Source organism: Roseibium sp. (assembly GCF_965229775.1).
GTDB lineage: Bacteria > Pseudomonadota > Alphaproteobacteria > Rhizobiales > Stappiaceae > Roseibium.
On sequence record NZ_OZ245929.1, the window covers coordinates 229,720 to 460,405 of the forward strand.

Consider the following 230,686-nt stretch of genomic DNA (forward strand, 5'->3'; position numbering starts at 1 on the left):
AAGCTCTTGCGGTGATGGTCTCATTCTGCCGCCTCCAGCGATTTGCGGCGAAGCGCGTCACGGGTTGAACGGAGCCCGTCCTTGTCCGCGTAGCAGCCCTGCAGCCAACGTTTGCCGGCACCCGAATAGGCTTTGCGGGCGTGCAGGACGCGCGTGTTGTCCACCACGAAGGCCTCGCCCGGATCAAGACGGAAAACCACCTCCATCGCCGGGTCGTCGATGATCTCGCCGAATCGCCGATAGGCCGCGTACCAGAGATCCATCCGGTCGAATGGAACGTCCGTCACGGCTGCAAGCGAGCGGTTGTTGAAGCGCACGCCGATCAGCTCGCCATCAGGCGCCAGGTCGATGAGCGGACGGCGGGACGTCAGGCAGACACCATCTTCACCCGCATATTCAAACCGCGCGCAGTGGTCGGCGAGCACATCGAAATAGTCCGGATTTTCCTGTTGCAGCCGGCGGGCACAGGCGAACCCGTCCACCACCATGTTCTCGCCGCCCGCCGCGGAACTTTCCAGGCAGTAGAGCACCTGGATCGTGGGAACCGGGTCCCGGTAGGGATTGTCGGTATGGGCCTGCAGGCCGAGGCCCGTATAGGCCAGGTTGGTGGGGTTGACCTCGGTTCGAACCTCGAACAACTTGCCGTAATTGGTTTCGCGCACATAGCCGAAGAGGTCGACAACCTTGAACAGCGCCCCTTCCTCGACCGGGCCGCCTTCGATCTTGCCGAAGCCGTAGCGCGCAACCTGTTCGATCCAGTCCTGAAACGCCGCGCCGCGCCGGGTGAGCATCGGGTAGTTTCCGGCAGGGACATCTTCCTGCAAGCTGGAATTCCAGGGCGTGACCTCGTCCGGGAGCCACCCGCGTACCGGTGGACCGGATACGTCATACTTGTGGGCGTCTAGCCAGCCCAGACTGTAGCCGATTGTCTTTTGTTCCGGCGCGAACGTCACGTTCAGGGTATCGCCCTCCACCACCGCAGCGACGATCCTGGTGTCGGCGGATATGTCCCGCAAGGCAATCAGGCGCTGGCCGTTTCCCGGAGCCCGTGTCTCCGGGTCCTGCGCATTGTCCCGGAGCCAGATGGCATGAAAGCGGGTGGAACCATCTTCGGAGTGCAGGGTGAGGACAGCACCGTCCTGGCTGAGTGTCGTTTGCATGGCATTTCCTTCCAGACTGGCCGCACGAAGTGATTTCTTCCATCTGAGGCAAAAAGCTGCATAAACTCAAATCATAAAAACTAAAACTGAGCAGTGGTTTTACTTATGGATGAGTCCTTCTACAAACTCCCGCCCCTGGAGTGGGTCCGCGCTTTCGAGGCCGCCGCCCGCTTGGGCAGCTTCACCGCAGCCGCAGCCGAAACCGGCCTGACCCAGCCGGCGATCAGCCAGCGGATCGGGCAGTTGGAGAAACACCTCGGCACGCAACTGTTCCTGCGCCAGGCGCGCACGATTTCACTGACGGTCGATGGCGAAACATGGCTGCCGCATGTTCAGGCGGCCTTGCGCACCTTGAGCGAAAGCGCCGAATTGCTGTTCGCGAGCCGCCGGCTTCGCCTCACCATCTCGGCCAGCCAGTCCGTGATTTCAATGTGGCTGGCCCCGCGGCTGGCCAGGGCCTGCGCGGCAACCGGCGCCCAGATTTCCGTGCAGTCCTATATCCTGGGCGGCCAGACCGCGACGACGGACACAATCATTCAGATCAGATACGGCTCCGGGGACTGGCCGCATCACTTTCAGCGACCGCTTTACAAGGAAGCGCTTACTCCCGTGTGCGCGCCGGAGCTGGCAACTGAAGACTGGACCACGCTGCCGCGGATCGCCTGCACCGGACCGCGCCCTGATTGGGGTCAGTTTTCCGAACGGTTTGGCATCCCCTCCACGCCGATACCCCGGATCAGGGTCGACACCTTGCACGGGGCAATCGCCGCGGCCAAGGCCGGACAGGGCGTCGCGCTCGGCTCGCTTGCGCTTTGCGCAGAGGAGATCAATGCCGGCACGCTGATCCGTCTCGGCAACGATGTTTACGAGCACAGCGAAACCTATTGGTTGCTCGCCTCGCGGAACGCGATCGGCGGGCGGCAATGGGACGCGCTCTCCAGCGAACTGGTGTCACCGTGATCAAGGGAGAAACGGAGACAGCCAGAAAACACGGAGCCATTCACAAAGGCATCTAGAGCATTTTCCGACCAATTTGGATCATTTGACCGAGGCCCTTTTTCGCGCTGGCGAGACGGTTCGACCGCCGTGGTGTTGCCCACCACAAGGGTGAACCAACGACGCCAGAGCGGAAAAGGGCCCGGCCAATCTTGATGTTTGTCGCTTGAATGCGTTCCACAAAGGGTGAGGATATCCAGCCCATCGGCTGCGTTGTGCCACTTGCACGATGCACCGCATCGCGCTTCGTGACCCGCCTGGCCGAGTGAACCGGATATCCGCATCAAATGATTCAAATTGGTCGGAAAATGCTCTAGAACACGAGGTTCATGACCACCAGCGACACGACCAGAAACAGGACGGTCATGATCCCGCCGCTCTTGATGAAATCCGTCACCTTGTAACCGGCCGGCCCCATGATGAGTGCGTTGACCTGATGGGTCGGGATCAGGAAGGAATTCGACGTCGAAATGGCCACGGTGAGCGCGAAGATGGCCGGATCGCCGCCAGCGGCGATGGCAATGGAGACCGCGAGCGGCACCAGCAGAACCGTCGCCCCCACATTGGACATGATGAGCGTGAACACCGTAGCCAGTACGGCAAGCCCCGCCTGCAACAACCACACCGGCCAGCCGTGCAAGAGCAGAAGGATCTGCTGCGCGATCCACTCGGCGGTTCCGGATGTCTGTACCGCTTGCCCGAGGGGAATGAGACTGGCCAAAAGAAAGACCGTGCTCCAGCTCACGGCCTCATAGGCGTCATCGATGTCGAGAACCCCGGTAAGGATCATTCCCGCCGCACCGGTCAGCAGGCACAGGGACAGGCGCAAATCCGTGAGCAGGATCAGGGACAGGGACACTAGGAAGAAGAACAGGGCCCAGACGACCTTTTTCGGCCGGAGTTCCTCGTGCGGAAAATCGGTCGTGACAACCACGAAGTCGCGGTTTTGCGTCAGTCTCGTCAGCGCCTCCCAGGTCGTGTGAACCACGATCGTGTCTCCGGCGCGAAACGGAACCTCGGCGATCTGCGTCGGTTCATGATCTTCCGTCGACACCAAGCTCAGCGTTTCCTCGCCCCGGTGGATGGCCAGCATGCTCGCGCCATAGGTTTTCCGGAAAACGACGTCATGGGCGCATTTGCCGATGATCGAAGAGCCCGGCGTCACGACGATTTCGGCCACGCCGGATTTCGTCGGGGCGTAATCCTCGGCAAAGACATCCAGCTTGTCGTGGAGGATGAACTTTGCATCCTCGACCATGTGCCGGACTTCCTTGGCGCGGCCGAGCACCGCCAGTCTGCAGGGCGTCGTGATTTTGGTCGTGATGACCGGTGCAAACCACGTTTTCCCGTGGAAGGCGCTGCCGATGATGTAGACATGGTAACGCTCAATGACGTCATCGAAGGTTTGCCCCTCAACGGGATGTCCCGCAGGGATCGTGATCTCGAAGATGTCGGTTTTCAGACCGTAGATCTTCTTGAGGTACTCCTTCATCGGCTGTGCGCTGGTGGCATCGCCGGCTTCCTGCTCCCCCGGGAGGATCCAGCGGCCGAAGATCATGAAATACAAGATGCCCGAGGCGACGAGAGCGACGCCGACAGGTGTCACCGAAAACAGGCTGAAGGTGCCCATCTGCGCCGTGTCCGGAAGCGACCGGTTGGCCGTCACGATCAGGTCATTCAGCAGGATCAGCGGCGAGGAACCGACCATTGTCAGCGTTCCACCCAGGATCGCGCAGAAACCCATAGGCATGAGCAAACGGCTGAGAGGCAGTTCCGTCCGCACCGAGATACGGCTGACCACGGGCAGGAACAGGGCCGCGGCACCGACATTCTGCATGAACGAGGAGATGACACCGACCGTGCCCGAGACGATTGGAACGACCCGTGCCTCGGAACTGCCGCCGTGTTTCAGGATCAAGGCTGCGACCTTGCTCATCAGGCCGGTCTTGTCGAGCCCGGCGCCGATGATCATGACGGCTATGATCGAGACGACCGCATTGGACGCGAGCCCGTTGAACAGCGTGCTGACATCCGCGAGGGAATGAAGACCGGGCATCTGACTGAGAAGGCCGAGCAGCACCATGACCAGAATGGCCGCAAAATCGATACGAACGACCTCCGAGACGAACAGGACGACCGTGAAAACGAGCAGCCCCAGAACCACCATCATCGGATAGGTTAGAGTGATTGCCTCCACCTTGTGTGCCCCCCGGCATTTTGTTTTTGTCAGACCGAAGCGGATCGGCCCTTTTTTGCCTCAACCACCGGACCGGCGTGTTCGCGTGTCCGTGGCTGTCAGGCAGGCTAGCAAACTGAAAGACCGTAATCCATCCCGTAGCGGCCGCATGTGGTCCTGTGTGTCTGCGCGCGTTCCGCCGCTCGCCGGTCGCGGCGGGAAACGGAGGCAGCAACGTCTGCGTGATCCCGGTCAGGCTTCCTCGTTATTGTGATCCCGCAAGGATCTTCGGGACCTTGTTCGGCCGCAGACGATGGGCATCCGGCATGCCTTTTCCAAGAAGCGGGCGCAGATACAGGCGGAACTCGTCCGTCACATCATGTCCGGAAGCCGTGATGAATTCGTCGGGCATCGTCCGGGTCTTTCCGGCAACCAGCTCCAGCGGCACCAGTTCGTAGTCCACGGAGTAGTGACCGGTGCGCTTGATCGTCACCGATCCGTCGCGATCACCGAACATGCCGTATTGAACGGCTTTCTCACCGACTTCTCGGGCTTCGTTCTGGTCGACATCGGACACGCATCCGACAAAACTGCGCTGGATATAGCCGAGCGTATCGCCCCGGACCCGCGTGATCTTCAATTCCTGCTTGACCTTCTGTGTCAGCAGATCGGCCAGGGCGCCGGTTCCGGACAATTGCACATTGCCATGTGCGTCGCGTTCGATCTCGCTGGCCAGCTTTGCGATGATCGGCGTGCCGGAGCCGTCATGGATACCTTCGCTCACGGCAACGACACAGCGCCCGTGCCGGTCATAGACGTCCTTGACGTCCCTGATGAACTTGTCGATCTCGAATGTGCGCTCGGGCATGTAGATGAGATGCGGGCCGTCATCGGAGAATTTCTTGCCCAGCGCCGAGGCGGCCGTGAGAAAGCCGGCATGGCGACCCATCACGACACCGATATAGATACCGGGCAGCGCCGCATTGTCGAGATTGATACCCATGAACGCCTGCGCCACGTAGCGGGCGGCCGAAGGAAAACCGGGCGTGTGGTCATTCTCGACCAGGTCGTTGTCGATGGTCTTCGGAATGTGGATGCAGCGCATGTTGTAGTCGGCCTTGCGCGCTTCTTCATTCACGATCCGGACCGTGTCCGAGGAATCGTTGCCGCCGGTGTAAAAGAAATAGCCGATCTGGTGCGCACGCAAGACCTTGAAGAGTTCCTGGCAATATTTCAGATCCGGCTTGTCCCGCGTCGAGCCAAGCGCCGAAGACGGCGTATCGGCGACCATTTCCAGATTGTGAGTCGTCTCCTGGGTCAGATCGTAGAAGTCCTCGTCCAGGATCCCCCGCACACCGTGGACGGCACCGTAGATCAACTCGACGGAGCGGAACTTCCGTGATTCCAGGACAGCGCCAACCATCGACTGATTGATAACCGCGGTCGGACCGCCCCCCTGGGCCACAAGTACCTTGCCGTGAAACACAAAAGATCTCCTTTAAATTCCAGATCTAGAACCTCGCACCAATCATGGTCAGAGGACAAGCGCCCAGAGCAAATCAATTGCGTGTTGGATCATTTGTTGCCGGAAGAACAATCGCGGACCGGGAGGCAAGCTGCCCCGGGGCGGCGTCAGTGAGCGGGAACGCGGATTTCCAGGTCCGCGAACAGTCCGGCAAAATCCGCCGGCGGCGTTCTGTCGGTCACGAGATAGTCTCCGGGTTTGAGCGTCGGTTGACGCAGCGCCGGCTTGCGCATCTGCGGCTCGAATTTGGAATGATCGACCGCCATGATCGCGCGCCCCGCATTCGCCAGCATCGCGCTCGCGATATCGACTTCGCATTGCTCGTGGACGAGGAAGCCCTTCCGGGCATCGACCAGCGACGCCGACAACAGCACGTAGTCGACCTGCATCCGGTCGATGACCTCGAACGCCGACCGGTCGAAAGACGCACCATCATGATCCCGGAGCTGCGTTCCCGCCATGGAGACATTGTTACCCGGGATCATCGCAAGTGTGCTCGCCACATAGGCCGAATTGGTGACCACCGTCAGTTCGCGGCGGCTTCGCAGAGCTTGGGCGACAAAACCGGACGTCGATCCGGTATCGATGGCAATGCTGTCACCATCCTGGATGATTTTCACGACCTCTTCGGCGATTGCCACCTTGGCTTCCCGGTTCAGGTTCATGCGGGCGAGGTAAGGCAGATCGGCCGCCGACTTGGTCGAAACCAGCGCACCATGCACCTTCTGCAACGCGCCGCGATCCACCAGCGGCCGCGAAACCCGGCGGATGGTCTGATCCGAAACACCGAGAAGACGCGACAGTTCCTGCACGCTGACGGTGCCACGCATATCCACGGTCTGCAGGAGCGTTGTTTCGTATTTCGACATGAAGCCTGTTTACACCAAAGTTTCTGGTCGAATAAGTCTATTTTGCACCTGCATTTCAACAAAAATCAACATTTCGATTGTCACGATGTTGTTTTTTGTTAGCATTTGAGCCGACTGACATCACGCGGACCTGCAAAATGATCCAACATTCGGCCAAACACCTGATCATCGGCGGCGGCATTATCGGGTGCTCGATTGCCTATCATCTGACCCGGATGGGGGAAAGGGACGTGGTGCTGCTGGAGCGTGCTGCCCTGACCGAAGGCGCAACCTGGCATGCCGCCGGACTGGTCGGACAGCTGCGCTCGTCCCGCAACACCACCCGCATGCTGAAAAAATCCGTGGAGATGTACGACCGGCTGCAGAATGAAGAGGGCATGCAGTTCGACTGGAAGAAAACCGGGTCGCTCAGACTGGCCGCAACCCGGGAGCGTCTGCTGGAGGCAAAACGCCTGGCGACCATGGCGCGCAGCTTCGATCTCGACATGCAGATCATCACGCCTGAAGAAGCCAGGGACCTGTTTCCGCTGATCGATGCACATGGGCTCGAGGGCGCGGCGTTCATTCCCACCGACGGCCATGTCGACCCGGCCTCGCTCTGCCAGGCCGTCGCGGGTGCTGCCCGGCGCCAGGGCGCAGACATCCGTCAGGGTGTCGAGGTGCGGGACTTTTCCGTCTCGAACGGCCGGATCACGGCGGTCGAGACAAGTGAAGGGTCCTTCGAAGCGGACACGGTGATCCTTGCCGCCGGCATGTGGAGCCGCGAACTGGGTGCGAAGCTCGGCATTCGCGTCCCCGCCTGCGCGGTCGAACACCAGTATATCGTGACCGAACCCACCGGGACTGACGTCGGTCACTTCCCGACACTGCGCGACCCGGAAAGACTGGTCTACTACAAACCCGATGTGGCCGGACGGCTGGTCATAGGCGGCTATGAGGAAGATACGCTTCCCTTTGGGGATCATGGCATTCCCGGTGCTTTCGTGCGCCAGTTGCTGCCGGAAAACCTGGACCGCTTTCTGCCGCTTGCGGATCTCGCCAGCCAGGTGACACCCGTCGTCAACGACGTCGGCATCCGCCAGGTCATCAACGGGCCGATCCCCTACTCCGCCGATGGCGATTTCGTCATGGGCTGGCAGCCCGGCTTCGACAACCTGATGATGGCAACCGGCTTTCTCTATGGCATCGCGGCAGGTGGCGGCGCGGGGGAAATGGTTGCCGAATGGGTTGTCGACGGCCGTCCCTCTCTCGATCTCTGGCCGCTCGACGTGCGTCGCTTCGGACCTCATCACGGCACGCGGACTTTCATGTATCCGCGTGCGGTCGAGCACTACGCCCACCACTACAAGAAACGGTATCCCGGCCAGGAACATGAGAGTGCGCGGCAGCTGCGCCTGTCGCCGCTTTACCAACGGCTGAAGGACCAGGGTGCGGTCTACGGCTCGAAGAACGGTTGGGAACGGCCGCTCTGGTTTGCTCCTGAAGGCGTTGAACCGGTGGACCAGCTCGATTTCCTGGATCCGGGCTGGAAGATATATGCAGCCGAAGAACACAGGGCCGTGCGCGAGCGGGTTGCGCTGATCGACCAGTCCAGCTTTTCCAAGTTCGAGATTGCCGGATCAGATGCCCTTGCCGAGTTGCAACGGCTGACCGTTTCCAACATGGACAAGCCTGATGGCTCGGTCATCTACACGCAGATGTGCAATGACCGCGGCGGTGTCGAAGCGGATGTAACGATCATCCGTCTGGCTCGCGACCGGTTTTACCTCGTAACCGGATCAGGTTTCGGCGTTCACGACAGCGACTGGATCAGGCGCAATCTTCCCGAAAACGCTTCGGTCTATATCACCGAGGTCACCAGCGGATACGCGGTGATCAACATTGTCGGCCCAAGGTCGCGCGACGTGCTGGCGGCGGCATCCGAAAGCGATGTCTCAAACAAAGCAATCCCGTTCGCGACGATGCGGGAAATTGTCGTCGGCGCAGCCCCCGTGCGGGCAGCCCGCATCGGCTATGTCGGCGAGCTGGGCTATGAACTGCACGTTCCGACGGAATTCGCGGCCCATGTTTACGATACCCTCTGGGCAGCGGGCAGCGCGCATGGCATCGCTAATGTCGGCTACCGCGCCATCGAGAGCCTCAGAATGGAAAAGGGCTATGTCTACTGGTCCGCTGACGTCACCCCGGATTACACGCCGGTCGAGGCGGGTCTCGGCTCCCGGGTGCATCTCAAGTCGAAAGGCGACTTTCTCGGACGCGCGGTCCTTGAGGGTCAGAAGACCTCGGGCGTCGAACGCAGGCTTTGCACGTTCGTGACGCCGGAACATCTGCCGCTCACCGGCGGGGAGACCATTCTGCTTGGAGATAATGTCGTCTCTTCCGCGACCTCTGTCGGCTATGGCTGTACCGTCGGCCGGACAATCGTGCGTGGCTATCTGGACAAGGCTCACTGGGACTGTTCAGATTTCAGTCTCGAAGTCTTCGGCGAACGCTATCCGGTCACGCAGACGGAAAGCCCGCTCTACGATCGGGAAAACAGGGCGCTCAAGGGATGAACGGGGGAAACATGACGGAACACGCTGACAAGGTACTCGCAGCCCTGCGCACCGCACCGCAATTTGCTCATGTCACATCGGCGCTGCACATAACCCGGCTGGGCGGACTGACCAATCTCGTTCACCGCGTCGACCTCAAGGACCAGTCGGTTATCGTCCGCATCCCGGGCGAAAACACCGAGGAATACATCGATCGCGGTGTGGAAAAGCACAATGCGGAGGCCGCCGCCCGCGCCGGTGTTTCCGCCGAAGTACTCCATGCCGATGCAGCATCCGGCATCATGATCACGCGCACGATCGAGGCAATCGAGACCATGACGCCCGATCTCTTCACATCGCGTGCCGGCTCACCGGGCCGCGCTGGTGTCGCCCTCGCCCGGCTGCATGCCTCGGGTGAGACTTTTCAGTTCCGCTTCGAACTGTTCTCGATGATTGACGACTACCTCAAGGTTCTGTCCACCAAGGACGTTTCCCTGCCGGACGGGTATGAGGACGTCGTAGCCGCAGCGATGCCCGTCGGCGAAGTGCTGGCTGCGGCGGATCTCCCGCTTGCGCCCTGCCACTGCGATCCCCTGTGCGAGAATTTCCTGGATGACGGCCAAAGGATGTGGATCGTCGACTGGGAGTATTCCGGCATGAATGATCCGCTCTGGGACCTCGGAGACCTCTCGGTTGAAGCTGGAATGACGGCGGAACAGGACGCGCAGATGCTGCGGGCCTATTTCGGCCGCGAACCGACAGCCGCCGAGACGGGACGGGTGGTGATCTACAAGGCCATGTGCGATCTCCTCTGGACCCACTGGGGACTTATTCAACTGGCGGACGACAATCCGGCCGAAGACTTCTGGGCCTACGCCACGGGCCGGTTCGACCGGTGCCGGAACCTGATGCAGGACCCGTCCTTCGACGGACACGTGGCCGCCGTCAGGGCCGGTTGAGAAGGTCCAGCAGCTCCGCGTGCAATTCGGGTGTCGCCGCCGTGACCGTACGCCCGTCCGATGTCATCGACAGCGGGTTGCCCTGCCAGTCGGTCATGATCCCGCCGGCTGCCGTAACCACGGCCGAGACCGGCAGATAATCGTAAGGCTGCAGGTCATAGTCCACGACGGCGTCGGCAAGGCCGCGCGCCACAAGCGCATGCGGATAGCAATCGGCTCCCAGCCTGCGCAAATTCCCTGCCCGGACCAGACGCTGAAAAACGTCCGCTTCCGAGATGGCCAGCTTGTCGCCCTCGTTTACGAACAGGCGGGCGTCGTCCAGCGACCGGCAGGCGCGCGTCCTGATCGGCGTTCCGTTGCATGAAGCCGGCAAACCTTCGCCCCCGGCATAGGCTTCGCCCAGAGCCGGCATGCGGATCACACCAAGTTTCGGATGTGCGTCCTCAAGATAACCGAGCAGCATCCCGAACAGCGGCAATCCGGCAATGAAAGAGCGCGTGCCGTCGATCGGATCGATGATCCACATCGCAGCGCCTTCTCCGGTCCGGCCGAATTCCTCGCCGAAGATCGCTTCGCCCGGAAAGTGATCCTGGAGACTGTCCCGCAGAGACTGTTCGGTTGCCTTGTCGGCCAGGGTCACCGGGCTCTGGTCGGCCTTGATTTCGCTCTCGGGATCGTTCCTGAAAAAGGAAAGACTGACCGCGGCGGCATCTGCCGTGATCTCCAGTGCCTTCTCCAGTCTGGCTGAATAGTCCGGCATCCCTCGAGCCCCGCATTTCTGATGTTTCTGTCTGTCGAATGAACACGTAATGCTCAAAATGTATCCAAAATCCACAAAATTCGAAGCTAAATGTTGCTTTTTGTTGATTTATGTTGGCAGTCTATGAGGGTGTCGTGCCGAGTTGGCAGCTGCTGACGGGGTCATGCCCGGGCAGTAATGCATTGGCAATTTCAGACGGGGAGAAAAATATGAAGCGCGTTTCATTGGCACTGTCCGCTATGCTGGCTGTCGCGCCTGCGCTCGCAGCCGAATCCAGCGATCCGATCAAGCTCACACTTCATGACTGGTCGGGACAGCTGATCACGACCAAGCTCATGGGAGAAATCCTGAAGGAGGCCGGTTACAACGTCGAATACGTTCAGGCGGACTACATCGCCCAGTTCGCGGGCCTGAAAACGGGCGACCTGCATGTCGCCATGGAAATCTGGGAGACCACGGGACGCGAGGCCATGGATGAGGCTTTCGCAACAGGTGATGTCGTCAATCTCGGTGAAACCGGTCTGCAGGCGATCGAGGAATGGTGGTATCCCGCCTACATGAAGGAGCGTTGTCCGGGTCTTCCCAACTGGGAAGCGCTGAAGGATTGCGCCGAGGAATTCTCGACGCCCGAAACCGCCCCTTTCGGCCGCTATCTCGGCGGTCCGGTCACCTGGGGCGGCTTTGACGAGGAGCGCGTGGAAGCGCTCGGACTGGACTTCGAAGTGGTCCATGCAGGCACCGATGCAGCTTTGTTCGCCGAGCTGGAAGCGGCCTACCAGCGCCAGGATCCGATCGTGCTCTGGGTTTATGCGCCGCACTGGGCACCCGCGAAATATGAGGGTGAATTTGTCGAGTTCCCGCCGTTTTCTCCCGAATGCTACAGCGACCCTTCGGTCGGCGTGAACCCGGACGCAGCCTATGACTGCGGCAAGCCGCGCGGTCCGATCTGGAAAGTCAGCTGGGCGGGCGTTGCCGACAAGTGGCCGGGTGCGGCAAAGGCGATCGAGAACTTCAAGCTCTCCAATGCCGACTACGGCGCCATGGTCACCGAAGTGGATCTCAACGGAAAGTCCGTGGAAGACACGGTCGCCGCCTGGATGGCCGACAACAAGGACACCTGGTCGGGCTGGATTGCCAAGTAAGGTCGTTCCATACTTCCTGCACGCAGCAATCCGATCTTGATGCGTGCAGGATACCAGTCCGGATGACTGGCAAGACAGTTTCCCGATACCGGGAAGAGAACCTCCACCGAGGACTGGATGACGACGCCCGTAATTCTCGATTGCCGGAACGTATGGAAGCTTTACGGACCGCAGGCCGATACGTTTTTGACCTCCAACCCTGCCCCCTCTTCTGCCGATCTGGACGCCGCGAATCTCATCGGGGCGGTGCGCGCGGTAAACGTGCAAATCCGGATGGGAGAGATTTTCGTCATCATGGGGCTTTCCGGCTCCGGCAAGTCGACGCTGGTGCGATGCATGTCACGTCTCGTGGACTCCACGGCGGGCGAAATCCGCTTCGAGGGCAAGGACCTGCTCAGCGCAAGCGAAGAGGAACTGATCCAGATCCGGCGCAAGAAAATGGGAATGGTGTTCCAGCAATTCGCCCTGTTGCCGCATCTGACGGTCCTGGAAAACGCCGCATTCCCGCTCGACATCCAGGGCGTCGACAAGAAGACACGCGAAGCCCGGGCCCGGGAAGTCGTGGAACTTGTGGGCCTCAAGGGACGTGAAGGCTATTTCCCGCGTGAACTTTCCGGTGGCCAGCAGCAACGCGTCGGTATTGCCCGCAGCCTGGCGGCGGAACCGGAAATCTGGTTCCTGGACGAACCGTTCTCCGCACTCGATCCGCTGATCCGACGCGAGATGCAGGACGAGTTCCTGCGCCTTCAGAACATCCTGCACAAGACGATTGTCTTCATCACCCATGACTTCGACGAAGCCATCCGCCTCGCGGATCGGATCGCCGTGATGAAGGACGGCATCATCGAACAGGTGGCGACCCCCGAAGACCTCGTCCTGCAGCCGGCAACGGACTACGTTGCCGAATTCACCCGCCACGTCAGCCGCGCGAAGGTGATCCGTGCCGCATCGGTGATGGAGCCGATCAACGGCGACAGTTTTGCTGGCGAGGTCTCCCATGATGCGGTGATCGAAGCGATTGCCGATCCGGTGGAAGCCTCTGACCTTCCCCATAAGGTCATGGAGGGCGAAAAACCTGTCGGGCAGATATCCCGCAAGGCGGTCATCGACGTGCTGGTGGGCCGCAGATGATCGCACGGGCGGCAAGGTCGGGCTGGATGTTCTGGGGAGCCCTGTTCGCGGCAACCTGGCTGCTGTCCACCTATTCCTTCCAGCTTTATAAGGCGCTCGACGCCCGCTGGATCGTTCGCTATCCGAAGGGGTGGGAACTGCCGCTTGAAGACAGGATCAGCGCGTTTCTCGACTGGCTGGTCGAAAGCGCCGGCTTCTACTTCTTCACATTCCGCGACCTGACCCGCGCCATCTCCGCGCTGATCGAAGCCCCCTATCAGGTTCTGCGCAACCTGCTTGTCGAGGGGTTCACGAGCGGTGTCGGCGACGCGGCCGTACAGGTCGCGCCGGCGCTCAGCTGGATCGCGGTGATCGTGACGATCATGGCTATCGGGCACTATGCCCGCGACTGGTTCCTGTCCGTCCTCGTGGGCGCTTGTTTTCTCTATCTCGCCGTTTTCGGCCAATGGGAAAGCGCCATGGTCACGCTCGCCTCGGTGCTGATCTCCGTTCCGATCGGCGTCGTCGGCGGGCTACTGCTCGGTATCCTGGCCTATCGGGTCAGCTGGATCGAGCGGATGCTGCGTCCGGTTCTCGACCTGATGCAGACCGTTCCGGTTTTTGCCTATCTCGTTCCCATCCTGATCCTGTTCGGCTTCGGCCCCGTCGCCGCGCTTGTTGCAACGGTGATCTACGCCATGCCGCCCATGGTGCGCGTGACCATCGTTGCCTTGAACTCGGTTCCGAAAGAAGTGATCGAGGCGGGCCGTATGGCCGGTTGCCGCAACCGGCAGATGATGTGGAAGGTTCTCGTTCCCTCCGCGGTTCCAACCCTGATGGTCGGGGTCAACCAGGTGATCATGCTGACGCTGAACATGGTGATCATCGCGTCAATGATCGGCGCGGGCGGCCTCGGCTTCGACGTCCTGTCCAGTCTGCGCCGGCTGGATATCGGCGGAGGTATCGAGGCAGGTCTCGGCATCGTGGCCATGGCGATCGCGCTTGACCGGGCGAGCCAGGCCTTCGCAGAACGCAGCGCACGCCACCCCCTGGAAGGCAACGTTCTGCAGCGCCATCCCTGGTCGGGAACCGTCTTCCTGGTGATCGCCTCGACATTGATCCTCGGCCGCTTCGTCCCGGCGGTCCAGACCTACCCGGACGCCCTGACCATCACGACCGGCCCGTTCTGGTCGAATGCGATGGAGTGGATCAACGTCAACTTCTTCGACACGTTCGAGGCCATCAAGACCGTCATCCTGCAATGGCTGCTTCTCCCGGTGAAGAAGTTTTTCACAGGCATTCCCTGGGCTTGGGGGATCATTGCCACCGCCCTGATGGCCTGGCGCGTCGGCGGCTGGAAGATCGGACTGCTCGCCGGCCTCCTGATGAGTTTCATTGCCGCGTCGGGTCTGTGGCCGAAGGCGATGGTGACGATCTACCTGTGCGGTGTCTCGGTGCTGATCGCAACGCTCATCGGCATCCCGCTCGGCATCTGGGCTGCGGAAAGCCCGCGAGCCGGACGGGTCATTCTCGGTCTGATGGACACGCTGCAAACGCTGCCCAGCTTCGTCTACCTGATCCCGGTCGTCATGCTCTTCAGGGTCGGCGATTTCAGCGCCATGATTGCGGTGATCCTCTATGCGCTGGCCCCTGCCGTCCGGTATGCGGCGCACGGTCTCAAGGAAGTTCCGCCGCCCCTCATCGAGGCCGGGCTGATGTCAGGCTGCACCAGGCGGCAGTTGCTCTGGCGCATCAAGCTGCCATTGGCGACACCCCATCTTTTCCTGGGGTTGAACCAGACCATCATGCTGGCGTTGTCCATGCTGGTGATCACGGCCCTCGTGGGGACGAGGGATCTTGGCCAGGAAGTCTATATCGCGCTGACCAAGGCCAATGCCGGACAGGGCATCGTTGCCGGTCTCTCTGTCGCTTTCATCGCGATCATCGCGGACAGGGTCATCAACGCGCTGGCTTCGGGCCAGCGTCAAAGGTTGGGGATGTGACACATGAGCGAAACCGCAATTGCCCGCGCTGCCGCGCTTGCCTGCTTTGCCGATCCTGAGGACATTACCCCGCTCGGAGGCGGCATCACCAACGTCAATCTTCTCGTTCGCGACGGCAGCCGCCGCTTTGTCGTGCGCCTGGGTGACGACATTCCCGAACACGGTGTCCTGCGCTGGAACGAGCTCGCCCTGAGCCGGGCGGCCGAGATGGCCGGCATTTCCCCTGCGGTCTTTCATCAGGAACCCGGCGTTCTCGTGCTGGATTTCATAGAGGCAAGAACCTTCGAGGAAGCCGATGTCCGTGACCCGTCAAACCTGGCGAAAATCATCGAACTGGTCGCCAGGGCGCACCGGGAACTGGGCACACATCTTACCGGACCTGTCCTCGCCTTCTGGCCATTTCAGGTGAACCGCACCTACGCAACGCGGCTGAAAGCAGACGGATCGCCGCATTCGGACGCCCTGCCCGGTCTCATGGACACGCTGGCCGATCTGGAAAACGCCGTCGGACCCGTCGACCTCGCCGTCGGCCACAACGACCTGCTCGCCGCCAATCTGCTCGATGATGGTGACAGGCTCTGGCTGATCGACTGGGAATACGGCGGCTTCAATTCACCACTGTTCGATCTGGCCGGCCTTGCCTCGAACAATGGCCTCAGCGAGGCGCAGGAGATGTCGATGCTCGAACAATATTTCGAAGCGCCGGCAAAGACCCGCTGGCGCGCCTACAAGGCCATGAAATGCACATCCCTGATGCGCGAAACCCTCTGGTCGATGACATCGGAAATTCATTCCGATCTGGATTTCGACTACGCCGCCTACACCCGAGAAAACATGGACCGGCTGAACGCCGCCCTGTCCGAATTCCGTGAATTGTGAGAGCTCTCATGACACTGCCTTCCTCTTCGAAGATCATCATCATCGGCGGCGGTATCGTCGGTTGTTCAACGGCCTATCATCTGGCGCAGATGGATCAGGAAGTGCTGCTCCTGGAAAAGGCCGCCCTGACATCCGGCTCCACCTGGCACGCCGCGGGTCTCGTCGGCCAGCTGCGTTCCAATGCGAACATCACCCAGCTTCTGGGCTATTCGATCTCGCTCTATGACAGGCTGGAAGCAGAGACGGGACAGGCAACCGGCTGGAAGATGAACGGCGGCTTGCGGCTCGCCTGCAACAAGGAACGCTGGACGGAGGTCAAGCGCCAGGCGACGACGGCGCACAGTTTCGGCCTCGACATGCAGTTGCTAACACCCAAGGAAGCGCAGGAGCTGTGGCCCCTGATGGACATCAACGATGTCGTCGGTGCGGCCTATCTGCCGACGGACGGCCAGGCAAGTCCGTCCGACATCACCCAGGCTCTCGCCAAGGGCGCGCGCGCGGCAGGCGCCAAACTGGTCGAGAACACACCAGTGCTCGAGATCATGACCGAACGCGGCCGGATGACCGGCGTGCGGACGGCCCAGGGCGAGATCGCCTGCGAAAAGCTTGTGCTGTGTTGCGGGCAATGGACGCGCGAACTCGCCGCGACAATCGACGTCACCGTGCCGCTGGTTTCCGTCGAGCACCAGTACATGATCACGGAGGCCTTTGGCGTTCCGTCCAACCTGCCGACCTTGCGCGATCCGGACCGGCTGACCTACTACAAGGAAGAAGTCGGCGGACTGGTCATGGGCGGATATGAGCCGAACGGCATTCCCTGGGCAGTCGACGGCGTGCCCGACCCGTTCGACTATCAGCTGCTGGACAGCAATTTCGATCATTTCGAGCAGTTGATGGAGCTGTCGTTGCCGCGCGTGCCCGATCTGGAAAAGGTCGGCGTCAAGCAGCTGGTCAACGGACCGGAAAGCTTCACGCCGGACGGCAATTTCATTCTGGGTGAAGCGCCGGAAATGGAGAATGTCTTCGTCGGCGCGGGTTTCAATGCCTTCGGCATCGCGGCCGGTGGCGGCGCCGGCATGGCCCTGGCCGAATGGGTCGCCAAGGGCGAGCCGCCCTACGACCTCTGGCCGGTCGACATCCGCCGTTTCGGCCGGCCGCACACCGATACCGACTGGGTGCGCACCCGCACACTGGAAGCCTATGGCAAGCACTACACGATGGCCTGGCCGTCGGAAGAGCATGACAGCGGCCGCCCCTGCCGCCGCTCACCGCTCTATGACCGGCTGAAGGCGTCCGGAGCGGTCTTTGGCGAAAAGCTCGGCTGGGAACGGCCGAACTGGTTCGCCGACGCCGGTGAGGAGGCGCGTGACATCTACACGTTCGAGCGGCCGAACTGGCACGGACCGGTCGGCCGGGAACACACGGCCGCGCGCGAAGCCGCCGTCCTGTTCGACCAGACATCCTTCGCGAAGTTCATCCTCAAGGGACCGGACGCCGAGGCCGCGCTGAGCTGGATTGCCGCAAACCGCGTCGACAAGCCGGTCGGGTCGATCATCTATACCCAGATGCTGAACGATCGCGGTGGCATCGAGTGCGACCTGACCTGCGTGCGCACGGCCATCGAGGAATATTACATCGTCACCGGAACCGGCTTTGCCACCCATGACTTCGACTGGATCAGGCGGAACATTCCGGACGGTCTCAACGCCCAGCTCGTCGATGTCACCTCGTCAAACTCGGTGCTGTCGCTGTTCGGACCGAAGGCGCGTGACATTCTGTCTGCCTGCACCCGCGCCGATGTCGGCAATGAGGCCTTTCCCTTCGCGCAGGCGCACCGGATCGGCATCGCCGGCTGTCCGGTGCTCGCGCTGCGCATCACCTATGTCGGTGAGCTCGGCTGGGAACTGCACCTTCCGACCGAATATGCGCAGACGGTTTATGACGCCCTGCACAAGGCCGGGGAACAGCACGGCCTGCGCAATGCCGGGTACCGGGCAATCGAGACGCTGCGTCTGGAAAAGGGGTATCGCGCCTGGGGATCCGACATCGGACCGGACCATACGCCGGACGAAGCCGGGCTCGGCTGGGCCGTCAAGATGAAGACAAATGCCGATTTCAAGGGCCGCGCCGCCGTACAGGCACAGCGCGAGAGCGGTGTGAAGAAGATGCTCGCGACCTTCACCACCGACGGCAACGTCATCCTGTCCGGCCGCGAAACCATCTACCGCAACGGCGAACGGTGCGGGTGGCTGAGTTCAGGCGGCTACGGCCACACGCTCGGCAAGAGCATCGGGATCGGCTATGTCCGCCATCCGGACGGCGTCACGAAGGACCACGTCCTGTCCGCGGATTATGAGCTCGAAGTCGGCACGGAACGGGTCAGCGCCGAGGTCACGCTCGCACCGCTTTACGATCCGAAAATGGAGCGGGTCAAAAGCTGACATGAAGACGCGACCGGATCTCAAAGAGATCCGGTTTCGAGCCGCGCCCTCCGGCATCGCACCTATTCGACCTTGAACTGCCGGCTTGCGTCGAAGTCCTGCAACGTCTGATAAAACGTGTCCGCCGGACCGACGATTTTCGGATCCGCGTCGAGGTTGATTTCCGTGTCCGCCGCCGGATAGGACAGGGAACGGATGAAATACCGCATGCAATTCAGCCGGGCGCGCTTCTTGTCGTCGGAACGCACGACGGTCCACGGCGCATCCGCCGTATGGGTATAAAAGAACATGCTCTCCTTCGCCTCGGAATAGTCGTCCCACATGTCCAGCGACTGGACATCGACCGGGCTGAGCTTCCAGTGTTTCAGCGGATCGCTGTTGCGCGACTGAAACCGTCTCAACTGCTCCTCCCGGCTGACCGAGAACCAGAATTTGAACAGGCGAATGCCGCTTCTGACCAGCATGCGCTCAAATTCGGGAACCTGGCGCATGAATTCCATGTATTCGGCCGGTGAGCAGAAACCCATGACCTTTTCGACACCCGCCCGGTTGTACCAGGAGCGGTCGAAGAGAACGATCTCACCCTTGGTCGGCAGATGCCTGACATAGCGCTGGAAGTACCATTGCCCCTTCTCTTCCTCCGTCGGCTTTTCCAGGGCGACGACGCGCGCACCGCGCGGGTTCAAATGCTCCATGAACCGCTTGATCGTGCCTCCCTTGCCGGCCGCATCCCGGCCTTCGAAAATGGCGATGATGCGCTGGCCGCTGTCCTTGACCCAGTTTTGCACCTTCAGCAGCTCTATCTGGAGTTCCTGCTTGCGTGCTTCGTATTGCGACCGGTTCATGCGCCGCTTGTAGGGATAGTTCGCCGGCAGGCGTGCGCTGTTGCCTTTGGAAATCGAACGCTCGTGCAACAGCAGGGAATGGCTCTTGTGGACTGCCGATTTGTGACCGGACTTGGCCGTCGCCGGCTTTTTGGAAGCCTTTGCGGAGGTTTCTGAGAGGGACGTTTCAGCGCCGGAAGTCGCCGCCGTCCGGCCTGATGAGCCGGCCTGTTTCAGTGTCTGGTCCATGGTGTGCTTTCCGTCGGTAAAGTGAGCCTTCTGCCGATACGCACCCTAGATCCCGGAACCGGTCCGGTCTCTGGGGCGCGCCCGGGCACGACCCAAGCCCAAAACGGATCATCGCGCATTGACCTCAGACAAACGGCACAGCGATTTCTGCAGTTTTGCAACTATCGTCACCTGCGGCGGGTTGCTCTTGTGCACCGGATCGCACAGCCCAATTGCGAAGCTTCGTCTATAGCGCCAGCCGAATGACGGCGTCGGGAACGAGGGTTGGAAGCTCAGCGGGATCCGTGCACCGCGGGGCGGGCTAAGGCAGGGGCACCGACAGAACTTCGCTGAAAAGCAGCGTGCAGGCGACGATGACGCCGGTAACGCTCAGGAGAAGGATCGCCCAGTTCTTCGCCGAGTACCTGTCGTGCTGCGCGATGACTGTCAGAGCGACCCCGAGTGCGACGGCGGTTGCGGCAAATCCGAAAACGGGAAAAGCGGACACGGCTGCCAGCATGACCAGCGGCAGTGCGCTCATGCGGAACCAGGAGCCTTCGACGGATATTTCGGTCACATGTCTGGTCAGCGCAAGACGAACGAACGCCAGGCAGACGAGCACCGCCATCGCAATCGCGATGGTGCGCGGGAAAACGGCCGCCTCCGGATTGAGATGCGCCGATTGCTGCAGGGCCAGAAGCGCGATCCCGCCGGCAATCACAAGCGCAATACCGTCGCGCAGGATGGCAGGTTTGGGGGCGTGTTCGCGCGGCGTCACGGGATTGTCCGTGCTTCGGGACACGATCTGCTTCAACCGCGGCAGGAACGGGTAGAAGAACGTCAGCAGCGTCAGCGCGATGATCGCCATGGACAGGGGCCGCCCGAAGAACTGGCCCCAGAGGTTGCCGATTGCGTCACCGATCGTCCAGCTTTGAACGAAGCCCTGCTCGGCAATGCGTCCGAGGATCAGGCCGAGCACGATGGGCGAAACCGAAAAGCCGCGTTTGCCTGCCACCCAGCCGATCACGCCAAGGACGATCATGATCGTGATGTCCGACAGGCTGTTGCGGATCGCGAAGGTACCGATGACGGTCATGAAGGCCACGACCGGCACAAGCGCCGCCTTCGGCGCGCGCACGATGGCCCCGTAGGCAAAGCGCCCGATCATCAGCCCGACGGGCAGCATCAGGACGGTCGCCAGCAAAAGCCCGAAGATGAACGTGTAGACGATGCTGGCCCCGTCGGCGAAAAGGCTCGGGCCGGTGCGCACCCCCTGAACCAGCAAGGCCCCGAGAATAACCGCGTCGGGCGGCGTTCCGGGAATTCCGAGCACAAGCGTGGGAATGAAGCCGCCGCCAACCGTTGCGTTGTTCGCCGATTCCGTTGCAACGATCCCGCCGGGGTTGCCCTCGCCATAAGGCGGCTTGCCCTTGTTGGTGCGCCGGGCTTCGGAATAGGCGACGAGACCTGCGATCGAACCGCCTGCTCCCGGAAGTGCGCCGACCATGGTGCCCACCACGGAACTGCGCATGACGTTGATCTTGTTCTTGAGCAACAGGCCGAAGGCTTCCGGCAGCCGGAAACCGCGGGTCTGTTCCGGCGCTTTCAGATGCCGGTCGGGGGTGGCGACGAGATCTATGAGAACCGGAATGCAGTAGAGCCCGATCAGGGCGGACACCGTCTCGATGCCGCCCAGGAGCACATTGGACCCGAACGTGAAACGGACCTCCGCGCTGGTCTCGGAAATCCCGATCATCGCGAGCAGCAGTCCGAAGCAGGCGCCGATCACCCCTTTGAGAAAGTCCCCAGTGGACAGCGCGGCGATCAGCGAGAGACCGAAGACCGCAAGCCAGAAATACTCCACCGGGCCGAAGGCCAGGGCGGCCTCTGCCAGCGGCGGCGCCAGGAGCAGAAGCGCCAGTGCGCCGACGAGTCCGCCGATGACGGACGAGATACAGGCGACCGATACCGCCAGGTCGCCATCGCCGCGCTTCGCCATCGGATAGCCGTCGAAAGTGGTCGCGATTGCCGACGGCGTGCCGGGTGTATTCAGCAAAATGGCGGCATAGGCGCCGCCGTAGATTGCCCCGGTATAGATCGCCCCCATGAGGATGAGAGCGCTGTCCGGAGACATCGTGAACGTCAGCGGCACCAGCACGGCCACCGCCATGGTCGCTGTCAATCCCGGGATCGAACCGATGATCGTACCCGCTGCCACACCCAACAGGGCAAGCAGAAGGTTCAGCGGTGACAGGGCACCGACAACAAAATCGAGCATCAGGTCCTCCCGGGAGAGACGGCGAAGCGCGTCACGGATGTGAGGATAGAGGCGCGCAGCGCGCCTCTATCCGCTGTGTCACTCGATGATACCTGCCGAGCGTGCGGCGTTCAGGTATCCCTCGGCCTTTTCGGCGATGAAGGCGTTCATTTCATCGCCGTAGCTGACGTCAACGAGAGCAAATCCGCCATCCAGCATTTTCTGCTGGAACTCTGCATCCGCGTTGATGGCCTTGATCGCGTCGGAAACCTGCGTCCTCACCTCTTCGGATGCGGAATTCGGCACCGCGATGCCGCGATAGGCGCCGGAGACCATGTCATAGCCCAGCTCGCGGAAGGTCGGAACGTCGGGGAAAGCCGGGTGGCGCTCCTCCATGGCGACAGCAAGCAGCCGGACCTTGTCGCCCTGCGCTGCGCCAACCGTGGTGTAGCCCCACGCCGCCTTGACCTGCTTGCCGAGTAGCGCCGTTACAGAAGCACCGGTCCCCTTGAACGACACGTAGGTGCTCTCGATATCCGCCATGTCGTCAAACTGGACCTGAGCCAGATGGTTCGCGGTGCCCTTGCCGGATCCCGAGAAGATCACCTGCTTCGGGTTGGCCTTGGCATCATCGATGAGGTCCTGCAGCGTGTTATACGGGCTGTCCGCCGTCACCACGATGGCATCGGGCGTGTAGTGGAACATGTAGACGGCTGCCAGATCCTCGGTCTTGAAGCCGACATCCCCTTGCTAGGGCTTGATGATGATGTGGGGCAGGTTGATCCCCATGATCACCGAACCGTCACCTGCCATGTTGTTCAGCTGGGACCAGCCCACGGCTCCGCCACCGCCCGGCTGGTAGTTCACCACCATCTGTTCGCCGAAGAGCTTTTCGAAGAAGGGTTGCTGAAAGCGGGCGGTAATGTCGGACTCGCCGCCGGGTCCGAACGGAATGATGTAGTCGACGCTTCCTTTCGGAAAATCTTCTGCAGTCGCGGTGCCGGCAAATGCGGCCAGTGTCATAGCCAGAATGGCGGACTTCAATTTCATGCTTGTCTCCTCCCAGTTGAAATGCATGTTTTTTGTCGTCTTTTTCTGATCTTAGGCATTCTGAACCGCGTTCGTCACGCATTTTGCGCAATAATGCTCCTCAGTTCATGTGTCGTCGTCCGTTAAAACCTGCAGGACATTTTCAACGGTGACCTGGCTTACGCGTGCATTCGCAGGCTCTGTGACGCCTGCAATATGCGGCGTCAGTATGAGATTGGGGCACCCTTTGAAGACGGCGGCGCCGGCGGCATCGAGTGGTTCGGCTGTGAAAACATCCACCGCTGCACCCGCCAGCCGTCCCGTCCTGAGCGCCGCCGCAAGCGCGGCCTCGTCAACAACACCGCCGCGCGCCGTGTTGATGAGCACCGCACAGGGTTTCATCTTCGAAAGCGCATCCGCATCGATCAGGTTCCTCGTGGACTGTGTGAGCGGCACGTGCAGCGACAGGACGTCCGCAAGCGCAAACAGCTCTTCCAGGCCGCAGGACCGGACGTCCGACCAAGCCGGATCGGTTGGTGTGAGATAGGGCTCGAAGGCTGCGATCCGCATACCGAGTGCGCGGGCTGCTTTCGAGACCGCCTGGGCAATCGCTCCGAACCCCACGAGCCCGAGCACCTGGCCGTGGACTTCTCCGCCGCCTCCAAGCGGTCCGCGCGGCCAGTCCCCTGCCAGAACGTCGCCACTTGACGCAAACACGCCCCGGCGCAGAACGAGCATTGCCCCGATGACATATTCCACGACCGACTGCGTGTTGGCGCCTGTCGCAGGCCTGACCGCAACGCCCTTCTGCGCGCAGGCGTCGAGGTCGATATTCTCCAGTCCGACCCCGAGACGGCCAACAACGCGAAGCCGCGGCGCAGCGTTCAGGAGGTCGAGGTCGACACGCGTTCGATTGCGCACGATCAATGCATCCGCCTGCGCGAGTTCCAGCCTAAGGCGTTCCGGATCGTCGACGAGCGCCGGGTCATACCGGATCTCGATTGCCGGTCCGAATGCCTCCAGCGCCGTCTCATTCATGAACTCCGATACGACGACTTTTTTCGCCACTTGCGCCCCTCCCCTCGGCAACCCGTTCAAGTGTCATCGATACTAGGGTACGGACTCATAAATGAAGTCAATTTGGTTTGGATCGTTTTGACCAACTGCGAGAAGCGAAAGCGCAGGAAATGTAGTGCATTTTCAAACCTTTCGCGACGATGAAGATGGCCAAAACCACCAATTCCGAAGGACGGCGAAATGGCTCTACCTCCCAGCGTCGCCGCGCTTGACCGGGCAAAGGCCCGCTCTGCGCACGCTTCCTTGCGAGATTTTGCCAATCCTGCCGCCAAATCGGCTTCAGTTATGGGTCCGTACCCTAAGCCTGCAGATCCGCTCCGGCCAAGCCGGTCCGTTCACCCGATCGGGCACCCAAAGCAGGTGCCGGCGACCCCGGTCCTGCTACTGTTCGCCGTTGAACCGGCGCAGGATTTCGCGTGACACCACCCGTGCTGCCGCGGTTTGAACCTGACCCTTGCGGGTCAGGAAGGAATAGGTTTCCACGGACAGGGGCAGGTCGGTCTGCAAAATAGCCAGGGACCCCGGAGATCCGTCCGGCAAGAGCGCAAAACTGTCCGCGACCGACCGGGCAACGGGCCCGATGGCGTTCGATCGTTGAATGGTCGCGAGTGTAAACAGGAACGAGGACGTGGTCAGGATCTTCGAGGGAAGCTGAAGTTCCATGTCGCGCAGGGCGCTTTCCGCGGTCGTTCGAATGGGCGCACCGACCGGAGGGAACACCCAGTCAAAGCCCAGGAGAGCATGCGCCGGGATCGGCACCGGATGACGGGTCAGCGGATGGTCCAGCCGCGCAACCATGCATGCCGGTTCCCGCCGCAGGGGCTGTTCGTCGAAAAGGTCCGGATCCGCGTCGAGGGGCACACGGCTGAGGGAAAAATCAAGCCGCCCGTCCTCGAGCATCGGCGCCAGCACCGTACTTGGCCCGATTTCGACCGAAACGGAGATTTCCGCATAACTCAGGCGAATGTGCCGAATGGCCGGCAGAACGTATTCCACCGCCGGTCCCGTGACCGACCCGATATTCACGTGCCCTCTTTGTCCCGAGACATGATGCTCGATGTCGACGGCGGCATCTGTCAGCTCCTGAAGCACCCGGACACATCGTTCTGCCAGGGTCCGGCCGACTTCCGTCAGTTCGATACCGCGCCCGCTGCGCAAATAGATTTCGGCATCCGCGACATGCTCGATTTCCGCCATCAGGCGCGATGCTGCCGGCTGGGTGATGCCGAGGGCGGCGGCCGCGTCCGTCAAGCGGCTCTGCCGGCTGAGTTCCGCAAGAAGCCGCAGATGCGAAATCTTCATGCCGCGCCGCAACAAGTCCAGGGTCAAATCGCTTCCTCTTGAATACATACCGTTCTCGGTAAGTATTGATAGCAAACAATGATTTGACGGTCATGTGTCTTTTCGCAAGTTTGAAGGCGGCATCCCCGGATGCCTCATCAATTTTGCGGTCGGACCTTTACCGGCCAGGGAGGAACACATGAATTTCTTTTCCAAGGCACTGATTGCAGTCGCCGCCACGGCAACGCTCATGTCCGGCACGTCATTCGCTTCAGACAAGGGAGCGGTCGGCATCGCCATGCCGACCAAGTCCTCCGCCCGCTGGATCTCCGATGGAAACTCCATGGTCGAGCAATTCACAGCCGCCGGCTATTCGACCGATCTGCAGTATGCGGAAGACGACATTCCAAATCAGCTCGCGCAGATCGAGAACATGATCACGAAGGGCGTCGATGTTCTTGTGATCGCGGCAATCGACGGAACCACGCTTTCCAACGCCCTGGAAAATGCCGCCGCCTCCGGGATCAAGGTCATTGCCTATGACCGGCTGATCCGCGACAGCGCCAATGTCGACTACTATGCGACGTTCGACAATTTCAAGGTCGGCGTTCAGCAGGCAACCTCGCTGGTCAACGGCCTGAAAGAGCGCTTCGGCGACGGCCCCTATAATGTCGAACTGTTCGGCGGATCGCCGGACGACAACAACGCCTATTTCTTCTATGACGGCGCAATGTCGGTCCTCCAGCCGATGATCGATGCCGGCACGATCAATGTCGTCTCGGGACAGATGGGCATGGACACCGTTGGAACCCTTCGCTGGGACGGTGCGGTCGCGCAGGCCCGCATGGACAATCTCCTGTCCGCCCACTACACGGACAAACAGCTTCATGGCGCACTCAGCCCCTATGACGGCCTTTCCATCGGCATCCTGTCGTCGCTCAAGGGTGTCGGCTACGGATCCGGCGATCTCAAGATGCCGATCGTGTCCGGACAGGATGCTGAAATTCCGTCCGTGAAATCCATTCTTGCGGGCGAGCAGCATTCGACCGTCTTCAAGGACACCCGGGAACTGGCCCGCGTGACGGTCGGCATGGTCGAGGCCATCCTCAACGACGGTGAACCCGAGATCAACGACACCAAGACCTACGACAACGGTATCAAGGTGGTTCCGTCCTATTTGCTGGAGCCTGTCGCGGTCGATGCTTCCAACTGGGAAGATGTCCTCATCGGCAGCGGCTACTACACGGCTGATCAAGTCAAGTAAACCTGGTCCAGCGAAAGACCCGTCCACGACATTCCAGTTGCGGGCGGGTTTTTGGAATTACGGAGATCGGGGTAAATGGCACTCCTGTCCATGCAAGACATCAGCAAGACCTTTCCGGGCGTCAAGGCGCTTGATCAGGTCAATCTGGATGTTCAGCAAGGTGAAATTCACGCCGTCGTCGGCGAGAACGGCGCGGGCAAATCGACCCTCATGAAAATCCTCTCCGGCGTCTATCCGCATGGAACCTACGATGGTGAAATCGTGTTTGACGGCGCACCGGCACGGTTTGCCGGCATTTCGGACAGTGAGCGCCAGGGGATCATCATCATTCATCAGGAACTAGCGCTCGTGCCCCAGCTTTCCATCGCCGAGAACATCTTCCTCGGCAATGAACGCGCCAGGAGCGGGGTGATCGACTGGCGCGAAACCAACCGGCGCACGGAAGAACTTCTCGCGAAAGTCGGCCTTTCCGAAGCTCCCTCCGCGCTGGTGGACACGCTCGGTGTCGGAAAGCAGCAACTCGTGGAGATCGCCAAGGCGCTGTCCAAGGACGTCAAGCTGCTCATTCTGGACGAGCCGACGGCCGCGCTTCAGGAAAACGACAGCCGCAAGCTGCTGGACCTGATGCTGGAACTCAAGGCACAGGGCGTCACCAGCATCATCATTTCGCACAAGCTCAACGAGGTCCGCTACGTTGCGGACACGGTCACCGTCATTCGCGACGGCCTCACCGTTTCGCGCCTGGATGCCAGGGCCGGGTTGAGCGAAGATGAAATTGTGCGCGACATGGTCGGCAGGGACATGACGCACCGGTTCCCGGAGCATCGGCGCACCCCCGGAAAAGTCCTGCTGGAAATCAGCAACTGGAATGTCTGGCACCCCGAACATACCGGGCGCCAGGTGATCCGCAACGCCGCGCTCAACGTCCGTGCAGGCGAGGTTGTCGGCATAGCCGGCCTCATGGGGTCCGGCCGCACCGAGCTTGCCATGTCGATCTTCGGCCGGTCCTACGGCCGCAATATCTCCGGAACGGCGAAGCTCAACGACAACGAAATCGATATCAGCACCGTCGACAAGGCGATCGGTGCCGGAATTTCCTACGTCACCGAAGACCGCAAGTCGCTTGGCCTCGTGCTTGATGAAAGCATCCGCTTCAACACCACGCTGGCAAACCTGGACGGCGTTTCCTCTGGCTCCGTCCTGAAAAAGAACGAGGAAACCCGGATTGCCGAACGGTTCCGGCAGGCCCTGGCAATCCGCACACCTTCGGTTTTCCAGAAAACCGTGAACCTGTCCGGCGGCAACCAGCAGAAGGTCGTGCTGGCAAAGTGGCTGTTCACGGAGCCTGAAGTGCTGATCCTCGATGAACCGACCAGGGGCATCGACGTAGGTGCGAAATACGAGATCTACACCATCATCAACGATCTGGCGGACCAGGGCAAAGGTGTCGTCATGATCTCGTCCGAAATGCCGGAACTGCTCGGAATGTGCGACCGGATTTACGTCATGAACGAAGGTGCGCTGGTCGGTGAACTGAATGCCGCGGATGCAAGCCAGGAGCGCATCATGTCGCTCATCGTCAACGAATAGAGTTTCAACATGGACTTGGCACAAAGCGATACCAATCCCGCTGCGCAGACAAAAACCAAAAGCATCGGCCAGTACCTTTCCTCGCATCTGCGGCAGTACGGCCTGTTGTTCGCGCTCATTGCGGTGATGGCGTTCTTCCAGATCGTCACCGACGGCACGCTGCTGCGGGCCGTCAATGTCACCAACCTGCTGCTGCAGAATTCCTACATCATCATCATGGCGCTTGGCATGCTGATCGTGATCGTGTCCGGAAACATCGATCTTTCCGTCGGTTCGGTGATGGGCTTCATAGGGGCGCTGGCGGCCGTCATGATCGTCAACATGGACCAGTCGGTCCCGCTGACCATTGTCGTGTGCCTCGTCGTCGGCGGTCTCATCGGCGCAGCGCAGGGTTATTGGGTGGCCTACTGGAAAATTCCGTCCTTCATCGTCACCCTCGCCGGCATGCTGGTGTTCCGGGGCCTGTCGCTCTGGTTGCTGGAAGGCCAGTCGGTCGGTCCTTTCCCGAAAGAATTCCAGATCCTTGCCACGGGCTTCGTGCCGGACATCTTTCCGATGAGTTGGGGCGACTCCCTTGCAAACATGCTCGAAATGCGGCGCGTGAAACACGTCAACATGCTGGCGCTCTTCACCGGCGTTGCTGCAGCGGCGATGATTGTCTGGATCGGCCTGCGTCAGCGGGCGCAAAACCGGCTTTACGGCATTGAGGACGAGCCGAAGCTCTTCTTCATTGCCCGAAACGTCATCGTTGCGGCCGCACTCATCTTCGTCATGTACAAGCTGTCGCTGTTCCGCGGACTGCCGAACGTGCTGATCACCATGGGCGTGTTGACGATCATCTACGCCTTCATCACCGAATCGACCACCGTCGGCCGCCGCATCTATGCGCTCGGCGGCAATGAAAAGGCCGCCAAGCTGTCGGGCATCAAGACGGAACGGCTGACTTTTCTCGCCTTCACCAACATGGGCGTTCTGGCAGCCGCGGCGGGCCTGGTTTTCGCTGCCCGCCTGAACACGGCAACACCCAAGGCCGGGTTTGCTCTGGAACTGGATGTGATCGCAGCCGTCTTTATCGGCGGCGCGTCCATGTCCGGCGGCGTCGGCACCATCATCGGCGCGGTCGTCGGCGCTTTCCTGATGGGTGTCTTGAACAACGGGATGTCCATCATGGGCATCGGCATCGACTACCAGCAGATGATCAAGGGCCTTGTCCTGCTCGCAGCCGTAATCTTCGACGTCTACAACAAGAACAAGCAAGGATAGTCACATGTTGCTCTCTCAGATCCTGGACGCTCAGGGAAACTGCGCCGTCGTTGTGCGCAACGGCAGTGAAGCAGGTGTCCTGAAAGGGGTCTCCTCGACCTATGAACTCGTCATGGACGCAATCAGGAGAGGTCAGAGCCTGACTGAACGCATCCGTGCCCACGAACTGGGTCCTGCCGTGGACCTGGAGAAACTTGCCGAGGACGGCCGGCTGCTTCTGCCTCTCCACCATCCCGATCCGGCGCACATGCATCTGACAGGAACCGGTCTCACCCATCTGGGGTCGGCGGCTACACGCGATGCCATGCACGCAAAGACGGAAACCGAAGAAACCCAACTCACGGATTCCATGAAAATGTTCCGCATGGGATTGGAGAACGGCAAGCCCGCCAACGGTCATGCCGGTGTTCAGCCGGAGTGGTTTTACAAGGGCAACGGCACCAGCGCTGTCGCTCCGGGCGGCGACCTGGTCAGTCCCGGGTTTTGTGACGACGGCGGCGAAGAACCGGAGATCGCCGGGATTTATGTCATTGGGCCGGATGGAACACCGCACCGCGCCGGGTTCGCGCTCGCAAACGAGTATTCCGACCACGTAATGGAACGGCAGAACTATCTCTATCTGGCCCATTCCAAGCTCCGCCCGGCATCCTTCGGGCCGGAACTGCGTGTCGGCGACCTCCCCGAGCACGTGGAAGGCAGCAGCCGGATCATCCGCAACGGATCGGTCTTGTGGGAAAAGCCGTTCCTGTCCGGCGAAAGCAACATGTCCCACACCCTGGCCAATCTGGAGCATCATCACTTCAAGTATGATCTGTTCTGCCAGCCCGGCGACGTGCATGTTCACATGTTCGGAACGGCGACACTTTCCTTTGCCGACGGCGTTTCCTGCCAGGAGGGAGACGTGGTCGAGATTGCGGCGAGCGGCTTCGGCGTGCCCTTGCGGAACCGTCTTTCCTTCGAAGCGGAAAATGACGGCATGACCGCGGTCCGGGTGCTTTGACGCAATGACCTTCCAACCGGCAAATTGGCCCCGGAAGTTGAGATCGGCGGCGTGGTTCGGCGGCACCAGCCGGGACAATATCTATCATCGCAGCTGGATGAAGAACCAGGGCTTGCCGGATGATCTTTTCGATGGCCGCCCTGTCATCGGCATTTGCAACACGTGGTCACAGCTGACGCCCTGCAACGCCCATCTCCGGGATCTCGCAGAGCGCGTCAAACACGGCATCTACGAAGCGGGCGGGTTCCCCGTCGAGTTTCCGGTCTTCTCCACGGGTGAAAGCACGTTGCGGCCGACGGCCATGATGTTCCGCAACCTCGCGAGCATGGACGTGGAAGAAGCCATTCGCGGTGCGCCGCTGGATGGTGTTGTTCTGCTCGTCGGCTGTGACAAGACCACACCCTCCCTGCTCATGGGGGCGGCATCCGTCAATCTGCCGGCAATCGTTGTATCTGGCGGACCGATGCTGAATGGCTGGTTTCAGGGGGAACGCGTCGGCTCGGGCACACATCTGTGGAAGTTCTCCGAAGCCGTGAAAGCAGGCGAGATGACCCGGGAGGAGTTTCTGGAAGCCGAGGTGTCTATGAGCCGTTCGCCCGGCAGCTGCAACACGATGGGCACGGCTTCCACCATGGCCTCGATGGCGGAAGCTCTCGGCATGGCGCTTTCCGGCAATGCCGCCATTCCCGCCGTCGACAGCCGGCGCCGCGTGATGGCACATCTGAGCGGCCGCCGGATCGTCCAGATGGTCAAGGACGACCTGAAGCCATCGGACATCCTGACCAGACAGGCCTTTGAAAACGCAATCCGGACCAACGGCGCAATCGGCGGCTCGACGAACGCGGTGATCCACCTGCTTGCCGTTGCCGGGCGCATCGGCATTGATCTCACCCTCGATGACTGGGACCGGCTCGGACGTGACATCCCGACGATCGTCAACCTGATGCCTTCGGGGAAATACCTGATGGAAGAGTTTTTCTACGCCGGCGGTCTCCCGGTCGTGGTGAAGCGTCTCGGTGAGGCCGGACTGCTCCACAGGGATGCCATTACCGCCTCCGGCAAGACGATCTGGGATGAGGTCAGGAATGTGAAGAACTGGAACGAAGAGGTCATCCGGCCGGTTGAAAAGGCACTGACGGAGCAGGGCGGGATCGCCGTTTTGAAGGGCAACCTGTCCCCGAACGGCGCGGTTCTGAAACCCTCGGCAGCCTCACCGCATCTCCTGAAGCATCGCGGCCGTGCGGTCGTTTTTGAAGATATCGATGACTACAAGCGGAAGATCAATGATGAAGGTCTCGACATCGACGAGACCTGTATCATGGTTCTCAAGAATTGCGGTCCCAGGGGATACCCCGGATTGTCGGAAGTCGGCAATATGGGCCTGCCGCCGAAAATCCTGCGCAAGGGCATTACCGACATGATCCGCATTTCCGATGCCAGAATGTCTGGAACAGCTTACGGAACGGTCGTTCTGCACACGGCGCCGGAAGCAGCGGCCGGCGGACCGCTGGCGGTGGTGCGCTCCGGCGATTTCATCGAACTGGATGTGCCGAACCGACGGCTTCATCTGGACGTTTCCGACGAGGAACTGCAACGGCGGCTGGAAGCCTGGACACCGAGCCACGCGGTTCCCGATAGCGGCTATGCCCGCCTCTTTCACGATCACGTTCAGGGAGCGGATACGGGCGCGGACTTCGATTTTCTGATAGGCTGCCGCGGCTCCGCTGTGCCGAAGGATTCCCACTGATGACTGAAAAACTGGCTCTGGTCGGCATCGGCAAGATAGCCCGGGACCAGCACATCCCGGCCATTTCCGCCAACCCCGACTGGTCGCTCGAGGCCACCGTCAGCCGTCACGCCTCGGTCGCCGGCATCGAGTCGTTTGAAACGCTTCAATCGCTGTTGGAAGCGCGGCCGGACATTTCGACAATTTCGCTCGCCATCCCGCCACAGCCGCGGTTTGCCTATGCGGAGGCAGCCCTCAGGGCCGGTCGGCACGTCATGCTCGAAAAGCCCCCCGGTCAGAGCCTTGCGGAATGTTTCGCGCTTGAGTCCCTGGCGCGCGAGATGGGCGTCACGATCTTCGCGACATGGCACTCGCGTTTCGCCGATTGCGTTCCGGACCTGAAAGCCTGGCTTGCCTCGCGTGAGCTCAGACGCCTGCGCATTGTCTGGAAGGAGGACGTCCGGCATTGGCATCCCGGACAGGAATGGATCTGGGAGCCGGGCGGCATGGGCGTGTTTGATCCCGGGATCAACGCGCTGTCGATCATGACGGAAATCCTGCCCCATGCCGTTCACGTCCGGGAGGCAACGCTCGAATATCCGGAAAACCGGGCGACACCGATCGCCGCCGAACTCAACTTCACCGATCCGGCGGGAGCCGATGTGTCCGCCCAGTTCGATTGGCGTCAGGAAGGGCCTCAGACCTGGGACATTGAAGTTGAAACCACTGACGGCAACGCCCGATTGTCCCTTGGGGGCAGCCGGCTCGAAATCGACGGTGAGTTGGTCAGGCAAGGCTCCGACAATGAATATGCGAACCTTTACACAAAAATGTCGGATCTGATCCGGACACGCTCCAGCGACATGGACCTTTCCCCCTTCATCCATGTCTGCGATGCCTATTCGCTCGGCCGCAGGGTGACAACGTCACCTTTCCATTACTGATCTGATCGCAAATCGAACGCGACCGCACGTCTGTCGGGCGGACGGAGGGGCTGCGAAAAGCGGCTTTTGAGAACAGATACCGATTCCCTTGTGGCGGTTCCGGACACCTGCGGCTAACCTGCCCGCACACGCCCCGCGAATGGAAATCTGATGGCTCGTCCCCTCCCCTTCACCTGCGAAAAACGCCCCGCCTCCGGTTCCATCGGCATGGTCGTGACCAACCATCCGCTTGGAAGTGCCGCCGGAACCGAGATGCTCGCCGCGGGCGGCAATGCCATTGATGCCGCCGTTTCCGCCCTGCTGACGCTGACGGTGGTCGAGCCCATGATGGTCGGCATCGCCGGTGGCGGGCTGTCGCATGTCCGCCTTCAGGACGGAAGGCATCTGGTCATGGATGCGCTCGCCTGCGCCGCGAAGGATATGCATGCCGGGAGCTACGATCCGGTCTCGGACACACCGCCGAACCACATGGACGTGAAGGACCGGCGCAACACGGTCGGTCCTTCGGCGGTCGCTGTTCCCGGCAATCTCGCCGGGTGGTGCCGCCTGCATGAACTGTATGGCAAACTGCCCTTCCCGGACCTTGTGGAGCCTGCCATCCGCACCGCCAGCAAAGGCTTTCTGGCAACCCATTATCTCAGCGGCGCAGTCAATGAATTTCAGGAAGATCTGCGCAAGGATCCCGAATGCGCCAGGGTCTTGATGCCCGAAGGACGGCCGCCGCGTTTTGGTGAGCGGATCTTCATGCAGGACTATGCCGACAGCCTCCGGCTGATTGCCAGGGAAGGCGCCGCTGCGCTTCATGGCGGCGCGCTCGGTGCTGCACTGGCCGACCGCCTCGCAACCGGCGGACCGGATGCCGGATGGGTGACGCAGAATGATCTGAGGGACTACCGCCCGGTAGAACGCGGCGTCATCACCGGCACCTATCGCGGTTTTGAGATCGTCGGCCCGCCGCCGCCGGCCTCGTCGGGCGTTCACATCGTCCAGATGCTCAACATCCTGGAAGCCTACGACATGTCGGGGCTCGGCTTCGGCAGCGTCGAGGCGCTGGATCTTCTGGCGCGTACGATCGCGCTTGCCTTCGAGGACAGGCGGGCCGCTTCCGGAGATCCGGATTTCGTCGACGTTCCGGTCGAGCGCCTGACGTCGAAGGACTATGCCTCCGACTGCCGCACCCGCCTCGGCTTCAACCAGCAATCCGCACCGCAAGCCGAAAGCGCCGACACAACGCATGTCACGGTCGCGGACAGAGACGGCAACATCGTCACCGCCACGCACACGATCAACGGTCTTTTCGGCGCGCGGATCATGGTGCCGGAAACCGGCATCATTCCCAACAACTACATGATGAACTACGATCCGCATCCGGGCCGGGCGCTCTCGATCGCCCCCGGCAAACGCGTGCCGACCTCCATGGCGCCGATGATTGTCACGCGGGATGGAACGCCGCGTTTCGCGCTCGGTCTTCCGGGCGGTCTGCGAATTTTCCCCTCCGCGATGCAGGCGATCGTCAATCTGATCGATCACCGCATGAGCCTGCAGGAAGCCGTCGAGGCACCGCGGATTTGGACCCAGGGGCAGGAAGTGGAAATCGAAAAGCCCTACGCACCGATGGCCGAAGGGCTTGCTGAGGCGGGGCACGGCGTGAAAGTCGTCCCGCATATCGGCGGCGGCATGAATGCCATCGGCTTCGAAGAGAACGGCTTGACCGGCGCCGCCTGCTGGCGCGCTGACGGAACGGCAATGGGCATCGGCGGCGGCCTTGCCCGCCCCGGCGTCCGCTTCTGGCCGGACAAGGCCCCTGATGACGACGGCGCCAGCACGCCGGGCACGGATAGCAGCGAGGCCAGACCATGATCCGCCTGGTCATCCTCGATCCCGTTTCCGAAGACCGGTTGAAACGCTTTGCCGGCTATCTACCGAACGACTGGTTTTTGGCAAACGCGGTCTCCCGCGCGCCCGCGGATCAGGTCGCGGCTCTGGAAGGGGCCGGCTTTGCCATTACCGCGGACGTTCCCGTAACCGCAGACATGATGGCAGTGCCCGGACTGCGCGCCGTCCACAAATGGGGTGTCGGCTATGACAACATAGACTGCGATGCCGCGGAAGCACACGGCGTCCGCGTCCTGCGCACGACGGGATCCAATGCCGTGTCGGTGGCCGAGACAGCACTCGGTCTGATCCTTGCCCTCAACAGGAATCTCGTCCGCGGGCACTCCGCCGTTCTGGAAGGTCACTGGCCCAAGTCGGAGCTCGGCGCGACGTCGATGCGATTGTCCGGCAAGACGGTCGGGATCGTCGGGCTCGGGCATGTCGGCAAAGCGCTGGCCCGCTTGCTCGGCGGTTTCGGCTGCGACATCCTCTATTGCGGGCGCACACGTCAGGACGTGGAGACCGAGACCGCCCTTGGTGTCCGGTTCACATCCCTTGAGGACCTTCTCGCCCGTTCGGACGTCGTCAGCCTGAACTGTTCGCTCACCGACGCCACACGCGGAATGATCAACGCGCGCACGCTTGCGCTTATGAAAACCGGCGCGCTACTGGTGAACGTCGCACGCGGCGGTATCGTCGTGGAGGCGGACCTCGCCGACGCCCTCACATCCGGCCACCTGCGTGGTGCCGCCAGCGATGTCTACATGGAGGAGCCGGTCCCGGCGGACAATCCCCTGATCGGGCTGGAGACGGCGATCAACACGCCGCATATTGCGGCCGTCTCCGCCGACACGTTCGAACCGACCGTGAAGCGAATGATCGGCAACCTGCTTGCCCTCCACGAAGGCCGTGAACCGCCGGAAGGGGATGTCGTGGTATGAGCGCCTGAAGAGCCACCGCGCTGCGGTCGCGCGCCCGTAAATTGACCGGCGCTCAGCACGAATGGCGCGGGTCCGGATCACCGGAAAGAAGATGGAAGGTCGTGACCTCACCGCCCGCAACGGTCAGCCTGTAGGTCTTGCCTCCCGCACCCAGTGACCAGCGGCCCATCGATTCAGCAGTATAGCCATCGCAGCTTTCGGCGAGGAACACCACGTTCTGCCGCCTGAGCAGGCGGCCGGTTCGGCCCCCACCGTCCGTCTTTTCGAACCGGTAGGTCTCCAGCAAGGCCTGAAAGAAAAATCCGTGCCTGTTCGAACTTACGGAATAGAACGCACCGTCATTGCCGATTGCGAGGATTTCCGTCGACTTCGCATAGGCAGGGACATCTGTTTCTTGCCAGGTCCCGGCCAGTGACGCGGACGCTGTCAGGAGCAGCACCGAAAACGCGTGCACAAGAAAACCCGCGCAGTCGATTCGCCACACCGGCAGCGACAATCCCTTCCGCTTGCCGGGCCCGTGGTCTGCGCGCGCGCCCGCCCGCGCGCTTGACCGCTGCAGCATCGGCCAGATCCGGCTTGCAGGCGATCGCTGGCAAACGAGTTTGAACGGCACTGTCATGGCAGTTTACGGACTTTCTGATTTCGGAAAGAAAAATGCAGTCAGCATTGTGGGTTGAAGCAATGCTGACTGCAGTTGTCTCGGCGCAGAGTGTGTTAGGTAGCCGAGCGATATGTCCGTTTCCGATTAGGGGACGACGGTTCCATGCTTGTTGTTCAACACCAGCTCTTCATGCATACCGGGCATCGACTGCCCGCGCTCAAATCACTGATGCGTTCGCGTCAAGGCAATGGTGTCTGAGCAACATCCAATTGATACAAACTTTAGAGACTGAAGTGTTATGCAGAAACCGAACGTATTTCGGTTTCCCCTCTGCTTCCCTGATGGTGCGAAAACGAAGAATCCACGCAAAAGATGCGCGTTTAGCGCAGCAAAATACGAAAATCCGGACAACAGGAACTTCATCGGTTGCTGAAAACGCGGCTATTTTAGCGGCCGGCAACCGGAAATGCTGTTTCGGGTGCCACCGGCTGGGTGCACGAAACGCACCGGACGTCTTTTCCAAGGCAGTTGTCCGGATCACGCATCCTCAGTCTTCGCGACGGCAGCAGGAGCCTGGGACCGGTTGCCCGAATATGGTCATCGGACCGTGGTCCTGGCACCCGCAATCTGGTCCCCAAGACGATATCGGACGACCTCTGAAAGCGTGCGACTGCGGCACACGTCGGTATTCAGCCCGCCACCGATGGTTCATGCGAAAGGATCTGCGCTCAAGTTTCAAGGCGCACCCTTAGCCGGCTCAACCAGAAACGGTTTGCCCGGACAAGTCTGTTGATGTGGATTGAGATTTTAGCCGCTCCCATCCGCAGCGGCATAGAAAACACAGGTCTTGAACGCACTGTTACACCAGTTTGCGCAACAAGATCTGCAAAGGGGGACGGCCCGGCAACTTGGAGAAAGCCGGGCCGTTGACTGACTGAAATTTTTGGAGGTCTCAGCCAGAACTCGTGAGACGGTCCTTAGAAGGTCCGCTGCAAACGGACGCCGAAGAGGAGTTCTTCAAGCGAGTCGTCGTCATCCGGGTCAACGTCATTGATTTCGGTATTGGAGTAACCAACATCTGCACCGAGTACGAAGCCTGATGCAGGTGACCACTGGACAGACCCATCGATCGCCCAACGATCAATATCGTCAACACCACTTGTCAAATTGGCAACATCTGCATCGACGTGTGCATAAGACCCATCAACAGCCAGTCCGACAGTTGGCGTTGCCTGGATGTAGAGACCAGCGGAAAGGGAGTAACCGGTATTGGTATCATCACTGTTGACCGCATAGTCGGTCGCTCCGAAATCCGAATCCGTTATACCGTTCCCGATGTAGGATAGCGCTCCGTCAGCATAGAAGCCCTGAAAGTAGACGTTGGACCCAGAGTTTGCGAACGGCAGGTTGATATTCACACCTGCACCAATTGCCCAGCCGAGCGATTCGTCTGCTGAATTCGTTCCCTGGTTGGCAGCCGCATCGTCTGGATAAACTTGATGCAGAGCACCGGAGATCTGAGCAGAACCCCACCCTTGAGAAATCGCCAGCGCACCGACGAGATCGGGAGCGCGAGTGCCACCATAGTCGCCCACTTCGCGACCGGAGCGGTCTTCAAGCGCGATCGTGGCAGAGAACCCACTGCCGAAGGCCGCTGTATACGCAATCTGGTTCATCGTGGCGTCGGACCAGTCACGCGTGACAACCCCTACGAAAACCTGACCAGTGTAAATGTTGAAGTTTGAACCCGCGCGTCCAGCGACAACGTTGCCCCATTGAATGTAGGCGGCATCAAGCGTAACACTATTGGTTCCGTTGGTGTTTGTCGCATAGATGGACGTATAGGTCCGCAGTGTGCCGAATTCGGTCTCGGTCTGAGACTCGAGATAGACATACCCACGCGATAGCCAAGAGTAGCCATCATCATCGCGACCACTCCAGTCACCATCATCTTGGACGTTGTTCACAACGAACTGAGTACGAACACGCCCTCCGACGCGCAGGCAGGTTTCGGTGCCCGGGATGTAGTAGTAGCGGGAGCCGTAAGCGTCGCAAATGCGAACGTAGTCAACCGGCTCCGGAGCGACCGGAAGGTCGGCTGCCTGTGCGGTGGTGGCAGTGGCTGCCGCAGCCGCACCAAGCAAGAGTGTTTTGAGTTTCATTCCAGACATTTAAAGATTCTCCTCGAAAGGGGTCAGCTGCCCACTTCCTGGAACCGATGAAATGCTGGTCTTGCCTGGTTTTCCGAACTCCGGGATGCAACAAAATTATTCATTTTGTACAAACGCAGGAAATTAGCAGGACGCCGCGCTTGTCAACCCCGGTAAAATTGAGTAGTCATTTGGTCAGCCGCTTCTAACCGCTGAAATTCGCTGAGTATTTCTGACTGTAACAATATGAATAATAGTGTTGCAGAAAAGAAACACGACTGAGAATGGGTGTGTTAGTCTTATGAATACCTCCTTGTGCAATCAGCAGCCTGCGCAAATGCGGCTGTATGACCAGACCAACCGCAGGCTCTACGTCAACGCGGAAGAACGCCGGCGTTTCATCGCCGTCGCCAACGATCAGGGCCTGCCGCAAAAGGCTTTGTGCCTCACTCTCCTGCATACCGGGTGCCGGCTGTCGGAAGCCCTAGCGCTCACGTCGGAAGCGGTGGACACGATGAGCCACCTCGTTTCGATTCGAACCCTGAAGAAGCGCGACAGGCACCACGTGAGGGAGATCCCGATTCCCCCTGCGTTGACCGGAACCCTCTCCGCGCTGATGGACGCCCGCGCCGGCGAGACCTTCCTCTGGCCGGAAAACCCGGACCGTCCGGTCTGCCGGATCACCGGTTATCGCTGGGTGAAGAAGGTGATGACGGCGGCCGGTATCTCCGGCGCCCAGGCGTCCCCCAAGGGGCTCCGGCACGGATATGGCGTCTACGCCCTCCGCTGCGGCGTCCCCCTGACGATGCTGCGCAAATGGATGGGCCATGCCTCGATCGAAACCACCGCGATCTATACCAATGCCGTCGGCAAGGAAGAGATGGAATTCGCCGGACGCATGTGGTCGTGAGTGGCGTGCCGGCCACTCTCGGCGGACAGATGCGGGCATGAGTGGCGCGGATGGTTTCTGGTCCGCACCCGGTCATGACGGTCCCGGTTCCAGGCCCGGTGATGCAGGACACGCGAGCCGCATCTGAAAGTGTCGCCCTGAACGGCACCTGACGGCACGCTTGCGCCATTTCGCACTGGATCAGCCTGCCGGATGGGCGGCTTCGATGGTCACATGGGAAACGCCATATGCCCTCTCCAGCAAACCGCGGATGTCCTGCTTGACCCGCCGCGGGTCTTCTCCGGGCTTTATGTCGACTTCCATCGTCATCATGGGTCGCTCCTGCGTCACCGACCAGGCATGCAGATGCGTGACCGCCGCAACGCCAACGACTTCGGCAGCAATCGCTGTCGAGACGGCGTTCAAATCAAGACCTTCGGGTGTGCCTTCGAGCAGGATATGTCCGCTTTCCCTGACCACCTTCCAGGCAGAGCGGAGGATGAGCAGGACCACCAGAACGGACAGCAGGGGATCGATCGGCATCCAGCCGGTGAAAATGATTACGAGCGAGGCGGCAAGTGCGGCGATCGACCCGAGCAGATCGCCGGCGACGTGCAAGGCGGCCGCCCGGATGTTGAGATTCCCCGCCTCGCCACGCGTGAGAATCCAGAAAGCGGCCACGTTCACGACCAGCCCGCCGATTGCGACCCACAGCATCGGTCCGCCGAGGATCTCGACCGGTTCACGAAAACGGTTCACCGCTTCGTAGATGATCCAGGCGGCAATGACAAAGAGCGCCAAACCGTTCACGAACGCGGCAAGGACGGAGAACCTGTCAAATCCATAGGTCATCTTCCAGGTGGCCGGCCGACGGCCAAGGCGTACCGCGAACCACGCCAGAACAAGCGAGGCAAAATCCGTCAGCATGTGCCCGGCATCCGCAATCAGGGCCAGCGAACCGGACACCAGTCCGCCGACAATTTCGGCTAACATGTAACCGCCCGTCAGAAGTGCGGCCAAAGCCAGTTTTTTCTCGCTCACCGGACCATGCGAGTGCCCGTCAACGGCATGACCTTGTCTGTCCAAAAGCTACTCTCCCTGCACGCCGGCAATTGCACCGGCTGGAAGGCGACCGTGAGCGTTCGAGCCTGCTCCCGGGCACTCTGGGCCGGGCTCCGGGAAAGGGTGACATGTGCGCAGGACCGGCGGCGGTGCGCGATCGCTTTGAATAAACACAACCATAAAATGCTTTTCGCTGCAAAACTCTTTTTAGTTTTACCTGTGTCGAACTGTGTGCCCTGGGCCTCCTTCAGCGATTGCTTCGCCGGATATTGTTTTCAGGTCTTTGCAATCGCCGCGCAAAGGATCAGTCTTGATTACAGAACGAGCGTTCTGTAATATGTGGCAATGGCACGGCCCCGAACCTATGACAGCGAGACCCTCGCTCTCCGCACCCTCAACGCCTTCTGGCAGGGCGGCTACCACGCAACGTCGATGGACGATCTGGTGCGCGCCACGGGGGTCAGCCGCCACGGGATCTACAAGGAATTCGGCGGAAAGAAAGGCATGTTCCTGAAGTCGTTCGACCTTTACCGGACATCGATCGTCAGTCCGGCTTTCGAACGGGTCGAGAAAAGGACCGCGACGCTTGAAGATATTGCGGCCTATTTCGAACACCAGATCTCGCTCGCCGAAGCGAACGGCTTGCCCGGCCCCGGCTGTCTCGTCGCGAATGCGGCGACCGAGGTCGCCCCGCACGACCCGGACGTCCGGCAGAAGGTCGATGCACACAATACCCGTCTCCTTGAGGGATTTGCCGCCGCAATCAGGAACTCGGCAGACGGTCTCTCGGTCCGCCGGTCGCGGCAGCTGGCAGAAACCGTCCTGATTTTTGCCACTGGCCTCTGGTCGCTGTCGCGCGTGACCTCGGACGCGCAGCAATTGCGCCGGGTCACAACCACCTTTTTGTCCCTGATGAAAGGAGCGCTCAAGTGAATCTCCCAGGCAGGCTGCAGGCCGCGCAATCGGATAGCGGCACGATAGGGGTCGCCCTTTTGTTGAACTTCGTCTGGATCAATCTCTCCGAGGTGTTCAGGTACTTCGTCTTCGTAAGACCGATGATGCAGGAAGCCTTCCCTGCGCTGCCCGATGTCGCGCCGATGAGCGTTCCGGTGTTTCTGATCTGGGGGGTCTGGGACACAATCCTCGTGATTGCCGTAACCCTGGTCGCCGTACTCGCGATCGAACGGCTGGGCGGTTCACCGAAAAGCATCTTCAGGATTGCAACGGGCATCTGGGCCGGAATCTTCGTCATTCTCTGGCTTGGCCTTTTCAACATGAACCTGGCAACACCCGGCGTTCTGCTGGTCGCCTTGCCGCTTGCATGGCTTGAGATGTTTGTGGCCGTTCACCTGGTTGCCTACGCCATGCGAAGGTCGCAATGACCGGGGTGCACAAACCGTCAAATCCGGACGTCACACGAACCGCCCCGTTCGCAGCGTCATCCCTACTCGAACCTTGCCAAATCGATTGGCCGGAAAACAGCAATGGAAAACGGCCACTTTCGCCAGCGGCGCTCTTCCGGTCGGCACGGCAACAGCCGGGCCGTTGCCCACGATGCCCGGACACACTTCGTTTGCGATAGGGGATCAGGCTGGCGGGTCCCGGAAGGCTATGAGCCGGGAGATCTGCTCTGACCGTCGGCTCATCCGGAAAAGGCGAACCGGAAAAAGAACGTCAGGAGGTTCTCAGAAGAAACTGAAGACGGTGAAGATGAGATACAGGCTCAAGGCGACGGAGCCCCAATAGAGAAAGTTCTTCAGCAGCAGGAAGTGGAGGTCGCCATCGCCGTCATTGCGCTTTGGCGCGGATCCCAATTCCTCGCGCCACGCTTCAAGCACGGCGTCGTTCGACGTTTTTGCATTTGCAGACGGAAGTGTCACCATGCCGGAGAACGAACCGGTTGCCTCTGCAGAAACACCGCTGCGGACGAGACCGAAATCGCCTTTTCTTCCGAGCCACACGTTCACCACGGTCGACAACACATACGAAGAAGATCTGGAATTCGCGAGGCTTTTAAGTAGCCGGCTAATCATTCTCATCAATCCTTACATAACAACGCCTGCAAACCTGGATCAGGATCACACCCAAGGCACCTCAGCCCTGATTGACCGGGATGATTGACCCGGCACCCGAGCCCTTGAGTAAAAGCCCGCCGAAACATCCTCCGGATTGCCCGCCGATCAGCGGCCGAGCGCAGTCTTCAGATCCAATCGTCCAAACTTGACGATACGTATTATGTGCACACGCATGGAGAGCACTGTTATGCCTGAACCGAAAAAGACGGTTTACGAAATCTTTAGGAAGCCCGTTGAATTCATGAACAAAAATTAACGATTACGCATTTTGCGCAAGCATCGTCCCGCCTGACTGAAACAGAAGCAAAGTGCCGGGCAAACAAAGGCGAGGCTGTGTTGACCTGGTCCGGGAAAGGCGTCAGCCAAGCACAACAGCTCAAGACAAGCATTGACTGAAAACACGCGACACAGCGAGCACCCGCCAGTGCAAGCACCCGGTCAACGGACATCTGGTGCGTTTCCGGCCACTGCACCGGCTTTGCGCAGGCAAGCCGTCAACACGCGCCGGAGTCGCTTTCGCAAGTCACCTCGGCAACAAACCGCGGACGTCTCACCTGGTTGTCGCTGAGCGTGAAAGTGCCGATAAGCTCGTTGATGAGCATCGGCGTATATTCAGCGCTCACCATGGCGTAAATAACGGATTCGCCCTCCCCGATGTCCGGAAGATCCAGCTCATCCAGGTCTGCCTGATCCAGCACGGCGGCGTCGACATTGCTGCGGCTCCAAACGAGTTCGGGATCGTCATTCTCGTCGACATCGAAAACGTTCCGTATGCTCGCGACGACCACGGTGAAATCCGAATTGATAGAATATTTGCCCGCAAGCGCTTCACCGATGGCAACGAGTTCGTCAAAGTCGTCGTCGTCGATCGATCCCCGGTCGCGCGTCACAAGATCCACGACAACTCCGGTGACCTTCGACATGATCTTGTCGCCTCTGAACCCGTCATAAAACGAGACGACGTTGATCAGGACGAGGACCAGAAAGGGAAAGACGAGCGCGAATTCAACGGCTGCGAGACCGCCGCTGTCGCGCCAGAAGGAATTGGGCCGGAAGAGGGTGTGCATGGTCATGTCAGAACGGCTCGTTGAGGAAGGCGGTCGAGGAGATCAGCTCAAAGCGGTCGCTTGTCGTTTTCGCAAGGTTCAGGCCGAACCCGAGACCCGGGGTCAAAAGATCCACCGTCAGGCAGACGCGCATGAAGACAATACTGTTGCCCACCCCGGGATTGAAGGTAACGGCAGGTGTCAGTTCAACCGTGGAATCCCGGCATGCCGCGTCGCTGGTCGGCAGGGAAGACATCGAGGTTATTTCCGTGAGTTCCACCGTGATTTCGTTCGTGCAGTTCGGTATCACCGACGCCGTCACGCCGCAGACAGCCGCTTCGATGTCGGACTGGGTGAAAGATCCGGCTGCGACACCCGCCGACACTTCCCCGGTATAGACCTGTTTGGAGACCACATTGACGGCATGATCGACCATCGCCATGCGGGTGAGCAGAAGCCCGACTTCGAACAGCGAAAACAGCATTGCAAAGAAGACGGGCGCAAGCAGTGCGAACTCGACGGCGGTCGTGCCTGCCCGGTCACGCGTCAGCGCCCTGAACATCCCCCTTCCGATCCTGCATGTCCGGTACCTGCGCATCAGCCTGAAATCCGCAGACTGTTGATCGACGCTGCTATGCCGTTGAAGGCACTATCAAGGTCGAAGCCGTCGACGAGATAGTAGTTACTCGGTGTGCTTGCACAATATTGCAACAGCGTTTCCGCGTTGCGTCCGCTGATGATCCTGTACCCGATTGTATAGACAACGACACCGTTATCTTTCATCAGATCGCACATTCTCTTGAAATAGGCCGTCGCGTTGTGAGGCGTCGCCGGGTCATCGGTGACCCTCCCTTCCACCACGGCTGTCTGCATTACGGCCCCGTCCTTGCCATGGGGCTGTTCGCTGCTTGTCGGCGACGCCGGACGATACTGCGGAGTTATCTCTCCGTCGGTCATGATGATCGCGATCTTCATGGTGTCATCATCATCGAAATCTGCAGGGCGGTCGGTAAAATCTCCCCCGAGGTCGCCCTTCAGACTGGGTGACAGCGCCTTCGCCCCCCACATGGCACCGATATCCATTCCCGTTCCATCCGACAGGGTCATTGCGTCAATCCGGTCTCTCAGATCGGATGCCTTGTTCGAGTTGAAAATGGCTTCGGTATCGGACCGTGGACACCAATCGTTCTTTTGACCGTACTTTGTGAAATTGGGCACCTGGGGCCGCGAACCCGACGGGATGTCCAGAAGGTCAAAGTCATTGTCAGTGTATTCGACACAGGTGTTGCCGTGTGTGAACCTGTAGACGGTGTAGGGTATACCCGTCCCTTGCGCGTAATTCGCATCGGTCGGGTCAATGTTGGAGGAATCGGAAGCAGCCGGGACGGCCAGCTCGGCAAAGAGGTCCGCGCCGATATTCACGGTGCCGCCAAACGGGATCAGGTTGATTGAGGTGTGGTTCACCAGGTCGCCATCCAGCATATGATCGACGAAAGACTTGGATGCACTTCTGAGGTCGGCGATCTTGGTGCCGCTCATGGAGGAAGAAATGTCCAGAACCATGGAAATCTCGATGTCGGTCTGCGACTGCACGGCAACCGATTTTGCCCTCACGGTCTGTGTATTTATGCCGATCAGCGACAGGAATGGCGTCTTGAGGGTGACGCTTGCCGTGATTTCGAGTTCCCTGGAACTCTCCGTGTCGTCGAGCACGTTGGTCGTATAGGAAAGCGTGTCCCAGACCGCACCATCCGGAAGGTTGGCGTCCATGTAAGTGTCGACGACGTCTTCCAGGTCACCGCTTTGCGAGAGCGCGGCGGCGGCCAGGGTGGCGGAATCGAGCATGATCTGCAACCGCTCCTGCGTCGATGTCATTCTCAGGACATCGACGCTGCCGCAGGCCGCAACGATCAAAGGCAGGGCGCAAAGCGCCGTCAGAATCGCGACATTACCGGAATCATCACGACGAAACCGTGCCAGTCGCGGCACAAAATTCGCAAATGGAGCCATCTCAATCTCACCAGCATTGTATTGCCAAGTACAGATGAAGACCCCATTCAACGCCTGTAATATAATATCTACTTTTATTACATTAAAACTCGATTAATGGAATTAAAAATCAAAATCGAAAAACAAAACGAAATAAAATGATTAATAATATCCTAAAATCAAGCAAATTCCTTCTCAGAATTCGTACGCTTACTGAAATCCATCCGGAGGCTTGCGCTCCGCGACATGATCACCAAGTGAGGTCAACTCTCTGAAATTCTGTAGTTTTCGCGACTTTTTTCAGCAACTTGCAATGCTTCCGGCAGGGAAATGCGTTTCCTCAAGGGTCATTCGGAGGGCTGAATTCGGAAAAAAATTTAAGTTCTCGTTCAGGAATTCTATTTCAATTTTCTTATGCCTGAAGAAAACACAACCTGGAATTCATATCATTGATCGATCTGTAAAAAGTGTTCCGCAGGCCAGCAGAAGGCCTAACGGACTTATCGATCCTCTGAGCCAGCTGGCTGCATCGGATAACATGCAAATTGCCGATTCAGGTATGTCGTTTGCGCAACTTGATGGCGGAGGTGACGGGACTCCCCCACCACCTTGTTCCAGCAGAAAACGGATCTCGAAACTCGCACGCGTCGGTGCCGCCCCGGCGTTCCGGCACGCATGAATGAACCGGTTGTTGATTCGCCGGCATCCAGCGGCCTGGCCCGCTTTTTCCGCAAATGCCGCCCGGACAGGCCAATCCTGCAATTTATGCTGATACTATAAGCGAAAATTATATAGTCATTAGTTTGATTTATATATTTGTTTACCGACAAACGGTCTTCTTTGCTGACAACAGCCTTAAAGGAAGCACCGACATGACTGACGAAACACTGCAAGAACGTTTGGCCTTCAACAGGATCGACGAAGGAACGATTGCACTGCTCAGGGAGAACGCGGCGACAATCCTGTCCATTCTTCCCGGCGTGCTGGACGGTTTCTACGTCCATATCGGCGAAGTCTCCGAAACGAGAGCGTTCTTTCGTGATGAAGCACACATGCGGCATGCCAAACAGAAGCAGCTGGAACACTGGCAAATCATCGCGGAAGGCCGGTTCGACGGCGACTATGTTGCCTCCGTGACCCGCATCGGAGAAGTCCACAATCAGCTGGGCCTCGAACCGCGCTGGTACATCGGCGGCTACAATTTTCTGATCACGGGCGTTGTTGACGCAATTTCACGGACGATGCCGGTGGGATACACAACGGGAAAACGGCGGGCGTACCTGCGACGGCTGCAGACCGCGGTGATCCGGGCATCGATGCTCGACATGGACTATGCCATCGACGTCTACCTCAAGGCCGGAATCCGGGACCGGCACGAAACGCTGGAGCGCCTGGCAGCACAATTCGAGGAGTCCGTCGGTGGAATCGCCTCGAGCGTTGCAAGTGCCGCCGGTGGCTTGTCGGACGCGTCCCGGGAGCTCCAGGACGGAGCCCAGGAAACATCGGGAAACATTGCCGCTGTTTCCGCCGCAGCCGAAGAAACGGCATCGAACGTACAGACCGTGGCAGCTGCGACGGAAGAAATGGCCGCGTCCGTGACCGAGATCACCCGCCAGATAGCAAACTCGACGGATCTGTCGTCCAAGGCCGTGGAAGGCATGCGGGCCACCAATGGCAAGGTGGAACTGCTGACGTCATCATCGCAGGTAATTGGCGAAATCGTCAGTCTCATCAGCGACATTGCGGAAAGAACAAATCTTCTCGCGCTGAATGCGACCATCGAGGCAGCCCGTGCAGGTGGTGCCGGCAAGGGCTTTGCCGTCGTCGCTTCGGAAGTCAAGCAGTTGGCGGAACAGACAGCCAAGGCAACCGCCGAGATCGAGACACAGGTTGCCAGCATTCAGGGAGCCACCACCGATGCGGCTGCGTCGATCTCAGCCATCAGCAAGATTATCGAGGAAACGCATGTCATCTCCGCGGCCATCGCCTCGGCCGTGGAGGAACAGGACACGGCAACGCAGGAGATCGCGCGAAATGTTGAGGAAGCCGCCAAGGGGACACAGGACCTGTCCCGCAACGTTTCGGCCGTGAGCAAGGCCGCAGAGACCACCGGCATGTCTTCCAGCCAGATCTCCGGCTCCGCCGCACAATTGTCGGAACAGTCCGGCTGCCTGAAGGTGGAGGTCGACAATTTCCTGAAATCGGTTCGATCCGCCTGAGGTTCACGCCGCCGCACGCACGGACCGTTCTCTGCCGGATGCGCAACTGCCGACGGATCAACAGGACCCGACCGGGCAGTCTGCAGCTCTGTCGAAACGTCCCGGCCGCTTACTCCGATCGTCTCAAGGTCGTTCGCGTGGCCGACGCGGAGTTCCCTGTCTTGCTTTTTGTCCCTGCGCCAGGGCCACCAGGGACACCGCCCCGAAGGCAAAGGCCAGATAGGACAGCAGCGGTGCAGCCCCGAGCAGGATCAGCCACCAGAACGAGACACTGACGAGGCCGAATGCCTTGAGCACTGCAAGGACGAAGCATGCCGCCCAGTAAGCGTAAATTCCTTTTGCGTAGGTCACGATTGTCTTTCCTCAACGCTGTCAGGGGAAGCCGGTTTTCGGGGACCGGACATCTGGAAAGCAGGTCGCGGCGCAGACGCGGAATGCGGGTCATGAGCCCGCCTCGCGATGCGCTTGCCACCCGGCCTGCAGAAACGCGGACCGTCCGGGGTTGCCAACGTCACGGCCGACAAAGGAAAACGCTGTTGTGACAGCGGGCCCAAACGCCTCGCTGTTCGATCAGCGCCCCATGCAGTTGTAGAACGGAAAACAGTGGGAACCGGCCGGCTGCGGAACCGGCGAGCGGCATCCAGATCCGGCACGGGTTCGCCAGGAATGGTCTTCGTTGAGAGCCGGCGGTTTCGCGTTCTGTGCGGACGGCACCAAAGCAGCCAACATGAACAGATCATCAATGGACGTCTTTCGTTTCAGACGTCCCCCACACAGGGTCTGGATAGTCGATTGCGATTAAGATTGGATGAAATGGAACCTGAAAACTCGAACGGTTCATGCGGCGCTTGAACGGACCGTGGAAACAGAGGCGGCGGCAGCGAACCCGTTTTTGAGACACCGAATCCGCTACACGAATACTGTGTTTTGCATCGCCGGAAATACTCGCAGTTTTTACAGGGGATTCGCAACATAATATTGCGCAACCTGTATTAACAACCAAAGATTTATCCATGATTGCATACCCAGATATTCTCAGGGCTTTGTCCGGACCTGAGAACTCTGGCGATGATGACTATTGGATATTCAAATGTTGAACGGAAAACTTCCGAAGCAAAATATGCAGGCAACCGAAGTTATCGCACTCCGCAAGTGCATTGAATGCCTCCACTTCGCAAACGCGGATGCAAGGTTCGCGTCAGCACGCAATCCGACGCGCGGAAAGTCCTATGTCGCAGCGCGTGCGCTTCTCGATTACCTCGGAGGAAAGAAACGCGGTTACAGACTGATGCGCGCCGTCGACCAGCACAACGTGCCGCATTACTGGGTGGCCAGCTCGAATGATGCGATCCTCGACCCGACAAAGGCACAATACGAGGTCATGGGAGAGTTCCCACCCTATACGGCTGGAATATCAGTCAGTTACAGGCCCAAGAACAAGCACAGGACCCTGCTTGCGGCAATGAGACGGCTCAAGGTCGCCTAATCCCGTCAGTCGCACGGGCGGGACCGGTCCCCAGGATAAACGGCGGAAAATTCAACACACGATGTGTTGCACGCAGTGTATTTTCCGCCGTTCCTTGATTTGAAGGGCTCAGCTCCTTGACGCGCCCGTGCGGCCCGCAAACGAATTTCCGCGCAATCATTCCGGCAAAACGCGACCGCCGATTTCGTTGCCGCTCGTCCGCCTCGCCACAGCCCCGGATCTTGTGTTTCGGGTGCCACCTGCCTGCCGGACGCTTCGGTTAGCCAGCCCGTCTCACTGCAGATGAAGAATCACTTTCCCAAAATATCACCGGCCTCGATACAACCGGGCAGCAACCAATTGTTGCGCAAGTCGCATAACCGGCTGAATTTCTTCCAACTACTGTCGCACCAGAGCGGGCATTGGCAGCACAGTTTCCAGGGTGCCCAGCGCCCCCCTGAACGCAACTGAGCTGCCTTGCACACTTGTGAACCGATCGGGAGTTCAGCCGCAGACAGACATCGGCTTTCCGGGATGTTTGGTCAGGACGAGACAAAGGAAGGCGCCGATGCGCGACGTTGAAATTTTTTCGACCTGTATTTTCCAGCCGCACAAGCGCGAAGGAGACCGGGACGCCCACCTTCTGTTCTGGTTCATTATCCGTCAGAACGAAATGGACAAGCTGGCAGCCATACGTGTCTACGGTGTCTCCGCCCACGAAAAAGACCGGGCGCGGGAGAATGCATTTCAGCGTTTCAAGGAAGAGCACCCCGAATTTGCCATGGTTCCAATCGTTGCTCTCGACACGGAGAAACCCGCAACAAGGTGATGCGCCGGTTTCCCGCTGAAACCGAAGCCGGAAGGACGTCCCTGTCGGCTCAGCGCAGGGTTCAGGTTCCCGTTGCACTGCGGGCAGCGCGCATCCGCCAAGGCGGCGCCGTTACGCCGCTTTGATTTCTTCCAGAAACTCATCGACTTCCACTTTCAGCTGAGCCGCCTGGCCAGAGAGTTCGGCAGCCCTCATCGTGACCTGGTTCGCCGCGGCCCCCGTTTCCAGAGAGGCCATGCTGATCCCCGACACGGTCTCGGATACGGCATCCGTTCCCCTGGAAGCCTCGGTGATGTTTTGAGCGATTTCCCGCGTTGCCGTGTTCTGCTGATCCAGAGCTGCGGCAATCTCGAGCGTCGTTTCATTGATGGTCGAGATCGTGCCACCGATATCTGCTACCGAGGTGACCGAGGCGCGCGTCTGATCCTGTATCTCCCTGACCAGAACGGCAATACCGTCCGTCGCTTTCGCCGTTTCATTTGCCAGCGCCTTGACTTCGCTGGCAACCACTGCGAACCCCTTCCCGGCATCGCCGGCGCTCGCCGATTCGATTGTCGCGTTCAATGCGAGCAGGTTCGTCTGTCCTGCGATCTTGGAAATCATCGATATCACTTCGCCGATCTTCTCTGCCGTCTGCGCGAGACGATCGATTTGTGTCTCCGTTTTGGAGACTTCCTCGACAGCTTGCCTGGAAATCTCCGATGCCCGCGAAATCCGCGCGCTTATTTCAGCGATGGAGCTGGACAGTTCTTCAGTTGAGCCGGAGACGGCAGAAACATTTGTCGTTGCTTCTTCTGTTGCCGCTGCGACGGAGGTCGTTTGGTTGCCGGTTTCTTCCGCGATGCTCGACATGGACTGCGCTGTCGTTTCAAGTTCCGCTGACGCAAGCGACAAGGTGTCGACGATCGTACCGACTTTCGCAATGAACCGGCTCGAAGCCTCTGCAAGTTTTTTCTGTCGGGCCGCCTCGTTCTCGCGCTCCTGCGCCTGCGCCTCCTCGAGTTCGCGGGTTCGGATCATCCTCTCGCGGAAAGTCTGATAAGCGGCCGCAACGGCGCCGATTTCATCGCGGTGGCGAACCGCGACCTCCCTCGAAAAATCACCTTCGATCAGGGCGTTTATCCCGGCGACAACTTCGCTCAACGGACCGGTGATTGCCCGTCTGCTCAGCAGCAACGCCAGGACGAGCGACCCAACCAGGACGACGCCCGAAATCAGCAGAATGCTTCGAACCGCGAACCGTTCGGCTTCCAGTGCGCTCTGAGCCGCTTCAAGGGTGAAGACGCCGAGGTCCGCGACCATGGCTTCAAGTGCATGGTTCAGGTTGTCCTCGATCGACTCGATGTCCTTGTGAAGGCTCAAGGCCTCGTCCAACTGGCCGGCGTCGATCAATTCATAGGCACGTAGCGCGCGCTCGTTGAAGGTCTTGTGTTTCTCCGCAATGGCATTAAAGGAAACCTGGATCCTCCGGAATTCGCGTTTTGATTTGTCTGAAACCGCCGATACTTCGGCCGCATTGGCAAGCTTTTGCGCCTGGGAGATCTCCTCGTGCACGTCAACAGCGTAGGCAAGAAAAGACTTGCGCGCGTCATCGAACGCCTGCCGCGCTTCAAGATTGCGCTCGAGGCTGAACCCCGCCAGCAGCGAACGTTCCAGGCTGATGGATTGTTCCAACTGATGTGTCGTGATTTCAGTCACGGCATTCGTCAGAGGCACATCCCTGTTTGCGACGTCGTCAATCAACGAGCCAATGTTAACGAGCTGCCACAACGAGATCCCGGACACGAGGACCAGGCCCGCGAGGCACATTGCGACATGCCCGACGATCTTGGATCCTATGCTCAAGGACGATTTGTGTGCGAGGTGACCTGGCTGATTTGAAACAGAAGTCTGCTGCATGTGCCGCTCCGAAAAATTCTGGGAGAAGTCGCGGTATCACCGGGACTTGGAAGGGACGGGATGGAGGCATGAGACATTTCCGAGCGGCCCCTGCGGCATTGGCCGGGGAGCTTCGCTGGGCGAAAGTGGCAAGAAACCGTCAAGGGCTGGCGCAACCGGAGGGCAATCGGTGCGACCGGGCACTGAGCCTTGGCTCCCGGATCGGTTTGGAACCGGAAAAGCGTACTGGTTGCAAGGGAGCATTTGCTGCGGGTACCCGCAGCCGCCCTTTGAACATCAGGTCATTTGGAGGAAGCAGATTGTTGCTGATCATTCCCGGACGTCTCGTTTCTCGGACGTCCCCCACACGGGTTTCACGCTACTGTTTGAATACTGAAAATAGGGTAAACACTTTGGGTCCGGCCAGGTCCGGCGTGAAACGGCAACCGTTCCGTTGACAGGATCGGAGCACGTCGTCCGTTTCGAAACAGGGCGACTTGACAGCCCGCTCGTAATTGAGCCGGCAAAGCAATGGGAGACAACGGAACAGACCGGTCCGCATATTCTGCCCCCAAGGCGGTGAAGGCGTTGCGGCCCGGGTGTACCAAGTCACTCCGTGCGGGATCTTCCGAACCGGGTTCGGGGCCGGTCTGGCGAATGTTCAAGCCGGCCGGCCAGTTATCCGGCAAGAGCTTGGTGCGGCCCGGTCAGCCGGGTGGCATGTTCGCGCGTCTGCGAGGGCAGTTCACCGAAGTGTTTGCCGTAGTAGGACGTGAATCTGCTCCACTCCCAAAACCCTTCCTGTGCCGCAATGTTTCCGATGGACTCGCGATCAAACGTCCCGTCTCTGAGTTTTTTCCGCGCATTATGCAATCGAACAAGGCGCGCATAGGACAACGGCCCCATGCCGACCCGTTCCGCGAAAGCCTGTTCAACGGACCGCTTCGAGCCGAGTTCGAAGATCGCGTGCTGATTGTTGCCTGCCAGATTGTGCGGATTTTGCCGCACAATGCGACGTGCCTTCGCAAAGCGCTCGAGAGCAGCAGATCTTCTCGGGACGTGGAAGCCTCCCTTTTTCAGCCATTCAAGAGAAAGGGAATTCGCAATGTTCGAGACCGCAAGATGATCCAGGGTTTGGAGGTGTTGCTGAGCGCGCTGCCCCGCGTCATTGCGCAGTTTCAGCAACGCATCGCTCACGAAACGGCCAGCCAGGGCTTGCGAACAGATGGTTTCGCCGTCGGAGGCAAGTTTTTCGAACCACTCGGTGATCTCGGGCAGAAGACTGTCGCTCCGCTGCAAAGTCTCGCGATTCACCGTCACGATCAACAGCGGAAACTTTGCCGGCAAAACGGCATTCGTCTCTCCGCGCGGCGGCAACACGTACACCCAGGGAGTCTCTGCCGAGTGTCCGAAAACCGCATGCGCGCCGGCACCGTCCGAACAGATGCAAAAGACGAAGCTGTCCGCATCAGCGACAATGTGCTGCTCGACGGTTTGATTGCAGACCGACAGCTGAACGGCCACTTTTCCAGACACCACCCGTACCAGCTGCCCCCTGAAAACACCTTCGCTCAGCTGCATCAATCTGGCACCGATGCCACGGTAGAGGCTTGCATGAAGGTCGAAGTCGTCCGTTTCGAAACGTTCGGCAGTCAAGTCCGTCAGGTCGATCCTCTCAAGGGATCCCGTGTTTTCCTGTGTGACCAGATCATTCATCGCCGTTCTTCCGCGTCAGTTGGTTGTCGCGACACAACTCCGACTGGGATCTTGCGCGAGATGCCGCACGTCAGCGCCTTCAGCTGGCGAAATGCGTATCTGCAAGTATTTGGCAAACAGAGAGAAGTTGAACGACGAACGCACCGGAACACTGCCGTTTGGCATCATCGCTCGCCCGACATCATGTTGCCAACACAACCAGGATGTGCCAAGGTCGATAAGGCCACCCACCCAGGTGGCACGGGCGCTGAACAGGTGTGGGGGACCTTTTGCGCCAGACCCCGTGTTACTCCTGGGCGGGTGGGTTCGTCCGACACGATCGATCACCGTAAATCAGCGAGGGGTAGCACCTTGCTGACAATTGCGACCGGCGCACCGGAAGTCATTGACCACTCATCCGCAACACACGCGTTTGAGCAGTTTCGTCAGTTCGCGTCACAAGTGGCGCGACACGAACTGACGCTGGGTGCCTTTGTTGCGAGCAGAGGCACCGGTGTTTCTAGTCCGCAGCATCCAGAACCCGCCATACAGGATCCTTCTCACCGGCCCGAAAGGCGGACAATCCGCGACTGACAAAAGACGAGGTCTCCGGCTCTGAGCCCTGCAGGCTTTCCGCATCGCGGCTCGCGGCTGCCTGCCCCCGAGAGAGGCCCTGATTGTCCTGAAACCTCTCCCGCCTGCCTGAAAGAACTGCTTTCTGCAGCAAGCTTTGAAAGGCACAGGCGTCGGCGTTGACGAAAATTCCGTATTTGGGTGACAGGATCCGGAAGGGTGTCCCGACTGATGCCACCGTCAGTGATAATGCGCCATCTGCCGTCACCAAGATCACTCTCCAGTTTGTGAAACGTTGACCAAGTTTTACGGGATTCCGGCATTGAAGCGTTATGCAGAAACCGAATGCCTCACGCCACCATCGCCTGAACTTATTTGTTTGAAATCAATAGCTTGATAATTATCGTGAGCGAATTGCGAAATTCTGAGATTAACACAACATTAACGATACTCAGGAGAGCTTTTCGCGAGCGTGAATCGGGTGGGTCAGGCAGCAGCGGCACCGGCTCCTTCAGGACGGACCGGTGGGTCTCGCCCGGTGAGATCACTCAGGTCACGCTCTTGCGTGCAGAATGGCAGCATCTGCTCGGACGCGAAACGTTCATAGCCTGGCCGGGAGGCCCGCCCGAAATTTTCGTTTCTGAGGGAAATCGGGAAAAGATCTTTCACTCGCGCAAGAACCCGGTTACATCCTGCACGCAAGGTGTGGGACCGGACCGGCTCGATTGGTTTCCGGAATTTGCAGTCAGCAAGTTCGGCGCCCTCGGGCTCGATTGTTGAGGAAACGACGTGAACATCCACACCCCCGGGCGCTTTCGCCCTGCCACTCTTTGCGCCAGGCTGGCGCATGGTTTAACAGCCTCGGCATGCATATTCCTGTCCGCAATCGGCGGAGCGGCTTCACAGGACAGAACCGTCACGATTGCCGCATGGGCCGACTACATCCCGCCGGAGGTCATTTCCGGTTTTGAAGCGAAAACGGGGATCGACGTCGTCTACGACACGTTCGACTCTCTGGAAATTCTGGAAACGAAACTCCTGACAGGTGGCTCCGGATACGATCTGGTCCTGCCGTCCGCCCTCGTTGCCAACAGGCTGATACAGGCGGGCGCGCTTCAGAAGCTGGACAGGGAAAAGCTCGGCAACCATGCGAACCTTGATCCGGATATTCTGGCGTTTCTTGCAAAACACGACGAAGGCAACCGGTACGGCGTGCCCTATCTGTGGGGCACGACGGGCATACTCTATAACCCGGCGCTCGTTTCCGACCGGTTGGAAAATGCGCCTGTCGGCAGCCTGGACGTTCTGTTCGATCCGGCGATTGCGGCACACTTTGCCGATTGCGGTATCGCCATGATCGACTCGCCCGAGGAGGTCGTCGCGATCGCGCTGAACTATCTGGGACTTGACCCCTTTACCGACAGCGCAGCCGACCTGGAAAAGGCGGAAGCCCTCTTGACGTCGGTCAGACCATACATTCGGCACTTCCGGACCGGCGCACTCATCAATGGCCTGGCCGATGGCGACCTGTGCCTGGTCCTGGGGTGGAGCGGTGATGCCGGTCTTGCCCACGCGCGCGCGCTCGAAGCCGGCAACGGCATCGAAGTCGCGTATTCCATCCCCCAGGAGGGAACCGAAGTCTTCTTCGACTTCCTGTCGATCCCCGTGGATGCGCCAAACCCTGAGAATGCGCACGCATTCATGAACTACATGATGGAACCGGCAGCCATCGCCGAGGTCACCAATCAGTACTTCTATCCCAACGGCAACAAGGCGGCATTCGAATACGTGGCAGAGGAGGTCAAGAACGACCCGAATGTCTATCCGCCGGAAGATCTGATGGACAAACTGTTCCCCAACCTTCCGCGCGACCACAGGACCCTGCGCTTGCTGACCAGGAGCTGGACACGGTTCAAGACGGGCAGCTAGGTGTTTGGCGGGCCCTGATCGCTGCCGTTGGGTTCAGGGCCATAGCCAGGCTCCTCGCCGGAGTCGATGCGGGCGGACCGTTCGGAATCCGTTTTGCCGGACGACGACAATTTGCGACATTTCGGGCACTTGAAAGGAAACTGCGCGCACATAAGTCTGAACGACTTGTTGAAAGAGGACGGCACTTTCGATGCAAACTGCGACCTCCGCTGAAAGCCAGGTCCCGGCTGTTCTGGCGGGACCTATCCTGCGGAAGACCCTCCCCGGCCGGCTGTGCTTCTGGCTGGCGGTGCGCGCACCCGCATCTGTCAGACTGGAACTCTTCCCTCCGGACGCTCCGGTACAGACCCACGAGCTGGAGCCCTACTCGGAGGAGCTGGCGTGCCTCAGGGCCGGGGAGCAGCTCTGCTATCTCATGATCGACCTGCGCCTCGAAACGGAGCTGCCGAAGGAAACGCTGGTCGGTTACCGGCTGAGCCTGAAGCTGAGCGACGATCCTGCCGGAGCCTGGCAGGACCACGAGACCTGGGCGGAAGATCTCTGCTACCCGGGATGGAAAACGCCCTTCCTGCGGGTTCCCGACAAGGTGTCGTCCGTCATGCACGGGTCCTGCCGGAAACCTCACAGCCGGTGCTCGGACGGACTTGTTGCAGCCGACCGTCTCGTCGCCGGCCTCCTGACCTCGCCGGACGCATCTGAGCGTATCGCGAACACCCTGCCCGAGTTGCTCGTTCTGAGCGGCGACCAGGTTTACGTCGACGACGTCGCCGGTCCGATGCTGCAGGCAATCATGTTTCTCACGGGAGCCCTCGGCCTGCCCGACGAGACCTTTGACGGGCCCGAAGAGGGTCTGCCTCATTCGGGCGCGCAGCTCCGCGAAACCGGCGGTTGCCTCTATCACCGGGATCAATTGTTGCCCAAAATCGACCAGAAGAGCACGGTGTTCGACGTTCTGTTCGGCGGCACCAACAAGCCGGTCTTCACCTCGGCGCATGCGCGCAATCATCTGATTACACTCGGCGAAATGCTCTGCATGTATCTTCTGGTCTGGTCACCGGCAGCCTGGCGGATCCTGCCCGGCTTCACGGTGCCCGAGAGCCTGGACGACAAGGACAGGCACATGTACGTCCGGGAGCAGAAGACCCTGCGTGAATTTGTCGACGGCCTGTCCGGCGTGCGCCGATTGCTCGCCCATCTGCCGACCGCGATGATTTTTGACGATCACGATGTCACGGATGACTGGAACCTGTCGCTGGCCTGGGAAGACGCCGCCTATGCACACCCGTTGTCACGGCGCGTGATCGGCAATGCGCTGATCGCATACGGGATCAATCAGGGTTGGGGAAACCGGCCGGCAAGGATCCGCGAGGACCTGGAACATCTCTTTGAGACAGCTCTTTCACAACCCGGCACGGACGCGCACGAGGCCGCGATCGACAAGATCCTCGGTTACGAGAAATGGGACTTCGTCTGGCCGACCGACCCGCCGCTCATCGCGCTGGACACGCGCACCCGGCGCTGGCGATCGGAGCGAAATGCGCATTACCCGTCCGGTCTTCTCGACTGGGAGGCGGCAACGGACCTGCAGACCCACCTGAAGGGACAGGATGCGGTGCTGCTTGTATCGGCGGCCCCGATCTTCGGTGTGAAGCTGATCGAGGTGGTGCAGAAGTTCTTCACCCTGATAGGCAAACCGCTCATGGTCGATGCGGAATACTGGATGGCGCACCCGGGCACGGCGAGCGCGATCTTGAACATCTTTCAGCATCGCGACACGCCGAAGCATTTCGTGATCCTGTCCGGTGATGTGCACTATTCCTTTGTCTACGACGTGGAGCTGCGCAACGGCCATTCCGCGCGCCATCGCACCGCGCCAGCCGGTCCGAAGATCTGGCAGATCTGCTCGAGCGGGATCAAGAACAAGTGGCCCGACAGGCTGATCGCGGCACTTGACCGCGGAAACCGGCTGGCATTTTCACCCAGGTCACCGCTCAATTGGCTGACGAAGCGCCGCGGCATGCGGATCATTCCGAGAAAGCCGCACGGCACGCCTGGTGGCAGAAGGATATTGAACGCGTCCGGCATTGGTGTCGTGGAATTGGACAACGAGGGTGCGCCGACGCAGATCCTTCAGATCACGGCCGAGGGAAAAAGCCATACATTCGAACGCCGGGAGGCGGAAGCCCGGATGGACTGAGAAAACACTCAACTCTTTTGTGCCAGCGTCCCGCCGAGGGTTCTTGCACCGCGCCCGGCACCGTTCCGCATCCCTTTGCGCCTGAACGTCTCGTAGAACGCCTCCGCTGACATGGGACGCGCCAGACCGTAGCCCTGCAGAATGTCGCACCCGATGGCGGTCAGGGTCTTGATTTGCGACGGCGTCTCCGCACCCTCGGCAATCACCTCCACCTCAAGGGTCCGGGCGATGTCGATGATCGACTGCACCAGGCTCTTCATGGCCATGTCGGTATCGACGTTCGAAACAAGGGTTTTGTCGATCTTCAGACGTTTCGGACGAATGTTCACCAGACTGGCGATGGACGCGTAGCCGCTGCCGAAATCATCGATTTCCATCTCGATGCCGAGGTCCTGCAGTTGACTGAGCGTCTTCTTGACCTGCTCGCTCGTATCGTCGAGGAAGGTCGACTCGATCAGCTCGAACGACAGACTGGGGACATTGTCTTCAAAATTCTCGAGCGAAAACAGAAGGCTGGGATCTGCCAGACGGTCGGACGAGACGTTGACCGCAAGGCGCGGCAGGGCCAGTCCCGTTTCGTGCCACTCGTTCACCGTGGCGAGAGACTTCAGGAGCACCTGCCTGTCGATTTCGGCGACGCAGTTCATTTCCTCCGCATATTGAAGAAACTCACCCGGAGACAGAATCCCCCTCTTCGGATGATGCCATCGCACCAGCGCCTCGGCACCGGCCAGTTCCAGGCTGCCGGCGTAAAACTGCGCCTGGAAAAACGGGACGAATGATACGCCATCCTCCAGGGCAAACTGGATTTCTTCCTTTGTTTTGCGAATGGACGCCGCCTGCAGGCTCATTTGATGGTCGTAGACCATGTAGGTGTTCTTGCCTGCACGCTTGGCCTTGTAGAGGGCCTGATCGGCGTTTCTCAGAAGATCCGACGCATCGTTTGTCGATTCTTCCGACAGCGCGATGCCGACACTTGCTCCAAGGCTGATCGAGCGGCCCTCGACGATCATCGGATGTTCCAGCTTCCTGATGAGCCTCTCGCTGAAGCCAATGGATCTTTCCGCAGTGCTGTCGTCCTGAAGGATGGCGATGAATTCATCGCCGCCGCTGCGCGCAATGAAGTCCTCCTCGATCGAGAGATCTTTCAGGGTTTCCGCGAGCCTGCACAACACTTCGTCGCCCGCCGCGTGACCGAGCAGGTCGTTCACTTCCTTGAAGTTGTCGAGATCTATGTGCAGAAACGCGAGCGCTTTGTTCCTGGCAGGCTTGCTGCGCGCCTTTTTGGCCGAAACCAGCTCCATGAACCTGCGGTTCGGAAGACCTGTCAGGCTGTCGTGCAGGGCGGCGTGTTCGACCTTCTTCTTGGCGAGCAGCAATTCCTGATTTCGCTTTTCCAGCTCGATCTTCGTCTCGATCAGATCCGTGACATCCGAGTTCGTTCCGACGATCCGGACAGGTTCGTAACTGGGATTTCGGATAACCTTGCCGCGCGAGCGCCACCAGCGCCACGTTCCGTCCCTGTGCCGCATGCGATATGTGACGTCGTAAGGGCTGTCATTCTGCAGCAACGCATCATAATAGGCGAGAACGCCGTCGATGTCTTCCGGGTGCACCCGTTCCTGCCACCACTCGAATTCCGTCGGCGGGGTATCGTAGCTTTCCCCCAACAGGTCGAAATTCTGATCCGAGAAATAAACCTGTCCCGTCTTGTAATCGAGGTCCCAGACGCCGTCATAGGCAGCCTTGATCGCAAGGTCGTATCGCTGGTTAGAGACGAATGTGTGATGGTCGGCTTCGTCAAGATTGCTTGTGCCACGTTCCTCGTCGCCGACAATCGGCAGCCTGTTTTTGCGGTCGATGGAAAAGCCGAGCAGCTCGGCGATGGAGGCAATGAACGCAATTTCACCGCTGGACCAGTCCCTCCGCGCCTGAACGGTCTCCGCACAGACGATGCCGATCGGTTCAACGGCAGATCTGATCTGGGCAACCAGCATAGAAACCGCAGGTGCCGGCCGGCGGCACGCTATCGAGAACGCCGATACCCGTGCATCCCGTGCGGCGTCGCTGGTTTCAACCACCCGTTCCGCAAGTACGGCCTCGAAGAAATCCGGGCAGTCCGCGGCGCAGAGCTGTCGGACCGGCAATTCATCAAACGTTTTCTGAGGATATCCCACCACGCAATCAAGGCGCGCCCTGTCCTGCGGAAACAGCCAGACGCTCAGGCGATCGACATCGAGCTCGTAAAAGGTCTCCTTCGCAACCACGCGCGCGTATTCCAGGCTGGTCGGCTTGCTGTCGAGGAAGAAGCGTTTGAGTTCACCGGCGGGGAAGCAGGAGGGCACAACGGCTGCCGGGCGGAGATCCGGTCTGGGCGGGTTCGTTTTCATTTTCTTTTCCCTTGCCTGTCTCGCTGGTTGCGCCGGCCCGCCGCTCGTCTGCGACCGCCAGGGAGCTGAGCCATCCCTCCAATTGAAGCACCGGACGGACCGGGTGTATCCGCGTCCACTCCTGTCCTTGTGATCAGGCATCTGGCAACTATGGAAGTGGTGAGGCGGGAAACACAGTCGGCGCGACCGGAGAAGTCACCGATCAACAAGCGTGAATTGCAGGCAGAAAACCGCATGGGGCGTGTAAAACACAACGCAAGTACTGACACATACGTCAGCGGATGCTGGAGACCGGAACTCGGCATCATTGGACGTCTCTGTTTGGACGTCCCCCACACGTGGTTTTGATATATCCGAGATTTGTGAATGTAAAGTAAATTCTTACTCTAGGATATCTATCCACTTGGAGATTATTACATCGAAGTCAATAAACTGCGACTGGATGATAGCAAATTACTGATATATTGAATTTTTCGCAAAATTAATTTGCATTTTTCTTTGATATTTTTACTTATAGATAGTCTAGATGACACGACCAGGAATGACGACAATCAATGAAGTTGCCACCATTTTGCTTACTGATTGGATTTATTTCGAGGAAAAAAGTGTCGAAATTCCCGCAATACGAGCATGGAATATGTAATTATTCTATCGATCCTTGTAACACTTACTTGGAAACAAAATACAGCGCTGGCCGTCAAATGTCTCAATGACCGGTCAGCTGTCTGCTGGCGGCATCTCGACGGGACCGCCCTTTTCGGCCCACTTGGAAAAGCCTTCGCGCAGGTGTGCTGCTTCGAACCCCATGTCCTGCAGGGTCGCAACCGTCAGCGCAGAACGCCATCCCGACGCGCAATGAAAGACGAACTTCTTGTCTTCGCCGAATATCTCCTTGAAATACGGGCTCTCCGGATCGACCCAGAATTCCACCATCCCCCGCGGAGCGTGGACGCTTCCGGGAATGAAGCCTGACCTCTGGCGCTCGCGAATGTCGCGAATGTCAACGATGACGACGGCAGGGTCGTCCACCTTGCTGATCAGATCCTCGACCTCGACTTCCTCTATACGGTTCCGGGCCTCGGCAACCATCGAGGCTGCGTTCTTCTTGAGCTTCTTCATGATACCTGATGTTTCAACGGGAATTGGGTTGCGCCCATGTTGACCGCCGGCGCGGACACTTGCAAGTGGCTTAGTCCGGGGTTTGCACCGGCCCTTTGGGACAGGAGACCGCCCGGACATGTCGAACGCGCTTGAAGCCCGGTCGTACGGCTGTTGCCGTCGCACCTCTCGTGAAGTGTGTCCATCACGCCGCATTCCGCGGCAACGCGTTCACAAAGGACGTTTGAACGGAAACCAGAGGCCTGGAACCCGGCCGGCAGACCTTGTGGTCACGTGTTGCGGACCAGATCCTGCCAGGCTTCCGCATAGGTTTTGAGAGACGGTTCGCAGACAGTGTACGCTTTCGCCCGGTGCGCCGGCGCACCGCGCTCGCTGCGCGCGCCGGAGACGAGCATGGCTGCTCCGATGGCCGTACCTGTCGCTGCAGCGCCCTGGACTTCGACGCGCCTGCCGGACGCGGCCTGAAGCATGGCCAGGAAACATTCATTTTGCGCGAAGGGACCTTCAACGATGATCAGGCCATCCGCGCCGATCATCGTCAGCATTTCGGCAGTGACGAGGGCAAGGTAGTATGAGACCGCAACAAAGCGTTCCCCGTCACTCAGACCGCTGTCTTCGACACTCCAGTGTGCCTGCCTACCCTGAAAGGGACCTGAGCGCGGCTCCACGGCGGGAAACAGCATGATTTGCCGGTCAATGACCGTATCGGCATCACGCCGGGCAAATGCATGTTTCCGCGCCTTCATGATGATTTCGAACTCACGGCCACCCATGAACCGGGCAGAAGGGACCGCATCCCCGAACGCATTCACATTCATCAGCGTATCGCGGCCGGGGTCGAGTTTGACCCGGTGTCCGCCGATCGAAAACGCTATGACCCATGTGCCGGTGGAGACCACCGAAAATGGCGCGTCCCGCTTCAGAAGATGGGGCAACAGCGAGGCGTTGGAATCATGAATGCCGCAGTAGACGGGCGTTCGGGGCGGCAGACCGGTTCGCTTCGAAACGTCCGGCTCGAGCGTGCCTAGACAGTCGTTCGCAGGACGCAACCGGGCCATCTTTCCCGAAAGACCCAGCTTGCCGACAAGCGTGGAATACCGGTTCTCGTGCGGATCCCACAGATCGGTATGGCATCCGAGCGAGGAGACCTCATTGGCCTTCACCCCCGTCAGGCGAAACGCCCAGTATTGGGGATAGGTCAGAAACACATCGGTTCGTTCCAGAAGACCGGGATCCGACCTGAATTGCCAGAACAGCTGTGCCCCGACATTGAGACCCATGCCGAGCCGCGGCGACCCTGTTTCGGCGAAACCGGGGCGAAGTGCCTCGTACTCGGACGCAAGGTCGTCCGGACCGGTGAATTCGTAGTCGATCACCGGAGCCGCAAGATCACCGGAGGCAGTCAGAAGCACGCCCGACGCGCCGTGGGCCGTCACCGACAGCGCATCGATGGGATGTGCTTCGTTGAGCTGGCCGAGCGCATTGCAGATGAAGTCCCAGTGTGCCGCCGTGTCGAAATGCGGATAGGGCGGCCCCGGCAAGACCACGTTGGGACAGGTCAGCACGCCGACTTCGCGGTCTGTCTCAAGGTCGACAACGGCCACTTTCACATTTGTCTTGCCGATGTCCAGGATACCGGCATGTCGTGCGCCGCGCATCAGTCAGTCCATGTGAAAGACGGTTTCAAGAGCTTTTGCGACCGGTTCGTTATCCGGCTTGGCCTCCATGATGTCGGCCATATGGGCCCACCAGCGCTGCATCACCGCATGTTTCGGCAGATCGTCCATGCGATGGTTATCTTCCCGCCACAGCACACCGAAAAGCGTCCCGGTCTCACGATCCAGATGGATCGAATAGTCGCGGATACCCGCCTCTTTCAGAAGCTCCACCAGTTCCGGCCAGATGTCGTCGTGGCGTTTCCTGTATTCCGCTTCCATCCCAGGATGGAGCTTCATCTTGAAGGCAAATTTTTCCATGACCTCACCCCCTTCTCGCCGCCAGCATGCGCCTGGCAATCCGCGGCAGCGCGATCACCCCGATCAGGAGCAGTCCGATGAAGATCGACATGACAATCCCCGGCACGTTCAATAAACCGAAGCCGAACGTGACCATGCCCATCACGAATGCGGCGATGACGACGCCGGGGATCGTTCCCGATCCGCCAAGGATGTTGACGCCGCCCAGGACCACCATGGTCACCACTTCAAGCTCCCAGCCGAACGCGATCGAGGGCCTTGTCGCACCAAGCCGGGACGTCAGGCAGATCGCCGCAACGCCGGACATGACACCGGTCAGGAGAAACAGGGCGAATTTGACGCGTGGAACGCGGATACCCGAAAACAGGGCACCAACCGGGTTGTTGCCGATGACGTAGACGGCCCGTCCGAAATTCGTCTTGTGCAACAGAACCCCGAACGCCACCGCCATGAGTGCGAACAGGACGAACTCGAAGGAAATCACCCACCAGACATAGCCCTGTCCGAAAAAGGCGAAATCGGCCGGGTAACCGGTATAGGCCTTGTCGCCCAGAACAATGTAGGAAATGCCCCGGAACAGGCTCATCGTGCCGATGGTCACGACAATGGACGGCAGGCCGAGACCTGTCACCAGAGCTCCGTTGAAGGCGCCGCACAGGAGGCCGACACCGAGCCCGACCAGAACCAGCATCGGGGTGTCCGCGCCGAGCTGCACGGCAAAGCCCATGGCGGTTGACGCGAGCGCGATGATCGAGGCAACGGAAAGATCGATTTCCCCCGACACGATCAGCAGCGCCATCGCGAAGGCGATCAGCGCCTTTTCGGTAAAATTGAACGTGGCGTCCGACAGGTTCCAGGGGTCCAGAAAGTAGGGCGAGGCAAAGCTGTTCAGGATGAACACCGCGACAGCCACGCCCAGGAGCAGAATTTCCCAGCTCGCCAGAAGACGCTGCAGGGGGCTGCGCAGCCGGTCCGGAACCTGCCGGAGGGGTGCTGTTTCGTCGGCCCGCGATACGCTCATTGTGCGTGCTCCGCTTTCTTGAGGATCACCCGGCCCCTGCTCCTGTTCGACGTCGCGTTGAAGGCGACCGCGATGATGATCGCGCTGCCGGAAATCGCCAGCTGCCAGAACGGCGAGATATTGATGACGGGAAGCGCGTTCTTGACGATGCCGAGAAACAGCGCGCCGAGCAGGGCGCCACCCACGGAGCCGATCCCGCCGGCAATCGAGATGCCGCCGATGACACAGGCCGCGACCACCTCAAGTTCGAACCCGCCGGCTATGTCGACATAGGCGACCGCGTAACGCGCAACCCAGAGATACCCGGTGAGACCGGCGAGCGCGCCGGACAGGACAAAGGCGGCGCATTGGGTCCGGCCCACGTTGATCCCGGTATAGACAGCCGCATGCGGATTTCCGCCAACGGCATAGAACGCCCGGCCAAGCGCGGTGCGGCCGATCAGAACCGTGAAACCAAGGACGGCAAGAATGGCAATCCAGGATAGAACCGGAAGTCCCAAAACGGCAGCGCGCGGAAAGGCCTTGAAACTATCGCTCATTTCGTGGGCGTTGATCCACGCACCGTCGGAAATCAGGAAGATGATGCCCCTGAAAATGGTCATCGTCCCGAGCGTCACGACGATCGGCGGAATATCGAGTTTCCAGACCAGCAGTCCGTTCGCCAGTCCCATGATCGCGCCGAGCAGAATGGAGATCGCCAGGATGACGGGGATCGGCAGACCGGGATAGAGCGTGTTCAGCATCGCGACGACCATCCCGGTCAGCGCCAGGTTGGCTGCAACGGAGAGGTCGATGCAGCGCGTCAGGATCACGGCCATCTGACCGAGCGCAAGAATGATCAGCGGCGCCGTATCGTTGAACACGTTGGCAAGGTTGGACGGGCCGATGAAAGCCGGAAAGCGGCTGGCAATGGCCAGGAGCAAGGCCAGGATCGCCGCCCCAAGGACCAGTTCGCGCGACTTCAGGAACGACTTTGTCATTGCGTTTCTCCGGACAGACCGGCCGCGGCCCGCACAAGGCGTTCCGGCGTCAGGTCCGCACCCTCGAATTCGGCCGCGATGCGCCCTTCCCGCATGACGATGACCCGGTCGGACATGCCAAGAATTTCCGGGATCTCGGACGAGACCATGATCACCGCGAGCCCTTGCGCGGCCAGTTCCGCCATGAATTCGTGGACGGCTGCCTTGGAGCCGATATCGATACCCTTGGTCGGCTCGTCCAGGATGATCACCCTTGGCTGCGTTGCCAGCCATTTTGCGATGATCACCTTCTGCTGGTTGCCGCCGGACAGTTCGCCGATGTCCTGATCCAGCGCGGCTGCGCGCAGGTCGAGCCGCCGGGTATAGTCGCGCGTCAGCCTGAATTCCTCCGCAAGACGCAGAAACCCGTTCCGCGACGTGGATCTGAGCGACGGCAACGACACGTTCTGGAAGATCGGCAGCCCCTTGATGGCGCCCTGTTTGCCGCGGTCTTCCGGCACATAGACGATACCGTGACTGATCGCCTCGTCTGGCGTTCGGATCACGGCAACGGTGTCGTCGATCCGTATCGCCCCCTTCGAGGGTTTGGTTATTCCGAAAAGCGCCTGCATGAACTCGCTGCGCCCGGCACCGACCAGTCCGTAAAAGCCAAGTATTTCTCCGCGCCGCAGGGTGAACCCGATATCCTCGAACTCGGTCGGATGGCTGTAGCCGACCACCCGCATGATCTCAGATCCGAGTTCGGGCGTTCGTTTCGGAAACACCTGGTCGACGGAACGGCCGACCATCAGGCGCACGAGATCCGGTTCCGATACGTCGGAGATCCTGCCCGCGCCGACCATTTCTCCGTCCCGGAAAACGGTATAGCGGTCGGCAATGCGGAAAATCTCGTCGAACTTGTGGCTTATGAAGAGGATCGCTTTGCCCTCGGCCTTGAGCCGCTCGACCAGCTCGTAGGTTTCCTCGATCTCCTTGTGCGACAGCGATGCCGTCGGCTCGTCCATGATGACGATGCTGGCGTCGATCGAGAGCGCGCGCGCAATGGCGACCAGGTGCTTGTTGGCAATGCCCAGTTCCTTGAGGAGAACGGACGGATCTATCTGGGCGCCGATCCGCGCAAGCAGATCCCTCGCCTGCCGGACCATCGAGGCCTTGTCGATCAGACCGAAGCGCGTCCTGGGGGCGTGCCCGATGAAGATGTTTTCGGCAACCGACAGATCGTCGAAAAGCACCGTCTCCTGATGGATCGCCGTCACGCCGGCCCTCCCCGCATCCTGCGCGGTCGGGAAGCTGACGGCAACGCCGTTTATGGCGATCTCGCCTTCGTCCGGCTGGTAGATCCCTGTCAGAACCTTGACGATGGTCGATTTACCGGCGCCGTTCTCGCCGACGAGGGCCGTGACCTGCCCAGGATAGAGATCAAGCGCGACTTCGGACAGGGCTTTGACGCCGGGAAAGGACTTCGAAATGCCCCTCAGGGACAGGATCGGCTTTTGCTCATTTGCTGCTGACGGATGCACGTCGCCGACGCCCTGCGTGTTCGCAAGCATTCCCAGTCCCCCGGTGTGTGAAATCTGTTTGGGTCATGGGCCGGCCCGGTTGCCCGGGCCGGCTGCTGCCTGGTCAGCGAAGCTTAGAAGATATCCTTGAAATCGTCGATGTTCGAGCTGTCATAGACGAACGGGTCGGCCATCGCGCCTTCGTTGTTGTCATTCAGCGTCAACGATCCCATGCGCCCCATCGGGATTTCCGCACCCGGCTTGGCTTCGGCATTACCGGCCGCAAGGTTGTAGGCGAGCATCGTCGCGGAGTAACCGAGGTCGATCGGATTCCAGATTGCAAAGGACTTGGACGCGCCGGAGTCGATATGGCCGGCCATTTCCGAGGGAAGACCAAGACCGGTGACGTTGACCTGTCCGGCCTTTTCGGCATCGGACACGGCTTGCGCGGCAGCAACGATACCGACGGAGGTCGGAGCGATGATCGCCTTCAGGTCGGGATAGCTCTGCATGAGACCCTGGGCTTCGCGGTAGGACTTGTCGGCAAGGTCATCGCCGTAAACCGTCGCGACAACATTGATGCCCGGATAGTTGTCCTTGACCTTGTTCATCTCCTCGATCCAGGTGTTCTGGTTCGTCGCAGTCGCCGATGCCGACAAGACGGCGACATCTCCGCCGTCAGGCAGATGATCCGCAGCGAGCTTGATGATCATGTTGCCGATCAAAGCATTCGAGGACGGATTGAGGTGCAATTGCCGCCCCTCGGCTGCAACGCCCGAATCCCAGGAAATCACCGTGATCCCGCGCTGCATCGCCTTCTTCAGGGCCGGAACGAGCGCATCCTGATCATTGGCCGAGACGGCGATCGCGTCGACTTTCTGCGCAATCAGCGCATTGATGACTTCGATCTGGCCCTCGGCGGTCGTGTCGGTCGGACCGGTATAGATGATTTCAACGTCGCCGAGTTCCTTGGCAGCTTCTTCCGCGCCCTTGGCTGCTGCTTCGAAGAAACCGATGCCAAGGGCCTTGACGACCAGGGCGATCCGCTTGGTTTCTGCCTGTGCCGGCACAGCTATGCACATGGCGGCAACGGCTGTTGCTGCTAACAGTGACTTCAAGAGTTTCATTGTCTTCCTCCCTAGATAGCTGCCGGTCCTCCCAGGTTCCGGCAGGACACCGGCTACCCGCTTGAGGTCGCCTTTGCTTGTGCGGCGCTCGTCTGCGCCACGATTAACTTGACGTCCGCCTGCTCCAGCATGCTGGCCGCGTGGTCGGGAATTCCCTCGTCCGTCACGACGGTCGAAATGCGCTCCAGCGGACACAGGATCAGCGATGAGCGGGCGCTGAACTTCGAGGAATCCACCAGAACCACGAGTTCGTCGGCCTGCCCGATCAGTTTCTGCTCCGCCTGAATCAGGAGCGGGTCGGCCTCCATGAGCCCGAGCGCTCCGAGCCCCTGTGCGCCCATGAACATGCGCTTGGCGTAGAAGTTCCGCGTGACGTCATTGTCGAACGGACTGAGAATGATGTTCTGCTCGCGGTAGATAGCTCCGCCGGAGAGCATGATCGTGTTCTTGGAATTCTTCAGAAGATGCTCGGCAATCGGAAACGAATTGGTGAAGACCTGCATGCGCCGTGTCGCGAGCGGATGCACCATCTGAAAGGTTGTCGTGCCGCCGTTGATGATGATCGGGTCGCCGTCTTCGCACAGCTCGACGGCCTTTTGCGCGATTGCGCGTTTCTGAGCGATGTTGATTGTTTCGTTGACCGAAAACGGCCGTCCGGCGAGACCGACGAACTGGGGCGGATGGATCGACTCCGCACCGCCGCGCACGCGGCGCAACTTCTTCTGCACATGCAGGGTTGCGATATCCCTGCGAATGGTTGCCTCGGAAGATCCCGTCAGGGTCACCAGTTCCTGGACCGTCACGACGGGCCGGTCCTGGACTGCGGACAGGATGATCCTCTGGCGTTCTTTCTCGTGCATTCCGTTCTCCCGTTGCTCAAACGTTTTCATCAAAAACAGTCATTGTCAATCAATAATTGTCACAAACGCTCATATTGCAGTGCAATATGATTGAATTTGATTGTTTTTGATTGACACGACGGTGCTTTCGAGCGAGGTTCTAATCAAAGAGGCTTGCACTGTCAGGCGTATTTTCGGGAGGTATCGATGTTGAACTCTGCTGCGGGATCACGGCTGCAAAACCTATGGGATGACGAAACCGCGCAGTCGATGACAGAAGCCGAGTTGCTGCTGTACCGGTCGAACCTTCTGGGCTCGGACAAGCGCATCACCAATTATGGCGGCGGCAACACCTCGGTTAAGGCGATGGAGAAAGACCCGCTGACCGGTGAACAGGCCGAAGTCCTGTGGGTCAAGGGATCAGGCGGCGACGTCGGCACCATAAAGATGGACGGCTTTGCAACGCTGTACATGGACAAGCTGCGCGCTCTGAAGGGTCTTTATCGCGGCGTCGCGTTCGAAGACGAGATGGTGGGCTACCTGCCGCATTGCACCTTCAACCTCAATCCGCGCGCTGCCTCTATCGATACCCCGCTGCATGCCTACGTTCCCGCCAGACATGTCGACCACATGCACCCGGACGCGATCATTGCGATCGCGGCAGCAGCCGACAGCAAGACCATGACCGCCGACATTTTCGGTGACGACATCGGCTGGCTGCCCTGGAAACGTCCCGGCTACGAACTCGGCCTGTGGCTCGAAAAATTCTGCCTCGAAAATCCCGCTGCAAAAGGGGTGGTACTGGAAAGCCACGGTCTGTTCACCTGGGCGGACGACGCCAGAACCTGCTACGAAATCACCATCGACACGATCAACAAGGCAATCGAATGGTTCGAGCAGAAAACGCTCGGCCACAGCGCATTCGGCGGCGCGAAATGCACTGCTCTGCCGCCGGTGGAGCGCCGGAAGACCGCTGCTGCCCTGATGCCGGTCATTCGCGGCATGGTCAGCGATGACCAGCATATGGTCGGCCATTTCGATGACACTGACACGGTTCTGGAATTCGTCTGCTCCAACGACATGGAGGCACTGGCCCAACTCGGGACAAGCTGCCCGGACCATTTCCTGCGCACGAAGATACGTCCGCTCGTGGTCGGCTTCGACCCGCAGACCCCGGACATCGGGAATACAATTGCCGGATTGGGTGATGCGGTTGCGCAGTACCGGGACGACTATGCAGCCTACTACGAGCGGTGCCGCCGACCGGACAGTCCGGCGCTCAGAAACCCGAACGCAGTCGTCTATCTCGTGCCGGGCGTCGGCATGATCACTTTCGCCAAGGACAAGGCAACGGCCCGGATCTCCGCGGAATTCTACACCAACGCCATCAACGTCATGCGCGGCGCATCGAGCGTCTCGACCTATCGGGGCCTGGAGGAACAGGAAGCATTCGACATCGAATACTGGCTTCTTGAAGAAGCAAAGCTTCAGCGGATGCCGAAACCGAAAAGCCTGGCGGGAAAGATCGCACTGGTCACCGGCGGCGCGGGAGGTATCGGCTCTGCGACCGCGGAACGGTTCCTGCGCGAAGGCGCGTGCGTGGTCCTGGCCGATATCGATGAAGAGGCCTTGACCGAAACCGCGAATGTGCTTTCCGGGCGGCACTCGATGGATCTGGTGCGATCGGTGGTGATGGATGTCACCAGCGAGGACGCTGTCGCCGACAGTTTCGCGCGGGCCTCGCTTGAATTCGGCGGGATCGACATTCTGGTTTCCAATGCCGGCATCGCCTCCTCGGCGCCAATCGAGGAAACCTCACTGCACCTTTGGAACCGCAACATGTCGATCCTGTCGACGGGCTACTTTCTGGTTTCCCGGGCCGCGTTTCAGCTCATGAAGACGCAAGGCACGGGCGGCGCGATTGTCTTTATCGGATCAAAGAACGGTCTCGCCGCTTCTCCCGGCGCCAGCGCCTACTGTACGGCCAAGGCCTCCGAACTGCATCTTGCGCGCTGCCTGGCGCTCGAAGGCGCTCCGGACGGTATCCGGGTCAACACCGTCAATCCGGACGCCGTCCTGCGCGGATCGAAGATCTGGTCCGGCGACTGGCTGAAGGAACGGGCGGAGGCCTATGGCAAGGACACGGCGGAGCTTGAGGAGCACTATCGCCAGCGTTCCCTGCTGAAACGGTCGGTTCTTCCGGAAGATATCGCCGAGGCGGCCTACTTCCTTGCCTCCGAGTTCTCGTCCAAATCGACCGGCAACATCCTGAATGTCGACGCCGGCAACGTTCAGGCCTTCACGCGCTAGGGTACGGACTCATAAATGAGACTGAAATGGCATGCGAAATGGCGAAATCCCGTCAGGAAGGGTGTGCGGAGCGGGCTTCCTGCCCGGTCAAGCACGCTGACGACACGGGGGGATGCCATTTCCATGTCCTTCGGATTTGACCGGCTTGCGCCTCCTCCGCGTCGCGAAAGGTTTGAAAATGAACCACATTTCCTGCCCTTCCACTCCTTGACGAGAAGCAAGCCGCCTCAAACCATTTCGGTCTCATTTATGAGTCCGTACCCTAGAGGAGACCGGTCATGCCCATGATCGACAGCGCGCTGGTCGCGCAGGAAAACGAAAAGCTCATCACGAACCTTCGCCGCGACTACGACGCTCTTGGTGAGCAGTTCGACCGGCGCGGTGTCGTTATCGACGAGATCAAGCGGAAAGTCTCCGCCTATGGCGTTGCAATCCCCTCCTGGGGCGTGGGAACAGGCGGTACCCGGTTTGCACGGTTTCCAGGACCGGGAGAGCCCCGCAATATCTTCGACAAGCTCGAGGACTGCTCGGTCATTCATGAATTGACGGGCGCAACGCCCAGCGTTTCGCTGCATATCCCCTGGGACAAGGCGGACCCGGCATTGCTCAGCAACAGGGCCGACGAACTCGGCCTTGCTTTCGACGCGATGAACTCCAATACCTTTCAGGATCAGGAGGACCAGCGGCAGTCCTACAAGTTCGGGTCGCTTTCGCATACCGATCCGTCTGTCAGGCAACAGGCCATCGAGCACAATCTGGAATGTATCGAGATCGGTGCCGCGCTCGGGTCGAAGGCCCTGACGGTCTGGGTGGGGGACGGGTCGAACTTTCCCGGACAGACCCACTTTACCCGACAGCTGGAACGCTATCTGGAAAGTGCCAAAACCATCTACGCGCGGCTCCCTGGCGACTGGCGGCTCTTCACCGAACACAAGATCTTCGAGCCCGCCTTCTACTCCACTGTTGTTCAGGACTGGGGCACCAACTACCTGATTGCCACGGAGCTCGGCGAGCGTGCCTTCTGCCTGGTTGATCTCGGACATCATGCACCGAACGTGAACATCGAGATGATCGTTGCCAGGCTGATCCAGTTCGGCAAGCTTGGCGGCTTTCATTTCAACGACAGCAAATACGGCGACGACGACCTGGATACGGGCAGCATCGATCCCTATCGCCTGTTCCTGGTCTTCAACGAACTGGTGGATGCAGAAGCCCGCGCGGTGCCGGGGTTCGACCCCGCCCATATGCTGGACCAGTCGCACAACGTCACTGACCCGATCGAAAGCCTGATGGTGTCTGCCATGGAAGTGCAGCGAGCCTATGCCCAGGCGCTGATCGTCGACCGGCCCGCCCTGGAAGCATGTCAGGAAAGCAATGACGCGCTCATGGCGACCACCACGCTCAAAAAGGCCTATCGCACCGACGTTGAACCGATCCTGGCCATGGCCCGCGCGGACAAGGGCGCCGCGATCGACCCGGTTGCGGTCTACAGAACGTCCCGTTACCGGGAGACAGTCGCAAGGACGCGCCCCGCCGTCTCCGGCGCGGGCGGCGGTATCGTCTGAGGGTTCCTCGCTGCGGGTGGCAGGCGCGAGCGTCAGCAGCCGCACGCGAGGGAGTCATTTCCGCCGCGAGGGCAGATCACTTCCTGCCTCGGGAAGCTGATCCTGTGTGTCGCGAACTCCGCGAAGAAGCCGCCATTGGCCCAGCACCACTTGCCCTCGCCCATCGTTGTGCTCGATGCATCGCAGGAGCGACCGAGATAGAGCGTCTCCCTTTCGCGCGTCACCGACGACGCCGCACCCGCCTCGAAGAAACGGGTCACAGGATATTGGGATTTCAGGACGTAGCCGGACGCGTTACAGCTGAGCGACCAGCTGTGATTGTCGCCGACATAGCCGAATTCCTCGGACAGGGACGCTGCGGAAAAGGTACCAGTAAGGACGGCGCAGGCCGCAAGGGCTTTCAATTTCAAGATCATCTTGCGAATTCCAAAAAATGACTGTCTACGAAATAGCGCAGTCAATCATACCAAACGACCGCGCTGAGAGGCAGCCTGGCGTTGGACTGTAGCAGCCATGCCGGCGAACAGCGGGTCGCTCGTGCTGAAAGACGGCCGACAATCACGCTCGCAGCTCGCTAGGTCATACCCACATAAAGTAGGCCGCAATAGTCTAGAGACCCTCCACTTTCGCCAGCCTGTCCTGCGCAATGGCTTCCGTTTCGATCCGGTTCTCGGTTTCAGCGTCAAAGAGGTGCACGGCCCTTTGCGGGATCGTCAACTCGATGGGATCGCCCGCGGCAACGCCATTGTCACGCGCCATCGTGGCGACGAGACTTGCGGTGTCGCTCAGGTCTACATGGATGTTGACGTCCGCCCCGGTTTTCTCCACGAGCTTGACGGTACCCGTTATCGCACCGCTCCGGGCCGTGATCAGATCGGAAGGCCTCAAGCCGCAGATGACCTTCTGTCCCGGCTCGGCTTTCAGTCCGGCATCGAGCGGCAGATTGATATGCGGCCCGACGAAGGACGGGTTTCCGTCTTGAGCCGTGATTTCACCCTCTATGAAATTCATCGAAGGCGACCCGATGAAGTCGGCTGCGAACCGTGTTGCCGGCCGGTCGTACAGATCATCCGGCGTTCCGACCTGCTCGATCTTGCCGCCCTTCATCAGCACGATCTTGTCCGCCATCGTCATCGCCTCGATCTGGTCGTGGGTGACATAGATCGTCGTTGCCTTGAGGCGCTCATGCAGCTGACGGATCTCGACACGCATATGCGCCCTGAGCTTGGCGTCGAGGTTGGACAGCGGCTCGTCAAACAGGAACACCTTGGCGTCGCGGACCATGGCCCGGCCCATCGCCACGCGTTGTCTCTGGCCGCCGGATAGCTCCCTTGGATAGCGGTCGAGATATTCGGTCAGGTTCAGGACGGCCGCCGCCTCGTTGACCTTCCGCTTGATCTCATCCTTGCTGAGCCGCTTCACTTCCAGACTGAAGGCAATGTTGTCGAACACCTTCATCGTCGGATAGAGCGCATAGTTCTGGAACACCATGGCAATGTCGCGGTCGCGCGGATGGACCTCGTTCATCACCTTGCCGTCGATGGTCAGTTCGCCGCCGGTTATGTTTTCCAGGCCTGCCGTCATTCTGAGGAGCGTAGTCTTGCCGCAACCGGAGGCACCCAGCAGCACCGCGAACTCTCCGTCGTAAATGGACAGCGACAGGTCGCGCATGACCTCGAACGAACCATACGACTTGCAGATATTGTGATAGGCGACTTCTGCCATAAAAGCTGATTTCCTCAGTAGGTTTGCCGCGTCGGCGTCAGGCAGATCTCCTGAACCAGGGCCTTTTGCGGCAGCTGATAGGCATTGAGGATCAGGTCGCCGACGATGTCCGCACCGATACCTCCGCCCATCTTGACCTTGTTGCTCTTGTAGTTTGCAAGCGTTTCTTCATCCAGCACACCGGAAAGCACTTCCGTTTCGATCACGCCCGGCGAGAGCACGATCACGCGCACATCGTAAGCCGAAAGGTATTCGCGCAGGCTCTCGGAGACCGCGTGCACGAAGTATTTGGTCCCGCAATAGACCGTGTGGTCGGGATAGACCTTGCGGCCGGCAATGGAACTCATCATCACGAGCGTCCCGCGCCTGCGCTCCATCATGCCGTTCATCACCGCGTGGACCGTGTTCATCACACCCTTGGTGTTGATGTCGATCATCTCGTCCCACTCTTCGGGGGGCTGACGGCCAATATCGGCAAGACGCGCAATGCCCGCATTGGCTAACATCATGTCGACCGGTCCGAAACGGTCTTCGGCGTCGCGCACCGCGGCTGCGATCGCCGCCCGGTCGCGCACATCCACCTGCCGGAGAACGGCGTTCGGCAGGCCGAGTGCTTCCATGCGGTCCATCCGGCGGGCCATCAGCAGAACCGGATGTCCGGCGGCTGAAAAGGCGCGCGCTGTTGCTTCGCCGATACCGGAGCTTGCCCCGGTTATTGCGACAAGAGGCTTGGTTTCCACGGGTTCCTCCCTGCCCAGACTGGCGGGAAGGGTGTTGCCACCCTTCCCTGTTCTCGTTTGCGAAAAACGGTTAGCCCGAGACGATCTTGTCGACGGACACCGCAATGTCGTCCATTGCTTCCTTCGGCGAGCCGTAGTCGCCGGCAAAATACTTGCCGAGCCGGACCGGGATCGTGTCGTTGGACAGTTCCGCCCATTGCGGCAGATCCGGTTCCGACCCCATGTCCATCGCGATCGTGTCGCGCACAACGTTGAGGTGCCGGGTGGTGCCCGGTCCGACGCGGTTGTTGGCGATGATGCGCGGATCGTCGTAGACGCTTTTGCGAGTCGGCCCGGTACCGCCACCCAGGGCCGTGATCAGCACCTGTGTGTCGTAGCTTGTCGCCCACTGCATGAAAATCCAGGCGGCGTCCGGATTCTTGGAGTTTTTCGAAACCGCGAGCGACGAGCCGCCCTGGTGTCCGACACCCGGGATCTCGCCAAACCCGGTCTGGTCGACCGTACGCAGCGCCCGCATTGGAGGCGGACAGCGGACGGCTTCCATGAGACCGGACACCTTCGTGGCCGACGGGTCGTCGAAATAGGGGAAGAATTCGCCCCAGCTCATCATCGACGCGGCGACGCCCTGGGCAACGGATTGCCCCTGGCCGTCCCAGGTCCAGCCCGTCACGCCCGGAGGCATGGTCTTCCAGAGCTTGGTCCAGTAGTCCATCGCTTCCAGGCCGTATTCGTCGTTGCCCGAGAACTTGCCGTCCGCGTTGAAAATCGACCCGCCATGGCCCCAGAGCCATGCCGTCCAGTCGCATTCAAGACTGTAGTGGCCGGATTTCATCTGACCCGTGGAACCGTAGAGATCCGGTCCCTTGGCATCGGTGATCGCCTTGGCCTGCTGGTAGTATTCTTCCAGGGACGACGGCGCTTCGAAACCCATTTCTTCCCAGATGTCCTTCCGGTACATCATGATGAAGATCGGAATATCGTACGGGACGCCAACCCAGCGATCCTCATACTTCGCGATACCGTCGACAAGCGCCGGCAGGAAGTCGTCGATATTGTAGTTCGGCATCGCGAGGTCGGGCTTGTTCTCGATCTGCTCGCGCGGATCGAAGACATCCTGGCTCACCGACGCCGCCCAGCTCTGGTCGATATAGTAGAGATCGTAGGTGCCGAGCTGCGACGCGATGTCCAGCGTCATTTTCTGAAGAACCTGCTCAAGCGGCAGCACTTCGATTTCGACCGTCATTCCGGAGGCTTCTTCGAAATACTTCTTGAGCTGGCTGTTGATCGCGTTCGACGGCGGTGTGGATTCCGTCGCAAGCTTGAGCGTCGTTCCCTTGAACGGTCCGGACACATCCTTCACCCATTTCAGGACCTCGTCGGATGGCCGAAGGTCATCGGCAGCATTGGCCAGTGGCATCGAACCCAGACCGAAGGGCCGGCGCATACCCGCACCGAAGGCGGCAGCGCTCAATCCGAGCAGGCCGGCATTTCGCATGAAATCCCGCCGCCCCATGCGCCGGTTGACAAAGGCGTCCACCAGATTGGCGCGATATTGTTTCCTGTCTGTATCTCTCATGACTAACTCCTCCCGTGATACGTGAAAGATGGTCTCCTGAAGACTTTGTGTTGCTCCTATTGCTTGAGGGAACCGAGTGTCAGCCCGCGGACCAGCTGTTTCTGGACCAGCAGGATGAAGAGGAACGCCGGAGCCATCGCAGCCACTCCCAAGGCTGCCATGTTGCCCCAGGCGGTGCCTGTGGATGTGACGAAGCTCGACGACACGACCGGCACGGTTTTCAGCCCGGTCTGCGTCAGGGTCAGGACGAAAATGAATTCCGTCCAGGAAAAGATGAAACAAAGGACCGCGGTCGCCGCGATGCCGCCCTTGGCCATCGGCAGGATGATACGGCGGAAGATCTTCCAGCGGCTTGCACCGTCGACAATGGCGCTCTCGTCGATCTCCCGCGGAATGTCGTCGAAGAAACTTTTCAGCAGCAGAACCGCGAGCGGCAGGTTCATCAGCGCGTGGATCAGGATGATCCCGGTATAGGAATCCATCAGGCCGATGTCCTTGTAGATGAAGAACATCGGGATCGCGACCGCGACGGGCGGCATCATGCGGGTCGACAGGACCCAGGCGACGAAGTGGTGGCGTCCGCGAAAGTCCATCCGGCTGAGCGCATAGGCGGCGAAGGTCGATATCGCGATCGCCAGCGCGGTTGAAAACACGGCAACGACGATGGAATCCCACAGGCGCGGCGCCATGTAAAAATTGCCGCCACCGGGCAGAACCTCCTGCTGGCGCAGGAAGCCGAAGGAAATGCCGAACACCTCCTCGAAATTGCGTAGCGTCGGCGTGAAAGACCAGACGGTCGGCGGGACCGAAAAGATCTCCTTGGCTTCCTTGAAGGCCGTGGTTCCCCAGTAATAGAGCGGGAACACGAACAGCGCGGTGATCAGCCACGCGGCAGCCATGCGCGAGTAGCGCCGATATTTGCTCTCGACAATCACCAGCGCACCTTCGCTATCCAGATGAACAGGTTGGCGATCACGAGGATCAGCACGAGACTGACAAGGCTCAGCGTCGCCCCGTATCCCCATTTGATGAAACTGAAGGTCTGCTGCCAGGCATAGAGCGACAGCGTGTAGGTCGACGTTCCCGGACCGCCGGACGTCATCACGAACATGTAGTCGAACGCCCTGAACAGATCGATGCCGCGGATCAGGACGGCGACCGCGATCACCTTGGACATCATCGGCAGCGTGATCCGGCGGAACGTCTGGAACGCGGACGCGCCGTCCAGCATGGCGGCTTCATAAGGCTCCTGGGGCAGCGATCTCAGCCCGGCGAGAAAGATCAGCACCATGAACGGCGTCCATTGCCAGATGTCGGCAAGCATCACGCCCGCCAGCGCCGTCGAACTTGTCGCCAGGATCGGGTCCTGACCGGTCAGGATCCCGAGGGATTCCAGCAGATAGGTGAGCACGCCGAACTCGGGATCTTCCATGAGAAGAAACATCATGCCCGTGATCGCCGGCGGAATGACCAGCGTGAGGGTGAGCAGGCCGCGCAGCAATCCGAAGCCGGGTTCGTCGGAATCCAGCAGCAGCGCGATGATCATCCCCAGGACGACCTGGATCGCCAGAAGCACGAAGAAATAGGTGAAGGTCACCGACAGCGCTTCCCAGAAACGCGGATCGTTGACCAGAGTGCTCCAGTTCTCCGTGCCGACATAAACGAGCCGACGCTTGAACGGCGCATATTCATGGAACGAAAGCCAGATGTTGTAGAACAGCGGATAGATCGTGAAGACCACGAGCATGGCGACCAGCGGCGCAAGCCACGGCACCGGGCTGTCGCCGGTGATGTAGCCTTGCAATCCTCTGGTTCTTACGAACGCCATGCCGATCCTCCCATCAATTTGGCGCTGTTACTTCTTCCTCGCCGGCGGCTTCCGGGTGGCCGCCGCTTTTGCCGCAGGCTTTCTGGCAGCCGCCGCTTTTGCCGCGGGCTTCCTGGCCGCTGCCGGCTTCGCAGCCGGTTCTGCCGCCGCCTCGGCTTTTGCCGCAGGTTTCTTTGCGGATGCCGCCTTTGCCGCTGGTTTCTTTGCCGCCGCCGTTTTCGCAGCCGGTTTTTTCGCGGCACGGCGTTTGGGTTTCGGCGTCTCTTTTCCGGCATCGTCCTGCAGGCCGTAGCCGGCGAAACCGCGATGCGTGTCATCGATGGCCGCGTCGCTCAGGAGCACCGAACCGCCGATCGAAAGACTGAGGTAATACTGCTTTGCGATGGTCTCCAGCTCGATCGCGCGCCACATCGCCTTGGCGAGATTCTCGCCGATCGCGATCATGCCGTGATTTGCAAGCAGGCAGGCCGTCCTGTCGGTCATGGCGTCGATGGCAAGTTCGGACAGTTCTTCCGAACCGAATGTCGCATAGCCCGCACAGCGGACGTTGTTTCCGCCGAACGCGGCGATCATGTAGTGGCAGGAGGGGATCTCCTTGCGCGCGATTGCCAGCGTCGTGCAGTAGGTCGGATGCGCATGAACGACCGCACCGGCATCGGGACGGCCGCGCAGCAGCTTCTGGTGAAAACGCCACTCGGTCGACGGTTTCAGCGGCCCTTCGTAGCGGCCGCTCGTGTCCTCAAGGCCGACCGACGCGATCATGTCGGGCGTCATCTGGTCATAGGGTGTCGCCGAGGGAGAAATCAGCATCCGGTCTTCGTACCGGACCGAGATGTTCCCGGAGGTTCCCTGGTTGATACCGCTGGAATTCATTTCCCGGCAACGGGCAATGATGTCCTCGCGCAGTGCCAGTTCGGCCTTCTTCATGCGCTCATTCTCCTGTCTGAAACGTTTCTTGCTGCGATCAGGGCGTTCGCAAGCTCTGCAAATCCTTCACCACCCCGCCCGGTCGTGATCCAGCCGGGTTCCGCGTCGATCCGGCCCTTGAAGTCCAGGACGTTCGCCACGCCGCAGGCATTCGGAAAGAAGCCGAACATCGGCGCGTCGTTCGGGCTGTCGCCGCAAAAGACAATCCTGTCCTTCTCCGCGTCCAGGTCCAGGTTCAGAACGTCGCGCGCAAACCTGCGCGTCATGGTCAGCTTGTCGTAGCTGCCGTACCATCCGTTCACATGGATCGAGGACACCTTCGCCACCGCGCCCTCCTCTTCGAAAATGGCCTTGATGCGATCAACGTCCTCACGCTCAAGCGCAGGCACGTCTTCGCAGAAATCGATGGCGAGGTCCGCCTCGCGAAACGCCTGATCCGCCGATACCGCTGCCCCGGGCACTTCCCTCAGGATGCGTGCCGCAATCTGCTCGTAGCGCAGCTTGTTGTTGCGCCTGACGACGTCGTTTGCCGCAAAGACCCGCCGCATCTGTCGCGCAGCGCTGTCATAGGCGTAGTAGAAAGCGCCGTTCTCCCCGACCACGCCGTCTACGGGCCAGAAGCGGGCAATCATGTCGCACCATCCGGCTGGCCGGCCAGTGATTGCCGCGACCTTGAAACCTGCGTGCCTGAGCTTCTCAAGCGCCGCATAGGCGCTTGCCGGAAGACGCCCGTCATTCGTGAGCGTGTCGTCGATATCGGCCATAACCGTGTGGATTGTGGCTGCGGTGTCCCGGGGCATGGAGGCAATCGGCTGCATTGTTTCAGACCTCCCTCGCCGCAAACTCGTCCAGCAGGCCCGAATCGCAGGCCAGATCAGCGAAAGAGAAACGGTTCCGCATTTCGTGCGCATGGCGGACGGCTTCGCGGTAGAAATCGGCGGGCAGTCCGAGGTCCCGTCCGCTCGTCGCGCCACCAACCTCGTTGAGCTTCGCCGTCATGTTGCTGACCGGATCGACCAGCTTGCGGCACTCCGCGCGCAGCTGCGGCCAGATCTCCTGCAGACGTTCGTTGATCCGCGCCGCGCCGTTCTCGTCCAGCGCTTTCTTCCGGTATTCCGCTTCGCATTGCGCGGCGATTTCGGGGCCCATCCGGCGCGCCATGTCCTCGCCGTCAACGCGGGTCGGCCGGATCTCCGGCGGCCGTTCCTGGTTCAGAAACCAGTCCTGGATACGGCCCATGGTCAGCGTCGCGACCCCGACCTGTTCGCCGTGCAGCGTTCCCGTGTGCCGGTCACCTGCGAAACAGTCGATATAGTGGGAAATCTGGTGCTCGCCCATCGAGCCATGGTTGGAGACTTTGGTAAAGGCAACGCCCAGACCGGACAGGACAAGCGCCCGGACAAGATAGCCGACAGCCGTGACATCGCCCTGCTTCAGGCCGGACGCATGGGTTTCCAGCATGCCTGCGTCCGGTTCGCCGATCAGATAGGGTTCCATCCAGAACCGGCTTCCGAGCAGCTTGTGCGACATCCACCAGTCGATCCGTGCGACGCTGTTGCAAAGACAGTCGCCGAAACCTGCAGCCGCCATCCGGCTCGGTGCGGCCGCAATCACGCCGAGATCCAGGAACACCCCCTTGGGCGCATGGGCCGGCAAGGAGATTTTCAGCCCGCTCGGCAAACCCATCGACGCCGTCGTCGATGCATAGCCGTCCATCGAGGCGGCCGTGCCGAAAACACAGTAGGGACGGCCGTCCTTGGCCGTGACATATTTGGTGAGATCGTTCACCGTGCCGGATCCCACCGCAATGACGGACGAAAAATCCTGGAGCCGAACCGCCAGTTCATCAGCAGCGTGAACGGTGGCGTGCGGTTTGCCTTCGAGCAGGACTTCGCCGACCGTGATGCCGGCGCTTTTCAGGGTATGCGCAATCCTTGAACCTGCGGCATCCCAAGTGTTGGCATCGGCGACCATCGCGGTTGAATCGCCGATGCCCACGGAGCGCACGAGGTCTGCCTCGGCTCCGTCAATCGATTCGGAAATCAGGATCTTGTCGACCGGAGCCCGCGGTCCGGTCTCGCCGGTTTCCGGGTTCACCCATCGGCCGAGATACACGTCCTCAATATGCTCCATCCAACCGTTTTCCGGCCGCTCTGGTAAAGAGGGAGTCTGTTGACTTATTGAGGGCATGCAAAACCTTTCAGCTCACGAATGACAAATGACAGCATCTATTGACATTTGTCAAATCGAATTTCAAACTTCACGGATCGCAAAGGCGAAAGCGAAACAATGTCAGACAGGAAAAGCGACGGTTCAGGCGAGGAAAATGTCAGGTTTGTCGAGGACACGACGGCCTGGGCGACCTGGCTTTACTATGCGGAGTCGCGCACCCAGGCGGAGGTTGCCAAGGCCTTGGGTGTGTCGCGTGCATCGGTTGCCAATTACCTCGCGGATGCGCGCAGGCGCGGACTTGTCACCATCAGTCTGGCACCCGGTCTCCTGGAACAGGCCGAGCTGAGCAAACGGCTCGCGGCCCGCTTCAACCTGAAGGGCGCCTTCATTGCCCCCGAGATCAGCGAAGAAGACGGCGATCCAACCCAGCTTCGAAAACGTCTTGGCATCGCCGGAGCCCAGATCCTCCTGTCGCGGCTGCGCAAGGACATGACGCTTGGCGTTGCGTGGGGCCGGACGATGCTGGAATTGGCAAACGCCTTGCCGGAGAAAAATCAGGAGAGCCTGCGTGTTGTGCAGGTCTCGGGCAGCTCCCTCGGGGATGATGTCACGTCGCCGGAAGCCTGTACGCTCTTCATCGCGAACCGTCTTGGTGCGAAATGCCATAACTTCCACGCGCCGGCAGTCGTCACCACATCGGACCTTCGCACCGCGCTTCTGCGCGAGCCCTCCTTGAAACGCCATTTCGAGCGCGTTCACAGCTGCACCACCGTGGTCTTCGGCGTCGGTGAACTCAATGACGAAACCAGGTGGGCGGACGGCAACAACCTGATCCAGCCCTCCGCCGAGGACTACATGAAGGCCGGCGCCGCCGGTATCGTGATCGGCCGGTTCATCGACGCGCAGGGAGACGCCCTCGAAGGGCCGCTGTCCGGGCGGCAGATCGGAATGGAGCTTCAGGATCTGAAAGCCGTTCCCGAGCGCATTTGCGTTGCAGGCGGAACTGAAAAACTGCAGGCCCTGAAAGCCTGCCTGACCGGCGGATACGTCACCGATCTGGTTACGGACAGGTCGACGGCCGAAGCGTTGCTGAGGGAGAAAACATGACGCAGGATCTGGTCATCGGGCTCGACAGCTCCACGCAATCGACCAAGGCCGTCGCCTGGACAAGAAACGGAACACCGGTGGCCGAGGGGCGCGCGTCCATTCCCCTGTCCCAACCGCAACCCGGCTGGGTCGAACAGGACGTTGAGGACTGGTGGTCCGCTGCCTGCACGGCTTTGCAGGATCTTGGCGACAAGATCGACATGTCCCGCGTCGCCGCACTTGCGATCTCCAACCAGCGCGAGACGGTTGCCTTTCTCGACGCCGACGGAAACGCCTTGCGTCCCGCCGCGCTTTGGCTCGACGAACGCGCCCGCGCGGAGGTCGATCTCCTGAGCCGCGAGATCGGAGCCGAGAAACTGCACCGCGTTTCCGGAAAACCGATCGATATCACGCCCGTGATCTACAGGCTGTCCTGGTTCCGCCGCAACCAGCCTGAGGTCCTTGAACGGGCCGCAAAGGTCACCGACGTTCATTGTTTCCTGACCGGACGTCTCACCGGCAACTGGATGTCCAGCTGGACGAGCGCCGATCCCTTCGGCCTGCTTGATATCGAAAGCATGACCTGGTCCGAAGACTTCCTCGCTCACCTGGGCATCCGCGCCGATCAGCTCGGAACGCTTGCGCGTCCGGGCACGGTCACCGGCACGGTTACGGCAGAGGCCGCGGCCAGCACCGGTCTGCCGGAAGGCTTGCCTCTGGTCGCCGCCGGCGGCGACGGCCAATGCGCGGGGCTCGGCGTCAACGCCGCCAGGGAGGGTGTCGTCTATCTCAATCTCGGAACCGCCCTCATTACCGGGGCCTGGGCACCCGATCCGATGATCAGCCTCAACTGGCGCACCATGACTTCACCAACCGGCAACGGCTATTTTCTGGAAGGATGCCAGCGCGCGGGCGCCTTCCTGATCAACTGGTTCGTCGACACCTTCGCGGGCGGGCGCGACGACCCGTCGGTGTTTTCAAGGCTGGAAGCGGAAGCCGCGACCATACCGCTCGGCTCGGAAGGCGTCACGGTCTGCCCCTACCTCACCGGCTGCATGGATCCACACTGGGACACCGGTGCGCGTGCCAGTTTCAACGGCCTGTCGCCGAACCACGGCCTTGGTCATCTCTACCGGGCGGTTCTGGAAGCCATGACGCTGGAAAGCGCGCGCGCGATCACGGCCATGAAGGACAACGGCCTGAAGATCGAAAAGATCGTCGCTGTCGGCGGCGGCGGCAACAGCCCCCTGTGGACCCGGATGTTTGCCGACGCAACAGGCCTGCCGGTCCACATCTCGCAAAGCCTGGAAGCGTCCTCTCTCGGTGCGGCCATGAGCGCAGCCACCGGAGCAGGCTGGTTCGAAACCCTCGATGCCGCAGCGGCGGCCATGAGCGAAGAAGGGGAAACGGTCATTCCCGACCCGTCAATGCAGGATGCCTGGTGTGCCTTTCTGCCCGGCAATTCGCGAGTTACCGGCCTGAATACGCGGACACCTGACCGACGTTTCAAAAACGAAGCGTTTCGAGGGAATAGTCCGGCAGGACGCCGTCGGCCGGAGACATCGCCTGGACTCCTCCAGCGATCAGCAGCGTCCGGCAGCCGAGCGCGGCCGCACCGGCTATGTCGTGATGATGGCTGTCGCCGATCATGAGCACGCGCCCGGGATCGGGGTCCCCGAGAACCGCCAGGGACTTTCGAAAAATCTCCGGACCCGGCTTTCCGGCATAGGTAACGCTGCCGCCGTCGTCCTCGTAATCCTGCGCAACGCGTCCGGGACCGAACGCTGCCTTGCCGTCGGCATAGACCACGTGATCCGGATTGGCACAGATAGCGGGCACACCCGCTTTTGCCAGCGGACCAAGCATCTCGCGATAGGATGCGCGGGAAACCTCTTCCGGTTTGAGACCCGAAATGAGGACAAGACGGATGGCGTCACCGGGGTCATCCGACGGGACAAGTCCCAACCCGTCGAGCACGGTCGTGTCGTTCTCGCGAGTGAGGTTCAATACCCTGTCTCCCGTTGCAAGATCTCCGGAGGCAAGCATGTCGGCGATCCGGGCGCGGGCGACCATGCCCGACGTGATCACCTCCCCGATCAGGTCTTCGGTGAACCCGAACCGGTCGAGGCGCTGTCTGTTCGGCTCCTTCATCCGCCCCGAATTGGTGATCGCGACCACCGGCTTGTTTATCTCGGCAACTCTTCGAAGACAGGGCAAGGCCTCCGCAAAGACCGCCTTTCCGTCATGAAGAACGCCGAACTGATCGATGAGGATGCCGTCAAATTCCTCGATGATCTCGCCCAGGCCAGAGATGCGGCGGGTCATGCGCGATCCTTTACAAAGCCCCAGGCAATGCGCGCGGACCCCGCTGCCGCTTCGCCGGACGCTACCGGGGCCTCGGGTGTGTTCAGCATTCGGGTGCGCATGCGTGTCCAGGTCCTGTTGGACGCGCCGCCGCCGACGGTCCGGATGGACGTCAGTTTCGGGCCGCCCAGTCCGGCCAGCCGTTCAAATCCGAGTTTCTCGATGGCCGCGATCCCCTCCAGCAGCCCCTTCAGGAACTCTTCCCGTGTTTCCGGGCGCGGATCAACACGCGATTCAAGATCCGGGTCATTGACCGGAAACCGCTCACCGGTGCGCGGCAAGGGATAGTAGTCCAGTCCCGTGGAGACCTCGGGATCGATCCGCGCGCTCAACGAAGCGATCTCGTCAGGCGGAAAATGGGCCGCAAGCGCCTCGCCGCCGCTGTTGGAGGCACCACCCGCAAGCCATTGATCTCCAATACGATGACTGTAGATCCCGAATTCGGGTGCAAAGATCGGTTTGTCGGAAAGCAGTTTCAGCGTCAGCGTTGTGCCGAGTGCGGTCACGCCGTCTCCGGGGCTCGACGCACCGGTGGCAAGAAACGACGCACAGCCATCGGAAACACCGGCAACGATCGGGATGCCTTTCGGCAGTCCGAACGCACCGCACGTGGCGCCGGTCATCGTCCCGGTCGCGACGACATCCGGCAAAAGCGCGGTGTCCATCCCGGTCGCCGGCATCCAGTCAGGCCAGGTCCTCGCGATCGGGTCATAACCCGTTTTCAGCGCGTTGCTTTCATCACTCGGCACGGGCTTCCCGGCCAGTTGTTCCGCGATCCAGTCCGCCTGGTGGGCAATGCGCGCGACACCGGTCCTCGTCTGCAATGAGATGCAGCGGGCAAGGGCGGAGCTGGCCCCGTGAGCCGCGCTTTGCCGGGGAGCGACAGCGGCGATTGCCTTCGGGATCGACGGATCGTCGACGGTGTCGTTGTACATCAACGCATGCCCCAGAGGCCGGGCCGCATCATCCAGCGCGAGCACGGTGCCTGAGGTCCCATCGACACAGATGGACGTGACACTGCCCGGATCGATGGCCTGGAACATCCCGGAGAGCGCCTCCGACAATGCCGCCAGCCAGACGGCGGGGTCATTTCTCGGCCCCCTGGAAAGATCCATGGCCGCCTTCGTCACCGTGACAACCTCAAGGTCCTCTCCGAGCGCGGCCACGCGCACACCCGACGTGCCGACATCGATCCCGAGCGCAAGAGAGTGTGTCATGCTGTTGCGCCATCGCTCGTGTTGAGGGCCTGGCGCAGCTTCTCCGCATCCCAGTTGATCAGCTCATCCTCCTGCTGGTCCGACAGACGTGTCACATCCGAACCCGGCGCAACGCGCACGAGCACGTCGCCAAAGGCACGCACCAGTGTCAAGGTCGCGGCATTCGCGTCCGCGGGAATGGCGACCCCTTCGCCCGGACAGATCACGAGCTTCCGCTCCGACCGCCCCGCCGATCCCCGGCGCGCCGCTTCGGCAACCGTTTCCCCTTCCCTTGCGACCACGCATCCCGGCCCGAGAAACACGACGTGGTCGGGATAGAGGGAATTGCCATCCGCGATCTCGAGCAGGCCGTCATCGAACGCGACCGCCTGCGTCGTTTCAAAGGGCGCCGGCACCCAGCCCGTTCCCTCCAGGGAGCGGACAAAGGCCGCCTGCGCTTCGCCCGCATGGTCGACTGCAGCGGGCTCCAGCCGCCGGGAGACCTCGAACAGCCGGTCCCGCGCCTCGCCGGCACTTTGTCCGGTCGCGACCAGGCCGTGATTGCCGAGGATCAGGATTTTGGTCGAGCCTGTTGCCCGCGCCATGATCGCCTGCGCGAGATCGAGGCCAGGCTTCGCGTAGGGGATGAACACCGCATCGAGACCGGCAAGCTTGTCCCGGACAATCTCCTCGGCATCCGAGCGAATTGCGATCGCGATCGTCGCCACGCAATGCGTGTGCAGCACGACGGGACTGTCGAGCAGCGCATGCACGGAGGTTTCGATCGACGAGCGCAGCTGCGGCGCTCCGTCCACGTCGGCGAGAAACCGCGCCGTATCGCCGGCGTCTTCGTCTCCCGATTGCAGGGCGGCCACGAACCGGCCGGAGAACACCGGAACCATGATGTCGCGTGTTTCCGCTTCGGCCAGCCACGTGCCCGATGCCTTGATCCACATCTGCCCGTCCCGCTTTAACGACGTGTTGCCGCCTGGCCCCTGAACCTGCAAAGGGTCCTTGCCGAGTTCGGCGGAGATCGATCGAAGTCTTTCGAACTCTGCATCATTCCGCAATTCTAGAAACGGGTTCATCAAGTGTCGGCCTCTTTTCCAACCAGGTTTCAAAATCCGACTTTTCCTGCCGCGTCAGGAACAGCCCGTGCTTCGTGCGGCGGAGCAAAATGTCTTCAGCGCTCACGGCCCATTCGTTTTCGATCAGCCAGACAGCTTCGCGTTCGAAGAAACAGTGTCCGAAATGGTGCCCGAGATCGGACAGGGCGTTGACGCCGTCCAGCAGCCGCACGGCATCGGTTCCGTAACAGTGCCCCAGGTGGCGCAGCAACACCTCGGGCAGGAACCCGTAGCGCTTGCTGAACCCGGCGAACCAGGTCTCGAACTGCTTGTCCGGCAGATCGCCACCCGGGAGCGGGGTGTCCGCGGTCCAGGCTCCGGCCATCTCGGGAAAGTAGGGTCCGAGCATTTGCAACGCGTGCTCGGACAGCTTCCGGTAGGTCGTCAGTTTCCCGCCGAAAGCGGAGAGAAGCGGCGGAGATTTTGCATCGGGGTCAAGCGAGCCGTCGAGTTCGAACTGATAGTCGCGTGTCACGGCGGACGCGCTCTTGCTGGCATCGTCGTCGAAAAGCGGCCGGACGCCCGAATAGTCGAACAGGACGTCGGCCGCGTTGAACGTATGGTCGAAATAGTTGCCGAGAATTCCGAGCAGGTAGTCGACTTCCGACTTGTCGATCGCGACGTCTTCGGCCTTGCCGTCGAAGGGAATGTCGGTCGTGCCGATCAGCGCCATGTCGTCGAAATAGGGATTGACGAAGATGAGGCGTTTGTCGGGCGCCTGCAGAACATAGCCGTGATCGCCCTGCCACCACTTGGGCAGCACGATGTGGCTGCCCTTGACCAGGCGCACACGCATGCGCGAATTCACGCCCGCAACCTCGCCGATGACCTTTTCGACCCAGGGTCCGGCCGCGTTGAAGATTGCCTTAGCATAGACGGTTGACGGACTGCCGGGCTGGTCGCCTCTGAGTTCCGCGCGCCAGACATCCCCTTCCCGCCGCGCCGATACGCACGGGGTTCTGGTGAACACCTGCGCACCGCGCCGGGCCGCATCCACCGCGTTCAGGACAACCAGACGCGCATCATCGATCCACACGTCCCAGTAACTGAACCCCTTCTTGTATTTGTCCTTGAGTCTTTCGCCGGCAATGTTGTGTCTGAGATCGAGCGCGGAGGAGCGCGGCACCCGTTTCCGGCCGCCCAGATTGTCGTAAAGAAACAGTCCGAGGCGAATGAGCCATCGCGGCCGCTGCTCAGGACTGTGCGGCAGCACCAGCTGCAGCGGCCAGGAAAGATGCGGCGCGGCCTCCAGAACCACCTCGCGCTCGTTGAGTGCCTCGCGCACGAGCCTGAATTCGTAATATTCCAGGTAGCGCAAACCGCCGTGGATATACTTTCCCGATCTTGAGGACGTGCCTTCGCCGAGATCCCCCTTTTCGCAAAGGACGACGGACAAGCCGCGCCCGGCGGCATCGCGCGCGACGCCCACACCATTGATCCCCCCGCCAACGACCAGCAGGTCCACGGGGCGATCGGCGGATCGTCCCTGCGGCTCGTATCTGGTATGGTCGGACGTCACAAGGTTCATTCAGGCCTCAACACGGACTGAGCGGCGGTTCGTTCGAAATCCAGCGCCGCACTTCTTCGGCAATCCTCTGCGCGGCAATCTTCACGGTCTTGCGCGACGCCCCGGCGATATGCGGCGTCAGTGTCACGTTGGGCAGCTGCAACAGCGGATCGTCGGGCCTGGTCGGCTCCACGGCAAAGGTCTCCAGCATCGCACCGCCCAGGTGCCCGCTCGACAGGGCCTCGAACAGGGCGTCGTAGTCCATCAGCGGGCCGCGGGCCGTGTTGACGATGACCGCCCCCGGCTTCATTGCCGCAAACGCCTCTGCGCCGATCATTCCCGTTGTTTCCCTGGTGACCCGCGGGTGCAGCGTAACGACGTCGGATTCCTTCAAAAGGGTTTCAAGGGAGACCTGTTCGACACCGTCGCGGCTGTCCTCCACGGAGAGTTGTACATAGGGATCGGAGACCAGGACGCGCGTCCCGAACGCGCGCAGCAGCTTCACCACCCGTGTCCCGACATTGCCGTAGCCGATGACGCCGACACACATGTCCGAGAGTTCGTTGCCGGCAATGTCCGCACGGTAGAGATCGCCCCTGTAGTCGCCCTTGCGCAAGGCATCATGGCCCTTGGTGATGTTGCGCGTTTCGGCAATGATCGCACCGATGGTGAATTCGGCGACGGCCGAGGCGTTCCGTCCGGGTGTGTTGACGACAAGGACGCCTTTCTCCCGCGCTTCGTTCATGGCGATGTTGACAGGTCCGCCCCTGGAAACCCCGACGAGCTTGAGATTGGGTGCCGCCTCCAGCACACCAACGGAAACGGGGGCCAGATGCGTGACCAGCACCTGTGCGTCCTGCACGTGCTCAAGCACCATTTCAGGTGTTCCCATGTATTCCTTCAATCCCTCCAGGCCGGGAGAAGCGTATCCGTGTTCCATCGGCTCGTCTGGCCACGCAAGATCCAGGCACTTGCAGGTGACGCGGTCACCGCACAACGCGAGGATTTCCCTCTCGAAGACCGAGGACTCCATGAACCGGTCGCCTATGATCGCCACAGTCGTCATTGGGTCAGCTCCCGTCTCGCCCGCGCCTGCGCATCCCAGGCCTTCGGCAGGGCAAGCCTCGTTTCCAGATAACCGTTGAAAAGGGTGTCGTAGAGCCGGACCAGTTCATCATCGGGAAGAATCGCGTCGTTCAGGAGCGGGGTGACCCAGCTGTCCACCGCGCTTGCCACGTTCCTGAAAAGACCCTGTTGAACGGCAGCGATCATGGCCGCGCCTGCGGCCCCCGCCTCCGGCTGCGCAATCGTGCGCACCGGCGCATTGAGACAGGCGGAAAGGAGCGAGCGGCAGGCCTTCGACTTGGCGGCACCCCCCGTCATCCGGATCTCGCCCGGCACATCGCCCATGGTCTGGTAGCAATCTCTGGCGGCAAGCACGAGACCGTCGAACACGGCCCGCAGCATGTCCGCCCATGTCGTCCCCTGATCGAGACCGGTCCAGCTCGCCCTCGCATCGGGATTGGTGAACGGCCCACGTTCGCCGGCTGACGAAATATAGGGGTGAAAGAAGGCTGCGCCTGGCGTTGCGCCAAGGACAAGATCGTCCATGGAAGCCAGGAACTGTTCCGGTTCCACACTCAGGTTCTGCGATTGAAACACCTGCACCGCGAGACCGAGCGCCCAGTCGAGATTCAGCGTGGCGGCCATGTTGGTCTGCATTTGCGCGAATGCCCCGCCGGGAAACGGCATCGTGTATCCGCACATGTCCTCGTTTAGCACCACCGCGTCGGCATCCCCCACGAAGCGCATGTGCATGCCGGTGGAACCGAGAATCGTGAGGCCGGGCGAAACCGCCGGATCATAGAGACCCGCCCCGAGCGCGCTGCACATGACATCGACCAGCCCGAGACAGACCGGCGTTCCGGCGCGCAGACCGCTCTTCACCGCTGCCTCAGCGGTCAGGCCATGCGAAACGGTCGTGCCGTCGATGATCGGCGGCAGCAGATCCCTGTGCTCGGCCAGATCGAGGCTTTCAATCACGTCCGGCGCATAGTCACGCGTCCTGTAGTCACCGAAGGTGAACACGCCCTCGGAAATGTCCGCGGCCAGAACACCGGTGAGCTTGAAGTAGAGCCAGTCCTTGCAATGAAGGGCACTGGCGCTCTTTTTCAGGAGCTCGGGCGCATGCTCTTTCATCCAGCACAGATGCGTGCGCATCTGGCACACGTTGATGCCGGTCGCGGTGCGCTCATAGATGAGACGGCCGCGTGGCATTTCCGCCAGCCGGCGCGAGGTCGCGGCAGCGCGGGAATCAAGCCAGAGCCAGCCGTCGTGAACCGGCTCGCCCTCCCGGTCGATGAGCCATGTGCCGTCACCTTGCCCTGTGACGCCGATGGCAGCGCACCGTGCCGCGCAATCCGGCACCTGCTCGACCAGCTCTGCCAGCACGAGGGCGGTATCGGCCCAGGTGCGGTTCATGTCCTGCTCCACGCCCCCGTCCGGCAGGCTCACATATTCATTCCGGCGGCTCGCCAGTGCAATCTGCTGTCCGTCCAGCCCAAAGGCGACCGCCTTGATAACCGACGTCCCGGCATCGATCCCGATGAGGAGATCCTTTGCACTCATGCCAGCTGCCCTCCGTGGCTGAGTGCGTCACCCGACCTGGTGTCGAATATGTGCAGATCGTCGGCTGATATCGCGACACTGATCCGGTCACCGGGCTTGGGAAGCGCCAGATCATGCACGACCGAAACGATGCTTCCGCCGGCGAAACGCGCGGCAATATGCGTCTGGTCGCCGAGCCACTGGTTCGCGAACACCTCCGCGGGCAGTCCCTCCTCGGTCAATTGAACCGAATGCGGCCGGATCCCGATCATGATCCCGTGGTCTTGCTGAATACGGTGCTGCAGATCGCTGGAAAAGGCAGAGGAAGGATAGGACAGCACGATGTCCGGTGACAGACGCAGCTCGACCCGGTCGGAACCAACCTGTGCTGTCGCTTCAAAAAGGTTCATCGGCGGTTCGCCAATGAAAGCGCCGGTGAAGATGTTGGCCGGCCTGTTCTTCAGGTTCTCGGGAGTGTCGAACTGCTGCAGTACGCCGCCTTCCATGACGGCAATCCGGTCGGCAAGTGCATTGGCCTCGGTCTGGTCATGGGTGACCAGGATGGCCGTCAGTTCGTGTTCCTTGATGTAGTGCTTGATACGGCCGCGCAGGATCGCGCGCAGCTGCGGTTCAAGCTGTCCCATCGGTTCGTCAAGAACATGAAGATCCGCACGGCGGATGAGGGCGCGTCCGAGGCTGACCCTCTGCTGTTGCCCGCCGGAGATTGCATTGGGATGCTTGTCGAGGATGTCGTCGATTTCCAGGAGAGCGGCAATCTGCTCGACCCGCGTGTTGACTTCCGGCTGAGGCAGTTTTTCCGATTTGAGCGCAAACGCGATGTTCTCGCGGATCGAAAGCGGCGGGTAGAGCGAGTAGCCCTCGAAGGCCATCGCAACGCCGCGTTTGGCGGGTGCAAGACGGTCGATGCGGCGACCGTCGATATCGACTTCGCCGGAACTGACTTCCTCGAAACCGGCGATCATGCGCAATGTCGACGTCTTGCCGCAGCCTGACGATCCGAGCAGGGCGACAATCTCGCCGCGCCGGACCTCCAGGTCGAGATCCTGCACGGCATGCACTTCATGCGCAGTGCCCGGATTGTACTTCTTGTTGACCGATTTCAGATGGAGTTGCGCGCTCATGCTGCCTCCTCCACGCGGTTGCCGTCCGGTTCCGGCGCGATCCTGTTTCCTGTCTCGCGATCGAACAGGATGGCGTCCTGTGCCGCGATCCTGAGGTTGACCTCAGGCCCCGGCGGCACCGGATCCTGCGCCGGTTGCGACAGAAGGATTTCCCGCCCGCGCAAGGTCGTGACGAGGGTAACCGTCTTTTCGTTGAAGGGGGTCACCGCCTCGATGGTGACCGGAAACCCGCCCGTCTCGGTGAAGGACAACGCTTCCGGCCTCAGGCCGACAATGCAGTCCCGGCCTGCGACGCCGGGGAACCGGCCGTGGAAGTCGACCCTCTCGTCGGAGATGAAACCATGCAGGCCCCGGTCGTCTTCCTTCGGAACGATATCGAGCAGATTGATCGTGGGATCGCCGAAGAGCTGTGCGATCTGCGTGTTGGCGGGCCGCCGGTAGATGTCGGCCGGCGAGCCGATCTGGACGATCTTGCCCTGATCGAGAACCGCGATCCGGTCACCGAGCGCCATGGCTTCCTTGTAGTCCTGCGTGACATAGATGATCGTCGCACCACGATCGGCCAGAAGACGGGGCAGCTCCAGGCGCATCTCGAAGCGCAGTTTCGCATCCACGTTGCGCAGCGGATCGTCGAGCAGAAGAACCCTGGGTTCGGAAACCAGCGCGCGGGCCAGAGCGGTCCGCTGTTTCTGGCCATTCGAGAGCGCCTTGGGTGCGTGCGAAAGCACATGTTCGATCTTCAGCAGCTGCGCGACCGCCTCCACCTTCGTGCGGATCTCCGACGCGGACATGCGCTTGGAGGTCAGCGAACTGGCAATGTTGTCGTAGGCGCTCATGTGGGGAAAGAGGGCGAAGTTCTGAAACGCCATGCCGATCCCGCGGTATTCGGGTGGAACGTCCGTGACATCCTCGCCACCGATGAGGATGGTACCGCTGTCCGGCTCGATCGCGCCGGCAACACTCCTTAGCAACACGGTCTTGCCGGCGCCCGACTTGCCGAACAGCACCAGGGTCCCGCCCTCGGGCACGCTCAGCGACACGCCGTCGAGCACGGTTTCCGCACCGAAGGTTTTTGTCAGTGATGTGAGTTCAAGAAATCCCATTCAGATCAACCCTTCACCGCACCGAGGGAAAGCCCTTCGACAAGATACCGTTGTGCCCAGAGCGCAAGCGCAAGTGTCGGCGCAATGGACAGCACGATGGCTGCCGCGATCTGTCCGTACTGGATACCCGACGCCGTCACGAAGGCAAGGGCGCCGACCGTCACCGGCTGCTTGTCTGCCGAGGCAAGGACCAGGGCGAAGATGAAATTGTTCCACGCAAAGATGAAGGCGAGCAGTCCGGCGGCCGCGATACCGGGACCGGCAAGCGGCAGGGCAATCTTCCGGAAGGTCGAGAACCAGCTGTGGCCCGCGATCCGGTAGGCATATTCGATGTCCGGCGAAATATCCTCGAAATACCCCCTGACGATCCAGAGGATCAGCGGCAGACAGATCAACTGGTAGACCCAGACCAGCCCGAGATAGGTGTCCGCAAGACCGATCTCCTGGAAATAGAGCGTCAGCGGCAGCAGAACCAGCAGTGGCGGGGCGAAGCGGAAGGACAGCAGCGTGAAGGCAATGTCTTCCGATCCCCGGAACTTGTGCCGCGCGAATGCATAGGCCGCGGGAACGCCCAGCGCCAGGGCGACCGCCACGGAGCAGACCGACAGGATGATCGAGTTCATGAGATTGTTGACGAAGTCGATCCCCATGCTGGCGACGTTTGAATCCAGGCGCCCGGCGAGGATCGCCGTATAGTTGTCCAGTGTCGGCGCGAACGACATGGAGGGCGGGGATCTCAGGATCGTCTCGTTGGTCTGCAGGCTCATGAGCACGATCCAGAAGATCGGGAACATGAAGAAGATGATGATCACCGTAAGTGCCGCGCGCCGGAACCAGCGTTCAAGGAAGGAAGTATGATCCATTTCACGCGCCCCCTTTTGCGCGCTCTCTCAAGCGGAGCCAGTTCTTGACGAAGATATTGGACAGCACGTAGGTGATCGCCCACAGGATCAGAAGCAGCGCCGCCGATCTTCCGACATTCGTCGACTGGAAGAAATTCAGATAGGCCTCGACCTGGAACACCATGAGCGTATCGCCCGGCCCGCCCTGCGTCATTGCGTAGATGATATCGAACTGCTGAATGGAATCGAGCAGGCGGAACAGGGCAGCCGTCAGGATATAGGGCATCAGCATCGGCAGCGTGATCCGCCAGAACTGTTCCAGCTGCGGCACCCCGTCCAGGGCCGCCGCCTCGAAGGGCTGGGTGGGCAACGATCGCAATCCGGCAAGCAGCAGGATCATCATGAAGGGCGTGTAGACCCAGATATCGACCAGGATCACGGTGAACAGCGCCGTGTCCGGCGACGAGCCCCAGCGGAAGTCGTCAAATCCGATCACCTGCATGAAGTAGCTGAGGATCCCGAAATTCGGGTTGGTCATCAGCTTGAACATCAGGGCTGCAAGCGCGGGTGCCGTCATCAGCGGCAGGAGCAGCATGATGGAGATGAAATTGTTGACTGTGCTTCGCTTCTTCAGGAGCAGCGCAATTGCCAGTCCAAGCAGAAGTTCCAGAACCACCGTGGAGCCCGCATAGACCAGAGACACTTTCAGCGTGTTCCAGAAATCGGAGTCGGTGAGGAATTTGACGTAGTTCTCACCCCAGTTCATGCCCCGGTTCCAGGGCTGGGACATCCGGTAGCGCTGAAGCGAATAATAGATCGCCGTCACGAACGGGATCAGGATCCCGATGCACACGAGGAGCGCTGGAAGGCTCAGAACATAGGGGAGTGCCCTGGGCGAGATCAGCTGACGCCGCCGGGTCGTCAAGGTGTCGGTCATGGAAACACCGGGTCTGGATTGTCTTTGTATGTCGGCTCAGGACGGCATGTGCGGCGTTGGGTACCGCACATGCCGCAGGCTGCGGCCTATCTCAGTCCAGCTTCGGTGAGCTGGGAGTTCATGCTCTCAGCAAGCTGATCAAGGCCTTCATCGACCGGAACCTCGTTGGCAACCATGCGCTGCAACGTGGCTGCCCATTCCGTGGTCAGGTCGAAGAACAGCGGCTGCGCCGTAAACTTGATCGACGCCCCGGGCGCGGACACGTCATGCATTTCCACGTATCCCGGATAGTTCTTGTTCAGCCGCTCGCGGAACACGTCGCTGTCCCAGACCGACTTGCGGACGGGATTGACGAAGTCCATTTCCGTTGCGCCGAAAAGTCCGTGCTCCGGTCCGGATGCCCACTGCATAAAGTACCATGTGGCATCGAGATCCTTGGAGAACTTCGACATGGCGAGCGACCAGATCCAGATGTTGGGAGTCGGTGCCGACGCTGCCGGGTTCGCCGCGAACGGTGCGAAAGCCAGTTGGCCTGCCATTGCGTTTTCGCCGCCATTCATGAAGTAGCCGAGAATGTCAGCGTCGAAGATCATTGCCGACTTGCCGGCGCCCAGATCGGTTCCGACCTGATACCAGGTATGGGTCGACCAGTCGCTTGCACCGCTTTCCTGGATCATCTTGACCCACTTGGCATGGAACTCCTTCGATCCGGCCGTGTTCATCGCCGCGCTGAGCTTGCCGCCGTCGTTGCTCAGATCCGACTCGCCGAAATTGGCATAGGCGGACAGGAAGCCCGGGTGAATCGTCGCCCAGGACCGCGACCCGCGCACACCGACACCGTAGACGCCGTCATTGCCCGCCTGCACGGCGGCAGCTGCCTCCAGCATTTCATCGAGATTCGTCGGCACCTTGACGCCGGCCTTTTCGAACATGGCCGCATTGAACGTGATGTTGTTCTGCTCATACCCCCAGGGGATGCACCACTGCTTGGCATCGGCGGAGCCGAGTTCGCCACCGGGCACGCCGTTCCAGGCACAGGACTTGCGCACGCCTTCCAGCATGTCCGCCCAATTGTAGTTGGGATTTGTTTTCGAAGCATCGTTCAGCCATTCATTGTGATCGACGATCCAGCCCGCCGGGCCGTAGGTCCAGGTCATGTAGGCGCCGGTCATGAAGGCGTCATACTCGCTGGAACGCGAGGACAGGGCCGCCGTGACCTTGTCGAAATAGACGTCTTCCGGGAAGATGTCGTAGGAGACATCCATGCCGGTCAGGTCCTTGAACGCCGGCAGGTTTGCGATCATCGCATCCGTGTAGGGATGCTTGTTCAGGAGAAGCTTGACGCTTTTGCCCTTGTGCTTCTGCCAGTCGAAGTCGGCGGCAAGTGCGCTGGTCGCCATCATGTTGTAGAGCGTGCCCGCGGAGGCCGCGGTCATGCCAAGTCCGCCGAGACGTCGAATAAGAGCTCTGCGATCCATTTCACCGCGCAGGAACGCTCCTATGGCATCTTTTTCCTTTTCGTACATCTGTATTTCCTCCCTAGTGAATTCAGGCTCGTCGCGTCATTGGTGATCTTCTACAAGCGCCTTTGCAGTTACCTCGTCAGTCAACAGACCGGTCAGATGACCGTTCTTGAGTGCAGCGGTGATCGCTTTGACCTTGTTTGCTCCTCCGGCAATCGCGGTCACTTCGCGTCCTTTCAGGCTTTCGATCGGCGGTGCCATGACCCGTTGGTCGAACTCCGTTTCGATCTGCTGCCCGTCAATGTCGAAGAACTGGCCGAGCAGTTCCGCGACAGCTCCGCTTTCGCGGAGTTCTCTCGTCCTGTTGAGATCATCGATCGCCGTGTCGATGATGCTGCCCGAGTCCGGATCGAGGCTGCCGACGCCCAGCACCACAAGCGAGGCCTCGTCGATCAGGGACATTGTGTCGGCGATGCCGAACTGCTTCATCATCACAGCCTTGTCCTCCGCCGTGTTCGCATAAAGTGGTGCCGGCAGAAGGTGGGCCTCTGCCCCCGTTTTCTGGGCGAGGCGATAAATCACGTCATAGGGGTTAGCGGCAAAGGAGCGCGTGAGCCCGCCGAGCACAGACACGAATTGCTTCCCCACCACCGGGTCGCGCCCCATGGCGTTGACCGAAGCCGTCAGGGTCCGGCCGTTGCCGAGCCCGATCGTCTTGTGCCGGCTGCCGCCTGACACCTCCATCAGGTACTGCGCGCCGACGGTCGCAAGCGAGCGGAGCGGCATCGGGCCGCTCTCGGGAATTTCCATCGCCACCCGGCAGAACTTGAGACCGAAGCGCTCCATCAGCTGCCGTTCCAGCATCACGCATTCGGTTGCTTCAACATCGACGAAAATCTGCACAAGGCCGTCGGCCTGCGCCCGCGCGATCAACCGGTGCGCCCGGGTGTTGGTCACGTTCAGATGGCGTGCGACCTCACCTTGTGTAAGTCCGCCGACAAAATGCAGCCACGCTGCGCGTGCCGCGACATCGGGATTGGTTTTTGCGTCGATCGCCATTCCACCACTCGAAGACTGCAAAAAAATGCGTTAGTGAAAAATATTGCAGAATGAGTGCAAACGGTCAAGCACTCAAAAAAGAATGTCGAAAGCGGCGCGCGGAAACCGGCCAGTCCCTGCTGCCGAATGATGCGGCCACACGGATCCGCACATACGGCACCAAGGGCTTGTGCCGAGCCGCAGTTCTTTGATCTGCCGGGGAAAATCGGGAGTCGGATACCTGCACGAGCACCGGCGAAGCGGCACTCTCGCTAAAGCGCGCGCCTGTCGGCCCGCGACATGATCGCCGGAAGTCTACGTGAACTCGGCCACCGCAACGCCGGCTTCGCGCAGCATCTGCCGGGAAACCTTGAAACTGTAATCGAGTGCCCCGTCTGCTTCCGGTATCGGGGGAGCAACGATTTTCCGGATACCGGATTGAATGATGGCACGTCCGCAATCCGCGCAGGGAAACCGGTTGACGTAGAGCGTGCACCCTTCCAGCCGGGCGCCCGCGCGCGCTGCATTGTAGATCGCATTGCGTTCCGCGTGCTCGAACCAGAAGAACTTTTCGCCGCTCGGACGGTCGAACCTTGCCGGGTCGGAAGAAGAGACCCCGCGCGCCAGGCCGTTATATCCGGTCGACCTGATCTCGTGCCCCTCGGGAGAGACAATGACGCAGCCCACCTGGAAATCGCGATCCTCGGACCACGCCGAGATATGATCGCAGAGCGCCATGAAACGCCGGGTCCAGGTGTCTTCTTCCGCCATGGTTTCAGTCCTGTGCCAGGCTCTGCTTCAAGGCCGCTCCGGCCTCTTCGGGAAGCGTCAGGAAAGGCGGCAGCACACGGCGCCATTCCGTGTTCCCCGTCCTTTCCCCGACAAGAAACTTGATCCCGGAGATCAGCGTCGGTCCGGCCATCAAACTCCTCAGCCGTGCGATCTCCCCGCAAGCTGCCGGCACAGGCGCGTCCCGGTTGGACCAGATCTCCCCGGCCAACGGTGCCGTGTGGTTCAATGTGGCGGATATGCATCCGGCGAAGCCGTCTTTGACGGCCGTCTGCAGGGCGGTTTCGGAACTCGGAAAAACGCTCAGGGACGGAGACGCTGCAACGATGGACCGGCAATAATCCAGGTCGCCGGACGAATCCTTGATCCCGGCAAATCGGTCAGGCGCGATGGCGGCAAGATCGGAAATGACGTCGACCGGGATGGTGATCCCGGTCATCTGCGGAAAATTGTAGAAATAGATCCTGATGCCGCGCGACCCCAGGGCATCGTGAAGCGCCAGATACCAGCTTTTCAGGCCCGACGGTGTTGCGGGCTTGTAGTAGTAGGGCGGCAGAACCAGTGCCACCGGGTAGCCCAGATCGTCCGCGTGTTCGGTCAGCGCAATCGTTTCCCTCAGGGACGGTGTCCCCGTTCCGACCATCAGCTTTTCCTTGGCAAACGCATTTGCCGCCCAGGTCATCACATCGCGCCGGGAAGCGGCATCAAACGAATTGGCTTCACCGGTCGACCCCAGGACATTGATCCCGTCACAGCCGTTTCTCAGCACCCAATCGCAGTGCTCGAGGAACAGATCCTTGACGGGAGTGAATGACCGGTCGACCGGGGTTGGAACGGCTGCAACAACGCCTTGCATCAACGCGCGCCCTTTCTGAGATAGTGTTCGGCCAGCGTCGCCAGCCCGGGTGGGTCCTTGAGCGGCTCGTCACCTTTCGACCACCCGCCCGGTTCCAGAAGGGTGTCGGCGCCGTCACGAAACGCTGCATCGTTTATGGCAAGAAAAGCGTGCTGCGCCTCCTCGACCTCGTCGGCATACCGTATCGCATCAACGGGGCAGATGCTCTCGCACATGCCGCACTCGATGCATTCGGTCGGGTGGATGTAGAACATCCGCTCGCCTTCATAGATACAGTCGACCGGGCACACTGTTGTGCATATGCCGTCCTTGACGTCAATACAGGTGCTCGTAATGACGAGTGTCATCGGATCAGCGCCCTTTCCAGACCGGCGCCCGCTTTTCCCGGAATGCGGCGACCCCCTCGCCGGCATCATCTGAACAAAGCGCCGCCTCGAGTTCGTCCGTCGGATACCGAAACGCTTCCTGCGCCGCCAGATGCGCCGTCTGCCGGTTGATGGCCTTGATCGCCCGCAGGCTGAGCGGGGCACACGTCAGCAACTCGCCCACCCAGCGGTCGGTCTCCGCGTCCAGATCTTCAGGCGGAACGATCGCGTTGATCAGTCCGTAACGTTCCAACTCCGGCGCCGCTAGCAGCCGTCCGGTCATCATCATGCCCATGGCGATGTTGCGTGGAACCAGACGCGGAAGCAGCACCATGCCGCCATCGAGCGGCACGCGTCCGACCTTCGCTTCCGGCAGCCCGAAGCGCGCCGTCTCGGCGGCGATGACGATGTCGCACCCCAGAACCATTTCCAGCCCGCCGCCAAGGGCAAGGCCGTTGACGCGCGCGATCACGGGGGTAGACATTTGCCGGAGCGCAATCCCCGTGAACCCGGACGCGCTGATGTTTTTCCAGTAGTCCACCCCGGTCAGGCCGGTGTTTTCCTTTAGGTCCGCGCCTGCGCAGAAGGCCTTCGGTCCGGCGCCCGTGAGAACCGCACACCGTATGTCCGGGTTCTGCTCGACCTCTTCCCAGATCTCCGCCAGTCGCGCATGGGCTGCGCTATCGACGGCGTTCAGACGCTCAGGACGATTGATGGTCACGCGCGCGACGTGACCAGCAACGTTGAAGTCGACACTCATTCAGCCGCCTCGTTGCTCAGGAGCGCGGCCAGTTCCTGCAGCACTTCTTCCGTGTGTTCCCCGAGTTTCGGAGGAACATGACGGACGACAAGCGGCGCGTCACTCAGATGGACGGGCGATCCCGCGAGGGTGATCTCGCCAAGCACCGGATGGTCGATGGCATGAAGCATGCCGTTGATCATCGTCTGCGGGTCCGCCAGCGCGTCTCCGAGCGAGCGGACGGGGGCACACAGAAGATCCTGTGCCTCCAGCCGTTCCAGCCAGTAGGCGGACGTGTTCCCGGCAATCGCTTCCCGGAACCGCTGCTGCAGGAAGGGTTTGTGCCTGCGCTGCACGTCCAGCGTCGGATAGTCGGGCGACAGGTCGTCGATCTCCAGGGCAGAGCAGATATCCTGCAAGGGGTTCGCCTTGAAGGCACCGACGATCACGATGGCGCCGTCAGTGGTGTCGAAAACACCGGTCAGGGGCATGGCAGCCCAGTTCAGCACTTCCCTGTGCTTCGACCATTGCGCCGCTTCCTGCATCTGCATCGCGATCATGCTGTCATAGAGCGAGACCTCGACTTTCTGACCCTTGCCCGTCTTGTCACGCATCAGGAGTGCGGCCAGCACGCCCTGCACGAGATGCATGCCCGCCGAATAGTCGCAAAGCGTCGTCGGATAGATCGATTTCGGAATGGAAGGATCCTGGGTCTTTTCCATGACACCGGTCATCGCCTGGGCCAGCACATCCTGCCCGCCCTTGTGGGCGTAGGGGCCGGACGAGCCGAAGCCGGTGCCGGAGGCGCAGATGATCCGCGGGTTGAGTTTCGACAGCGCGTCGTAGCCGAAGCCCAGCCTGTCCATGACCCCGGCCCGGAAGTTGTCGACGACGATGTCGGCCGTCTTCACAAGATCAAGCACCTGCTGGCGGCCCGTTTCGGACTTGGTGTCGATCTCGATCGACCGTTTGTTGCGGTTCAGCGAAGCAAAGACGGCATTGTTCAGCGCTTCTTCCGTGCGCTCGCCGTAGAACCCGCGGCTGAGGTCTCCTGCCCCTGGCCGTTCGATCTTGATCACGTCCGCCCCGAAATCACCGAGCATCTGGGTCGCGCACGGCCCCAGCATGACTTGCGTGAAGTCGATGACCCGAATGCCATCAAGTGGCATGATTTTCTCTGACATGTGAGCCTCTGCTATTCCGCCGCGACGTGATCTTCGATGAGAGCGTTCGGCGACGGTATGTCTCCCGGATCGGCGCCTTGGGCGCGCATTTGTTTCTGGATGGCCTTGTAGTCGACCACGCGGAGCGGCTTGTTTCCGTCGAGCGCCAGGGCGGCCGCAACACCCGCAGCTTCACCCTGCGCCATGCAGGGAGGAATTTCGCGCGAAAGCTTCTGCGCATCGCTTTCCACGGAGTAGTGGCGTCCGGCGACGATCAGGTTGTCGATGCCCTTGGGAAGCAGTGCACGATACGGGGTGTAGTAGTCACGGCCGCGGCACACGGTGTCGGCGAAGTAGCGACGGGATTTCACGTCGTCCTTGTTGACGACATATTCCCCCTTCAAGAGCCGCGTCTGGCGGATGCCCATCTGCTCGGCCGCTCCCAGCATCGTGGCATTTTCAAAGCCCGGAATGTTTTCCTTGGCGAACGCGTGCAGCTTCATCATGCGCTCGCGGCCCTCGATCTCCGAGGCGACCATGTCTTCCACGGACAGCCCGTCGTAACCCGGCATGTGCGGGCAGTTGCACCAGACCACCCCCGGGATCGGCGTCTTGAGCCACCACATGCCCCAGGCGCCGCCGATCCTGCGCCGCGCTTCCCGGTCGAGTTTCTTGTATTGCTCCGGATCTGCAAATTCGAACGCGACGGCCTTGTCGGTGTCAACGTTCGCGAGCCGGAAAACGGTCGTGACGATATACTGGCCGTCGATATAGTCCGCCCCGGCCGCAACCCCGACGTCCAGGTCGCCGGTGGCATCGACGACATAACGTGCCCGAATGGCCTGACGCCCGAGCTTGGTCTGCGCGATGACGCCGCTGATCCGGCCGTTTTCCATCAGCACATCCGAGAACCAGCTATGCGTGCGCAGGTTCACCTTGGCTTCCACCACCATGTCCAGGCTGACCCGTTTCCAGCCATCCGGGTCGAACGCAACCGCGTGAATGATTGGCTGCGGCATCATCGCCTTGTGAAAGTCGATACACCCCCAGCGCGACCATTTCTGCCACATCTGCCAGTTGGTCTGACAGTCCTCGGGTGGGGGATAGACCGCAGCATCCTGCCGCTCCAGCCGGTCGACGAACTCGCTCACGATCCCGGTAGTGACGATCTCGTTACCCTCGTTGACCATGTCGTCGAGAACGAGAACCATCCCGCCGGACGCCATGCCGCCCAGGTGATGATAGCGCTCCAGCAACGTGACCGAAGCGCCGTTCCGGGCAGCCGAAACTGCGGCGGCGTGACCTGCGGGCCCGGCGCCGATCACGACCACATCACAGTCCGCAACGACCGGAACCTGCGCGCCTTCGACCTGAACGGTTGTCGTGTGACGTTCTGCCATTGTCCTTGATCCTTTTCCTTGAAATCCAGTTACCGGCGGCGGCGCTACCAGCGAACAACGAGCTTTTCGGCAACCGAAACAGCCGTGAACAACAGCACCGACAAGCCGGAGGAGACGAAAACGGTCGCGTAGAGAAGTGGTGAGCGGAAGTTGAACGTACTGTCGATGATCAGCGCTCCCAGACCCACATCGGCACCAATCCATTCACCGACGATCGCACCGATCACGCAGGTGGTTGCCGCGATCTTCAGTGCCGAGAACAGGAACGGAAGCGACGACGGCAACCGGATCTTCCAGAAGATCTCCGACTTGGACGCGGACAGGATGCGCGCCAGCTCAAGGGTTTGCGGTGACACCGACTGCAGCCCCCGCACCATGTTCACCAGGGTCGGGAAGAAGCAGATCAGGGCGGCGATCACGACCTTGGCCGTCATTCCGGCACCGAATATCAGCACGAGGATCGGCGCGATGGCCAGGATCGGGATCGTGTTGATGAAGACCGCGATCGGAAAGAACGCCTTTTCGACCGTCCGGCTATGCACGAAGGCGACCGCGATCAGGATCGCAGCCAGATTGCCGACGGCAAAGCCCGAAAGGCTCTCTATCAGCGTCGGCCAGAAGTTCCGCAAAAGCAGCGTGTATTCATTGGCGAACACGGCAAGGACATCGGTCGGCGCTGGCGCGATATAGGTCGGAACCTCGAAAAACCGCACCCCGATCTGCCAGACCAGCAGTATCGAGACGGCCGTTCCAAGAGGAATGGCGATCTGAGCCGCTCTCAGCCTTGCCTGTTCAAGCATGCCGAGTTTGTCGTCCTCGACGTCGGGGGAAACCTGGGTCAGAGACATCAGCATTCCTCCAGCAACTGGCGAAGCCGGCCGCAATAGCGGTTGAACTCCGGTGTTTCCCTGAGGGCGATATTCCGGTCCGGCGGCAGATCGATATCGACCACGTCCATCACCCGGCCCGGATTGGCGCGCAGCATCAGCACCTTCTGACCGAGGAACACCGCTTCCGAAATCGAATGGGTCACGAACAGGATCGTGACGCCCGTTTCCTGCCAGATCTCGCGCAGCTTCAGGTTCAGAAGGTCACGCTTCATTTCGTCCAGAGCACCGAACGGTTCGTCCATCAGCAGCAGCTTCGGTTTGCACACAAGCGCTCTTGCGATTGCGACCCGCTGGCGCATGCCGCCGGAAAGTTCGTGCGGCAGGGCGTTTTCACGTCCCTTCAGCCCCACGAGTTCCAGGAGTTCCTGCGGGCTTCGATCCGAAGCGGGGATCTTCAGCCCCCGCTTGCGGCCCATTTCGAGGGGAAGTTCCACATTCTTCAAAGCGCTGCGCCACGGCAGCAAGGTGGCATCCTGGAAGACGAAGGCAAATTCGCGTGCAAGCCGCGCGGCTTCTGTCGACTTGTCGAGGATGGTGACCTCGCCTTCGGCCGTGGGAACCAGGTCCGACACCAATCTCAGCATGGTGGACTTGCCGCACCCGGACGGGCCGAGGATGGTCCAGAACTCGCCTTCGCCGATCTCCAGGTTGATGTTTTCAAGAGCGGTGAAACGTCCGAATTTCACCGAGGCTCCGGACAGGCGGGCCGCAACCTTGCGGCCAGCCGGCTCCTGTTCGGGACATTCGTCCGCGAAATCAGCCAAATGTTGGACGGACATCTTTGGTGGCTTCGAGAATGTCCAGCGTCATGATGTCGGCCACGTTCGGCGCACCGTTGGTGAACTGCTCGAGGCTGTTATAGGTGTCGATCTGTTCCTGCCAGTTGTCGGCCGTCATGATGCCCCAGCCGCCGGCCTTGGTCTTGTCGTTGAACGAGAAACCGAGAACGAGATCGACCGCCTTCATTTCGCTGTCCTTGTCCAGGTTCGGATAGCGCTCGACGAGCGCGTCGACGCCGGCTTCCGGATTTTCATAGACAGCGCCCCAGCCTCGTGAGATCGCGCGGATCGCGGCGGTGATCTTGTCGCCGTTCTCCTGCAGCACATCATCTGTCGTGTAGTAGGGGTTGGCATAGAGCTGGATGCCCGCATCCCACAGTTTCATGTCGACCCGTTCGTCGCCGAGCACGGAAAGCGCCCCGACATTGGTCTGCCAGCCGGTCGCCACGTCGACCTGCCCGACCTTGAGCGGTGCCATGTCACCGCCCATGACGGAGACTTCGACCTGGCTTTCGTCAATGCCGTTCTTTGCAAGAAGCGCACGCAGCAGGATCCGCGCCGTTCCCTGTGTGGCGACTTTCTTGCCGACGAGATCTTCCGGCTTGCGCACGGGATTGGCTTCCATGGAGAAATAGGTGAACGGGTGTTGCTGATACCCGGCCGCGACGCACTTGATCGGCAGCCCGGCCGAACGGGCCAGCATCAGGGAGGGAGAGGACGAAATCGACCCGAAATTGTTGGCGCCGGATGCAACGGACGCCACGCCGTCGATGTTTGGTCCGCCGGGGATGATCTCCAGCTCAAGGCCTTCTTCGGCAAAATAACCCAGCTTGTCGGCCATGACCTCGCCGAGAATGCCGTTAGACGCCAGCCAGCCGAGCTGCATCCTGATCTTGAAGTCGGCAGCCGCGGAAGGTCCGACGGAAAGGAAAGTCCCGGTTGTCGCCAGTCCGGCAGCCGCTCCGAGCCCTTGCAAAACGTGCCGGCGATTGAGTCCCCTGTGTGTCATCTGAACGATCTCCTGGTAGGTGTTTTGTCCGTGTCTCCCTTTTTTTCTTGAGAGTAGACGCCCGCCTGGCGTTGCGGATAGAATTTAGTTTGGCACATAGCGATGCCTTTTTTGCATCGCCTTAGGGTCGGGACCCAGGGCAGAGTTTACATGCACAGCAAGTTTCTGAACTATTTCGACGAGGTCGCGCGGCAAGGCTCCATACGCCGCGCCGCAGCGGTCCTGCACGTGTCGTCGTCCTCCGTGAACAGGAAAATACTCGATATCGAGCAGCGTCTCGGTGTGAAGCTGTTCGACCGCCATGCGGAGGGCGTGGAACTCACGGCGGCAGGAGCGGTTGTCCTCGAGCATTGCCGCAAGACGATCTTCGACTACGAAAAGATCCTGCATCTTGTCGCGGATATCAGGGATTTGCGTGCCGGGCACATCGACATTGCGTCACTCGATTCCGTCGCCCTTAGCCTTCTGCCGTCGGCCATCGATCAGTTCGCCCGTGAATACCCCGATATCACCTATTCGATACAGACCGCCCAGCCGGATGAAATCGTGCGAGCCGTTGCCGAGGGTGAGGCCGGGATCGGGATTTCCTTTTGCAACGATCTCCACCCCGGCGTGCGTGTGCGAACGGAAAAGTCCGCACCGATCGGTGCGATCCTGACGGAGAACCATCCGCTGGCGGAACGCGATGCTCTGGACATTGAGGACCTGACGCCGTTTCCGCTCATCCGGTCCTATGACGCGCTCGCCGAACGGTCCCTCGTCAATCTTGCCCTTGCCGACAACAACATCCCGCTGAAGACCGCCTGCTTCACCAATTCCCTGCCGCTTGCCCGTTCGATGATCATCAGCGGCCGCGGCATCGGGCTTTATTCGAAAATCGGTTTCCTCGAGGAAATCGAAGCCGGAAAACTCCGCTACATTTCCCTCAAGTCCAGTTTTCTGAAGGACCTCAGGATCGGTCTCCTGATCCCCTCGCGGAGCAACCAGACACCGGTCGAAAACGCCCTCTGCCGCATTCTTTCAAAATCGCTCCGGCAGCTTCGGCTGGATTCCTAACTAGGGCCATATGCGGCCCGCGTATCCGAACATGTTCATCCATACCATTGCGGCCTGATTTATGAGTCCGTGCCCTAAAGCGCGGTCAGGGACCCGAGGCTGGCACCACCGCAAACGTAGAGCGTCTGGCCTGTCACCCAGCTGTTCTCCGGGTCAGTGAAAAAAAGCGTCGCGCGGGCGACATCGCCGGCATCTCCCAGACGTTTCGTCGGCAGGGACGCAGCCAGTTTCCTGAACGTTTCGCTTTCTTCCGGAATGTCGGCGGTCAGCATGTCGGTCACCACCGGCCCGGGGGCAATGGCATTCACGGTGATGCCGTGGCTTCCGAGTTCAAGCGCCCAGGTCCGCGTCATCGAAATCAGGGCCGCCTTCGTACCGGCGTAGACCGTTCGCTGCGACAGACCGACGACCGCGCGCGAAGACATGTTGACGATGCGCCCGAAGGCCTGCGCCTTCATGTGTGGCAGCACCGCCTGCACAAGCATGATCGCGGACCTGAGGTGCAGGTTTTGAAGCGTGTCGAATTCCTCGTCGGTGATATCTTCCACTGGCGTGTTGCGCACGACCCCGGCATTGTTGACGAGGATATCGACCTTGTGAGTCTCCCGGATGAGATCGGCACAGTCGCGGACTGCCTGCGGATCACTGAGATCGACGCAGAGCGACGTCACGTTTTCGGACGTGATCTCCAACGGCCGCCGTGAAACCGAGATGATCTTGCAGCCGCGCCCCAGCAAATGTTCGGCAATGGCCTTGCCGATGCCCGTGCTCGCTCCGGTGACAAGCGCCGTCCGTCCCTCATAACCACCCATCGTCTTCTCCCGCTCACACCGGCCCTGAAACGGCCGCCCGCATGACCCGCCCATTCTGTCAGCCGGTCAACGGGAATTCAATTTATATGAAATTTCATCTAAATCAAACCTCCCTTGAAATGGTCGCAACGAATGGGTTCCTGTTCCTCGTTACGAATAAAAAAGCTCAATAAAACAGGAACTCACTCACTCCGCCTCAACACTTGAACCCTTGCCTTTCAGCCTCTTCGGAATTTCTCTTTGACAGAAAAGAAGACAATTAATATGTTTTTTCATATAAATATCGCATCGTGGTCAGCATGCGTTGTCGGGGGAGGACGAGACTTTGAAAGGTGGCTTGGCGACCGTATACGACTATTTCGTCACGGCCCATGATCGCTGGCCCGACCGCCCGATGCTGAACTTGCTGCCCGAGACGGCAGAGGCCTACGCAATCCCCTCCGGCGAAATTACCTACACCGAAGCAATGCGCCGCGTGAACGACCACGCCACCCGCTTGCAACAGGCCGGTATAGGCGAAGGCATGCGCGTCGCCCTGCTTCTGGAAAACCGGCCGGACTACTTCCTGATCTGGCTTGCGCTCAACAGCCTGCGGGCGTCGGTTGTGCCGATCAATCCCGATCTGCGCGCCAGCGAACTGGAATACCTGATCGGCCATGCGGAACCGGCACTGATCATCGCCGTACCGGACCGGCTCGAAGCGCTCCGCTCCGCTGTTGGGGAAAGCGGCATCGACGCAGGTGTCGTAGCAGCGGATGGCGCAATCCCCTCCCCGCGCAAGGACGCGGTCACGGCACGCCTCTCTGAGAATGGAGACGACCGGGAAGCGGCAGTGCTTTATACGTCCGGCACCACGGGCAAGCCCAAGGGCTGTGTTCTCGACAATTCCTATTTTTCGGAAGTCGCGGAGTTTTACGCGGATCTGGGCGGAATTGCAGACCTCGGCGAAGACGGCGAACGCATGATCACGCCCCTGCCGATTTTCCACATGAACGCCATGGCCTATTCCTTCATGGCGATGCTGCGTGTCGGCGGATGCCTGACGGCCCTGGACAGGTTCCACCCGCGGACCTGGTGGCAGAGTGTGCGCGACAGCCGGGCAACGTGCCTGCACTATCTTGGCGTGATGCCGTCCATCCTGATGGAAATGCCACCAGGTGAGAACGACCGAAACCACACTGTGCGTTTCGGCTTCGGTGCCGGTGTCGATCCCAAGCTCCACGCACCGTTCGAAAAGCGCTTCGGCTTTCCCCTGAGCGAAGGCTGGGCAATGACGGAAACCGGCGCCGGTGCGGTTATCATGAACAACCAGCCGGACCGGCTTGTCGGCAAGGCCGCGCTCGGCCGCCTGCCGGACTGGCTGGAAGTCCGTCTCGTCGACGAAACCGGGAGCGATGTTCCGGAAGGCGAACCGGGGGAACTGCTTGTCCGGCGAAAAGGACCCGAACCGGGGCGGGGATTTTTCCGCGAGTACTACAAGGACCCTGAGGCCACCGAAAACGCCTGGAAGGATGGCTGGTTTCACACCGGTGACGTCGTGCGGCAGGAAGCGAACGGCTTCCTGTTTTTTGTCGACCGCCGGAAGAACGTCATTCGCCGGTCGGGTGAAAACATCGCCGCCGTGGACGTCGAGAGTGTGCTCATGCGTCATCCCGACGTTACGGCCGCAGGCGTCGCACCCGTGCCGGACCCAATTCGCGGCGACGAGGTCTTTGCCTGTCTGACAGTCCGGGATCCCGGGCCTGAAACGGCTGAAGCGATCACCCGCTGGGCCCTCGGCCAGATGGCCTATTACAAGGTGCCGGGATATATTGCCTTCGTGGACAGCCTGCCCCTGACATCGACCCAGAAAATTCAGCGCGCGGAGCTGAAGGCGCTTGCTTTGCATCACCTGGAAAAATCATCGACAATCAATCTGGTGCATCTCAAGAAAAGACAGGTTTCATGAGCCGGACGCGCCTTGGCTACGAAGGGGTCGCAGTTGTCTCTCCCGCGACCGTTCCCTACCAGCGCTTTTCGGTTGAAACAGCGCACTGGTGGATTGCGCGCGCGCTCAAGCAAAGCCTCGATCAGGCAGGACTGAGACCGGGCGATATTGACGGATTTGCCGTTTCGAGTTTCACCCTGTTCCCCGACAATGCCGTTGGCCTGACCCAGCATCTGGGCCTTTGTCCCCGCTGGCTCGATCATGTCCCGATGGGAGGTGCCTCCGGCATCGTGGCGCTTCGGCGCGCAGCCAGGGCCGTTCAGGCGGGCGACGCCGATATTGTGGCCTGCGTCGCCGGTGACACAAATCATATCGACTCGTTCCGGAACCTTCTGTCGAGCTTTAGCCGGTTCTCCCAGGATGCCGCCTATCCCTACGGGTTTGGCGGCCCGAATGCCAATTTCGCGCTCCTGACGGACCGCTACATGAAGGACTATGGGGCAACCCGCGAGGATTTCGGCCGGATCTGTGTCGCACAGCGCGACAACGCCTTGCGTAATCCAAAAGCGCTCATGAAAAAACCGCTCACGCTCGATCAATATCTGAACGCACGGCCGATCTCCGATCCGATCGCGCTGTTCGACTGTGTCATGCCCTGCGCCGGGTCGGAGGCCTTCCTGGTCATGACCGTCGAGGAAGCCCGGCGGCGGGATTTGCCCTTCGCGGTGATTGCCGGAACGATCGAGCGGCACAATGCCTTCGCCGACGATCCCATCCAGCTCCGGGGTGGCTGGGCAATGGATATCGACGACCTGTACGGCATGGCCAAATGCGGCCCCTCCGACATCGACCTCCTGCAGACTTATGACGACTATCCGGTGATCTCGATGATGCAGTTCGAGGATCTGGGGTTCTGCAAGAAGGGCGAAGGCAGCCAGTTCGTGCAGGACCGCGACCTGACGATTTCGGGAGACTTCCCGCACAACACCTCCGGCGGCCAGCTCTCCGCCGGACAGGCCGGGGCCGCAGGCGGTTATATCGGCCTTGTCGAGGCCATCCGCCAGGTCATGGGCAAGGCCGGACCGACGCAGGTTCCAGGCGCATCCCGTGCCATGGTTTCCGGCTTCGGCGTGATCAACTACGACCGCGGCGTCTGTTCCGGTGCGGCGATCATAGAGGGGGGAAGCGCATGAGCGAACCGATCGCCCCTCCGGGGAAGAAGAACCCGCAACGGCGGACCGGTGTCCCGCAGACACCGCCGCAGCAGCGCAGCAGGGCGGCTCTTGGTCTGGCCGCAGCGGCAGCGGAGGGACGCTTCATGCTGCAGGTCTGCGGCGCCTGCGGTGCTGTCCAATACCCGCCACGCGATGCCTGCTGCAAATGCCTGTCGGTCGATCTCGACTGGCAGGACGTTTCTCCGGACGGAAAGCTGATCGCGGAGACGCAGGTGCGCGCCACGACGGATCTCTACTTTCGCAGGCAATTGCCGGTGCGCGTCGGGACGGTCAAGCTGGACGTCGGCCCGTCCGTCATATGTCATGTGCACGGCGACGTCGCTGAGAGCGCAGATGTCAGGCTTGCGATCAAATTGGATAGATCCGGCCAGGGTGTCATGATGGCACTGCCGGTGAAGGAGACACCTTTTATGGAAGATGATCCGCGGCTTCGCGAAACGAGCTGTACGCCCAGGCACCGCCGCGTGCTCATAACCGACGCGCGCAATCCGAACACACCGGCGATCGTCAGCGCCTTGAAATCGGCCGGAGCGGAAAAGGTCTTTGTCGGGCTCTCCGAAGACTGGCGGCCAAGCCGCTATCACGACGAAATCATGGCTGTCCCGGGGGTCGAGATACTGCCCCTCGATGTCACCGACGGCAAGTCGGTCGAGGAGCTGGCCGCGGAACTTGGCGGCAAGACCGATATCCTGATCAACAATGCCAGATACGTCCGGCCCGGCGGTCTTATGACGCGGAGCGATACCGTGTTTGCGCAAAACGAGATGGACGTGAACTACCTGGGCCTGATGCGTCTCGCGCAGGCCTTCGGTCCGGCCATGTGTGCACGCACCGCCGATGGCACCAATTCGGCGGTCGCCTGGGTGAACATTCTCTCCGCCTATGCCATCGCCAACTTTCCGGATTATGGCTGTTTCTCGGCCTCGAACGCAGCCGCTTTGTCGCTCAGCCAGAACATGCGCGCCGATTTCCGGACATCCGGGCTTCGCGTCCTGAATGTCTTTATCGGACCGACGGATGACGACTGGCACCAGGAGCTTCCGCCTCCGAAAGTGCCCGCAAAGGTGCTTGCCGGAAGCATCGTGCAGGGCCTCGTCGACGGTCTGGAAGACGTCTATTGCGGCGACGTCGCCAGGGACGTGATCGAACGCTTCCGCGCCTCACCGAAAATACAGGAAAGGGAATTGACGGGGTTCCGCTCATGACACTGCTGGAAAACCTGGCCGATGCGCTCACCGGCGGATCGATCGAGATTGTCGATCTGACCCACACCCTCGACCCGGACTTCCCCGTGATCGTTCTTCCGCCCGAATTCGGCCAGTGCGCGCGGTTCCGCATGGAAGAGGTGAGCTGCTACGACCACAGGGGGCCCGCCTGGAAATGGCACAACATATCCATGTCGGAGCACACCGGGACGCATTTTGACGCGCCCAGCCACTGGGTCAGCGGCCGCGACGTTGCCAACGGCTCCGTCGACGAAATCCCCGCCGGTAACCTCATGGCCCCCGCCGTCGTCATCGATTGTTCCAAGGGCGCAGCCGGGAACGACGACTTCGAGCTGACACCGGACATTCTGCTTGAATGGGAGCGCACTCATGGGCGCATCCCAGAGGGCTGCTGGGTCCTCATGCGCACGGACTGGTCCCACCGCAGCGGGGCGGCCTATCTGAACATGCGCGACGACGGTCCCCATTCGCCCGGGCCGACACCGGAAGCAGTCCGCTTCCTGGTCGATGAACGCGACATCCTCGGCTTCGGCACGGAGACGATCGGCACGGATGCCGGTCAGGGCTCGCACTACACGCCACCCTATCCAGCGCACTTCTACCTGCATGGTGCAGGCAAATACGGGTTGCAGTGCCTGCGCAATCTCGACAGGCTTCCGGCCACCGGCGCAATGCTGGTGACCCCTCCCCTGAAAATCAGAAACGGGACGGGCAGCCCGTTGCGCGTTCTGGCGCTCAAAGAAGTCTGACCGGGCCACCGGAGAGCGGCGGGTCACGAAGCGGCGGGCCGAAGATCTTCCAGACGTTCTGCGTGACGACCACGCCTTCTTTTGCTGTCCCAGTCACGCGCGCGCCTTCTCCCGTTTCGGATCGAGGAACGGCAGGTCGACCACGGTGCACGGCAGCCGCTTCATGTGCCCGTCCAGTTTGCCTGCCTCCAGAGTACCGCCGGCCTCGGTGTTTTCGACCGCGATCCTGGCCATGGCGATCGCATGTCCCAGTTCCGGCGAATAGGTTCCGCTCGTGACCACGCCGACCTGTTCCCGGCCGGCAAAGATCCGGTCCCCGTGCACCGGAGCCTCGCTTCCCGTGAATGTCAGACCGACCAGCTTGCGGCGCGGCGCCGTGGCATTGCGCTCGAGCGCGGCACGTCCGATGAAGTCTCTTTTCTTGAAATCGACGGCGAAGCCCAGACCGGATTCAAACGCGTCACTGTCCGGTCCGAATTCCGCCCCGGCGACCATGAGGCCGGCCTCGATCCGCAGCATGGCCAGGGCTTCGGAGCCCATGGGTACCAGCCCGTGCGGGGCACCGGCCTCCATCACGAGATCCCAGACAGTCAGTGCGTCATCCTGGTCGCAGAAGATTTCGTAACCAAGCTCGCCGGTGAAACCGGACCGGCTCACCATGACCGACGGACCGTTTTGCTCAGCAAGGCGTCCGATGGTGAAGCCGAACCATTTCAGCGCATCGAGCGCCGGACGCGTCGCTTGCGTCACCACCAGGTCGCGCAGGATGTCCCGGGACTTCGGCCCCTGGATTGCGAGATTGACGAGCCGGTTGCCCGGTGACAGCACCCTGGCATTGAGGGACAACGCCTCCGCCTGTTCGCGCAGATGCAGCGCCGAGTTCTGCGAGCCGCAACACCAGCGGAAGGCATGTTGCTCGATGCGGAAGAGCGTCCCGTCATCCAGAACGCTGCCGCGCTCATCGCAGACGAGCGCGTAGAAACCGCGATGTAGCGACAGCTTCGAAACGTCCCGCGTCAGGCAGGTCTGGAGCAAGGCCTCGGCGTCAGGTCCGACGACATCGAACTTGTAAAGACCCGACATGTCCTGGAGGGTCGCCGCGTTCTTGCAGGCCCAGTATTCTTCGATGGCGCCGGTCCCGTCGAAACGCGCAGGCACCCAGAGATCACGTGATGCGACGAAGCGGCTGGTCAATTGCGACGTGCGCGGATGAAAGGCGGAATGACGGGTCAGTTTCCCGCTATCCTCGGGCTGCGAACGCCACGAAACCGAGTGTGAGATCGAGGTGTCCTCCTCATAGATCCTGACGTGAACATCCGTCGGGTTCCAGCCGTTGATCGGATCGATGTCGTCCGGACAGGCCGTTGAAACACAGACGAGATCGGTCAAGGCCTGCATCGCCACGAAGTCACCCGGCCGTGACCAGGCCTCGTCGCTGACAAGCCCGTGCGCCGACCAGTCGATCCAGGAGTTGAAGAAAAAATTGATCGCGGGCCACGCCGCGCGCTTGCCGATCCCGAAGGGAGAGAATACGGCGCTGATATTGTCCGAACAGTTCAGGTGCCCGGGGAACCCGCGCTCTTCATAGCCGTTGGCCGTGCAGGCAAGCGCGAACGTGTCATGCCTGCCGACCGTGTCCTGGCGCACGGAAAGGAGCGGATTGATGTCCTGATCGTAGAATTTGTCGAACAGGCCCGGCAGCGGATAGGCGCTGTGCGTCTTTGTGCGTGAAACGGTGGAATCGATATAGCGCTCACGCCCGGCCTCCAGGTTTCTGGCGCACATTGCCATGAAATCGGAACACTGCTGTCCTTCGACATCGATGATCTGGATGAACTGGCCCTTCTTGACTTCATAGGCCTTGGCGGAGCCGCGCCCGACGCGCCATTCGTCCCGGATCTTGCCGAGCGGCGGCGGCAGCCAGCTGTCCTGTGAACGTCCTTCAGGCGGTTTGATCCTGACCGTGAAACTGGACCCGCCACCGCCTGCAACATAGTCGTCGTCCATGGGTGCGATGACATAGAGGCTCGTCTCCTCCAGCGCTCTGGTGACAAACTGGTCGCCGGGCAAAGAGCTGCCGTCGAAGATCGAATGGAAGCTGGCAAGGTCGAGACTGCTCCCCCGTGCGGCGGCGAGCGATGCCAGCATGTCACGGTCGAACACGCCCGGATATTCCTGAACGCCGACGGGGGCCGGAACGTCGAGTGGCCGTGTCGTGAAATGTCTGTCTTCAGGTCCGCGCGCCGTCAGCAGAAGCCGTCCACCGCCGTCCACGTTCGTTACGGAAATCAGGGCTCCTGCCGGAACATCGACTGTGCCGACGCAGCCCCAGTCAACCTGAAGCTGGAAAAACACCGGCTCTTTCAGGCCACGGTAGACCTGACGGATAGCGCTGTGGTCGGTCTCGGCTCTCATTCCCTGCGACCTTCTCCCTCGAAGTCGTCCGGTCCTGGTTTACGCGATATAACCGGTTTCATTATCGCCAATCAAAAAGAGGCTTGCGCCTCCGTCAGCTCTAATGAAACCGGTTACATAAAACAACTTGAAACGAGATATTGTCAAGGCTAACTTTTCATCACAGGATGGGATGGAACAGCGCTTGGAAAAAAGAATCGGCAAGATACGGGATGTGGCGCGGGAAACAGGGCTTTCGATCGCCACCATCTCCAGGGTGATGAACGGGTCTGCAAAAGTCACCGAAGAAACCCGCCAACGCGTTGAAGCCGCGTGCAAAAAGCTGAACTACTTTCCCAATGCAGCGGCGCGCTCGCTGTCGACGAACAAGACGAAAACGGTCGCCACAATCATTCCGAACATCGAGTATTCCATTTATGCCAAGTTCATTTCGGCCATCGAAGAGACCCTGTCCGAGAGGCAGTATTCCCTCGTTCTGGCGATCTCCAACGGTGACGAGGAAAGGGAATTCAAGGAAGCGCGCAAGCTTCTGGGAATGGGGTCCGAAGCCTTCATTTTGAGCGGCGCCAGGCACAGCCGGGAGCTTTACGAACTGCTTGAAGGCAGAAACATCCCCTACGTGTTTACTTCCGTATGGGATCCCGCAATTTCCACGCCCATGATAGGTTATGACAATGCCGGTCTCGCCCACGCCGCCCTCACCTACCTGAAATCGAAAGGTCATTCCAGGATTGCCGTTGTCCATGGCCCGGTCGGATCGAGCGACAGGATTTCCGCACGTGTCGAGGGCGCCCGCAAGGCCTGCGATGACACGATGACTGTCACCTTTTTCGAGACCAGCCTGGACGCCTCCGGGGGCAAACAGGCCGTTCAGACGCTTCTGGAACGGGACACGAAAGTCACCGCGATCCTGTGCCTCAGCGATGTCCTGGCACTCGGTGCCTATTTCGGACTTGCCGACGCAGGCCTCTCGATCCCCGGGGACATGTCGGTCATGGGGTTCGACAATCTGGACTGGTCCACCGAAATCGTCCCCCCGCTGACCACCACGAATCTTCCCGCCAGGCAAATGGGGCGCTCGGTTGCGCTGCAGTTGATGGATTTGCTGGACAGGAACATCGCGCTTCAGCCGGCTCTGCTCGAAGGGCAGATCGTCGAAAGGGGTTCCGTTCTGGACATCTGAAGACTAGATGTATTGCTATGTGCATACCGGTTCGGCACGACCAATCCGCACCCCTACTTGAAACGCCCTCCGGACCTCCGGGATTTTCCTGAAATGACCATTCGCACCGCGACCCCGCAAGATGGTGACATCCTCGCTGAAATCTATGCGCCATACGTCCGGGACACCGTCATCTCGTTCGAGACGGAATGCCCGACGGCGGAGGAAATGGCTCGCCGGGTGGCGTCGACCACCGGGACTTTCCCGTGGCTGGTTCACGAGGAAGACGGCGACATCCTCGGTTATGCCTATGCCGGAAAGCACCGGCAGCGCGCGGCCTATCAATGGTCCTGCGATGTAACCATCTACATGGCGCCCCAAGCGCAGCGCCGTGGCATCGGACGCCGCCTTTACAAGGCCCTGTTCGATATCCTCGTTCGGCAGGGTTTTGCCGCCGCCTATGCCGGCATAACGCTGCCGAACGAAGCAAGCGTCGGCATCCATGAAGCCATGGGTTTCCAGCCTGTCGGCATCTATCGGGGTGTCGGCTTCAAGAACGGTCGATGGTGCGACGTCGGCTGGTGGCATCTCGCATTGCAGGAACCTGGAACGCCACCCGATGATCCGATTCCGTTTTCCGCACTCGACAGTGTCTGATGTCAACGGAAGCCGAAGAGACGCAGCAGTGTTTAGACACCCCTTGCAGACGGGTCACCTCCAGAGGTTTCCAAGGGACCCCGCTTGCACCTAACCGCCTAAACCAGAACGAAAAACCACCAGTTTTTTTACCTGTTTCAGCGTTTGGCGAGAAGCAGGTTGCCGCGATTTCGGACCGGTTTCGAGACATCAGGCAGAGCCGTTCAATCGTTGAACGCCTTTGTGAACGCTAAGTCACCTGAAACCTGAACCGCTTGGCCGCAGATCCATCCGCTCAGAAGCGCCGGAATCCCTGCCGTAACGACACCTTTCCGGAACCGGCGCGCCTTTTCCAGATACCCCTTGACTCCGGTAGGCCGGAGCGGTCTGTTACCGGTCAGGATAGCGCAGCTTGGGTTGCATTCTGTTTCACTCCAGCAGATGCGGCTGCGCAAACATCCTTAAAAGCCAGCTGGGGATCACTATAAGATCGCGCCGGACAACCGGCCCCGGTTCAAACAAAGGGGAACATTATGACAAAGACATTCCTGAAGCTGACAGCCGCGAGCCTGGCGCTTTGTGCCGGCCTCAGCGCAGCCAATGCTGAAACACTTCGCTGGGCGCGCGCGGGTGACTCGCTGACGCTCGACCCGCACGCCCAGAACGAAGGCCCGACCCACGCTCTTGCACACCAGATGTACGAGCCGCTCCTGCAGCGCGACATGGAAGCCAAGATCATCCCGGCCCTCGCAACCAGCTGGGAGCCGACCGAAGATCCGAACGTCTGGGAATTCAAGCTGCGTGAAGGCGTCAAGTTCCATGGCGGCCAGGACTTCACCGCCGATGACGTCGTCTTCTCGCTCAAGCGCGCGATGATGCCGACCTCCGCGATGAAAGAACTGCTGGCGTCCGTCAAGGACGTGCGCAAGGTTGACGACCTCACGGTGCAGATCGAGACCACCGGTCCGAACCCCCTGCTGCCGAACAACCTGACCAACCTCTTCATCATGGATGCGGACTGGACGCTCGAAAACGGTTGCGAAGCACCGCAGGATATTGCCAATGGCGGCGACAACCCGTGTGTGCGTTCCGTCAACGGCACCGGCGCATTCGTGCTGGACAGCCGCAAGCAGGATTCCAAGACGGTCCTGAAACAGAACGAAAACTACTGGGGCAAGGGTGAGTTCCCGATGGAAGTCACCGAAATCATTTATACGCCCATTCAGGAAGGCGCGACCCGCGTGGCGGCACTCCTGTCCGGTGAGGTTGACCTCATTCAGGACGTTCCTGTGCAGGATCTGGCGCGCGTTGGAGAAACCGACGGCCTCAAGCTGAACACGGCGCCGCAGAACCGGACGATCTTCTTCGGCATGAATCTCGGTGCCGACGATCTGGCATCCGACACCGTCGACGGCAAGAACCCGCTCGCCGACAAACGCGTCCGTGAGGCAATGAACATTGCCATCAACCGCGACGCCATCAAGAAGGTCGTGATGCGCGAGCAGTCAGCCCCGACCGGTGTGATCATGCCTCCGTTCGTCAACGGCTGGACAGAAGCGCTCGACGCCTATCCGGAATACGACGTCGCCAAGGCGAAGGCCCTGATGGAAGAGGCCGGTTACGGCGATGGCTTCGGTCTGACGCTCAACTGCCCGAACGACCGCTACATCAATGATGAGGCGATCTGTCAGGCCGCCGTCGGCATGCTCGGTCAGATCGGTATCAAGGTGAACCTTGACGCCAAGCCGAAAGCCCAGCACTTCCCGCTGATCACGAACCGGGAAACCGATTTCTACATGCTCGGCTGGGGTGTTCCGACCTTTGACTCGGAGTACATCTTCAACTTCCTGGTTCACACGACCACCGACAAGTACGGCTCGTGGAACGGGACGGGTTATTCCGATGCCGGCATTGATGCCAAGATCCAGAGCCTGGCCTCGGAAACGGATGCGGAAGTCCGCAACGCCACGATCGGCGAAATCTGGGATACGGCGAAGGCTGAAACCCTGTACCTGCCGATCCATAACCAGGTTCTCAACTGGGGCATGAAGGACAACGTTGACTTTCCGGTGCAGCCGGAAGACCAGCCGCACTTCAAGTTCCTGACCTTCAAGAAGTAAGTCTTGAACGCAAGCCATCGTGCCTGCTGCCTCGGCAGCGGGCACGGTGGCTGTTTTGGTTAAACTGCGCGCCACCGGTGCCGGGCCGATTGCCGGCCGGTTGCTCCGCAGCGAGGGGCAGTTCCGCTGCCGGGGCAGAAAGTGCTGGAACCGCTGGTTCTCGGGAACGAGGGAGAACCGTCGGGGCAAGACCTGAAGGCGAAAGCCGCGGACGCACTGGGTTTTGATTGGCGTTTAAAAAATGCTTGCTTTCATCATACGACGTCTGGGACAGGCCCTGCTTGTCCTGATGGCAGTTGGTTTCATTTCATTCGCCATGTTCAAGTTCATGGGCGACCCGGTCGAGAACATGCTGGGGCAGGAAGCGACCCTGGCCGACAAGGCCGAACTGGAAGAGCGGCTCGGCTTGAACGATCCGATAATCGTCCAGTACTTCCGATTTTTGCAGCGTGCGCTTTCCGGAGACTTCGGCGTGTCCTACCGCGCTGGACTTCCGGTTGGAGAGCTCATCCTCGACCGGCTGCCGGCAACGCTTGAACTTGCGCTCCTGTCCGGCGTGATCGCCATATCCCTCGGCTTCGTACTGGGCGTCTACACGGCGATCCGGCGGGACGGAGTAGTGGCCAATTTCATCATGACGGCATCGCTGGTCGGAGTGTCCCTGCCGACATTCCTGATCGGCGTTTTCCTGATCTGGCTCTTTGCGGTCAATCTCGGCTGGCTGCCCGCATTCGGGCGAGGCGAAACACGAAGTCTTTTCGGCGTTGATCTGGCCATCCTGACCTGGAACGGCTTCAAGTCGATGATCCTGCCCGCAGTCACGCTCGGGCTCTACCAGATGACACTGATCATGCGTCTCGTGCGGTCGGAAATGCTCGAGGTGCTGAGGACGGATTACATCCGCTTTGCGCGTGCACGCGGCCTCAGCCAGAAAACCGTCAATTTCGGCCATGCCATGAAAAACACGCTCGTCCCCGTGATCACCGTCACGGGCCTGCAATTCGGATCGATCGTCGCCTTCGCGATCATCACCGAAAGCGTGTTCCAGTGGCCCGGCGTGGGGCTCCTGTTCATCAACGCCGTAAGCTTTGTCGACATCCCCGTCATGTCGGCCTACCTGCTTCTCGTTGCGGTGATCTTCGTGACCATCAACCTGATCGTCGACCTGCTCTACTTCACGATCGATCCGCGCCTGAGCGTGAGCAATAACTGAGGACAAGCCGCTCATGGACATCCAGACCCCCAAGGGAGCCTCGGCTCGGCCCGAATTCAACGAAGCGGCCGCCACGTCCACGTGGCAGCGCTGGATGAACTCGGACATATGGCATTCCTACAAGTCGTCGCCGGTCATCATCGTGTCGTCGCTGACCTTCCTGCTGCTTGTGCTGGGCGCGGTGCTCTCCCCGCTCATCTCGCCGTACACTCCCTTCGACCCGGCGAGTCTCAACCTGATGAACGGCTTCACCAAGCCGATGTCGGCGAACGAGTTCACCGGAGACTATTTTCTCCTGGGAACGGACGACCAGGGCCGCGACGTGCTGTCGACGATCCTTTTCGGTCTGCGCATTTCCCTGTTCGTCGGGGTTGTCGCCGTTCTCTTCGCCATGACCCTCGGCGTGGTGCTCGGGCTCCTGTCCGGCTATGCCGGCGGCTGGCTCGACGGCATCATCATGCGCATCGCCGACATCCAGATGACCTTCCCGTCCATCATGGTCGCCATGCTGCTCTACGGAATCGGCAAGGGCCTCATACCGCCCGATCTCAGGGATGAAATGGCAATCTGGGTGCTGATCATCTCGATCGGCCTGTCGGAATGGGTCCAGTTTGCCCGCACCGTGCGCGGCGCAACCATGGTCGAACGCCAGAAGGAATACGTGCAGGCGGGCAACCTGATCGGACTGACCCGCTGGAGCATCATGCTCCGGCACATTCTGCCGAACGTCACCGGCCCGATCCTCGTCATCGCCACGATCAGTCTCGCGCTGGCGATCATCGCGGAAGCGACGCTGAGTTTCCTCGGCGTGGGCGCGCCCAAGACCGAACCCTCGCTCGGAACGCTGATCAATGTCGGCCGGCAGTACATCCTGTCCGGCGAATGGTGGATCCTGCTGTTTCCCTCGCTCACCCTTCTGGCACTGGCTCTGTCCGTCAACCTCTTCGGCGACTGGCTGCGTGACATCCTGAACCCAAAACTGCGATAGACCCGTGTCCGATACTCCTCTTCTCAAAGTTTCAGATCTCATCGTCGAGTTTCCGACCCGCAGCGGCATGCTCCGGCCCGTGGACCGGGTCGGGTTCGAAGTCCGCGCCGGCGAAATTCTTGGCCTGGTGGGCGAATCCGGCGCCGGCAAGTCCATGTGCGGATCGGCGATCATCGGGCTCATTGACCGCCCGGGGCGGATCAGCGGCGGTGAGATTGCCCTCGATGGCGAGCGGATCGACAATCTGCCCGAAGACCGCCTGCGCCGGATCCGCGGCAAACGTATCGCGATGGTCTTCCAGGATCCGCTGACCAGCCTCAATCCGCTGATGACCGTCGGACAGCAGCTGATCCAGACAATCCGCACGCACCTTCCCGTGTCATCCGGCGAGGCGCGCGACCGGGCCATCGCGCTGCTGGAGGAAGTCGGAATTCCGGCGGCCGCGACCCGCATCGACGCTTATCCGCACCAGTTCTCCGGCGGCATGCGCCAGCGCGTCGTCATTTCGCTGGCGCTTGCTGCCGAACCGGAACTGATCATTGCGGACGAACCGACCACCGCGCTCGACGTCTCCGTGCAGGCGCAGATCATGGCGCTGCTCAAGAAGCTGTGCCGGGAGCGCGGTACGGCCGTGATCCTGATCACGCACGACATGGGTGTCATCGCTGAATCGACGGATCGTGTCGCGGTTCTCTATGCCGGACGCATCGCCGAGATCGGCCCGACGCGCAACGTGCTGAGCACCCCGTCGCATCCCTATACCAAGGGGCTCATGGCATCCACGCCGTCAACGACAGGCACCATGCACGCCCTCAGCCAGATCCCCGGATCGATGCCGAACCTGCGCGCCATCCCGAAAGGCTGTGCCTTCAATCCCCGGTGCGAAAAGGCCTTCTCCGTGTGCTTCAAGGACATTCCGGTCCTTGAACCGGTCGATGGCAGCGAGGTCGCCTGCTGGCTCTACGACCCGGCCGTCAATCCAGAAACAAAAGAGATCTCCGGAGTCTCCGAATGACCGGTGAAACACCCTTGATCAGTGCGCGGCAGCTCGGCGCGGTTTTTGACGTGTCCAAGCCCTGGCTCAACAGGATGCTCGCGCTCGAGGCCAAGCAATACCTGACCGCCGTCGACACGGTCGACTTCGACATTCCGAAAGGCAAGACCTTCGCGCTTGTGGGCGAGAGCGGCTCGGGCAAGTCCACCATCGGGCGCATGATCGTCGGCTTGCAGAAACCGACCAGCGGCCAGGTGCTGATCGATGGCGAGGACTTCTTTTCCATCTCCAGCGAGAAGAAGAAGATGGCGATGCGCCGGCGCATCCAGATGATCTTCCAGAGCCCCTATGCGTCGCTGAACCCGCGCTGGCGCGTGCGGCATATCATCGGTGAGCCGATCCGGGCGTTCGATCTGCTTCCCGCCTCCGAAGTGGACGGGCGTGTCGCGGAACTGCTCGACCAGGTCGGCCTTGCGAAATCGGATGGCGAAAAATTCCCGCATGAGTTTTCCGGCGGCCAGCGCCAGCGTATTGCGATCGCCCGCGCCCTCGCCTCCAATCCGGAGTTCATTGTCTGCGACGAGCCGACATCGGCGCTTGATGTCTCCGTGCAGAGCCAAGTGCTGAACCTGATGAAGGCCCTGCAGCGCGAACTCGGCCTGACCTATTTGTTCATCAGCCACGACCTCTCCATCATACGCTACATGGCGGACGAAATCGGCGTGCTTTATCTGGGCCGCCTCGTCGAAGTGGCCGACAGGGACACGCTGTTCGACAAGCCGCGGCACCCCTACACGCGCATGCTCATGGACGCCGCCCCCCATATCGACGCGTTCGGCCGGACCGCCGAGATCGTGAAGGGCGAAATCCCCGATCCGATCAACAAGCCAAGCGGCTGCAGCTTCCATCCGAGATGCACGTTGACGGAAGACATCTGCCGAAGGGAACGCCCCGAAGTCAGGGAATTCGGTACGGAAAAAGCAAGGGTCGCCTGTCACCTGTGCACCGACTAGGTGCACGGGTCCCTAACCGCCAACAACGCGCTGGTCTGGCCAGAACAGATATATATGACGGAGCTTCTCTCAACTGCTCCTCATCCTGAGGCGCGTAGCAAAGCGAAGCCTCGAAGGATGGGCCGCGTGATGAGGCCGAACCACCGATCCTTCGAGACAGGCCTTCGGCCTTCCTCAGGATGAGGGCTGACATTCACACGACCATCAACCCATTGCGTTGATTGCAATTCCCCGAAACGACTGCGCCTCCTCCGCAAATGTGATAACCTTACGTCACCCGTATTTTTACAGGACTTTATTTATGCATTTTTGTCGGAGAGCCACATGCCCAAGCTTCCAGGAAAATCATATGACGAAATGAAAGCGCTCATCGCGAGCAACCATGGCATCGGTTACGTTTTCAGCTGGGAATTGCTGATCGCCATCTGTTGGGAGGAATCCTTCTTCAACAACCAGGAGCAGGAAGGCGCCGGTACTGCGTGGGGTTTCGGCCAGGTCGAACCCTCGGAGTTCTACAAGTTCGAGACCGAGCAGGCAAAAAAACACGGCTACTATGTCGCCAACCTTCCCAAGAGGGCAAAGGTCGGCAACAAGACCAAACTTCTCGGCAGCCTGACGGACAATCAGTCCGTCCAGGTCGTGTCCGCTGCGTTGAGACACAACTATTATGCGCGAAAGCAGGACAAGCGTGACGCGCTCTATGTCTATGGGGGCGTCTACTACAAGGGCCCCTCTCCGCTGACGGTCGCCGAGCGGATCGCAATCATCAACGGCTGGCTGGATTGCGAAAAGCACTTGCAGTTCTTTCACCAGGGTCACGACCCGAATGAAATCATCAAGGGACTGCACATGGCGAAGAACTTCAAGGATTCCGAGGCGACATTCCGGCCCATCCTTTTCCCGTTCGGTCAGGACGATCTCATCAAGTGGCTGAAAGAAGAGATCGCCAAGCTGAAGGCGGGCAAGCAGTATCTCAAGACCGGCAACACGGGTGACGATGTCGCCGCCCTTCAGAACCTGTTGAACCACAAGGCGCTTCCGGGCGTCGAAAGCCTCGCAGCCGACGGCATCTTCGGTCCGAAGACATATGCCGGGGTGACCGGTTACCAGCACCGGAACCAGCTTGTTGCCGACGGCATTGTCGGTCCGAACACGAAGCAGAAACTCGCCACGTGACCCGCCTTGAGGAGCGATCAGGCATTTGCTCGAAACGCCTGATCGGGAAACAAATCGCTACTCGAACAGCGACGGCAGGAACATGGAGATTGCCGGCACATAGGTGACCAGCAGCAGAGCGGCCAGCAGGGCGAGATAGAAGGGCCAGATCGATTTCAGCGCTTCCTCGATTTTTATCTTGCCGACCGCGCACCCGACGAAGAGGCATGTGCCGACCGGTGGCGTGCACAGGCCGAGACCCAGATTGACCAGCAGCATGATGCCGAACTGGACGGGATCCATGCCGAGTTCCCGCGCGATCGGCAGGAAGATCGGTGTGCAGATCAGGATCAGCGCGGCCATGTCCATGATCATGCCGAGCGCAAGCAGCATCAGGTTGATCATGAGAAGTATGACGATCTTCTGTTCCGAGATGCCGAGCAGGAAGTCGCTGAGCTTGGCCGGAACCTGATAAAGCGCCAGAAGGTAGGCGAACGAACTGGCGAACCCGATCAGGATCATGACCATGGCGGTGGTCCGCAAGGCGGACGTGACGGAGACAACGAACTCGTTCCAGCCGAGCGTCCGGTAGGCCACGGCCGTCAGCACCAGTGCGTAGATTGCGCCGAAGGCACCAGACTCCGTCACGGTGAACACGCCTGACAGGACACCGCCGACGATAATCACGGCCGTGATCAGTCCGGGGATCGCGCCGACGGCCGTTTGAACGACGACGCTCCAGCCCGGGAAGGGTTCGGATCCGTAATTGTGTTTCAGGGCCACGAAATAGGCCGCAACGGCAAGACACAGGCACATCAGTATTCCGGGAATGACGCCCGCAAGGAACAGCTTCGAGATGGAAACGCCGCCGCCGGCTGCCACAACGAAGATGATCATGTTGTGGCTGGGCGGAATGACGATGCCGGCGATGGACGATGTCACCGTCACGTTGACCGCATAGTCCGGCCGGTAGCCCTTTTCCTTCATCACCGGGATCAGCAGCGATCCCAACGCGGAAATGTCGGCGATGGCCGACCCGGATATTCCGCCGAACAGCATGCTGGAGAAGATGTTGACCGACGCCAGGCCGCCCCGGACATGACCGACAAGGGAGGACGCAAAGCGCACGAGACGAACGGCGATCCCGCCATGCAGCATCAGTTCGCCGGCAAAGACGAAGAAGGGAATGGCCAGAAGCGAAAACGGCGTGATGCCCGAAATCGTGCGCTGAAACGTGATCAGCAACGGAAAGCCTTCATACCAGAAGGCGGCGGCCGCCGAGATACCCATTGCAAAGGCGACGGGAACGCCCAGGAGAACGCTGACGCCGAAGACGCCCAGCAGAATTGCAAGACCCATCTCAGTTACTCTCTTCTTTTTCGTAGATCTCGCCGCGAAGGGCCGAGCGCCCTCGCAATATGAATCTTGCGCCTGCGAATATGACCATCAGTCCACCGCAGGCGACGGCAGAAGCGGTTCGGATGCTTTCGGGGATATTGAGCATCGGCAGGAGCGTCGACCAGCCGAACTGGAAGAGTTCGAGGCTTGCCACCAGCATGACGCCGCCGAACACGGCCAGGCAGAGGTCGGTCATCAGCAGAAGCAGCTGACGCGCTTTCGGCGGCAGGGCATCCCGCACCAGGGTAACGCCGAGATGGGACTGCTCGTGGATACCGACGGCGGCCCCGAGAAAGGTGATGTAGCAGATCAGGACCAGCGCGAGCTGTTCGACCCAGGTGGGTGTCTCGTTCAGGACGTAGCGCCCGAAGACCAGCCAGCCGAAAGTGGCCACAAGGACCACAAGTGCGAGCGAACCCACAAACACGCACAGGCGCTTCAACCAGACCAGAGACAGCTCCAGCCGCGCCAGAATATTCTCGCCCTGCGGCATTGTTTCCCCCCGGGAGTTTGCGGACCGCGCATGGCGCGGCCCGCGGTGCACAGCGTTATCAGTTGGCGTTTCTGAAGATTTCGACGAGCTCGCTCAGCTCGGGGTTCTGAGACAGGAACTGATCGTACACCGGTGCCATGGCTTCCTGGAAAGCCGCCTTGTCGGCGATCTCGTTCACGGTCACGCCGCCCTCGGCGACCTTGGCCATGCTGGCCGCTTCACGCTCCTGCCAGAGCTTGCGCTGCAGCTCAGTGCTGTTGCGGCCGGCTTCCTTGACAATCGCCTGCTGTTCCGGCGTGAGGCTGTCGAAGGTCTTCTTGCTCATGCACAGGCACTCGGGAATGATCAGGTGCTGTGTCAGCGAGTAGTATTGCGCAACTTCGAAGTGGTTGGTGGATTCGTAGCTCGGCGGGTTGTTTTCCGCCCCGTCCACGACACCGGTCTTGATCGCCTGATAAACCTCGGCAAACGCCATCGGCGTCGCGTTGCCGCCGAGAGAATCCACCATTCCGACGAACAGGTCGTTGTTCATCACGCGGATCTTCATACCGCCGACATCGGCAGGCTCGTTGATCGCCTTGACGGATGTGTAGAACGAACGTGCACCGGCGTCATAGAACCCGAGCGCCACCAGCCCCTTCGCTTCCAGACCCTTGCTCAGTGCAGCACCGGCTTCACCGTCCATCAGTTCGTACATCTGCGGGATGCTCTTGAAGATGAACGGCAGCGAGACGACGTTTGCTTCCGGCACGACCTGGCCCATCGGCCCAAGGCTGAAGACGCCGAAATCGATGACGCCAAGGCGTGTCTGCTCGATCGCGTCCGGCTGCGAGCCCAAGACACCGCTGTGATAGACCTTGCCGGAAAGCTCGCCTCCGGTCTTTTCGCTGACTTCCTTCAGGAACGATTCCATGCCGTGTGACACGGGATAGTCCTCCACGTGAATGTTCCATCCACGAAGGTCGCGCGCCTCCGCGGTCACGGCGGTGACCGCGAGAACAGCGGCCAGAACGGAGCCGCGCATGAGACCGGCTTTGATTGACTTGAAACGGATCATTGGTACCTCCCTGTTGATCTGGCTTCACGATATTTATTTTACAAATTTTTACAAGTATAAAAATCAATTAAACAAATTTTAGGCGTTTTTTGGATCAAGACATTGAATTTTAACGGGAAAATGAAGTATGTGATTTGTAAGCCCGGCTCGAAACCCAAGGTGACAACCCCGCCCCGGATTGCCGGAAGGCGGGGTATGCCGGCCCGAGGAAGGCGTCAGGAGAACAGCAGGCCTCCATTGATATCGACACAGGCGCCGGTCATGAACGCGGCCTGATCGGACGCCAGGAAGACGGCGAGGTTGGCGACTTCTTCCGACGTTCCCTCGCGCTTCAGCGGCGTGACGCCGGCCACGTGCTTCCGGACATCCGGCTTTGTGAAAACATTATGGAAGTCGGTGTCGATCATGCCGGGACAGAGGGAATTGACGCGGATATCGGGCGCAAGCTCCTTGGCGAGTCCGCGGGTCATGGTCAGGACCGCGCCCTTGGACGCTGCATAGGCAAGCGCACCTGGTCCGCCGCCGTCACGGGCAGCCTGCGACGCCATTGTCACGATCGCCCCACCCGGTTTCATGTGCGGCAACGATGCCTGGACAAGCAGAAAGGCGGAGGAAACGTTCAGATCGAAGACATTTTGCCAGTGCTCTGCCGTAATCTCGGTGACGGTCTTCCGGGCAATCAAGCCGCCCGTAATCGGCATGACGATGTCTAACCCACCGAATTCACTGACTGTTTTGTCAACGAGGGCTTGAACTTCCTCCGGTTTTGTCATGTCACCCCGAAGAGCGAAGGCCTTGCCTCCGCCGGCGACGATCTCTTCGACCGCGCTGTCTGCGCCGCTGCTGCTGCTGAAATAGTTAATGGCAACATTTGCCCCTGCCTTCGCCAGGGCAAGCACACAGGCGCGCCCGATGTCGCGCCCCCCACCCGTGACGATTGCTGTTTTTCCGCTGAGATCCATTTTCGTTTTCTCCTTTAAGAGCATTGAGTGTCGTCTGTTTCGGAACGCCCGGTCTCGTGTGAGCCAAACCGCCCCGGATGTGGTTCGCGGAAACGGAGCCCGCGCCGACGCACCCGGATGCCGCTTGTCCCTCTCCGAATGTGTCTCTTTCGCCGTCGCCGGGTATGCAGTGAGGACTAGGCCGCAACCTGCCACAGCGGTTTTGTCACGCCCGATCAGCCACGGTTTACAAATCAGACCAAATCACGCAGCGAGCGAAAGTAAATCTGAAGCCTGATCCGTGAGCTCAGCTGGCCTCACAGGGACACCGACTGAACAGAAAGACGAAAACAGTCTGATTTCGCTATGCTTTCGGGAGTCGCACCTCCGGTCTCATTCATCCTTTGCACTTGCTGCCCGAGATCACGGCCTCATGTCTCGAACCGTGGAAATCACCGACTGCAATCGGTATCTTAATCAACCCACACAAATCAACACAAATTTTTACAAATAAGCTGCGCACAAAAAAATTGGGCACTGAAACCGGCGGAAAGTGCCCTGAAACGGCATGTTCCGGGAGACCCGCAGACGTACGCAACGCTTTCGCAGAATGACCAATTCTCGGAAAAATCGATTGAGTTCAGAAACTTATAGGGAGAAACAAGTGCGAGACGCTATCATTGCGAAATTTTCGCTTTTGGATTTTACAAATAATTGACAAGTTTTCCTTGCGGGCTTAATCATCACGAAGAAGAAACACGTGCCTGTTTGCACTGGAGCGGTGGGGAGAACCGGATGACGGGTCTGGACGATCAGACGAAATTGAAGTTCATGAATGTCAGCACGGCAACGCTCACGACGGTGATGTTCAAGCGGGGTTTGCGCAACATCTTTCTGCAGGGGATCCATCGGCTGCGTCCGGGACCGAACATGGTCGGGATCGCCTATACGCTGCGATACATCCCCGCCCGCGAAGATCTCGACCATCTGGACTCTTTCGCGGATCCCGCCAACGCCCAGCGCAAGGGCGTTGAGGAGTGTCCGGCAGGCGCGGTTTTCATGATCGACTCCCGCGGGGATGCATCTGCGGCTTCCGCGGGGTGCATCCTTGCAGCCCGCCTGCAGGCGCGCGGCTGCCGGGGCATCGTCACCGATGGCGGGTTCCGGGACACGCCCGAGATTGCGCAACTGGAGATGCCCGGCTACCACGCGCGGCCGAGCGCACCGACCAACCTGACAAAACACCACGCGGTTGCCGTGAATGACCCGATTGCCTGCGGTGGTGTTTCGGTTTTCCCGGGAGACATCATCGTCGGCGACAACGAAGGTGTTGTTTGCGTGCCGCAACATATGGCAAATGAGGTAGCGGACGAGGCCACCGAAATGACAGTGTTCGAGGACTTTGTCATGGAGATGGTCAAACAGGGCGCATCGACTTTCGGGCTCTATCCCCCGACCGATCCGTCAACACTGGACAGGTTTAGATCGTGGCGGCAGGAAAACGGCAGGTAAGGGAAAATTCGGCTTCGGACCGGCAGATCCGGGATCGGACACTCTCCGACAAGGTCTACGAGAGCATTCTCGCCAAGATCATGGACGGGGACATCCCCGTCGGCGGCAAACTGCCGACGGAACAGATGCTGTCGGACGAGTTCGGCGTTTCGCGGCCGATCCTGCGCCAGGCCCTCAAGCAGCTGCGCGAAGATGACGTGGTCGTCTCGCGCCAGGGTTCCGGCTCCTACGTCAAACGTCGGCCCGAAGGCGCCGTGCTCGACTTCGCCCCAGTGGGATCGATCGCCGACATCCAGCGCACGTTTGAGTTTCGGGCGGCCGTCGAGGGCGAGGCCGCCTTTCTTGCCGCGGAACGGCGCACGGACTCCGACCTGAAGGAATTGCAGGATTCGCTGACCGAACTGGACCGCTGCATCGCCGAAGGAGAACTCGGCGTGGCGGCGGACGAGATCTTCCACGTTGCCGTCTGCAATGCCGCGGACAACAAGTATTTCGTTGCCGCGCGCTCCTCCATGAAGTCCAACATCCTGACCGGCATGAACCTGACCCGGAACCTGTCGCTGACGAAACCGCAGGACCGGATGAAGCTGGTGCAGTCCGAGCACTACGACATCTTCAACGCGATCGAGGCGCGCGATCGGGAAGGCGCGCGGCAGGCCATGCGCGATCATGTCGAAAACGCCCGCAAACGCATTTTTGAAGGCGGTTGAACCCGTCCCCCCTTCCCCACCGCCAAAAAGTACACACATTCATTGTGTTACATTTCCTTGCGTCAAGGTGACCGCAAGAGCGGTCGGGCCTGACAGAAAGGTGAGACGGTCCGGCGCACGCATCCGCATGGTGAAGGGTCTGCAATGTCGAAAACCACAAGTCTGACGCTGCGATTTGCCAGACGAACCGTTGTTTTCCTGTTTGCCGTTTTCATCCTCCCCGCGCTGCTGCACCTGGCGGTCTGGAGCCTGAAGGACCGCCCGCAGGGCTGGCGCTACGCCACATGGGCAAGCGCGGGTATTCTTCCGGAAAAGCCGCCTGCCGATCAGGCGGAAATCTATGTTCTGACCGCGCGCACGGGAGGCATGAAAGGGGCCTTCGCAACACACTCCTGGCTGGTGCTCAAGCCCAAAGGCGAAGAGCGATACGACCGGTACGATGTCGTCGGGTGGGGCACGCCCGTCCGCAAGAATGCCTACGACGCCGACGGGCACTGGTATTCCAACAAGCCCGTCATCAACTACCGACTGGTCGGAGAGAAGGCCGAAGAACTCCTGCCGAAAGTGGAACGCGCCATCGCAGGCTATCGCTGGCGCGAGCGGGGGGACTACACGATCTGGCCGGGGCCCAATTCGAATACCTTTGTCGAAACCGTTCTGCAGCGGGTCCCCGCCCTTGCCGCGTCAACACCCAGCACCGCGATCGGACGGGATTTTCCGGCGGACGGCAGATGGTTAGGCTACCGGGACGACGGAGCTTTCTTTGCGACCGCGGGTGGTTATTTCGGATTTGTCATCGGCAGCAAGGTCGGTCTGGAGCTCAATTTCCTGGGCCTGGTTGCCGGGATCAATCCGGCCGCGGCCAGGGTCTCGATCCCCGCTTTCGGCGCCCTCGACTTGACCGGCCTGAACAGTCCGTCTTTCTGACGCATAACGTAACGGCGGTCAGCCGTGCGCTGACCGCACAGCCGCCCGTGTTTCCCGTGTATCCGGAACATCTTTCGAGAGACCGGAAACACCTGGCACCAGGGCAACCGGGACACCGGCGTCGTCAAGACGCTTCAGATCGTCTTGCGTCTCTTCGCAGGAGACAGGGTCACCGGACATCAGGCGCACGACATGTTTGCCCTGGCGTGCGAGCCTCACCATGCGGTCCCGGATGTCTTCGTCCGCTGCGTCCGGATCGGAATTGCGTCCGACAAGCATGCGTTTGGCTTCCCGGCGCGCGAGTTCCAGCACCGTATCGTCGACCCGGCCATCGAACAGGATGACATCGGCAGATTGAAGCGTCCGCATGGCCTTGAGCGTGAGGTGTTCCGCGTCTCCCGGCCCTGCGCCGACAAGGGTGACCCGCCCGGTTGCCGTTGCCACGGCATCGTCAAGCAGCGTGTCTATCGCGCGCTCGTCTTCCGCGTCCGGGAGGGATCGCGCTGAGAAGGCCAGATCGGTGAAGCCTTCCCAGAACCTGCGGCGTTCGGACCCGGCTGCGAGGGTGGCCAGCACGTTTGCACGCACCCGCCCGGCCAGCGCGGCCCAGTCACGCAGGCTGACCGGCAAAAGGGTTTCGATGCGGCGGCGGATGGCTTGTCCGAGAATGGGCGCGACACCATTGGTCGAGATCCCGATCACCACCGGCGAGCGATTGACGATCGAGCCGAACTGAAACTCGCAAAAGGAGGGCCTGTCGATCACGTTGACGGGCACACCGGCTGCGCGGGCCGCACAATAGAAGGCCTGCGCCTCGCCATCGCTGGCCGCGTCGCCGATGGCCAGCGCGGCGCTGTCGAAGCAATCGGTGCTCCAGACCCGTTGGTGATGCACAAAACTGCCCTTGACGCTGCCACCGGATAAAAGCGTGGCAAATGTCTCGTCGAGGCGGTCCGCGTAGACGTGAACCTTGGCCCCGGCAGCGGCGAGAAGCTCCGCTTTCCACGCCGCAGCGTCCGTGCCGCCCGCGAGCACCACCTTCCGTCCCTTCAACGAGAAGAACAGCGGCAGACTTGCAAGGGCATCCACGCGCGCCGGACGCCGGCGTCTCAGCGCCTTATCCGGCGCGGGCAATACGGGCCTCATTGGAGGTCTCCTTGAAGTTCGTATCGAGAATGGACTGGATTTCCGAGCGGCAAGACCCGCAATTGGTCCCGGCCTTCAGGCAATCGCCGACCGCCCTGACGGTTGCCGCACCCTGTGCGGCGGCGGCTGCAATTTCATGGCACCCGACCTGAAAACACGAGCAGACGATGGCGCCCTTGTCAGGCATGTCGGCGGGTGGCCGTCCGGCCAGCACATCGAGGCGCTTTTGCCGGTCGGTCGATGGGGCCGCCAGAAGCCCGCAGGCCCATTGCCGGGACACGGAAACGGGTTCGGATGCGAAGAAAAAAGCTCCCGAAAGCATGTCGCCGGTCCAGCCGGCAACGCGCTGAAGCCCGAGACCTGCGTCCTCGAAGCGAAGCAACTCGGTGTGTTCGCCCAGCAGCGACTGAACGAGGCCCTCAATGTCGTCGCACTTGCGTCCTGCCAGTTCGACGCGCCAGCCTCCATAGGCGGGCGCAACTGCCCAATAACCGGTTTGAAGAGCGCCCGGTTTTTCGCGCAGGACGGCAAAACCGTACCAGTCGAAACCGCGCTTGCGCAGCGAAACAGGTGTGAATTTCGAGCCCGGCTGACCGGAGACCGGATCGACCTCGGCAGAGACGACAGCATCAATCCGGCCATTGGACGCGAACTGGTCGGTCCAGTGCATGGGAACGAAAACCGAGCCTTTGCGGGCCCGTTCCGTTACCTGGGCGCGGACAATGACGGCACCATGCGGGCTCTTGACCTCGACGAGGTCCGCAGCAGAAATACCTGCCAGGGCTGCATCCTCCGGATGCAGTTCCGCGAAAGGTTCGGCAATGTGGGAGGAAAGCCGCGGTGTCTTGCCGGTGCGCGTCATCGTGTGCCAGTGATCGCGGACCCGGCCGGTGTTGAGAACGAACGGGTAGCGCTTTCCAAGGGCTGCCGGCGCAGCCTGCTTGACCGCAACGAGAGAAGCCTTGCCGTCGGCGGTGAAGAACCCGCCTGCCGCAAAGAAACGCGTGGTCCCTTGTCCCTCGCCAGTTCGTTGCGGCCATTGAAACGGCTGCATCTTGTCGAAGTCGTGCCCTGACAGATCGCGATAGGCACTGATATCGAAGTCGCGGGAACCGTCATTCCGGAACCCTGACAGGGCGGCGTGTTCGCGGAAGATCGCAGCCGGGCCGTCGAAGTTGAAGGCCGGTTCGAATCCCATCCGGCGCGCAACCTCGCAGATCTGCCACCAGTCCGCTCTGACATCGCCGGGCGAGGCCAGGAAAGATGTCTGCCTGGAAATTCTCCGCTCCGAGTTGGTAACCGTGCCGTCCTTTTCGCCCCATGCGGCTGCAGGCAGAAGCACGTCCGCGTAGGCAACCGTGTCGGCAGCATGCGTGACGTCCGAAACGACAACGAAGGGACAGGCCTCGAGCGCTGCCGCGACCCCGTCCGCATCCGGAAGGCTGTCCACCGGGTTGGTCGACATGATCCAGATTGCCTTGATCCTGCCGTCCCGTGCCGCCTTGAACATGTCGACGGCTTTCAGCCCTTGCTGCTCCGCGATCGCCGGGCTGTTCCAGAAGGATTGCACGAGTTCGCGATGGTCCGGATTTTCGATGGCCATGTGGGCAGCCAGCATGTTGGCAAGCCCGCCGACCTCGCGCCCGCCCATGGCATTGGGCTGGCCGGTTGCCGAGAACGGCCCCATGCCGGGACAGCCGATACGCCCTGTCGCCAGGTGGGTGTTGATGATCGCGTTGACCTTGTCCGTCCCGTTGACCGACTGGTTGACGCCCTGGCTGTAGACGGTGACCGTTTTCGGCGTGCGGGCCACCATCGTGTAGAACGTTGCAAGGTCACGCGGGGACAGGCCGGTTTCTTCGGCGATCCGGTTGATTTCGCACGGTCCGGCCGCCGCAAGCGCTGCATCGAAGCCGTGGGTGTGCTGGTCGATGTACGCCCGGTCAAGCGCGTCGGTGTCTGCCAGGAAGGCCAGCAAACCGTTGAAGAGCGCAACATCCGTATCCGGTTTCAGAGCAAGGTGCAGATCGGCGATGGCGCAGGTCGCGGTCTCGCGCGGGTCCACGACGACCACCCGCATCTGCGGATTTTCCGCCTTCGCCGCCTCTACCCGTTGAAACAGTACCGGGTGGCACCAGGCCAGGTTGGACCCGACAAGAACGAGCAAATCGCAGCTTTCCAGGTCCTCGTAGGTTCCCGGCACGGTATCGGAGCCGAACGCCCGTCTGTGCCCGGCGACCGAAGACGCCATGCAGAGGCGGGAATTCGTGTCTATATTCGCCGAGCCGATGAAGCCCTTCATCAGCTTGTTGGCGACATAATAGTCTTCCGTCAGGATCTGACCGGAGACATAGAAGGCAACGCTGTCCGGGCCATGCTCCCGGATGGTGCGTGAAAATGTTTCGGCGACGAGATCGAGCGCTTCTGACCAGTCCGCCTCTTTCCCGCCGACCTGCGGATGAAGGATCCTGTCGTCGAGAGACAGCGTTTCCCCGAGAGACGACCCCTTGGAACACAGGCGTCCGAAATTCGCCGGATGCTCCGGATCGCCCTTGATGTCGACGGACCCGTCAGCCTGGGGTGTCGCGAGGACCCCGCAGCCGACACCGCAATAGGGGCAGGTGGTCTTGACCGTTTTTGTGTTTGAAAAAGCGGTCACCCTGCCCTCCTCGTTCTTTCCTCTCCAGACCCGGGCGTCTCGTTTTTTTCTTCAATCGCCATCTTCCGGTCTTTCCTTCATCCGGCCCTGCGGGCCAGATCATCGGCGGCAAGCAGCACCTTGCCGTTCTCAACACGCGCCGCCGTCACGGGGACAGAGCCTTCGTCGGCACCGCGCGCCAGTCCCGTTGCAAGATCGAAAACCCAGTTGTGCAGCGGACAGGTGACGGAGGACCCGTGCACGATGCCCTGGCTGAGGGGACCACCCTTGTGCGGACAGCGGTCATCCAGGGCAAAGACCTCGTCATCCACGGTGCGGAACACGGCAATGCAGCCGCGATCGGTCTTCACCACGCGGGCGCCTTCGCGCGGAATGTCGGCGAGATCTCCGATCGCCACCCAGTTTCTCGTTTCCGCGTTCATTCGGCCGCCTCCGCCTGCAGGATCGCCATCGGTTTGAATTCATGCTTGTCCTTGCCGGACACGCGCTCGGACCACGGATCGACCTGGGCGAATTTCTGGCTGAAGACGAACCGTTCGAAATAGGCTTTCCGCTTGTCTTCGTCATCCATGATCTGGCTGCGGATCTCGTCGTAGCCGATCCGCTTTGCCCATTTGTAGATCCGTTCCAGATAGTGGCCCTGCTCCCGGTACATCTGCGTCAGTGCAACGATATGCTCGAGCGCCTCTTCCTCGGTCCTGACCAGACCGAGCACCTCGGTGCCCTTGATATCGAGGCCTGCCGCACCGGCGAAATGGATCTCGTAGCCGCTGTCCACGCAGACGACACCGATATCCTTGCAGGTGGCTTCCGCGCAGTTCCGCGGACATCCGGAGACGGCAAGCTTGAGCTTGGCCGGTGTCCAGGACCCCCACATGAATTTTTCGATCTTGATGCCGAGACCGGTGGAATCCTGGGTCCCGAAGCGGCACCAGTCCGTCCCGACGCAGGTCTTCACCGTCCGCAAGCCCTTCGCATAGGCCTGGCCCGAGACGAAACCGGCCTTGCCCAGATCCGCCCAGACCGCCGGAAGGTCTTCCTTCTTGATGCCGAGCATGTCGATACGCTGACCGCCAGTGCACTTGACCGCCGGGATGTTGAACTTGTCGACCACATCGGCAATCGCCCGCAGCTCCTTGGACGAGGTCATGCCGCCCCACATGCGTGGCACGACGGAATAGGTCCCGTCCTTCTGGATGTTGGCGTGGACCCGTTCGTTGATGAAGCGGGACTGGTAGTCGTCGGCATATTCGTCCGGCCAGTCGCTGACGAGATAGTAGTTGAGCGCCGGGCGGCATTTTGCGCAGCCGCCGGAGGACGTCCATTCCAGTTCCTGCATGACGGCGGGAATGGTTTTCAGCTCTTTGGACTTGATGAGCCGGCGCACCTCGCTGTGGCCCAGATGCGTGCAGCCGCACATGGGTGTCACCGCAGCCGGATTATAGGCATCGCCAAGCGTGACCTGCATCAGTTGCTCGACGAGACCCGTGCAGGTGCCGCAGGATGCGGACGCCTTGGTATGCGCCCTGACATCATCCAGCGACGACAGTCCCTTTTCGGAGATCGCATTGACGATCTTGCCCTTGCATACGCCGTTGCAGCCGCAGATTTCCGCATCATCCGGCAAGGCTGCAACGGCCGCCGTAGGGTCCAGGGGGGCACCCCCCTGATACGCCTGGCCGAAGATCAGTGTCTCGCGCATTTCCGAGACATCCGACTGTTTTTTCAGGAGATCGAAGAACCAGGGCCCGTCGGCGGTTTCGCCGTAGAGAACGGCGCCAATGATCCTGTTGTCCTTCAGGACGAGCCGCTTGTAGACCCCGGCGGCCGCATCGCGCAGAACGATTTCCTCGCGGTCCTCGCCCTCGGCAAAGTCCCCGGCCGAATAGAGATCGACCCCCGTCACCTTCAGCTTGGTCGCGGTGACGGAGCCCGTGTATTCCGAAGTCCCGCCCAAGAGGTTGTCGGCGATCACTTCCGCCATTTCATAGAGCGGAGCGACAAGTCCGTAACACATGCCGCGGTGTTCGACGCACTCGCCGAGTGCGAAGATGTCCGGGTCGCTGGTGCGCATGTCGTCGCCGACCTGAACACCACGCCCGACATCAAGCGCGACGGACTTGGCAAGATCGGAGGACGGACGGATGCCGACAGCCATGACGACGATCGACGCATCGATTTCGGTGCCGTCATCGAGCCGGATACCCTTCACGCGGCCCGACCCGTCATCAAGGATCTCGTGGCTGTTCGCCTTGGTGCGCACCTCGATACCGCGGCGCTTGAATTCCTCTTCCAGAAGAAAACCCGCGGCCGGGTCGAGCTGACGTTCCATCAGGGTCGGCATCAGGTGAAGCACCGTGACGTCCATGCCCTGCATCTTCAGACCGGCAGCCGCTTCAAGGCCGAGAAGACCGCCACCGATCACGACCGCACGCCCGCCGCCTTTGGCGGCTTGCAGCATCTTTTCCACGTCGTCCAGATCGCGGTAGGTCAGAACGCCGTCAAGATCCTTGCCCGGAAGCGGGATGATGAACGGGTTGGATCCGGTCGCGATCACCAGCTTGTCGTACTGGGCGCTGACGCCGTTTTCGGCGGTGACCGTCTTGGCGGCGCGGTCAATTTCCGACACCCTGGCGGACTTGTGCAGGGTGACCCCGTTTTCGCCGTACCAGTCATCGCCATGGGTGATGATGTCTTCATAGGCCTTTTCGCCCGACAGGACGGGTGACAGCATCAGCCGGTTATAGTTCACCCTGGGTTCTGCGTTGAATATGGTGACGGCGTAGGCGTCCCTGTCCTTTTCGAACAGGTATTCCAGCATCCGTCCCGGCGCCATCCCGTTTCCGATGATGACAAGTTTCTTCTTTTCCATCGGTCTACTCCGCGGCCTCCGCGTTTGAATAGGCAGCTTCGATCATCACGTTCGAAAGCACCGCGTAAGCGTCGCTCCAGGCGGTTCTGGTGGCATCGTCGAAGGCGTCTCCAAGCCCCTGTTCAAGGGTCCAGATCAGGGCCGCGCCAACCGGCGCATAGTGGGAGGGTGTCACCCCGTAGTCGACGTGCCTGACTGCAAGTGTCCTGGCGGCCGGCAGGACCGCATCGAAATCCGAGAGCCCGTTCACGACCACGCCCAGCGTGGTCATCAGCTTGCGGCCCTGCTGCGTGATATCGGAGGTGAACAGCGGCTTGATGTCCGGGGCGATTTCGAAAAGCCGGGCGTAGAAGAGCTCGGCCGCCTTGTCGGATATCGGAACGACCTTTGCGAACGAGGCCTGCACGAGCTGGATCTGATCTGGCGTCATGTCTGGTTTCACTCCTGCACTCACTCGGCTGCCTGGACGGCCGCCTTCTGGCGGGCCATGCGCGCGGCACGTTTTTCCTGGATGGATTTCAGCTGCTCTTCACTGGGGTCCGCACCGCCTTCATAGGCTTCAAGGAAGTCCAGCAACTCTTCGCGGTAGGCGTAGTAGTCCGGGTGTGCGAGCAGCTCCTTGCGCGAGCGCGGACGCGGCAGATCGACATCCATGATGTTGCCGATCCGTGCGTTCGGACCGTTCGACATCATGACGACGCGGTCAGCGAGGAGAATGGCTTCATCGACGTCGTGGGTGACGCAAATCGCGGTGACCTGCGTCCGCTTCCACACATCCATCAGGACATCCTGCAGCTCCCAGCGCGTCAGGCTGTCGAGCATCCCGAAAGGTTCGTCCAGAAGCAGCAGTTTCGGCGAGAGCGCAAAGGCGCGCGCGATGCCGACACGCTGTTTCATGCCGTTGGACAGATCCGCCGTCGCCTTTTGCATGGCATCTGCAAGTCCGACCTTCGACAGGTAGTACTCGATGACGTCGCGCTTTTCGGATTTCGACGCGTCCGGGTACACCTTGTCGACACCGAGGGCGACGTTCTCATACGCAGTCAGCCACGGCATGAGGCTGGGGGCCTGGAACACGACGGCCCGGTCAGGACCGGCCTGGGTGATATGCGTCCCGTCAAGGATGATCGCCCCTTCCGTGATCGGATTGAGCCCGGCGACCATGGATAGAACCGTCGACTTGCCGCAGCCGGAGTGGCCGATCAGCGTGATGAACTCGCCCTTGTTCATTTTTAGGTCGAACCCGTCAACAACCGTGAGCGGTCCCTTGGGTGTCGGGTAGACCTTCTTGAGCTGGGAGAACTCGAGAAAGCGATCGTCCTTCACGCTTTCGGCGGCACGCTCGTAAGCGGACGGCAGCTTGTCGTCCTTTGCTATCCGCTGGGTGATCGGCACGATGTTCGGCAGAACGATGTCCCGTTCCATGTCCGCCCCGCGCTCTGCGCCGACCGCCATCAGATACTCGGTGATATCGGCTCTCAGCTTGATGAAGTCGTCATCGTGGTTGAGTTCGCCGCGTTCGCGCGGGCGCTTGAACGGCACCGCGAATTCCGGTCCGAGTGTTGCCTTCGCGCCGGGTTTCAGCGGGATGATGCGGTCGGCAAGCAGAATGGCCTCGTCGACATCGTTGGTGATCAGGACGATGGTCTTCTTTTCCTGCTCGCAGATCGCCGCAAATTCATCCTGCAATTTGGAGCGCGTGAGAGCGTCCAGCGCGGAGAGCGGTTCGTCGAGCAACAGGAGTTCGGGCTGCATGGCAAGCGCCCGCGCGACGGCGACGCGCTGGCGCATGCCGCCGGATAGTTCAGCCGGTTTGCGGTCGCGGGCATGGGCGAGACCGACCATCTCGATATACTTGTCGCAGATGGCCTTTCGCTCCTTGGCGGACTTCTTCTTGAAGACCGTGTCGACGGCGAGCGCCACGTTGCCGGTGACCGAAAGCCAGGGCATCAGGGAATAGGACTGGAACACCACGCCCCGGTCCGGACTCGGTCCGTCGATCTCTTTTCCCTTGAAGATCACCCCGCCCTGGTCGGCCTCTATCAGGCCGGCCAGCAGGGAAATCAGCGTGGTCTTGCCGGTGCCGGAGAACCCGACAATGGCAATGAACTCACCCTCTTCCACCTTCAGGTTGATGTCGTCCAGCACATCCGTGCGGTTGGCACCCTCACCGTAGGATTTGGAGACACCGGATATTTCCAGAAAGGACATAAATGTCTCCTTAGCGGTTGGCGCTGAACGTGAATGCGCGCTGCAGGGCGAACATCAGACGGTCGAGCATGAAACCGATCAGACCGATGGTCAGAACCGCGACCATGATCTTGGCGAGCGACTGCGACGACCCGTTCTGGAATTCATCCCAGACGAACTTGCCGAGGCCCGGGTTCTGCGCCAGCATTTCCGCGGCGATCAGAACCATCCAGCCCACACCCAGGGACAGGCGAAGACCCGTGAAGATCAGCGGCAAAGAAGACGGCAGAACGAGCTTGGTGATGGTCTTCCAGGTCGGCAGCTGCAGAACACGTCCGACATTCATCAGGTCCTTGTCCACCGAGGCAACGCCCAGCGCGGTGTTGATCAGGGTCGGCCACATGGAGCACAGGGTCACGGTCACGGCCGAGATCAGCAGAGACTTCGACAGCCAGTCATAGGGATTGGCATAGGTGGCCGACACGATCATCGTGACGATCGGCAGCCAGGCGAGCGGTGACACGGGTTTAAAGATCTGGATCAGCGGATTGATCGCACCATTGAACGATCTCGACAGGCCGGAGGCGATCCCGAGCGGGACCGCGATGATCGTCGCGATCAGGAAGCCCAGGCCGACCGTCTTGAGCGACGTTCCGATCTGATCGATATAGGTCGGCTTGCCGGTGTAATTCCGCCACTTGATCTTGTCCGTCTTGCCTTCCGCCTCGTATTTGGCGTTGCGCGTGTCCTGGCGCTCATAGAAAGCGGCCGCCTTTTCGCGTTCGCGGACATGGTCGTCCCACAGGTTGATCGCCTGGCTCCAGACGGCTGCAGGTCCGGGCACGGCGCCAAGGGACGTCTGGACCTGCGGTGCGAGCGCGCCCCACAGAACCAGGAATGCGGCGATGCCGAGGAGCGGGATCAGCAGCACACGCTTCAATTCCCCCATTTGCTCCTTCGGGCTGTCGCCCGCGGCAATCTTCATCAGTGGCACAAGCCAGGAGAACCCGAGCGCATCCAGCCAACCGCCGGTCTTGTTGATCCAGGTGAAGAGTTTTTCTTTCCGGGCGGCCCGGGCGAGATCCGGAGATCCGGCGGTATCGGCATTGGCCATGGGGTGCGTCCACTGTTTTGAATTGGAAATTTCAGAAGGGGAGCAGCGGACGGGACGCCCGCTGCTCCGGATGTCCGGATTAGCCGCCGACGACTTCGCTACCGTCGACGATCTGCTTGCCTTTCAGGCCGATCGGCAGGCTGTCGATATAGGCGTTCGGCTGTTTGCCGTCGTAGGGAATGCCGTCGATGATGTCGGCAGCCGGCGTCGGCGCACGGTAGCCGTCGGAATCCCACGGGAAGTCCTCGTCGGCGACATGGCCTTCCTCGACCAGCAGGCGGGCGGCTTTCAGATAGGTTTCCGGCAGATAGACGGACTTGGCGACTTCGTCATACCAGCTGTCCGGCTTGTGCTCCGGGATCTGACCCCAGCGGCGCATCTGCGTCAGGTACCAGACGGCGTCGGAGTAGTACGGGTATGTCGCGTAGTAGCGATAGAACACATTGAAGTCCGGGATCTCGCGCTTGTCGCCTTTCTCGAATTCGAACGTTCCCGTCATGGAGTTCGCGATCACTTCCGCGTCGGCGCCGACATATTCGGACCTGGCAAGGATCTCGACGGCTTCCATGCGGTTGGCGTTGTCGTTTTCATCGAGCCACTTTGCGGCACGGATCAGCGCCTTGGTGATGGCAAGCGTGGTATTCGGGTTCTCTTCGGTGAACTCCTTGGTCAGGCCGAAGACCTTTTCCGGGTTGTTCTTCCAGATCTGGTAGTCCGTGATGACCGGAACGCCGATCCCCTTGAAGACCGCCTGCTGGTTCCACGGTTCACCGACGCAATAGCCGTAGATCGTGCCGGCTTCGAGCGTTGCCGGCATCTGCGGCGGCGGCGTCACCGAAAGCAGGGCCTCGCCCTGGATCTGGCCTGAAATATCCGTCTTGGAGTAAAAGCCCGGATGAATGTCCCCGGACGCCAGCCAGTACCGCAGTTCGTAATTGTGGGTCGAGACCGGGAAGACCATGCCCATGTTGAACGGCTTGCCTTCGTCGATGAACTGATCGACCACCGGCTTCAGGGCAGATGCCTTGATCGGGTGGACAGGCTTGCCGTCATCCTGCATTTCGATATGCGGCTTCATCATTTCCCAGATCTCGTTGGAAACGGTGATGCCGTTGCCGTTGAGGTCCATGGAGAACGGCGTCACGATGTGCGCCTTGGTGCCGAAACCGATCGTCGCCGCCAGCGGCTGACCTGCAAGCATGTGCGCACCGTCCAGCTCACCGGTGATGACCCGGTCCAGAAGCACCTTCCAGTTGGCTTGCGGCTCAAGCGTTACGAACAGGCCTTCTTCTTCGAAATAGCCAAGCTCGTAAGCGACCGCGAGCGGCGCCATGTCGGTCAGCTTGATGAAGCCGAAGGTGAGCTCGTCTTTCTCGACATCGAGCATTTCCGCGAATGCAGACGAAGCCGGTACAAAGGCCGTTGCGGCCATCAGGGCCCCCAACGCCAGCCGGCGGGTCATCTGGAATTTTTTCGTGTTCGTCACGTCCTGTTCCCTCTTGTCTTCCGCGCCCTTTTCCGGACGCCGGCTCAAAATGAAAAAGCCGCCGTCTTGGTCTGCGAAAGGGAGGAGAGGTGCAGACCAGAACGGCGGCTTTGCCTGGGCGTCCGTCAATGGACGCGATATGATTCCGGCCAGCGTCGGCCACGAGATATCGTTAGCACGAAGCGTGCCAACTCAGTCGAAACGCCATTTCTTCTTGTTTTTCAGAATTTTACCCATACGCCCAAAATTGCATCACGGCACCAGGTGCACGAATTGTTGGCTGAGAATTGAGGCAAGTGGCGGTTTTTTGTGCAGCGCACACATTCTGATACTCGCTCACCGGATGCGCTCCGCAAGCCCCTGTCATGCCGGCGCGCTGTCAAACAGCCGGATCGACTTTTCCGCCGGCGCCGCACCAATCTGCAAGGCATCCCGGTAGAGCGCGGGGGAGAAAATTTCCAGAACATCGGCTTCGCCGGATGCCGAATAGTCCGCCTGCCCCCATCTGACCATCTGGTCGTAGAACCATTTTCCGTGAACGGGCGACGGCGCTGCCGCCAGTCCGCCAGAGAACTTCAGGAAGTCGGGACGCGCAACCGATGTGGTCGCACCCAGGCGCACATCGCCGCTGAGCGCCGGACGGCAGAGATCCGGTGAACAGGCCAGGTAATCCGGCCCTGCAAGCAAATCTGTCAGGTGGTCCACATTCGCAGAATCTGAGCACCAGTCTGCCGCGCGCGACATGGCGCGCATCAGGGCCGCCAGTGTTTCGGGGCTCGATTGCGCCCACTTTCGCGTCACGCCCAGCACCTTCTCGGGGCTATCCGGCCAGATGGCCTGCTTGTAGGTGACGATACGGCCGGTCCCGGCGGCAACGGCTGCCGTGTTCCAGGGCTCTCCGACGCAGTATCCGTCCAGTTGCCCGGCCGCGAGCGCGTCCGCCATGAGCTGCGGCGGCAGAACCGTGATCTCGACATCCTTGTCGGGATCGATATCCGCCGCGGCGAGCCAGTAGCGCAATTCGTAGGCGTGACCGGAAAACGGGTGCACCACCCCGAACCGCAAGGAACTTTGGGCGCGATCGCCACGCCGCGCAACCGCCTTCGCCAGAGCCGTGCCGGTCGAGGCCGGATCACCGTTACGATCTGATCCCAGATCCGCCATTTCCCGCCAGAGCGCCGTTGATACCGTGATGGCATTGCCGCCGAGCCCCAGGATCATCGGGGCCAGCATGGGAACGGCGAGGCTGGTCAGGTTCAGGCTCGCGGCGATCGGCATGGGCGCGAGCATGTGCGCGACGTCGAAGTGACCGACCGCGACCCGGTCGCGAATGTTGGCCCAGGAAGATTCGCGCACCAGTTTGATCGCGATCCCTTCGTCTTCCGCGAACCCTATCTCCCTCGCAGCGACAAGAACCGCACTGTCCAGGAGTGGAATGAAGCCTGCAAATACGGGTGTCAGCTGACCCACGACGTTCCTCCGATTTCCAATCTGGCCGCCTCTCCCTGGCAGGTATTCTGGTTTGACATGTTCAATCTCCCAGCAGCCCGCTGGCGATGACGAGGCTTTGCGCCACATCGATGATCTTCCGGCTCTGGTTCATCGCGGTCCGCCGCAGGAGATCGTAAGCCGCCTGTTCGGACAGCCCCTTCGATTTCATCAGGATACCTTTCGCGCGGTCGATGGTTTTCCGGTCGGCCAGCTCCGTGCGCGCGTCCTCCAGCTCCTTGGAGAGTTTGGAAAACGCGTTGAAGCGGCTGACGGCCATATCCAGGATGGGCTTGACCCGTTCGCGTTTGAGGCCGTCGACCACATAGGCGGACACACCGGCGTCCACGGCCGCTTCGATCGACTGGCTGTCGGCCTTGTCCACGAACATGGCGACGGGCCTTCTGACGGCTCTTGAAACCTGGAACATGTGTTCCAGCTGATCGCGATTGGGATTTTCAAGATCAATCACGATCACGTCCGGATTGATTTCCGAGATCTGGCGGACAAGCCCGTCCATGTTGTGAACGAGAAGCACTTCGTCATGTCCGGCATCGCGCAGCCCCTCTTCGATGATGGACGCCCGGATCTTGTTATCATCGATGACGAGGATCGAAATTCCGCTACTCATGCCCGCATTATGCGCAGAGCCATTTTTTGTGCAATAATTTTGTTGCAGTGCAATAGAAATTCACACCCGCTGTCAACAAGGCAGCGCGCGCTCCCGCCTCCCGGGAGAGATCCGGCGCGTCAGAACGCCCGGAATCCCGTTGAAAAAGGCGTCGAGAGATGATCAGACGTCCCTCGGTGGGAACGCATGAAGGCGTCAGGTGATGACGTCCGGACCGGATCGGTTCAATTGAGCGATACCGGCAATTTCATGCGCTGCCGCGATCACCGGCGCGAGCGCCGTCTGCACGTCCTGACCGAGCTTGTCCGGATCGGTTTCCAGCTGTTCGATGTAGAGCCGCAGGGTCGCCCCTTCGGTTCCGGTTCCCGAGAGCCTGAAGACGGCGCGCGCGCCGTTTGTAAAGCGGATACGCAGTCCCTGATTGCTGCTTTTCGATCCGTCGATCGGGTCCTCGTAGGCGAAGCTGTCGGCAGTTTCGACGGTCAGACCGGCAACGGACTGCCCGGCGAGCGAGGTCAATTGACTGGTCACACGATCCATCAATGCGCTCGCGTCGGCGTTCGGCAGCGCTTCGAAATCATGCCGGGAATAATAGTTCCGGCCATATTTCTTCCAGTGATCCTCAACCAGGTCGGCAACCGAGCACTTTCTGGCCGCCAGGATGTTCAGCCACAACAGGACAGCCCAGAGCCCGTCCTTCTCGCGCACGTGATTGGAGCCTGTTCCGAAGCTCTCCTCACCGCAGATCGTCGCGCGTCCGGCATCAAGCAGGTTGCCGAAGAATTTCCACCCGGTCGGCGTTTCGAAACACTCGATGCCGAGATCATCGGCGACCCGGTCGGCAGCGCCGCTGGTCGGCATGGAACGCGCAACGCCTGAAATGCCGTTCGCATATCCGGGCGCAAGATGTGCGTTCGCCGTCAGGACGGCAAGGCTGTCGGATGGCGAGACATAGAAGTTCCGGCCGAGGATCATGTTCCTGTCACCGTCGCCGTCCGAGGCCGCCCCGAAATCGGGCCCGTCATCGCTCATCAGTTCGGCCATCAGCTCCTTGGCCCAGGCCGGGTTCGGGTCCGGGTGCCCGCCGCCGAAATCGACGGACGGCTCGGCATTGATCGCGCTTCCTGCCGGCGCGCCCAGAGAGCCTTCGAGGATCGCCCTCGCGTAGGGACCCGTGATCGCGTGCATCGCATCGAAGCGGACGCGGAACCCGGACGCGATAAGCGCGCAGATTGCGTCGAAATCGAACAGCTCCTTCATGAGGGCTTCGTAATCCGTCACCGGATCGACGATCGTGAGGATCATGCCGCCGATCTTCTGGTTTCCAAGACGATCGAGATCCGCGTCCGGCGTCTCGACCGTGACATATTGGGAGATCGTCGTTGTCGCCTCATAGATGGCTTCCGTCACTCCTTCGGGGGCGGGGCCGCCGTTCGGGATATTGAACTTGAGGCCGAAATCCTCGTCGATGCCGCCGGGATTGTGGCTCGCGGACAGGATCAGACCGCCATCCGTTGAATTCTTGCGGATCAGATGAGACGCGGCCGGTGTCGACAGAAGCCCGCCTCGCCCGGCAATGACCCTTTCTGCACCGTTTGCGGCTGCCATGCGCAGGATGGTCTGGATCGCTTCGGCATTGAAATAGCGGCCATCGCCGCCGACCACGAACGTCTTGCCCGCTGCCCCGCCAATCGCCTCGAACACGGACTGAACGAAATTTTCGAGGTAGTGCGGCTCCATGAAGACCCGTGTCTTTTTGCGCAAACCGGATGTTCCGGGCTTCTGTCCGTCAATCGGTTTCGTTGCAACCACTTTGATGTCCATGTCAGTCGTCTCCGTCCGGATAGGTATTTGCGCGTCCTGCAGCTTGCATGATCTCTGCCGTCTCGTTGAGGGCCGGAAGACCGCCGAGGGTTTCAAGCGGTGCATCATATATGCGACGCCAGTTTGAATGTTCGTCGATCGTCCCCGGCAAATTCTGCGCCTCTTCCTCACCGAGTATGTCGTCAAGCTGCACCGACGTCATGGCAACGGGCGCGTGCGCCAGCCGGGCGTGAATGGCCGGTGCGGGCTCGCTCCCGTCCGGAACGAGAGCCGCGACTGAAGATCGGCGGTCTTCACGCAGACGCCCGGCCCCATCGGCGTCGATCCAGCCGAGCTTTTGCCACCAGTCGATGTCCCGTCCCGCACAAAAACCGTGGAGCGTCGGCGTATCATGCGTTGCGAAACACGCCAGACTGTGGGGGCGCAGATGGGCCGGATCGCGGAAAGATCCGTCCGGTTCCTTCTCGTACTGCAGTACGGAATATCCGTAGAGGCCGCGCGCACTGAGCGCGTCGCGGAACCCGTCCGGAACCAGCCCGAGATCCTCACCGACCACGACACAGTTGGCGCGATGCGCCTCTATCCCGACCAGCGCAAGCAATGTCTCGAACGGCTGCTGAACATAGGCCCCGGGGCTGCCGTCATCCGGGATCCAGAAGCTGCGGTTCAGGCCGAGCACGTGATCGATGCGGATGATCCCGGCGGACCGCATGGTTTGCCGGAGCACGCTGCGCAGATTGTGATAGTGCGTCTTTGCGCTCAGAGACGGCGCGAAGGCGGCCAGTTGCCAGTTCTGGCCTTCCGGACTGAGATGGTCCGGCGGTGCGCCGAGCGAGACGCCGGTCGCCAGGCTGTCCTGGCCCATCCAGGCTTCGGCCCCGTCGCGGCGGGCACCCACGGCAAGATCCAGGTACAGCCCGAGCGGCATGGAATGCGCACTTGAAATCCGCTCCAACTGCGCATTCGCAACCCACTGCAGCCACTTGTGAAAACCGATCTCCTGCGGATCGACGCTGGAGTGCGGAGCCGTTTTCGGGTCCCGGATCAGATCGGGCCAGAGCTGCCAGTTCTCGCCATGTGTCACGGCGAGCGTTTCGTAAACGGCGAAAAGCTGCAGGTCATCCCCGCCGGCCTGAACGAAATCCCGGAAGCGTGATCGGGCACCTTCGTCCGCGTCCTGCATGAACAGAGCAAACAGATCTCTCAACAGGGGCTGCAGCCGCGCGTGGTACTGCTGATAGTCGATGGCGCGGACGTCCCGATCGGCCGCGTCGCGGACCCGGCCCACAAGCTCCGCCGCCCGTTGGTTTTCTGCAAGACCTGGAATGCCATCAGCGGCGATATGCAGCGTATTCAGAAAACCGCGGTGCGACGGTGAATAGGGGCTGGCAATGTCGGTTGTCGACCAGCCCCAGTCATGGATCGGATTGATGCCGAGAAAACTGGCCCCCTGTTGCCCGAGCGTCCCGGAAAGGATAGCAAGATCGGCATAGTCGCCCACCCCGAGATTGCGTTCGGACTTCAAACCGTAGAGCGCGGCGGTGACGCCCCAGACGCGCTCCGTTCCGATGCGGGATGCGAGGGAGGGCGTGCGTTCCGGGGCGGCAGGAACGAGGGCAACCTGTGTGCGGTCACCTGCGGCGACGGTCAGGAAATGGACCCCCACCTCCAGTGGCGGCAGATCCACCTTGTGCTCGGCGAAGCCCTCCACGATCTTCCGGCCATCTTCATCGCACAGCGACCAGTCACAGGACTGACGGACCGGAATAGCCGCGCCATGCCCTGCCGTCACGACGAATTCGGGCGACACGATGTGAGCGTCCCGCTCCGACCGGAGAAGCTCCAGAGACCGTTCCGCCTCCGCGTCGGTTTCAGCGCTGATCCGCATCGCCCGGAGCATCGCGCGCCGGGTATCGTCGCCTGTCCGGTGCTCATTGCCGTCCAGATCGTGAAAGACCGGGAGCACTCCGCAGAGCGCCGCCAGTTCGTGTAACGCAGTCCCGCTCATGTGCCGCCGCCTGACGCGATCAGGGCCAGAACAACAACCGATTGACCCCGGACAGGAACCGCTTCTCCCGCGGCTTCGCATTTCGGAAAAGCCTCGTCGGCCGCGGTGTCCAGTTCAAGCCGCCAGAAGAAGCCTTCTGCCGCATCGGGCAACCGTGCGTTCAGGTCTTCCGCATCGCGATTGAACAACAGCAGCAAGGTGTCGTGAACCTGGGCTTCCAGCGGGCATTCACCCGATCCCCTGAGGATCAGGGCGAAGGACGACAACCCCGGGTCCCGCCAGTCGAGCGGCCTGCAATTGAGATCCAGCCATTCGACATCCGGCAGCCCATCGAGCGCGCGCGTCGCGCCGTGCAGAAACCGGGATTGCCGCAGGCTGGAATGGCTCTTGCGCAGCGCTGCAAGCCCCGCGACGAAGTCGGCAAGCGCGTCGTCCCGGTTTTCCCAGTCGATCCAGCCGATCGGATTGTCCTGGCAATAGGCATTGTTGTTGCCGCTCTGGCTGTTGCCGATTTCGTCGCCTGCAAGCAGCATCGGTGTGCCTTGAGACAGAAACAGCGTTGCCAGAAGATTGCGTTGACGGCGCGATCTGCGGGCCACAATCAGGGGATCGTCGCTGTCGCCCTCGACACCGAAATTGTCGCTGAAATTTGCGTTGTGGCCATCCCGGCCGTCTTCGCCGTTCGCCATGTTGTGACGCCGCGAATAGCGGGTCACGTCGGCGAGCGTGAAACCGTCATGTGCGGTGATCAGGTTGACGGAAGACGATGCCCGGCGGCTGTCCCGGTCGAACTGGCTTGCAGACCCCAGAACGCAGCCCGCCAGTTCCTGGGTGCTGTGATCGTCACCGCGCCAATAACGGCGGCTTGTGTCGCGGAACCGGTCGTTCCACTCACCGAATTCGGGCGGGAACTGGCCGAGCTGGTATCCGCCCGGTCCGATATCCCAGGGCTCTGCGATGAGATGCACATCGGCAAGGACCGGGTCCTGCCTCAGGGCGTCAAAAAATCCGCCGTTCGGATCGAATCCGTGCGCCTCGCGGCCGAGCGTTGTTGCCAGATCGAACCGGAAGCCGTCGACACCCATGACCTCGACCCAGTAGCGCAGACTGTCGAGGATCATGCGCAACACGAACGGATGGGAGGCATTGACGGTGTTGCCGGTCCCCGTGTCATTCACATAGTAGCGGGACTGACCCTGTATCAGACGGTAGTAGGACGCATTGTCGATGCCGCGAAAACTGAACGTCGGTCCCCGGTGATCCCCTTCCGCCGTGTGGTTGTAGACCACATCCAGGATCACCTCGATGTCCGCCGCGTGGAACCGTTCAACCATCGCCCGGAACCCGGCCCGCCCTGCCGGTCCGTGGTATCGCGGTTCGGGCACGAAAAACCCGATCGTGTTGTAGCCCCAGTAGTTCCTGAGCCCCTTCTTTGACAGGAAGGCGTCATCGACAAATGCATGAACGGGAAGAAGCTCGACGGAGGTGACGCCGAGTTTCTGCAGGTGTTCAAGCACCGCATCCGAGGCCAGACCCTCATAGGTCCCGCGGAGCGCTTCCGGAACACCCGCGAACTGTTTCGTCAGCCCCTTCACATGGGCCTCATAGATCAGCATCTCGTCCGGCCGCCAGTGCGGCCGCTCCGTACCGGGAACAAGGGGCTCTGGCGCGCTCACCACCGCTTTCGGGACATAGGCGGCGCTGTCCAGCGAACTGAAGGAGAGATCACCTGCAGGATCGGCGGGGTCGAATCCGAGAAGGGCTTCATGCTGCCGGAACGCCCCCCGCAACTCCCGCGCATAAGGGTCCAGAAGCAGCTTGTTCGGATTGAAACGGTGTCCATGCTCGGGAGCATAAGGCCCGTGCACCCGGTATCCGTAAAGCGTCCCGGGCTGAATGCCCGGCAGATAGCCGTGCCAGACGGGGCCGCTGCGCTCCGGCAGGGCGACCCGCGTGGCCTCGCTGGCGCCATCGGCGGAAAAGAGACAAAGCTCCACCTTCTGCGCGTTGGCCGAAAAAAGCGCAAAATTGGTACCTTCGCCGTCAAAACCGGCGCCCAGCCGGTTTGGCGAACCCGGCAGCATCTGTGTGCTCATCCGGCACCCTCGCTTCGGCTGTCAAAAAGAGACTGAAACAGGGCCTCATACTCGGTGGCCGAGCTGTCCCAGCCGACCGGGTGGCGCATTGCGTTGCGCATCAGCGCCGCCCATCGCTTGCGGTCCGCAAACAGGGTGCAGGCACGGTCGATGGCGTCGGACAGGGCTGCTGCGGTCACGGGCGCAAACTGGAACCCGGTCGCGCATCCGGCCTTGATGGCGGCATCATTGGCGTCGATGACCGTGTCCGCGAGACCACCCGTGCGCGACACGACCGGAAGGGTCCCGTAGCGAAGCCCGTAGAGTTGGGTGAGACCGCACGGTTCGAAACGCGAGGGGATCAGGATCGCGTCGGCCCCTGCCTGCATCAGATGGGAAAGCTTCTCGTCATAGCCGATGATCGCACCGACGCTGCCCGCATGCGCGACCGCCGCGCTGCGAAACGCATCCTCCAACTGGCTGCCGCCGCTTCCAAGCAGCGCCAGCCGGCCGCCCCTCCCGACCAGGGTCGGCAAGGCGTCCAGAAGCAGATCCAGACCCTTTTGTTCCGTCAGGCGGCTGATGACACAGAACAGGGGAGCGTCAGGATTGGCAGCAAGGCTGAAGCGTTTTTCGAGCGCTGCCCGATTGACGGCTTTCCGTTTGAGCGTTCGCGCCGTGTAGTTTTCGGCGATTGCCTGGTCCGTCTGCGGATCCCAGACATCAAGATCGATCCCGTTGAGGATCCCGGTAAGGTCGTCCTTGCGCGCCTGAAGCAGACCGTCGAACCCCATGCCGAATTCCGGTGACATCAGCTCACGCGCATAGGTCGGGCTGACCGTCGTGATGCGTTTTGACGCGACGACCCCTGCCTTCAGGAAGCTGATCTGGCCGTAATATTCATAGCCTTCTGGAGAGAACCCGTCAGGATCGAGTTTCAACTCGTCCGTCAGGTCCGAAGGAAACAGGCCCTGGAAGGCGATGTTGTGAATGGTCAGCACGCAGGGAATATCGGACCCTTGCTGGTGCAGGTGCCAGGGGGCAAGGCCTGCCTGCCAGTCATGGGCGTGCAGGATATCGGGTCGCCAGCCATCAATGCCGTTGAGCGCGACATGAACGGCGGCTTCGCAGAGCGCGGCGAAGCGTTGCGCGTTGTCGGACCAGTCCTCTCCGCTTTCATCGAGATAGATCCCCGCACCCCGGTCGTAGAGGCCGGGCGCATCCAGCAGGATCAGCGAAATCCCCTCTCCCTCGACGCAAAGGAGACGCGCGGGACTGCCGTGCAGAACGCCCAGGTCCAGTTTGAAGCGCGCCTTGCCGGCCAGGGCTTTCAGTGCCGGGTAAAGCGGCAGGATGATGCGGCTGCTGACACCATGTGGTTCGAGCGCTTTCGGCAATGCACCGACCACATCGGCAAGTCCTCCGGTTTTTACGAATGGCGCGCATTCGGAAGCAACAAGGAGGACGTTCATCTTCAGGCCTCGAGTTTGTCTATCATCTGCTGCGTGATCAGGCAGATCCCGTTCTCCGTCCGGCGAAACCGCTTGGCGTCCATTTCCGGATCTTCGCCGACCACGAGGTCCTGAGGGATCTGGACACCCCTGTCAATGACAACGTTTGTCAGCCGGGCATTCCGGCCGATATCGACATGCGGCATCGCGACGACACCTTCCAGGCGCGAATAGGAATTGCAGCGCACACCCGTGAACATCAGGCACCGCAACAGGCTGGAGCCGGAGATGATGCAGCCGCCGGACACCATGGAGGAAATGGCCTGCCCGCGCCGGCCTTCCTCGTTGTGAATGAATTTCGCCGGCGGATTGAGTTCCTGATACGTCCAGATCGGCCACTCGGTATCGTAGATATCGAGGCTGGGCGTGAAATCGGTGAGGTCAAGATTGGCCTGCCAGAAGGCGTCGATTGTGCCCACATCGCGCCAGTACGGTTCTTTTTCGAGACCGCTTTGCACGCAGGAACGGCTGAAGGGATGGGCAAAGGCTTTGCCGTTCTTGACCAGTTTCGGAATGATGTCCTTGCCGAAATCGTGGCTCGAGCTGGGATCGGCAGCATCTTCGCGCAGGACATCGAACAGGAACTTTGTCTCGAAAACGTAGATGCCCATGCTGCAGAGCGCCTGGTCCGGATTGCCCGGCATTGAAGGCGGGTCGGCGGGTTTTTCGACGAAATCGGTGATCAGGTCGTTTTCGTCGACGGCCATGACGCCGAAACCCTTGGCCTCCTCCAGCGTTGCCTCGATGCAGCCGACCGTGACCTCTGCCCCGGAATTCACATGCTGCTCCAGCATCTTGGAGTAGTCCTGCTTGTAGATGTGATCCCCGGCGAGCACGATCATGTATTTGGGGGCATAGCTTTCGATGATGTCGATGTTCTGATAGACGGCGTCCGCGGTGCCCAGGTACCAGCTCTCCTCGTTGACTCTCTGGGACGCCGGCAGGATATCCATGGATTCGTTGCGTTCCGGCCGGAAGAACCCCCAGCCGCGATGCAGATGGCGAATGAGGCTGTGCGCCTTGTATTGCGTGGCGACGCTGATGCGCCGGATCCCGGAATTGATGGAATTGGAGAGAGCGAAATCGATGATCCGCGTCTTGCCGCCGAAAAAGACGGCCGGTTTCGCGCGCCGGTCGGTCAGTTCCTTCAGCCGGCTTCCCCGTCCGCCCGCAAGGACAAATGCCATCGCCTGCCGCGCGAGACTGCGTTGATCCTGCATCGACATCCCAGTTCCTCCCCTGTTGCCAGCCCGGTCAGCTTGCCGGTGCTTCACATTCGAAGAACAGAGTACATAAAGGCGGAAGCGTAAGGCAAAGCGAAAATGGTTGTCCGGACCAGGCAACTTCATCCGCTGCCACGCCCCCCAGATTGCCGGCCCCGCTTCCGCTATAGGCCTCGGCATCCGTGTTGACACGTTCCACCCACTTTCCGCGTTGCGGAACGCCGATCCGGCGGCCGGTGCGCATGACCGGCGTGAAATTGCTGACCACCAGAACCGGCGGTGTGCCGGGTTTGCCGCGCCGAATCCAGGCGAAGACGGAATCATCGGCATTCGATTCCATCCACTGAAACCCTTCGGCCTTGCAGTCGAGTTCATGAAGCGCGGGCGTTTGCGCATAGAGACGGTTGAGATCGCGCACAAGGTTCTGGACCCCCTTGTGCAGATCATTTTCCAGAAGGTGCCAGCCGAGACTTTCGTTGTGGTTCCATTCCCAACCCTGTCCGAATTCCGACCCCATGAAGAGCAGTTTCTTGCCCGGGTGGCCCCACATGAAACCGTAATAGGCCCTGAGGTTTGCGAACTTGTCGGGACCGTCTCCGGGCATCCGGTCGAGGATCGATCCCTTGCCGTGCACCACTTCGTCGTGGCTCAGGGGCAGAACGAAGTTCTCCGAAAAGGCGTAGTGCAGCCCGAACTCGATCTTGTTGTGGTGGTATTTGCGATGGATCGGATCCTCCTTGATGTAGGAGAGCGTGTCGTTCATCCACCCCATGTTCCACTTGTAGCCGAACCCCAGACCGCCCGCATCCGCGGGCGCGCTGACACCGGTAAAGGCCGTGCTTTCCTCGGCAACCGTCATCACGCCGTCCATGTCGGCATAGACAAGCGTGTTGGCACGTTTCAGAAAGTCGATCGCCTCCAGGTTCTCGCGTCCGCCGTATTCGTTCGGAACCCATTCCCCGTCTTCCCGCGAATAATCCCGATAGAGCATCGAGGCGACCGCATCGACCCTGAGGCCGTCGACATGGTGTTCGCGCATCCAGTAGAGCGCATTGGCGATCAGGAAGTTCTGAACCTCGGTGCGGCCGTAATTGTAGATGTAGGTCCGCCAGTCGGGGTGCCAGCCTTCCTTGGGATCGGCATGCTCGTAGAGCGGCGTGCCGTCAAAACGGCCAAGACCGTGTTCATCCTCGGGGAAATGCCCCGGAACCCAGTCGATGAGCAGGCCCAGACCGGCTTCGTGGCACGCATCGACAAAGGCGCGGAACTCGTCGAGCGTGCCGTAACGGATCGTCGGGGCGAACAGACCGATGGGCTGATAGCCCCATGACCCGTCGAAGGGATGCTCCGAAACAGGCAACAGTTCGATATGCGTGAAGCCCATGTCCTGCGCGTAGGCGACAAGCTCCCGGGCATGCTCCAGGTAGGAGAGAGACCGGTTGCCGTCTTCCGGAATGCGCCGCCAGGAGCCGAGATGCACCTCGTAGATCGAGATCGGCTGATCGATGCGCTGCTTCTCGCCGCGCGCCGACATCCAGCGGTCGTCCTGCCATGTGTAGCGGTTGAGGTCCCGCACCACGGACGCCGTCTTCGGCGGATGTTCTGCGCCAAACCCGAACGGGTCGGCTTTTTCGGGTAGAAGAGTGCCACCGGCATCGGTCAGTTCGAACTTGTAGACGTCCCCTTCGCCAAGATCGGGCATGAAGATTTCCCACACGCCGGTGCCGCCACATCTGCGCATGACGTTTCGGCGGCCGTCCCAGGAATTGAAGTTTCCGACAAGCGAAACCCGCCGGGCGTTGGGTGCCCAGACGGCGAAATGCGTGCCCCGCGTGCCCTCGTGCTCCATCACGTGCGCACCCAGTTTTTCCCAGAGGCGCAGATGCGAGCCTTCGCCGATCAGGTATTCATCGAGTTCGCCTAGAACCGGGCCGAACCGGTAGGCATCGTCGGCTTCCCAGGTATCGCCGCCGCGTTTGAAGCGCAGCCGGTAGGCGAAGCGCTCCGCCCGGCCGGTGACCGCATGAAAGATCCCGGGCGCTTCATGTGAGGAAAGAACGGCAACGCGTGCGCCGGTCGCCGCGTCGATCGCCTCGACTTCATCCGCATCCGGGTGAAAGACGGTCAGGCTCTGATTGCCGCCGGTCTCATGCAACCCCAGCACGGAGAAGGGATCGTCAAAGCTGCCTTCGCTGATCTGCTGAAAGGGGCGATGACCGGCCGCATTCATGTCCTACCTCACGATCTGTCCAGAAGGGACGATGTATTCCAGATATCCGCAGCATAACCCCGGATGGTCCGGTCAGACGAGAACCATCCCGAGCGGGACGTGTTAAGGGCAGCCATCCGTGCCCAGCGCGCATGATCGACAAAAGCGGTATCGACCTGCCGCTGGGTGTCGAAATAGCCGTCGAAGTCACAGGTCACGAGAAAATAGTCGTGCTCATGCAACAGGCGAACCAGGCCATGATAGCGCCCGGGATCGCCCGGTGAAAACAGTCCGTCGGCGATCTGGTTGAGCACGCGCGTCAGGCGCGGGCTCGCGGCGATCGCCGCACGTGAATAGTCGTGCTGGTTCCGGCGCTCGACCACCTCCTCGGCCGTCAGGCCGAACAGGAAGAAATTCTCCGCACCGACCCGCTCGCGGATTTCCACATTCGCACCATCGAGCGTTCCGATCGTCAGTGCGCCATTGAGCGCGAACTTCATGTTGCCCGTGCCGGAGGCTTCCTTGCCCGCCGTGGAGATCTGTTCCGAAAGGTCGGCAGCCGGTATCAGGATCTCCGCCATGGAGACATTGTAGTTCGGCGGGTAGACGACCTTGAGCCTGTCCCGGGTGACGGGATCGGCATTGATCACCCTGGCGACATCGTTGATCAGGTGAATGATCTCCTTGGCCACCACGTAGCCCGGCGCCGCCTTGCCGCCGAAAATCTTCAGCCTCGGCGTCCAGTCGCCATTGGGGTTGTCCCTGATTTCATTCCAGTGCGCGATGGTCTCCAGAATGTTCATGAACTGGCGTTTGTATTCATGGATCCGCTTGATCTGCACGTCGAACATGGCGGACGGGTCGATCTGAAGATCGTTCTGCTCTGCGAACCAGCTGGCAAGCCGCTCCTTGTTCGCCCGTTTCGCGGCCATGAACGCATCCAGAAAGCCCGTATCTGCAATGTGCGGCTCGAGGCGGCTGAGCTGTTCCAGGTCGTCGACCCATCCTTCCCCGATCGTCTTGGTGATCAGCGTCCGGAGCGGCGGGTTGCAGCTGTAGAGCCAGCGGCGCGGCGTGACGCCGTTGGTCTGGTTGATGATACGGTCCGGATAGGTCTGGTTGAGATCGTGAAATACGGTTTTCTTGACCAGCTCGGAGTGCAGCGCCGATACGCCGTTGACCCGGTGTGCCATGACGAAGGCAAGCTCGCCCATCTTGACCGCATGGTCCTCGATGATCCGGACATGGCTGCCTGTCGCAGCCAGGTGTTCTTCCTCGATGACCTCGATGATCTGGAGGTGACGCGGCAGCGTGCGCGCAAACAGACCGAGATCCCATCGCTCAAGCGCTTCTGGCAACAGGGTGTGGTTGGTGTAGGCGAGACAGGCCTTTGCGATTTCGATCGCCTTCTTCATCTCGACGCCGTTCTCGTCCACCAGCAGCCGCACCAGTTCGGGGCCGGCAATCGCCGGATGGGTATCGTTGAGCTGAATGGCGACGTGATCGGACAGGGTCTCGATATCGAATCCTTCCGATTTGAAGCGGCGGACAATGTCCTGCAGCGAGGCGGAGGTGAAAAAATACTCCTGCTTCAGGCGCAGTTCCTTGCCCGCTTCCGTCGTGTCGTCGGGATAAAGAACCCTTGAAATCGCACGGGCAAGGGCTTCGGGAACCACGGCACCCACGAGGTCGCCACGGTTGAAGCTGCCCAGGTCGAACAGAACAGTCGGCTTCGCGGACCAGAGCCGCAACGTGTTCGCCCAGCGTGCCTTCCAGCCGAGGATGGGCGTGTCATAGGCGTTGGCGATAACCGTTTCGGCGGGGTCCCAGGTTCCGTTGGCATGCCCGCCGAACCCGACCGGATAGTTGACTTCCGGCCGCTCGAATTCCCACGTGTGGCGTTGCGACAACCAGCCCTCGGCCACCTCGATCTGACGGCCGTTCTCGAAATGCTGCTCGAACAGCCCGTGTTCGTAGCGGATACCGTAGCCGTAGGCCGGAATTCCGAGCGTTGAAAGACTGTCGAGAAAGCAGGCGGCCAGCCGTCCCAGACCGCCATTGCCGAGCGCGGCGTCCGGCTCGTCATGCACGACCTCGTCATAATCGAGACCGAGGCTCTCCAACGCCGCGCGCGAGGCGCTTTCCGCCCCGAGATTGACGGCCACATCTTCAAGAAGACGGCCGATCAGGAACTCCATCGACAGGTAGTAAACCCGCTTGCCCGCAGCCTCATAGGTTTTGCGGGTGGACTGAAACCACGGATCGACGACAAGGTCACGCAAGGCCAGCGACAGGGACGTGCGCCAGTCGTAGAGAGTCGCATTCGCCGTATCCTTGCCGAGCGACTTCTTCAGATGGCGCAAAATGTTGAATTGCAGATCTTCAGAGGCAATCGTCTTCGTCAACTTTGTCTCGCTTTCCTTACCGGTGTCTGGAAGGGCGTTCGATCCTGAACGGCTTCCGGTTTCCCGACGTCTATTTCATCTCAAGAGCCCATCGGTGGTGCCGCCGGGCCTCGATATCACAACTGGGCGCCGATCACCGCCCTTTCCCGCTGGCGCAGAGCTTGCGGGCAATCGGCCATTTGTCATGGCTCAAGCACTTTTTCCGGCCCTGTGCAACAGCACGACCGGTTTGTCCGGGTTTATCCCTTTCAAAAAAGTGATGTTCCCTGGAATTTTTCCGATGCGGGCCCGTTTCTCACATGACCGCAGCGTTGCGGTTGCAGCAAACGTTGAGAGAGACAGACATGGAACCGATTGCCCCCACCAGGCTGACAGCCGCCAAGAAATCCTATGCCGTGCGCCGCGTGAATTTTTCCGATTGCAGCCACCTTGCAACGAACGCCTGCACGCCGAAGCCGGGCGACATCGTCCTGGCGCGCGTTCAGGCGCTCGGCTCGCACAAGCGGATCGAACTCCCGAACGGACGGAAGGCATCGTTGCGCGAAGGTGATGAAATAGTGCTTGCCTACGGCAACAGATACGCACCCGACCAGTACGAAGCCTACGTTCCCGAAAAGCTGGAAACCTGCCACATGGTGGCCGCGGGCGGCATTGCCGCAAGGGCAGCCTCCTGGCATGACAAACTGTCCGGTCCGACAGTCGTGGAACCGGTCGGCGTTTTGTGTACGGCCGATGGCCGGGCCCTGAACCTCACCGACTACGCCCTGCCGACGATCGCATGTTCCATGCCCTCCTGTGTGTTCGGCGTGTTCGGTACATCCATGAATGCAGGCAAGACGGCCACGGCCGCCGCACTCGTGCATGGCTTCTCGAAGAGCGGATACAGGGTCGGAGCACTGAAAGTCACCGGCACCGCCGCCGGCGGTGATCCCTGGCTGATGCACGATTCCGGCGCTGCAAAGGTCCTCGATTTCACGGACGGCGGCCTTGCAACGACCTTCGGGACCCCGCTCGACAAGATCGTCGGCACGACGCGAAACCTGTTGCGGACCCTCTACAGATCGCAATGTGATGTCGCCGTCGTCGAGATCGCCGACGGATTGTTCCAGGAGGAGACCCGTCAGATCGCGTCCAGCCCCCTGATGCATTCGCTTTTCGACGGTGTCGTTTTCGCGGCAGGAGATGCCCTTGGCGCCGTCGCGGGTACCAGAAGCCTGCAGCAACTGGATTACCGTGTTCTCGGTGTGTCGGGAGCGGTCATGCAGTCACCGCTTGCGGTGCGCGAAATCATCATGAACGTGGACATCCCCGCCTTTTCCCTGACGGACCTGCACTCACCGGGCACGATATCCGACATCATGGAGCAGACGCTATGCGGGCAACTCGCGGTGGCGCAGTGACATGAGCCACCGGCCCACAAAGCCGGGCCTTCCACCGGTATGGAATGCCCGGCGCGGCCTGGTCTGCGCCTGGCTGGTCCTGACCGGCTTCGCGCAGACGCTGGGCGCAATCGCGTTGTCGACCGGTTCGGCCGCCTTACTAACCGGCAAACCCGACGTTCACGGCGCCCCCGTGCTGATGGTGCTCTGCATATCCACGCTTGTCACACTTGGCGCCTTCATTCTTCAGAACCGGGGCGCCGAACGGTTTGCGCTCTCCTATGTGCACGACGTGAGACTGGCCTATGCCCGCCATGTCCTCCTGTTGCCCTTCGACGGAAAATCACCCGCGACAGGCCTGTCCCTGACAAGGCTTGTCAATGACCTGGGAGCCGTGAAGCTGTGGCTCTCCAGGGGATTGATTGCGCTCGTGACCTTGGGGGCGACGCTGCTGACGCTCGCAGGCTGGATCGTCGCGATGCGCCCGTCCTACCTGCCCCCCCTGACCGTGGGGCTCGCCGTCTGGTTACTGGGGACGGCACTGGCGATGCCCGGCCTGCGCAGGAGCATCAGGGCATCGCGGCAAAGGCGCGGCAATATCGCGATCCTGCTGGGAAGAACCCTGCCCGAGCGCCTTCCCCTCCTGCTGCACGGGAAGCTCACACCCATTCTAGACCGGCTGGCCGTCAAGAGCACGGAGGTCTGTTCGCTGCTCGTTTCCCGCGCAACCTGGTCCGGAATGATGCGGGCGGCAAGCCGGGCGACGTTTCCTGTCGCGGTCATCTCCTATGCGCTGTCCGGTGGCATCGATCCGGATGCGATTGCTCAGTTCCTCCTGATTTTCGCCTTTCTGGCAGCCCAGCTGGAAGCCGGCGCGGCGGGTCTGGAATACTTCGAGGCAAACAAGGTTGCGCGCGAAAAGCTCACCCGCGTTTTCGGCATCCCGCCGCTGGCACCCCTGGAAACCGGCCGGCGCCTGGAACCCGATTGGTCTCAACCCATTGAAATCTCCGCTCTGGAGCTCCCGTCCGGCGACCGGTTCTCAGGTCTGATCAAGCCGGCAGGCTGCACCTGGCTGGAACTGGACGATCCGCAGGACCGGCAGCACGTTGCCCTGTGCCTATGCGGCCTGACGCAGGCAGGAGCACAGGCGGCCATACGGCTTGCCGGTCATTCGTTCGCCGATATTGGCCGGAAAGCGCTCTGGCGCAGCGTGACTCTCATTTCGCCCATCAACGGGATCCCGCTCTATCAGAAGAACCGGCCGGCTGTGGTGCTCGGGTCCCGGGTAAAGGACAAGGCAGGAGAGAACGACATTCTCGGCAGGTTTTCCGGTCTTGTTCCGGCAACAACGGCCGCGGCCTCCCGTGCCAGGGCTGACAGGGACCAGATCCGCATTCGCATCGCGCGCGCCTTGCTCCGGCAACCCCGCCTCCTCGTGGTCCACGACGACCGCCTCCTTGGTGAAAGCGACCTGCTTGAAGACCTGCGGGAACAGGCGAGTTCGCTTGGCACGACGCTGGTCCTGATTGCAGAGGGGCGACGGATCGCGACATCCTGACAGCTGCCGGAAGCAAATTGGGCAAGCGCCGGTCAATCCCGGCCGGCGCACCCTGCTCATGGAAATCTCAGCACAAACCATCCGCCTGCAGCAAACCGTGGCCATAGACCGGGTCGTGGCCCTGATCTCCCAGGTCAAACGCGGCGTTCCGCAACAGGTCATAGATCTCTGCCGGCGTTTTGCCGGGGTGTTTCGCACGCACGATCGCGGCAGCTGCCGATACGAAAGGCACGGCAAAGGAGGTCCCAGTCCGCCACTTTGCACCCTTTATCGAAGCCGCGGTCCAGATGTTGACGCCCGGTGCGGCCAGGTCAATGTAGTCGCCGCGGTTGGCCCGCCTGTAGACCCGTTTGTTGCGGTCCACGGCCGTTACCGCCAGAACCTCGTCATACGCAGCGGGAAAAACCGGATCCGCGGCAGGACCGCCATTGCCGGCGGCTGCGGCAAATGCGATTCGCTTGTTGTCCGAAAGATCCTGGATCGCTGCCCTGACCACGCTGTTTGGCGGCCCTGCAAGACTGAGATTGATCACCGTCACGCCCTCGTCGGTGAGCGCATAAAGCGCCTCGACGAGCGTGAAGGCATCGGCACGCTCATCGCGGCCGGCCCGGTGGAAGGCATCGACTGCAACCAGACGGGCTTGCGGCAGAAGCCCGCGCACGCGCGTCTCCGGCTGGCCGACAAGCAACGCCGCGACCGCGGTACCGTGGCTCGCCTTCGAGGCCGGAAGCGCTTCGTCCGCCAGGCGCAGGACGATCACGTCCGATCCGCTGAAAACCGGATGCTTGTCGTTGATGCCGGTATCGATGATGCCGATGCTGCCGACATCCGGACAGGCGGGATCGGTTTGCGAGGAAATGCCGGGCCAGCCCACAAGCTCGTAGGCAGGGCAGGTTTCCCCCTGGCAGTCGGTTTCGCCACGTTCCGGCCGGTAGTAGTGGTTGAAATCGGTGTTCCGGCCCGACGGCAGCGCGCGTACGGCGTCGCGCGCGTCCGGAAGCGCAAGACCGTCCGGCACAGCCAGGCGGTAGTAGGTCTGCCCGCCGGCAGACGAGCGCTGTTCCAGCACCGTATAGCCGGCGTCGAGGAGGCTTTGAAGATCCGTTGCGTTGATATTGAGCACGATGATTTCGCCGGCGACGAAAAGAACCGGTGGCGCGGCCGTGCTTCGCGGCGCACGCGGCTGCCGCTCCCTTTCGCCGAACAGACGCCTGAGCGGCGCAAAGAGGCGCCCTGCACCGGCCCCCGTCGAACCGGCACCCTTGGACCCGGAACGGCCTTGCGTGCCTTGGCCGCCGCCTTGTCCGCCTCCCGGATCGCTGTCATTGTCGTCATCATCGCTGTCGTCGTCGCTGTCGCTGTCGCTATCGCTATCCTCGTCATCGGCATAGGCGGCCATGGGGTGCGAACCGTCCGGTGACCATTGAACGGTCGACGGCAGAACAAGAAACAGGGCGAAACCAAAGGCGATCAGGCGGATCATGTCAGGTCCTTTCAGGTACGCACTTTTTTCGGGAATAATCCGGTGCGTCAATCGTATTCGTTTCAATTACGTTTCAGCCGTCTGAAAATTCCATCGGGCGCCTGATTTCCGAAAAGGTTGTCGAATGCCGGATTGTTTTCATACTGCCCTGACCGAGAAATTGCCCAACTTGAGACGATTTGCGCTTTCGCTTTGCCGCTCCGCACACATTGCCGACGACCTTGTTCAGATCACCGTCGAGCGGGCGCTTGTGGCAAGAAAAAGCTTCGACCCGTCGTCGCGTATCGAATTCTGGCTGTTTCGCATCCTCAAGAACGCCTGGATCGACATGACCCGGAAACAGAAGGTGCGCGGACAGGAACTGGATATTCACGACGCGCCCGACCTCGGCGGCAAAGACAGTCATCCGGGTGACACGAGGTTGATGGTCGCAAATGTGCTCAAGGCGGTCGACCAATTGCCGCTCGAACAGCGGGAAGTGGTCGTGCTTGTCTGCTTCGAGGAGCTGAGTTACGCCGAGGCGGCTGACATTTTGGGCATTCCGAAGGGCACCATCATGAGCCGGCTGTCACGCGCGCGCGCGGCAATTGCGGCAAAAACCGGAATAAATTGAGCCTCAGTACGTTTTCCGCACAGGACGAGAAAAATGATGGATGAAATGAAGATGACCGATGAAATCATCATGGCCTATGCGGACGGCCAGTTGCCGGAAGCAGAGGCGCGCAAAGTCGAACTGGCAGCCCAGGCCGATCCGGCCATACGGGAGAAAATCCGGCTGTTTACGGAAACCGCGCGCCAGCTCAAGACTGCGGCTGCGGACCTGCCACCGGTACCCGACGCCCTGGCGCATAGAGTTTCCGCAATCCTGGAAAAGGACATCGGACAACAGGCCGCCCCGCGCGACGACAATGTCGTCCCTCTCACGCGCTGGAATTGGGTGAGCCATTGGCCAACGGCGCTTGCGGCGTCCATTACGCTTGCAATCGGCGTTGCCGCCGGAGTGGGTCTCGGGCCGTTCGGCATGCAGGAAACCAAACCGCCGTTCGGCATGGCGGCCCTGGCCGACCCGGAGATCGCCGTTACCCTCTCCGCCGCCGCATCCGGCAGCAGTGCGGTTCTCGCCTCCGGCGCGACGCTGAACGTCATTGCTTCTTTCGTCGACGCCGACAAGACGCTTTGCCGGGAGTTCGACTACGAGGCGGTCAATGGACCGTCGATCGTTTCGGTCGCCTGCCGGGTGAACGGCACCTGGAGCCCGAAGATCGCGATCGCGGCCAGTCACGATCAGTCCGGCACCTTTGCCCCGGCCTCGTCGCTGGATGCACTTGAAACCTGGCTCGGCACATCCGGCTTCGGCGATCCGCTCGAACTGCAGGAAGAAACACGCTGGCTCGCGGATCTGGACTGATCACATGCTGGCGCGTTTGAACTGTGCAGGCGTTGTTCCGGTCCAGCGTTTGAACGCCACCGAGAACGCTGCCTGGTCTGAGAAATCGAGCAGGAAAGCCACCTGCGCGATGTTGCTCTGACCTTTCAGGAGGCTCTTGGCAAGCTCGCATCTTGCAGCTTCGGCCAGCGCCTTGTAGCTGGTTCCCTCCGCGCCGAGGCGGCGTGTGAGCGTCCGCCGCGTCATGAACAGTTGCTCGGCAACCTCATCTCCGCTCGGCAGGTGCCCGGGCAGCTGCTGGCGCACAAGCGCGACGACCTTTTCCGAAAGGCTGGCGTTTTCCTTCGGCATCTGTTCCAGCCGCGCATCCCCGTGGGCGCGCAGGTGATCGAGCAGGGCGGAATCGAAGGTCGCAATGGGATATTCCAGACCGCCTTCGGGCAGCTGTACACCGCTCAAGGACTGACCGTGAATGACCGCGCAGTCGACATGGTTTGCAAGCTTGCCGCAGTGGGCCGCGTCGTTGCTGTCCAGATAGATCGTCAAGGGACCGAACTCCGGACCGGCGATTTGCGTGATCCTCTTGTACATGCCGAAGACCAGAAGCTCGCGGTGACGCGGTGCCTGGTGCCCGGAAAGCACGACGTTTTCAAGCGCGACGATCGGCCCCGCATCCGCGTTGACCAGCCTGAATGTCAGATGCGGGTCTTCCAGCGCGTAGTATTTTTGAGCGAATTCGAGCACCTGTCCGACCGTCGCGCTCGCATTCGCCAGATAGGCAAGTAGCGTTTTGGCCCCCGGTGTTGCAAGACCGGCCCGTGCGGCAAAGGTCTGATCGTCCAGGGCATCGCATGCCAGCGTCACGGCCGCCGCCTCGACAGAAAGTTCCACGCGAGCATCCGGGTCGGTCAGGATCGCGGGATCGACACCGAGATCGGTCAGAAGGTCCTCGAATGGCCTCGGCTCTCCTGGCTCTTGCGAATAGACCCGGGCCACATGCTTGAGCCGGTATGCGCTTAGTTTCGGCATGTTACCGGAACATCCTTCTCTCTTGTCCTTGCGGCCTCTCCAGCCGATCGATGCTGCCCGATTGTCCAGAAAAAGGAAACACGTGGCCAGAGCTCAAAAGATCAGCCCACGACTTTTCACCATCTGAGCCTCGTGAACGGAACATGCTGCCCTTGGGGGGTGGCTTTTTACCGAAAAAGCAAAGGACACATATCGTGAAAAAGCTCGCATTGCCGGCGCTTCTTGCTCTCGGCGCAATGACAACATCGGCCGCTGCCGCCAGTGGTGAACCCAGATGGTGGGTGCCGCCGGGAGAAACCGACACGTACACCTGGGTGGGACTGATCGTCTTCCTGCTCGCAATCTTTCTGCTGATACACCTTTATTCGCAGTTCGATCACTATGCGGAGCATCGCGCCAAGGGCACACCGCTGCGCACGACCATCCCGACGATGCTGACGGTCGCCCTTGCCTACGAAATCATGCCGGCGCTCAGCCATTTCAGCATCCTGCTTCCCGCAGCCCTCATCATGACCGCGATCGCCCGGGACTTCATGCTGTGGTGGCGTCCCGAAGAGTTGGAAGCGGTGGAACAGGAGACCGCGAAATGATCGAGATCCTTGTCACCTCATTCCCGTTCGTTTTGCGGGTCATGTATCTTCGCTGGCGCGGCATGCCCGTCACGCTCTATAACGTCCACCGGGCTCTGTTCCTGTGGTTCGTCCTGGCCCTGATCGTTTTCTTTGCGGTATTCTACTACTACCCCAAATCTTATACCGGCCTGGTTCCCTACCGCACGGTTCCGGTGGTCGCCGAGGCAGGCGGCACGGTTACCGAGGTCTTTGTGAAAGGTGGTGATCACGTAAAAGTCGGAGACGCGCTCTTTTCAATTGAAAACAGCTCGGAACGCGCAAAAGTGGAAGTCGGCCGCCGGCAGGTCGAGGAAGTGGAAGCTGCAATCGTGGCAGCGCATATGGACGCCGAGACAGCAGAAGCCTCGCTTGCCGCGGCACAATCCGCGCTCAAGCAGGCCGAATTGACCCTCGCTGATCACCTCGAGCTTCAGGCACGGGGATCCGCAGCTTATCAGCACAGCCAGATGGAGCGGGCGACATCGCAACGCGACACCCGCAGGGCTGAAGTCGATGCAGCCGAAAGCAAACTGGCCACGGCGAAAATCCAGGCGAACAACATTCTGCCGGCACAGCTGGAAAGCGCAAGGGCGTCGCTGAAGCAGGCCGAAGTGGAACTGGCCAAGACCCGCGTGCACAGCTTCGTCGACGGAACCGTCGAACAGCTGACCCTGAGCGTCGGGGCCCGGGCGGCGCAGGCTGCCATCAGCCCGGCGATGATGATCGTCCCGGACCGCACGCCGAAGGAAAAAGCACGGATCGTTGCCGGTTTCTCGCAGGTGTCCCGCACCGAGCTTTACGAAGGCATGGCTGCGGAAATCGCCTGCGAAAGCAACTTCAATATCGCCATGACCAACACGGTTCTGCCCGCCCGCATCACCCGGATCCAGGAACCAATCGCGTCCGGCCAGATGGCACCGACCAACCGACTGATGGAACCGGCAGAACGCGTCAAGCGCGGACAGATCGTGGCGCATCTCGATCTCGTCCACCCGGAACACCAGGACCTTCTCGTCCCGGGCAGCGGCTGTCTCGTCCAGACCTACACCACGCACCTGGAGGGCCCGCTCGAAGGCACCGTGACGGCGCACGTGATCGAGGCCCTTGGCATTATCAAGGCAGTCGGTTTGCGCATCAGGGCCTGGCTCGGCCTGGCGTCCGGTATCGGTCTCGCTGGCTCCGGTCACTGATCCCCGCCAACCGCCTCAGAAACGAACAAAGGCTCCCGGTGTCTGCCGGGAGCCTTTGTTCGTTTGCACTGCCGGCATCACGTCTTCCGGCAAATCGCGCATCATGAACACACATCAAACATCTGAAAAATTAAATTTTTTCTTCTCTCTTAAATTCTGCACCCCCGCGAGGTACCGGCATTTTTTGCGACGGCACACACTTTGGCCAGAACGAATAAACACGTGGCCAGACGCCTAAAGAAGCGCCCTGTTCCTTCAACCATATTCGGCTTGTCAACAAACGAACTGCCCTTTTGGGGGGCGGTTGAACAGCCAAGGAGCAGGAATATGAAACTGAAAGCACTCACCCTCGCAGCGATCGCCTTCTCGATCGGTTACGTCAGCGAAGTCAACGTGAACTCTTTCGCCACGGGTGGACCGCTCACGCTTCAGATGAGCGAAGCCAACGCACAGACCGCGTCGCAGAACGCCGCCCGCAGGACCTCGCGCCGCACGTCCAGACGCGTGAACCGCCGTCATGAGGCAGCGGAAAACGCCTACGAAAACAACTGAGCCCGAACCTCACCAAAGCAACACGAAACCAGATATCAATCCGCCGCAGCCCGAAAAGAGACGAAGGCGCGGCACCACGCTCAAGGGAAAATTGAAATGAACGCCAAAGCACTCACACTCGCCGCTGCAGCCTTCTCCATCGGCTATGTCGGAAACGTGGATCTTCCCACCCCGCAATCCACCGGTTCCCTCTCGTTCAAGGTCGGAGAAGCAAGCGCGCAGACCGCGTCCCAGAACGCTGCACGCCGGACGGCTCGCAGAACATCCCGCCGGGTGAACCGCCGCCACAACATCTCCGGCTGCACACCCTACAACGGTTACTACAATTGCGGCGGTGTCACCTATCAGGCCGTGACGCAGGACGGAACGACGGTCTATGTCGTCGTCAATCCGTAACCACAAACGAAGCAATCGCACGACTGATCTGCCGGAACCGGGAAACCGCTTCCGGCAGCAGTCGTTTTGAGGCGCGAAAACCCTTCATCCGGAGCCGTTGCCGGCACGGGCGCAAATGGCAGCAACCGGCGTCAATCCGCAAGCCCGTCGTTGCGCGCATTCTTCTCCGCGTCGATATGCGCCTGCGTGACGCGATTGTGGACTTTCCGGGTCCGCTCGACCCGGCCGATGAAGCCGGGTTCCTTTGCATACCCGAAAATCACGGTATGGCGTTCGCCCTTCCCCTTCACGACGCGGTGCAGGGAAAACCGGCCCTTGAAGATCTGCAGGTCGCCCAGTTCGAGCGACAACCTGCGCACACGGTCCGACCGGCCGTCCAGCACCTGTTCGACGTCGTCGTAACACTCGTCGCCCGGCTGACGGAGGTCAGGCACATACTCGAACGCGCCGCCCTCATGCGGTTTCCGCGTCAGCAGACTGACAATGAATTCGTTGGTGTCGTAGTGCCAGGCGAGCTGCTGGCCCTCCTTCATGACATTGACAACAACACCGGCGAGCGGATCGTCGAAGGTGAACAGTGTCTCCTCTTCCAGGCAGTCGGCGATGAACCGCTGGAAAGCCGGGCTTCTATAGAGCGACAGGCTCAGGCCGTTTGCCGGAAACCGGTCCATGGCGACGAAGCCGTTGGTGTTTTCCGCATAACGCCGCCGCGGATGGCTTTCCGGCAGAGCGGGATCGTCCGGCGTGAAATAGGGATTGATCGAAGAGGTCGAAAAGTGGGCGCTCGGGGCAACACCGTTCACCTCCGCAGCAAGGGCCGGACGGCACGCTTCACGGATGAAACCTTCGATCCGCGCACATCCAACCGCCTTGAGATCCTTGCGCACACGGGCGACCTTGAGCGCGTACTCCGCCGCGTCGGGTTCATGGATTGGCCATTCGTCCAGGTCGACGCAGGCCAGCGCGGCAAGCGCTGCCGTGTCGTTGTCATGCTTCATTTGCGCCTCCCTTCAAAAATCAGACCTGAAAATGAATGACAGCGGGAAACCGGCGCGTAAAATGGGTTTTCAAGTCAAATACATTAGAGTTGCTTATGCAATTATTGGATATCGCCCACTGGTCCCTCCTCTGCGCACTCAAGGATCGGGAAACGCTGTCCTCGGCAGCGGCCTTCCTGGGGATCACCCAGTCTGCGGCGACGCAGAGGCTGCGCGAGGCGGAAAGGCGCCTTGGCGTGACGCTGGCGCGCAAGAACGGACGCAGCCTGGAACTGACCGATGCCGGACGGACGGTCGCGACGGCCGGGCACGCAACCCTGCCCGTGCTGCGCCAGGCTGAAAGCGATGCAATCTGGCAAGGCAAGCGGAATGCCCGTCAGCTGACCCTCGTCCTGAGCCACTTCGATCCGGCAAATCTCACAATCCGCCTGATCGACATGTGCCAGCAGGCCCTGCCAGAGATCTCGGTGCAGCTGGAAAAGGTGCCGAACGACCAGTTGGTTGCAGCCGTAGCAAGTGGAGACGCCGATCTCGCCTTTCTACCCGGTGTGCCCGCGCTGCCCGACCTCCCGCGCACACAGGTTGCGCGGGACAGGCTTGTTGCCGTCTTCCCGAAAGGCGAAGGCCCGCGCATGGGCGAAGCGGTCACGCCCCTGCACTTTTCCGGAAAGACCTTCCTGACCTATGGTCTGAGGCCGGAACCGGGCTGGGAATACGATCTGTTTTTCGAACGCGGCAAGTCCTTTCCCGGCAAAGCGGTCAAGATCGAATCCACCGAACTGATTTGCCAGATGGTATCGCAGGGTATGGGGGCGTCCATTCTGCCCAGTGTCTGCGTCGAGAACTCCGCCTTTCCGGCACGGCTTGATGTCGCCGAATTTGGCGCGGACCAGATCCGCTTCGACTGGTATGTCATTCACGCGCGCTCAACGCCTCAGGAGGCGGTCGCAGCGATCAGCAATGCGTTCACCACCGGTCGCGACAGGGCCGCAAAGGAGTGATGCTTCGCTCTTGCGCCATGATTTTTCGCGGTCAAAGCTGCCTGGTCTCCGAAACAGCGAACAGAACAACCATGTCGAACTGCGGCAATCAAACACACAGATTAAAACGATGAAATTAAGTATAAAATTGAAGCATTTAAATATTTAATCGCCACATTTTAGACAAAGGATCGATTTTAAAAAACTTTCATCAGTTTTAGGGTATATAACTGATTCAGTGACGATACGGGGGTCATATGACAGTACTCATCACCGGCGGCGCCGGCTACATTGGTTCGCACTGCTGCGTCGCGTTTCTTGAGGCCGGTTACGACATTGTCGTTGTTGATAATTTGTCAAATGCCAGCGATGTAAGCCTGCAGCGGATCGAAGCGATCACGGGCCGCAAGGTCCCCTGCGAGATCGCCGACATTCGCGATCAGGCTAAACTTGAAGAAATACTTGAGAAACACAAGTGCAACGCCGTGGTTCACTTTGCCGGTCTCAAGGCGGTCGGCGAGTCCACCAAGATGCCGCTGGCGTATTACGAAAACAATGTGGTCGGTACCCACCGGCTGCTTTCGGCGATGGCGAATGCCGGTGTTAAGCAGCTGATTTTCTCCTCATCCGCGACGGTCTATGGCGAGCCACAGTTTCTACCGTTGACGGAGGATCACCCCACAAGCGCCGTCAACCCGTATGGCCGCACCAAGCTCATGATCGAGGAAATGCTTGGAGATGTCGCCGCCAGCGATCCGGCCTGGCGCTTCGGTATCCTGCGCTATTTCAATCCGGTCGGTGCACATCTCAGCGGCCAGATCGGTGAAAACCCGCTTGGTATTCCGAACAACCTCATGCCGTTCATCACCCAGGTCGCAGACGGCCGACGCGAGCAGCTGTCCGTGTTCGGCAACGACTACGACACGCGAGATGGCACGGGCGTGCGCGACTACATCCACGTGACCGACCTTGTCGAGGGACATCTGCGCGCGCATGAAGTCCTGGCGTCCGGTGCCGCGCCGTCGAACTGTTTTGCCGTCAACCTCGGCACCGGCAACGGCTACAGCGTGTTGGAGATGGTGCGCGCGTTCGAGCGCGCCTCAAACAAGGAAATACGATATACGTTCGCCCCCCGCCGCGATGGCGATGTCGCGGAGTGCTACGCCAACACGGAGCTGGCTGAAAAGGTGCTCGACTGGAAGGCGGAACGCGATCTCGACGCCATGTGCCGCGACACGTGGAACTGGGTCTGCAAGAACCCGCGCGGATACGAGACACCCGCAAGCTGAAAGACGGGCACTGCAATTGATCGCAGCGAAGTGGAGAACTTCGCTGCGGCATCCCGCCTTCGCAAGTGAATTCGAGCTGCTACGCAGCGAAATCCTGGTAGACGCGCACGTTCCGGATCGTCGTGGCGGCACCTTCGACATCACCGTCGTTCTTACCGGCAAACGGAGCCACGGCGTTGCTGAACAGCAGCATGGCAGGCGTATGGGCAAACCTGTTTTCAACGTCGAAGACATCGACGTCGTCGACGAAGAAACGGAATTCGTCTTTGGTCCAGAGCATCGCATAGCGATGGAATGACTGATCCAGCTGCGCCTCCGTACGATAGGTTGCCGCCAGGACGATCTTTTCCGGTTTCCAGCGCCGCGCGGAAACCTGAACGATGTTCGGGTACTTGACCTCGGCTATGTCGAGCTCGAACTGCGTGTCGCCCTGCTTGGACCTGTCGGACACCATCCAGAACGCATTGTTGACCCCCGCTTCGCTCGCAATGCGCATCTCGCATTCGAAATAGCCGTAGGTTTGGCGGAAGGAACGCGTCCGGATGTATCCGCCGGTGAACGGCCGTTTCGGATCGTTCTGATGGCCCAGTTCCAGATCGAGCTCGCCGTCCTCGACCAGGACGTTGCGCGGATAGCGCATGGTCAGGTGCTTGTGACCGCCGCGCTTCAGGGACTCCCACGTCGATTGAAACGCGACAGGATCATCGAACTCATCCTCGAACGTGAGCTGCCAGTCGCCCCCGGCCCGCGCAAGCGGCGCGGGCAACGGGCCACCGGAGAACGCGACCGCCGCTCTGGGCAGGGCCGGAGCGGTCAGCGCCGCGACGCCGCCCGCCGCCGCTTTCAGAAAGCGGCGGCGATCCGGAACATGGAGCTCCCGCGCTTCGGCCATCCTCATTGTCAGCTCGCCAGCTTCGCCTTGGGCTCGGGAGTTCTGACTTCGCGAAGCGCGAGTTCCAGTTTCCAGGCCCTGTCGCGCAAGGTCTGGATCTCTCCCGTCATGTAGCCGACTTCGTCCTGGAACCACTCCGTCACTTCGCCCAGGTTCTGGTCCGTCTGCACCAGATTGGGTTTTTCGAGCGCCTTTTTCGGCGGCGCGGCAACAGGTTGGACCAGCACGTGGTTCAGGCCGTTTTCCGTCAGGAAGCGGTGATACTCCGCATAGTTCAGCCGGTAGACGTGCTGCACCTTCGAGAAGTCTGCCTTCTCGAAAATGTTCTCCAGATTGATCGGCATGTAGTCTTCGACTTCGACCGAGGGAATGGCGAACAGCGTCGAGAGTTCCCGGATCCGGGAATCGTAGGTGAAGAAGACTGCCGGGATACCCTGGTGAAGTCCGATGACGTTGCCGTGCAGCCTGAAACCGACGAGGACGTCGACATTCTTCTTCGCATCGGCCGCCCATTCATCGACGTCGAAAAAGGCCTGCATGCGATCGCTGACGAGCGTCTCCACATCCTTGTCACCCTGAAGGCTGTATTTTTCCAGGATGGAGCGGATGTGTTTCTGCTTGGCCTCGCCCTGCTCGAAGATGGCAAGCGTTTCCTCGCGCTCGCCCTGCGAGTAGAGACGGTTTTCGGACCGCTTGGCGACGGCCTGGATCAGGGCGCGTTGCATCCGGTTCGTCTTGGTCGCGTTCGATGCATAATCCGCCGACAGATACCTGTTGAGCGTCAGTCCGACACGTGCATTGGCAGGGTCGATCGGTTTGATTTCGATCGAGGGACGCAGGTTCCTGTAGAAACTCGGGCAGCCGATGATCCTGATATTCTTGATGCCGATGTCGTTGAAGACCTCGGCGCTGTAGACGCCGCGCACGCCGATCGTCTCGCATTTGTCGGCGATGATTTTCCAGGCTTCCACGCTACCTTTCGGCAGTTCCAGCTTCTTGTATTTCGCGGCCTGTGCACCGACGCCGATCGGTACGATCGGCCCCTTGAGTTTCTTCAACAGGGGGACGACATTGCCGATATCGACCGTTTCGGTGAGGTAATTGGAACCCCGGATCACGGTCGCGTCGTAGTCCTCCTTCGGCCAGAGTTTCTCGTCGCCCGCATGAGCGAACTGAAGGTTCTTGATCTGGTCATAGGCGAGCGCCTTGAGCATGGCGTCGTAAACGAGCACGTCGCCCGTGTTGATGCCGCCGCGCGCAAAGGCCGAAAGCGGATCATCGATTTTCAGGAATGCCGATTTGTTGCCTGGCTTGACGGCTGCGCCGCCATTTAAAACGAAGAGCTTTTTCATGCGATCTGCACCTTCCAGTGTTCGGGCCAAATGCGCCCTTCAGTTATTGCGCGGAGGATTGACGGACTGAGTTTTGCCATACGGCGTCATCGCCACCGTCTTTCCGGACGTCAGTTGTCTCGCTTGTCGTCTCGGACTGCGGCAAGGCGACCTTTGTGCGCCGGATGCTTTGAAAGCGTTCCGGGAACCAGGTGTGCAGCTGCCTCAGGAATGGCTGCAGGCTCTTGTCCCAGTTCCGGTCGGCCGCCCGCTGAGCGGCACGCGCCGAAAGCCCGTTCAGCACCTGCGGAGACTTGGCAATGGCTTCCAGAGCGACCGTCAGGTCATGCGTGACCACGCCGTCATCGGTCGACCGCAACAGGATCCCGTCCTTCTTGTGATCGATCAGCTCCGATACGGCACCGACATTGGTGGCAATCGGCACACAGCCGAGACGCTGCGCCTCGATGATGGTCAGAGGAGCTCCTTCCCAGCGGGACGGGAGTACGAAGACATCCGCCCAGGCAAGCAGCTTGCTGAGAAGACGGCTGTCGTAGACCGGAGGTTCAACGCGAATGCCCACATCGGCAAACCGTTGTCTCCACGAACCACCCGCGCCGCTGTCCATGACATCGGATCCGACGATCCGCCAATCGATCGCGACACCGCGTCTCTTCAGCGTGCGGGCGGCTGCGTAGATGCGTTCAATTCCCTTCTGACGATCCAGTCGTCCCAGGAAGAGCGCCTTGAGCGGGCCTTCATGAACCTGGGTTCTGGCAGACGTCAGCCGCGCCACGTCTTCGCTCGAAAGCGGGTAGCCTGCAGCGTTTGGAATGTGCAGCAGCTTCGCGCTCGGCACGCCCATTCCGTGCAGCCATTCGGCCATGTCGCGCGAGCAGGTCAGGACGCTGTCGTAGATATGCTCATAGGCAAGCGCCAGGTACGGATGCCCCGCCGCACGGCCCATCTCCGAGGAATCGAGCACGTGAATGTAGTTGACGATCTTCACACCGCGGCGCCGCAGTTCGCCGAAGACGGCATTGGCAGGTGCCAGCTGATTGTTGACGACGACGTCGAGGCCGGACAGGAAACCGATGATTTCCCGGGCTTTGGCATTCTCGTCGTGTCCCATCAGGATATCGTGTCCGGAGAACATGTTCGGACCGCCCCAAAGCGGGTAGTCGTCGGCCAGAAAATTGATGCTGTCGAACAGACCGTCATTATCCGGTATCCGGTGGTAGACCGGTTGCCCGAACACGAACAGATGCACTTCGCATCCCGCTTTCTTCAGAACGTGGGCGGCTGCGTAGGCGACCTTTTCGACGCCGCCGAAAGTGGCGATCGGCAACAGCAGGCCGACACGCAGCGGCCCGTCCTCGGTGGTCAGGCGCGGCATCAGGGGCGAGGCGCCGAGCGAGTGCCGCAGCAACTCGTGATACTTGCTTCGGTCCGGGAAATAGGCGGATCTCCAGATCCATCTCTTGTTCGGACCGTTCCGGTAGCCGGAATCCCGCAGCGCACCGAGCGTTGCCAGAAGAGAGTTCGTCGCGGACAGCGCCGTTCCCTGAATATCGTCGGCGGAGAACGGACCCCGGACGACGATCTCGGCAATCTTCGGAGACGGTTGGGTCTTTCTGAGGGTGCGCACCCAGTCGTCCGACTTGTCTTCGACGCATTGCTGCACGATTCCGAGCGAACACATCCAGCCGAGTGGCCGTTTCGTGAGTTCCCGGCCCTCCCCGAGCGTTGCGACTTCCACGCCCAGCCTGTCCTTGTCGCTTTCGAACCGGATGGCGACGAAGTTGTGCGACTGCGACAGGCGTTCTCCGAGCCACAACACGTTGTGCAGCAGCCCGAATCCGTTGAGGGCATCGCGATGCGCCGGTGACATCCAGAGCCAGAAAGGCGGAACGCCGAACGTCTCCGGCTCCGTGCGTGCGGCCCAGAACATCTTGACGAATTCCTCGAACCCGCGCCTGTCGTGCTCGACAACCGGGTCGGTGAACATTTCGACAAGAAAGGAATCCGTCCCGAAGGACACAAAGCGAGGTGTTTCCTCGTGTTCCCAGCGCAGAAGCGTGTCGGCGGAGAACAGCTTTTTGTGCTTGGTTCTGATGTATCCGAGAATGCTCTCCCGCGTCCTGTTGGAATCGCGAAGCATGCTTTCGGCGCGTTGGCGGTATTCAAAACCGAAAAACGGGTGATTGGCGCCCTTGAAGCCAAGCGAAATCGCCTGCAGCCAGAACTCCCAGTCCTCGAAGCCTGATTTCATGGTTTCGTCGAACCGCACGCCGGCATCCAGGATGTTCCGGGAAACAAGGCTGCCGGCTTCGCAGATATTGTCGAAAACGACGTGCAGGAGCCTGGAATACTGGGCGGTGTAGTTGCCGTTCCATTCGATCCCGAACTTGTCGATATTCGGATAGATCCAGTCTATCCCCTTGTTTGCCCGCATGTAGTCCAGAAGGACCCGCATGGCCGTCGGGGTGATGCGATTGTCAGCGTCCAGGAAGTAGACCGCCTCAAGGTCGCTGAAGGTGCGAAGCGCAAAATCGATGCCGTAGTTTCGTGCTGAACTCAGGCCGCCATTCGGCTTTCGCAGATAGTAGACATTCTCATGCGCCAGCGCGTAGGCCTGACCGACCTGCGCCGTCTCGGGATAGGGGCAGCCGTCATCGACGATCACCACCGCGATGTTGAAGGGCGCCTCCTGGCACAGGGCCGAATCCACCGCCTCCGTCAAGAGCACCGAATGCTTGTAGACCGGGATCAGAATCGCGATTGTCGCAGAGGGTTTTTCGGACCCACCGAACTGTGCATACCGCACATTCGGATGATCCTGTTCTTTTACCGTTTGACGCAACATCCGGTTATCCGCTCACGACTGCGCGGAAATTCGTGAATTTCGCCCATGCGAAATCATTGCTGCCCTGTTCGCTCATCCGTGTGGCGAAATAAACGTTCTGCCAGGCGCCGACCTGTTCGCTGGCAAAGGCGCTCAAATGAGCGCTTTCGCCGAACGAAACGGTTTTCCAGCCCGAGTAGGCCTCACCCACCGTTTGCTCCCTTTCCTCGCGGAAAAGAGCGCGCGCCGCATCAAGGTTGCCGGCCACGGCGATCGCGAAATCGATGTCGGCAGCCCTGCTGTTGTCGATGAAGGCCTTCGCCGACATGCGGATGATCTGAGGCGGACACGCTGCGGGAAGCTCACCGATCGTCATGCCTTCGGCGGGCGGATGACAGCCGATCGCCCGTTCCGCGGGCAGCGGCATGATCGCCTCGAAATCGAATGTGACTTCGTCGGAATTTGCAAGGCTCGCATGTTCCAGGATGCCTGGGGCAATCGGCAGGTCCCGGAAGCCTTCGCCCTGCGAGAGCTGCTGGGACTGAGCGGGAATGTAGTTGGCGGACGACGGCATGGAGACGCCGGGAATGCCGCCCCAGACCTGCAGCGCCAGACTGTTTTTCAGAACCGGCATGCCGTTGGAGGCGTCCCGCACCTGGAACATTTCGATCGGCTGCAGGCTGCCGAGCGAAAGACGCGGGGTGTCCTCGTCCGCTTCTTCGATCTGAAGCCTGAACTCCAGCGTCCTGTTAAGACCGGCGGTCGACTTCGAAAGTCCGAAAATGTTCCATCCGCTGGCCAGATCGCCGCTGGAAATCTGCCAGCTGTCGACAATGCGCAGGTCTTCGAGCGTGACCAGTTGCGCCCGCAGTTTGAGATCCTGGCGCAGGCCGAGCTGATCCACATGCACCGAGACGCCGCTGACCCCGGAACTCGGGACAGGCAGGATCTGGCTGATCCCGTCCTGGGACGCGCTTGCAAGCACGTTTGCGTTGAGCGGGTTCTCGGCGGGTTCGTTGCTGAAGACAAGATCGAGGGGTTGCAGGCCGTTCCTGTTCAGGAAGGATTCGATCGCTGCGAACCTGTTCTGAAGGTCGTCATTCATGCTCCGGAGCGTTCTCAGCTCCCGGTTCGACAGGACGAGCCGTCTGGCCGCCGATTTCACATGCTCCGTGACCAGCGCAAGGATCGATGAAATCGCTTCATTTTCCTGGCCCCGGCTCCAGCTGACGACCGAGGGCAGCTGAACGACACCCTGCCTCTGAAGCCATTTGAAGAGACTGTCGACATCCGATGAGGTGCCCGGCTCGGCCAGAACGGCGAACGCCATGGTCGGCGCCTCGATCACCTGGAACACCGCGCCGTTCTGATCGGAGAACAGGACCTGGCCATCCGAGATGCCCTCGAACCAGACCGTTTGCACCGCACCCAAAAGCGCGTTTGGCAACTCTTGCCGTCCGACGCCGACCACCATCAGGGTCAGATCCTTGAGGAGCCTTTCCTCGATTGCCGGTTTCTCAACTGGAAATGCCTCTTGCGTGGCTACGACTGTCATTAGAGCCCCCAAATTTCACACATTACGGGCATTTTTTCCAAAAAGGCCCACACTCGATCACCAAGTACAGTATCAGAAATTTGCGTCAGTTTATGACAATAATGCGGCGCAGCATAGTAAAATTACTGTTTTTTTATGTATTTAATTAGTTTTAGGAAATTTTTATTGAATTTACTTCTGAAATAATTTGATTATTATTCAGAAAGTAATTTGAAATTAGAAATAATATTTGATTTTACGACTCAGATTGCAACCTTTCACTCAACGTCTGGTACGATATTGCAACCGCGCGAACCAATGCGATTGCAACAACACGGAAGTTGTGCGGCGCAGCAAAATTGCGTGTGCCTGGACGGTGCTGACCAGCACACTGAAGGAAATCACCGGCGGACGGAGAGGCCCTCCAGTCGTCCCGATCGCCCGTCCGTTCTCCTGCAGATACTCCTATGCACTTTGTTGCAAATCGCCGGTAATCGCCGGTGCGCCTTTGTGGCGGCCGGCAAGGACCGAGCGGTAGAAACTCAGGTGTTCCCGTGCGCAGTCCCGGTAGCTTTTCGGCTCCATGATCCCCGCCCGAAGCGAATTCCAAAGATCCTTGTTCTGCAGCACCTCGGTCATCTTGTCGGCAAGGTCCTCGGGACTGCCCGTAAGGAAATGCAGTCCGTCGACACCGTCCTTCACCTTCTCGGCCATGCCTCCGATGCCACTGCAGATCACCGGCCGCCCATGATGGAACGCTTCCTGAATGATGACGGGTGAATTCTCCCACCAGACGGAGGGCAGCAGAACCCAGTCGGCCTGGCGCATCAGGGACGGCATATCCCTGTTCTGATAAGCGCCCGCGAAGCGGACACGGCCTTCCGTTTTTTCGATCAGGCCGGCGATCTTTTCTCGGAACGCTTCCGGCTGTCTTTCCAGGTTACCGCCGAAAATGGTCAGCGACGCATCATCATTCCAGATGCTGTCCGGGATGCGCTGAACCGCATCCAGCAGGATGTCGACCCCCTTGTAGGGCGTCATCTGACCGAAGAACGCGAAACGCGAACGTCGGTCGCCGGCATCCCTGAGCCGTCTGGGGTCCGCCTTTTCGGGAACGTTCAGACCGTTTTCGATCACCGAAATCCGCTCGCCGGGTAGACCCCACTGTTCATATCTTTCGGCAAGAAACCGGCTGGGCGCGATAAAGCCGTCAGCGAGGCCGAACAGCGACTGGACGAATTGCTTTCGGCGCAGAAACTCGCCGGGCGAAATCTCGGGAAAGCATCCGTGGCAGGCAATGGGAGACGACATCCGGCAAAGCGCATGCGTGCCCGTCTTCACCATCTGGCCGTGATGATGGCAGATCGCCAGGAACTCATGCAGCGTCACGATGATGGCAGCGTTCGGAAGCGCGCTCCGCACGACATGCAGGGCCTCCAGACCAAGCCCGATAAAATGATGAAAATGAACCACGTCCGGATTGAGCGAGCGAACGAAGCGGCGCAGATCGGTCTGGAGATCGCCGGTGTTTCGGTTCGAAATGAGGAAGTGATCGTATTCGTCCGCGTGATAGAGCAACTCATCTTCCGCGTCCGCCACGCCCATCAGTGCTGACCGGCCGTGCCGCGGATAGTCGTCGCCGACCCGCGCAAGAAAGAACGACTGCGATCCCGTTGCCGATTTCAGACCAAGATGAAGATTGTAGGAGGCGACCTCGGCACCACCGAGGGACAACACCGGATGGCCATGGGAAATGACGAGAACGCGCACGGTTTCGTCGGCGGCTGCGTCCTGCTTTGCCGGGGTCGTGCCGGTCATTGCGAACCCTCCTTCATCGCGCCAAGCCTGTTGCTCCACACGTGGTCGAACTGTTTCCTGTCGTGCTGCCCGACAAGCTTGTGCCAGAGGCGCTCGCTTCCCTGGCCGTTTTCCGGGTGTACCATCTCCACCTGCGGCACCCATAAGGATTTCAGCCCGGCGGCCCGCAGTTTCAGGGTCGCGTCCAGTCCCTTCTCGTCCGTCCCGAGGTAGGCCCGGGCAAAGCCTCCGGACGCCAGGAACGCGGATTTCGGCAACACGCAACAGTCGAACGTGGCGGCCACGACTTCGGTGACCTCGGCCCCCATGAGCGTGCGGCGCGGGTAGCCGACATAGTGCTGCTTCAGGGCGTGCGCGCCATCTTCCCTTTCGATCCAGGTTCCGGCCCAGCGGATCGTATCGTCTTCGTAGAGCACGGTCGGTGTCACCAGACAGCCTTCGTCCTGCTTTCGGAATTCCGCCACCAGCGTGTCCAGCCACCCGGAAACAAGCGGCACTACGCCGGAGCCGAGACAGGCAACCGTTTCGGAAGGCGCGGCCTGAAGGCCCGCCTGGATCGCATCGAGCGTGTCTTCGATCCTGTTGGCCCGCACGACCCTCAAGGAAAGGTCGTAAAACGACGCCAGACGCGCAATTTCCTGAAACTGTTCGTCTATCGCGTTCGCGGCCGCACAGACGACAATCGGTGTTCCCCTGAGGAATGGATCAAGTGCGAGCACCGGCAAAAGCGTCCGCAGCCTGTCGATCGAACCGTCGGATCCGATCACGATGGACCTTGGTGGCGTCTCCGGGATTGCACCGATGTCCCTTACGTCCTCGACAGTCGGCTCCGCGTGCGAGGCCGCACCGAGCAAGGGAAGGAACTGACGCTCGATGATATCGGTTGACGAGGCAATCGTCGGATCAAGCCCGGCAACGAGACGGCGAAGTGCGGACCGCAACGATGTGCGTCCGAGGGCAATTGGCGCATAGGCCGACCGCCCGTCTCTGAGAACCACCTCAAGATACGGCTTGCCTTCGGAACAGCCGCCCAATTCGGGAACGAATGCGAGAAATCCGTGACGATTGCTTCCGGTCGCCGCGCCCACGAAGGGCGACAGGTCCTCAAAGGTCTCGCTGACATCGGGCCTGTTCTGCGTGGTCCAGATCTTGTCCAGCCTTGATGAACGTTCGCCGGCGCGCAGATGCACGGCTTCGGCATGATCTTCGGGGTTCAGAAGCCAACCGGAAATCACGATGTTGCCGCAATGCGTCGCGGCGCAAAAATCGACACCGATCCGCACGGGCACATCGAGCTCGCTGACCGTTTCCCGCCCGTCGAATCTTCGCGATGCCTGCTCAAGTTTGTCGCGGGCTCCACCGGATACATTGAGACGCGGCAGAAGGGCCCTCAGATGGCCGGGCAGCGCCCGCGCCTGTGAGACCGTGCCCCGTTCGTGCACCTCGACCTTGCTCCAGCCGCCGCGGCCTCGATAGAACAGGCTCCGGATCGCGGAGGCGCCGACATCGTTCACATTCTCCAGGATCCCTGCAAATCCGGGTGCCTTGCCACCCGTGTCCTTTCTTTCGAACAGGCAAGAGGAGAGATCGGCAACACGCAGCGACCCGTCGAATACAAACACCCGGTTGCGGCCCAACGGAGGGTCCTTCGACCAGCCCTGAATGTAGAAGTCGCCCTCGTCGAACTGTCCGAGCATTTCGACATAGCCGTCCCTGCGCGCGACATGCATGACCAGCTTTGCCGCGACCGCCTGGTTCTTCACCTCCGAATTCGCGGCAATCAGCGCATCGATCAAGGCTTCGACGACACTTGCCTCCTTCTGCGAAACGGCGTTGCCGACAAGACCGACGAAAACATCGAAGGCGACCGGGCCGAATTTGATCGCATAAGGATGGGAATGCCCCTTGCTGCGGATCGACACCCTTTCAAGCCTGGGCACCGCCACGGAATCGAGAGACAGGATCGCGACGAAGGGTGCACGTGAACCGTCCCGGTTCGATTTCTGCGAAAGCGATACGATCGTGCAGGGAACCGTGGTCTTGGGATCCTCGTTGAGCACGGCCTGGAGGTTGCGCGCAAAGTTTTCTCCAACGCCTGCAAGCAGGATCGTGTCGCGGTCAACCGCCGTGCACAGGACACTGCGGCCGTCAGCCGGCACAACCGCATCGGGCCAATCCGACCGCTCGCCCTTCAGCTTCCTGTGCTCGGCAGATGCGTCGGAGAGCCTCTTTGCGCCTTCAAGCGTGACAACCGGCTCCATTCTCGTCAGCTCCACAAACCGCCGGCGGCGGCAAAGACCATCCCGCCGACGAACCCGACCAATATGGCGAGCAGCAGCATGTGCACCTTGAGGCTGTTGCGGCTGCGGTCGGCAAGGGCCGTCAGACGATCATCAAAACTCTTCAGCGTGGTATCGAAGCGCAGCAGAAAAACCTCGAGTTCCTTGACGCGCTGTGCCAGATCACCCTGCCCGTTTTTCAGGATCGCGAGCGCCTCGCCAAGCTCACCTTCGGTCGATGCGAGTGTGTCGATCCGGCTGGTCGTTTCCTTCAGGAGCGCCGTCGCGTCCCGTTGTCCGAGCGCGCTCTGCCCCTGGATGGCAATCACCCGGTCCAGCTTTTTCATAACGATCGAGAGCGGCAGCGCTATGGCTGCTTCTGCGGCGCGTTCTTCAGCGCTCGGGCGCGGCAGCTGGATCTGCACCCCATCCCGCGGGGATTCGGCGATCACCGACAGCCCGTCCGGCGCCGATGCGGCCGCCTGCGGAAGCTGCAGGTCGAACGCATAGGCACCATCGCCGATGCCGTTGCGCTGCAGATCGATGCGTTTGGTATCCGCCAGCTTGCTCATCACGCGGTTGCCGTCGTGAAGAACATGTATCGTCATGCGGTCATCCGGATTGGCGGCATCCCAGGCCCACCCGAGAAGACGCCCGTCTTCGAACGCATCGACGCGGCCCTGAATCTTCGGGATTTCGCCCTTGTCCTCGTCCGTGACTTCGGTTTTTTCTTCCAGTTTTGCTGCGGTCATGGTGCTCTCGTCAGGCTGCAGGGTCGTCCGCGAACCGGCTCTGGTCTTCAAAAAGCTGGATATACTGCTCCGCGACCCCGGAAACGGTAGGAGGCTGTTGGGTGTTCTCCGCCAGGTCCCGATACATCTTCGGGTCGGCGGCGGCTTTTTCCATCATGGAAGCCAGGCCGGACGGATCGTTTCTGCGCACGTGAAGCCCGTCAACACCGTTTCGAACCGCTTCCGCCATTCCCCCGGCGCCGGTCGTGATCACGGGTCTCTTGTGCTGCTGCGCCTCGGCGATCACCAGCGGCGCGTTTTCCCACCAGAGCGAGGGCACAATCACCCAGTCGACCGGCTCGATGAGGTCTGCAACGTCATGCGGCTTGTAGGGCCCGAGACGAATGACGTACGGAGCCGTGTCCTTGAACAGCGCCTCGATCCGGCCGACGAATTCCGAACTCTGAAAGGGAGAGCCGCCATGCACGCGCAGCTCGAAGTCGACGTCGCGCTCGATCAGCAGCTTTGCCGCCTGCAGCAGGACCTCGATGCCTTTCCAGGGCGTCATGTTTCCGAAAAAGCCGAATACACGTTTCGGGTCCTCGGTCCCGGCCCGGCTCTCGGCCGCTGCGGTTTCGGGACGGCCATTGCGGATGACCGAAATCTTGTCGGCCGGCAGCCCCCAGCGGATATAGACATCCCTCAGGAAAGCGCTCGGCGAGACGAACTGGTCGACCGCCTGGAGATGGGTCTTGATGAAACGCTCGCGCAGCCGCATGTCATTGGGCTTCGCTGCCTCGACACAGCGGCACAGGCCGCCCGGGCCAAGCGCTGCACACGGTTCATCGGGGCTTTGCATCAGGACGCCGTCATTCGCACAGATCGCGTAATAATCATGCAGGGTCATCACGATGCGGACGTTCGGAAGCACGCGGCGGATCAGCACCGGCAACTCGACGCCAAACAGGATCAGATGGTGGATATGCACCACATCGGGCCGGAAACTCTCCAGCAGGGCGGTCATGTCGGGAACGAACGCTCTGAGGTCGATCTGGCTCATGTTGAAGCGGTCGAAGTGGCCCGCCCACATCAGCAATTCATCGCCGCTGTCGCTGATCGCCTGAAAGCTGGTGCCCGGGTGCGGTTCGCGGTGCAACTGGTTGGTGGCGCCGACGAAGAGCGACTGGTGCCCCGCATCCCGGTATGCCCTGGAGAGTTCAAGCGCAACAGTCTCCGTACCGCCGGGATGGAGGTCCGGATGATTGTGCGCGAAAACCAGAACCCTCATGCGCCCTGTCCCCGCGACGACTTAACGGCGACAAAGAAATCCTGGTAGTGCCGGCTGCCGGTCTGACCGCGCCAGTGTCCGAGTTTTTTCAGCGCGACATCAAAGCCCGTTCTGTGCAGCGTCGTGTCCAGGAACCCGTCGTCGAAGGCGACCGCGGCAAGGGGCGCAGCCTTGTCCGCGTGCCAGGACGGACCTTCGGGCGACCGGTGAAACCGGATCCTCGGCGTCAGGTCAGCGTTGCGCTGGCTTTCCGGCTCCATGATGAAGGCGGAAACGAACAGCCGGCCACCCGGCTCGAGCAGCCTGGAGATTTCACGGAAATAGGGCTCGATTTCGTTGGCCGGCAGATGCGTGACGACGGACGTCATGATCGCGAAGTCGAAGGAGCCGCTATCGAACGGCAGCGACAGGTCAGTGCCTCTGATGCGCCCATTCGGATTGTAGAGTTCGTTGGCGATATCGAGATGCATGAAACGGAAATTGGGGTAGACGCTTCCGATATGCTGCGCGCTCCAGTGAATGCCGGCAGGAGCCGGGTCGAGACCGGTATACTGCCCATCTTCCGGGTCGAGATACTGCGTCAGCGGAACCGCCATCCGCCCGATGCCGCATCCGATATCGAGGACGCGTTCGTCTTCGCGCAGTCCGCCGAGATCGACAAAGTGTCCCAGAAACTCGGTTCCGATTGCCAGGTAGTCGCCGTCGCCGACAAAATTCTCTTCCTGCGGCGGGACGGGCAGAAAACGGTTCCGCTCAATCGTTTTTTGAAGCAGGGCAAGCCGCTCGCCGCCCAGCGGTGCCGACTTCAAACGGACATGGTCCGGAATGACAACGGGTGAATTCATCCGGCCAGTACCCCGTCCCTTGCCCCGATTGACGACATGACATCCATAATTTCCTGTTCCCATCTGAGTTGCTGAAGCCAACGATTGTACTGAGACGCAACTCCCCGCGTGTAATCACCGTTTTTCTTTATGGAAATACGCTCGAAGTGATAAAGCTCAACATCACCCAAGTAATAGATCTTCTTGTTGCTGGCCCTTAACTTGAGACAGAGATCGCTGTCCTCGTAGTCGCCGATGATGAAGTCGGTCGTATAGCCACCGGCCTGCTCAAAGTCGGAACGCGCCATCACGAGACACGCACCGGTCACACCCGGCACCTCCCGCGACAGGCTGGCCTGCGCATAGAAACGCGGAAAGCCCTTGAAGTAGTGGTGGTTGAACCAGCGCTTCTTTTCGTCGTGAATGAACTTCAGGCCGGCATGCTGAATGGCATTGTCCGCGTAAAGCAGCTTCGCCCCGACCGCGCCGACCTGCTCGTCCATCATCAGGCTGGCACAGAGCTGCTCGAGCCATCCGCTCCCGGTGGGCACGACATCGGAGTTGATCATGGCCAGGTAACGGCCTTTCGCGCGCGCGGCCCCGGCATTGCACGCCAGCGCGTAACCGCCATTCTGCTCCATGACCACGAGCCGGATCGGCAGACCGTAGAGAAGATGGAATCCGATCAGCAGGTCTTCCACATGGGTCGCCTGTTCCGGGGAATCCAGCACGAAGATGATTTCCGCGTTTTCAGCCAGCCATCTGTCCGACGCGAACGCGGCAAGCTGCGGCTTGATGAACTCGTACACCTTGTAGAGCGGAATCACGATCGAAACCGTTGGCGCATCGACCGGAGCACCGATCGTGATTTCGCCGGGAGTCCCGACCTGGTCTATGAAGCGCTTCTGCAATTCGGCGAAGGGCTGCGCGAGACATTGCGAGATGACATCATCGCTCGCATGCCTGGGTGGAACCACTCCGAGCGCGCTCGCCCTGCTGTCCACCGCATCGCCCGGCTGCGGCGGCGGAACGAGAGATGCCCGCTCGCCCGACGCCAGCCTCAGCTCAAATCGTGGCTGGATGTGATGCTTCATCTTCGCACCCGCCGGCGCAAAGGCAACAAACTTGCGGATCGCGTATCCGCCCTGGGATTCGGGAAGGACACCATCGAAAGTGTGCAGTTCGAGGGGTTGCGGCTCAAGCCCGGGAACCAGGAGATCGAGCCCGGCATACGATCTGCCCGGATCGCGCATCCAGCCGCCGGCAAGCACGCCGCTGTCGACGGTCAGGGCCGTTTCCACGGCACAGAAGGATGCCGTTTCGCCAAGCGCGCCATGCCGTCTGGCCGGCATCGGTTCCGCCAGTTGAAGGTCGCGCACGGCCGCCCTGGTTTCCGGCGTCTTGCTGCCAAATCTGGTAATGAGATGATCGCGCAGTTCCGGCAGCTTGCGCGTGTTGGCCGCCCACCATGTGCCGAGCGAACGCGGCTCGCCGCCGGATTCAAGGCGCCGTATGGCAAGCCCCCAGGGGCCGGACAATACGAGAAAACTTTTCGACGGTGCCTTTGCGCTTGAGACCGCACCGACGAACAGGCGGTTCTTGCCGCCGTTGTAGAGGGCATTGAACGGCTCGGTCTCGAGCCGCCTGATGCCGTCGTCGCCGATCAGCACGGCGGAGGTGACGTCGGCGCACTCGCTGTTCAGGAGGGTTTCGATAATTCTGGTCTCGCCCACGCACGCGACACAGTCGGCAACAGGAGGCGCATCGTTCACCGAATGCAGCAGCTTCCTGGCGAAGCCGAGAAAGCTTCGCGAGCGCGAAAGCCGGAACATGCCGGACCAGGTGTTGAGAATCGTAGTGACGAGTACCGCGCAGGCGTTCTGGGTCAATCCGTTCGTGAGCGCGAACGGGTCCGCTGCGACCGCGCCGGATTCGGGACTGAACGCCAGTTCGGCGCCCGAGCCGACCGTTCCAGCGGTCAGCTTCAACCGCAGCGGCGCCGCATCCTTCACACCGAGCGCCCAGACGATCCGCGAACGGCCGTCGAGCAAGGCGAGACGCACGCTGGCCATGGCGGAGAACTTCCGGCTCGACATCTCCTCGAGCTGCGGCGGCGCATTGACGGTGTGAGCAGGATCCCAGGCGACCAGATAAACCTCAGGCGTCAACTGCAGAAACTGCGGGGCATCGAATGGCGATTCCGCGTATGTGCCGAGAGTTTCGAGCATCTTTAAACTTTACTACGTAACGATACGCTGATCCGGCCGGCGAATGACGACAGCACCGGGGCCGCCCGACGGGACGGACACCCCCGGGGCAGTCACGTTATGTCACGACGATGAAGCCTTCAGGATTGTCCTTCAGGTCATCTGCATCGATGTTGTTGAGCGTCACGGTGTCGCCGTTGCCCAGATCGATGACCGTATTGTTGCCGACCTGCGTCGCGCGATCCGCGACGTCCGCCGCAGAGCCAATACCGGTGTTGTTGATGTTTGCGGAAATCTGGACGAGATCGCCGACCTGGAAATCCATGATGATGTCGTTGCCACCACCACCGGTGAAAACGAACACGTCGTGGTTTCCGCCACCGAACATCAGATCGTTGCCGGCACCGCCGTCGATGATGTCGGTTCCCTCTCCGCCGAGGATGATGTCGCCACCATCGCCGCCTTCAATATAGTCGGACCCGGAACCACCGAAGATGGTGTCCGCGTCAGCGCCGCCAAGAATGACGTCGTTGCCGCCTTCGCCGAAAATCTTGTCGGCACCTTCGCCACCGACGATCAGATCTCCGCCTTTGCCACCGAAAAGAAAGTCGTCGCCTTCATTGCCCACGACAACATCCGCTTCGCCCAGCCCGAAAATGAAATCCTGGGCACTTGTACCCTGTAGGAAATCCTGGAAAGCACTGCCTTCAATTGTGGCCATAGCTTACTCCTGAAGTTTACCTCACTTAAACAACGCCCCGGAAACCGCGGCACCCCGCACCGCACAAATCCCGTTTTCTTGCGGTGCGAAATTACAATACACATTTATAACTGTAAGCAAAGGGATGAATAGTGAAAAAAGTAAGGCAATATTTAGGATATAGAGTATTTTATATGATATTACTCAAAGGATATACCAATTTTACCAGACTAATTCAGATGATTTACATCGATTTTCGAAACGTTTTTCCTCTTTTTGCAAGGTAAAATACGCCAACAAAGATATTTTAATCATTATTATCAATAACTTAAATCAGAAAAAATAAATTTTCGAACTAAACCCGCATACACGCGAAGGTTAGTAGAACTAAAGAAAAAAGTCTGAAAGCCGTTACACGTGCCGCAATTCTATGCTGCAATGCACAAATGAACGGCAGCTCAACAATGAGCTGCCGGCATCAAGAAAATTTACAGGGATAGTCAGGTGTCAGTCTTCGCGGAAAGCGCGGCTCCAGCTGTCTGAAATCGGTTCCACGAGATATTCGATCGCCTTGCGCGCCCGGCGCACGATCAGCACTTCGGCGGGCATTCCCGGATAAAGGGCAACGACCGGATTGTTCGCAAGCTCCGTCTGGTCGACCTCCGCCCGGACCACGTAGAACGCTTCCTGTGTCTGCTGGTCGACGCTCTGGTCGGCCGCGACGAAGGACACCGCGCCTTCCAGGGGACGCACGTTCCGCCTGTCATAGGCAGTCAGCCTGATTCGCGCCTGCGATCCCACCCGGACATGATCAATGTCCTTGAGGTTCATGCGCACTTCAACGAGCATCTTCTCGTCCTGGGGGACGATGTCCATGATGGCCTTGCTGGGCTCGACAACGCTGCCCGGCGTGCGCATCTCGATATCGTAGACAATCCCGCTTTGCGGGGCATAGACGACCAGCCTGTCGAGAATATCCTTTGAAGAAATGATCTGCTCGTTCGTGGTGTTGAGTTCGAGCTGTGCCGTCAGGATCTCGCTCGCGATTTCGCTCTGCAGTTCCTGCTCGGCCTGCAGAAGCGCCACTTCCGCGCCCTGCCGCGCCTTCTCCAGCTGCGCCTTGTCCGCCGCAAACTGGCCGCCGTCGCCGATCAGTTCGCTGAGTTCCAGCTGTTCGTCGCTCAGGATCGCCTTCGAGGCGAAACCCTTCTTTTCCAGCAAGGTAAGGGCTTCGACCCTTTCCTTGAGCAACGCCTGCCGGGTCGTGTTCGCCTGGATCTGAGCTTCGGTGGCCTCGATCTGGGCCTCGAACTGCTCGATTTCCTTCTGCCGGAACGCGACCTTGCCTTCATAGACCTTGCGCCGCTTTTCAAAGAAGCGCTGCTCTGCCGCCATCACGTCCGCGACGGCGATCGCATCGCTTTTCGTCAGTTCCGGAGGCATCTCGATCTCGTCCTTCAGGTCCCTTTCCGCGCGCAGCCTGGCAAGCGTCGCCATCAGGCTGATCCTCTTGGCGCGCAACTGGGCAAGTTCCGCGCGCGCCCGCGTGTCGTCCAGTTCGACCAGCGGCTGGCCTGCCTTTACGAAGTCTCCTTCCTGGACGAGAAGCCGGCGCAGTATGCCGCCCTCAAGATGCGTGATCGTCTTCCTCTGGCTGTCGACGACGACCTTGCCGGTCGCAACCGCCGCGCTGTCGAGATCCGCCGTGAAGCCCCACAGAAGGAAGCCGCCGAAACCGATCACGACCGCGATCGACGAGGCGATCAGCGGACCGCGTAGGCTCGTGGGTTTTTCCGCGTCCAGATTGTCCACCGGCTGCCAGAACGGTCTCTGGGCGGTGCCGGGCGCGTGCTGCGCCGTCTTAGCGACCTTGTTTTCCGGATCCGTTTTCATGCGACCTCTCCATTCGGCGGAAGGGCAGGTGTCGGTTTTGGTGCAGGCAGGCGCCGGGAGATATTGCTCACGACCTCCGTCCTGTCACCGAACTGGCTGATCCTGCCGTCTTCGAGCACCAGGATCTTGTCCGCAGCCTCCATGATGGCCGGGCGGTGTGCAATCACGATGACGATGGCACCATCTTCCTTGGCGCTCGAAATCGCCCGCAGGAGCGCAACTTCGCCTTCGGTGTCGAGATTTGCGTTGGGTTCGTCGAGAACCAGCAGGCGGGGGCGCCCGAACAGGGCTCTCGCCAGAGCGACCCGTTGCTTCTGTCCGCCCGACAATGTGAACTTGTTGTCGCCGACGGGCGTGTCGTAGCCGAGCGGCATGCGGCCGATCATTTCATGAACGCCGGCGGATCGCGCTGCGTCGATGACCATTTGCGGATCGGCATCGTACATGCGCGAGATGTTCTCGCGCACCGTTCCGTCCAGCAGCGACACCGACTGTGGCAGATAACCGATCATCGCGCCGAAAGACGCGCGCTCCCACAGATAGACATTGTGTCCGTCCAGGAACACGCCGCCGGTCGTCGGCTGGAGAGCACCGACCAGAAGACGCGCCAGTGTCGACTTGCCGGCCGCGGACGGCCCGACAATGCCCAGAACATCGCCTGGCTCAAGAGTGAAGGAAATGCCCTTGATCACCGGGACCGGCGTGTTCGGCGCGACAAAGACAAGCTTGTCGACCATGAGCGGACCCTGGCTGGGCGGCGTTGCGATGGTTTGCCGGATGGATGCGTGATTCTCCAGAACGTCGCGAACCCGGCCCCAGGCCGTGAACGCAAACACCCACTGTCTCCAGTTCTCGGTCATGTTGTCGAAGGGCATCAGCAACCGGCCCGTGATGATGCTGGCGGCAATCATCGTACCTGCCGTCACCTCTCCCTTGATGACCAGATCGGCACCAAGTGCGAGCACGCCGATCTGCATGCCCATGCGCAGGCTCCGGGTGAGCGCGTGGATCGCCTTACCGCGCCGGCTGCCATAGGCCATCAGTTCGCTCGCATGCAGCTGTCTCTTTTGCCAGCGCCGCGCAAGCGCTGGCATCAGCCCCATCGCCTCGATCGTTTCCGCGTGGCGCAGCGTCGATCCCATCTTCGCGACATTTTCCACATTCGCGGAATTGGCTTCCTTCAGCAGGGAGCGGGTCGCCATGTCAGAGATGAGATTGAGCCCGATCAGGACAAAAGCTGAGATTATGGCTAACAGACCGTAAAGCGGATGCAGTATGAACAGTACGGCCAGGAACATGGGCACCCAGAGCGCTTCGAGAGGGGCGCTGATGGCGTTGCTGGTGATGAAACTCCTAAGATCACTCAGGTCGCGAAGCACCTCGGAGGCCAGGCTGCCGCCCTTTTCCAGGGAAGATTTAACCCCTGCCTCGATCGCGGTGTGATTCAGCCGGCGGACGAGTTCGGTGCCCATGACCTGGAAAATCTGGCTTCTGATGAACTCCAGAATCCCGTAAAGCGCCAGTGCGCCGGCGGCAATGATGACGAGCATCCCGAGCGTGTCGAGGCTCTGGCTGTTCAGAACCCGGTCGTGAACCTGCAGCATGAAGAGCGGAGCTGTAAGCTGCAGGAGCGTGATGAAGCCGCTTAAAATAGCGGCAGCGATTAATCCAGTTGCAAAGGTCTTCCGGGCCTCTCGAACCAGCAAGGACGGGTCGTTTGCCGCTGGTTTCACCTGCTCAACCATTCACCATTCTCCAAACATTCAACCCAAAGACGAGTTCGCACGTGCGAAAAAATTCAGTATTTGCCTAGAAATCGACACATCTTTTCCCTATAAATGATGGAAGGTTGTAGACTAACTTGAGAGAAGTTTGGGATTTAATTGTGGCACGCAATTGATTCTCATGCAAAAGATAAAATTATAAATAAAAATAACAAACCACCGCGAAGACAAGGAGCAACTCGGTAATGAAAGTATTTCGAATTTAGTTCGAAATTTGGTGGGAGTTAGGGGCGTATGCACAAAATATTCACTGATGCACCACAACAGATAAATGGCCGGATCAACATCCCCAAACCAAAGGTGGACGAGAATACATACAAAATAGCGGAGTCGGACATGAGGGCCGAAATGAACCCGTACTCTCACGCAAACCACTTCGAACTCGTTCGCGTTATCGAGAGAATGTACCGGCGCTATCTGGACCGTCTTCGCGTCGACCTGATCCGTATCGGGGCGGATGACATATCGCCGTCTCACGCGATGCTCCTGTTCACGATTGGCGACGACGACCTGTCGGTTCGCGACCTTATGGACAGGGGGCACTACCTCGGATCCAATGCCTCCTACAGTCTGAAACAGCTGGTTCAGTCGGGATATGTTGACCGCACCGCGTCCGCGCGGGACAGGCGGTCGGCCAGGATCAGACTGACCGACAAGGGCAAGTCGCTCTGCCAGGCGATCAAGTCGGCGGACGAGGTCAACCAGGCACAGATCGTGCGCAACGAGCGCGACCGCATGGCCCTGGAAGAAACCTTCGCCCTGCTGCGGAAACTGGAAGTCATCTGGGCGACCGATCTCCAGCAGCGCAACGGCCGGATGGGCGTCAACGGGTTCTGACCAGAGGCGCCGCCAATGCATGTTGTTTTTGTGCACCGGCATGGCCCCGGGCAATTTGTACACATTGCCCGGCGTCTCATCCTTGACGGGTGGACGGTCACGCTGGTCTGCGAAAGCACCGACAGGCCCGTCCCCGGGCTCCGCGTATTGCGGTATGGCAGCACGGACACCGGCGCGCACGGGCGCCGGGACCGCAAAGAAGCATCCATTCCCTACATTGAGGCAGGTCGGCGCGTTGCCGACATTTTGAGCCGGCTGTCGCTGCACGGCAGAGCGCCGGATCTCGTTGTCGGGCATATTGCCTGGGGCGGGATGATGTTCGTCAAGGACGCCCTTCCCGATACGCCTGTGATCGGGTTTTGCGAGTATTATTTCCATTCCCAGGGTGGAGATGCCGGCTTCGCCCCGTCGGACGAGATCAGCCTTGAGCGAAGGCAGACCATGCGTCTGCGCAACACCGTGCAACTGGCAACGCTCGACCAGATGGACTACGGCATCAGCCCGACGATATGGCAGAAAAGCCGATATCCTGCCGAATACCGCAACAAGATCGTGGCCCAGCACGAAGGCATTGATACCTCCCGCGCGCGTCCCGACGCCCTGGCTTCCTTCCGCTTGCCGGATGGAACGCTTTTGAGTGCGGGCGATCCGGTGGTTACCTTCGCGGCCCGCGATCTGGAACCCTACCGCGGCTTTCCGCAGTTCATGCGCGCTGCGGCAGCAGTCGGCAAACGCAATCCCGATGTCCGTTTCGTCATCGCGGGCGGTGACGGCATAAGTTACGGAAGCGGACCGCAGGGCGGTGACAACTGGCGCAAACAGCTTCTGGAGGAAACCGGGCTGTCACCGGACAAGGTGCATTTCCTCGGTCAAATTCCCCATCGCGATCTTGTGCGACTGTTTCAGGTAACGGCAGCCCATGTCTACCTGACCTACCCCTTCGTCCTCTCCTGGTCGTTTCTGGAAGCCATGTCCTGCGGAGCACCGGTCATCGCGTCCGCCACACCGCCGGTGCGGGAAGTCGTCAGCGACGGCATCAATGGCCGCCTGGTGGATTTTTTCGACACCGACGGTTTTGCGGAAAAAATAGAGGACGCCCTGGCAAATCCGGACGCCTTCCGCCCGCTGCGCGCCGAAGCGCGACGGACAATCGTCTCGCGCTATGATCTGAATGACTGTTGCGCGAAACTGCACCGGTTCATGCTGCAGGTGGCGGCAAAGCGCCAAGAGACGCCATCAGTGCAGCAGGACCCTGCAATTCCGCTCAATGCCTGACGTGATCCGGCGAGCACGCCGGCGCAGTCCCGGGTAAACAGGCACCGCCCTTTTGCGGTTGCCTTTACATCAGAGACTGGGACGCTTCGCGCACCGTCGCCGTCGATCCTTCCAGCTGGCTGGCAGCGGACGAAATGGTCTGGAGGTTGGAGGTTACCAGTTCGACCCCCTGGGCCGCCGATTGCATGTTGGACGAGATGTCGTTGGTGACGGCGGTCTGCTCTTCGACCGCGGTCGAGATGCTCGTGGCGATTTCGGCGATGTTCTTGATCACGCCCATGATCGACTCAATCGCTTCAACCGCCCGCTCGGTTGTTTCCTGCACGGAGTTGACCTGCGTGGAGATCTCTTCGGTCGCCTTGCTGGTCTGGGACGCAAGGCTCTTCACCTCGGAGGCAACCACCGCAAATCCCTTGCCCGCTTCGCCGGCCCGCGCCGCTTCGATGGTCGCATTGAGCGCCAGCAGGTTGGTCTGGTCGGCAATCCCGTCGATGAGTTCGATGACCGAACCGATCGTCTTCGCGTCTTCGGAAAGACCGGACATGATTTCGCTGGACCGTTCGGCCTCGCCCTGCGCGTTGCCGGACACCTCGAGCGCCACCTGAACCTGCCGGCTGATTTCCTGAATGGAGGCAACAAGCTCTTCGGAGGCTGCGGCAACTGTCTGCACACTTGAAGAGGTCTGTTCGGCCGCCGACGCGGATTCGCTGGCCTGGTGTGCTGCCTCTGAAATCGACTGGGACATTTCCGTCAGATCCGCATCGATCTGCTGCTGCACCGACCTGCGGCGCTGGCGCTCCAGCACCTGCTCCGTGATGTCGGATGCGAATTTCACGACCTTAAACGGACGGCCCGAGGCATCCATGATCGGGTTGTAGGTGGCCTGGATCCAGATCTCGCGCCCGCCCTTGGCAATGCGTTTGAATTCATCCGCCTTGAACTGACCCTCGGCAAGTTCTTCCCAGAACCGGCGGTACGCGTCGCTTTGACCGTACTCCGCCTCCACGAACATCCTGTGATGCTGGCCCCGGATCTCGTCGATCGTATAGCCCATGGCACCGAGGAAATTCTCATTGGCGTCAAGGATCGTGCCGTCGAGTTCGAAGTGAATCACCGCCTGCGAGCGATTGAGGGCGTCTACCTGCCCTTCAAAATCGGCGCTGCGTATTTTCTGCGCCGTGATGTCGGACGCGATCTTGACGACCTTGACCACCTTGCCGGCTGTGTTGACAACCGGATTGTAGGAGGCTTGGATCCAGACCTCGTTTCCGGCCTTGTCGAACCGCAGGAATTCTTCCGCCTTGAATTCGCCGTCTGCAAGTTCGGCCCAGAACTCCTTGTACTCCAGGCTGTTGCCATAGTCCGGGTCCACGAACATCCGGTGGTGCTGGCCCTTGATCTCGTCGAGCGTGTAACCCATTGCCCCGAGGAAGTTCGGATTGGCATTCAGGATGTGCCCGTCCGGCGTGAACTCGATCATTGCCTGCGAGCGGCTGAAGGCCTCGATTGTTGCCTTTGCGGAGTTGCCGAAAAAAAGCGTCATGGCGTGTCCCTTCGGACTCAAAGTTTTCATTGCCGTTGAGTTACGCACTGTTAAGTAAAAAAAATATTGATCCAAAACGTTTTTGGAGTCGTATGAGCGCATTTTTGACTTCCGACAAAAGAATTGACACTTCAACCTTAAGTATATCAGTGAAACTATTCTTCGCAGAGATAATCAGTAAAATTGCCAATAAACGCTTGTCAGAATGCGCCAGGGCGCCCGAAATGCAAAAAACTGCAAATCTTGGTTGAAATTTGAACCGCCTTCAAAAAAAACCTATTGGCGAGGAAAAATTCGTTTCCCGTTTACAGCCAGACACGGAAATCCGGTCCTCATGCCAGGAATTTCTTGACCTCTTCGTTGAATCTGTGAAGGGCACCCTCGTAGCGCCCGAAGGTCAGGACCGTGTTGGCACCGCTCTCAAGCCCGGCCTGCACCGCTTCGTTGACGGCAAAATCTTCGGCAAGCGTCAGCGACGTGATCTTGTGGTTCCGTTGCCAATGCTCCGACCGGCTTTCCGTTATTTCCGCCGCCGGTGCCAGGGTGGTGATTTGAACTTCGGTATGCCCGGACGAGTGAGGATGCAGTCTCACCCAGGCTACGTGGTCCTGCATGAGCAGGAACTGGTTCGCCGGGAAAACGCTGTAAAGAACATTGGCATGGTCGCGAATGGACCAGCCCTCGGCGTCACCGGCGTTGAGGTACGCGATGGACGTCCGCGGCAGAACCGACCGGATATGGGACCCGAGCATCTCGTAGCTTGAGAGGTTGTCCGGGAAATGCGGACCGATGGTGTCCTTGTGCGTCACCTTGAAATGATAGGCCTCAAGCCCTCCTTCGACCAGCAGCTTCCAGTTCGCGGCCAAAGTGAACGTGTCGCTGGCCGCAATCCCGAGCATGTCCAGGCCGGCCCAAGCAAGGTCCCCGGCAATCGGATCGAGAAACGCGTCGAAGTCCGGTGTCCCGTCGGGGTCGGCGACCACCCAGACAAGTCCGAAGCGCTCCACGGCCGGCAGTCGCCTGAGGGCGAAGGCCTCACGATCCAGATCCGGGAAGCCTGGTTTTTCGTGCGGAACGCCGCGCAGCGCACCGGAACTGTTCCAGGTCCAGGCATGATAGGGACAACTGAAGCTGTGCTTGCAGCCCCTGTCTTCACCGACAAGGCGCGCGCCCCGGTGACGGCACACATTGACGAACGCATTGACCGCGCCATCCCTGTCACGCGTGAGCAACACCGGCAGTCCGCCAAATTGCCGCGTCAGGAAGCTGCCGCTTTCGGGCAATTCTCCGGCATGCGCGGCAATTATCGGAAGCCGCCGGAAGATCCTGCTCCGCTCACGCTCGAACCGGTCGGCACACAGATAACGTTCGACTGGAGATGACTGAACGTTGTCATCGAGAAAGAACAGGCCGTTCTCCTTCAACCCTTTCAGTTCCTGCAACAGCGAGATTTCCAGCGCGCGGTCCATCTTCTTTCTCTCTGCAAACTGCTTGCCTTACCAATCGGTAAGTCATACTTTACGACTGGTAAGTTGTCAATTGAATGCTATGATCGCGCCATGACCGGGCAAATCGATTCTCCGAAAAAGAAGTTCATCGACACGGCATTACAGCTGTTCTCAGAACGCGGGTTCTACGGTGCGTCCCTGGCGGATGTCGCCGCTGAACTGGGGCTCACGAAACAGTCGATCCTGTATCACTTCAAGACGAAGGAAGCCCTCTACGCCGCAGTGTTGACGGACGTTTCCGGGCGGTTCGATGCCATCATCGAGGACGTTTCGCGACTGGATCAGAGCGCGGAGAAAAAGCTGCGTTTCTTTCTGGAAAGACTGCTGGATCACGCACAGCACGCACCTTGCGACGGCCGGCTCATCGCCAGGGAACTGCTCGACAATCTGGACCGTGTCGAGACCAGCCGGAAGTGGTACCTGAAGAGCTTCCTCGACAAGAGCGTCGATCTGCTCACCGACCTGCCCAAATGGCGCTACCGCACCGAAGCGGAACGCACCGCAGCCGCCTACCAGTTGATCGGTGCGGTCAGTTATTTCGCGATTTCCGAGCCCACGCTGCACGCGATCTGGGGGCGAAGCAAACTGGAAGACACAAAAGACGTCTTCCTGTCCACTCTGCTATTGCGCCTGTAAGTCCAGGCGCCGGCGCCACAACACGGACCGGGGCGCGTGCGCCCCGGCCGGAATGCTATTTCCGCAATGTCATTGCCGGGTTATGCGCGAAGAAATTGAACGGCATGATGTGCACCGTTTTCCATTCCGTCGACATGACCGGCCAATCCTCCATGCGCGGGATGTGATGGAAGCCGGCAGTGAACCAGGACACCACGTCCTGGCCCATCAGCGGCCTGTCCGCCTTGACCCATTCGGCAAGCGTGTCCGACCCGTCGCTCTGCATGGCGTATTTGCCACCGGCATAGCGTTGTTCCGGATCATGTACCGTGGTCCAGGACGAGTATTCGATATAGGCGTTGCGCTTGAACGGCGGATCGATCTCGAAATCGAACGGGCCATAGGCGATCGAGCCGTGATGGATCATCCAGCCCGGTGTCTGCCCCAGATACCCTTCCCGTGCCGGATTGGTGATGTGCACGTGCTTGGGCTTTGAAGCGCTGAAGCGGTAGCGTGCGTCCAGTTCGCTGTCCGGCATCTCGTGCTTCCAGGTCCACATGGACCTGCGCGGATGGTTCGGGTCGAGGTCCGCGGGAACGATCTCCATCGTGCCCATGTGGTTGACCGGCTGATCGATGTCGAAGTCGATGCGGAAATTGAAATAGTGGTCGTGATTGGCGGCCACCAGGTTGGGTGCAATCAGCGTCCCGTATTTCGTATCCTCGGCCGCCGTCGCATCATTCATCGACGTCGATGCGACACCCTTGACCGCATCAAGACCGGTCGCGCCGATCTTGATGAAGATCTGCCCGTCCTGCTTCAGGCGGTAGTCGATCAGGTAGTCGTAGTTGCCGACTTCAGATGCGGTGCGCACGACCAGTTCGGTTTCCGGACGTCCTTCGGCCGGCGTGAACTGATCTGGGCCTTGCGCGAAGATCTCGAAATGACGCCAGGCCGGATCACCGATGTTGCGCTCGAAGATGCATATCGCATCCGGTATCTCCAGCGGAGCCCCGGCGTCATCCGTGATCAATGCGGGCAGGAAGGTCGCGTGGTCCGGGCAGTCGATCCCAGCCCGCAGCGGTGTCAGGAACAGACCGAACCCGTATTCGCCGCTGTCCATGTAGGTCCGCCAGTACCAGCCCTCGGTCGGGTCCATGTAGGGGACGAACACCTCGGACAGATGCATCTGGTAGATAACGGACCGCCACGTTCCCTGGTCATTTGCGTCGAGATTTGAAATGACCAGGCCCGGCCGCTTGTCGACACGGTAGTTGAAGCGCCAGATGTCCCATTCGACATGGCTGCCGTCGATCCTGTAGTTCGGGCCGCCCTCCTGCTTCAGAAGAACCCGGTTGGTCTCGGGGCGGAGCGGCACGCGTTCGGCGATTTCCTCTTCCGTGTACCCCCAGGGATCCTGGGGTATGGGAACGACCCCTGTATCGACGACCTCGATGACTGCCTTCTTGCCGACGTCGAACAGCGTGAACAACCCCTCGATGGGCTTGGCATAGAAATTCGAACCGGTCGGGTTCTGGTAGCAGGGGATTTTCATCAGGCGGGAATCTTCGAATTCCGGCGTAAAGAAGTTTCCGGCCGTCAGCGGCAGGCAGAAGGCATCCTCGGGTGTCAGCCCGCGGGCCTCAAGTCCGGCAATCATGTCCGGGTGGCTCAGCCCGCCTTCCAGTGCGGTCATGAATTCGGCGAAGAGGATCATCGGCTGGCCGGAATCCGGGATCGCCGCATTGCTCTCCACTGTGCCTTGCGTGATGTTGACGACGGCTTCGCTGAACCCATCCACGGTCGTGAACTGAACCATGGCCTTGCGGTCGAGCGCGTCGCCTTCGCTCCACGCCAGAACATCTGCCTTCGGCGGTTCCTTCAGCTCGATCAACGGGAACAGGGTTTCGTCCGTGACGGTCCCGCTGTCTTTCAGGATCTGGTTGATCTTCTGGTATTCTTCGGCCGTCAGTCCGTCCAGCGGATGCGCCAGTGCGCTCGTGGCCATGCCGGCCAGAACCGCGCCTGTGTTCAGGATCTGCTTGATTTTCATGAACCCTCTCCGGTTTCTCTTTTTGAGCCCGGAACCGGAACATCGAACACCGCGTGAGGTTCGGATCCAGAGCGTCCTCCCGGCTCCTGATCCAATGCGTGTTTTCGCGGACCGGCTCCCTCACGCATACGATACTCGGCCAGGCGCCGCAGTCTTGGGCGAGGACGCCAAAGGCTTTGGTTCAGAGCGACACTTTCTTCCTGAGATCGCCGGGCGGCATCCCGTACCTGTCGCGGAAGGCCCGGTAGAAATGGGAAAGATCGTTGAAGCCGCTTTCATAGGCGACATCGGAAATGGTATTGCGCCCCGGCCCTGCCGGTGCCGCGTTGAGGCGTGCCCGCGCTGTTTCCAGGCGGACCGCGAGCAGGCGCTTGCCGACGGGTTCGCCAAGCGCCCCGAATTGCCTTTGCAACGTCCGCGGCGAAACCTGGAGGAGCTCCGCCAGTTTCTGCGGCCCGAAATCGGGGTCGGTCGCGTGCCGGTCGATCAGCGACAGGGCACGCGACAACACCCCCTTGGATGTCCGGTCCCGAAGAGCCTCCTGATGTTCGACACTTCGGAAATAGGCTCCGAGGATACTGAGAAAGGCTTCCCCGTGATGTGGTGCGACGCTCGCGTCATCGGAAAAGATCTTGGTGAGCACGGCCCGCATCGCCACGAACAGGGGATCCGTGCGATCAATGGCGATTCCACCGGTGCAGATCGCGCCGAACCGGTGCAGCATTTCCGATCGGGGGAGATGGATCGACACCTGCCGCGCGTCGACACCGTTATAGACAAACTCCGAACAATGCGCGCTGTCCACAAGGTACATGTCACCGGGCGCGAGATGAACGGATGTGTCGTTCTGGTGGATCCAGCAATTGCCCTTGTCCTGTATCACCAGGAAGAGATGCTCTCCCGGGTCTCTCTTGATCATGCGCTTGTCGCGGAGAACACGTTTCGCATTTAGCGAAACGATCGCCGTTTCGAATCGTGACACGCTCACGGTGGAAACGTCGCCGTTCACACATCCGCTTCCGGTATCCGGCGGTTCGATTTCGAAATCGCCACACACATTGCGGATGTTTCCGGTCAGTTCCTCGACAGGCTGCAGCCGGGCACGCGTCGATGCCAGCGGTGATATGGGGAGATCGATGTCGTCAGGCGTCATTCGATCAACCTGTTCGCTGCGGGAGATGATCCGTGGGTTCGCTCGTGTCCTGGCAAGCTTAGACCCGGCAACGCTCTGCGGTAAAGAGAAGACCGGCCAAGTGGCCGGCAGTCCCCATGCACTGATCTGCTGTCGAGCAGTGCAGACCCGGACGCCGGGCCCTGCGGCGGATTGCTTCCATGCATGCTGTCCAATGGCCCCTCCCCTTGAAGAAATCAGACAGATCCGGCCGCTTGCGATCCCCGGTCCAAATGGGCACCATACGGTGCGGCCGCGCTTGCTCTGCCCCAGACGCTGATCACGCACGAAAATCAGACAACACTATAATTGATCGACCGGACGGTTTATGCAATAAGGAAATCGCGGACCCGAGGAGCCAGGGGTCCAGGGAGTGGAAAATGACGCAAAGCCAGACCGTTGTCTCGACGCTAGAGAACGGCGTCCTGAACATCACGCTGAACCGTCCGGACAAGCTGAATGCGTTCAACGAGGACATGCACCGCGCCCTTCGGGCTGCGCTCGAAGAGGCGAAGAAGGACGATGCGGTCCGCGCGGTTCTCCTGACCGGAGCCGGCCGGGGCTTTTGTGCCGGACAGGACCTTGGCGACCGCGACCCACGCAAAAGCACTGAAAAACCGGACCTCGGCCACACGCTCGACACCTTCTACAATCCCACGCTGCGGCTGATGCGCTCGCTCGAAAAGCCGATTGTTTGCGCCGTGAACGGCGTTGCCGCAGGCGCGGGCGCCAACATCGCACTGGCCTGCGACATCGTTTTGGCGGCGCGGTCCGCAAAGTTCATTCAGGCCTTTTCCAGGATCGGCCTCATTCCGGATGCAGGCGGCAGCTGGTCCCTGACACGTATCCTGGGGGAACCGCGCGCAAAGGCGCTTGCCCTCCTTGCCGAGCCTCTGTCGGCCGAGCAGGCCGAGAGCTGGGGCCTTATCTGGAAGACCGTCGACGATGATGCCCTCATGGAAGAGGCGGGAACGATCGCAACGCGGCTCGCGGCCGGCCCGACCGTCGGTCTCGGTCTCACGAAGCGGCTGATCCAGGCGGCACCGACACAGGACCTGGACACCCACCTGGACATGGAAAGGGATTGCCAGCGAACGGCCGGTTTCACCGATGACTATGCGGAAGGCGTGACGGCGTTTCTCGAAAAACGCCCGGCCGTGTTCAAGGGACGATAGCATGAAGCCCCTTGCCGAAATGACGCCGCAGGAACTGGCCGAAGCCTGCGCCCGGATCATGTGGGAAGACGACAATGCCTCGCAGGCGCTCGGAATGGAACTGGTGCGCATCGCCCCGGGCGAGGCCGATATGCGCATGACCGTGACGAGGATCATGACCAACGGTCACGGCAACATGCATGGCGGGTATCTCTTCGCGCTGGCCGACAGCGCCTTCGCCTTCGCTTGCAACACCTACAACCAGATGACAGTCGCCCAGCATTGCGCCATCACCTACGTCAAACCGGGCGCCCTCGGCGATGTTCTGACCGCACATGCGCGCGAAGTCTCCAAAGAGGGGCGATCGGGAATCTACGACATCAGTCTCACACGCGAAGACGGCACGGTGATCGCGGAGTTTCGCGGCCACTCCCGCACCATCAACCGCACATTCTTGACCGAATAACCAGAAACAGCGCACTCCGCGACCCGGGAGGACCCTCGATGATCGATCTCACCCCTGACCGTGACAGCCTTGACCCGATCGAGATCGCCAGCCGCGACGAGATTGCGGACCTGCAGCAAAAACGCCTGGCCTGGACACTCGACCATGCCTACGGGAACTCGCCTTTCTTCAAGGAGCAGTTCGACAGACACGGCGTCCGCCCGGGCGACTTCAAGTCTCTGGAGGATCTTGCCAAATTCCCTTTCACGGTAAAACAGGACCTGCGGGCCACCTACCCGTTCGGCATGTTCGCCACACCGCGCGAGGAGCTGGTCCGCATTCATGGCTCGTCCGGCACCACAGGCAAACCCACGGTGGTCGGCTATACGGCGAATGACATCTCCAACTGGTCAGATCTCGTCGCGCGTTCGATCCGCGCGGCCGGCGGACGCAAGGGCGACATTCTCCACAACGCCTATGGCTACGGCCTGTTCACAGGGGGCCTCGGAGCTCACTACGGCGCCGAAAAACTCGGCTGCACCGTGGTTCCGATTTCCGGGGGCATGACGGAACGCCAGGTCACGCTGATTGAGGATTTCCGGCCGGACGTCATTACCGTGACGCCCTCCTACATGCTCTCGATCCTCGACGAATACCGGCGTCTCGGTCTCGATCCGCGCCGGTCCTCGCTCAAGGTCGGCATCTTCGGTGCCGAACCCTGGACCAACGCCATGCGTGCGGAAATCGAGGAAGCATTCGACATGCATGCCGTCGACATCTACGGATTGTCGGAGATCATGGGACCCGGCGTCGCCCAGGAATGCGTGGAAACCAAGGATGGGCTGCATGTCTGGGAAGACCATTTCTATCCGGAAATCATCGATCCCGTCAGCGGCGAGGTTCTGCCGGACGGCGAGACCGGCGAGCTGGTCTTCACCACGCTGACCAAGGAAGGCCTGCCGATGGTGCGCTACCGCACCCGCGACCTCACCCGAATCCTGCCCGGCACCGCCCGGTCCATGCGGCGGATCGAAAAGATCACGGGACGCAGCGACGACATGATCATCCTGCGGGGTGTGAACGTCTTCCCGACCCAGATCGAGGAACAGATCCTGAAATGCGACGGTCTGACGGCGCATTTCCAGATCGAGCTGATACGTGAAGGACGCATGGACGCAATGATCATTCACGCCGAGGCAACACCTGAGCAAAGCAGCACCGAAGCCCGCGATGCATCGGCGAAGGAACTGGCCCATCACATCAAGTCGACAATCGGTGTGTCGTCTAAAGTACAGATCCATGAGCCCCACGGCGTTGCCCGTTCGCAAGGCAAGGCACAGCGTGTGGTCGACAACCGCCCGAAGGACTGAGCGCATGGGTCCGGTCTCTGTCGTGGCGTTGACCGTCACGCCACGAGCCGGGCCGAAACCGATAATCCGCCGGTCCACCGATAATTGACGGACCGGCTGGTCAATCCAGGAAACGCAAGCTAAAACCCCAATGAAGGCGCAAACTTAGGTCATATCAATGCCGTCAATTTCGTGAGGGCAAGACCTGGTTTCGAAAACGGAGGCCGGAACACATGGCGAGAACCCGCGCCAGTGACTTTGAAGAAAAACAGCACGGCCTGTTGCTGACGGCGGCCAATGTGTTTGCGACCCAGGGCATGGAAAAGGCGTCCATGTCGCAGATCGCGCAGGAGGCGGGGGTCTCCAAGTCGCTGCTTTACCACTACTACCCGTCGAAGGGCGCGCTGATCTTCGCCATCATTCAATCGCATCTGGCCATCCTCGACGCCGCGCTGGAAGAGGCCGACGACCCGTCGCTGCCCTCCGACAAGCGGCTGCGCAAACTCGTCCTGACGGTGCTGGACAGCTATCGGGGCGCTGATGATCAACACAAGGTCCAGCTCAATGCCGGCCCGGCGCTCTCCGACGAACAGAAAGCCGAGATCGTCGCCATCGAGCGGCGGATCGTGCGGCACTTCTCAAGTGTCCTGAAGGACATTCACCCGGATCTCGCGAACCCCGGCCGGCCGCTTCTGATGCCGGTCACCATGTCCCTCTTCGGCATGATGAACTGGGTTTACATGTGGTTCAAGGAAGGCGGCCCGATCTCCCGCGAAGACTACGCCAACGTCGCCACGACCCTGATCCTGGAAGGGATCAAGAAGGTGCGGTAGGGCGCGCGGTGCCAGTTTTCTAAGTCTCACGCGCCACGACCGGCTCGATTGCGTGCGTTGCCAGGCTTTCCCCTGCTTCCTGCATGGTCAGGTAGGTCTGATCGGCACCTGCCTCGGTAATCTGTTCAACGTGGTCCGCATGCAGCGCATGGCTGACGATCGTTCCGGAAAACCCGCTGGCCCGCAGCATGCGGGCGGCGATCAGCTTGGCTTCCAGATCGTCCATTGCCAGGACGGCAGCCGAGATGCCTTTCAAATCCACGCCATGCCAGAAATTGCTGTCTTCCGCATCGGCGAAAATCACGTTGCGCCCGGCGCCGGCGTGCCCCTCGACCTTGTACATGTCCGCATCCAGTCCGACCGGGCGATGCCCCTTGTCGATCAGGGCGTTGAAGGCAGCGGTTCCGGTTCTGCCCATTCCGAAGACCATGACATCCGCATCGCCGAGATCAGTCGGCTGTTCGTCCGGATGCCGGGCCTGCAACTCGAACCGTTGCAGCTGTGTCTCGAAACGCTCGAAGATCGCATGCGCAAACCGGTTGAGCGGCGCGGCGATCAGGAACGACACCGACACTGCAATGGCCAGCGGCACGAGATATTCCTCGGCGGCCGGAATGCCTGCGGCCACGATCAGACCGAACTCGCTGTAGGCCATCAAAGACAGGGCGGTCACGAAAGACGTGCGCGCCCTGAGCTTGAATGCGATCAGGATGAAGAAAAACAGAACGCCCTTCAGCGGCAGCAGAAGCCCCAGGGCAAGCGCAAAGGAGAGCGCGTTCCAGTCGGGCAAACCGGACATTCCGATCGACAGGAAGAAACCGATCAGGAAGACTTCCTTGAGAGCCCAGAGCGAGTTCGACAATTCGCCCGCACGCGGATGGCCCGACAGCAGGAGACCCATGACCAGGGCGCCGATCTCGCCCTTCAGGCCGATAAGTTCAAAGCCGACCCCGCCGACAACAAGGCTCAGCATCATGCCCGTCAGCAACAGAACCTCGTCATGTCCGGCCAGATCCAGCAACCGGAACAGCAGCGGCCTGAGCAGGGGCGTCGCGAAGATCAGCAGCGCCCAGGGACCGGGCAGCTTTCCGGCGAAGATCGCGAGAACGACAAGCGCAATGATATCCTGAACGATCAGGATGCCGATGGCCGTCCTGCCATGAAACGTACCGAGTTCGCGTTTGGCTTCGAGTATCTTTGCCGACAGCACCGTGGACGAAAAGGCAAGAGCAATGCCGATCAGAACGGCGCTCAACCAACCGGACGTGAAAAGCAGCCAGACAATGGGCGTGAACAGGGCGACCGAGACCGCGAAATGGATCAGCGCGCCGCCGATGACCTGGGGCTCGGTAATCTGCCGCAGTTTCAGCTTCAACCCGATGGTGAAGAGCAGGAGCAGAACGCCGAGTTCAGCGACGTAGTCGAGAATGGGCCCCGTTTCGACGGGCATGCCGAAACCCGGACCGATGAAATTGATGAAGAAACCGGCGGCAAGAAACCCGACCAGCGGCGGCAGACCGATTTGCCGCACCATGAGCCCGAAAACGAAGGCGGTTCCGATTGCAAAGACTTCAAAGTGCATTCCGGTCTCACCCACTCTTTCGTGCCTTGCGGCAAGTCAGTAACTTTTGGAAACCTGTTCGGGACGCAGTACTCGCTTGTCGTGTTCCTGAGGCCTTCATCCCAACAGAAATCCGCATGCGGGATCAACGAATTTCGCCAAGAGAACCGGGTATTCCACCGGAACAGGTGACAAAAGAACCTTTGTCTGCCGGTTCTGTGCGGCATCGTGCTACCCGCGGCGGTTCTTTCAAAAAAACCGGCGCTGGTGCAGGATTGCGCTTGATCCCGGCATCGATGCACCGGCGTCATTCGCGCAAACCGTACTGGTATCGCCGATTCGCCGGTTGAAATTGCGCCCATGTCGATTACAAGCATACCCACCCCGCGGCTTTCCAGGGATCGGCACCAGGACCGAGAAACGCACGGGGCGGGCGCAGCTGAACAAGAAGTGACACATGACGAAATCCAGAATTGTCCTGATTGACCGCCACCCCGGCCGGTCCGCACAAACGATTGGGATCGCCAATGAACTTGGCACCGATCCGGAGCTCATCCACGAACCCTCTGTCGGCGTCGTCGGAACGAAGGGGGACAGCCAGTGCTACCTGGGCGTTGCCCGCAAGGTCGATGCCATTCATGAGCACCTGAAGTCGCGTATCGGCAACGGCGAAGGTCAGCTGAAATACCGGCTGGTTCAGCCGGAATACACCATCGCGACATCGGACGGCATCCGCAACGGCACACGTGAAATGCGGTATTCGCTGATCGGCCGTGAAGTCACCAATGACGGTCTGTGTGAACACCTGGAAGCGTCGGGGCTTGCCGGAACGATTGCCGTCGTTGCCTGCGACAAGCCCCCGGTCGGGACCATGGCCGCGGTTCTGGAACACAACGAACCGGCAATCATCATGTCCGACGGCACCATCAGGCCGGGCAAGGACCCGGAAACAGGCGAGATGCTGGACATCGTCAGCGCCTACCAGGTCGCCGGCCACCAGGACGCGGCGGTCCGCCACCGCATTGCCTGCCACGCCTGCCCGGGCATCGGAAGCTGCGGCGGCATGTTCACCTACAACACCATGCAGACCTTCATCGGCGTGGTCGGCCTTCAGCCGCTGCACATGGTGGCGCCGCCGTCGGACGACCCGCGCCGTCTCGAAGAATTTCCTCAGCAGCTTGTCGCCTATCTGGCATCCATGATGGAAACCGGCCTGAAGCCGCGCGACATCGTCAAGCGCGATTCCATTCGCAACGCGGTGATCGTGGCCATGGCGATCGGCGGATCGACAAATGTCGTCCTGCACGTTCCGGAAATCGCCCGCGCGGCCGGATATGAACACTTCTGGCGCGACGTGATGACACCGGAGGAGTTCAATCACCTTTCCCGGGACGTCGTTCCGGTCCTGACGAATGCGCGTCCATACGGCAAGTATTCCATGCTCGACATCGATCGTGTGGGCGGCGTTCAGGTCATCGTGAAGGAACTTCTCGACGCCGGTCTCCTGAACGGAGACATGATGACCTGCACCGGCCGCACGCTTGCCGAACAGGTCGCCGATCTCGATGCCGCCTCACCCGATGGCGACGTGATCCATACCGTTGCCGACCCGTTCAAACCGACAGGCGGCCTGCGGATGCTCGGCGGCAACCTGTCACCGGACTTTTCGGCGATCCTGAAGCTCGCGGGTGTTGAAGGTGGCCTGGAGAACAATCTCTTCAAGGGCCGGGCCCGGGTGTTCGAGGGCGAGGCCGGCCTGATCAAGGCGCTGGACGAAGCTCCGGACAGCTTTCAGGACCAGGATATGGTCATTGTCCGCTATGATGGTCCGAGCGGAGGTCCGGGCATGCCTGAAATGCTCGATCCGACCTCGCGCATCACGACGCTATGCCGCGAGCGCGGCATCGTGGTTGCGCTCATGACCGACGCGCGCTTTTCCGGCGGCTCGGTCGGTTTGGTCATCGGCCATGTTGGCCCCGAAGCCGCTCTTGGCGGCCCGATTGCCTTTGTCGAGGACGGCGACGAGATCATCGTTGACCTCAACTCGAACACCGTGAATTGCGCAGCGCTGGACGATCCGGCAACGCTCGCGGCGCGAAAGGCGGTCTGGGAGAAGGCCGTTGCCGACAATGGCGGCATTCATCCGAACTGCGGGGTTGCTGACACCCGGCTGTTGCACCGGGCACGCCACACGGCCGTTCCGGCGGTTCGCGGTGGCGGTTTGCATCCGAACCGCGAGGTCTGGGTCCGCGACATGAGACCTGCGGAAGACACCGGCTTCGTTCCGCGCAACCGCCACCGCTAGAATTACATCGCGGCAGCGCGGATCACGCGCAAGAGCGGCAGCTGATGGATAACTTGATTGAAGGCGGCGCAACGCGCCGCCTTTACCAACCGTTCTCCTGGCTCCAGTCCCAGAGCCATTGCGCGGTCGACACAAGCGCCCTGTCTTCTCCGCGTGCCGTAACGAGCTGGACCCCCATGGGAAGACCGCCCGGCGTTGCAAGCAGCGGCAGGGTGATTGCCGGCGTGCCAGCCATCGTCCACAGCCCGTTGAAGATCGAGTCGCCCGTCGACCCCAGTCCGGCCGGCGCGGGTCCAAGCGCCGCCGGGCACAGGATTGCATCGCAGCGCTCGAACAGCGGTGCGAGCAACGCCGCCATGTCGTCCTGAAACGCCTTGGCGGCGAGGTAGTCGACGGCGCGAAGCGTCAAGCCTTCCTCGATCGCAGCCCGTGTCGGCGGACCGAGCTTGTCTGCGCCGCGCTGAAGATAGCGCTCGAAATAGTGGCCCATCTCCACGGTGTTGATCATCGCTCGCAAACGTGCGGCATCGTCGAATGCCTCCGGCAGCGACAGGTTCGTGACCCTGTCTCCAAGCGCAGTACGCAAGCGCTCGAACGCGGCGGGAAGCGTTGCGTCCGCGCGGTCCCATCCCGGAGGCGCAATGAAGCCGAACACGGGCGACGCGGCAGGCACTGGGCTCTCTGCTGCCTCGCCGCTCAAGACATCGGCCAGAAGCGTGGCCCCTGCCGGATCATTTGCAAAGACGCCGAGCGTATCCAGCGAATGGGATTGCAGCAACGTGCCCTTTCGCGGGATCGCGTTGAAGCTGGGTTTGAGGCCGACAATGCCGCAGAACGAGGCCGGGCGCACGACGGAGCCTCCGGTCTGCGTTCCGATGGCCAGTGGCACCATTCCGTCAGCCACAGCCGCCGCCGACCCCGACGAGGACCCGCCGGGCGTGTGCTCCAGGTTCCGCGGGTTCCGTGTCTTGTTGGGGTGCAGAAAGGCCAGTTCGGTCGTGACCGTCTTGCCGAACATGATGGCTCCGGCCTGCTTGAGCCGTTTCACCGCCTCCGCATCTTCCCGGGGCACGCGGCCCGCATCGACGGGACAGCCGTTCTCGCTTGGAATGCCCGCCGTGTCGATCACGTCCTTGACGCCGATGGGCAAACCGTGAAGGGGACCGAGCGGCGCACCGCTCGCTCTCAAAGAATCCAGACGCTCAGCTTCCGCCAAGGCCGCTCCGGCATCGAACCAGACCCACGCCCTCACCTCGTCCTCGCGCGCCTCGATCCGCGCGATACAGGCCTTCGCGAGTTCGACGGCGGACAGCTTGCCATCGGCAAGCCGGTCGCGCAGCTCTACCGCACTCAGCTTGAGCAAAGCTTCGTTTTCACTCATGGATGCCTCCGCGTTCCGGCGCGCTGCAAACGCCCGCCGGGGTTAGATACGACAAGGGTTGATCAATCCTCGAACCCGGTCCCAGTCATGCCCGGCGGCGCGCACGCTTGAGGGCCGAATTCAACCGGTTTGCTCGTTCCAGGCAGCCTCGCTAATTGCCGTAGGCAACAGACGGCAGCCAGGTCGTGAGTGCCGGGAAATAGAACACGATCAGCAGACCGAGCAGCTGAAGGATCACGAAAGGAACGACACCCCGGTAGATGTGCCCGAGCGTCACGCCCGGTGGACAGACACCCTTCAGATAGAACAGCGCGAAGCCGACGGGTGGCGTCAGGAACGAGGTCTGCAGCGTGACCGCCACAAGGATCGCGAACCAGACCACCGACGGATCCCGAACCTGATCGAAACCGGGTACGGCGAGGTCGAGGCCGACGATGATCGGCAGCATCAGCGGCATGATGATGATCGTGATCTCGATCCAGTCGAGCAGGAAGCCCAGCAGAAACACAATCAGCAGGATAAAGCCCACGGTCATGTAGGGGTCTTCGAACACCGAGAGCACCAGGTGCTGCACGATCTCGTCACCGCCATAACGCCTGAGCACAAACGCAAAGAAGTTGGCGGCAAGAAAAATACCGACAATGTAACCGGACGTGTTCAATGTGGACCGGCTTACGTCCTTGACCACCTTCCAGTTCAGCCTCCGGTTGGCCAGAGCCAGCAACGTCGCGCCCATCGCCCCGAGACCGGAGGCTTCGGTCGGTGTCGCAATACCTGCGAAGATCGATCCCAGAACCAGCAGGATCAGGAACATGGGCGGCACCACGGCAAGGAGAACCTCCTTCACATCCTCCCAATGCACCTTTTCAGGCTTTTCGGGAGCCGGCATCGCCTTGGGATTGATCAGGCCGTAGATGACGATGAAGACGATGTACAGCCCACCAAGGATCAGGCCCGGGAACAGCGCGCCCATGAAGAGGTCGCCAAGGCTGATCGCGAGCTGGTCGGACATGATGACCAGCATGATCGACGGCGGAATAAGGATTCCGAGCGTCCCGGCCGAGGCTATTGTGCCCGTCGCGATCGGTTTCGAATAATCCTGCTTCATCATTGCCGGCAACGCCATCACGCCCAGCAACGTGACCGATGCGCCGATGACGCCGGTGGAGGCAGCCAGGATGATACCGATCAGCATGACCGTCAGCGACAGGCCGCCGCGCAGAGATCCGAACAGCTTCTGCATGGAATGCATCATGCGCTGCGCGACACCGGACTGATCGAGCATCAGACCCATGAAGATGAACATCGGCAGGGCGACAAGAACCGGGTTCTTGACAATGCCGCCAAAGAGGCGCCCGGACAGCGCCTGCATGCGCTGATAGCTGATGCCGGTCCGGTCGAACTCGATGATGTCCCGGAAAAACGACCGGTTCGGATCAAGCAGAAACTCGGCAAGCAGCACGAAGACGAGGCTGACCCCGACCAGCGCCATGGCGACGGGGATGCCGCGAAACAGCATCCAGATGAAGGTGATGAACATCACCATCACGGCGATTTCGTTCAGCGTGAGAAACTGGCCAATAAATTCAAGCATCTATCTGTCTCACGCCGTCTTATTGCGGCTGAAAAGCCTTGCTGCGCCAATCACGACGAAGGTCAGGACCAGCGTAATCATGATCGTGTATTTGATGTCGTAGTTGCCGACCTCGACTTCGTCGAAAATGACGTGCCGGCTTATGTCGCGCGCCGTTGTGTCGGGTGGGCTGATGAGCCACACCACCCACCAGAGCGCGTAATAGGTCGCAAGGTTAACCGCGAACATCGTCGAGGGAAACGCGTAGAGCAACTGCTTCCAGAGGACGGGCCTTGTCAGCTTGGACAAGAGACGCACGTAGATCGACCACGCCGCCACCGCCATCAGGATGAAGGACAGGTTCATCAGCGTCTTGAGGATCCAGAGGTTGTGCAATCCGTTCGGGCTGTCGGACCCCTCGTCAGCCTTGATGGAGGATAGCGTGTAGTGCAGCGTGACGTCCCAACTCAGGATGATGAACGGCAGGAACAGCCAGGTCAGGGCGACGATGTCGGTCCTGAGCTTCTTCTCGCTGGAAAAGCCGTCATAAAGGATATCAACGCGAACGTGGCTGTTCGTTGTTACCGCATAGGCGATGCCGACCAGCACCGCCGACCCGTAGAGCCACCACTGGAAATCATCGAGCCAGGCCTGGTTCATGCCGGCGCTGCGCAGGACAACCTGGGCGCAGATGGCGACCATCAGGAACGGGAAAAGCCATGCAAAGATGTTGGAAATGAAAACGACGAACCGGTCGCCGCGATTTTGTTCCTCGCGTCCAACCGCACCCGGATCGGTGATCGCGACGCTGCCATCGGCTGAAATGACTTCTTCAGGCTTGTCCATATGCTCCCCGCCTTGCCTGCGATATGCCGAGCGCCTCCACACCCAGCAGAATACCGGGGCGATGACGCCCCGGTATGCATTGTGTCGTCCGGGATCCCGGACGGATCAGTGCAGCCCGCTTAGTTGCGCGGACGCGGCAGGTAGATGTTGTCGTTCCAGACCTTGTAGCCGGCACGGAACTCCTGGAGGTTGTCCCAGACTTCCTTGAAGAACGCATCCTCAGCAGCCAGCTCGGCAGCAACTTCGACCCACGCTGCTTCGAAAGCGTCTAGCATTTCCGGCGACCACTGCTTGATGGTCACGCCGTTCTTCTCGACGTTTTCCTGCATCGCATCAAAGTTGGTGGCTTCACCTTCCGCGAAGTTGTCGGTGATGTTCGCCATGCAGGCGATCTGGATCTGGTTCTGGGCGACTTCGTCGAGATCGTCCCAGCGGTCCTTGTTGATCAGGAGCTCGAACATCGTTGCCGGCTGGTGCCAGCCCGGGAAGTAGTTGTACTTCGCGATGTTGTGGAACCCGAGACGGGCATCGATCCGCGGCATGGAGAATTCGGTTGCATCGATCGCACCGCGCTCCAGCGCCGGGAAGATGTCACCACCGGCGAGCAGCGACGTGGACACGCCGAGTTTCTGCATCACTTCCGCACCGAGACCGAAGAAACGCATGTTCAGGCCTTCAAGGTCTTCAAGACCGTTGATCTCGTTCTTGAACCAGCCGGAGGTTTCCGGAGCGATGATCCCGCAGGGAATGACGTGAACGTTGTAGCCGTTTTCGTCATACATGCGCTGGAACAGTTCCGCACCGTCGCCATAGAGCATCCATGCGAGGAATTCGCCGGCTTCCGGGCCGAACGGCACGGCGGCAAACAGCGACGCGGCCGGGATCTTGCCCTGCCAGTACCCGGATGTCGTGTAGGCGGCATCGACCGACCCGCTGGAAACGGCGTCAAGCGCTTCAAGGGCCGGAACCAGCTCGCCCGGATCGAAGTGCTCGAACTCGACATCGTTGGAGATGGAATTGATCTTTTCGGTAAAGCCCACGGCAGCCGTGCCGAGGATCGGCAGGTTTTTGCCGAAGGCCGAGGTCATTTCGAAGGCTTCCTGGGCGGCAGCCGGTGCCGTCAATGCAAGGCTCGTCGCCGCAGCAATGGCGAAAGTACGGATCGTCATATGTTTCCCCCTGGGTTTTTTTGTGGGCCTTGACCGGCCCTTTGGAAAAAGAAACGTACGCAACTTACTTAGCGCAGTCAGCCAAAAGTGTTAATCCCCGGCTTTCGTATAAAGCGGGTTGGCGATGCCCTAAGTCTTTTTCTTTTCGTTGAAAAAAGATTTTCGGCAGCGTTTTCGCGCATGAACCGGAAAACGGTCCTATTGTTTTGACGGCCGGCTTCGCCGCGTCCGACCGGATCAGACAGGTTGCGCTATGAACAATGACGCCACGATATCAAGTGATGAGATAATCCGTTGGCTGATGGTCGAGGGACCCCGCCTGGAAACGCCCTCGGCACTGCTGAACGGCTACAGCCTGAAACTCCGTGAGGCCGGACTTCAGGTCGACAGGTCGACACTCGGCGCGCCGATCCTGCACCCGATCGCGAAGTCATCCTATGTTTTCTGGGATCTTGAGACCGGCCCGGAGCAACGCTGGTTCGTCTATACGCCGGACCAGATGGAAATGCTGAAGGCGAGCCCGATCCACAAGATCTACACGCGCGGCGAAGCAACATCGCTGCACCTGGATATTCCGGGCGAAAGGAGCTGTTACCCGATCGGTGAGGATCTGTGGGCGGAGGGGTACCATCAATACGAGGCCCTGCCGCTGCAGTTCTCCGATGAAACCTTCAAGGTCCTGACCCTTGCCACCAAGTCGCCCGGCGGATTTGACGGCCGCGCCAAGGCGCTGATCGATGCGACGCTGCCCGCGCTGACGCTTGTGTTCGAGGGCTTCATCGCGCGCAATACCGCAAGAACGCTCATGGAGACCTATGTCGGCACGAGGGCGGGTCTTCGGGTGCTTGATGGCGAGATCGCCCGCGGTGACGGCAGCACCATCGATGCGGTGATCTGGTTTTCCGATCTGCGCGGTTTCACGTCCCTGGCGCAATCGCGCAGCGAGGATGATCTGCTGAAACTTCTGAACGACTATTTCGGAACGCTGACGGACGCGATCGAGGCCCATTCCGGCGAAGTCCTGAAGTTCATCGGGGATGCCCTGTTGGCGGTGTTTCCGCATCAAAATGATGTCGGAGCAGCCGTGGCGAGAGCGGAAGCTGCGGCCCTGCAGGTCGCAGGAGCGGACCGGCCGCGGACCGACTATACGTTTGGCATCGGCCTTCATCCCGGCTCCGTCTTCTATGGCAATGTCGGCGGCGGCAACCGGCTGGACTTCACCGTCATCGGGTCCTCCGTCAACATCGCCAGCCGCATCGAGGGCCTGTGCGGTGCGCTCGGCGAAACCGTTCTGGCCTCCGGCGACTTTGCGGCAAAATCGGAAAACAGCTGGCGGTCCGTCGGACGCCGCGAGCTGAAGGGCGTTGCCGACCCACTGGAGATCTTCGCACCGGTCGTGCCTCAACGCAGATCATAACCAGACCGGGCTAGAGTACAGCCCCATGTCTGCCGCCAAATCGGCTTCATTTGTGAGCCCGTACCCTAGTGCGGTGAATTTGAAGTTCGCATCATTGCTGCAGCAGTCTCCGAAGCGAACTTCAAATTCGTAAACCGCACTAGAAACATAGACTTGCTAGTCACCTTCTTGAATCTGAAGTTCGTTCGAAGCCCGCTGAAAAATGAGTCGAACTTCAGATTCAGGTGACTAGTCGATCCGGTCCGGCAGGCCGCGCCCGTTGTTCCACCACCGGTTCGGATTGCTGCTTTTCGGGTCATAGGCCGCCCTGGAGGCCCAGTCCTCACGCAGGAAGATCACCGGTTCTTCGTAGTGATGGACAAGAAGGATCGCATCCATCACCTTTTCGAGGATTGCCAGATCCCGTTCAATGGAGATCTTGAGTTCAACCATCGGGTAGGTTTCGGTGTTTCCCGCCTCGAAACCTGCCACGTGGGTAGTCGTCGTGGACCCTGGTTCCGGTTGGGCGGTTTCCCTGCCGACGGCGGAAATACTCGCATTGCGCTGATAGCGCCCGAAGCTCAGCGGATGAACTTTCATAACCTCGTCGAGAATGCGGTCGGTGTCCTCAGGCAGCGTCTGTATCTCCAGGGTCCAGACCGGCAGAAAGGTACCGGATTTTGCCGAGTAGCCGTCGAGATGCATGGGTTCGCTCCGTCTTGGAGATTAGATTGTTCTTATTTTGTTCCAATGATCTCACAACGTCAACAAGTCTCACGATGTCTCCCGCGGCCCTGATCCATCCGATGCCGGACAGACGCGAAGTCACGCAGGCCTTGACTCTCGCACATAACTGACAGATATTTCTGTCATGACAGAAATTACCGACAAAGATAAAAGCTCTTCCAGATCCCAGTTCATCCTCTATTGGGGAGACATGGGAAGCCAGTGGGGCGTGAACAGGTCCGTGGCGCAGATCCACGCCCTCCTGTATCTCAGCACCGAACCGCTCAATGCGGAACAGATCTCCGAGGAACTCGGGATCGCACGCTCCAACGTCTCCAATTCCCTGAAGGAACTGGTCGGCTGGAAGCTGATCCAGCGCGTGCCCGTCGCGGGTGACCGGCGTGAGCATTTTGTCGCCGAGACCGATGTCTGGGAAATGGCGCTGCTCATCGCCAGGGGCCGCAAGGAGCGGGAGATCGATCCGGCGATCCGGGCGATCGACATGTGCGTGACGCAGGCGGAGACCGAACCCGCCCTCGATCCTGCGGTGCTCGGGCGCATGCACGCCATGCAGGATTTTCTGGCCACGGCCGACAAGTGGTCGGCCCAGATGCTCAGCGTTCCGAAGTCCAATCTCGCCGCCTTGATGAAGATGGGCAACAAGGTACTCACCCTCTTGAAGATTGGCGGCAAGACCGCAAGGTAGCCGCAAATTTTTTTGCCCAATAATTTCTCTTTATACAGAAATAACAAATAAAACAGGAAGGACTGGATATGCTGGAGAATATCGAGGGTCACCAGGGCACAACGCTCCCGGACCAACGGTTCCGCCGGTTGCTCGGTGAACCGGCCTGGCAGGCACTCCCCCCGTCCGTCCGCCGCCGCTTCGGCAAACGCCTGAAAGGCGGCTCGAGCGTGGTCTATCAGGGCATCGTCGTCTCGATGCGGCGCAATTTCGCCGGCCGCATCCTCTCTCATCTGGCAAGGCTCGTTGGCGCACCGCTTCCACATGACATGACATCCGTAAACCAGCCTGCCGTGGTCACGGTCACTGAAGACTGCGCGGGAGACGGACAGTTCTGGATCCGGCAATACGGCCGGGCCTCCGGCTTTCCGCAGGTCATTCACAGTTCGAAACGCTTCGCCGGTCCGACCGGGATCGAGGAATATATCGGTTCGGGGATCGGCATGGCGCTTCGCGTCGGTGTCGCAGACGACGGGCTGAGCTTCACAAGCGACCATTATTTTCTGCAGTTCGGGTCATGGCGGCTGCGGCTCCCCGGCTGGTGCAGCCCCGGCGCGCTGACTATTACCCACCGGGACCTCGGCGGCACCCGGTTCCTGTTCTCTCTGACCCTTGAAAGCCGGTTTTTCGGCGAGCTCATCCACCAGGATGCGCTGTTTCACGACATGGAGGTTCAACCATGACCGATCCCTTTCTCTGGACCCTGATTTCCGTTCAGATTGCCATGGGCCTGTTCGACACGCTTTATCATCATGAACTGACCGAACGCCTTGCCTGGCGTGCGTCCCAGAAACTGGAACTGCGGCTGCACGGCATCAGGAACTTCTTTTACGGGCTGATCTTTCTCTGCTTCGCATGGATTGAGCCGCACGGTCTGTTTGCGGCGGCGCTGGCCCTGGTTCTCGTCCTTGAGGTGGTGATCACGCTCTGGGACTTCGTCGAAGAGGATATTTCGCGCAAGCTCCCCTGGACCGAGCGTATCAATCACACGCTGCTGACCTTGAACTACGGTGCGATCCTGGCCCTTCTGGCCCCGATCCTGTGGCAGTGGAGCCAGCAACCGACGGCGGCAACCTTCGTCAGTTACGGATGGTGGAGCGTGATGGCCAGCCTCGCGGCATGCGGCGTTGCCGTATTCGCAGCGCGCGACCTGCTGGCGGCCGCGCGCAGTGAACGGCTGTTGCGCGGCGACCCGGCAGAACTCGTGTCGGTTCTGCCACCGCACCGGCATGTTCTCGTGACCGGTGGCACCGGTTTTGTCGGCTCGCGTCTCGTCGAGGCGCTGGTTTCGGCGGGCCACGACGTCACCGTTCTGACACGCAATGCCGGAAAAGCCGGGGCGCTGTGTCATCCGGTGCGCGTGATCACGAGCCTGGACCAGGTCAGGAACGGCGCGCATTTCGATGCGCTGGTGAACCTTGCCGGTGATCCGATCGCAAACGGCCTCTGGACCGCAAAGAAACGTGCGCGGATCATCCGGTCTCGTGTTCAAACGACAGAGGCACTGGAGGCTCTGGTTGCCCGCCTCGACAGGAAACCGGATTGCCTGATTAGCGGATCGGCCATCGGCTGGTACGGTCCGCGCGGCGATGAAGTGCTCACGGAAAAGTCGGAACCGGCAGCGGCCTTCACCCGCGAGGTCTGTGTGCGCTGGGAGCAGGCGGCAGCAAAAATCGAGAAATTCAACGTTCGTGTCATCCGGCTGCGCATGGGTCTCGTGCTCGGTGTTGACGGCGGCATGCTAGCACAGCTCCTGACGCCGTTTGAATTCGGCGGCGGCACAAGGCTCGGCGATGGCCGGCAGTGGATGTCGTGGATCGAGCGGGACGACCTCGTCCGGGCCATTGCGCACGCGATTGCGGACGGCACCTTGAGCGGGCCGGTCAACGCCACGGCGCCGGTTCCCGTGCGCAACGATGCCTTCACGCGCGCCCTTGCCCAAGCCGTCCGCAGACCGGCATTCCTGCGCATTCCCGCCTGGGCCCTGACTTGGGCCCTTGGCGACATGGCGCGTGAAACCATGCTGGTCAGCCAGCGCGTCATTCCGAAGAAGCTCATTGATCACGGATTTGAATTTCGGCATGCCGAGATCGCGCCGATGCTGCGCAAGATCACCGGAGCAAAACCGGAGCCTTCCGCTGACGTACCGGGGATTGACACGGCCGATGCAAAACCCTGACCGGGCATGGGTTTCAATCCGGATCGGACCGGGACCGCCTTGTCGGCGGTCCCGGCCCAGTCACTCAATCACGAGGCCCGAAAGCCAGTGGCTCTCCGGGTGGCCTTCTTCAAGATCGGCTTCGCGAACGGGTCTCTCGGACAGATCCCTGGCGGACGATCGCATCCTCCGCTCTTCAGGAACACAGGATACGCATAGGCTTTGACAGGAATCGCGCCTGCCAGGCCCGGTGAAAACCGCCATCTTCACGTCATCACGATCCCGTTGGCTTCAGATGGAGTTTTCACATGCCGACTTCGCACACCCCGTCGTCGAACGAGACGGCACCGGGTACAGACACGGGCACCAAGGTCACGACCCGTTCCGTTGCGTTTGAAAATACCGGGTCCATGCTCGCGGGCACGCTCTACCTGCCGGAAAATCATGACGGCTCACCGCTCGCCACCGTCATCATCACGGGCGCATGGACCGCCGTTGAGGAACAAATGCCCGCAAACTATGCACGCGCGCTGGTCAAGCACGGGTTCGCCGCTTTCACCTTCGATTTCCGGGGCTGGGGCAAGTCCGGTGATCTGCCGGGCGGCGCACGCTACGTGGAAAGCCCGAAGGCGAAATCCAGCGACATTCGAAAAGCGTTCGAATTCGCCGCAGCCCGTCCCGAAGTCGATGCCTCACGTCTCTTTGGCCTCGGCATTTGCGCATCGGCCGGCTACATGATCGACGCCGTATCGCAAAACCCTCTGGTCGAACGCATCGCGCTGGTCGCACCCTGGCTCCAGAACGCGGAAATCGTCGAGACGGTCTATGGGGGAGTGGACAGTGTTGCAGCGCTCATTGGCGTGTCACGCAGGGCCGAGGCCGCAGGTGGGGAGATGATCCCGGCAGCCGGCCCGGAAGGCGCGGACGGCGTCCTGATGCCCATCGGCGGCTACTACCATGAGCCAGCGCGCGGTGCGATCCCGCAATATGACAACAAGTGGAATAATGCCAGTTGGGAGGGGTGGCTGACCTACTGGCCGGCGGACAATCCCGGCCGCCTCGACAAACCCCTGGCGCTCATTCACTCGGAGGCCGCCGCGATACCGCAGGGTGCGCACCTTTTCCTTGAAGGTTTCAACGGTGACGCATCCGTCAAGTGGCTGGAAAACGTGACCCAGTTCGAGTTCTACGACGATCCGGAAATCATAGCGCAGGCGGCGGATTTCGTCGCTGCTCACTTCAAGGCGGCCATGTCCGGCGGGCGTTGAACGGACGGTTCTGGCCGTTTCGCGAACAATCAATCTTCAGCACCCAATCACTTCCAATGGAAAGGGAAAGACGATGTCACATGACACCAACACCTCACGCCGCGCGATTCTGACAGGCGGTGTCGCGGCAGCAGCGACCCTCGCCTCTTCGGCCGCGTTGGCAAACAGCATGCAGCCGGCAGCAGCGCCAAGCCAGCTTAGGCCCGACGGCCGTTTCAAGGGCAAGGTCGTTGCGGTAACGGGCGGCAATTCCGGTATCGGTGAAGCAACCGTGCGGGCGTTCGCCATGGAAGGCGCACAGGTCGTCTTCGGTGCCCGCCGTGACGAACTGGGCCGTCAGGTCGAAGCGGACATCCGCAACGCGGGCGGCGATGTCACCTGGGTCCAGACAGATGTGCGCGATCCGGAGCAGGTCGCCCGCTTCATCAAGTCGGCAACGGATACCTACGGACGACTGGATGTCCTGTTCAACAATGCCGGCATCTTCATGACGCCCAACCTGATCGAAGACATCGACATCGGCAACTTCGAGGACATGATGCGCACCAATACTTTCGGTGTCTTCTACGGGATGAAATACGCGATCCCGGTGATGAAGGCCCAGGGGGGTGGCGTCATCATCAACATGGCCTCAGTCGCGGCCCACCGCGGATTTCCGAACACGGCGCATTACAACGCATCCAAACACGCGGTTCTGGGCCTCACCCGCGCAGGTGCCAAGCTGGCCGCGGACAACATCCGCGTTGCATCTATTTCACCGTTGGCCGTCGACACGCCGATGTTGCGGGAAAGCTTCGACTACCAGGGGCTGACCTATGAGGGCATGGCCGGCTTTTTCGTAACGCCCCGCATCATGGACCCCCATGAAATGGCTGAAGGCGTTCTGTTCCTGGCCTCGGATGCGGCAACCGCCTTCAACGGCATGGATATCGACGCGACCGGCGGACAACTCGCCTGACCGCGCGCCCCTGGGTCAGCGCAATGAGACGCCACATTTCAAAGGAACATCATATGAAACACACGCTTTTGGCGGCACTCGCCGCAACAACCCTGCTCGGAGGAACCGCCATGGCGGACCAGACGGAAATCAGCCGCTCCATCACCGACATTGCCGCCGGTGCCGACCGGCATGACTGGGAGCGCGTCCGCGGTGCCTTTGCCGACACCGTCACCAGTGACTACACCAGCTTGTGGGGCGGCGAGCCGGTCACCCAGCCCGCTGACGAACTGGTCGCAGGCTGGGCCGGCTTTCTGCCTGGCTTCGAAAGCACGCACCACATGGTCACCAACCATTCGATCACATCCGTTGACGGCGAAAACGCCGTTGCAGAGGCGGATTTCACGGCAACGCACCGGATCGGCGATGGTCTGTGGACACTCGGCGGGCGCTACACCTATGAACTCACCAGCAGCGGCGACCGCTGGCTCGTCACCTCACTGACAATGACCGCCTTGTGGGAGACGGGTGACCGGGGCCTGGTGGCCACGGCCGGGGAGCGGGCCGCACAAGCCAAATGACAGGGCGGTTTGCTGCCTGCAAGGGCGGGCAGCAAACCCTCCGCATCGGCTTCCGGCCCGCCTAACGTTCCCTGTAGACCGCCGGTGTCACGGCGAATTTGCGTTTGAAATGCTGCGAGAAGCGGCTCATGTCCTGATATCCTGCCCGCCAGGCGATTTCCGATACGCTAAGCCGGCTTGTTCTGAGCAGCACCGAGGCAAGGTCAAGCCGGGCCCCGATGACGTATTGCAGCGGTGACACGCCGACCTGCTTCTTGAACGCCTTGGAAAAATGCGTGCTGCTCATTGCCGCAAGGTCCGCCATGGTGGCGAGCGTCAGGTCATTCGCCAGATTGTCATGGATATAGTCCAGAACCCTGCGCAGCCGCCGGTCTTCAATGCCGGCATGCCAGGCCGGTGCGGGCTTGATCAGCTGTACGACCTGTGCCGCGAGCGCCCTGGACATGGTCTCCCGGTAGAGAAGTCCGCCATCCCCGAGTTTTGCCGCATTGAGCGAGATGCTCAGAACGACCGGATCGATGTCGCCGATGATCGCCTGGAATCCGGCTCCCGAAGACAGGCCGAATTCGTCGAGCAGCCGGTCGTCCAGTGAAACGGTCACGAACTCAAGGTCTTCGTCGTATTCGCACACACCCTCGCTCCCGGCCGGGAGCAGCCAGCCCTGGTGTTTGCGGAGCGGACGATGGACGGCCCTGTCCGAGCCCTGCGAGATCCGGTGCGACGGTTGATCGTTCAGAAAAATGCCGAGCGTCAGCGACGACAGGGCAAATGCTCCGCCTCCTGCCGGCAAAATCATTTTTTCCGATACGACGTCAGGCATATCCTGAGTCTAGGTGCTTTTTGACCAAATTCAATCGACGATTGACGACCGCAAACGCGGCCTGGAAGCGGGAGGTCCGCCGTCTTCCGGTGGCACGGAACTCAACGGGCACCACAACCCGGGCAACAGCCGGAACGAGAAGATCTGTCCGCTTTTGCTTTTCATGTCGAAGAACTGATTGAAAGATCGCAACAATTGGCTGTTCTGAGCCAGGTTCTGGCGTCTTGCGCCAAAAGGTGATTAACTTAGCCGGAAAAATAAAAACAAGTATTCAAATTCCGGCGGCGTCATCAAAGTTAAAAAAAAGAAACGTAAGACCCTATCACCTCTGTGATACGTTGCACCTGCCGGACGGGCGCGGGGTCATGCTGTTCCAGATACGGGATGGCATGTGCGCTTTTGACGGGGTCTGGAATCGGTGTTGCGACATTGCAAGAGCCAGCTAGTGTTTATGCGAGCCAGTAGGATAAACTCATGAAAGATAACGAGAATCACACACTTACCTTCGACGAATTCGACGAAATGGTAAACCCGCGCCCGGAAGAGTGTGACTTTGACCGGATTGTGGAATCGGCCCTCAGCCGTCGCGGTTTTCTCGGCGGTGTCATGGCGTTCGGCAGTTTTGCGGCGCTTGGTGGCAGCCTGACCTCCGCGGAAGCAGCCTCCAGCCGCTTCGCCTATGACCAGATTGGCACTTCAACGGCCGACGAAGTCATCGTACCCAACGGCTACAAGGTCGACGTGATGATGCGCTGGGGCGATCCGATGTGGTCCGACGGAGCCGAGTTCGACCACGCGACCCGCGGCACGGCAGCCAGCCAGGAACGCGCCTTCGGCGACAACACCGACGGCATGGACGTGTTCCCGCATGACGGCAAGCTTTTGCTCGTTGTAAACAACGAATACACCAACCGGTCGATCATTTCTGCAAACGCGGTCGACAACCGCCTTGTCGGCGAAGACGACATCGCCAAGGGCATGATGGCGCACGGTGTCTCCGTCGTCGAAATCGCCTTCGTCGACGGCAAGTGGCAGATGGTCAAGGACAGCCCCTACAACCGCCGCATTACGCCGAATACCGAAATGGACCTGACCGGCCCGGCGGCAGGACACGATCTCCTCAAGACAGATGCCGATCCGACCGGAATGAAGACCCTGGGAACCTGGAACAACTGCGGTAACGGCAAGACACCATGGGGCACGTACCTTGCCTGTGAAGAGAACTTTAACGGCTATTTCTCCTCCAGTGAGGACGTACAGAACGACGATCCCAAGTCGATCACGCCGGCCATGAAGCGCTATGGCGTGAACACCGAGGACTGGGGCTACGGCTGGGCGGAAATCGACGAGCGTTTCGACGTTGCCAAACACCCCAATGAACCGAACCGCGCCGGTTACATCGTCGAAATCGATCCGACCGATCCCGCTTCGACACCGAAGAAGCGCACCGCTCTCGGCCGCTTCAAGCACGAGAACGCCGAAGCTGTCGTCAACGGTGACGGCCGCGTTGTGGTCTACATGGGCGACGATGAGCGCGGCGAGTTTGTCTACCGCTACGTTTCCAACGGCGTATTCGCTCCCGGTGCTCCGACCGACGATCTGTTGACCGACGGCGTGCTCTATGTCGCGAAATTCAGTGACAACGGCACGGGTGCCTGGGTCGCACTGACCCCGGAAACAACCGGCATGGATCACGCCGAGATCCACATTCACAGCCGCCAGGCAGGTTCCGCTGTCGGGGCCACCACGATGGACCGCCCGGAGTGGATTGCCGCCAATCCCAAGGCACCTGAAGTCTACTGCTGCCTGACCAACAACAAGAACCGTGGCGTGAAGCCGAATGCCGGTGGTGATGACACCGCCGTCAACGGCCCGAACCCGCGTGAGAAAAACAACTACGGACAGATCGTTCGCTGGCGTCCGGATGGCGGCGACCACACGGCACCCGGCTTCACCTGGGACCTTTACGTGCTCGCCGGCAACCCGACGGTTCATTCCGATGCGTATGCCGGATCTTCGAACGTCAACGCCGACAACATGTTCAACTCGCCGGATGGCCTCAAGTTCGATTCCAACGGTCTCGTCTGGATCCAGACGGACGGCAGCTACAAGAACGAAGGCGATTTTGCCGGTCAGGGCAACAACCAGATGCTTGCGGGCGATCCGGTCACCGGTGAAATCCGCCGCTTCATGGTCGGCCCGAACGAGTGCGAAATCACCGGTCTGACCTGGAGCCCGGATCGCCGGACCATGTTCGTCGGCATCCAGCACCCGGGTGAGCGCGGCAACAGTCACTGGCCGGAAGGCGGCGACTCTGTTCCGCGTTCCGCAATCATCGCGGTGACCCGTGAAGACGGCGGCCTCGTCGGCTAAACGCGACAGTCCTTGAAAAGGCAGATCGGCCGGTCCTTGTGACCGGCCGATTTTTTTGAGCGGCGGAAGGCCTCAGCCGAAGCGGGTGACAGATCCGGGATACGGCCGGCGCGAACACCCACCCGTCCGGGCTCAATCAACCTTGCTGTGATCGTACCAGACGGCCTCGATATTGTGGCCGTCGGGATCGAGAACGAAGGCCGCGTAGTATCCCGGCCAGTAATGCGGGCGATAGCCGGGACCGCCATTGTCGGCCGCCCCTTCCTGCAGCGCCGCCTCGTAAAAGGCGTGCACCTCTTCCCGGCTCTTGGCTTCAAAGGCGATATGGGTCGGCACGACCGGATCCTTCACCACCCAGAGATCCGTGTTCCGGCCGTCAAAGAAGCCTGCGGCATCCCCGACCTCCATCGAGATCGAGTAGCCAAGCGGCGCAAGCACTTTCAGATAGAACGCCTTGGACCTCTCATAGTCGCTGACATGCAGATGTGTGTGCGCAATCAAGCCGTCTTCCCCGCAGTGCTGGCGTTCCCGGTCTCAGCCTAGCACACCCCGCCGGCTTTGATCAGGCGGCCGCCGGCCACTCCTTCGCCACCATCGTCAGGACATCATACTGGGCGACGACCTCGTCCTTCTGGTTGGTTACCTGGCAGTCCCAACGCACTTCGCCATGCTCGGCGTTCTCACGCGGATTTATTTCCTTGCAGGTAAGCCGGACCTTGAGACTGTCGCCGAAATAGACGGGGGTCAGGAAACGCAGGTTGTCGACACCGTAATTGGCAAGCACCGGCCCGGGTTCCGGATCGACGAACAGCCCGGCGGCAAAGGAAGCGATCAGGTATCCGTGCGCCACCCGATCATCGAAGAACGGATTTGCCTTCGCCGCCTCGCTGTCCATGTGCGCATAGAATGTGTCCCCGGTGAACTCGGCAAAGTGCTCCACATCTTCCCGAGTGACTTCGCGCGCTTTCGTGATGATCTGATCGCCAATCCTCAGGTCTGCCAGGGATTTTCGGAACGGATGGATGTCGCTGTGACCGGCGGCTCCCTCGGTCCATTGACCGGTGACCGCGGACAGAAGCTCGGGCGTACCCTGGATCGCGCTGCGCTGCATGAAGTGTTTCACGCCCCGCATGCCGCCCATTTCCTCACCGCCACCGGCACGGCCCGGACCGCCATGCACCAGCGGAGCCAACGGAGATCCATGCCCCGTGGAACTTTTGGCAGAGCGGCGGTTGCCGATCAGAACGCGTCCATGGAAAGGCGCAAGGCCCGTCACAATCTCGCGGGCGACCGTGCTGTCATCCGTAAACAGAGAAGAGACAAGCGAACCCCGGCCCTTTTGAGCAAGCGCAACCGCCTCATCATTGTCGGAATAGGCCATGACCGTGGCCACGGGACCGAAGGCCTCGACCGAATGAACGGCCTCCGCACCGGCCGGATCGGCGCAGCGCAGCAAGATGGGTGACAGAAATGCGCCCTTCTCCGCGTCACCCGAAGACAGCGCGACACCATCAAGCGAACCGGAGACGATCTCTGCCTCCCTGGCCAGAAGCCCGACCTTGGTCTTCACATCCTCCCGGTCCCTGAGCGAGACCAATGCGCCCATCCGGGTGTTTTCGTTGTCCGGCAGCCCGATGGGTGTTGACGCCAGGCGTGCGGACAAGGCCTCCGCGACAGCGTCTTCGTAGGACTGGGGCACGATGATACGCCGGATCGCCGTGCATTTTTGCCCGGCCTTGACGGTCATTTCACGCGCAACCTCCTTGATGAAGAGGTTGAACTCATCGGTGCCCGGTCCTGCATCTGCCCCGAGGATCGACGCATTCAGGCTGTCGGCTTCCATGGTGAACCGTACGGAGTTCTGCAGGATCGCCGCGCCTGATTTCAGCTTCTGACCCGTGGAAGCGGAACCGGTAAATGTCACGACATCCTGTTCGATGACATGGTCGAGCAGGTCGCCTGCCGACCCGGTCACGATCTGCAGCGCGCCGTCAGGCAAGATCCCCGTTTCAAGAATGCGGCGCACCACCAGTTCTGTCAGGTACGCGGTCTGGGAAGCCGGTTTCACAACGCATGGCATGCCGGCAATCAGCGTCGGCGCGATCTTTTCGAGCATGCCCCAGACGGGAAAGTTGAACGCGTTGATATGGACCGCAACGCCCTGCAGCGGCGTCAGAATGTGCTGCGCGGAAAACGTCCCGTCGCGAGACAGCGGTTCGACAGGGCCCTCGGTGAGAACCTTCGTATTCGGCAATTCCCGGCGTGCCTTGGAGGCGAAGGTGAGCAGCGTGCCGATCCCGCCCTCGATATCGATCCAGCCGTCGGTGCGCGTCGCCCCGGTCGCGAAATTTTCCAGGTAGAACTCTTCCTTCTGATCCATGAGGCTCAGGCCGACCGCCTTGAGCATGAGCGCACGCTCGTGGATGGTCAGGGCCCGCAGTGCCGGACCTCCGGCGGCGCGCGCCCATTCGAGCGCCGCCTTGAAATCGAGCCCGGCGGTCCCGATCAATGCGTGCACCTCGCCCGTTGCCGCGTTCAGGACCGGCGCGCCCTCACCGTCGCCCGTGCGCCAGGCGCCTTCGACATAGCTCTTCAATCGGCGCGCAACCGTCCCCGTCCCGCTCATGGATCGTCCTTTCTAGAGTGTTCAGGCAAGTTTGAGGCTTGCCAGACGTGCCTCGGCATCGGCTTTCCACGCGCGCCGCAAGGTCTCGTTTTCGGTATGCCGCAGGCCCATTTTCTTCAGCCGGTCGAAACGACTGGAGTGCGCCGGGCCGAAAGTCTCGGCAACTTTCGGCATCCAGTACGCGATCGAAGCGACCGCTTCGTCCCTGGTATCCGGTGTTTCCGACACCCGGGCGAGCCCCTCCTGCCCGAGCTCCATGTGCCGCGTTTCCTTTGGCAGGATTGCGCGGAATTCCTCGCTGAGCGGCTGGTAGGACGTCAGCACCTGTTCCTTGAGCTGGTGGACCGTCGCTAGCCCCATGAGAAAATTCATGACCACGGCGTCGGTCCAGCCTTCAAGCGGATAGTGGAAGACGGACAGGCGCATATCGCCGCCCTGACGTTTCGGATCGACATGCGCGTCCCGATCCCGGCGCTGCGACCAGGAATGCGCGTTGGTGTAGAGCGCCTTGTCGGTTCCGAAATCGCCCATCAGGTCGAGAATGCGCTCGGCATGATCCACCTTTTCCAGCGTGATCCGGCACGCGGCGATGCGCTCCTTCAAACCGGGTGCCCAGTTGATGGCATCGGCGAACCCGGCCGACCCGGCAAGCTCGCTGTCGACAAAGGACGACATCAGCCGCAGCAACTCGCCCCGGTAGCGCGCCGGGACGTTTTCCGGCGATGTCAGCTTTCCTCCCTTTTCCAGGTAGTCGGACAGCGTCATCGTTTCGTCGTCGGGAAGTGTTGCCTCATTCGTCATAGCTGATCACCACCTTGTCGGAGACGGGAATGCACTGGCAGGAAAGGACGTAGCCGGCGCGGACTTCGTAGTCTTCAAGCGCGTGGTTCACTTCCATTTCCACCTCGCCTTCCAGCACCTTGGCGCGGCATGTCGAACAGACCCCGGCCTTGCAGGAGAAAGGCGCATCCATGGCATTGGCGACCGCTGCCTCCAATACGGACGTTCCGTCTTTCTGCATCTGAAAATTCCGCGTCGTTCCGTCGAGCGTGACGGAGAGTTCGCAGGTGCCCGCAGCGGCGGCAGCGGCCTTCGAGACCGGTCTTGCCTTCGCGCGTCCCGGCTGGGAGGAAGCAAACAGTTCGAACCGGATCTGCTCGTCCGTCAGACCGTGTTTGCGCAGGCTCTCCGCAATGGTCAGCATCATCGGTTCCGGGCCGCAGATAAAGGCGGTGTCGACCTCGTCGGCGTCAATCCATAGCTTGAACAGGAGGTCCATCTTCTCCGCGTCGATCCGGCCCGTGAAGAGATCGATGTCCTGGCTTTCCGTTTCCAGGATATGGATCAGCGACAGCCGCCCGAGATACCGGTTCTTGAGGTCTTCAAGTTCCTCCCGGAACATGATCGAGCTGGTCTGCCTGTTGGCATAGATCAGCGTGAAGGTGCTGTCCGGCTCGCGCGCCAGAACCGTCTTGATAATGGACAGCACTGGCGTGATGCCGGATCCGCCGGCAAAACCGAGATAGCCTTTTGCAGACGCAGGCTGCAATTCGGTATGGAACCGGCCCATCGGTGTCATTGCATCGAGGCGATCCCCCACCTTCAGTTCCTCATTCGCCCAGTTCGAAAAGGCACCGCCATCGACACGCTTGATGCCGACCTTCAGGCAGCCTTCGTCGAGACCGGCACAGATCGAATAGGACCGGCGCAGCTCCTCCCCGTCAAAGTCCCGGCGGAACGTCAGGTACTGACCCTGGATGAAGCTGAACGCGTCGGCATCAGCCGCATCCGGCCTGAGGGTGACCACAACCGCATCGCGCGTATCGCGGCGAATGTCGGTCACTTCGAGCGAATGGAATCGTGCCATGGGCGCTGCCCTCTTCCTGCGTCTAGATACATTTGAAATAGTCGAACGGTTCCAGGCATGCCTTGCATCGCCACGCGGCCTTGCAGGGTGTCGAGCCGTACTGGCTGACCCGTTCCGTATCGGTGCTGCCGCAACGCGGGCAGGCGACCTCCGGACCGCTTGCCCCTGACAGCCGTGCCGCCCGTGAATTCATTCCGTCGCTGGCGGTGCCGTCGACGGGCGGTGCGATCCCGAAGGATTTCAGCTTCTCCCGGGCATCCTGCGTGACCCAGTCCGTCGTCCACGGCGGCGAAAGCCGCCTCTCAAGACGCAGGTTCCGCACACCCTTTTCGCGCAGCTTCTCCTCGATCATGAGATCGATCACGGCCGTTGCCGGACAACCCGAATAGGTCGGTGTGACCGCGACGACAAGCTGGTCGCCCTCGTATACGACATCCCGGACGATGCCGAGTTCCGTTACCGAGACGACGGGGATTTCAGGATCGGGAACCTCCGCGAGCCAGGTCCAGATCTCGTCGATTGCCGGAAGGAGCGTTGAAGACATCACCGCGCCTCACCAGCTCGCGCCCGGATAGGCACGCTGCAGAAACTGCATCTCGGCAAGGATGAAGCCGAGATGTTCCGTGTGCCGTCCCTGTTTGCCACCAAGATGCGCATAGCCGCCGGGTTCAGGTGTCTTGAGCGTCGCCTCGTCCAGGATGGAGCGGACACTTTCATCCCAAAGACCCTGCAACCCGGCGAGGTCCGGTGCGATACCGGCTTCAGCCAGCACTGCATCGACATCATCGCCGGTGAACATTTCACCTGTATAGGGCCACAGCAGATCGAGCGCCTCTTGCATCCGGCGATGGCTCTCTTCGGTTCCGTCGCCGAGCCGCACGACGATGTCGGACGCGCGGTCGAGATGGTAGCTGACTTCCTTGAGCGCCTTGGCCGCGATCTCCGCGACGCGCGGGCTCTTCGACTGTTCGGCAAGCCACCCGAGCAACAGATGATGATAGGCATCGAACAGGAACTCGCGCATGATCGTCACCGCCATGTCGCCTTTCGGCAGTTCCACCAGCAACAGGTTGTGAAACTTCATGGCATCGCGCAGATAGGCAAGGTCGTCCGCGTCGCGGCCTTTTCCCTCCACCTCACCGGCAAGTCCGAGCCACATCTGCGTGTGCCCGATCAGGTCGAGTGCCGTGTTGGCAAGCGCGATGTCTTCTTCCAGGACCGGTCCGTGTCCACACCATTCGGACGTCCTGTGCCCGAGGATGAGCGCATTGTCGCCCATCCGGCAGAGCCATTCGAAAAACGCTGGCCGAATGGCATCATCGCTCAGGAACGGATCCGCCAGCCCGTTGGCAGCGTTTGTCTGC

The 230,686-nt window shown here is 60.5% G+C and carries 186 protein-coding genes and 2 pseudogenes (2 of these 188 running past the window's edge); 71 read left to right on the forward strand and 117 right to left on the reverse strand.

Going from position 1 to position 230,686, the window contains the following annotated elements; all coding sequences use genetic code 11:
* A protein-coding gene (gene tmpB / locus ACO07N_RS01050; RefSeq protein WP_421979242.1) for a (R)-1-hydroxy-2-trimethylaminoethylphosphonate oxygenase crosses the window boundary here: on the reverse strand, nucleotides 1-24 show its 5' portion. 573 nt of this gene lie to the left of the window's left edge; the window shows 24 of its 597 coding nt (coding positions 1-24); it begins with the start codon at nucleotides 22-24; the stop codon falls past the left edge of the window.
* Nucleotides 21-1,160: a 2-trimethylaminoethylphosphonate dioxygenase gene (tmpA, locus tag ACO07N_RS01055; protein WP_421979243.1), complete on the reverse strand. Its 1,140-nt coding sequence runs from the start codon at nucleotides 1,158-1,160 to the stop codon at nucleotides 21-23. The genes tmpB and tmpA overlap by 4 nt, the downstream gene beginning before the upstream one ends.
* Before the next feature lie 105 nt (nucleotides 1,161-1,265).
* On the opposite strand from tmpA, the gene ACO07N_RS01060 reads away from it, so the two are divergent.
* Nucleotides 1,266-2,120, forward strand: a complete 855-nt coding sequence (locus ACO07N_RS01060; protein ID WP_421979244.1) for a LysR family transcriptional regulator — start codon at nucleotides 1,266-1,268, stop codon at nucleotides 2,118-2,120.
* Nucleotides 2,121-2,469: 349 nt separating this feature from the next.
* On the opposite strand, the gene ACO07N_RS01065 is transcribed toward ACO07N_RS01060, so the two are convergent.
* The 3 genes from ACO07N_RS01065 to ACO07N_RS01075 form a co-directional block, all read right to left on the reverse strand.
* Entirely contained in the window at nucleotides 2,470-4,353 is a 1,884-nt protein-coding gene (locus tag ACO07N_RS01065; RefSeq protein WP_421979245.1) for an SLC13 family permease, read from the reverse strand.
* A 244-nt stretch (nucleotides 4,354-4,597) separates the two neighbouring features.
* Nucleotides 4,598-5,818 carry a 6-phosphofructokinase gene (locus ACO07N_RS01070; protein ID WP_421979246.1) on the reverse strand — a complete coding sequence of 407 codons (1,221 nt, stop codon included), beginning with the start codon at nucleotides 5,816-5,818 and terminating at the stop codon, nucleotides 4,598-4,600.
* 146 nt (nucleotides 5,819-5,964) lie between these two features.
* Nucleotides 5,965-6,726: a DeoR/GlpR family DNA-binding transcription regulator gene (locus ACO07N_RS01075; protein ID WP_421979247.1), complete on the reverse strand. Its 762-nt coding sequence runs from the start codon at nucleotides 6,724-6,726 to the stop codon at nucleotides 5,965-5,967.
* A gap of 137 nt (nucleotides 6,727-6,863) precedes the next feature.
* On the opposite strand from ACO07N_RS01075, the gene ACO07N_RS01080 reads away from it, so the two are divergent.
* The gene (locus ACO07N_RS01080) at nucleotides 6,864-9,281 is read left to right on the forward strand and encodes a GcvT family protein (protein ID WP_421979248.1); all 2,418 of its coding nucleotides are present in this window, start codon (nucleotides 6,864-6,866) and stop codon (nucleotides 9,279-9,281) included.
* A gap of 11 nt (nucleotides 9,282-9,292) precedes the next feature.
* Nucleotides 9,293-10,219, forward strand: coding sequence for a phosphotransferase (locus ACO07N_RS01085; RefSeq protein ID WP_421979249.1), 927 nt, complete (start codon nucleotides 9,293-9,295; stop codon nucleotides 10,217-10,219).
* Here ACO07N_RS01085 and ACO07N_RS01090 read toward each other — a convergent pair.
* Nucleotides 10,206-10,979, reverse strand: coding sequence for an inositol monophosphatase family protein (locus tag ACO07N_RS01090; protein WP_421979250.1), 774 nt, complete (start codon nucleotides 10,977-10,979; stop codon nucleotides 10,206-10,208). The two genes, ACO07N_RS01085 and ACO07N_RS01090, sit on opposite strands and share 14 nt — an antisense overlap.
* 209 nt (nucleotides 10,980-11,188) lie before the next feature.
* Between ACO07N_RS01090 and ACO07N_RS01095 the strand changes: the two genes are divergently transcribed.
* The 5 genes from ACO07N_RS01095 to ACO07N_RS01115 all read left to right on the forward strand — a co-directional run bounded on the left by ACO07N_RS01095 (nucleotide 11,189) and on the right by ACO07N_RS01115 (nucleotide 18,554).
* Complete coding sequence (locus ACO07N_RS01095; protein ID WP_421979251.1) at nucleotides 11,189-12,121, forward strand: ABC transporter substrate-binding protein; 933 nt, start codon at nucleotides 11,189-11,191, stop codon at nucleotides 12,119-12,121.
* A 117-nt stretch (nucleotides 12,122-12,238) separates the two neighbouring features.
* Nucleotides 12,239-13,252, forward strand: coding sequence for a quaternary amine ABC transporter ATP-binding protein (locus ACO07N_RS01100; protein ID WP_421979252.1), 1,014 nt, complete (start codon nucleotides 12,239-12,241; stop codon nucleotides 13,250-13,252).
* Nucleotides 13,249-15,234, forward strand: a complete 1,986-nt coding sequence (locus ACO07N_RS01105) for an ABC transporter permease (protein ID WP_421979253.1) — start codon at nucleotides 13,249-13,251, stop codon at nucleotides 15,232-15,234. The genes ACO07N_RS01100 and ACO07N_RS01105 overlap by 4 nt, the downstream gene beginning before the upstream one ends.
* Nucleotides 15,235-15,237: 3 nt before the next feature.
* Nucleotides 15,238-16,113, forward strand: coding sequence for a phosphotransferase (locus tag ACO07N_RS01110; RefSeq protein WP_421979254.1), 876 nt, complete (start codon nucleotides 15,238-15,240; stop codon nucleotides 16,111-16,113).
* An 8-nt stretch (nucleotides 16,114-16,121) separates the two neighbouring features.
* Nucleotides 16,122-18,554: a GcvT family protein gene (locus tag ACO07N_RS01115; RefSeq protein WP_421979255.1), complete on the forward strand. Its 2,433-nt coding sequence runs from the start codon at nucleotides 16,122-16,124 to the stop codon at nucleotides 18,552-18,554.
* A 62-nt stretch (nucleotides 18,555-18,616) separates the two neighbouring features.
* Here the strand turns inward: ACO07N_RS01115 and ppk2 are convergent, their stop codons facing one another.
* The 6 genes and pseudogenes from ppk2 to ACO07N_RS01145 all read right to left on the reverse strand — a co-directional run bounded on the left by ppk2 (nucleotide 18,617) and on the right by ACO07N_RS01145 (nucleotide 25,298).
* Nucleotides 18,617-19,627 (reverse strand): polyphosphate kinase 2, encoded by a 1,011-nt coding sequence (gene ppk2, locus ACO07N_RS01120; protein ID WP_421979256.1) that lies wholly within the window; start codon nucleotides 19,625-19,627, stop codon nucleotides 18,617-18,619.
* A 301-nt stretch (nucleotides 19,628-19,928) separates the two neighbouring features.
* Nucleotides 19,929-21,884, reverse strand: coding sequence for a tripartite tricarboxylate transporter permease (locus ACO07N_RS01125; protein ID WP_421979257.1), 1,956 nt, complete (start codon nucleotides 21,882-21,884; stop codon nucleotides 19,929-19,931).
* A gap of 78 nt (nucleotides 21,885-21,962) precedes the next feature.
* Nucleotides 21,963-22,586, reverse strand: a pseudogene (locus ACO07N_RS01130) (tripartite tricarboxylate transporter substrate binding protein); the annotation flags it as partial.
* Nucleotides 22,587-22,613: 27 nt separating this feature from the next.
* Nucleotides 22,614-22,913, reverse strand: coding sequence for a hypothetical protein (locus ACO07N_RS01135; RefSeq protein ID WP_421979258.1), 300 nt, complete (start codon nucleotides 22,911-22,913; stop codon nucleotides 22,614-22,616).
* 105 nt (nucleotides 22,914-23,018) lie between these two features.
* Nucleotides 23,019-23,930, reverse strand: a complete 912-nt coding sequence (locus tag ACO07N_RS01140) for a hydroxyacid dehydrogenase (protein ID WP_421984362.1) — start codon at nucleotides 23,928-23,930, stop codon at nucleotides 23,019-23,021.
* A 420-nt stretch (nucleotides 23,931-24,350) separates the two neighbouring features.
* Complete coding sequence (locus ACO07N_RS01145) at nucleotides 24,351-25,298, reverse strand: LysR substrate-binding domain-containing protein (RefSeq protein WP_421979259.1); 948 nt, start codon at nucleotides 25,296-25,298, stop codon at nucleotides 24,351-24,353.
* 151 nt (nucleotides 25,299-25,449) lie between these two features.
* Here ACO07N_RS01145 and chvE point away from each other — a divergent pair, with 151 nt between their 5' ends.
* The 8 genes from chvE to ACO07N_RS01185 all read left to right on the forward strand — a co-directional run bounded on the left by chvE (nucleotide 25,450) and on the right by ACO07N_RS01185 (nucleotide 35,853).
* On the forward strand, nucleotides 25,450-26,514 hold the full coding sequence (gene chvE / locus ACO07N_RS01150) for a multiple monosaccharide ABC transporter substrate-binding protein (protein ID WP_421979260.1): 1,065 nt from the start codon (nucleotides 25,450-25,452) through the stop codon (nucleotides 26,512-26,514).
* A gap of 75 nt (nucleotides 26,515-26,589) precedes the next feature.
* Nucleotides 26,590-28,104 carry a multiple monosaccharide ABC transporter ATP-binding protein gene (gene mmsA, locus ACO07N_RS01155; RefSeq protein ID WP_421979261.1) on the forward strand — a complete coding sequence of 505 codons (1,515 nt, stop codon included), beginning with the start codon at nucleotides 26,590-26,592 and terminating at the stop codon, nucleotides 28,102-28,104.
* A gap of 9 nt (nucleotides 28,105-28,113) precedes the next feature.
* A complete protein-coding gene (gene mmsB / locus ACO07N_RS01160) occupies nucleotides 28,114-29,367 on the forward strand; it encodes a multiple monosaccharide ABC transporter permease (RefSeq protein ID WP_421979262.1) in 1,254 nt (417 codons plus the stop codon).
* A 4-nt stretch (nucleotides 29,368-29,371) separates the two neighbouring features.
* Nucleotides 29,372-30,367: an AraD1 family protein gene (gene araD1 / locus ACO07N_RS01165; RefSeq protein WP_421979263.1), complete on the forward strand. Its 996-nt coding sequence runs from the start codon at nucleotides 29,372-29,374 to the stop codon at nucleotides 30,365-30,367.
* Nucleotides 30,368-30,371: 4 nt separating this feature from the next.
* Nucleotides 30,372-32,114 (forward strand): L-arabinonate dehydratase, encoded by a 1,743-nt coding sequence (gene araD, locus ACO07N_RS01170; RefSeq protein ID WP_421979264.1) that lies wholly within the window; start codon nucleotides 30,372-30,374, stop codon nucleotides 32,112-32,114.
* Nucleotides 32,114-33,037, forward strand: coding sequence for a Gfo/Idh/MocA family protein (locus ACO07N_RS01175; RefSeq protein ID WP_421979265.1), 924 nt, complete (start codon nucleotides 32,114-32,116; stop codon nucleotides 33,035-33,037). Before araD ends, ACO07N_RS01175 begins: the two co-directional genes overlap by 1 nt.
* A gap of 150 nt (nucleotides 33,038-33,187) precedes the next feature.
* Nucleotides 33,188-34,897, forward strand: a complete 1,710-nt coding sequence (gene ggt, locus ACO07N_RS01180; RefSeq protein WP_421979266.1) for a gamma-glutamyltransferase — start codon at nucleotides 33,188-33,190, stop codon at nucleotides 34,895-34,897.
* Nucleotides 34,894-35,853 carry a 2-hydroxyacid dehydrogenase gene (locus ACO07N_RS01185; protein WP_421979267.1) on the forward strand — a complete coding sequence of 320 codons (960 nt, stop codon included), beginning with the start codon at nucleotides 34,894-34,896 and terminating at the stop codon, nucleotides 35,851-35,853. The genes ggt and ACO07N_RS01185 overlap by 4 nt, the downstream gene beginning before the upstream one ends.
* A gap of 52 nt (nucleotides 35,854-35,905) precedes the next feature.
* On the opposite strand, the gene ACO07N_RS01190 is transcribed toward ACO07N_RS01185, so the two are convergent.
* Together ACO07N_RS01190 and ACO07N_RS01195 are read right to left on the reverse strand one after the other, a co-directional pair.
* Nucleotides 35,906-36,415 carry a hypothetical protein gene (locus ACO07N_RS01190; protein ID WP_421979268.1) on the reverse strand — a complete coding sequence of 170 codons (510 nt, stop codon included), beginning with the start codon at nucleotides 36,413-36,415 and terminating at the stop codon, nucleotides 35,906-35,908.
* Between the two features lie 1,016 nt (nucleotides 36,416-37,431).
* Nucleotides 37,432-38,625 carry a porin gene (locus tag ACO07N_RS01195; protein ID WP_421979269.1) on the reverse strand — a complete coding sequence of 398 codons (1,194 nt, stop codon included), beginning with the start codon at nucleotides 38,623-38,625 and terminating at the stop codon, nucleotides 37,432-37,434.
* Between the two features lie 316 nt (nucleotides 38,626-38,941).
* Here ACO07N_RS01195 and ACO07N_RS01200 point away from each other — a divergent pair, with 316 nt between their 5' ends.
* Nucleotides 38,942-39,514, forward strand: coding sequence for a tyrosine-type recombinase/integrase (locus ACO07N_RS01200; RefSeq protein WP_421979270.1), 573 nt, complete (start codon nucleotides 38,942-38,944; stop codon nucleotides 39,512-39,514).
* A gap of 180 nt (nucleotides 39,515-39,694) precedes the next feature.
* On the opposite strand, the gene ACO07N_RS01205 is transcribed toward ACO07N_RS01200, so the two are convergent.
* Nucleotides 39,695-40,579, reverse strand: coding sequence for a cation diffusion facilitator family transporter (locus ACO07N_RS01205; protein WP_421979271.1), 885 nt, complete (start codon nucleotides 40,577-40,579; stop codon nucleotides 39,695-39,697).
* 321 nt (nucleotides 40,580-40,900) lie between these two features.
* Between ACO07N_RS01205 and ACO07N_RS01210 the strand changes: the two genes are divergently transcribed.
* On the forward strand, nucleotides 40,901-41,488 hold the full coding sequence (locus ACO07N_RS01210; protein WP_421979272.1) for a TetR/AcrR family transcriptional regulator: 588 nt from the start codon (nucleotides 40,901-40,903) through the stop codon (nucleotides 41,486-41,488).
* Complete coding sequence (locus tag ACO07N_RS01215) at nucleotides 41,485-41,937, forward strand: hypothetical protein (RefSeq protein WP_421979273.1); 453 nt, start codon at nucleotides 41,485-41,487, stop codon at nucleotides 41,935-41,937. The genes ACO07N_RS01210 and ACO07N_RS01215 overlap by 4 nt, the downstream gene beginning before the upstream one ends.
* A 303-nt stretch (nucleotides 41,938-42,240) precedes the next feature.
* Here the strand turns inward: ACO07N_RS01215 and ACO07N_RS01220 are convergent, their stop codons facing one another.
* The 4 genes from ACO07N_RS01220 to ACO07N_RS01235 all read right to left on the reverse strand — a co-directional run bounded on the left by ACO07N_RS01220 (nucleotide 42,241) and on the right by ACO07N_RS01235 (nucleotide 45,686).
* Entirely contained in the window at nucleotides 42,241-42,588 is a 348-nt protein-coding gene (locus ACO07N_RS01220) for a hypothetical protein (RefSeq protein WP_421979274.1), read from the reverse strand.
* 536 nt (nucleotides 42,589-43,124) lie between these two features.
* Nucleotides 43,125-43,703, reverse strand: a complete 579-nt coding sequence (locus ACO07N_RS01225) for a TadE/TadG family type IV pilus assembly protein (RefSeq protein WP_421979275.1) — start codon at nucleotides 43,701-43,703, stop codon at nucleotides 43,125-43,127.
* 1 nt (nucleotide 43,704) lies between these two features.
* Nucleotides 43,705-44,238 carry a TadE/TadG family type IV pilus assembly protein gene (locus tag ACO07N_RS01230; RefSeq protein ID WP_421979276.1) on the reverse strand — a complete coding sequence of 178 codons (534 nt, stop codon included), beginning with the start codon at nucleotides 44,236-44,238 and terminating at the stop codon, nucleotides 43,705-43,707.
* A 35-nt stretch (nucleotides 44,239-44,273) separates the two neighbouring features.
* Complete coding sequence (locus ACO07N_RS01235; RefSeq protein ID WP_421979277.1) at nucleotides 44,274-45,686, reverse strand: pilus assembly protein TadG-related protein; 1,413 nt, start codon at nucleotides 45,684-45,686, stop codon at nucleotides 44,274-44,276.
* An 851-nt stretch (nucleotides 45,687-46,537) separates the two neighbouring features.
* On the opposite strand from ACO07N_RS01235, the gene ACO07N_RS01240 reads away from it, so the two are divergent.
* Nucleotides 46,538-47,884, forward strand: coding sequence for a protoglobin domain-containing protein (locus tag ACO07N_RS01240; protein WP_421979278.1), 1,347 nt, complete (start codon nucleotides 46,538-46,540; stop codon nucleotides 47,882-47,884).
* A 123-nt stretch (nucleotides 47,885-48,007) separates the two neighbouring features.
* Here ACO07N_RS01240 and ACO07N_RS01245 read toward each other — a convergent pair whose 3' ends face one another.
* A complete protein-coding gene (locus tag ACO07N_RS01245) occupies nucleotides 48,008-48,235 on the reverse strand; it encodes a hypothetical protein (protein ID WP_421979279.1) in 228 nt (75 codons plus the stop codon).
* 769 nt (nucleotides 48,236-49,004) lie between these two features.
* Here ACO07N_RS01245 and ACO07N_RS01250 point away from each other — a divergent pair.
* Nucleotides 49,005-49,370, forward strand: a complete 366-nt coding sequence (locus ACO07N_RS01250; RefSeq protein WP_421979280.1) for a hypothetical protein — start codon at nucleotides 49,005-49,007, stop codon at nucleotides 49,368-49,370.
* A gap of 547 nt (nucleotides 49,371-49,917) precedes the next feature.
* The gene (locus tag ACO07N_RS01255; RefSeq protein ID WP_421979281.1) at nucleotides 49,918-50,178 is read left to right on the forward strand and encodes a hypothetical protein; all 261 of its coding nucleotides are present in this window, start codon (nucleotides 49,918-49,920) and stop codon (nucleotides 50,176-50,178) included.
* 111 nt (nucleotides 50,179-50,289) lie between these two features.
* Here the strand turns inward: ACO07N_RS01255 and ACO07N_RS01260 are convergent, their stop codons facing one another.
* Together ACO07N_RS01260 and ACO07N_RS01265 are read right to left on the reverse strand one after the other, a co-directional pair.
* Nucleotides 50,290-52,077: a methyl-accepting chemotaxis protein gene (locus ACO07N_RS01260; RefSeq protein WP_421979282.1), complete on the reverse strand. Its 1,788-nt coding sequence runs from the start codon at nucleotides 52,075-52,077 to the stop codon at nucleotides 50,290-50,292.
* 657 nt (nucleotides 52,078-52,734) lie between these two features.
* Nucleotides 52,735-53,772 carry a helix-turn-helix domain-containing protein gene (locus ACO07N_RS01265; protein WP_421979283.1) on the reverse strand — a complete coding sequence of 346 codons (1,038 nt, stop codon included), beginning with the start codon at nucleotides 53,770-53,772 and terminating at the stop codon, nucleotides 52,735-52,737.
* A 1,341-nt stretch (nucleotides 53,773-55,113) separates the two neighbouring features.
* Between ACO07N_RS01265 and ACO07N_RS01270 the strand changes: the two genes are divergently transcribed.
* A complete protein-coding gene (locus tag ACO07N_RS01270; RefSeq protein WP_421979284.1) occupies nucleotides 55,114-56,253 on the forward strand; it encodes a polyamine ABC transporter substrate-binding protein in 1,140 nt (379 codons plus the stop codon).
* A 190-nt stretch (nucleotides 56,254-56,443) separates the two neighbouring features.
* Nucleotides 56,444-58,450, forward strand: coding sequence for an alkaline phosphatase family protein (locus ACO07N_RS01275; protein ID WP_421979285.1), 2,007 nt, complete (start codon nucleotides 56,444-56,446; stop codon nucleotides 58,448-58,450).
* A gap of 8 nt (nucleotides 58,451-58,458) precedes the next feature.
* Here ACO07N_RS01275 and ACO07N_RS01280 read toward each other — a convergent pair whose 3' ends face one another.
* The 9 genes from ACO07N_RS01280 to ACO07N_RS01320 all read right to left on the reverse strand — a co-directional run bounded on the left by ACO07N_RS01280 (nucleotide 58,459) and on the right by ACO07N_RS01320 (nucleotide 69,422).
* Nucleotides 58,459-60,840 (reverse strand): putative bifunctional diguanylate cyclase/phosphodiesterase, encoded by a 2,382-nt coding sequence (locus tag ACO07N_RS01280; protein ID WP_421979286.1) that lies wholly within the window; start codon nucleotides 60,838-60,840, stop codon nucleotides 58,459-58,461.
* Between the two features lie 717 nt (nucleotides 60,841-61,557).
* A complete protein-coding gene (locus tag ACO07N_RS01285; protein ID WP_421979287.1) occupies nucleotides 61,558-61,959 on the reverse strand; it encodes a rhodanese-like domain-containing protein in 402 nt (133 codons plus the stop codon).
* Between the two features lie 269 nt (nucleotides 61,960-62,228).
* Nucleotides 62,229-63,617: an FGGY-family carbohydrate kinase gene (locus tag ACO07N_RS01290; RefSeq protein WP_421979288.1), complete on the reverse strand. Its 1,389-nt coding sequence runs from the start codon at nucleotides 63,615-63,617 to the stop codon at nucleotides 62,229-62,231.
* Between the two features lie 3 nt (nucleotides 63,618-63,620).
* Nucleotides 63,621-63,935 carry an L-rhamnose mutarotase gene (gene rhaM, locus ACO07N_RS01295; RefSeq protein WP_421979289.1) on the reverse strand — a complete coding sequence of 105 codons (315 nt, stop codon included), beginning with the start codon at nucleotides 63,933-63,935 and terminating at the stop codon, nucleotides 63,621-63,623.
* Nucleotides 63,936-63,939: 4 nt separating this feature from the next.
* A complete protein-coding gene (locus ACO07N_RS01300) occupies nucleotides 63,940-64,956 on the reverse strand; it encodes an ABC transporter permease (RefSeq protein ID WP_421979290.1) in 1,017 nt (338 codons plus the stop codon).
* On the reverse strand, nucleotides 64,953-65,936 hold the full coding sequence (locus ACO07N_RS01305) for an ABC transporter permease (RefSeq protein ID WP_421979291.1): 984 nt from the start codon (nucleotides 65,934-65,936) through the stop codon (nucleotides 64,953-64,955). The genes ACO07N_RS01300 and ACO07N_RS01305 overlap by 4 nt, the downstream gene beginning before the upstream one ends.
* Nucleotides 65,933-67,486, reverse strand: a complete 1,554-nt coding sequence (locus tag ACO07N_RS01310; RefSeq protein ID WP_421979292.1) for a sugar ABC transporter ATP-binding protein — start codon at nucleotides 67,484-67,486, stop codon at nucleotides 65,933-65,935. Before ACO07N_RS01310 ends, ACO07N_RS01305 begins: the two co-directional genes overlap by 4 nt.
* Nucleotides 67,487-67,569: 83 nt before the next feature.
* Nucleotides 67,570-68,562: a rhamnose ABC transporter substrate-binding protein gene (gene rhaS / locus ACO07N_RS01315; protein ID WP_421979293.1), complete on the reverse strand. Its 993-nt coding sequence runs from the start codon at nucleotides 68,560-68,562 to the stop codon at nucleotides 67,570-67,572.
* 53 nt (nucleotides 68,563-68,615) lie between these two features.
* Nucleotides 68,616-69,422, reverse strand: a complete 807-nt coding sequence (locus ACO07N_RS01320; protein ID WP_421979294.1) for a DeoR/GlpR family DNA-binding transcription regulator — start codon at nucleotides 69,420-69,422, stop codon at nucleotides 68,616-68,618.
* Nucleotides 69,423-69,608: 186 nt separating this feature from the next.
* Here ACO07N_RS01320 and ACO07N_RS01325 point away from each other — a divergent pair, with 186 nt between their 5' ends.
* A complete protein-coding gene (locus tag ACO07N_RS01325) occupies nucleotides 69,609-71,711 on the forward strand; it encodes a bifunctional rhamnulose-1-phosphate aldolase/short-chain dehydrogenase (RefSeq protein WP_421979295.1) in 2,103 nt (700 codons plus the stop codon).
* Between the two features lie 278 nt (nucleotides 71,712-71,989).
* A complete protein-coding gene (rhaI, locus tag ACO07N_RS01330; RefSeq protein ID WP_421979296.1) occupies nucleotides 71,990-73,276 on the forward strand; it encodes an L-rhamnose catabolism isomerase in 1,287 nt (428 codons plus the stop codon).
* 32 nt (nucleotides 73,277-73,308) lie between these two features.
* Here the strand turns inward: rhaI and ACO07N_RS01335 are convergent, their stop codons facing one another.
* From ACO07N_RS01335 to ACO07N_RS01375, 9 genes are all read right to left on the reverse strand, one after another.
* The gene (locus tag ACO07N_RS01335) at nucleotides 73,309-73,692 is read right to left on the reverse strand and encodes a hypothetical protein (protein WP_421979297.1); all 384 of its coding nucleotides are present in this window, start codon (nucleotides 73,690-73,692) and stop codon (nucleotides 73,309-73,311) included.
* 193 nt (nucleotides 73,693-73,885) lie between these two features.
* Nucleotides 73,886-75,001 (reverse strand): ABC transporter ATP-binding protein, encoded by a 1,116-nt coding sequence (locus ACO07N_RS01340; protein ID WP_421979298.1) that lies wholly within the window; start codon nucleotides 74,999-75,001, stop codon nucleotides 73,886-73,888.
* Between the two features lie 14 nt (nucleotides 75,002-75,015).
* Nucleotides 75,016-75,741, reverse strand: coding sequence for an SDR family oxidoreductase (locus ACO07N_RS01345; protein ID WP_421979299.1), 726 nt, complete (start codon nucleotides 75,739-75,741; stop codon nucleotides 75,016-75,018).
* A 70-nt stretch (nucleotides 75,742-75,811) separates the two neighbouring features.
* On the reverse strand, nucleotides 75,812-77,317 hold the full coding sequence (locus tag ACO07N_RS01350; RefSeq protein WP_421979300.1) for an ABC transporter substrate-binding protein: 1,506 nt from the start codon (nucleotides 77,315-77,317) through the stop codon (nucleotides 75,812-75,814).
* 56 nt (nucleotides 77,318-77,373) lie between these two features.
* On the reverse strand, nucleotides 77,374-78,252 hold the full coding sequence (locus ACO07N_RS01355) for a carbohydrate ABC transporter permease (protein WP_306141568.1): 879 nt from the start codon (nucleotides 78,250-78,252) through the stop codon (nucleotides 77,374-77,376).
* Nucleotides 78,249-79,145, reverse strand: a complete 897-nt coding sequence (locus ACO07N_RS01360) for a carbohydrate ABC transporter permease (protein WP_421979301.1) — start codon at nucleotides 79,143-79,145, stop codon at nucleotides 78,249-78,251. Before ACO07N_RS01360 ends, ACO07N_RS01355 begins: the two co-directional genes overlap by 4 nt.
* 27 nt (nucleotides 79,146-79,172) lie before the next feature.
* Entirely contained in the window at nucleotides 79,173-80,072 is a 900-nt protein-coding gene (locus tag ACO07N_RS01365) for a class II aldolase/adducin family protein (protein WP_421979302.1), read from the reverse strand.
* Nucleotides 80,069-80,890, reverse strand: a complete 822-nt coding sequence (locus ACO07N_RS01370; RefSeq protein WP_421979303.1) for an HAD-IIB family hydrolase — start codon at nucleotides 80,888-80,890, stop codon at nucleotides 80,069-80,071. Before ACO07N_RS01370 ends, ACO07N_RS01365 begins: the two co-directional genes overlap by 4 nt.
* Nucleotides 80,891-80,894: 4 nt before the next feature.
* Entirely contained in the window at nucleotides 80,895-82,205 is a 1,311-nt protein-coding gene (locus tag ACO07N_RS01375) for an iron-containing alcohol dehydrogenase (RefSeq protein ID WP_421979304.1), read from the reverse strand.
* Nucleotides 82,206-82,361: 156 nt separating this feature from the next.
* Between ACO07N_RS01375 and ACO07N_RS01380 the strand changes: the two genes are divergently transcribed.
* A complete protein-coding gene (locus ACO07N_RS01380) occupies nucleotides 82,362-83,351 on the forward strand; it encodes a sugar-binding transcriptional regulator (RefSeq protein WP_421979305.1) in 990 nt (329 codons plus the stop codon).
* Nucleotides 83,348-84,982, forward strand: coding sequence for a xylulokinase (locus ACO07N_RS01385; RefSeq protein WP_421979306.1), 1,635 nt, complete (start codon nucleotides 83,348-83,350; stop codon nucleotides 84,980-84,982). Before ACO07N_RS01380 ends, ACO07N_RS01385 begins: the two co-directional genes overlap by 4 nt.
* On the opposite strand, the pseudogene ACO07N_RS01390 reads toward ACO07N_RS01385, so the two are convergent.
* The 21 genes and pseudogenes from ACO07N_RS01390 to ACO07N_RS01490 form a co-directional block, all read right to left on the reverse strand.
* A pseudogene (locus ACO07N_RS01390) lies at nucleotides 84,912-85,655 on the reverse strand (TIGR01459 family HAD-type hydrolase); the annotation flags it as partial. The gene ACO07N_RS01385 and the pseudogene ACO07N_RS01390 overlap by 71 nt on opposite strands.
* Nucleotides 85,652-86,911, reverse strand: coding sequence for an FGGY-family carbohydrate kinase (locus tag ACO07N_RS01395; RefSeq protein ID WP_421979307.1), 1,260 nt, complete (start codon nucleotides 86,909-86,911; stop codon nucleotides 85,652-85,654). The gene ACO07N_RS01395 and the pseudogene ACO07N_RS01390, both read right to left, overlap by 4 nt.
* Nucleotides 86,908-87,978: a class II aldolase/adducin family protein gene (locus tag ACO07N_RS01400; RefSeq protein WP_421979308.1), complete on the reverse strand. Its 1,071-nt coding sequence runs from the start codon at nucleotides 87,976-87,978 to the stop codon at nucleotides 86,908-86,910. The genes ACO07N_RS01395 and ACO07N_RS01400 overlap by 4 nt, the downstream gene beginning before the upstream one ends.
* A complete protein-coding gene (locus ACO07N_RS01405) occupies nucleotides 87,950-89,545 on the reverse strand; it encodes a glycerol-3-phosphate dehydrogenase (protein WP_421979309.1) in 1,596 nt (531 codons plus the stop codon). Before ACO07N_RS01405 ends, ACO07N_RS01400 begins: the two co-directional genes overlap by 29 nt.
* A 7-nt stretch (nucleotides 89,546-89,552) precedes the next feature.
* Entirely contained in the window at nucleotides 89,553-90,590 is a 1,038-nt protein-coding gene (locus tag ACO07N_RS01410) for a 2-hydroxyacid dehydrogenase (RefSeq protein ID WP_421979310.1), read from the reverse strand.
* Nucleotides 90,587-92,152, reverse strand: a complete 1,566-nt coding sequence (locus tag ACO07N_RS01415; protein WP_421979311.1) for an FGGY family carbohydrate kinase — start codon at nucleotides 92,150-92,152, stop codon at nucleotides 90,587-90,589. Before ACO07N_RS01415 ends, ACO07N_RS01410 begins: the two co-directional genes overlap by 4 nt.
* Nucleotides 92,149-93,273 (reverse strand): ABC transporter ATP-binding protein, encoded by a 1,125-nt coding sequence (locus tag ACO07N_RS01420; RefSeq protein ID WP_421979312.1) that lies wholly within the window; start codon nucleotides 93,271-93,273, stop codon nucleotides 92,149-92,151. Before ACO07N_RS01420 ends, ACO07N_RS01415 begins: the two co-directional genes overlap by 4 nt.
* Nucleotides 93,270-94,376, reverse strand: coding sequence for an ABC transporter ATP-binding protein (locus ACO07N_RS01425; RefSeq protein WP_421979313.1), 1,107 nt, complete (start codon nucleotides 94,374-94,376; stop codon nucleotides 93,270-93,272). Before ACO07N_RS01425 ends, ACO07N_RS01420 begins: the two co-directional genes overlap by 4 nt.
* Nucleotides 94,377-94,381: 5 nt before the next feature.
* On the reverse strand, nucleotides 94,382-95,239 hold the full coding sequence (locus tag ACO07N_RS01430) for a carbohydrate ABC transporter permease (protein WP_306141582.1): 858 nt from the start codon (nucleotides 95,237-95,239) through the stop codon (nucleotides 94,382-94,384).
* A 1-nt stretch (nucleotide 95,240) separates the two neighbouring features.
* The gene (locus ACO07N_RS01435) at nucleotides 95,241-96,155 is read right to left on the reverse strand and encodes a sugar ABC transporter permease (RefSeq protein ID WP_319383642.1); all 915 of its coding nucleotides are present in this window, start codon (nucleotides 96,153-96,155) and stop codon (nucleotides 95,241-95,243) included.
* 86 nt (nucleotides 96,156-96,241) lie between these two features.
* Nucleotides 96,242-97,681 (reverse strand): extracellular solute-binding protein, encoded by a 1,440-nt coding sequence (locus tag ACO07N_RS01440; RefSeq protein ID WP_421979314.1) that lies wholly within the window; start codon nucleotides 97,679-97,681, stop codon nucleotides 96,242-96,244.
* A 36-nt stretch (nucleotides 97,682-97,717) separates the two neighbouring features.
* Complete coding sequence (locus tag ACO07N_RS01445; protein WP_421979315.1) at nucleotides 97,718-98,677, reverse strand: sugar-binding transcriptional regulator; 960 nt, start codon at nucleotides 98,675-98,677, stop codon at nucleotides 97,718-97,720.
* A gap of 294 nt (nucleotides 98,678-98,971) precedes the next feature.
* The gene (locus tag ACO07N_RS01450) at nucleotides 98,972-99,427 is read right to left on the reverse strand and encodes a deoxycytidylate deaminase (RefSeq protein WP_421979316.1); all 456 of its coding nucleotides are present in this window, start codon (nucleotides 99,425-99,427) and stop codon (nucleotides 98,972-98,974) included.
* A 4-nt stretch (nucleotides 99,428-99,431) separates the two neighbouring features.
* Nucleotides 99,432-100,301: a dihydrodipicolinate synthase family protein gene (locus ACO07N_RS01455; protein ID WP_421979317.1), complete on the reverse strand. Its 870-nt coding sequence runs from the start codon at nucleotides 100,299-100,301 to the stop codon at nucleotides 99,432-99,434.
* The gene (locus ACO07N_RS01460; RefSeq protein WP_421979318.1) at nucleotides 100,301-100,648 is read right to left on the reverse strand and encodes a 4Fe-4S dicluster domain-containing protein; all 348 of its coding nucleotides are present in this window, start codon (nucleotides 100,646-100,648) and stop codon (nucleotides 100,301-100,303) included. The genes ACO07N_RS01455 and ACO07N_RS01460 overlap by 1 nt, the downstream gene beginning before the upstream one ends.
* A gap of 4 nt (nucleotides 100,649-100,652) precedes the next feature.
* Nucleotides 100,653-101,426 carry an enoyl-CoA hydratase-related protein gene (locus ACO07N_RS01465; RefSeq protein ID WP_421979319.1) on the reverse strand — a complete coding sequence of 258 codons (774 nt, stop codon included), beginning with the start codon at nucleotides 101,424-101,426 and terminating at the stop codon, nucleotides 100,653-100,655.
* On the reverse strand, nucleotides 101,423-102,589 hold the full coding sequence (locus ACO07N_RS01470; RefSeq protein WP_421979320.1) for a CaiB/BaiF CoA transferase family protein: 1,167 nt from the start codon (nucleotides 102,587-102,589) through the stop codon (nucleotides 101,423-101,425). The genes ACO07N_RS01465 and ACO07N_RS01470 overlap by 4 nt, the downstream gene beginning before the upstream one ends.
* Nucleotides 102,590-102,600: 11 nt before the next feature.
* A complete protein-coding gene (locus tag ACO07N_RS01475) occupies nucleotides 102,601-103,968 on the reverse strand; it encodes an FAD-dependent oxidoreductase (protein ID WP_421979321.1) in 1,368 nt (455 codons plus the stop codon).
* A gap of 44 nt (nucleotides 103,969-104,012) precedes the next feature.
* A complete protein-coding gene (locus ACO07N_RS01480) occupies nucleotides 104,013-104,768 on the reverse strand; it encodes an ABC transporter permease (protein WP_421984363.1) in 756 nt (251 codons plus the stop codon).
* A 47-nt stretch (nucleotides 104,769-104,815) separates the two neighbouring features.
* A complete protein-coding gene (locus tag ACO07N_RS01485; protein WP_421979322.1) occupies nucleotides 104,816-105,637 on the reverse strand; it encodes an ABC transporter ATP-binding protein in 822 nt (273 codons plus the stop codon).
* Nucleotides 105,615-106,646, reverse strand: coding sequence for an ABC transporter substrate-binding protein (locus ACO07N_RS01490; RefSeq protein WP_319383652.1), 1,032 nt, complete (start codon nucleotides 106,644-106,646; stop codon nucleotides 105,615-105,617). The genes ACO07N_RS01485 and ACO07N_RS01490 overlap by 23 nt, the downstream gene beginning before the upstream one ends.
* A 150-nt stretch (nucleotides 106,647-106,796) precedes the next feature.
* Here ACO07N_RS01490 and ACO07N_RS01495 point away from each other — a divergent pair, with 150 nt between their 5' ends.
* Nucleotides 106,797-107,702, forward strand: coding sequence for a LysR family transcriptional regulator (locus ACO07N_RS01495; protein WP_421979323.1), 906 nt, complete (start codon nucleotides 106,797-106,799; stop codon nucleotides 107,700-107,702).
* A gap of 74 nt (nucleotides 107,703-107,776) precedes the next feature.
* Here ACO07N_RS01495 and ACO07N_RS01500 read toward each other — a convergent pair whose 3' ends face one another.
* Nucleotides 107,777-108,514, reverse strand: a complete 738-nt coding sequence (locus tag ACO07N_RS01500; protein WP_421979324.1) for an SDR family NAD(P)-dependent oxidoreductase — start codon at nucleotides 108,512-108,514, stop codon at nucleotides 107,777-107,779.
* Between the two features lie 394 nt (nucleotides 108,515-108,908).
* On the opposite strand from ACO07N_RS01500, the gene ACO07N_RS01505 reads away from it, so the two are divergent.
* From ACO07N_RS01505 to ACO07N_RS01520, 4 genes are read left to right on the forward strand one after another with little or no spacing between them, the layout of a single operon-like run.
* Complete coding sequence (locus tag ACO07N_RS01505) at nucleotides 108,909-110,462, forward strand: AMP-binding protein (protein ID WP_421984364.1); 1,554 nt, start codon at nucleotides 108,909-108,911, stop codon at nucleotides 110,460-110,462.
* Complete coding sequence (locus ACO07N_RS01510; RefSeq protein ID WP_421979325.1) at nucleotides 110,459-111,634, forward strand: thiolase family protein; 1,176 nt, start codon at nucleotides 110,459-110,461, stop codon at nucleotides 111,632-111,634. Before ACO07N_RS01505 ends, ACO07N_RS01510 begins: the two co-directional genes overlap by 4 nt.
* Nucleotides 111,631-112,881: an SDR family NAD(P)-dependent oxidoreductase gene (locus ACO07N_RS01515; RefSeq protein WP_421979326.1), complete on the forward strand. Its 1,251-nt coding sequence runs from the start codon at nucleotides 111,631-111,633 to the stop codon at nucleotides 112,879-112,881. Before ACO07N_RS01510 ends, ACO07N_RS01515 begins: the two co-directional genes overlap by 4 nt.
* Nucleotides 112,878-113,651 (forward strand): cyclase family protein, encoded by a 774-nt coding sequence (locus ACO07N_RS01520; RefSeq protein WP_421979327.1) that lies wholly within the window; start codon nucleotides 112,878-112,880, stop codon nucleotides 113,649-113,651. The genes ACO07N_RS01515 and ACO07N_RS01520 overlap by 4 nt, the downstream gene beginning before the upstream one ends.
* 93 nt (nucleotides 113,652-113,744) lie before the next feature.
* Here the strand turns inward: ACO07N_RS01520 and ACO07N_RS01525 are convergent, their stop codons facing one another.
* A complete protein-coding gene (locus ACO07N_RS01525) occupies nucleotides 113,745-116,066 on the reverse strand; it encodes a DUF1989 domain-containing protein (RefSeq protein WP_421979328.1) in 2,322 nt (773 codons plus the stop codon).
* Between the two features lie 184 nt (nucleotides 116,067-116,250).
* On the opposite strand from ACO07N_RS01525, the gene ACO07N_RS01530 reads away from it, so the two are divergent.
* From ACO07N_RS01530 to ACO07N_RS01565, 8 genes are all read left to right on the forward strand, one after another.
* A complete protein-coding gene (locus ACO07N_RS01530; RefSeq protein WP_421979329.1) occupies nucleotides 116,251-117,249 on the forward strand; it encodes a LacI family DNA-binding transcriptional regulator in 999 nt (332 codons plus the stop codon).
* Between the two features lie 93 nt (nucleotides 117,250-117,342).
* Nucleotides 117,343-117,885, forward strand: coding sequence for an arsinothricin resistance N-acetyltransferase ArsN1 family B (locus tag ACO07N_RS01535; protein ID WP_421979330.1), 543 nt, complete (start codon nucleotides 117,343-117,345; stop codon nucleotides 117,883-117,885).
* A 512-nt stretch (nucleotides 117,886-118,397) separates the two neighbouring features.
* Entirely contained in the window at nucleotides 118,398-119,984 is a 1,587-nt protein-coding gene (locus ACO07N_RS01540; protein WP_421979331.1) for an ABC transporter substrate-binding protein, read from the forward strand.
* A 241-nt stretch (nucleotides 119,985-120,225) separates the two neighbouring features.
* Entirely contained in the window at nucleotides 120,226-121,197 is a 972-nt protein-coding gene (locus tag ACO07N_RS01545) for an ABC transporter permease (protein WP_421979332.1), read from the forward strand.
* Nucleotides 121,198-121,210: 13 nt separating this feature from the next.
* Nucleotides 121,211-122,185 (forward strand): ABC transporter permease, encoded by a 975-nt coding sequence (locus ACO07N_RS01550; RefSeq protein ID WP_421979333.1) that lies wholly within the window; start codon nucleotides 121,211-121,213, stop codon nucleotides 122,183-122,185.
* Nucleotides 122,186-122,189: 4 nt separating this feature from the next.
* Entirely contained in the window at nucleotides 122,190-123,200 is a 1,011-nt protein-coding gene (locus ACO07N_RS01555; protein ID WP_421979334.1) for an ABC transporter ATP-binding protein, read from the forward strand.
* Nucleotides 123,197-124,192 (forward strand): ABC transporter ATP-binding protein, encoded by a 996-nt coding sequence (locus ACO07N_RS01560; RefSeq protein ID WP_421979335.1) that lies wholly within the window; start codon nucleotides 123,197-123,199, stop codon nucleotides 124,190-124,192. The genes ACO07N_RS01555 and ACO07N_RS01560 overlap by 4 nt, the downstream gene beginning before the upstream one ends.
* A gap of 324 nt (nucleotides 124,193-124,516) precedes the next feature.
* Nucleotides 124,517-125,368, forward strand: coding sequence for a peptidoglycan-binding domain-containing protein (locus ACO07N_RS01565; protein WP_421979336.1), 852 nt, complete (start codon nucleotides 124,517-124,519; stop codon nucleotides 125,366-125,368).
* A 57-nt stretch (nucleotides 125,369-125,425) separates the two neighbouring features.
* Here ACO07N_RS01565 and ACO07N_RS01570 read toward each other — a convergent pair whose 3' ends face one another.
* The 4 genes from ACO07N_RS01570 to ACO07N_RS01585 all read right to left on the reverse strand — a co-directional run bounded on the left by ACO07N_RS01570 (nucleotide 125,426) and on the right by ACO07N_RS01585 (nucleotide 129,257).
* On the reverse strand, nucleotides 125,426-126,706 hold the full coding sequence (locus tag ACO07N_RS01570; protein ID WP_421979337.1) for a TRAP transporter large permease: 1,281 nt from the start codon (nucleotides 126,704-126,706) through the stop codon (nucleotides 125,426-125,428).
* Nucleotide 126,707: 1 nt separating this feature from the next.
* A complete protein-coding gene (locus ACO07N_RS01575; RefSeq protein WP_421979338.1) occupies nucleotides 126,708-127,238 on the reverse strand; it encodes a TRAP transporter small permease in 531 nt (176 codons plus the stop codon).
* A 58-nt stretch (nucleotides 127,239-127,296) separates the two neighbouring features.
* Nucleotides 127,297-128,295 (reverse strand): TRAP transporter substrate-binding protein, encoded by a 999-nt coding sequence (locus tag ACO07N_RS01580; protein WP_319383672.1) that lies wholly within the window; start codon nucleotides 128,293-128,295, stop codon nucleotides 127,297-127,299.
* Between the two features lie 215 nt (nucleotides 128,296-128,510).
* Complete coding sequence (locus tag ACO07N_RS01585; protein WP_421979339.1) at nucleotides 128,511-129,257, reverse strand: SDR family NAD(P)-dependent oxidoreductase; 747 nt, start codon at nucleotides 129,255-129,257, stop codon at nucleotides 128,511-128,513.
* Nucleotides 129,258-130,031: 774 nt separating this feature from the next.
* Here ACO07N_RS01585 and ACO07N_RS01590 point away from each other — a divergent pair.
* The 3 genes from ACO07N_RS01590 to ACO07N_RS01600 all read left to right on the forward strand — a co-directional run bounded on the left by ACO07N_RS01590 (nucleotide 130,032) and on the right by ACO07N_RS01600 (nucleotide 132,385).
* Nucleotides 130,032-130,748: a ribonuclease activity regulator RraA gene (locus tag ACO07N_RS01590; protein WP_421979340.1), complete on the forward strand. Its 717-nt coding sequence runs from the start codon at nucleotides 130,032-130,034 to the stop codon at nucleotides 130,746-130,748.
* The gene (locus ACO07N_RS01595) at nucleotides 130,724-131,458 is read left to right on the forward strand and encodes a FadR/GntR family transcriptional regulator (protein ID WP_421979341.1); all 735 of its coding nucleotides are present in this window, start codon (nucleotides 130,724-130,726) and stop codon (nucleotides 131,456-131,458) included. The genes ACO07N_RS01590 and ACO07N_RS01595 overlap by 25 nt, the downstream gene beginning before the upstream one ends.
* 144 nt (nucleotides 131,459-131,602) lie before the next feature.
* The gene (locus tag ACO07N_RS01600) at nucleotides 131,603-132,385 is read left to right on the forward strand and encodes a DUF3750 domain-containing protein (RefSeq protein ID WP_421979342.1); all 783 of its coding nucleotides are present in this window, start codon (nucleotides 131,603-131,605) and stop codon (nucleotides 132,383-132,385) included.
* An 18-nt stretch (nucleotides 132,386-132,403) separates the two neighbouring features.
* On the opposite strand, the gene ACO07N_RS01605 is transcribed toward ACO07N_RS01600, so the two are convergent.
* The 17 genes from ACO07N_RS01605 to ACO07N_RS01685 form a co-directional block, all read right to left on the reverse strand.
* The gene (locus ACO07N_RS01605) at nucleotides 132,404-133,531 is read right to left on the reverse strand and encodes a siroheme synthase (RefSeq protein WP_421979343.1); all 1,128 of its coding nucleotides are present in this window, start codon (nucleotides 133,529-133,531) and stop codon (nucleotides 132,404-132,406) included.
* Entirely contained in the window at nucleotides 133,503-136,190 is a 2,688-nt protein-coding gene (locus ACO07N_RS01610) for a molybdopterin-dependent oxidoreductase (protein WP_421979344.1), read from the reverse strand. Before ACO07N_RS01610 ends, ACO07N_RS01605 begins: the two co-directional genes overlap by 29 nt.
* 77 nt (nucleotides 136,191-136,267) lie before the next feature.
* Entirely contained in the window at nucleotides 136,268-136,612 is a 345-nt protein-coding gene (gene nirD / locus ACO07N_RS01615; protein ID WP_306141623.1) for a nitrite reductase small subunit NirD, read from the reverse strand.
* On the reverse strand, nucleotides 136,609-139,062 hold the full coding sequence (gene nirB / locus ACO07N_RS01620) for a nitrite reductase large subunit NirB (protein ID WP_421979345.1): 2,454 nt from the start codon (nucleotides 139,060-139,062) through the stop codon (nucleotides 136,609-136,611). Before nirB ends, nirD begins: the two co-directional genes overlap by 4 nt.
* A 4-nt stretch (nucleotides 139,063-139,066) precedes the next feature.
* Nucleotides 139,067-139,492 carry a globin family protein gene (locus tag ACO07N_RS01625; protein ID WP_421979346.1) on the reverse strand — a complete coding sequence of 142 codons (426 nt, stop codon included), beginning with the start codon at nucleotides 139,490-139,492 and terminating at the stop codon, nucleotides 139,067-139,069.
* Between the two features lie 20 nt (nucleotides 139,493-139,512).
* On the reverse strand, nucleotides 139,513-141,273 hold the full coding sequence (locus ACO07N_RS01630) for an ABC transporter ATP-binding protein (protein ID WP_421979347.1): 1,761 nt from the start codon (nucleotides 141,271-141,273) through the stop codon (nucleotides 139,513-139,515).
* 10 nt (nucleotides 141,274-141,283) lie between these two features.
* The gene (locus tag ACO07N_RS01635; RefSeq protein ID WP_421979348.1) at nucleotides 141,284-142,366 is read right to left on the reverse strand and encodes an ABC transporter permease; all 1,083 of its coding nucleotides are present in this window, start codon (nucleotides 142,364-142,366) and stop codon (nucleotides 141,284-141,286) included.
* A 79-nt stretch (nucleotides 142,367-142,445) separates the two neighbouring features.
* On the reverse strand, nucleotides 142,446-143,798 hold the full coding sequence (locus ACO07N_RS01640; RefSeq protein WP_421984365.1) for a CmpA/NrtA family ABC transporter substrate-binding protein: 1,353 nt from the start codon (nucleotides 143,796-143,798) through the stop codon (nucleotides 142,446-142,448).
* Nucleotides 143,799-144,215: 417 nt separating this feature from the next.
* The gene (locus ACO07N_RS01645) at nucleotides 144,216-145,322 is read right to left on the reverse strand and encodes a CmpA/NrtA family ABC transporter substrate-binding protein (RefSeq protein ID WP_421979349.1); all 1,107 of its coding nucleotides are present in this window, start codon (nucleotides 145,320-145,322) and stop codon (nucleotides 144,216-144,218) included.
* 61 nt (nucleotides 145,323-145,383) lie between these two features.
* Nucleotides 145,384-145,971: an ANTAR domain-containing response regulator gene (locus tag ACO07N_RS01650; RefSeq protein WP_306141629.1), complete on the reverse strand. Its 588-nt coding sequence runs from the start codon at nucleotides 145,969-145,971 to the stop codon at nucleotides 145,384-145,386.
* A 195-nt stretch (nucleotides 145,972-146,166) separates the two neighbouring features.
* Nucleotides 146,167-147,795 (reverse strand): alpha-D-glucose phosphate-specific phosphoglucomutase, encoded by a 1,629-nt coding sequence (locus ACO07N_RS01655; RefSeq protein WP_421979350.1) that lies wholly within the window; start codon nucleotides 147,793-147,795, stop codon nucleotides 146,167-146,169.
* Between the two features lies 1 nt (nucleotide 147,796).
* Nucleotides 147,797-149,803 (reverse strand): 4-alpha-glucanotransferase, encoded by a 2,007-nt coding sequence (gene malQ / locus ACO07N_RS01660; protein ID WP_421979351.1) that lies wholly within the window; start codon nucleotides 149,801-149,803, stop codon nucleotides 147,797-147,799.
* Nucleotides 149,800-151,899 (reverse strand): glycogen debranching protein GlgX, encoded by a 2,100-nt coding sequence (gene glgX, locus ACO07N_RS01665; protein ID WP_421979352.1) that lies wholly within the window; start codon nucleotides 151,897-151,899, stop codon nucleotides 149,800-149,802. The genes malQ and glgX overlap by 4 nt, the downstream gene beginning before the upstream one ends.
* Entirely contained in the window at nucleotides 151,896-153,350 is a 1,455-nt protein-coding gene (gene glgA, locus ACO07N_RS01670; protein WP_421979353.1) for a glycogen synthase GlgA, read from the reverse strand. Before glgA ends, glgX begins: the two co-directional genes overlap by 4 nt.
* Nucleotides 153,351-153,352: 2 nt before the next feature.
* Nucleotides 153,353-154,615 (reverse strand): glucose-1-phosphate adenylyltransferase, encoded by a 1,263-nt coding sequence (gene glgC / locus ACO07N_RS01675; RefSeq protein WP_421979354.1) that lies wholly within the window; start codon nucleotides 154,613-154,615, stop codon nucleotides 153,353-153,355.
* A 28-nt stretch (nucleotides 154,616-154,643) separates the two neighbouring features.
* A complete protein-coding gene (glgB, locus tag ACO07N_RS01680) occupies nucleotides 154,644-156,842 on the reverse strand; it encodes a 1,4-alpha-glucan branching protein GlgB (RefSeq protein ID WP_421979355.1) in 2,199 nt (732 codons plus the stop codon).
* Between the two features lie 8 nt (nucleotides 156,843-156,850).
* The gene (locus tag ACO07N_RS01685) at nucleotides 156,851-159,226 is read right to left on the reverse strand and encodes a glycogen/starch/alpha-glucan phosphorylase (RefSeq protein ID WP_421979356.1); all 2,376 of its coding nucleotides are present in this window, start codon (nucleotides 159,224-159,226) and stop codon (nucleotides 156,851-156,853) included.
* A 344-nt stretch (nucleotides 159,227-159,570) separates the two neighbouring features.
* Between ACO07N_RS01685 and ACO07N_RS01690 the strand changes: the two genes are divergently transcribed.
* A complete protein-coding gene (locus ACO07N_RS01690; protein ID WP_421979357.1) occupies nucleotides 159,571-160,626 on the forward strand; it encodes a hypothetical protein in 1,056 nt (351 codons plus the stop codon).
* 1 nt (nucleotide 160,627) lies between these two features.
* Nucleotides 160,628-162,166 (forward strand): hypothetical protein, encoded by a 1,539-nt coding sequence (locus ACO07N_RS01695; protein WP_421979358.1) that lies wholly within the window; start codon nucleotides 160,628-160,630, stop codon nucleotides 162,164-162,166.
* 67 nt (nucleotides 162,167-162,233) lie between these two features.
* Here the strand turns inward: ACO07N_RS01695 and ACO07N_RS01700 are convergent, their stop codons facing one another.
* On the reverse strand, nucleotides 162,234-163,649 hold the full coding sequence (locus tag ACO07N_RS01700) for a S8 family serine peptidase (RefSeq protein ID WP_421979359.1): 1,416 nt from the start codon (nucleotides 163,647-163,649) through the stop codon (nucleotides 162,234-162,236).
* Nucleotides 163,650-163,773: 124 nt separating this feature from the next.
* Between ACO07N_RS01700 and ACO07N_RS01705 the strand changes: the two genes are divergently transcribed.
* Together ACO07N_RS01705 and ACO07N_RS01710 are read left to right on the forward strand one after the other, a co-directional pair.
* A complete protein-coding gene (locus ACO07N_RS01705) occupies nucleotides 163,774-164,262 on the forward strand; it encodes an RNA polymerase sigma factor (RefSeq protein WP_421979360.1) in 489 nt (162 codons plus the stop codon).
* A 33-nt stretch (nucleotides 164,263-164,295) separates the two neighbouring features.
* Nucleotides 164,296-165,057 (forward strand): anti-sigma factor family protein, encoded by a 762-nt coding sequence (locus ACO07N_RS01710; RefSeq protein WP_421979361.1) that lies wholly within the window; start codon nucleotides 164,296-164,298, stop codon nucleotides 165,055-165,057.
* Here the strand turns inward: ACO07N_RS01710 and ACO07N_RS01715 are convergent, their stop codons facing one another.
* Nucleotides 165,058-166,065, reverse strand: coding sequence for a helix-turn-helix domain-containing protein (locus ACO07N_RS01715; protein WP_421979362.1), 1,008 nt, complete (start codon nucleotides 166,063-166,065; stop codon nucleotides 165,058-165,060).
* A 194-nt stretch (nucleotides 166,066-166,259) separates the two neighbouring features.
* Between ACO07N_RS01715 and ACO07N_RS01720 the strand changes: the two genes are divergently transcribed.
* The 4 genes from ACO07N_RS01720 to ACO07N_RS01735 all read left to right on the forward strand — a co-directional run bounded on the left by ACO07N_RS01720 (nucleotide 166,260) and on the right by ACO07N_RS01735 (nucleotide 168,814).
* A complete protein-coding gene (locus ACO07N_RS01720) occupies nucleotides 166,260-166,655 on the forward strand; it encodes a hypothetical protein (protein ID WP_421979363.1) in 396 nt (131 codons plus the stop codon).
* On the forward strand, nucleotides 166,652-167,866 hold the full coding sequence (locus ACO07N_RS01725) for an HlyD family secretion protein (RefSeq protein WP_421979364.1): 1,215 nt from the start codon (nucleotides 166,652-166,654) through the stop codon (nucleotides 167,864-167,866). The genes ACO07N_RS01720 and ACO07N_RS01725 overlap by 4 nt, the downstream gene beginning before the upstream one ends.
* Before the next feature lie 327 nt (nucleotides 167,867-168,193).
* Nucleotides 168,194-168,418, forward strand: a complete 225-nt coding sequence (locus tag ACO07N_RS01730) for a hypothetical protein (protein WP_421979365.1) — start codon at nucleotides 168,194-168,196, stop codon at nucleotides 168,416-168,418.
* Nucleotides 168,419-168,514: 96 nt separating this feature from the next.
* Nucleotides 168,515-168,814 carry a hypothetical protein gene (locus tag ACO07N_RS01735; protein WP_421979366.1) on the forward strand — a complete coding sequence of 100 codons (300 nt, stop codon included), beginning with the start codon at nucleotides 168,515-168,517 and terminating at the stop codon, nucleotides 168,812-168,814.
* 131 nt (nucleotides 168,815-168,945) lie between these two features.
* Here ACO07N_RS01735 and ACO07N_RS01740 read toward each other — a convergent pair whose 3' ends face one another.
* A complete protein-coding gene (locus ACO07N_RS01740) occupies nucleotides 168,946-169,812 on the reverse strand; it encodes a HalD/BesD family halogenase (protein ID WP_421979367.1) in 867 nt (288 codons plus the stop codon).
* A 95-nt stretch (nucleotides 169,813-169,907) separates the two neighbouring features.
* Between ACO07N_RS01740 and ACO07N_RS01745 the strand changes: the two genes are divergently transcribed.
* Both ACO07N_RS01745 and galE read left to right on the forward strand, forming a co-directional pair.
* The gene (locus ACO07N_RS01745; protein WP_421979368.1) at nucleotides 169,908-170,813 is read left to right on the forward strand and encodes a LysR family transcriptional regulator; all 906 of its coding nucleotides are present in this window, start codon (nucleotides 169,908-169,910) and stop codon (nucleotides 170,811-170,813) included.
* A gap of 236 nt (nucleotides 170,814-171,049) precedes the next feature.
* On the forward strand, nucleotides 171,050-172,081 hold the full coding sequence (gene galE, locus ACO07N_RS01750) for a UDP-glucose 4-epimerase GalE (RefSeq protein WP_421979369.1): 1,032 nt from the start codon (nucleotides 171,050-171,052) through the stop codon (nucleotides 172,079-172,081).
* A gap of 79 nt (nucleotides 172,082-172,160) precedes the next feature.
* Here galE and ACO07N_RS01755 read toward each other — a convergent pair whose 3' ends face one another.
* The 13 genes from ACO07N_RS01755 to ACO07N_RS01815 all read right to left on the reverse strand — a co-directional run bounded on the left by ACO07N_RS01755 (nucleotide 172,161) and on the right by ACO07N_RS01815 (nucleotide 192,168).
* Nucleotides 172,161-172,979: a glycoside hydrolase family 16 protein gene (locus ACO07N_RS01755; protein WP_421979370.1), complete on the reverse strand. Its 819-nt coding sequence runs from the start codon at nucleotides 172,977-172,979 to the stop codon at nucleotides 172,161-172,163.
* Between the two features lie 2 nt (nucleotides 172,980-172,981).
* Nucleotides 172,982-174,325 (reverse strand): polysaccharide pyruvyl transferase family protein, encoded by a 1,344-nt coding sequence (locus ACO07N_RS01760; RefSeq protein WP_421979371.1) that lies wholly within the window; start codon nucleotides 174,323-174,325, stop codon nucleotides 172,982-172,984.
* 43 nt (nucleotides 174,326-174,368) lie between these two features.
* Nucleotides 174,369-177,170 (reverse strand): glycosyltransferase, encoded by a 2,802-nt coding sequence (locus tag ACO07N_RS01765; RefSeq protein WP_421979372.1) that lies wholly within the window; start codon nucleotides 177,168-177,170, stop codon nucleotides 174,369-174,371.
* A 4-nt stretch (nucleotides 177,171-177,174) separates the two neighbouring features.
* Complete coding sequence (locus ACO07N_RS01770) at nucleotides 177,175-178,704, reverse strand: DUF6212 domain-containing protein (RefSeq protein ID WP_421979373.1); 1,530 nt, start codon at nucleotides 178,702-178,704, stop codon at nucleotides 177,175-177,177.
* Nucleotides 178,705-179,148: 444 nt separating this feature from the next.
* Nucleotides 179,149-180,501, reverse strand: coding sequence for a glycosyltransferase family 4 protein (locus tag ACO07N_RS01775; RefSeq protein ID WP_421979374.1), 1,353 nt, complete (start codon nucleotides 180,499-180,501; stop codon nucleotides 179,149-179,151).
* A complete protein-coding gene (locus ACO07N_RS01780; protein ID WP_421979375.1) occupies nucleotides 180,498-182,762 on the reverse strand; it encodes a glycosyltransferase family 2 protein in 2,265 nt (754 codons plus the stop codon). Before ACO07N_RS01780 ends, ACO07N_RS01775 begins: the two co-directional genes overlap by 4 nt.
* Before the next feature lie 5 nt (nucleotides 182,763-182,767).
* Complete coding sequence (locus tag ACO07N_RS01785; RefSeq protein WP_421979376.1) at nucleotides 182,768-183,532, reverse strand: hypothetical protein; 765 nt, start codon at nucleotides 183,530-183,532, stop codon at nucleotides 182,768-182,770.
* Between the two features lie 10 nt (nucleotides 183,533-183,542).
* A complete protein-coding gene (locus ACO07N_RS01790; protein ID WP_421979377.1) occupies nucleotides 183,543-184,799 on the reverse strand; it encodes a glycosyltransferase family 4 protein in 1,257 nt (418 codons plus the stop codon).
* Nucleotides 184,796-185,644, reverse strand: a complete 849-nt coding sequence (locus ACO07N_RS01795) for a class I SAM-dependent methyltransferase (RefSeq protein ID WP_421979378.1) — start codon at nucleotides 185,642-185,644, stop codon at nucleotides 184,796-184,798. Before ACO07N_RS01795 ends, ACO07N_RS01790 begins: the two co-directional genes overlap by 4 nt.
* A complete protein-coding gene (locus ACO07N_RS01800; RefSeq protein WP_421979379.1) occupies nucleotides 185,641-187,851 on the reverse strand; it encodes a glycosyltransferase family 2 protein in 2,211 nt (736 codons plus the stop codon). The genes ACO07N_RS01795 and ACO07N_RS01800 overlap by 4 nt, the downstream gene beginning before the upstream one ends.
* A gap of 97 nt (nucleotides 187,852-187,948) precedes the next feature.
* The gene (locus ACO07N_RS01805) at nucleotides 187,949-188,551 is read right to left on the reverse strand and encodes a calcium-binding protein (protein WP_421979380.1); all 603 of its coding nucleotides are present in this window, start codon (nucleotides 188,549-188,551) and stop codon (nucleotides 187,949-187,951) included.
* Between the two features lie 486 nt (nucleotides 188,552-189,037).
* Nucleotides 189,038-190,423 carry an HlyD family type I secretion periplasmic adaptor subunit gene (locus ACO07N_RS01810; RefSeq protein WP_421979381.1) on the reverse strand — a complete coding sequence of 462 codons (1,386 nt, stop codon included), beginning with the start codon at nucleotides 190,421-190,423 and terminating at the stop codon, nucleotides 189,038-189,040.
* Nucleotides 190,420-192,168: a type I secretion system permease/ATPase gene (locus ACO07N_RS01815; protein ID WP_421979382.1), complete on the reverse strand. Its 1,749-nt coding sequence runs from the start codon at nucleotides 192,166-192,168 to the stop codon at nucleotides 190,420-190,422. Before ACO07N_RS01815 ends, ACO07N_RS01810 begins: the two co-directional genes overlap by 4 nt.
* A gap of 375 nt (nucleotides 192,169-192,543) precedes the next feature.
* Between ACO07N_RS01815 and ACO07N_RS01820 the strand changes: the two genes are divergently transcribed.
* Together ACO07N_RS01820 and ACO07N_RS01825 are read left to right on the forward strand one after the other, a co-directional pair.
* Complete coding sequence (locus ACO07N_RS01820; RefSeq protein WP_420333720.1) at nucleotides 192,544-193,044, forward strand: MarR family winged helix-turn-helix transcriptional regulator; 501 nt, start codon at nucleotides 192,544-192,546, stop codon at nucleotides 193,042-193,044.
* Nucleotides 193,045-193,059: 15 nt separating this feature from the next.
* Nucleotides 193,060-194,319: a glycosyltransferase family 4 protein gene (locus tag ACO07N_RS01825; RefSeq protein WP_421979383.1), complete on the forward strand. Its 1,260-nt coding sequence runs from the start codon at nucleotides 193,060-193,062 to the stop codon at nucleotides 194,317-194,319.
* A 64-nt stretch (nucleotides 194,320-194,383) separates the two neighbouring features.
* Here the strand turns inward: ACO07N_RS01825 and ACO07N_RS01830 are convergent, their stop codons facing one another.
* Together ACO07N_RS01830 and ACO07N_RS01835 are read right to left on the reverse strand one after the other, a co-directional pair.
* A complete protein-coding gene (locus tag ACO07N_RS01830) occupies nucleotides 194,384-195,862 on the reverse strand; it encodes a methyl-accepting chemotaxis protein (protein WP_421979384.1) in 1,479 nt (492 codons plus the stop codon).
* Between the two features lie 332 nt (nucleotides 195,863-196,194).
* Nucleotides 196,195-197,331 carry an aromatic ring-hydroxylating oxygenase subunit alpha gene (locus ACO07N_RS01835; protein WP_421979385.1) on the reverse strand — a complete coding sequence of 379 codons (1,137 nt, stop codon included), beginning with the start codon at nucleotides 197,329-197,331 and terminating at the stop codon, nucleotides 196,195-196,197.
* A gap of 90 nt (nucleotides 197,332-197,421) precedes the next feature.
* On the opposite strand from ACO07N_RS01835, the gene ACO07N_RS01840 reads away from it, so the two are divergent.
* A complete protein-coding gene (locus ACO07N_RS01840; RefSeq protein ID WP_421979386.1) occupies nucleotides 197,422-198,006 on the forward strand; it encodes a TetR/AcrR family transcriptional regulator in 585 nt (194 codons plus the stop codon).
* A gap of 55 nt (nucleotides 198,007-198,061) precedes the next feature.
* Here ACO07N_RS01840 and ACO07N_RS01845 read toward each other — a convergent pair whose 3' ends face one another.
* The gene (locus ACO07N_RS01845; RefSeq protein ID WP_421979387.1) at nucleotides 198,062-200,038 is read right to left on the reverse strand and encodes a tyramine oxidase; all 1,977 of its coding nucleotides are present in this window, start codon (nucleotides 200,036-200,038) and stop codon (nucleotides 198,062-198,064) included.
* Between the two features lie 181 nt (nucleotides 200,039-200,219).
* Nucleotides 200,220-201,191: a helix-turn-helix domain-containing protein gene (locus ACO07N_RS01850; protein ID WP_421979388.1), complete on the reverse strand. Its 972-nt coding sequence runs from the start codon at nucleotides 201,189-201,191 to the stop codon at nucleotides 200,220-200,222.
* Nucleotides 201,192-201,589: 398 nt separating this feature from the next.
* Here ACO07N_RS01850 and paaG point away from each other — a divergent pair, with 398 nt between their 5' ends.
* The 4 genes from paaG (at nucleotide 201,590) to ACO07N_RS01870 (ending at nucleotide 204,990) form a co-directional block, all read left to right on the forward strand.
* The gene (gene paaG, locus ACO07N_RS01855; protein WP_421979389.1) at nucleotides 201,590-202,384 is read left to right on the forward strand and encodes a 2-(1,2-epoxy-1,2-dihydrophenyl)acetyl-CoA isomerase PaaG; all 795 of its coding nucleotides are present in this window, start codon (nucleotides 201,590-201,592) and stop codon (nucleotides 202,382-202,384) included.
* A 1-nt stretch (nucleotide 202,385) separates the two neighbouring features.
* The gene (paaI, locus tag ACO07N_RS01860) at nucleotides 202,386-202,829 is read left to right on the forward strand and encodes a hydroxyphenylacetyl-CoA thioesterase PaaI (protein ID WP_421979390.1); all 444 of its coding nucleotides are present in this window, start codon (nucleotides 202,386-202,388) and stop codon (nucleotides 202,827-202,829) included.
* Nucleotides 202,830-202,867: 38 nt separating this feature from the next.
* The gene (gene paaK, locus ACO07N_RS01865) at nucleotides 202,868-204,178 is read left to right on the forward strand and encodes a phenylacetate--CoA ligase PaaK (protein ID WP_421979391.1); all 1,311 of its coding nucleotides are present in this window, start codon (nucleotides 202,868-202,870) and stop codon (nucleotides 204,176-204,178) included.
* Nucleotides 204,179-204,390: 212 nt separating this feature from the next.
* Nucleotides 204,391-204,990 (forward strand): TetR/AcrR family transcriptional regulator, encoded by a 600-nt coding sequence (locus tag ACO07N_RS01870; protein WP_421979392.1) that lies wholly within the window; start codon nucleotides 204,391-204,393, stop codon nucleotides 204,988-204,990.
* A gap of 19 nt (nucleotides 204,991-205,009) precedes the next feature.
* Here ACO07N_RS01870 and ACO07N_RS01875 read toward each other — a convergent pair whose 3' ends face one another.
* Nucleotides 205,010-206,572, reverse strand: coding sequence for a cation:proton antiporter (locus ACO07N_RS01875; protein WP_421979393.1), 1,563 nt, complete (start codon nucleotides 206,570-206,572; stop codon nucleotides 205,010-205,012).
* A 436-nt stretch (nucleotides 206,573-207,008) separates the two neighbouring features.
* Here ACO07N_RS01875 and ACO07N_RS01880 point away from each other — a divergent pair, with 436 nt between their 5' ends.
* Entirely contained in the window at nucleotides 207,009-208,856 is a 1,848-nt protein-coding gene (locus ACO07N_RS01880; protein WP_421979394.1) for a dihydroxy-acid dehydratase, read from the forward strand.
* A gap of 82 nt (nucleotides 208,857-208,938) precedes the next feature.
* Here the strand turns inward: ACO07N_RS01880 and ACO07N_RS01885 are convergent, their stop codons facing one another.
* The 4 genes from ACO07N_RS01885 to ACO07N_RS01900 all read right to left on the reverse strand — a co-directional run bounded on the left by ACO07N_RS01885 (nucleotide 208,939) and on the right by ACO07N_RS01900 (nucleotide 213,825).
* On the reverse strand, nucleotides 208,939-210,237 hold the full coding sequence (locus ACO07N_RS01885; RefSeq protein ID WP_421979395.1) for an amidase: 1,299 nt from the start codon (nucleotides 210,235-210,237) through the stop codon (nucleotides 208,939-208,941).
* Nucleotides 210,238-210,388: 151 nt separating this feature from the next.
* Nucleotides 210,389-211,831, reverse strand: coding sequence for a TRAP transporter large permease (locus tag ACO07N_RS01890; protein WP_421979396.1), 1,443 nt, complete (start codon nucleotides 211,829-211,831; stop codon nucleotides 210,389-210,391).
* A 9-nt stretch (nucleotides 211,832-211,840) separates the two neighbouring features.
* Complete coding sequence (locus ACO07N_RS01895) at nucleotides 211,841-212,656, reverse strand: TRAP transporter small permease subunit (RefSeq protein ID WP_421979397.1); 816 nt, start codon at nucleotides 212,654-212,656, stop codon at nucleotides 211,841-211,843.
* A 119-nt stretch (nucleotides 212,657-212,775) separates the two neighbouring features.
* Nucleotides 212,776-213,825: a TRAP transporter substrate-binding protein gene (locus ACO07N_RS01900; RefSeq protein ID WP_421979398.1), complete on the reverse strand. Its 1,050-nt coding sequence runs from the start codon at nucleotides 213,823-213,825 to the stop codon at nucleotides 212,776-212,778.
* 301 nt (nucleotides 213,826-214,126) lie between these two features.
* Between ACO07N_RS01900 and ACO07N_RS01905 the strand changes: the two genes are divergently transcribed.
* A complete protein-coding gene (locus ACO07N_RS01905; RefSeq protein WP_421979399.1) occupies nucleotides 214,127-215,242 on the forward strand; it encodes an adenylate/guanylate cyclase domain-containing protein in 1,116 nt (371 codons plus the stop codon).
* 228 nt (nucleotides 215,243-215,470) lie between these two features.
* Here ACO07N_RS01905 and ACO07N_RS01910 read toward each other — a convergent pair whose 3' ends face one another.
* Nucleotides 215,471-215,926 carry a hypothetical protein gene (locus ACO07N_RS01910; protein ID WP_421979400.1) on the reverse strand — a complete coding sequence of 152 codons (456 nt, stop codon included), beginning with the start codon at nucleotides 215,924-215,926 and terminating at the stop codon, nucleotides 215,471-215,473.
* A 166-nt stretch (nucleotides 215,927-216,092) separates the two neighbouring features.
* On the opposite strand from ACO07N_RS01910, the gene ACO07N_RS01915 reads away from it, so the two are divergent.
* The 6 genes from ACO07N_RS01915 to ACO07N_RS01940 all read left to right on the forward strand — a co-directional run bounded on the left by ACO07N_RS01915 (nucleotide 216,093) and on the right by ACO07N_RS01940 (nucleotide 221,636).
* Entirely contained in the window at nucleotides 216,093-216,653 is a 561-nt protein-coding gene (locus ACO07N_RS01915; protein ID WP_421979401.1) for a GbsR/MarR family transcriptional regulator, read from the forward strand.
* 68 nt (nucleotides 216,654-216,721) lie between these two features.
* On the forward strand, nucleotides 216,722-217,375 hold the full coding sequence (locus ACO07N_RS01920) for a DUF4166 domain-containing protein (RefSeq protein ID WP_421979402.1): 654 nt from the start codon (nucleotides 216,722-216,724) through the stop codon (nucleotides 217,373-217,375).
* Complete coding sequence (locus ACO07N_RS01925; protein ID WP_421979403.1) at nucleotides 217,372-218,871, forward strand: TIGR01777 family oxidoreductase; 1,500 nt, start codon at nucleotides 217,372-217,374, stop codon at nucleotides 218,869-218,871. The genes ACO07N_RS01920 and ACO07N_RS01925 overlap by 4 nt, the downstream gene beginning before the upstream one ends.
* 287 nt (nucleotides 218,872-219,158) lie before the next feature.
* Complete coding sequence (locus ACO07N_RS01930; protein WP_421979404.1) at nucleotides 219,159-220,118, forward strand: alpha/beta hydrolase; 960 nt, start codon at nucleotides 219,159-219,161, stop codon at nucleotides 220,116-220,118.
* A 73-nt stretch (nucleotides 220,119-220,191) separates the two neighbouring features.
* On the forward strand, nucleotides 220,192-221,076 hold the full coding sequence (locus tag ACO07N_RS01935; protein ID WP_421979405.1) for an SDR family NAD(P)-dependent oxidoreductase: 885 nt from the start codon (nucleotides 220,192-220,194) through the stop codon (nucleotides 221,074-221,076).
* A gap of 53 nt (nucleotides 221,077-221,129) precedes the next feature.
* The gene (locus tag ACO07N_RS01940) at nucleotides 221,130-221,636 is read left to right on the forward strand and encodes a nuclear transport factor 2 family protein (protein ID WP_421979406.1); all 507 of its coding nucleotides are present in this window, start codon (nucleotides 221,130-221,132) and stop codon (nucleotides 221,634-221,636) included.
* Nucleotides 221,637-221,697: 61 nt separating this feature from the next.
* On the opposite strand, the gene ACO07N_RS01945 is transcribed toward ACO07N_RS01940, so the two are convergent.
* Nucleotides 221,698-222,456, reverse strand: a complete 759-nt coding sequence (locus tag ACO07N_RS01945; RefSeq protein ID WP_421979407.1) for a helix-turn-helix domain-containing protein — start codon at nucleotides 222,454-222,456, stop codon at nucleotides 221,698-221,700.
* 13 nt (nucleotides 222,457-222,469) lie between these two features.
* Here ACO07N_RS01945 and ACO07N_RS01950 point away from each other — a divergent pair, with 13 nt between their 5' ends.
* Both ACO07N_RS01950 and ACO07N_RS01955 read left to right on the forward strand, forming a co-directional pair.
* Nucleotides 222,470-222,634, forward strand: a complete 165-nt coding sequence (locus tag ACO07N_RS01950) for a hypothetical protein (RefSeq protein WP_421979408.1) — start codon at nucleotides 222,470-222,472, stop codon at nucleotides 222,632-222,634.
* A gap of 296 nt (nucleotides 222,635-222,930) precedes the next feature.
* Entirely contained in the window at nucleotides 222,931-224,829 is a 1,899-nt protein-coding gene (locus ACO07N_RS01955) for a PhoX family protein (RefSeq protein ID WP_421979409.1), read from the forward strand.
* Nucleotides 224,830-224,961: 132 nt separating this feature from the next.
* Here ACO07N_RS01955 and ACO07N_RS01960 read toward each other — a convergent pair whose 3' ends face one another.
* From ACO07N_RS01960 to paaC, 6 genes are all read right to left on the reverse strand, one after another.
* Nucleotides 224,962-225,330 (reverse strand): VOC family protein, encoded by a 369-nt coding sequence (locus ACO07N_RS01960; RefSeq protein ID WP_421979410.1) that lies wholly within the window; start codon nucleotides 225,328-225,330, stop codon nucleotides 224,962-224,964.
* A gap of 61 nt (nucleotides 225,331-225,391) precedes the next feature.
* On the reverse strand, nucleotides 225,392-227,455 hold the full coding sequence (gene paaZ, locus ACO07N_RS01965) for a phenylacetic acid degradation bifunctional protein PaaZ (protein WP_421979411.1): 2,064 nt from the start codon (nucleotides 227,453-227,455) through the stop codon (nucleotides 225,392-225,394).
* Nucleotides 227,456-227,476: 21 nt separating this feature from the next.
* Nucleotides 227,477-228,256, reverse strand: coding sequence for a Phenylacetic acid catabolic protein (locus ACO07N_RS01970; RefSeq protein ID WP_421979412.1), 780 nt, complete (start codon nucleotides 228,254-228,256; stop codon nucleotides 227,477-227,479).
* Complete coding sequence (gene paaE / locus ACO07N_RS01975; RefSeq protein ID WP_421979413.1) at nucleotides 228,246-229,322, reverse strand: 1,2-phenylacetyl-CoA epoxidase subunit PaaE; 1,077 nt, start codon at nucleotides 229,320-229,322, stop codon at nucleotides 228,246-228,248. Before paaE ends, ACO07N_RS01970 begins: the two co-directional genes overlap by 11 nt.
* 22 nt (nucleotides 229,323-229,344) lie before the next feature.
* A complete protein-coding gene (gene paaD, locus ACO07N_RS01980) occupies nucleotides 229,345-229,866 on the reverse strand; it encodes a 1,2-phenylacetyl-CoA epoxidase subunit PaaD (RefSeq protein WP_421979414.1) in 522 nt (173 codons plus the stop codon).
* A gap of 9 nt (nucleotides 229,867-229,875) precedes the next feature.
* Nucleotides 229,876-230,686, reverse strand: the 3' portion of a protein-coding gene (gene paaC, locus ACO07N_RS01985) for a 1,2-phenylacetyl-CoA epoxidase subunit PaaC (protein WP_421979415.1). Its footprint extends 11 nt past the window's final position; the window shows 811 of its 822 coding nt (coding positions 12-822); its start codon lies beyond the right edge, outside the window — the gene reads right to left on this strand; it ends in the stop codon at nucleotides 229,876-229,878.

What these genes read in the sequence shown, in the direction of transcription:
- tmpA (WP_421979243.1), bottom strand. Translation starts at nt 1,160, where the DNA reads ATGCAAACGACACTCAGCCAGGACGGTGCTGTCCTCACCCTGCACTCC.
- ACO07N_RS01060 (WP_421979244.1), top strand. Translation starts at nt 1,266, where the DNA reads ATGGATGAGTCCTTCTACAAACTCCCGCCCCTGGAGTGGGTCCGCGCT.
- ACO07N_RS01075 (WP_421979247.1), bottom strand. Translation starts at nt 6,726, where the DNA reads ATGTCGAAATACGAAACAACGCTCCTGCAGACCGTGGATATGCGTGGC.
- ACO07N_RS01080 (WP_421979248.1), top strand. Translation starts at nt 6,864, where the DNA reads ATGATCCAACATTCGGCCAAACACCTGATCATCGGCGGCGGCATTATC.
- ACO07N_RS01085 (WP_421979249.1), top strand. Translation starts at nt 9,293, where the DNA reads ATGACGGAACACGCTGACAAGGTACTCGCAGCCCTGCGCACCGCACCG.
- ACO07N_RS01090 (WP_421979250.1), bottom strand. Translation starts at nt 10,979, where the DNA reads ATGCCGGACTATTCAGCCAGACTGGAGAAGGCACTGGAGATCACGGCA.
- ACO07N_RS01095 (WP_421979251.1), top strand. Translation starts at nt 11,189, where the DNA reads ATGAAGCGCGTTTCATTGGCACTGTCCGCTATGCTGGCTGTCGCGCCT.
- ACO07N_RS01100 (WP_421979252.1), top strand. Translation starts at nt 12,239, where the DNA reads ATGACGACGCCCGTAATTCTCGATTGCCGGAACGTATGGAAGCTTTAC.
- ACO07N_RS01105 (WP_421979253.1), top strand. Translation starts at nt 13,249, where the DNA reads ATGATCGCACGGGCGGCAAGGTCGGGCTGGATGTTCTGGGGAGCCCTG.
- ACO07N_RS01110 (WP_421979254.1), top strand. Translation starts at nt 15,238, where the DNA reads ATGAGCGAAACCGCAATTGCCCGCGCTGCCGCGCTTGCCTGCTTTGCC.
- ACO07N_RS01115 (WP_421979255.1), top strand. Translation starts at nt 16,122, where the DNA reads ATGACACTGCCTTCCTCTTCGAAGATCATCATCATCGGCGGCGGTATC.
- ppk2 (WP_421979256.1), bottom strand. Translation starts at nt 19,627, where the DNA reads ATGGACCAGACACTGAAACAGGCCGGCTCATCAGGCCGGACGGCGGCG.
- ACO07N_RS01125 (WP_421979257.1), bottom strand. Translation starts at nt 21,884, where the DNA reads ATGCTCGATTTTGTTGTCGGTGCCCTGTCACCGCTGAACCTTCTGCTT.
- ACO07N_RS01135 (WP_421979258.1), bottom strand. Translation starts at nt 22,913, where the DNA reads ATGAAATTGAAGTCCGCCATTCTGGCTATGACACTGGCCGCATTTGCC.
- ACO07N_RS01140 (WP_421984362.1), bottom strand. Translation starts at nt 23,930, where the DNA reads ATGAATGAGACGGCGCTGGAGGCATTCGGACCGGCAATCGAGATCCGG.
- chvE (WP_421979260.1), top strand. Translation starts at nt 25,450, where the DNA reads ATGAATTTCTTTTCCAAGGCACTGATTGCAGTCGCCGCCACGGCAACG.
- mmsA (WP_421979261.1), top strand. Translation starts at nt 26,590, where the DNA reads ATGGCACTCCTGTCCATGCAAGACATCAGCAAGACCTTTCCGGGCGTC.
- mmsB (WP_421979262.1), top strand. Translation starts at nt 28,114, where the DNA reads ATGGACTTGGCACAAAGCGATACCAATCCCGCTGCGCAGACAAAAACC.
- araD1 (WP_421979263.1), top strand. Translation starts at nt 29,372, where the DNA reads ATGTTGCTCTCTCAGATCCTGGACGCTCAGGGAAACTGCGCCGTCGTT.
- araD (WP_421979264.1), top strand. Translation starts at nt 30,372, where the DNA reads ATGACCTTCCAACCGGCAAATTGGCCCCGGAAGTTGAGATCGGCGGCG.
- ACO07N_RS01175 (WP_421979265.1), top strand. Translation starts at nt 32,114, where the DNA reads ATGACTGAAAAACTGGCTCTGGTCGGCATCGGCAAGATAGCCCGGGAC.
- ggt (WP_421979266.1), top strand. Translation starts at nt 33,188, where the DNA reads ATGGCTCGTCCCCTCCCCTTCACCTGCGAAAAACGCCCCGCCTCCGGT.
- ACO07N_RS01185 (WP_421979267.1), top strand. Translation starts at nt 34,894, where the DNA reads ATGATCCGCCTGGTCATCCTCGATCCCGTTTCCGAAGACCGGTTGAAA.
- ACO07N_RS01190 (WP_421979268.1), bottom strand. Translation starts at nt 36,415, where the DNA reads ATGCTGCAGCGGTCAAGCGCGCGGGCGGGCGCGCGCGCAGACCACGGG.
- ACO07N_RS01195 (WP_421979269.1), bottom strand. Translation starts at nt 38,625, where the DNA reads ATGTCTGGAATGAAACTCAAAACACTCTTGCTTGGTGCGGCTGCGGCA.
- ACO07N_RS01200 (WP_421979270.1), top strand. Translation starts at nt 38,942, where the DNA reads ATGCGGCTGTATGACCAGACCAACCGCAGGCTCTACGTCAACGCGGAA.
- ACO07N_RS01210 (WP_421979272.1), top strand. Translation starts at nt 40,901, where the DNA reads ATGGCACGGCCCCGAACCTATGACAGCGAGACCCTCGCTCTCCGCACC.
- ACO07N_RS01220 (WP_421979274.1), bottom strand. Translation starts at nt 42,588, where the DNA reads ATGATTAGCCGGCTACTTAAAAGCCTCGCGAATTCCAGATCTTCTTCG.
- ACO07N_RS01225 (WP_421979275.1), bottom strand. Translation starts at nt 43,703, where the DNA reads ATGACCATGCACACCCTCTTCCGGCCCAATTCCTTCTGGCGCGACAGC.
- ACO07N_RS01230 (WP_421979276.1), bottom strand. Translation starts at nt 44,238, where the DNA reads ATGTTCAGGGCGCTGACGCGTGACCGGGCAGGCACGACCGCCGTCGAG.
- ACO07N_RS01235 (WP_421979277.1), bottom strand. Translation starts at nt 45,686, where the DNA reads ATGGCTCCATTTGCGAATTTTGTGCCGCGACTGGCACGGTTTCGTCGT.
- ACO07N_RS01240 (WP_421979278.1), top strand. Translation starts at nt 46,538, where the DNA reads ATGACTGACGAAACACTGCAAGAACGTTTGGCCTTCAACAGGATCGAC.
- ACO07N_RS01250 (WP_421979280.1), top strand. Translation starts at nt 49,005, where the DNA reads ATGCAGGCAACCGAAGTTATCGCACTCCGCAAGTGCATTGAATGCCTC.
- ACO07N_RS01255 (WP_421979281.1), top strand. Translation starts at nt 49,918, where the DNA reads ATGCGCGACGTTGAAATTTTTTCGACCTGTATTTTCCAGCCGCACAAG.
- ACO07N_RS01260 (WP_421979282.1), bottom strand. Translation starts at nt 52,077, where the DNA reads ATGCAGCAGACTTCTGTTTCAAATCAGCCAGGTCACCTCGCACACAAA.
- ACO07N_RS01265 (WP_421979283.1), bottom strand. Translation starts at nt 53,772, where the DNA reads ATGAATGATCTGGTCACACAGGAAAACACGGGATCCCTTGAGAGGATC.
- ACO07N_RS01275 (WP_421979285.1), top strand. Translation starts at nt 56,444, where the DNA reads ATGCAAACTGCGACCTCCGCTGAAAGCCAGGTCCCGGCTGTTCTGGCG.
- ACO07N_RS01280 (WP_421979286.1), bottom strand. Translation starts at nt 60,840, where the DNA reads ATGAAAACGAACCCGCCCAGACCGGATCTCCGCCCGGCAGCCGTTGTG.
- ACO07N_RS01285 (WP_421979287.1), bottom strand. Translation starts at nt 61,959, where the DNA reads ATGAAGAAGCTCAAGAAGAACGCAGCCTCGATGGTTGCCGAGGCCCGG.
- ACO07N_RS01290 (WP_421979288.1), bottom strand. Translation starts at nt 63,617, where the DNA reads ATGCGCGGCGCACGACATGCCGGTATCCTGGACATCGGCAAGACAAAT.
- rhaM (WP_421979289.1), bottom strand. Translation starts at nt 63,935, where the DNA reads ATGGAAAAATTTGCCTTCAAGATGAAGCTCCATCCTGGGATGGAAGCG.
- ACO07N_RS01300 (WP_421979290.1), bottom strand. Translation starts at nt 64,956, where the DNA reads ATGAGCGTATCGCGGGCCGACGAAACAGCACCCCTCCGGCAGGTTCCG.
- ACO07N_RS01305 (WP_421979291.1), bottom strand. Translation starts at nt 65,936, where the DNA reads ATGACAAAGTCGTTCCTGAAGTCGCGCGAACTGGTCCTTGGGGCGGCG.
- ACO07N_RS01310 (WP_421979292.1), bottom strand. Translation starts at nt 67,486, where the DNA reads ATGCTTGCGAACACGCAGGGCGTCGGCGACGTGCATCCGTCAGCAGCA.
- rhaS (WP_421979293.1), bottom strand. Translation starts at nt 68,562, where the DNA reads ATGAAACTCTTGAAGTCACTGTTAGCAGCAACAGCCGTTGCCGCCATG.
- ACO07N_RS01320 (WP_421979294.1), bottom strand. Translation starts at nt 69,422, where the DNA reads ATGCACGAGAAAGAACGCCAGAGGATCATCCTGTCCGCAGTCCAGGAC.
- ACO07N_RS01325 (WP_421979295.1), top strand. Translation starts at nt 69,609, where the DNA reads ATGTTGAACTCTGCTGCGGGATCACGGCTGCAAAACCTATGGGATGAC.
- rhaI (WP_421979296.1), top strand. Translation starts at nt 71,990, where the DNA reads ATGCCCATGATCGACAGCGCGCTGGTCGCGCAGGAAAACGAAAAGCTC.
- ACO07N_RS01335 (WP_421979297.1), bottom strand. Translation starts at nt 73,692, where the DNA reads ATGATCTTGAAATTGAAAGCCCTTGCGGCCTGCGCCGTCCTTACTGGT.
- ACO07N_RS01340 (WP_421979298.1), bottom strand. Translation starts at nt 75,001, where the DNA reads ATGGCAGAAGTCGCCTATCACAATATCTGCAAGTCGTATGGTTCGTTC.
- ACO07N_RS01350 (WP_421979300.1), bottom strand. Translation starts at nt 77,317, where the DNA reads ATGAGAGATACAGACAGGAAACAATATCGCGCCAATCTGGTGGACGCC.
- ACO07N_RS01360 (WP_421979301.1), bottom strand. Translation starts at nt 79,145, where the DNA reads ATGGCGTTCGTAAGAACCAGAGGATTGCAAGGCTACATCACCGGCGAC.
- ACO07N_RS01365 (WP_421979302.1), bottom strand. Translation starts at nt 80,072, where the DNA reads ATGAAGAAGGCCGAACTGGCACTGCGCGAGGACATCATTGCCCGTTGC.
- ACO07N_RS01370 (WP_421979303.1), bottom strand. Translation starts at nt 80,890, where the DNA reads ATGCAGCCGATTGCCTCCATGCCCCGGGACACCGCAGCCACAATCCAC.
- ACO07N_RS01375 (WP_421979304.1), bottom strand. Translation starts at nt 82,205, where the DNA reads ATGGAGCATATTGAGGACGTGTATCTCGGCCGATGGGTGAACCCGGAA.
- ACO07N_RS01380 (WP_421979305.1), top strand. Translation starts at nt 82,362, where the DNA reads ATGTCAGACAGGAAAAGCGACGGTTCAGGCGAGGAAAATGTCAGGTTT.
- ACO07N_RS01385 (WP_421979306.1), top strand. Translation starts at nt 83,348, where the DNA reads ATGACGCAGGATCTGGTCATCGGGCTCGACAGCTCCACGCAATCGACC.
- ACO07N_RS01395 (WP_421979307.1), bottom strand. Translation starts at nt 86,911, where the DNA reads ATGACACACTCTCTTGCGCTCGGGATCGATGTCGGCACGTCGGGTGTG.
- ACO07N_RS01400 (WP_421979308.1), bottom strand. Translation starts at nt 87,978, where the DNA reads ATGAACCCGTTTCTAGAATTGCGGAATGATGCAGAGTTCGAAAGACTT.
- ACO07N_RS01405 (WP_421979309.1), bottom strand. Translation starts at nt 89,545, where the DNA reads ATGAACCTTGTGACGTCCGACCATACCAGATACGAGCCGCAGGGACGA.
- ACO07N_RS01410 (WP_421979310.1), bottom strand. Translation starts at nt 90,590, where the DNA reads ATGACGACTGTGGCGATCATAGGCGACCGGTTCATGGAGTCCTCGGTC.
- ACO07N_RS01415 (WP_421979311.1), bottom strand. Translation starts at nt 92,152, where the DNA reads ATGAGTGCAAAGGATCTCCTCATCGGGATCGATGCCGGGACGTCGGTT.
- ACO07N_RS01420 (WP_421979312.1), bottom strand. Translation starts at nt 93,273, where the DNA reads ATGAGCGCGCAACTCCATCTGAAATCGGTCAACAAGAAGTACAATCCG.
- ACO07N_RS01425 (WP_421979313.1), bottom strand. Translation starts at nt 94,376, where the DNA reads ATGGGATTTCTTGAACTCACATCACTGACAAAAACCTTCGGTGCGGAA.
- ACO07N_RS01430 (WP_306141582.1), bottom strand. Translation starts at nt 95,239, where the DNA reads ATGGATCATACTTCCTTCCTTGAACGCTGGTTCCGGCGCGCGGCACTT.
- ACO07N_RS01435 (WP_319383642.1), bottom strand. Translation starts at nt 96,155, where the DNA reads ATGACCGACACCTTGACGACCCGGCGGCGTCAGCTGATCTCGCCCAGG.
- ACO07N_RS01440 (WP_421979314.1), bottom strand. Translation starts at nt 97,681, where the DNA reads ATGTACGAAAAGGAAAAAGATGCCATAGGAGCGTTCCTGCGCGGTGAA.
- ACO07N_RS01445 (WP_421979315.1), bottom strand. Translation starts at nt 98,677, where the DNA reads ATGGCGATCGACGCAAAAACCAATCCCGATGTCGCGGCACGCGCAGCG.
- ACO07N_RS01450 (WP_421979316.1), bottom strand. Translation starts at nt 99,427, where the DNA reads ATGGCGGAAGAAGACACCTGGACCCGGCGTTTCATGGCGCTCTGCGAT.
- ACO07N_RS01455 (WP_421979317.1), bottom strand. Translation starts at nt 100,301, where the DNA reads ATGCAAGGCGTTGTTGCAGCCGTTCCAACCCCGGTCGACCGGTCATTC.
- ACO07N_RS01460 (WP_421979318.1), bottom strand. Translation starts at nt 100,648, where the DNA reads ATGACACTCGTCATTACGAGCACCTGTATTGACGTCAAGGACGGCATA.
- ACO07N_RS01465 (WP_421979319.1), bottom strand. Translation starts at nt 101,426, where the DNA reads ATGAGTGTCGACTTCAACGTTGCTGGTCACGTCGCGCGCGTGACCATC.
- ACO07N_RS01470 (WP_421979320.1), bottom strand. Translation starts at nt 102,589, where the DNA reads ATGTCAGAGAAAATCATGCCACTTGATGGCATTCGGGTCATCGACTTC.
- ACO07N_RS01475 (WP_421979321.1), bottom strand. Translation starts at nt 103,968, where the DNA reads ATGGCAGAACGTCACACGACAACCGTTCAGGTCGAAGGCGCGCAGGTT.
- ACO07N_RS01480 (WP_421984363.1), bottom strand. Translation starts at nt 104,768, where the DNA reads ATGCTTGAACAGGCAAGGCTGAGAGCGGCTCAGATCGCCATTCCTCTT.
- ACO07N_RS01485 (WP_421979322.1), bottom strand. Translation starts at nt 105,637, where the DNA reads ATGTCCGTCCAACATTTGGCTGATTTCGCGGACGAATGTCCCGAACAG.
- ACO07N_RS01490 (WP_319383652.1), bottom strand. Translation starts at nt 106,646, where the DNA reads ATGACACACAGGGGACTCAATCGCCGGCACGTTTTGCAAGGGCTCGGA.
- ACO07N_RS01495 (WP_421979323.1), top strand. Translation starts at nt 106,797, where the DNA reads ATGCACAGCAAGTTTCTGAACTATTTCGACGAGGTCGCGCGGCAAGGC.
- ACO07N_RS01500 (WP_421979324.1), bottom strand. Translation starts at nt 108,514, where the DNA reads ATGGGTGGTTATGAGGGACGGACGGCGCTTGTCACCGGAGCGAGCACG.
- ACO07N_RS01505 (WP_421984364.1), top strand. Translation starts at nt 108,909, where the DNA reads ATGCTGAACTTGCTGCCCGAGACGGCAGAGGCCTACGCAATCCCCTCC.
- ACO07N_RS01510 (WP_421979325.1), top strand. Translation starts at nt 110,459, where the DNA reads ATGAGCCGGACGCGCCTTGGCTACGAAGGGGTCGCAGTTGTCTCTCCC.
- ACO07N_RS01515 (WP_421979326.1), top strand. Translation starts at nt 111,631, where the DNA reads ATGAGCGAACCGATCGCCCCTCCGGGGAAGAAGAACCCGCAACGGCGG.
- ACO07N_RS01520 (WP_421979327.1), top strand. Translation starts at nt 112,878, where the DNA reads ATGACACTGCTGGAAAACCTGGCCGATGCGCTCACCGGCGGATCGATC.
- ACO07N_RS01525 (WP_421979328.1), bottom strand. Translation starts at nt 116,066, where the DNA reads ATGAGAGCCGAGACCGACCACAGCGCTATCCGTCAGGTCTACCGTGGC.
- ACO07N_RS01535 (WP_421979330.1), top strand. Translation starts at nt 117,343, where the DNA reads ATGACCATTCGCACCGCGACCCCGCAAGATGGTGACATCCTCGCTGAA.
- ACO07N_RS01540 (WP_421979331.1), top strand. Translation starts at nt 118,398, where the DNA reads ATGACAAAGACATTCCTGAAGCTGACAGCCGCGAGCCTGGCGCTTTGT.
- ACO07N_RS01545 (WP_421979332.1), top strand. Translation starts at nt 120,226, where the DNA reads ATGCTTGCTTTCATCATACGACGTCTGGGACAGGCCCTGCTTGTCCTG.
- ACO07N_RS01550 (WP_421979333.1), top strand. Translation starts at nt 121,211, where the DNA reads ATGGACATCCAGACCCCCAAGGGAGCCTCGGCTCGGCCCGAATTCAAC.
- ACO07N_RS01560 (WP_421979335.1), top strand. Translation starts at nt 123,197, where the DNA reads ATGACCGGTGAAACACCCTTGATCAGTGCGCGGCAGCTCGGCGCGGTT.
- ACO07N_RS01565 (WP_421979336.1), top strand. Translation starts at nt 124,517, where the DNA reads ATGCCCAAGCTTCCAGGAAAATCATATGACGAAATGAAAGCGCTCATC.
- ACO07N_RS01570 (WP_421979337.1), bottom strand. Translation starts at nt 126,706, where the DNA reads ATGGGTCTTGCAATTCTGCTGGGCGTCTTCGGCGTCAGCGTTCTCCTG.
- ACO07N_RS01575 (WP_421979338.1), bottom strand. Translation starts at nt 127,238, where the DNA reads ATGCCGCAGGGCGAGAATATTCTGGCGCGGCTGGAGCTGTCTCTGGTC.
- ACO07N_RS01580 (WP_319383672.1), bottom strand. Translation starts at nt 128,295, where the DNA reads ATGATCCGTTTCAAGTCAATCAAAGCCGGTCTCATGCGCGGCTCCGTT.
- ACO07N_RS01585 (WP_421979339.1), bottom strand. Translation starts at nt 129,257, where the DNA reads ATGGATCTCAGCGGAAAAACAGCAATCGTCACGGGTGGGGGGCGCGAC.
- ACO07N_RS01590 (WP_421979340.1), top strand. Translation starts at nt 130,032, where the DNA reads ATGACGGGTCTGGACGATCAGACGAAATTGAAGTTCATGAATGTCAGC.
- ACO07N_RS01600 (WP_421979342.1), top strand. Translation starts at nt 131,603, where the DNA reads ATGTCGAAAACCACAAGTCTGACGCTGCGATTTGCCAGACGAACCGTT.
- ACO07N_RS01605 (WP_421979343.1), bottom strand. Translation starts at nt 133,531, where the DNA reads ATGAGGCCCGTATTGCCCGCGCCGGATAAGGCGCTGAGACGCCGGCGT.
- nirD (WP_306141623.1), bottom strand. Translation starts at nt 136,612, where the DNA reads ATGAACGCGGAAACGAGAAACTGGGTGGCGATCGGAGATCTCGCCGAC.
- nirB (WP_421979345.1), bottom strand. Translation starts at nt 139,062, where the DNA reads ATGGAAAAGAAGAAACTTGTCATCATCGGAAACGGGATGGCGCCGGGA.
- ACO07N_RS01625 (WP_421979346.1), bottom strand. Translation starts at nt 139,492, where the DNA reads ATGACGCCAGATCAGATCCAGCTCGTGCAGGCCTCGTTCGCAAAGGTC.
- ACO07N_RS01630 (WP_421979347.1), bottom strand. Translation starts at nt 141,273, where the DNA reads ATGTCCTTTCTGGAAATATCCGGTGTCTCCAAATCCTACGGTGAGGGT.
- ACO07N_RS01635 (WP_421979348.1), bottom strand. Translation starts at nt 142,366, where the DNA reads ATGGCCAATGCCGATACCGCCGGATCTCCGGATCTCGCCCGGGCCGCC.
- ACO07N_RS01640 (WP_421984365.1), bottom strand. Translation starts at nt 143,798, where the DNA reads ATGGCCGCAACGGCCTTTGTACCGGCTTCGTCTGCATTCGCGGAAATG.
- ACO07N_RS01650 (WP_306141629.1), bottom strand. Translation starts at nt 145,971, where the DNA reads ATGAGTAGCGGAATTTCGATCCTCGTCATCGATGATAACAAGATCCGG.
- ACO07N_RS01655 (WP_421979350.1), bottom strand. Translation starts at nt 147,795, where the DNA reads ATGGACATCAAAGTGGTTGCAACGAAACCGATTGACGGACAGAAGCCC.
- malQ (WP_421979351.1), bottom strand. Translation starts at nt 149,803, where the DNA reads ATGAGCGGGACTGCGTTACACGAACTGGCGGCGCTCTGCGGAGTGCTC.
- glgX (WP_421979352.1), bottom strand. Translation starts at nt 151,899, where the DNA reads ATGAGCACACAGATGCTGCCGGGTTCGCCAAACCGGCTGGGCGCCGGT.
- glgA (WP_421979353.1), bottom strand. Translation starts at nt 153,350, where the DNA reads ATGAACGTCCTCCTTGTTGCTTCCGAATGCGCGCCATTCGTAAAAACC.
- glgC (WP_421979354.1), bottom strand. Translation starts at nt 154,615, where the DNA reads ATGTCGATGCAGGATCAACGCAGTCTCGCGCGGCAGGCGATGGCATTT.
- glgB (WP_421979355.1), bottom strand. Translation starts at nt 156,842, where the DNA reads ATGAATGCGGCCGGTCATCGCCCCTTTCAGCAGATCAGCGAAGGCAGC.
- ACO07N_RS01690 (WP_421979357.1), top strand. Translation starts at nt 159,571, where the DNA reads ATGGAACCGATTGCCCCCACCAGGCTGACAGCCGCCAAGAAATCCTAT.
- ACO07N_RS01695 (WP_421979358.1), top strand. Translation starts at nt 160,628, where the DNA reads ATGAGCCACCGGCCCACAAAGCCGGGCCTTCCACCGGTATGGAATGCC.
- ACO07N_RS01700 (WP_421979359.1), bottom strand. Translation starts at nt 163,649, where the DNA reads ATGATCCGCCTGATCGCCTTTGGTTTCGCCCTGTTTCTTGTTCTGCCG.
- ACO07N_RS01705 (WP_421979360.1), top strand. Translation starts at nt 163,774, where the DNA reads ATGCCGGATTGTTTTCATACTGCCCTGACCGAGAAATTGCCCAACTTG.
- ACO07N_RS01710 (WP_421979361.1), top strand. Translation starts at nt 164,296, where the DNA reads ATGATGGATGAAATGAAGATGACCGATGAAATCATCATGGCCTATGCG.
- ACO07N_RS01715 (WP_421979362.1), bottom strand. Translation starts at nt 166,065, where the DNA reads ATGCCGAAACTAAGCGCATACCGGCTCAAGCATGTGGCCCGGGTCTAT.
- ACO07N_RS01725 (WP_421979364.1), top strand. Translation starts at nt 166,652, where the DNA reads ATGATCGAGATCCTTGTCACCTCATTCCCGTTCGTTTTGCGGGTCATG.
- ACO07N_RS01730 (WP_421979365.1), top strand. Translation starts at nt 168,194, where the DNA reads ATGAAACTGAAAGCACTCACCCTCGCAGCGATCGCCTTCTCGATCGGT.
- ACO07N_RS01735 (WP_421979366.1), top strand. Translation starts at nt 168,515, where the DNA reads ATGAACGCCAAAGCACTCACACTCGCCGCTGCAGCCTTCTCCATCGGC.
- ACO07N_RS01740 (WP_421979367.1), bottom strand. Translation starts at nt 169,812, where the DNA reads ATGAAGCATGACAACGACACGGCAGCGCTTGCCGCGCTGGCCTGCGTC.
- ACO07N_RS01745 (WP_421979368.1), top strand. Translation starts at nt 169,908, where the DNA reads ATGCAATTATTGGATATCGCCCACTGGTCCCTCCTCTGCGCACTCAAG.
- galE (WP_421979369.1), top strand. Translation starts at nt 171,050, where the DNA reads ATGACAGTACTCATCACCGGCGGCGCCGGCTACATTGGTTCGCACTGC.
- ACO07N_RS01755 (WP_421979370.1), bottom strand. Translation starts at nt 172,979, where the DNA reads ATGAGGATGGCCGAAGCGCGGGAGCTCCATGTTCCGGATCGCCGCCGC.
- ACO07N_RS01760 (WP_421979371.1), bottom strand. Translation starts at nt 174,325, where the DNA reads ATGAAAAAGCTCTTCGTTTTAAATGGCGGCGCAGCCGTCAAGCCAGGC.
- ACO07N_RS01765 (WP_421979372.1), bottom strand. Translation starts at nt 177,170, where the DNA reads ATGTTGCGTCAAACGGTAAAAGAACAGGATCATCCGAATGTGCGGTAT.
- ACO07N_RS01770 (WP_421979373.1), bottom strand. Translation starts at nt 178,704, where the DNA reads ATGACAGTCGTAGCCACGCAAGAGGCATTTCCAGTTGAGAAACCGGCA.
- ACO07N_RS01775 (WP_421979374.1), bottom strand. Translation starts at nt 180,501, where the DNA reads ATGACCGGCACGACCCCGGCAAAGCAGGACGCAGCCGCCGACGAAACC.
- ACO07N_RS01780 (WP_421979375.1), bottom strand. Translation starts at nt 182,762, where the DNA reads ATGGAGCCGGTTGTCACGCTTGAAGGCGCAAAGAGGCTCTCCGACGCA.
- ACO07N_RS01785 (WP_421979376.1), bottom strand. Translation starts at nt 183,532, where the DNA reads ATGACCGCAGCAAAACTGGAAGAAAAAACCGAAGTCACGGACGAGGAC.
- ACO07N_RS01790 (WP_421979377.1), bottom strand. Translation starts at nt 184,799, where the DNA reads ATGAGGGTTCTGGTTTTCGCGCACAATCATCCGGACCTCCATCCCGGC.
- ACO07N_RS01795 (WP_421979378.1), bottom strand. Translation starts at nt 185,644, where the DNA reads ATGAATTCACCCGTTGTCATTCCGGACCATGTCCGTTTGAAGTCGGCA.
- ACO07N_RS01800 (WP_421979379.1), bottom strand. Translation starts at nt 187,851, where the DNA reads ATGCTCGAAACTCTCGGCACATACGCGGAATCGCCATTCGATGCCCCG.
- ACO07N_RS01805 (WP_421979380.1), bottom strand. Translation starts at nt 188,551, where the DNA reads ATGGCCACAATTGAAGGCAGTGCTTTCCAGGATTTCCTACAGGGTACA.
- ACO07N_RS01810 (WP_421979381.1), bottom strand. Translation starts at nt 190,423, where the DNA reads ATGAAAACGGATCCGGAAAACAAGGTCGCTAAGACGGCGCAGCACGCG.
- ACO07N_RS01815 (WP_421979382.1), bottom strand. Translation starts at nt 192,168, where the DNA reads ATGGTTGAGCAGGTGAAACCAGCGGCAAACGACCCGTCCTTGCTGGTT.
- ACO07N_RS01820 (WP_420333720.1), top strand. Translation starts at nt 192,544, where the DNA reads ATGAGGGCCGAAATGAACCCGTACTCTCACGCAAACCACTTCGAACTC.
- ACO07N_RS01825 (WP_421979383.1), top strand. Translation starts at nt 193,060, where the DNA reads ATGCATGTTGTTTTTGTGCACCGGCATGGCCCCGGGCAATTTGTACAC.
- ACO07N_RS01830 (WP_421979384.1), bottom strand. Translation starts at nt 195,862, where the DNA reads ATGACGCTTTTTTTCGGCAACTCCGCAAAGGCAACAATCGAGGCCTTC.
- ACO07N_RS01835 (WP_421979385.1), bottom strand. Translation starts at nt 197,331, where the DNA reads ATGGACCGCGCGCTGGAAATCTCGCTGTTGCAGGAACTGAAAGGGTTG.
- ACO07N_RS01840 (WP_421979386.1), top strand. Translation starts at nt 197,422, where the DNA reads ATGACCGGGCAAATCGATTCTCCGAAAAAGAAGTTCATCGACACGGCA.
- ACO07N_RS01845 (WP_421979387.1), bottom strand. Translation starts at nt 200,038, where the DNA reads ATGAAAATCAAGCAGATCCTGAACACAGGCGCGGTTCTGGCCGGCATG.
- ACO07N_RS01850 (WP_421979388.1), bottom strand. Translation starts at nt 201,191, where the DNA reads ATGACGCCTGACGACATCGATCTCCCCATATCACCGCTGGCATCGACG.
- paaG (WP_421979389.1), top strand. Translation starts at nt 201,590, where the DNA reads ATGACGCAAAGCCAGACCGTTGTCTCGACGCTAGAGAACGGCGTCCTG.
- paaI (WP_421979390.1), top strand. Translation starts at nt 202,386, where the DNA reads ATGAAGCCCCTTGCCGAAATGACGCCGCAGGAACTGGCCGAAGCCTGC.
- paaK (WP_421979391.1), top strand. Translation starts at nt 202,868, where the DNA reads ATGATCGATCTCACCCCTGACCGTGACAGCCTTGACCCGATCGAGATC.
- ACO07N_RS01870 (WP_421979392.1), top strand. Translation starts at nt 204,391, where the DNA reads ATGGCGAGAACCCGCGCCAGTGACTTTGAAGAAAAACAGCACGGCCTG.
- ACO07N_RS01875 (WP_421979393.1), bottom strand. Translation starts at nt 206,572, where the DNA reads ATGCACTTTGAAGTCTTTGCAATCGGAACCGCCTTCGTTTTCGGGCTC.
- ACO07N_RS01880 (WP_421979394.1), top strand. Translation starts at nt 207,009, where the DNA reads ATGACGAAATCCAGAATTGTCCTGATTGACCGCCACCCCGGCCGGTCC.
- ACO07N_RS01885 (WP_421979395.1), bottom strand. Translation starts at nt 210,237, where the DNA reads ATGAGTGAAAACGAAGCTTTGCTCAAGCTGAGTGCGGTAGAGCTGCGC.
- ACO07N_RS01890 (WP_421979396.1), bottom strand. Translation starts at nt 211,831, where the DNA reads ATGCTTGAATTTATTGGCCAGTTTCTCACGCTGAACGAAATCGCCGTG.
- ACO07N_RS01895 (WP_421979397.1), bottom strand. Translation starts at nt 212,656, where the DNA reads ATGGACAAGCCTGAAGAAGTCATTTCAGCCGATGGCAGCGTCGCGATC.
- ACO07N_RS01900 (WP_421979398.1), bottom strand. Translation starts at nt 213,825, where the DNA reads ATGACGATCCGTACTTTCGCCATTGCTGCGGCGACGAGCCTTGCATTG.
- ACO07N_RS01905 (WP_421979399.1), top strand. Translation starts at nt 214,127, where the DNA reads ATGGTCGAGGGACCCCGCCTGGAAACGCCCTCGGCACTGCTGAACGGC.
- ACO07N_RS01910 (WP_421979400.1), bottom strand. Translation starts at nt 215,926, where the DNA reads ATGCATCTCGACGGCTACTCGGCAAAATCCGGTACCTTTCTGCCGGTC.
- ACO07N_RS01915 (WP_421979401.1), top strand. Translation starts at nt 216,093, where the DNA reads ATGACAGAAATTACCGACAAAGATAAAAGCTCTTCCAGATCCCAGTTC.
- ACO07N_RS01920 (WP_421979402.1), top strand. Translation starts at nt 216,722, where the DNA reads ATGCTGGAGAATATCGAGGGTCACCAGGGCACAACGCTCCCGGACCAA.
- ACO07N_RS01925 (WP_421979403.1), top strand. Translation starts at nt 217,372, where the DNA reads ATGACCGATCCCTTTCTCTGGACCCTGATTTCCGTTCAGATTGCCATG.
- ACO07N_RS01930 (WP_421979404.1), top strand. Translation starts at nt 219,159, where the DNA reads ATGCCGACTTCGCACACCCCGTCGTCGAACGAGACGGCACCGGGTACA.
- ACO07N_RS01935 (WP_421979405.1), top strand. Translation starts at nt 220,192, where the DNA reads ATGTCACATGACACCAACACCTCACGCCGCGCGATTCTGACAGGCGGT.
- ACO07N_RS01940 (WP_421979406.1), top strand. Translation starts at nt 221,130, where the DNA reads ATGAAACACACGCTTTTGGCGGCACTCGCCGCAACAACCCTGCTCGGA.
- ACO07N_RS01945 (WP_421979407.1), bottom strand. Translation starts at nt 222,456, where the DNA reads ATGCCTGACGTCGTATCGGAAAAAATGATTTTGCCGGCAGGAGGCGGA.
- ACO07N_RS01955 (WP_421979409.1), top strand. Translation starts at nt 222,931, where the DNA reads ATGAAAGATAACGAGAATCACACACTTACCTTCGACGAATTCGACGAA.
- paaZ (WP_421979411.1), bottom strand. Translation starts at nt 227,455, where the DNA reads ATGAGCGGGACGGGGACGGTTGCGCGCCGATTGAAGAGCTATGTCGAA.
- ACO07N_RS01970 (WP_421979412.1), bottom strand. Translation starts at nt 228,256, where the DNA reads ATGACGAATGAGGCAACACTTCCCGACGACGAAACGATGACGCTGTCC.
- paaE (WP_421979413.1), bottom strand. Translation starts at nt 229,322, where the DNA reads ATGGCACGATTCCATTCGCTCGAAGTGACCGACATTCGCCGCGATACG.
- paaD (WP_421979414.1), bottom strand. Translation starts at nt 229,866, where the DNA reads ATGTCTTCAACGCTCCTTCCGGCAATCGACGAGATCTGGACCTGGCTC.